186 protein-coding genes and 2 pseudogenes (1 of these 188 running past the window's edge) are annotated in these 189,220 nt (G+C 72.0%); 102 read left to right on the plus strand and 86 right to left on the minus strand.

Annotated features, from left to right (window positions below; all coding sequences use genetic code 11):
- Both IEZ25_RS06185 and deoC read right to left on the minus strand, forming a co-directional pair.
- A protein-coding gene (locus tag IEZ25_RS06185) for an aldehyde dehydrogenase family protein (protein WP_191198518.1) crosses the window boundary here: on the minus strand, positions 1 to 1,251 show its 5' portion. 189 nt of this gene lie to the left of the window's left edge; only the first 1,251 of its 1,440 coding nucleotides appear in the window; the start codon lies at positions 1,249 to 1,251; its stop codon lies off the left edge, out of view.
- A gap of 5 nt (positions 1,252 to 1,256) precedes the next feature.
- Complete coding sequence (gene deoC / locus IEZ25_RS06190; protein WP_397183258.1) at positions 1,257 to 2,222, minus strand: deoxyribose-phosphate aldolase; 966 nt, start codon at positions 2,220 to 2,222, stop codon at positions 1,257 to 1,259.
- A gap of 78 nt (positions 2,223 to 2,300) precedes the next feature.
- On the opposite strand from deoC, the gene IEZ25_RS06195 reads away from it, so the two are divergent.
- Positions 2,301 to 2,909, plus strand: coding sequence for a hypothetical protein (locus tag IEZ25_RS06195; protein ID WP_191198519.1), 609 nt, complete (start codon positions 2,301 to 2,303; stop codon positions 2,907 to 2,909).
- Between the two features lie 2 nt (positions 2,910 to 2,911).
- Here IEZ25_RS06195 and IEZ25_RS22150 read toward each other — a convergent pair whose 3' ends face one another.
- Genes IEZ25_RS22150 through IEZ25_RS06220 form a run of 5 tightly spaced genes read right to left on the minus strand, consistent with a single transcriptional unit; the run spans position 2,912 to position 7,835 of the window.
- On the minus strand, positions 2,912 to 3,808 hold the full coding sequence (locus IEZ25_RS22150; protein ID WP_191198520.1) for a DMT family transporter: 897 nt from the start codon (positions 3,806 to 3,808) through the stop codon (positions 2,912 to 2,914).
- 42 nt (positions 3,809 to 3,850) lie between these two features.
- Positions 3,851 to 4,642: a membrane protein insertase YidC gene (yidC, locus tag IEZ25_RS06205; RefSeq protein ID WP_191198521.1), complete on the minus strand. Its 792-nt coding sequence runs from the start codon at positions 4,640 to 4,642 to the stop codon at positions 3,851 to 3,853.
- Positions 4,643 to 4,700: 58 nt separating this feature from the next.
- The gene (locus tag IEZ25_RS06210; RefSeq protein WP_191198522.1) at positions 4,701 to 5,006 is read right to left on the minus strand and encodes a hypothetical protein; all 306 of its coding nucleotides are present in this window, start codon (positions 5,004 to 5,006) and stop codon (positions 4,701 to 4,703) included.
- Between the two features lie 5 nt (positions 5,007 to 5,011).
- Positions 5,012 to 6,169 (minus strand): right-handed parallel beta-helix repeat-containing protein, encoded by a 1,158-nt coding sequence (locus IEZ25_RS06215; protein WP_191198523.1) that lies wholly within the window; start codon positions 6,167 to 6,169, stop codon positions 5,012 to 5,014.
- A 1-nt stretch (position 6,170) separates the two neighbouring features.
- On the minus strand, positions 6,171 to 7,835 hold the full coding sequence (locus IEZ25_RS06220; RefSeq protein ID WP_224748510.1) for a phospho-sugar mutase: 1,665 nt from the start codon (positions 7,833 to 7,835) through the stop codon (positions 6,171 to 6,173).
- A 48-nt stretch (positions 7,836 to 7,883) separates the two neighbouring features.
- On the opposite strand from IEZ25_RS06220, the gene IEZ25_RS06225 reads away from it, so the two are divergent.
- Positions 7,884 to 8,534 (plus strand): MOSC domain-containing protein, encoded by a 651-nt coding sequence (locus tag IEZ25_RS06225; RefSeq protein WP_191198524.1) that lies wholly within the window; start codon positions 7,884 to 7,886, stop codon positions 8,532 to 8,534.
- Here IEZ25_RS06225 and IEZ25_RS06230 read toward each other — a convergent pair.
- The 8 genes from IEZ25_RS06230 to tpx form a co-directional block, all read right to left on the minus strand.
- Positions 8,522 to 9,196 carry a biliverdin-producing heme oxygenase gene (locus IEZ25_RS06230; RefSeq protein ID WP_191198525.1) on the minus strand — a complete coding sequence of 225 codons (675 nt, stop codon included), beginning with the start codon at positions 9,194 to 9,196 and terminating at the stop codon, positions 8,522 to 8,524. The genes IEZ25_RS06225 and IEZ25_RS06230 overlap by 13 nt on opposite strands.
- Before the next feature lie 91 nt (positions 9,197 to 9,287).
- Complete coding sequence (locus IEZ25_RS06235) at positions 9,288 to 11,063, minus strand: hypothetical protein (RefSeq protein WP_191198526.1); 1,776 nt, start codon at positions 11,061 to 11,063, stop codon at positions 9,288 to 9,290.
- A 116-nt stretch (positions 11,064 to 11,179) separates the two neighbouring features.
- Entirely contained in the window at positions 11,180 to 12,544 is a 1,365-nt protein-coding gene (locus tag IEZ25_RS06240; protein WP_191198527.1) for a hypothetical protein, read from the minus strand.
- A complete protein-coding gene (locus IEZ25_RS06245; protein WP_191198528.1) occupies positions 12,541 to 13,719 on the minus strand; it encodes a hypothetical protein in 1,179 nt (392 codons plus the stop codon). Before IEZ25_RS06245 ends, IEZ25_RS06240 begins: the two co-directional genes overlap by 4 nt.
- Positions 13,713 to 14,531, minus strand: a complete 819-nt coding sequence (locus tag IEZ25_RS06250) for a heme ABC transporter ATP-binding protein (protein WP_191198529.1) — start codon at positions 14,529 to 14,531, stop codon at positions 13,713 to 13,715. Before IEZ25_RS06250 ends, IEZ25_RS06245 begins: the two co-directional genes overlap by 7 nt.
- Positions 14,531 to 15,535 carry a FecCD family ABC transporter permease gene (locus tag IEZ25_RS06255; RefSeq protein WP_191198727.1) on the minus strand — a complete coding sequence of 335 codons (1,005 nt, stop codon included), beginning with the start codon at positions 15,533 to 15,535 and terminating at the stop codon, positions 14,531 to 14,533. Before IEZ25_RS06255 ends, IEZ25_RS06250 begins: the two co-directional genes overlap by 1 nt.
- A gap of 137 nt (positions 15,536 to 15,672) precedes the next feature.
- On the minus strand, positions 15,673 to 16,803 hold the full coding sequence (locus IEZ25_RS06260; RefSeq protein ID WP_191198530.1) for a heme/hemin ABC transporter substrate-binding protein: 1,131 nt from the start codon (positions 16,801 to 16,803) through the stop codon (positions 15,673 to 15,675).
- A gap of 426 nt (positions 16,804 to 17,229) precedes the next feature.
- Positions 17,230 to 17,727: a thiol peroxidase gene (gene tpx / locus IEZ25_RS06265; RefSeq protein ID WP_191198531.1), complete on the minus strand. Its 498-nt coding sequence runs from the start codon at positions 17,725 to 17,727 to the stop codon at positions 17,230 to 17,232.
- Positions 17,728 to 17,782: 55 nt separating this feature from the next.
- Here tpx and IEZ25_RS06270 point away from each other — a divergent pair, with 55 nt between their 5' ends.
- Positions 17,783 to 19,111, plus strand: a complete 1,329-nt coding sequence (locus IEZ25_RS06270) for a DUF2252 domain-containing protein (protein WP_191198532.1) — start codon at positions 17,783 to 17,785, stop codon at positions 19,109 to 19,111.
- A gap of 23 nt (positions 19,112 to 19,134) precedes the next feature.
- Here the strand turns inward: IEZ25_RS06270 and IEZ25_RS06275 are convergent, their stop codons facing one another.
- The 5 genes from IEZ25_RS06275 to IEZ25_RS06295 form a co-directional block, all read right to left on the minus strand.
- Positions 19,135 to 20,133 carry an aldo/keto reductase gene (locus tag IEZ25_RS06275; protein ID WP_191198533.1) on the minus strand — a complete coding sequence of 333 codons (999 nt, stop codon included), beginning with the start codon at positions 20,131 to 20,133 and terminating at the stop codon, positions 19,135 to 19,137.
- 46 nt (positions 20,134 to 20,179) lie between these two features.
- Positions 20,180 to 20,554, minus strand: coding sequence for a MerR family transcriptional regulator (locus IEZ25_RS06280; RefSeq protein WP_318152073.1), 375 nt, complete (start codon positions 20,552 to 20,554; stop codon positions 20,180 to 20,182).
- A 60-nt stretch (positions 20,555 to 20,614) separates the two neighbouring features.
- Positions 20,615 to 21,421 carry an NAD-dependent epimerase/dehydratase family protein gene (locus tag IEZ25_RS06285; protein ID WP_191198535.1) on the minus strand — a complete coding sequence of 269 codons (807 nt, stop codon included), beginning with the start codon at positions 21,419 to 21,421 and terminating at the stop codon, positions 20,615 to 20,617.
- Positions 21,422 to 21,436: 15 nt separating this feature from the next.
- Positions 21,437 to 22,261, minus strand: coding sequence for a purine-nucleoside phosphorylase (locus IEZ25_RS06290; RefSeq protein ID WP_191198536.1), 825 nt, complete (start codon positions 22,259 to 22,261; stop codon positions 21,437 to 21,439).
- 135 nt (positions 22,262 to 22,396) lie between these two features.
- Positions 22,397 to 22,849 (minus strand): gamma-glutamylcyclotransferase, encoded by a 453-nt coding sequence (locus IEZ25_RS06295; protein ID WP_191198537.1) that lies wholly within the window; start codon positions 22,847 to 22,849, stop codon positions 22,397 to 22,399.
- A gap of 105 nt (positions 22,850 to 22,954) precedes the next feature.
- Between IEZ25_RS06295 and lpdA the strand changes: the two genes are divergently transcribed.
- Positions 22,955 to 24,355 carry a dihydrolipoyl dehydrogenase gene (gene lpdA, locus IEZ25_RS06300; RefSeq protein ID WP_191198538.1) on the plus strand — a complete coding sequence of 467 codons (1,401 nt, stop codon included), beginning with the start codon at positions 22,955 to 22,957 and terminating at the stop codon, positions 24,353 to 24,355.
- A gap of 8 nt (positions 24,356 to 24,363) precedes the next feature.
- Positions 24,364 to 25,755, plus strand: coding sequence for an NAD(P)H-quinone dehydrogenase (locus IEZ25_RS06305; protein ID WP_191198539.1), 1,392 nt, complete (start codon positions 24,364 to 24,366; stop codon positions 25,753 to 25,755).
- Here IEZ25_RS06305 and IEZ25_RS06310 read toward each other — a convergent pair.
- The 7 genes from IEZ25_RS06310 to IEZ25_RS06340 all read right to left on the minus strand — a co-directional run bounded on the left by IEZ25_RS06310 (position 25,691) and on the right by IEZ25_RS06340 (position 32,941).
- A complete protein-coding gene (locus tag IEZ25_RS06310) occupies positions 25,691 to 26,581 on the minus strand; it encodes an Fpg/Nei family DNA glycosylase (protein ID WP_191198540.1) in 891 nt (296 codons plus the stop codon). The genes IEZ25_RS06305 and IEZ25_RS06310 overlap by 65 nt on opposite strands.
- A 42-nt stretch (positions 26,582 to 26,623) precedes the next feature.
- On the minus strand, positions 26,624 to 26,836 hold the full coding sequence (locus IEZ25_RS06315; protein ID WP_191198541.1) for a hypothetical protein: 213 nt from the start codon (positions 26,834 to 26,836) through the stop codon (positions 26,624 to 26,626).
- A gap of 85 nt (positions 26,837 to 26,921) precedes the next feature.
- Complete coding sequence (locus IEZ25_RS06320) at positions 26,922 to 27,671, minus strand: alpha/beta fold hydrolase (RefSeq protein WP_191198542.1); 750 nt, start codon at positions 27,669 to 27,671, stop codon at positions 26,922 to 26,924.
- The gene (locus IEZ25_RS06325; RefSeq protein WP_191198543.1) at positions 27,668 to 28,483 is read right to left on the minus strand and encodes an alpha/beta fold hydrolase; all 816 of its coding nucleotides are present in this window, start codon (positions 28,481 to 28,483) and stop codon (positions 27,668 to 27,670) included. The genes IEZ25_RS06320 and IEZ25_RS06325 overlap by 4 nt, the downstream gene beginning before the upstream one ends.
- A 62-nt stretch (positions 28,484 to 28,545) precedes the next feature.
- Entirely contained in the window at positions 28,546 to 30,222 is a 1,677-nt protein-coding gene (locus IEZ25_RS06330) for a helix-turn-helix domain-containing protein (RefSeq protein ID WP_191198544.1), read from the minus strand.
- A gap of 35 nt (positions 30,223 to 30,257) precedes the next feature.
- Entirely contained in the window at positions 30,258 to 31,658 is a 1,401-nt protein-coding gene (locus IEZ25_RS06335; RefSeq protein ID WP_191198545.1) for an FAD-binding oxidoreductase, read from the minus strand.
- Positions 31,655 to 32,941, minus strand: coding sequence for an MFS transporter (locus IEZ25_RS06340; protein WP_191198546.1), 1,287 nt, complete (start codon positions 32,939 to 32,941; stop codon positions 31,655 to 31,657). Before IEZ25_RS06340 ends, IEZ25_RS06335 begins: the two co-directional genes overlap by 4 nt.
- 226 nt (positions 32,942 to 33,167) lie before the next feature.
- On the opposite strand from IEZ25_RS06340, the gene IEZ25_RS06345 reads away from it, so the two are divergent.
- The 3 genes from IEZ25_RS06345 to IEZ25_RS06355 all read left to right on the plus strand — a co-directional run bounded on the left by IEZ25_RS06345 (position 33,168) and on the right by IEZ25_RS06355 (position 35,868).
- Entirely contained in the window at positions 33,168 to 34,403 is a 1,236-nt protein-coding gene (locus IEZ25_RS06345; protein WP_191198547.1) for a SpoIID/LytB domain-containing protein, read from the plus strand.
- Positions 34,403 to 35,344, plus strand: a complete 942-nt coding sequence (locus IEZ25_RS06350; protein ID WP_191198548.1) for an SGNH/GDSL hydrolase family protein — start codon at positions 34,403 to 34,405, stop codon at positions 35,342 to 35,344. Before IEZ25_RS06345 ends, IEZ25_RS06350 begins: the two co-directional genes overlap by 1 nt.
- A gap of 80 nt (positions 35,345 to 35,424) precedes the next feature.
- Positions 35,425 to 35,868 carry a ferritin-like domain-containing protein gene (locus tag IEZ25_RS06355; RefSeq protein ID WP_191198549.1) on the plus strand — a complete coding sequence of 148 codons (444 nt, stop codon included), beginning with the start codon at positions 35,425 to 35,427 and terminating at the stop codon, positions 35,866 to 35,868.
- Here the strand turns inward: IEZ25_RS06355 and IEZ25_RS06360 are convergent.
- Positions 35,865 to 39,251 (minus strand): pyruvate carboxylase, encoded by a 3,387-nt coding sequence (locus IEZ25_RS06360; RefSeq protein ID WP_191198550.1) that lies wholly within the window; start codon positions 39,249 to 39,251, stop codon positions 35,865 to 35,867. The two genes, IEZ25_RS06355 and IEZ25_RS06360, sit on opposite strands and share 4 nt — an antisense overlap.
- A gap of 63 nt (positions 39,252 to 39,314) precedes the next feature.
- Positions 39,315 to 40,253, minus strand: coding sequence for an NAD-dependent epimerase/dehydratase family protein (locus IEZ25_RS06365; protein ID WP_191198551.1), 939 nt, complete (start codon positions 40,251 to 40,253; stop codon positions 39,315 to 39,317).
- A gap of 128 nt (positions 40,254 to 40,381) precedes the next feature.
- Here IEZ25_RS06365 and IEZ25_RS06370 point away from each other — a divergent pair, with 128 nt between their 5' ends.
- A complete protein-coding gene (locus IEZ25_RS06370) occupies positions 40,382 to 41,083 on the plus strand; it encodes a TetR/AcrR family transcriptional regulator (protein ID WP_191198552.1) in 702 nt (233 codons plus the stop codon).
- Positions 41,084 to 41,091: 8 nt separating this feature from the next.
- Here IEZ25_RS06370 and IEZ25_RS06375 read toward each other — a convergent pair whose 3' ends face one another.
- The 4 genes from IEZ25_RS06375 to IEZ25_RS06390 all read right to left on the minus strand — a co-directional run bounded on the left by IEZ25_RS06375 (position 41,092) and on the right by IEZ25_RS06390 (position 46,307).
- Positions 41,092 to 42,024: an NADP-dependent oxidoreductase gene (locus IEZ25_RS06375; protein ID WP_191198553.1), complete on the minus strand. Its 933-nt coding sequence runs from the start codon at positions 42,022 to 42,024 to the stop codon at positions 41,092 to 41,094.
- A 26-nt stretch (positions 42,025 to 42,050) separates the two neighbouring features.
- Complete coding sequence (locus IEZ25_RS06380) at positions 42,051 to 43,742, minus strand: FAD-binding dehydrogenase (RefSeq protein WP_191198554.1); 1,692 nt, start codon at positions 43,740 to 43,742, stop codon at positions 42,051 to 42,053.
- Positions 43,739 to 44,377, minus strand: a complete 639-nt coding sequence (locus IEZ25_RS06385; RefSeq protein ID WP_191198555.1) for a TetR/AcrR family transcriptional regulator — start codon at positions 44,375 to 44,377, stop codon at positions 43,739 to 43,741. Before IEZ25_RS06385 ends, IEZ25_RS06380 begins: the two co-directional genes overlap by 4 nt.
- Before the next feature lie 145 nt (positions 44,378 to 44,522).
- Positions 44,523 to 46,307: an acetyl/propionyl/methylcrotonyl-CoA carboxylase subunit alpha gene (locus tag IEZ25_RS06390; protein WP_318152074.1), complete on the minus strand. Its 1,785-nt coding sequence runs from the start codon at positions 46,305 to 46,307 to the stop codon at positions 44,523 to 44,525.
- Positions 46,308 to 46,454: 147 nt separating this feature from the next.
- Here IEZ25_RS06390 and IEZ25_RS06395 point away from each other — a divergent pair, with 147 nt between their 5' ends.
- Positions 46,455 to 48,503 carry an ElyC/SanA/YdcF family protein gene (locus IEZ25_RS06395; protein ID WP_191198556.1) on the plus strand — a complete coding sequence of 683 codons (2,049 nt, stop codon included), beginning with the start codon at positions 46,455 to 46,457 and terminating at the stop codon, positions 48,501 to 48,503.
- Between the two features lie 53 nt (positions 48,504 to 48,556).
- Positions 48,557 to 49,756 (plus strand): acyl-CoA dehydrogenase family protein, encoded by a 1,200-nt coding sequence (locus tag IEZ25_RS06400; protein WP_191198557.1) that lies wholly within the window; start codon positions 48,557 to 48,559, stop codon positions 49,754 to 49,756.
- Between the two features lie 21 nt (positions 49,757 to 49,777).
- On the opposite strand, the gene IEZ25_RS06405 is transcribed toward IEZ25_RS06400, so the two are convergent.
- Positions 49,778 to 50,113: a YnfA family protein gene (locus tag IEZ25_RS06405; RefSeq protein WP_191198558.1), complete on the minus strand. Its 336-nt coding sequence runs from the start codon at positions 50,111 to 50,113 to the stop codon at positions 49,778 to 49,780.
- Positions 50,114 to 50,191: 78 nt separating this feature from the next.
- Between IEZ25_RS06405 and IEZ25_RS06410 the strand changes: the two genes are divergently transcribed.
- The 4 genes from IEZ25_RS06410 (at position 50,192) to IEZ25_RS06425 (ending at position 54,386) form a co-directional block, all read left to right on the plus strand.
- A complete protein-coding gene (locus IEZ25_RS06410) occupies positions 50,192 to 51,529 on the plus strand; it encodes a sensor histidine kinase (RefSeq protein WP_191198559.1) in 1,338 nt (445 codons plus the stop codon).
- Between the two features lie 8 nt (positions 51,530 to 51,537).
- Positions 51,538 to 52,218: a response regulator gene (locus IEZ25_RS06415; RefSeq protein WP_191198560.1), complete on the plus strand. Its 681-nt coding sequence runs from the start codon at positions 51,538 to 51,540 to the stop codon at positions 52,216 to 52,218.
- Between the two features lie 72 nt (positions 52,219 to 52,290).
- On the plus strand, positions 52,291 to 53,172 hold the full coding sequence (locus tag IEZ25_RS06420) for an ABC transporter ATP-binding protein (protein ID WP_191198561.1): 882 nt from the start codon (positions 52,291 to 52,293) through the stop codon (positions 53,170 to 53,172).
- The gene (locus IEZ25_RS06425) at positions 53,169 to 54,386 is read left to right on the plus strand and encodes an ABC transporter permease (RefSeq protein ID WP_191198562.1); all 1,218 of its coding nucleotides are present in this window, start codon (positions 53,169 to 53,171) and stop codon (positions 54,384 to 54,386) included. Before IEZ25_RS06420 ends, IEZ25_RS06425 begins: the two co-directional genes overlap by 4 nt.
- Before the next feature lie 16 nt (positions 54,387 to 54,402).
- Here IEZ25_RS06425 and IEZ25_RS06430 read toward each other — a convergent pair whose 3' ends face one another.
- The 6 genes from IEZ25_RS06430 to IEZ25_RS06455 are packed head-to-tail and all read right to left on the minus strand — an operon-like array spanning position 54,403 to position 59,663.
- Positions 54,403 to 54,867, minus strand: coding sequence for a YqaA family protein (locus IEZ25_RS06430; protein WP_191198563.1), 465 nt, complete (start codon positions 54,865 to 54,867; stop codon positions 54,403 to 54,405).
- Positions 54,867 to 55,499, minus strand: coding sequence for a CDP-alcohol phosphatidyltransferase family protein (locus IEZ25_RS06435; protein WP_318152075.1), 633 nt, complete (start codon positions 55,497 to 55,499; stop codon positions 54,867 to 54,869). The genes IEZ25_RS06430 and IEZ25_RS06435 overlap by 1 nt, the downstream gene beginning before the upstream one ends.
- 37 nt (positions 55,500 to 55,536) lie before the next feature.
- Complete coding sequence (locus IEZ25_RS06440) at positions 55,537 to 56,136, minus strand: Maf family protein (protein WP_191198565.1); 600 nt, start codon at positions 56,134 to 56,136, stop codon at positions 55,537 to 55,539.
- Positions 56,133 to 57,821: a DUF885 domain-containing protein gene (locus IEZ25_RS06445; RefSeq protein ID WP_191198566.1), complete on the minus strand. Its 1,689-nt coding sequence runs from the start codon at positions 57,819 to 57,821 to the stop codon at positions 56,133 to 56,135. Before IEZ25_RS06445 ends, IEZ25_RS06440 begins: the two co-directional genes overlap by 4 nt.
- Before the next feature lie 43 nt (positions 57,822 to 57,864).
- Positions 57,865 to 58,089 carry an acyl-CoA carboxylase subunit epsilon gene (locus IEZ25_RS06450; protein ID WP_191198567.1) on the minus strand — a complete coding sequence of 75 codons (225 nt, stop codon included), beginning with the start codon at positions 58,087 to 58,089 and terminating at the stop codon, positions 57,865 to 57,867.
- A complete protein-coding gene (locus IEZ25_RS06455) occupies positions 58,086 to 59,663 on the minus strand; it encodes an acyl-CoA carboxylase subunit beta (protein ID WP_191198729.1) in 1,578 nt (525 codons plus the stop codon). The genes IEZ25_RS06450 and IEZ25_RS06455 overlap by 4 nt, the downstream gene beginning before the upstream one ends.
- Positions 59,664 to 59,782: 119 nt before the next feature.
- On the opposite strand from IEZ25_RS06455, the gene IEZ25_RS06460 reads away from it, so the two are divergent.
- The 6 genes from IEZ25_RS06460 to purE all read left to right on the plus strand — a co-directional run bounded on the left by IEZ25_RS06460 (position 59,783) and on the right by purE (position 64,254).
- On the plus strand, positions 59,783 to 60,583 hold the full coding sequence (locus IEZ25_RS06460; protein WP_191198568.1) for a biotin--[acetyl-CoA-carboxylase] ligase: 801 nt from the start codon (positions 59,783 to 59,785) through the stop codon (positions 60,581 to 60,583).
- Positions 60,584 to 60,595: 12 nt separating this feature from the next.
- Positions 60,596 to 61,105 carry a PH domain-containing protein gene (locus IEZ25_RS22155; RefSeq protein WP_191198569.1) on the plus strand — a complete coding sequence of 170 codons (510 nt, stop codon included), beginning with the start codon at positions 60,596 to 60,598 and terminating at the stop codon, positions 61,103 to 61,105.
- Complete coding sequence (locus IEZ25_RS06470) at positions 61,095 to 62,102, plus strand: adenylate/guanylate cyclase domain-containing protein (RefSeq protein WP_191198570.1); 1,008 nt, start codon at positions 61,095 to 61,097, stop codon at positions 62,100 to 62,102. Before IEZ25_RS22155 ends, IEZ25_RS06470 begins: the two co-directional genes overlap by 11 nt.
- Positions 62,103 to 62,184: 82 nt before the next feature.
- Positions 62,185 to 62,502 (plus strand): winged helix-turn-helix domain-containing protein, encoded by a 318-nt coding sequence (locus tag IEZ25_RS06475; protein WP_191198571.1) that lies wholly within the window; start codon positions 62,185 to 62,187, stop codon positions 62,500 to 62,502.
- Between the two features lie 42 nt (positions 62,503 to 62,544).
- Positions 62,545 to 63,714, plus strand: a complete 1,170-nt coding sequence (locus tag IEZ25_RS06480) for a 5-(carboxyamino)imidazole ribonucleotide synthase (RefSeq protein WP_191198572.1) — start codon at positions 62,545 to 62,547, stop codon at positions 63,712 to 63,714.
- A 3-nt stretch (positions 63,715 to 63,717) separates the two neighbouring features.
- On the plus strand, positions 63,718 to 64,254 hold the full coding sequence (gene purE, locus IEZ25_RS06485) for a 5-(carboxyamino)imidazole ribonucleotide mutase (RefSeq protein WP_191198573.1): 537 nt from the start codon (positions 63,718 to 63,720) through the stop codon (positions 64,252 to 64,254).
- Here the strand turns inward: purE and arfB are convergent.
- Positions 64,251 to 64,685 carry an alternative ribosome rescue aminoacyl-tRNA hydrolase ArfB gene (gene arfB, locus IEZ25_RS06490; RefSeq protein WP_191198574.1) on the minus strand — a complete coding sequence of 145 codons (435 nt, stop codon included), beginning with the start codon at positions 64,683 to 64,685 and terminating at the stop codon, positions 64,251 to 64,253. The genes purE and arfB overlap by 4 nt on opposite strands.
- Positions 64,686 to 64,752: 67 nt before the next feature.
- Between arfB and lhgO the strand changes: the two genes are divergently transcribed.
- Positions 64,753 to 65,952, plus strand: a complete 1,200-nt coding sequence (lhgO, locus tag IEZ25_RS06495; RefSeq protein ID WP_191198575.1) for an L-2-hydroxyglutarate oxidase — start codon at positions 64,753 to 64,755, stop codon at positions 65,950 to 65,952.
- Positions 65,953 to 65,977: 25 nt separating this feature from the next.
- Positions 65,978 to 66,973, plus strand: a complete 996-nt coding sequence (locus IEZ25_RS06500) for a Gfo/Idh/MocA family protein (RefSeq protein ID WP_191198576.1) — start codon at positions 65,978 to 65,980, stop codon at positions 66,971 to 66,973.
- Here IEZ25_RS06500 and IEZ25_RS06505 read toward each other — a convergent pair.
- A complete protein-coding gene (locus IEZ25_RS06505) occupies positions 66,970 to 67,383 on the minus strand; it encodes a CoA-binding protein (RefSeq protein ID WP_191198577.1) in 414 nt (137 codons plus the stop codon). The genes IEZ25_RS06500 and IEZ25_RS06505 overlap by 4 nt on opposite strands.
- A 103-nt stretch (positions 67,384 to 67,486) precedes the next feature.
- Between IEZ25_RS06505 and IEZ25_RS06510 the strand changes: the two genes are divergently transcribed.
- Positions 67,487 to 68,407, plus strand: a complete 921-nt coding sequence (locus IEZ25_RS06510; RefSeq protein ID WP_191198578.1) for a DUF6801 domain-containing protein — start codon at positions 67,487 to 67,489, stop codon at positions 68,405 to 68,407.
- 55 nt (positions 68,408 to 68,462) lie between these two features.
- On the opposite strand, the gene IEZ25_RS06515 is transcribed toward IEZ25_RS06510, so the two are convergent.
- Positions 68,463 to 69,131: a TetR family transcriptional regulator gene (locus IEZ25_RS06515; RefSeq protein ID WP_191198579.1), complete on the minus strand. Its 669-nt coding sequence runs from the start codon at positions 69,129 to 69,131 to the stop codon at positions 68,463 to 68,465.
- A gap of 51 nt (positions 69,132 to 69,182) precedes the next feature.
- Between IEZ25_RS06515 and IEZ25_RS06520 the strand changes: the two genes are divergently transcribed.
- From IEZ25_RS06520 to IEZ25_RS06535, 4 genes are all read left to right on the plus strand, one after another.
- Positions 69,183 to 70,037, plus strand: coding sequence for a 3-hydroxybutyryl-CoA dehydrogenase (locus IEZ25_RS06520; protein WP_191198580.1), 855 nt, complete (start codon positions 69,183 to 69,185; stop codon positions 70,035 to 70,037).
- A 16-nt stretch (positions 70,038 to 70,053) separates the two neighbouring features.
- A complete protein-coding gene (locus IEZ25_RS06525; protein ID WP_191198581.1) occupies positions 70,054 to 71,226 on the plus strand; it encodes an acyl-CoA dehydrogenase family protein in 1,173 nt (390 codons plus the stop codon).
- A 94-nt stretch (positions 71,227 to 71,320) separates the two neighbouring features.
- Positions 71,321 to 72,196: an HAD family hydrolase gene (locus tag IEZ25_RS06530; RefSeq protein ID WP_191198582.1), complete on the plus strand. Its 876-nt coding sequence runs from the start codon at positions 71,321 to 71,323 to the stop codon at positions 72,194 to 72,196.
- A gap of 40 nt (positions 72,197 to 72,236) precedes the next feature.
- Positions 72,237 to 72,941 carry an NADPH-dependent F420 reductase gene (locus tag IEZ25_RS06535; protein WP_191198583.1) on the plus strand — a complete coding sequence of 235 codons (705 nt, stop codon included), beginning with the start codon at positions 72,237 to 72,239 and terminating at the stop codon, positions 72,939 to 72,941.
- A gap of 10 nt (positions 72,942 to 72,951) precedes the next feature.
- On the opposite strand, the gene IEZ25_RS06540 is transcribed toward IEZ25_RS06535, so the two are convergent.
- Together IEZ25_RS06540 and IEZ25_RS06545 are read right to left on the minus strand one after the other, a co-directional pair.
- Positions 72,952 to 73,230 (minus strand): hypothetical protein, encoded by a 279-nt coding sequence (locus IEZ25_RS06540; protein ID WP_191198584.1) that lies wholly within the window; start codon positions 73,228 to 73,230, stop codon positions 72,952 to 72,954.
- 41 nt (positions 73,231 to 73,271) lie between these two features.
- On the minus strand, positions 73,272 to 74,300 hold the full coding sequence (locus IEZ25_RS06545) for a YeiH family protein (RefSeq protein WP_191198585.1): 1,029 nt from the start codon (positions 74,298 to 74,300) through the stop codon (positions 73,272 to 73,274).
- A gap of 70 nt (positions 74,301 to 74,370) precedes the next feature.
- Between IEZ25_RS06545 and IEZ25_RS06550 the strand changes: the two genes are divergently transcribed.
- Complete coding sequence (locus IEZ25_RS06550; RefSeq protein WP_191198586.1) at positions 74,371 to 75,270, plus strand: LysR family transcriptional regulator; 900 nt, start codon at positions 74,371 to 74,373, stop codon at positions 75,268 to 75,270.
- Complete coding sequence (locus tag IEZ25_RS06555; RefSeq protein ID WP_191198587.1) at positions 75,267 to 76,130, plus strand: hypothetical protein; 864 nt, start codon at positions 75,267 to 75,269, stop codon at positions 76,128 to 76,130. The genes IEZ25_RS06550 and IEZ25_RS06555 overlap by 4 nt, the downstream gene beginning before the upstream one ends.
- On the opposite strand, the gene IEZ25_RS06560 is transcribed toward IEZ25_RS06555, so the two are convergent.
- The 5 genes from IEZ25_RS06560 to IEZ25_RS06580 form a co-directional block, all read right to left on the minus strand.
- The gene (locus IEZ25_RS06560) at positions 76,122 to 77,753 is read right to left on the minus strand and encodes a copper resistance CopC/CopD family protein (protein ID WP_191198588.1); all 1,632 of its coding nucleotides are present in this window, start codon (positions 77,751 to 77,753) and stop codon (positions 76,122 to 76,124) included. The two genes, IEZ25_RS06555 and IEZ25_RS06560, sit on opposite strands and share 9 nt — an antisense overlap.
- Before the next feature lie 67 nt (positions 77,754 to 77,820).
- Positions 77,821 to 78,540 carry a DUF1775 domain-containing protein gene (locus tag IEZ25_RS06565; RefSeq protein WP_191198589.1) on the minus strand — a complete coding sequence of 240 codons (720 nt, stop codon included), beginning with the start codon at positions 78,538 to 78,540 and terminating at the stop codon, positions 77,821 to 77,823.
- Between the two features lie 63 nt (positions 78,541 to 78,603).
- Positions 78,604 to 79,146, minus strand: coding sequence for a hypothetical protein (locus IEZ25_RS06570; RefSeq protein WP_191198590.1), 543 nt, complete (start codon positions 79,144 to 79,146; stop codon positions 78,604 to 78,606).
- A 58-nt stretch (positions 79,147 to 79,204) separates the two neighbouring features.
- Positions 79,205 to 79,645 carry a DUF1707 SHOCT-like domain-containing protein gene (locus IEZ25_RS06575; protein ID WP_191198591.1) on the minus strand — a complete coding sequence of 147 codons (441 nt, stop codon included), beginning with the start codon at positions 79,643 to 79,645 and terminating at the stop codon, positions 79,205 to 79,207.
- Positions 79,642 to 80,355 (minus strand): PadR family transcriptional regulator, encoded by a 714-nt coding sequence (locus IEZ25_RS06580; RefSeq protein ID WP_224748513.1) that lies wholly within the window; start codon positions 80,353 to 80,355, stop codon positions 79,642 to 79,644. The genes IEZ25_RS06575 and IEZ25_RS06580 overlap by 4 nt, the downstream gene beginning before the upstream one ends.
- A gap of 196 nt (positions 80,356 to 80,551) precedes the next feature.
- Between IEZ25_RS06580 and IEZ25_RS06585 the strand changes: the two genes are divergently transcribed.
- The 4 genes from IEZ25_RS06585 to IEZ25_RS06600 are packed head-to-tail and all read left to right on the plus strand — an operon-like array spanning position 80,552 to position 84,202.
- On the plus strand, positions 80,552 to 81,664 hold the full coding sequence (locus IEZ25_RS06585; protein ID WP_318152076.1) for a FecCD family ABC transporter permease: 1,113 nt from the start codon (positions 80,552 to 80,554) through the stop codon (positions 81,662 to 81,664).
- Positions 81,665 to 81,699: 35 nt separating this feature from the next.
- Positions 81,700 to 82,698, plus strand: coding sequence for an ABC transporter substrate-binding protein (locus IEZ25_RS06590; protein ID WP_318152077.1), 999 nt, complete (start codon positions 81,700 to 81,702; stop codon positions 82,696 to 82,698).
- Entirely contained in the window at positions 82,695 to 83,489 is a 795-nt protein-coding gene (locus IEZ25_RS06595) for an ABC transporter ATP-binding protein (RefSeq protein ID WP_191198593.1), read from the plus strand. The genes IEZ25_RS06590 and IEZ25_RS06595 overlap by 4 nt, the downstream gene beginning before the upstream one ends.
- Positions 83,486 to 84,202, plus strand: a complete 717-nt coding sequence (locus IEZ25_RS06600) for a class I SAM-dependent methyltransferase (protein ID WP_191198594.1) — start codon at positions 83,486 to 83,488, stop codon at positions 84,200 to 84,202. The genes IEZ25_RS06595 and IEZ25_RS06600 overlap by 4 nt, the downstream gene beginning before the upstream one ends.
- On the opposite strand, the gene IEZ25_RS06605 is transcribed toward IEZ25_RS06600, so the two are convergent.
- Positions 84,187 to 85,647, minus strand: a complete 1,461-nt coding sequence (locus IEZ25_RS06605) for a hypothetical protein (RefSeq protein ID WP_191198595.1) — start codon at positions 85,645 to 85,647, stop codon at positions 84,187 to 84,189. The two genes, IEZ25_RS06600 and IEZ25_RS06605, sit on opposite strands and share 16 nt — an antisense overlap.
- Before the next feature lie 261 nt (positions 85,648 to 85,908).
- The gene (locus IEZ25_RS06610; RefSeq protein ID WP_191198596.1) at positions 85,909 to 87,117 is read right to left on the minus strand and encodes an LCP family protein; all 1,209 of its coding nucleotides are present in this window, start codon (positions 87,115 to 87,117) and stop codon (positions 85,909 to 85,911) included.
- A 25-nt stretch (positions 87,118 to 87,142) separates the two neighbouring features.
- On the opposite strand from IEZ25_RS06610, the gene IEZ25_RS06615 reads away from it, so the two are divergent.
- The 9 genes from IEZ25_RS06615 (at position 87,143) to IEZ25_RS06655 (ending at position 99,348) form a co-directional block, all read left to right on the plus strand.
- Positions 87,143 to 87,703, plus strand: coding sequence for a GNAT family N-acetyltransferase (locus IEZ25_RS06615; RefSeq protein ID WP_191198597.1), 561 nt, complete (start codon positions 87,143 to 87,145; stop codon positions 87,701 to 87,703).
- 90 nt (positions 87,704 to 87,793) lie between these two features.
- The gene (locus IEZ25_RS06620; protein ID WP_191198598.1) at positions 87,794 to 89,338 is read left to right on the plus strand and encodes an LCP family protein; all 1,545 of its coding nucleotides are present in this window, start codon (positions 87,794 to 87,796) and stop codon (positions 89,336 to 89,338) included.
- Positions 89,339 to 89,369: 31 nt separating this feature from the next.
- Entirely contained in the window at positions 89,370 to 90,299 is a 930-nt protein-coding gene (locus IEZ25_RS06625) for a glycosyltransferase family 2 protein (protein ID WP_318152078.1), read from the plus strand.
- Positions 90,296 to 91,204, plus strand: coding sequence for a glycosyltransferase family 2 protein (locus tag IEZ25_RS06630; RefSeq protein ID WP_191198599.1), 909 nt, complete (start codon positions 90,296 to 90,298; stop codon positions 91,202 to 91,204). Before IEZ25_RS06625 ends, IEZ25_RS06630 begins: the two co-directional genes overlap by 4 nt.
- 35 nt (positions 91,205 to 91,239) lie before the next feature.
- A complete protein-coding gene (gene glf, locus IEZ25_RS06635; RefSeq protein ID WP_191198600.1) occupies positions 91,240 to 92,448 on the plus strand; it encodes a UDP-galactopyranose mutase in 1,209 nt (402 codons plus the stop codon).
- Complete coding sequence (locus IEZ25_RS06640) at positions 92,445 to 94,466, plus strand: glycosyltransferase (RefSeq protein WP_191198601.1); 2,022 nt, start codon at positions 92,445 to 92,447, stop codon at positions 94,464 to 94,466. Before glf ends, IEZ25_RS06640 begins: the two co-directional genes overlap by 4 nt.
- Positions 94,463 to 95,431 carry an ABC transporter permease gene (locus tag IEZ25_RS06645; protein ID WP_318152079.1) on the plus strand — a complete coding sequence of 323 codons (969 nt, stop codon included), beginning with the start codon at positions 94,463 to 94,465 and terminating at the stop codon, positions 95,429 to 95,431. Before IEZ25_RS06640 ends, IEZ25_RS06645 begins: the two co-directional genes overlap by 4 nt.
- A complete protein-coding gene (locus IEZ25_RS06650) occupies positions 95,431 to 96,237 on the plus strand; it encodes an ABC transporter ATP-binding protein (protein ID WP_191198602.1) in 807 nt (268 codons plus the stop codon). The genes IEZ25_RS06645 and IEZ25_RS06650 overlap by 1 nt, the downstream gene beginning before the upstream one ends.
- Positions 96,238 to 96,582: 345 nt before the next feature.
- Complete coding sequence (locus IEZ25_RS06655; RefSeq protein WP_191198603.1) at positions 96,583 to 99,348, plus strand: FG-GAP-like repeat-containing protein; 2,766 nt, start codon at positions 96,583 to 96,585, stop codon at positions 99,346 to 99,348.
- A 22-nt stretch (positions 99,349 to 99,370) separates the two neighbouring features.
- On the opposite strand, the gene IEZ25_RS06660 is transcribed toward IEZ25_RS06655, so the two are convergent.
- The 4 genes from IEZ25_RS06660 to cofD are packed head-to-tail and all read right to left on the minus strand — an operon-like array spanning position 99,371 to position 102,884.
- Positions 99,371 to 100,096 (minus strand): TIGR03089 family protein, encoded by a 726-nt coding sequence (locus IEZ25_RS06660; RefSeq protein WP_191198604.1) that lies wholly within the window; start codon positions 100,094 to 100,096, stop codon positions 99,371 to 99,373.
- Positions 100,097 to 100,114: 18 nt separating this feature from the next.
- The gene (locus IEZ25_RS06665) at positions 100,115 to 100,852 is read right to left on the minus strand and encodes a DUF3105 domain-containing protein (protein WP_191198605.1); all 738 of its coding nucleotides are present in this window, start codon (positions 100,850 to 100,852) and stop codon (positions 100,115 to 100,117) included.
- Positions 100,853 to 100,911: 59 nt separating this feature from the next.
- Positions 100,912 to 101,859, minus strand: a complete 948-nt coding sequence (gene cofE / locus IEZ25_RS06670; protein ID WP_191198606.1) for a coenzyme F420-0:L-glutamate ligase — start codon at positions 101,857 to 101,859, stop codon at positions 100,912 to 100,914.
- On the minus strand, positions 101,856 to 102,884 hold the full coding sequence (cofD, locus tag IEZ25_RS06675; RefSeq protein ID WP_191198607.1) for a 2-phospho-L-lactate transferase: 1,029 nt from the start codon (positions 102,882 to 102,884) through the stop codon (positions 101,856 to 101,858). The genes cofE and cofD overlap by 4 nt, the downstream gene beginning before the upstream one ends.
- A gap of 146 nt (positions 102,885 to 103,030) precedes the next feature.
- Here cofD and IEZ25_RS06680 point away from each other — a divergent pair, with 146 nt between their 5' ends.
- The 3 genes from IEZ25_RS06680 (at position 103,031) to IEZ25_RS06690 (ending at position 107,686) form a co-directional block, all read left to right on the plus strand.
- Entirely contained in the window at positions 103,031 to 103,288 is a 258-nt protein-coding gene (locus IEZ25_RS06680; protein ID WP_056605988.1) for a WhiB family transcriptional regulator, read from the plus strand.
- Positions 103,289 to 103,350: 62 nt separating this feature from the next.
- Positions 103,351 to 106,302 (plus strand): glycosyltransferase, encoded by a 2,952-nt coding sequence (locus IEZ25_RS06685; RefSeq protein ID WP_191198608.1) that lies wholly within the window; start codon positions 103,351 to 103,353, stop codon positions 106,300 to 106,302.
- Entirely contained in the window at positions 106,295 to 107,686 is a 1,392-nt protein-coding gene (locus IEZ25_RS06690) for a DUF5719 family protein (RefSeq protein ID WP_191198609.1), read from the plus strand. The genes IEZ25_RS06685 and IEZ25_RS06690 overlap by 8 nt, the downstream gene beginning before the upstream one ends.
- A 5-nt stretch (positions 107,687 to 107,691) precedes the next feature.
- Here the strand turns inward: IEZ25_RS06690 and IEZ25_RS06695 are convergent, their stop codons facing one another.
- Positions 107,692 to 108,141 (minus strand): metallopeptidase family protein, encoded by a 450-nt coding sequence (locus IEZ25_RS06695; protein ID WP_318152080.1) that lies wholly within the window; start codon positions 108,139 to 108,141, stop codon positions 107,692 to 107,694.
- A 49-nt stretch (positions 108,142 to 108,190) separates the two neighbouring features.
- Here IEZ25_RS06695 and IEZ25_RS06700 point away from each other — a divergent pair, with 49 nt between their 5' ends.
- The 4 genes from IEZ25_RS06700 (at position 108,191) to IEZ25_RS06715 (ending at position 110,493) form a co-directional block, all read left to right on the plus strand.
- Complete coding sequence (locus tag IEZ25_RS06700; protein WP_191198610.1) at positions 108,191 to 108,553, plus strand: DUF3499 domain-containing protein; 363 nt, start codon at positions 108,191 to 108,193, stop codon at positions 108,551 to 108,553.
- Positions 108,554 to 108,574: 21 nt separating this feature from the next.
- Positions 108,575 to 108,751 (plus strand): Trm112 family protein, encoded by a 177-nt coding sequence (locus IEZ25_RS06705; RefSeq protein ID WP_191198611.1) that lies wholly within the window; start codon positions 108,575 to 108,577, stop codon positions 108,749 to 108,751.
- A 20-nt stretch (positions 108,752 to 108,771) separates the two neighbouring features.
- Entirely contained in the window at positions 108,772 to 109,800 is a 1,029-nt protein-coding gene (locus IEZ25_RS06710) for an SIS domain-containing protein (RefSeq protein WP_191198612.1), read from the plus strand.
- A 93-nt stretch (positions 109,801 to 109,893) separates the two neighbouring features.
- Entirely contained in the window at positions 109,894 to 110,493 is a 600-nt protein-coding gene (locus IEZ25_RS06715) for a hypothetical protein (RefSeq protein ID WP_191198613.1), read from the plus strand.
- A 72-nt stretch (positions 110,494 to 110,565) separates the two neighbouring features.
- Here the strand turns inward: IEZ25_RS06715 and IEZ25_RS06720 are convergent.
- The 6 genes and pseudogenes from IEZ25_RS06720 to IEZ25_RS06735 all read right to left on the minus strand — a co-directional run.
- A pseudogene (locus tag IEZ25_RS06720) lies at positions 110,566 to 110,850 on the minus strand (GNAT family N-acetyltransferase); the annotation flags it as partial.
- 112 nt (positions 110,851 to 110,962) lie between these two features.
- Positions 110,963 to 111,334, minus strand: coding sequence for a nuclear transport factor 2 family protein (locus tag IEZ25_RS21315; protein ID WP_224748646.1), 372 nt, complete (start codon positions 111,332 to 111,334; stop codon positions 110,963 to 110,965).
- Between the two features lie 29 nt (positions 111,335 to 111,363).
- On the minus strand, positions 111,364 to 111,705 hold the full coding sequence (locus IEZ25_RS21320; RefSeq protein ID WP_397183338.1) for an HIT family protein: 342 nt from the start codon (positions 111,703 to 111,705) through the stop codon (positions 111,364 to 111,366).
- 160 nt (positions 111,706 to 111,865) lie between these two features.
- A pseudogene (gene uppS, locus IEZ25_RS22445) lies at positions 111,866 to 112,495 on the minus strand (polyprenyl diphosphate synthase); the annotation flags it as partial.
- Positions 112,492 to 112,638 (minus strand): hypothetical protein, encoded by a 147-nt coding sequence (locus IEZ25_RS06730; protein WP_191198615.1) that lies wholly within the window; start codon positions 112,636 to 112,638, stop codon positions 112,492 to 112,494. The gene IEZ25_RS06730 and the pseudogene uppS, both read right to left, overlap by 4 nt.
- A 187-nt stretch (positions 112,639 to 112,825) precedes the next feature.
- Positions 112,826 to 114,226 (minus strand): HNH endonuclease signature motif containing protein, encoded by a 1,401-nt coding sequence (locus IEZ25_RS06735; protein WP_191198616.1) that lies wholly within the window; start codon positions 114,224 to 114,226, stop codon positions 112,826 to 112,828.
- Between the two features lie 365 nt (positions 114,227 to 114,591).
- Here IEZ25_RS06735 and IEZ25_RS06740 point away from each other — a divergent pair, with 365 nt between their 5' ends.
- From IEZ25_RS06740 to secA, 11 genes are all read left to right on the plus strand, one after another.
- A complete protein-coding gene (locus tag IEZ25_RS06740; protein WP_191198617.1) occupies positions 114,592 to 115,182 on the plus strand; it encodes a GNAT family N-acetyltransferase in 591 nt (196 codons plus the stop codon).
- A 70-nt stretch (positions 115,183 to 115,252) separates the two neighbouring features.
- Positions 115,253 to 116,323 carry a DUF808 domain-containing protein gene (locus tag IEZ25_RS06745; RefSeq protein WP_191198618.1) on the plus strand — a complete coding sequence of 357 codons (1,071 nt, stop codon included), beginning with the start codon at positions 115,253 to 115,255 and terminating at the stop codon, positions 116,321 to 116,323.
- 96 nt (positions 116,324 to 116,419) lie between these two features.
- The gene (ahcY, locus tag IEZ25_RS06750) at positions 116,420 to 117,862 is read left to right on the plus strand and encodes an adenosylhomocysteinase (RefSeq protein WP_191198619.1); all 1,443 of its coding nucleotides are present in this window, start codon (positions 116,420 to 116,422) and stop codon (positions 117,860 to 117,862) included.
- Positions 117,863 to 117,899: 37 nt separating this feature from the next.
- Positions 117,900 to 118,601, plus strand: coding sequence for an MtrAB system response regulator MtrA (mtrA, locus tag IEZ25_RS06755; protein ID WP_191198620.1), 702 nt, complete (start codon positions 117,900 to 117,902; stop codon positions 118,599 to 118,601).
- 35 nt (positions 118,602 to 118,636) lie between these two features.
- Positions 118,637 to 120,301 (plus strand): MtrAB system histidine kinase MtrB, encoded by a 1,665-nt coding sequence (mtrB, locus tag IEZ25_RS06760; RefSeq protein ID WP_191198621.1) that lies wholly within the window; start codon positions 118,637 to 118,639, stop codon positions 120,299 to 120,301.
- Positions 120,298 to 122,055, plus strand: coding sequence for an LpqB family beta-propeller domain-containing protein (locus IEZ25_RS06765; protein ID WP_191198622.1), 1,758 nt, complete (start codon positions 120,298 to 120,300; stop codon positions 122,053 to 122,055). The genes mtrB and IEZ25_RS06765 overlap by 4 nt, the downstream gene beginning before the upstream one ends.
- 58 nt (positions 122,056 to 122,113) lie before the next feature.
- The gene (locus IEZ25_RS06770; protein WP_318152082.1) at positions 122,114 to 122,818 is read left to right on the plus strand and encodes a ComF family protein; all 705 of its coding nucleotides are present in this window, start codon (positions 122,114 to 122,116) and stop codon (positions 122,816 to 122,818) included.
- 414 nt (positions 122,819 to 123,232) lie between these two features.
- Positions 123,233 to 123,847 (plus strand): ribosome hibernation-promoting factor, HPF/YfiA family, encoded by a 615-nt coding sequence (hpf, locus tag IEZ25_RS06775; protein ID WP_191198623.1) that lies wholly within the window; start codon positions 123,233 to 123,235, stop codon positions 123,845 to 123,847.
- A gap of 59 nt (positions 123,848 to 123,906) precedes the next feature.
- Entirely contained in the window at positions 123,907 to 124,581 is a 675-nt protein-coding gene (locus IEZ25_RS06780) for a response regulator transcription factor (protein ID WP_318152083.1), read from the plus strand.
- Positions 124,582 to 124,617: 36 nt separating this feature from the next.
- A complete protein-coding gene (locus tag IEZ25_RS06785; RefSeq protein ID WP_318152084.1) occupies positions 124,618 to 125,859 on the plus strand; it encodes a winged helix-turn-helix domain-containing protein in 1,242 nt (413 codons plus the stop codon).
- A gap of 15 nt (positions 125,860 to 125,874) precedes the next feature.
- On the plus strand, positions 125,875 to 128,724 hold the full coding sequence (gene secA / locus IEZ25_RS06790; protein ID WP_191198626.1) for a preprotein translocase subunit SecA: 2,850 nt from the start codon (positions 125,875 to 125,877) through the stop codon (positions 128,722 to 128,724).
- Between the two features lie 6 nt (positions 128,725 to 128,730).
- On the opposite strand, the gene IEZ25_RS06795 is transcribed toward secA, so the two are convergent.
- Together IEZ25_RS06795 and IEZ25_RS22160 are read right to left on the minus strand one after the other, a co-directional pair.
- Positions 128,731 to 129,246: an Rv3235 family protein gene (locus IEZ25_RS06795; RefSeq protein ID WP_191198627.1), complete on the minus strand. Its 516-nt coding sequence runs from the start codon at positions 129,244 to 129,246 to the stop codon at positions 128,731 to 128,733.
- On the minus strand, positions 129,246 to 129,914 hold the full coding sequence (locus tag IEZ25_RS22160; protein WP_191198628.1) for a LysM peptidoglycan-binding domain-containing protein: 669 nt from the start codon (positions 129,912 to 129,914) through the stop codon (positions 129,246 to 129,248). Before IEZ25_RS22160 ends, IEZ25_RS06795 begins: the two co-directional genes overlap by 1 nt.
- A 117-nt stretch (positions 129,915 to 130,031) precedes the next feature.
- On the opposite strand from IEZ25_RS22160, the gene IEZ25_RS06805 reads away from it, so the two are divergent.
- Entirely contained in the window at positions 130,032 to 130,583 is a 552-nt protein-coding gene (locus IEZ25_RS06805) for a hypothetical protein (protein WP_191198629.1), read from the plus strand.
- Between the two features lie 28 nt (positions 130,584 to 130,611).
- Here the strand turns inward: IEZ25_RS06805 and IEZ25_RS06810 are convergent, their stop codons facing one another.
- Genes IEZ25_RS06810 through IEZ25_RS06825 form a run of 4 tightly spaced genes read right to left on the minus strand, consistent with a single transcriptional unit; the run spans position 130,612 to position 133,983 of the window.
- The gene (locus tag IEZ25_RS06810; RefSeq protein WP_191198630.1) at positions 130,612 to 130,941 is read right to left on the minus strand and encodes a sec-independent translocase; all 330 of its coding nucleotides are present in this window, start codon (positions 130,939 to 130,941) and stop codon (positions 130,612 to 130,614) included.
- Positions 130,942 to 130,959: 18 nt separating this feature from the next.
- Positions 130,960 to 132,120 (minus strand): Mrp/NBP35 family ATP-binding protein, encoded by a 1,161-nt coding sequence (locus IEZ25_RS06815; RefSeq protein WP_191198631.1) that lies wholly within the window; start codon positions 132,118 to 132,120, stop codon positions 130,960 to 130,962.
- Positions 132,121 to 132,151: 31 nt separating this feature from the next.
- Complete coding sequence (locus IEZ25_RS06820) at positions 132,152 to 132,694, minus strand: DUF1003 domain-containing protein (RefSeq protein WP_191198632.1); 543 nt, start codon at positions 132,692 to 132,694, stop codon at positions 132,152 to 132,154.
- A complete protein-coding gene (locus tag IEZ25_RS06825) occupies positions 132,691 to 133,983 on the minus strand; it encodes a magnesium transporter MgtE N-terminal domain-containing protein (protein WP_191198633.1) in 1,293 nt (430 codons plus the stop codon). Before IEZ25_RS06825 ends, IEZ25_RS06820 begins: the two co-directional genes overlap by 4 nt.
- 129 nt (positions 133,984 to 134,112) lie before the next feature.
- On the opposite strand from IEZ25_RS06825, the gene IEZ25_RS06830 reads away from it, so the two are divergent.
- From IEZ25_RS06830 to IEZ25_RS06875, 10 genes are all read left to right on the plus strand, one after another.
- Positions 134,113 to 135,267: an exonuclease/endonuclease/phosphatase family protein gene (locus IEZ25_RS06830; protein WP_191198634.1), complete on the plus strand. Its 1,155-nt coding sequence runs from the start codon at positions 134,113 to 134,115 to the stop codon at positions 135,265 to 135,267.
- Entirely contained in the window at positions 135,264 to 135,719 is a 456-nt protein-coding gene (locus IEZ25_RS06835; RefSeq protein ID WP_191198635.1) for a hypothetical protein, read from the plus strand. The genes IEZ25_RS06830 and IEZ25_RS06835 overlap by 4 nt, the downstream gene beginning before the upstream one ends.
- A gap of 192 nt (positions 135,720 to 135,911) precedes the next feature.
- Positions 135,912 to 137,315: a phospholipase D-like domain-containing protein gene (locus tag IEZ25_RS06840; RefSeq protein ID WP_191198636.1), complete on the plus strand. Its 1,404-nt coding sequence runs from the start codon at positions 135,912 to 135,914 to the stop codon at positions 137,313 to 137,315.
- A 97-nt stretch (positions 137,316 to 137,412) separates the two neighbouring features.
- Complete coding sequence (locus tag IEZ25_RS06845; RefSeq protein WP_191198637.1) at positions 137,413 to 140,397, plus strand: cutinase family protein; 2,985 nt, start codon at positions 137,413 to 137,415, stop codon at positions 140,395 to 140,397.
- A 61-nt stretch (positions 140,398 to 140,458) separates the two neighbouring features.
- A complete protein-coding gene (locus IEZ25_RS06850; protein ID WP_191198638.1) occupies positions 140,459 to 142,057 on the plus strand; it encodes a methyltransferase domain-containing protein in 1,599 nt (532 codons plus the stop codon).
- Complete coding sequence (locus IEZ25_RS06855; protein ID WP_191198639.1) at positions 142,054 to 143,358, plus strand: DUF6752 domain-containing protein; 1,305 nt, start codon at positions 142,054 to 142,056, stop codon at positions 143,356 to 143,358. The genes IEZ25_RS06850 and IEZ25_RS06855 overlap by 4 nt, the downstream gene beginning before the upstream one ends.
- Positions 143,355 to 143,609: a hypothetical protein gene (locus tag IEZ25_RS06860; protein ID WP_191198640.1), complete on the plus strand. Its 255-nt coding sequence runs from the start codon at positions 143,355 to 143,357 to the stop codon at positions 143,607 to 143,609. Before IEZ25_RS06855 ends, IEZ25_RS06860 begins: the two co-directional genes overlap by 4 nt.
- Positions 143,606 to 144,643: a glycosyltransferase family 2 protein gene (locus tag IEZ25_RS06865; RefSeq protein WP_224748515.1), complete on the plus strand. Its 1,038-nt coding sequence runs from the start codon at positions 143,606 to 143,608 to the stop codon at positions 144,641 to 144,643. Before IEZ25_RS06860 ends, IEZ25_RS06865 begins: the two co-directional genes overlap by 4 nt.
- Positions 144,640 to 146,985, plus strand: coding sequence for a YfhO family protein (locus IEZ25_RS06870; protein WP_191198641.1), 2,346 nt, complete (start codon positions 144,640 to 144,642; stop codon positions 146,983 to 146,985). Before IEZ25_RS06865 ends, IEZ25_RS06870 begins: the two co-directional genes overlap by 4 nt.
- A 44-nt stretch (positions 146,986 to 147,029) precedes the next feature.
- Positions 147,030 to 148,241 (plus strand): acyl-CoA dehydrogenase family protein, encoded by a 1,212-nt coding sequence (locus tag IEZ25_RS06875; protein ID WP_191198642.1) that lies wholly within the window; start codon positions 147,030 to 147,032, stop codon positions 148,239 to 148,241.
- A gap of 4 nt (positions 148,242 to 148,245) precedes the next feature.
- Here the strand turns inward: IEZ25_RS06875 and IEZ25_RS06880 are convergent, their stop codons facing one another.
- Positions 148,246 to 149,436: an ROK family transcriptional regulator gene (locus IEZ25_RS06880; protein WP_318152085.1), complete on the minus strand. Its 1,191-nt coding sequence runs from the start codon at positions 149,434 to 149,436 to the stop codon at positions 148,246 to 148,248.
- Between the two features lie 95 nt (positions 149,437 to 149,531).
- On the opposite strand from IEZ25_RS06880, the gene IEZ25_RS06885 reads away from it, so the two are divergent.
- The 9 genes from IEZ25_RS06885 to IEZ25_RS06925 all read left to right on the plus strand — a co-directional run bounded on the left by IEZ25_RS06885 (position 149,532) and on the right by IEZ25_RS06925 (position 159,690).
- The gene (locus IEZ25_RS06885) at positions 149,532 to 151,061 is read left to right on the plus strand and encodes a sugar ABC transporter ATP-binding protein (protein ID WP_318152086.1); all 1,530 of its coding nucleotides are present in this window, start codon (positions 149,532 to 149,534) and stop codon (positions 151,059 to 151,061) included.
- Positions 151,058 to 152,170, plus strand: a complete 1,113-nt coding sequence (locus tag IEZ25_RS06890; protein ID WP_191198644.1) for an ABC transporter permease — start codon at positions 151,058 to 151,060, stop codon at positions 152,168 to 152,170. Before IEZ25_RS06885 ends, IEZ25_RS06890 begins: the two co-directional genes overlap by 4 nt.
- Positions 152,167 to 153,291, plus strand: coding sequence for an ABC transporter permease (locus tag IEZ25_RS06895; RefSeq protein WP_191198645.1), 1,125 nt, complete (start codon positions 152,167 to 152,169; stop codon positions 153,289 to 153,291). Before IEZ25_RS06890 ends, IEZ25_RS06895 begins: the two co-directional genes overlap by 4 nt.
- Complete coding sequence (locus IEZ25_RS06900; RefSeq protein ID WP_191198646.1) at positions 153,291 to 154,538, plus strand: substrate-binding domain-containing protein; 1,248 nt, start codon at positions 153,291 to 153,293, stop codon at positions 154,536 to 154,538. The genes IEZ25_RS06895 and IEZ25_RS06900 overlap by 1 nt, the downstream gene beginning before the upstream one ends.
- A 97-nt stretch (positions 154,539 to 154,635) precedes the next feature.
- The gene (locus tag IEZ25_RS06905) at positions 154,636 to 155,478 is read left to right on the plus strand and encodes a sugar phosphate isomerase/epimerase family protein (protein ID WP_191198647.1); all 843 of its coding nucleotides are present in this window, start codon (positions 154,636 to 154,638) and stop codon (positions 155,476 to 155,478) included.
- A 67-nt stretch (positions 155,479 to 155,545) separates the two neighbouring features.
- Positions 155,546 to 156,721: a Gfo/Idh/MocA family protein gene (locus tag IEZ25_RS06910; protein WP_318152087.1), complete on the plus strand. Its 1,176-nt coding sequence runs from the start codon at positions 155,546 to 155,548 to the stop codon at positions 156,719 to 156,721.
- Complete coding sequence (locus IEZ25_RS06915) at positions 156,721 to 157,731, plus strand: sugar phosphate isomerase/epimerase family protein (protein ID WP_191198648.1); 1,011 nt, start codon at positions 156,721 to 156,723, stop codon at positions 157,729 to 157,731. Before IEZ25_RS06910 ends, IEZ25_RS06915 begins: the two co-directional genes overlap by 1 nt.
- Positions 157,732 to 157,758: 27 nt before the next feature.
- Positions 157,759 to 158,601: a DUF1707 SHOCT-like domain-containing protein gene (locus IEZ25_RS06920; protein ID WP_191198649.1), complete on the plus strand. Its 843-nt coding sequence runs from the start codon at positions 157,759 to 157,761 to the stop codon at positions 158,599 to 158,601.
- 57 nt (positions 158,602 to 158,658) lie between these two features.
- Positions 158,659 to 159,690: a MaoC family dehydratase gene (locus IEZ25_RS06925; RefSeq protein WP_191198650.1), complete on the plus strand. Its 1,032-nt coding sequence runs from the start codon at positions 158,659 to 158,661 to the stop codon at positions 159,688 to 159,690.
- 50 nt (positions 159,691 to 159,740) lie between these two features.
- On the opposite strand, the gene IEZ25_RS06930 is transcribed toward IEZ25_RS06925, so the two are convergent.
- Positions 159,741 to 160,874, minus strand: coding sequence for a hypothetical protein (locus IEZ25_RS06930; protein ID WP_191198651.1), 1,134 nt, complete (start codon positions 160,872 to 160,874; stop codon positions 159,741 to 159,743).
- Complete coding sequence (locus tag IEZ25_RS06935) at positions 160,874 to 161,887, minus strand: Rossmann-fold NAD(P)-binding domain-containing protein (RefSeq protein ID WP_191198652.1); 1,014 nt, start codon at positions 161,885 to 161,887, stop codon at positions 160,874 to 160,876. Before IEZ25_RS06935 ends, IEZ25_RS06930 begins: the two co-directional genes overlap by 1 nt.
- A 33-nt stretch (positions 161,888 to 161,920) precedes the next feature.
- Here IEZ25_RS06935 and IEZ25_RS06940 point away from each other — a divergent pair, with 33 nt between their 5' ends.
- Together IEZ25_RS06940 and IEZ25_RS06945 are read left to right on the plus strand one after the other, a co-directional pair.
- Positions 161,921 to 162,733, plus strand: coding sequence for a class I SAM-dependent methyltransferase (locus IEZ25_RS06940; protein WP_191198653.1), 813 nt, complete (start codon positions 161,921 to 161,923; stop codon positions 162,731 to 162,733).
- Positions 162,734 to 162,812: 79 nt separating this feature from the next.
- Positions 162,813 to 162,998 carry a DUF5302 domain-containing protein gene (locus tag IEZ25_RS06945; protein WP_191198654.1) on the plus strand — a complete coding sequence of 62 codons (186 nt, stop codon included), beginning with the start codon at positions 162,813 to 162,815 and terminating at the stop codon, positions 162,996 to 162,998.
- 33 nt (positions 162,999 to 163,031) lie between these two features.
- Here the strand turns inward: IEZ25_RS06945 and IEZ25_RS06950 are convergent, their stop codons facing one another.
- Positions 163,032 to 164,189 carry an MFS transporter gene (locus IEZ25_RS06950; RefSeq protein WP_344056953.1) on the minus strand — a complete coding sequence of 386 codons (1,158 nt, stop codon included), beginning with the start codon at positions 164,187 to 164,189 and terminating at the stop codon, positions 163,032 to 163,034.
- Between the two features lie 49 nt (positions 164,190 to 164,238).
- Between IEZ25_RS06950 and IEZ25_RS06955 the strand changes: the two genes are divergently transcribed.
- From IEZ25_RS06955 to IEZ25_RS06975, 5 genes are all read left to right on the plus strand, one after another.
- Complete coding sequence (locus tag IEZ25_RS06955; protein ID WP_191198656.1) at positions 164,239 to 164,808, plus strand: histidine phosphatase family protein; 570 nt, start codon at positions 164,239 to 164,241, stop codon at positions 164,806 to 164,808.
- 1 nt (position 164,809) lies between these two features.
- A complete protein-coding gene (locus IEZ25_RS06960) occupies positions 164,810 to 165,640 on the plus strand; it encodes a PHP domain-containing protein (RefSeq protein WP_191198657.1) in 831 nt (276 codons plus the stop codon).
- Positions 165,637 to 166,164 (plus strand): P-loop NTPase family protein, encoded by a 528-nt coding sequence (locus IEZ25_RS06965; protein ID WP_191198658.1) that lies wholly within the window; start codon positions 165,637 to 165,639, stop codon positions 166,162 to 166,164. The genes IEZ25_RS06960 and IEZ25_RS06965 overlap by 4 nt, the downstream gene beginning before the upstream one ends.
- A gap of 224 nt (positions 166,165 to 166,388) precedes the next feature.
- Entirely contained in the window at positions 166,389 to 167,063 is a 675-nt protein-coding gene (locus IEZ25_RS06970) for a hypothetical protein (RefSeq protein WP_191198659.1), read from the plus strand.
- Entirely contained in the window at positions 167,044 to 167,856 is an 813-nt protein-coding gene (locus IEZ25_RS06975; RefSeq protein ID WP_191198660.1) for an HNH endonuclease signature motif containing protein, read from the plus strand. Before IEZ25_RS06970 ends, IEZ25_RS06975 begins: the two co-directional genes overlap by 20 nt.
- A gap of 106 nt (positions 167,857 to 167,962) precedes the next feature.
- Here IEZ25_RS06975 and IEZ25_RS06980 read toward each other — a convergent pair whose 3' ends face one another.
- Genes IEZ25_RS06980 through IEZ25_RS06990 form a run of 3 tightly spaced genes read right to left on the minus strand, consistent with a single transcriptional unit; the run spans position 167,963 to position 169,469 of the window.
- The gene (locus IEZ25_RS06980) at positions 167,963 to 168,151 is read right to left on the minus strand and encodes a hypothetical protein (protein WP_191198661.1); all 189 of its coding nucleotides are present in this window, start codon (positions 168,149 to 168,151) and stop codon (positions 167,963 to 167,965) included.
- A 35-nt stretch (positions 168,152 to 168,186) separates the two neighbouring features.
- Positions 168,187 to 168,717: a GNAT family N-acetyltransferase gene (locus IEZ25_RS06985; RefSeq protein ID WP_191198662.1), complete on the minus strand. Its 531-nt coding sequence runs from the start codon at positions 168,715 to 168,717 to the stop codon at positions 168,187 to 168,189.
- 2 nt (positions 168,718 to 168,719) lie between these two features.
- Entirely contained in the window at positions 168,720 to 169,469 is a 750-nt protein-coding gene (locus tag IEZ25_RS06990) for an SDR family NAD(P)-dependent oxidoreductase (protein WP_191198663.1), read from the minus strand.
- A 60-nt stretch (positions 169,470 to 169,529) separates the two neighbouring features.
- Here IEZ25_RS06990 and IEZ25_RS06995 point away from each other — a divergent pair, with 60 nt between their 5' ends.
- On the plus strand, positions 169,530 to 170,375 hold the full coding sequence (locus IEZ25_RS06995) for a ParA family protein (protein ID WP_191198664.1): 846 nt from the start codon (positions 169,530 to 169,532) through the stop codon (positions 170,373 to 170,375).
- Positions 170,376 to 170,385: 10 nt separating this feature from the next.
- On the opposite strand, the gene IEZ25_RS07000 is transcribed toward IEZ25_RS06995, so the two are convergent.
- Entirely contained in the window at positions 170,386 to 171,795 is a 1,410-nt protein-coding gene (locus tag IEZ25_RS07000; protein ID WP_191198665.1) for a DEAD/DEAH box helicase, read from the minus strand.
- Between the two features lie 170 nt (positions 171,796 to 171,965).
- Here IEZ25_RS07000 and IEZ25_RS07005 point away from each other — a divergent pair, with 170 nt between their 5' ends.
- The gene (locus tag IEZ25_RS07005) at positions 171,966 to 172,655 is read left to right on the plus strand and encodes a ferritin-like fold-containing protein (protein WP_191198666.1); all 690 of its coding nucleotides are present in this window, start codon (positions 171,966 to 171,968) and stop codon (positions 172,653 to 172,655) included.
- On the opposite strand, the gene IEZ25_RS07010 is transcribed toward IEZ25_RS07005, so the two are convergent.
- Genes IEZ25_RS07010 through IEZ25_RS07020 form a run of 3 tightly spaced genes read right to left on the minus strand, consistent with a single transcriptional unit; the run spans position 172,652 to position 173,876 of the window.
- On the minus strand, positions 172,652 to 172,993 hold the full coding sequence (locus IEZ25_RS07010; RefSeq protein WP_191198667.1) for a GlsB/YeaQ/YmgE family stress response membrane protein: 342 nt from the start codon (positions 172,991 to 172,993) through the stop codon (positions 172,652 to 172,654). The two genes, IEZ25_RS07005 and IEZ25_RS07010, sit on opposite strands and share 4 nt — an antisense overlap.
- Before the next feature lie 16 nt (positions 172,994 to 173,009).
- Positions 173,010 to 173,228 (minus strand): DUF3107 domain-containing protein, encoded by a 219-nt coding sequence (locus IEZ25_RS07015; protein WP_191198668.1) that lies wholly within the window; start codon positions 173,226 to 173,228, stop codon positions 173,010 to 173,012.
- Between the two features lie 60 nt (positions 173,229 to 173,288).
- Entirely contained in the window at positions 173,289 to 173,876 is a 588-nt protein-coding gene (locus tag IEZ25_RS07020; protein WP_191198669.1) for a TetR/AcrR family transcriptional regulator, read from the minus strand.
- Between the two features lie 270 nt (positions 173,877 to 174,146).
- On the opposite strand from IEZ25_RS07020, the gene moeZ reads away from it, so the two are divergent.
- Positions 174,147 to 175,346, plus strand: coding sequence for an adenylyltransferase/sulfurtransferase MoeZ (gene moeZ / locus IEZ25_RS07025; protein ID WP_191198670.1), 1,200 nt, complete (start codon positions 174,147 to 174,149; stop codon positions 175,344 to 175,346).
- Positions 175,347 to 175,362: 16 nt separating this feature from the next.
- Here the strand turns inward: moeZ and IEZ25_RS22165 are convergent, their stop codons facing one another.
- Entirely contained in the window at positions 175,363 to 176,010 is a 648-nt protein-coding gene (locus IEZ25_RS22165; protein WP_191198671.1) for a TetR/AcrR family transcriptional regulator, read from the minus strand.
- Positions 176,011 to 176,069: 59 nt separating this feature from the next.
- Here IEZ25_RS22165 and IEZ25_RS07035 point away from each other — a divergent pair, with 59 nt between their 5' ends.
- From IEZ25_RS07035 to IEZ25_RS07075, 9 genes are all read left to right on the plus strand, one after another.
- Positions 176,070 to 176,783 carry a GAP family protein gene (locus IEZ25_RS07035; protein ID WP_191198672.1) on the plus strand — a complete coding sequence of 238 codons (714 nt, stop codon included), beginning with the start codon at positions 176,070 to 176,072 and terminating at the stop codon, positions 176,781 to 176,783.
- A gap of 44 nt (positions 176,784 to 176,827) precedes the next feature.
- Complete coding sequence (locus IEZ25_RS07040; protein WP_191198673.1) at positions 176,828 to 177,700, plus strand: chymotrypsin family serine protease; 873 nt, start codon at positions 176,828 to 176,830, stop codon at positions 177,698 to 177,700.
- Positions 177,701 to 177,762: 62 nt separating this feature from the next.
- Complete coding sequence (locus IEZ25_RS07045) at positions 177,763 to 178,560, plus strand: DUF4129 domain-containing protein (protein WP_191198674.1); 798 nt, start codon at positions 177,763 to 177,765, stop codon at positions 178,558 to 178,560.
- Positions 178,557 to 179,000 (plus strand): hypothetical protein, encoded by a 444-nt coding sequence (locus IEZ25_RS07050; protein ID WP_191198675.1) that lies wholly within the window; start codon positions 178,557 to 178,559, stop codon positions 178,998 to 179,000. The genes IEZ25_RS07045 and IEZ25_RS07050 overlap by 4 nt, the downstream gene beginning before the upstream one ends.
- Entirely contained in the window at positions 178,987 to 179,955 is a 969-nt protein-coding gene (locus IEZ25_RS07055) for an AAA family ATPase (RefSeq protein WP_191198676.1), read from the plus strand. The genes IEZ25_RS07050 and IEZ25_RS07055 overlap by 14 nt, the downstream gene beginning before the upstream one ends.
- Positions 179,952 to 181,223 carry a DUF58 domain-containing protein gene (locus IEZ25_RS22170; protein WP_191198677.1) on the plus strand — a complete coding sequence of 424 codons (1,272 nt, stop codon included), beginning with the start codon at positions 179,952 to 179,954 and terminating at the stop codon, positions 181,221 to 181,223. The genes IEZ25_RS07055 and IEZ25_RS22170 overlap by 4 nt, the downstream gene beginning before the upstream one ends.
- Complete coding sequence (locus tag IEZ25_RS07065) at positions 181,223 to 181,714, plus strand: hypothetical protein (protein WP_191198678.1); 492 nt, start codon at positions 181,223 to 181,225, stop codon at positions 181,712 to 181,714. Before IEZ25_RS22170 ends, IEZ25_RS07065 begins: the two co-directional genes overlap by 1 nt.
- 11 nt (positions 181,715 to 181,725) lie before the next feature.
- Positions 181,726 to 182,058, plus strand: coding sequence for an MGMT family protein (locus IEZ25_RS07070; RefSeq protein WP_191198679.1), 333 nt, complete (start codon positions 181,726 to 181,728; stop codon positions 182,056 to 182,058).
- 5 nt (positions 182,059 to 182,063) lie between these two features.
- Entirely contained in the window at positions 182,064 to 182,732 is a 669-nt protein-coding gene (locus tag IEZ25_RS07075) for a lysophospholipid acyltransferase family protein (RefSeq protein WP_191198680.1), read from the plus strand.
- Between the two features lie 16 nt (positions 182,733 to 182,748).
- Here IEZ25_RS07075 and IEZ25_RS07080 read toward each other — a convergent pair whose 3' ends face one another.
- From IEZ25_RS07080 to IEZ25_RS22175, 3 genes are read right to left on the minus strand one after another with little or no spacing between them, the layout of a single operon-like run.
- A complete protein-coding gene (locus tag IEZ25_RS07080) occupies positions 182,749 to 184,128 on the minus strand; it encodes a YlbE family protein (protein WP_191198681.1) in 1,380 nt (459 codons plus the stop codon).
- Positions 184,125 to 185,609 (minus strand): FdrA family protein, encoded by a 1,485-nt coding sequence (locus IEZ25_RS07085; RefSeq protein WP_191198682.1) that lies wholly within the window; start codon positions 185,607 to 185,609, stop codon positions 184,125 to 184,127. The genes IEZ25_RS07080 and IEZ25_RS07085 overlap by 4 nt, the downstream gene beginning before the upstream one ends.
- Positions 185,606 to 186,337, minus strand: a complete 732-nt coding sequence (locus IEZ25_RS22175) for an oxamate carbamoyltransferase subunit AllH family protein (protein ID WP_191198683.1) — start codon at positions 186,335 to 186,337, stop codon at positions 185,606 to 185,608. The genes IEZ25_RS07085 and IEZ25_RS22175 overlap by 4 nt, the downstream gene beginning before the upstream one ends.
- Positions 186,338 to 186,414: 77 nt before the next feature.
- Between IEZ25_RS22175 and IEZ25_RS07095 the strand changes: the two genes are divergently transcribed.
- Together IEZ25_RS07095 and IEZ25_RS07100 are read left to right on the plus strand one after the other, a co-directional pair.
- Complete coding sequence (locus IEZ25_RS07095; protein ID WP_191198684.1) at positions 186,415 to 187,683, plus strand: PucR family transcriptional regulator; 1,269 nt, start codon at positions 186,415 to 186,417, stop codon at positions 187,681 to 187,683.
- On the plus strand, positions 187,683 to 188,156 hold the full coding sequence (locus IEZ25_RS07100) for a GNAT family N-acetyltransferase (RefSeq protein WP_191198685.1): 474 nt from the start codon (positions 187,683 to 187,685) through the stop codon (positions 188,154 to 188,156). Before IEZ25_RS07095 ends, IEZ25_RS07100 begins: the two co-directional genes overlap by 1 nt.
- A 14-nt stretch (positions 188,157 to 188,170) precedes the next feature.
- Here IEZ25_RS07100 and IEZ25_RS07105 read toward each other — a convergent pair whose 3' ends face one another.
- Together IEZ25_RS07105 and IEZ25_RS07110 are read right to left on the minus strand one after the other, a co-directional pair.
- Complete coding sequence (locus IEZ25_RS07105; protein WP_191198686.1) at positions 188,171 to 188,635, minus strand: acyl-CoA thioesterase; 465 nt, start codon at positions 188,633 to 188,635, stop codon at positions 188,171 to 188,173.
- 88 nt (positions 188,636 to 188,723) lie between these two features.
- The gene (locus IEZ25_RS07110) at positions 188,724 to 188,957 is read right to left on the minus strand and encodes a hypothetical protein (protein ID WP_191198687.1); all 234 of its coding nucleotides are present in this window, start codon (positions 188,955 to 188,957) and stop codon (positions 188,724 to 188,726) included.
- Positions 188,958 to 189,220 lie beyond the last annotated feature (263 nt).

Consider the following 189,220-nt stretch of genomic DNA (forward strand, 5'->3'; position numbering starts at 1 on the left):
GGCGGAGAGGCCGAACGGGGTGTTGTTGGCCTTCTCGACCGCCTCGGACGGGGTGCGGAAGGTCAGCACGGAGAGCACCGGGCCGAAGATCTCCTCGCGGGCGATCCGGTGGGCCTGGGTGACGCCGGTGAAGACGGTGGGGGCGAACCAGTATCCGTTGGCGGGCAGCTCGCACGGGGCCGACCAGCGCTCGGCGCCCTCGGCCTCGCCGATCTCGGAGAGCTCGCGGATCTTGGCGAGCTGCTCGGCGGAGTTGATCGCACCGACGTCGGTGTTCTTGTCGAGCGGGTCGCCCACGCGCAGCGTCGCCATCCGGCGCTTGAGGCGGCTCATGACCTCGTCGGCGACCGACTCCTGCACCAGCAGGCGCGAGCCCGCGCAGCAGACGTGGCCCTGGTTGAAGAAGATGCCGTTGACGATGCCCTCGACGGCCTGGTCGAGCGGGGCGTCGTCGAAGACGATGTTGGCCGCCTTGCCGCCCAGCTCGAGGGTGACCTTCTTCTCGGTGCCCGCCACGGCACGGGCGATCGCCTTGCCGACCTCGGTCGAGCCGGTGAAGGCGACCTTGTCGACGTCGGGGTGCGACACGATCGCGCGACCGGTGTCACCGGCGCCGGTGACGATGTTGACCACGCCCGGCGGCAGGTCGGCCTGCTGGCAGATCTCCGCGAACAGCAGCGCCGTGAGCGGGGTGGTCTCCGCGGGCTTCAGCACGACGGTGTTGCCGCACGCCAGCGCCGGGGCGATCTTCCAGGCCAGCATCAGCAGCGGGAAGTTCCACGGGATGACCTGCCCAGCGACGCCCAGCGGGGTGTCGCCGAAGCCTGCGTACTTCAGCTTGTCGGCCCAGCCGGCGTAGTAGAAGAAGTGCGCGGCCACGATCGGGACGTCGACGTCGCGCGACTCCTTGATCGGCTTGCCGTTGTCGATCGACTCGAGGACGGCGAGCTCGCGTCCGCGCTCCTGGATGATCCGGGCGATCCGGTAGAGGTACTTGGCGCGCTCGGCGCCCGACATCCGCGACCACACGCGGGTGTAGGCGCGGCGGGCGGCCTTCACGGCCTCGTCCACGTCGGCCTCGTTCGCCTCGGCGACCTCGGCGAGGACCTCCTCGGTGGCCGGGTTGACGGTCTTGAACGACGTGCCCCGGCCGTCGACGAACTCGCCGTTGACGAACAGGCCGTAGGACGGCTTGATGTCGACGACGGCGCGCGACTCGGGGGCGGGGGCGTACTCGAAGGGAGAGGTCATCGCAATCAGTCCAGCGTGAAGTAGTCGGGACCGGAGTAGCGGCCGGTGGTCATCTTGGTCCGCTGCATCAGCAGGTCGTTGAGCAACGTGGACGCGCCGAAGCGGAACCAGTCGGGGTCGAGCCAGTCCTCGCCGCAGATCTCGTTGACCATCACGAGGTACTTGATGGCGTCCTTGGTGGTCTTGATGCCGCCGGCGGGCTTCACGCCGACCATCTGCCCGGTCTGCTCGCGGAAGTCGCGGACGGCCTCGAGCATGATCAGCGTGACCGGCAGGGTCGCCGCGGGCTGCACCTTGCCGGTGGAGGTCTTGATGAAGTGACCGCCGGCCATCATCGCGAGCCAGCTCGCACGCCGGACGTTGTCGTAGGTCTGGAGCTCGCCGGTCTCGAAGATGACCTTCAGGTGCGCGTCCCCGCAGGCCTCCTTGACCTGGGCGATCTCCTCGTAGACGTCGAGGTAGCGGCCGGAGAGGAACGCGCCACGGTCGATGACCATGTCGATCTCGTCGGCCCCGGCCTCGACGGCGTCGCGGGTGTCGGCCAGCTTGATGTCCATCGCCGCGCGGCCGCTGGGGAACGCCGTGGCGACGGCGGCGACGTGGACTCCGCTGTCGCCGAGGGTCTGCCTGGCGGTCGCGACCATGTCGGGGTAGACGCACACGGCCGCGGTGGCCGGGCAGGACGGGTCGGCGGGGTCGGGGCGCATCGCCTTCGAGGCGAGCGCGCGGACCTTGCCGTGGGTGTCCTGGCCCTCGAGCGTGGTCAGGTCGACCATCCGGATCGCCAGGTCGATGGCGAAGGCCTTGGCCGTGGTCTTGATGGACCGCGTGGCCAGACCGGCGGCGCGTGCCTCGCACCCGACCTGGTCGACCCCGGGCAGGCCGTGGAGGAATCGGCGCAGCGAGGAGTCCGAACGCACGATGTCGTCGTACATCCCGGTGCTCGCCGTTGAGCTGGGAGTGGGCGTCACCGGCCCAGCATAGAGTTGGCGGGAAGGGCCCGGGCAATCGTCAGAGGGCCAAAGCCTGCCCAAATCGACGAGGACGACATGGCACCCGTGCAGGACGACCGCGACGCCGTGGTGGAGAGGTTCCACCCCACGAGCGGTCGGATCACCGGCTGGCTGACCGTGGCGCTGGCCGCCGTCGTGCTGGTCGCCGGCGTCGCCTACCTCGACGACGGCTTCCCGGCCTGGGTCGCCGGTGCGGCGCTGCTGGTGGGCGTGCTCGCGTGGGCGGCGATGCTGCGTCCGGCGCTGTGGGTCACCCGCGAGCACCTGGTCATGCGCAACCTGGGCGAGACCGTCCACGTCCGGCTGGCCGCGGTCGAGGAGCTCGCCGTCCGGCAGGTGCTGGCCGTGCGGGCCGACGACCGTCGCTGGGTCTCGACCGTGGTGGGCCGCACCTGGCGCAAGGCCGTCACGGCGCGTCGCCGGCCCGACGAGCACGACGCGACGGTCGAGAACATGGCCTACGCCGACTTCGTGGAGAACCGGATCTACGAGCTCGTCGACAGCGCCCGGACGGCGGCCGGCGTGCGACCCGGGTCGAAGGAGCAGCTGGCGCTGCCCGACGCCGTACGCCGTGAGCCGGCCATGCTGCCCGTCACGCTGATCGTGGCCTCGGTGCTCGTGCTGCTGGTGTCGTTCTTCCTCTAGATCTAGACGGCCGGCCGCGGGCGACGCGGGGACCCCAGCCGCAGGATCAGCACCCCGGCCAGGATCAGCGCCATCGCGACCCCGTCGAGCGGGTGCAGCTCCTCGCCGACGAGCAGCCACCCGATCAGCACGGCGACCACGGGCGGGATGTAGGTCGCGCTGGCCGCGGTGACTGCGCCCAGCTGCTCGACGATGAAGTAGTAGAGGACGAAGGCGACCCCGGTGCCGAGGAGGCCCAGCCCCACGACCACGCCGACGGTGGCCCGGACGTCGTGGGAGATCGCGGTGATCCCGTCGAGGTCGGTGACGACCAGCAGGCTGAGCAGCGCGATCCCGATCTGGTACGTCGTGAGCGCGGCTGCGGGGATCTCGAGCGGGCTGAGGAACCGGCGGGCGTAGACGAACGAGAGCCCCACGCTCGCCGAGCCGAGCAGCATGTAGACCACCCCGGTCACCGCGACCTCGCCCGTGGTCGCCCACGGCCGCGCGACCAGCACCACGCCGGCCAGGCCGGTGAGCACGCCCGCCAGCCGCAGTGCCGTGATCCGCTCGCTGCGCAGCAGCACCGCGGCCCCGAGGAAGGAGAAGAGCGGGATCGAGGCGCTGAGGGCACCGGCGATGCCGGTGGGCAGCAGCTGGGTGCCGGCGGCGTACAGGAAGTAGTAGAGGCTCGTCGCGAGGACCGACATCACCGCGAAGTGGTGGAGGTGTCGCACGTGCGAGCGGGCGAACGCGCGGCGGAAGAGGCCGTAGGCCAGCACCGGAACGAAGCCGAACAGCACCCGCAGCAGGGTCACCTGCCCGGCGCTGATCGACTCCAGCGCCCACTTCATGGTGATGAAGTTGGTGCCCCAGATGAGCCCGACCACGACGAAGGCGACGCTCGCGGCTCGGGACACCGGAGGAGTGTGGCACCGGGCGGACCTCCGCCCGACGCGGTCTCACGCGAAGCGGCGTGCGGCCTCCGTCCCGGGGGTGGGGAACCACCGCATGACCACTGCGGCCTGCACCAGGGTCCACGTCGAGCTCAGCACCCAGTAGCCCAGGAGCGCGACCGGCACGACCCCGCCCGCGACCACGAGACCGCCGGCGGAGAGTGTCGGCATCAGCCGGTGCGCCGTCGCCACCGCCTCGGGCATCCCGTCCAGGACGGTGTTGGGTGCGACGAAGAACCTCTGGGTGGCGTACGACAGCGCGGCCGCGGTCAGCGCGAGGCCGAGCACGACGGCGAGGTGGGCGGGACCGCCGCCGAGGTAGCCGCTGCCGGCCAGGGAGACACCGAGGAGCGAGGCCGCGCCGAGCGAGGCGACCAGCGCTGGCCCCATCGCGCCCACGGCCGAGCCGCGGGCGACGTCCGCGATCAGGTGGTAGAGGGTGATCCACACGGGCAGCTGCACCAGCAGGGGCAGGCAGCCGAGGCGGCTGACGCCGTGCTCGGCCGACACCGCGCGACGCTCGTCGATCATCTGCCGGACGCTGTCGGCGTCGGTCCTCCCGCGATAGCGGTCTGCGATCTCCTTCAGGTGCGGCCGGGCGCGAGATGCCGCGTGCGCCTGCCGGACGCCGTGGACGGTGAAGGGCAGCAGTGCGGTGCGGACCAGCACCACGACGGCGCCGATGCACAGCAGCCAGGTGAGGGCGGACTCGGACGGCAGGCCGAGGGTCGAGAGGCCGTCATGGGTGGCCGCGAGGACCGTGGCGAGGGCGTGCGAGAAGGGGTCGAGCACTGACATGGGTGTCTCCTGGACGAGAGGTGGGATGGGTCTGTACGCCGTCGCGCGGGGCGACGGGTCAGACGCGTCCAGGGGCCCGCGGGCGCGCCGGGTGGTGGACCACGTCGGTGGTCCGGCCGGCGAGCACGAGGGGGATGTCGGCCGCACGACGCGGCGGACGCAGGGAGCCGAGACCGGCGTCGGGCACGGTCAGCAGGCAGTGGACACCTGCAAGGGCCGTGGCCGCGGACAGGGCGGCGACCAGCACGACCGACTGGGTCATGGCGGGGGACAGGGCCGCTGCCGAGAGGACCGAGGCGACCCCCACCAGCGTCACGACGAGCGCGAGGCGCCCGCGTGCCACGGTGTCGAGCGTGCGGTCCATGCGGGTCAGGATAGCCGGGCTCGGCGGAGCTCGTGGGCCCCGAGATCCGTGCGACCGAGGGTGGCGCGCCGCACGAGGCCCGCGGGGGCGACGTACTCCCACCGGGCGCGCCAGCGGGTGGGCACCCGAGCACCCCGGTCGACGGCCGGGGAGGAGGGCCTCAGCCGGTAGTCGTCGCGGCCCGGCGCGACGAACCCGCCGAGGCCGACGCGCCGGTTGGCCCGCGCGCTGGCGGTGCCGGCGACGAGGTCGCCGGGGCCGACGAGGAGGTTGTTGCGCAGGTGTGCCCGAGCTCCGTCGGGGAGCGCCACGAGGACACCGGTCGTGCGCTGGTTGACGAAGGTGTTGTTGACGACCCAGAGCGTGCGGCTGGTGTTGGTGAGCCCCTCCGCGCCGTAGGAGACCAGCGTCGGGTTCTGCGATCGCGCACCCTGCACGATGACGTTGCCGGCGACGAGGGAGCGACCGCCGTTGGGCAGGTCGATGGAGTAGCTCGCGGTCGAGTCGCCGTCGCTGATCCGGTTGCCGACGATCGTGGTGCGAGCCGCGCGCGACTTGATCTCGTGCCCGGTGTCGGCGCCCCCGAACCAGCTGCCCCTCACGGTGAGCGAGCGCACGGCGCCGACGTAGAGGTTGTGGGAGTAGCCGTCGCCGAAACCGTTGCGGAAGAAGCGTGACCGCTCGACCAGGATGTCACTGCCGGGGTCGGCGCCGGTGAGGATGCCGTTCTCGTTGTCGTGGAACCAGCTGCGGATGACCGTGAGGCCGGTGCCCTCCTGACGGATGCCGGCGCCGTTGCGGTCGGGCACCTGCGCGCCGCTCAGCTCGATGCGGTCGACGGTGGTGCGGTCACCGGCGATCACCCAGATGGCCTTGCCCTGGGCGTCGTCGCCGTCGGCGCGCAGGTGCGCGCGACCGCCGTGGCCGCGCAGGGTGAGGTCGTCCTGCGTCCAGGTCGCCACGTCGCCGGAGTAGGTGCCGGCATCGATGAGCACGGTGTCGCCGTCGCGCGCGACCGCGGCGGCCGCGCTCGGCACCCTCAGCTCGCGGTCGGGTCCGACGTGCCACGTGCGCGGGGCCTGCGCCCGGGACGGGTCGTCGTACGCCGTCGCTGCTGCAGGGGCGGCGACGAGCACGGCGGTGGCCAGGACGAGCGCCCGCACCTCAACCGCCTGATCCGAACGCGGTGCTCCTCAGGTCGGCCTTGATCGCGTCCAGCCGGCCCGCGGCGGAGATGCGGGCCGCGTCGACGCCACCCTGGTCGGGGTCGGCGTCGACCGGGATGACCACCTCGAGGTAGCACTTGACCTTCGGCTCGGTGCCGCTCGGACGCACGATCACGCGGGCACCCTCGGCGAGGGAGTAGCGCAGACCGTCGGTGGGCGGCAGCGCCGCCGATCCCTCGGAGAGGTCCTCGACCCGCTCCACCGCGAGACCCCCGAGGCTCGTCGGGGGAGTGCCGCGCAGCCGGTCCATCGTGGCCGGGATGTCGGAGAGGTCCTCGAAGCGCACCGAGAGCTGGTCCGTCGCGTGCAGTCCGTGCTGGCGCGCGATGTCGTCGAGGATGTCGGTCAGCCCGCGCCCGGCGGCCTTCGCCTCCGCGGCGAGCTCGCAGACCAGCAGCAGCGCGGAGACGCCGTCCTTGTCCTTGACGTGCTCGGGGTCGCAGCAGTAGCCCAGCGCCTCCTCGTAGCCGAACACCATGCCCTCGACCCGGGCGATCCACTTGAAGCCGGTCAACGTCTCCTCGTGCGGCTGCCCGGCGGCGGCTGCCATCTTGCCGAGCAGGCTCGAGGAGACGATCGAGTTGGCGTAGGTGCCGGTGCGCCCTCGCGCGATCAGGTGGTGGGCGAGCAGCGCGCCGACCTCGTCGCCGCGCAGCATCCGCCAGCCGTGGGCGTCGGGCACGGCGACCGCGCACCGGTCCGCGTCGGGGTCATTCGCCACCACGATGTCGGCCCTCGTGTCCGCGGCGAGGGCCATCGCGAGGTCCATCGCACCCGGCTCCTCGGGGTTGGGGAAGGCGACGGTCGGGAACTCGGGGTCGGGGTGCTCCTGCTGCTCGACGACGTGCGGTGCGTCGAACCCGGCGGTCTCCAGCACCTGGGCGACCGTCGTGCCGCCGACACCGTGCAGGGGCGTGTAGACGATGGTCAGGTCGCGCGGTCCGTCCTCGGCCAGGCCGGCGACGGTGTCGAGGTAGCGGTCGACGATCTCCTCGCTGACCAGCGTGCCGGCGCCGCCGCGCGGCAGGTCGGCCAGCGCGCCGACGGCGGCGATCCGGCTGGCGATCTCGGTGTCGGCCGGCGGCACGATCTGGCTGCCGTCACCGAGGTAGACCTTGTAGCCGTTGTCCTGCGGCGGGTTGTGGCTCGCGGTGACCATCACCCCGGCGGCGCAACCGAGCTCGCGGATCGCGAAGGCGAGCAGCGGCGTGGGGAGCGTCCGTGGCATCACGAGGGCCTTGAAGCCGGCGCCGGTCATGATCTCGGCGGTGTCGCGCGCGAAGACGTCGGAGTTGTGCCGCGCGTCGAAGCCGATCACCACCGACCCGCCCGCGTGCCCGGTGTCCCTGAGGTACGCCGCCAGCCCGGCCGCGGCGCGCGTGACGACGACGCGGTTCATCCGGTTGGGGCCTGCGCCGAGCGCGCCCCGCAGGCCGGCGGTGCCGAACTCCAGCGTGCCGTCGAACCGGTCGGCGAGGTCGGTCTCCTCGCCACGCTCCGCAGCAGCGACGACCGCCTCGAGCTCCCCTCGGGTCTGGTCGTCGGGGTCCTCGGCGGCCCAGGCGCGCGCCCTCGAGATCAGCTGGTCGATCAGTTCGCTCATGGGCGCACGCTATCCCTCCGCGTGGTGTGCGGCCGCTAGCGTGCGGGCATGAGCGCCACCGTCCTCTCCGTCAACGTCGGCACGCTCGCACCGGTCGCCGGCATGAGGCGTCCGAGCGCCATCGTGAAGCAGCCGGTCGACCGGATCGAGGTGCGCGACCCCGGTCCCAAGAAGGGCGGCCTCGGCAGCGGCGTCGTCGGCGACGACATCGGCAGCCGCAAGCACCACGGCGGTGAGCTCCAGGCGGTCTACGCCGTCGCCCGCGAGGAGCTCGACCACTGGGCCCGCGAGCTCGGCCGCGACCTGCCCGACGGGGTGTTCGGGGAGAACCTCACCACGAGCGGCATCGACGTCGACGCCGCCGAGGTGGGGGAGCGGTGGCGGGTCGGACTGACCCTGCTCGAGGCGACGGGCCCCCGGGTGCCGTGCGCGACGTTCGCCCAGCACATGGCCGAGCCGCGCTGGGTGCGGCGGTTCACCGAGCACGGGCGCACGGGCGTCTACCTCGCGGTGCGCGAGGCGGGTCTCGTCGAGCGCGACGACCCGATCGAGGTCGTGCACCGGCCGGGCCACGGGCTGACGATCCCGATGCTCTTCCGGGCCGTGATGGGTGACCGTGAGCTGGCCGCGGCCTTCCTTGAGGCCCGCGTGCTCCCCGAGGCCGAGCACGCGTGGCTCGAGCAGCGTCAGCGGCGGTAGCCGGCCATGTCCTCGCCGAGCTCGGTGAAGATCGCCTGGTTGAGGTTGAACGCCACGCTGACCTCGCCGACGACCGCTGCCCGCTGCTCGGGCGTGAGCCCGAGCGCGTCGAGGCGGGCGCGGTAGCCGTCCTTGTAGGGCTTGGGCTTGGGGATCGCCGGGAACGCGTAGAACGCCGTCCCGCGACCCTCGAGCCCGAGCTCACGGTCGAGCACCCGCCCGATCACCTGGCCACCCGAGAGGTCGCCGAGGTAGCGCGTGTAGTGGTGCGCGACGAACAGGGGCGCCCAGGCGCGGACCTCGAGCAGCCGGGCGACGTAGGCGTCGGTCGCCGGACTGTGGAAGACGGCCGGGGCCGGTGCGCCCGCGACCTCCGCCCAGTAGGCCAGGTCCTGCTCGATCGCGGGGAGACGGTCCAGAGCCGGGTCGACGACCGCGGCGACGGCGGGGTCGGCGGAGAGCTCGGTGCCGAGCAGCTCCATCGTGCGATACACCTCGCGGAAACGCAGGAGGTAGTCGCGCACGCCGAACGCATTGACCCGCGCCGAGGTCAGCTCGGCCATGAACGCGGAGCTCTCGGCCTCGGTGTGGGCCGCCTGCGAGCCCTCGCGCATGGCGAGCGAGAGCGGCGTGATCGGCGGTGCGGGATCGAGGAGTGACATGTGGTGCTCTCTTCTCTCGGGAGGTCTCTCAGGAGCGGGGGGAGGCGGCGCCCGGCCGGCGCAGCGGCCGGCCGGGACGCCGCCGGGGGTGCTACGTGACGCGGAAGGTGCGGGTGACCCGCGTCTTCCTCACCGCGTCGTTGCCGGGGACCTTCACGACCAGCGTGTAGCGGCCCTTCGCGAGCTTCGGCAGCCTGATCCGCACGGTGCCGTTCTTGATGCGGGTGGTGAGGGTGGTGACCTTCTTGCCCTTGCCCTTGCCCTTGCCCTTGCCCTTCACCTGGCGCAGCACGGCCGTCACCTTCCCGGTGGCGAGCTCGCTGACGGCCACCACGGCGGTGCCGCGCCTGCCGGGCTTGGGCCTGGTGCCCCACGTGATCTTGGCGATGCCCGCGACCGGCGCGTCCGCCGTGCCGGGTGCCGGGGCCGGCGTCGGCCCAGGTGTCGGGGCGGGCGTCGGGACGGGCGTCGGGGCGGGGGTCGGGGCGGGGGTCGGGGCGGGCGTCGGGGTGGGCTCGGTGAAGGTGATCGGCGTGAACGTCTCGTACTTCTCCTGCACTGCCCCGCCACCGGCGTAGGTGTAGATGCCGTAGGTCCCGCTCGTCGCCCTGGCGTCCACGACGGACTTGTCGACGGTCAGGGTGGCGGTGAACGACCCGTCGGCGGCCAGCTCGACGGCACCCGCGGCGGAGCCACCGACGGCGGCCATGTCGGCCGCTGAGACGGCCCACTTCACCCCGGCGCCGCCGGCGTTGGCCCGTGCGGTGGACGGGGCGCCGGCCGAGGGACGCCACACGTCGGCGTAGCGGCCGAAGGCGACGTAGACGCCGGCTGGCTTCCCGGCGAGGGGCGGTCGGGTACCGGTGGCGAGCGCCGGGTCGAAGTTCCGGCCGTGGACGGTGACCTGGTGTGCGCCCGTGCTGCTGAGCGAGGTCTCGGAGACCGTCACGGCCGGGCCCCAGCTCACGTTGAGCGGAGTGGTCTGCTTGCGCGCGTCCGCTCCGCCGCCGCTGGAGTACCAGTACGACGCGGTGCCGACGCCACCTTGGAAGTCGATGAACGACTGCGGGAAGGAGCCGGACGTCGCTGCGCCCGTGACCTGCGGCGAGCTGCCCGTGGGGACGGTGACGTCGACGCCGAGGTACGTCGGGGTGGTGGTCAACCCACTGGGGGTGAGGTCGACGCCCGTCACGTCACCGAGCGTCACCGTGGTGGCCGGGAGCGGGACCCACTGGGACTGGTCGTCCATGTCGGAGCCGTAGCCGCTGAGTGTGGCCGTCAGCTTGCCCGTGCCGTTGGTGACGGTGAGCTTCGGGTCGGAGACGTAGAAGAACGACATCCCGGAGTAGTAGACGACCGTGAAGTCGCCGGTCCACTGGATCGTGCCGGTGTCGGCGACGGGGTCGACGGTGCCGGTCCCGTTGCTGAGCGAGAGCAGGTTCTCGGAGGTGACCCCCGCGGTGTTGGAGCTGGCGCCCGCCGAGTTCTGCCGGGCACCGAGCCAGGTGGTGGGGGCGTAGCTGCCGTCCGCCTGCTTGTCGAGGACGGTCACGTTGCCCTCGCTGTTCTTCCAGCCGGCTGTGGCGCCGTTGGACCAGGTCGAGCCCTGGTTGCCGCTGGTGAGCGTCTGGGATCCGGCGCCCGGGTTGCCGAGCTTGCCCGCGGAGAAGAGGTTCCACGTGCCGGGGGCGTAGGCACCGGAGACGGACTCCTGGTTGAGCTCCCACCGCAGCTCGGCGTCGGTGACGGTCGTGGGTGCAGCCTGGGCGGGCGCCGAGGTCGCGAGGACTGCCGTCGCTCCGGCCACGAGGGCCAGTGTGGCGATGCTGCCCACGGAGCGGCGGGGGCCGCTGTGCGCGTACTTCATCTGTTTCCTTCCAAGGAAGTGCCGACCAGGAGCCTGGTCGTGGTGGTCGCGCGCGCTCCGGGGAGCCGCACGCGGTCGCCGGCCGCGGGTGCGGCCGTCGTGGGGGGCAGGTGGGGTCAGGTGGGGTCGGGGCGACGCAGGGTGATGCTCACCAGCGAGGTCGCGAGCGCACCGAGCAGGAGCAGGCAGCCGACGAGCCACAGGGCAGCCGAGCCTGTGTCCGCAGGCGCGGGCTCGGCCGCCGGGGCAGCGGTCGTGGCCGACACGAGCACCGGTTGGACCGCGTACGGGAGTGCCTGCGCACCCCGGCCACCTCCGGTCGAGGACGGGGGCGTGCCGCTTCCTGGATCGCCGGCCGACTCCGTCACGGCCGGTGCCTGCGACGGGCGGCCGGCCGGCGTCGGCGTGGTCGGGCCGGCCGATGCCGTCGGGCTCGGCGTGGACGACGGCGTGGGACGTCCGGTCGGACCCGTGGTCGGGCCCTTCGTCGGCGTGGTCGTCGCCGAGGTCGGCGGCGTCCTCGTCGGTGTCGCGGTCGGCGCCGGTGTCGGCGTCGGTGTCGCGATCGTCGCGCCCGCCCAGCTCACGGTCAGCGGGAGGGCGGGCTTCCAGGCGTCGGTGGCGCCGCCGGTGGAGTACCAGTAGCCGGCGGATCCCGCGGCGGAGAGGAAGTCCAGGAAGCTGCTCGGAAAGGCGCCCTTCCACTGGCCCCCGGCCTGGGCGGACTGTCCGGCCGGAGGCATCCAGCCGACGCCGAGGTAGGCCGGCGTGCTGGCGAACCCGTCCGCGGCACCGAGGTCGACCTCGGTCCGCGGCAGGTCGGCCAGCACGATCGGCGTCGGCGGGAGCGGGCTCCACCGGGTCTGGTCGTCCATGTCGGAGGCGAACCCGCCACCCGTCGCGGTCAGCTGCGCGCGCTCCGGCGTCACGGTCAGGACCGGGTCGGTGACCGTGAAGAAGCTCATCCCGGAGTAGTAGAGGACGGTGAAGGAGCCCTGCCAGGCGATCGTCGCGGAGCCGGTCGCGGGATCCACGGAGCCGGTGCCGCCGCCGATGACGACCTGGTGGTTGCTGAACTGGCCGCTGGTGGGGCTCGAGATGGTGGTGCCGGACGGGGTCGTGCCCAGACCCGCCCAGGTCGCCGTCGCGTAGGTGCCGTCGGCCTGCTGCTTCTCGATGCGGACGTTGCCGTCCTCGGCCTTCCAGCTCGCCTGGGGGAGCGTGGTGCCGCCCCTGCCGGGGTCGGGCACGATGCCGGCGGAGAAGAAGTTGAACGTGCCAGGAGCGAAGGCACGGTTGTTGGACTCGTGGTTGAGGCCCCAGCGCAGCTGGGCGCCGGCCACCTCGAACGGGGCGGTCCGTGCGGCGGTCTCCGCCCCCCGGGCCGGGCCGGCCAGCAACGTGAACGGGGCCACCGCTGCGAGCAGCACGGCCAGGGTCGCGACCACGGCGCCGGCGGCGTACCTGGTCCGCCTGCTCATGCGATCGCCCCGGCCGGAGCACCCGCGACAGGCGTACGACGACCGCGCCGGCGCAGTCGGAGGGCGAGCAGCACGACGGAGGCGAGCAGTGCGAGCGCGGACGCAGCGACGAAGGCGAGCGCGGCGACCGCGGGCTCGTCGGTCGCGACCGGCTCGGGGGCGAGCGCCACCGGGTCCGCGGCGCGCACCGGGAAGCGCTCGCTGGGGCGGGCGTCGGAGGCGGCCCCGACCAGCCGCAGCTGGTGGGTGCCGGACGCGAGGTCCGCGGGCAGCGCCATCACGCCGGCGACCTCGCCGGAGCCGCCGGCCACCAGCGGGCCGAGGGCGACCACTCCGTCGTCGAGGAGCGCGAGCACCTGCTCGCCCGGCGTGAACCCGCTCCCGGTGAAGGCGAGGGCCTGGCCGGCGACCGCGGTCGCGCGCTCGGCGCTCACCTTCGGCCTGCCGCGGCGCACGGGTGCGGTCGTCTCGCCACCGGTGTCACCGGCGCTCGGGCGCCCGGACGACGTGCCGCCCCGGGGCGACTCGCTCGTCCCGCTGCCCTCGTCGGTGCCAGCACTCGGGCCGGGCTCCTCCTCGGTCGGGGCCGCGGCCTCGTCGGCGTACACCTGACCGAACCGGACGGGGGTGAAGGTCTCGTTGCGAGCGTTCTTCACACCGTGCGCGCCGAAGGTGATCACGCCGCAGGTGACCTTGCGGCAGTCGACCTCGACCGGGTCGCCGTTGCGGTCGAGCGCCTGGAAGGTCGGTCCCGGCACGGTGAGGTCGACCGAGAAGGAGCCGTCGGCCGACATCACGGCCTGTGCCTCCCCGGCGGTCGAGCTGCCGGGGAACGCCACGAAGCGGAGGTAGCCGGCGTTGTCCTCGCTCTCGGAGTCGGGCACGTAGCGGTAGTCGCGGCCGGTGACGCCGCCCTCCGAGGGGCGCCACCCGCCGGCCGCGGGGTCACGGACCCAGCCGAACGCGACGTAGACGCCACCGAAGCCGCCCTTGACCGACTGGAAGCCCGAGCCGCGCAGCGTGAACGACGTCGCCCGCCCGTCGTCGGCCATCGCGGTGCCCTGGTCGTTGGTGACACCCACGCGAGCCGCGGCGTGCGCCGGCGCTGCGACGACCACGGTGGCGGTCAGGGTGAGTGCGGCGCTCGCGAGAGCTGCGGCGGTGCGGGTCAGCACGGGTCCTCCTGCGTGAGTACGTCGACGGGGCGGGCGGCGTCGGTGCGGTCCGCCAGCACGATGGGGTCGCCGGTGCGCGGGTGGGCGACCACCTCGACGGGGTGGCGGTAGACGCGGGTGAGCACCGCGGCGTCGAGCACCTCTCGTGGGCTGCCGCTGGCGGCGACCCGGCCCTCCTCGAGCAGCACCATCCGGTCGGCGTGCGCCGCGGCGAGGGTGAGGTCGTGGAGGACGACCAGCACGGCCGCCCCGGCGAGCGCACGCTGGCGCGCGGTCGCCAGCAGCGTCTCCTGGTGGCCGATGTCGAGCGCGGCGGTGGGCTCGTCGAGCATCAGGATCCCGGTCTGCTGGGCCAGGACGCGGGCGAAGGACGCCCGTCCCTTCTCGCCGCCGGAGAGGGAGCCGAAGGCGCGTCCGGCGAGGTGCTCGACCTCGGTGGTCTGCATCGCGGCGGCCACCTCGAGGTCGTCGAGGTCCTCCTCGGGGCGCCCGCGCCATGGAGCGCGTCCCATCTCCACGACGTCGCGCACCGGGAACGGGAAGGAGATCCGCTGCTCCTGGGTCAGCACCGCCCGTTCGCGCGCGAGCGCCTGGAGGCGCCAGTCGCCCAGCGGCCTGCCGTGGACGGTGACGCTGCCCGACTCGGGCGTGAGGTCGCCGGCGACGACGGCGAGCAGGGTCGACTTGCCGGTGCCGTTGGGGCCGACGAGGGCCAGCACCTCGCCGGCGTGGAGGTCGAGGTCGACGCCGTCGAGCACCCGGTGGGTGCCGAACGAGACCGTGACCCCACGCACCTGTGCGACCGCAGCCATCAGGACCAGCCCCCGGACGTACGACGGGTGCGCCAGAGCAGCCAGAAGAAGAACGGCCCGCCGACGAGCGAGGTGAGCATGCCGAGCGGCAGGTCGGAGTAGGCGACGAGGGTGCGCGCGGCGAGGTCGGCGACGACGAGCACCAGGCTGCCGGCGAGCAGGCAGGCCGGCAGGACCAGCCGGTGTCCCGGACCGGTGACCATGCGCACGAGGTGCGGGACGACCAGGCCGACGAAGGCGACGATCCCGCAGAACGACACCGCGGCGGCGGTCAGCAGCGCCACCACGACGATCAGCCCGATCCGCAGCCGCTCGACATGTACGCCGAGGTGGCGGGCGGGGCGCTCGCCGAGGGCCAGCAGGTCGAGGCTGCGGGCGCTGGCGAGCGCGAGGACGATGCCGGCGACGGCGAACGGTGCGACCACCGCGACGTAGGGCCAGCGGCTGCCGTTGAGGCTGCCGAGCTGCCAGAAGACGATCTGCTCCCGGGCCTGGGTGTCGCCGAGGAACATCAGGAGCGCGAGGAGCGCGCCGGCGACCGCGTTGACCGCGATCCCGGTCAGCACGAGCGTGACGACCTCCGTGCGGCCGCCCGAGCGGGCCAGGGCGTAGACGAGCAGTGTCGTGGTCAGGCCCCCGACGAAGGCGGCGACCGCGACGGTCCAGTCGCCGGCGAAGGTGAGGCCGAAGACGATCACGGTCGCCGCGGCCACGGCCGCGCCGGAGGAGACGCCGACGATGCTGGGCTCGGCGAGCGGGTTGCCGAAGACGCCCTGCATGAGCGCGCCTGCGACCGCGAGGGCCGCGCCGACGAGCGCGGCCATCGCGACGCGGGGGAAGCGGACGGTCCAGAGCGTGTCGTCACCGCGTGGGTGGGCGGGCATCGGCAGCCAGTCGAGGCCGAGCCGGTGCAGGACCGAGCCCAAGACCTCGTCGGCCGGGATCGGGAGCTGTCCCGATCCGGCCGACACGAGGAGCGCCACGACCAGGCCGACCGCGAGCATCGTGAAGAAGGCGGTGAGGCCGACCGAGCGCGCACGCCCGCCCCGTGCGACCTGGCGGGGCGCGGCCTCGGACGGTGCCGTCGTACGGGCCGGTCTCGGCGCGTCCGCTGCCGCGGGTCGCGGCACCACCGGGGTCGTCACAGCGCGTCCGGGGCGTAGAGCGCGACGGCCAGCGCGTTGAGGACGTCGGCGGTGCGCGGGCCGTAGCTGAGGATCTGGTCGTCGTTCATCGCCACGATCCGCTCGTGCTCGCCGGCCGGGGTCTGGGCGAGCGCGGGAAAGCGCTCGAGCAGGCCGTCGACGCCGCCGACGGACTCCAGGCCCTTGCTCATCATCAGCACCACGTCGGGCTGGGCGGAGATCAGGCCCTCGTCGGTGAGCGGGCGCATGCCCTTCCAGCCGATCTCCGAGCTCACGTCGTAGCCACCGACGGCCTCGATGAGGGAGTCCGCGCCGGAGTCCTGGCCGAACATGTAGTAGACGCCCGAGGTGCCGCGGACGTAGAGGAAGACCGTGCGCAGGCGCTGGTTGAGGTCCTTCGGCGTGACCCGGGCGATCGACTCCTCCATCGCGTCGGCCTCGTCGGCGATCCGCCGGCCGAGCTGCTTGCCCTCGCCCGGTACGCCGAGCGCGTCGGCGACCTGGCGGGTGAGGGAGGCGAGGTTGTCCAGGCCGCGGTGGGAGTCGGTGACCACGACCGGGATGCCGGCGTCGCGGAGCTGGAGGACGACGTCCCACGGCCCGAGCGAGGTGTCGGTGAGCACGACGGTGGGATCGAGGGCGAGGATCGCCTCGGCGTTGAGCTCGTGACCGTTGCTGGTGACCAGCGGACGGTCGGCGATCGCGCCGAACTGGGAGGAGACGTCGCGGCCGACGACGCTCTCGCCGAGGCCGAGCTCGAAGACGGTCTGCGAGAGCGTGCCGTAGATGTCGAGCGCCAGGATGCGCGAGGTGTCCTCCACCGTGACGTCGGTGCCCTGGGCGTCGGTGACGGTCACCGGCAGCTCCGGGCGCGGGTCCGTGGCGATCGGGTCGATGTCGATGTCCGGCAGCGCGATGTCGACCACGCCGTCCCACGCGCGCGGGTCGCTCAGCGGCGTGACCTCCGAGACGTCGGGCACCTCGGCGGAGCCGGCACTCGCGGACGAGGACTGCGTGGCGAGCGGGGAGCACGCGCCGAGCAGGAGGACCGCTGCGGTGGCAGCGGCGAGCGGGGCGTACGTCGTACGCACACGACGTCGGCCGCGTGGACGGGAGAGGGAGGACATAACGACCTTTGGTGAGGCTAACCTAAGTAAGCCAAGGCTAACCTCAATTCTGACTGGTCGACAATCCGTCCAAAGGCGGAGACGCCGCGTGCCACACGTGTCCGAGACATCGCCTCTCGCTGGGGTCTGCCGGCCGCGCGGACCACACGTGTCCGAGAGGTTGCCCTCGGAACGGGACCTCAGGGGCGACTTCGCGGACACGTGTACGGCGGATGCTGGTGCGGGCGCTGGTGCTCCGACGCTGGGGACACGTGTCCGAGAAGTTGCCCCGGAAAGGGGACGCGCGGGGCGAGAGCTCGGACACGTGTGGGAGCGGAGGCGGGCGCGAGGGCGACACCGCGGACACGTGTCCGAGCTGGCCCCGAGATGCACGCAGGCCGCGACCCCCGGAGGGATCGCGGCCTGCGTGGACGAGCGGGGAGGGCGTCAGCCCAGGGCAGCCACCGCTGCGTCGTAGTCGGGCTCCTGGCCGACGGCGTCGGTCAGCTGGGTGTGGAGCACGGTGCCGTCGGTGTCGAGGACGACGACCGCTCGGGCGAAGAGCTGGTCCCAGCCGCCGCCGTCGATCGCGATGCCGTAGTCCTGGCCGAAGGAGGAGCGGAAGGCCGATCCCACCAGGACGTCCTCGATGCCCTCGGCGCCGCAGAAGCGGGCCTGGGCGAAGGGGAGGTCGCGCGAGACGCAGACCACGGAGGTGTTCTCCAGGCTCGAGGCGAGCTCGTTGAACTTCTTGACGCTCGCCTGGCACACGCCGGTGTCGATGCTCGGGAAGATGTTGAGCACGACGCGCTTGCCGGCCAGGTCGGTGTCGGTGATCGCGCCGAACTTCGCGTCGACCAGGTCGAAGCCCGGTGCCTTGGAGCCGACCGCGGGCAGCTCGCCCACGGTGGAGATGGTGTTGTCGCCCAGTTGAGTGGTAGCCATGCGCCCAACCTAGTGGCAGCGCGCACGCGCCGGACCGCGGCCCTAGGGTGGCGAGATGGCATCCGGCACTGCGTCCACGGACCGTACGACCGTCATCATCGAGGTGCTGCGCGACGCGTTCGCCCCGCTGATGCGCGCCGATCCCGCGGCGTTCCGCGCGAAGTACCGCAAGATGGCGCGTGACCCGCACGCGTTCTACCGCGGTACCGCGTGCCTGTTCTACCGCGACGTCACCGCCGAGCCCGACGTGCACGACTGGGCACGGCACGGCGCCGAGCGGATCTGGATCCACGGCGACCTGCACGTCGAGAACTTCGGCACCTACCTCAACTCCGACGGCCGGCTGATCTTCGACGTCAACGACTTCGACGAGGCGTACGTCGGTCGCTTCACCTGGGACCTCCAGCGGTTCGCCGCCAGTCTCGCCCTGCTCGCGTGGCAGAAGGCGCTGCCCGAGGACGCGATCCGCAAGCTGATCGGCCGCTACGTCCGCTCCTACCTCGCCCAGGTCAGCCACTACGTCGCGTCGGAGGACGACGAGGACTTCGCGATCCGGCTCGACAACGCCGACGGCCCGGTGCTGGGTGCGCTGGTCGTGGCGCGCGCGATGCACCGCTCCGACCTGCTCGACGGCATGACGACGCTGAAGGACGGACGACGGCGGTTCGCCGAGGACGCCACCACGCGCCGCCTCGCCCGTGCCGAGCGGACGCGCGTCGTGGCGGCGTTCCGCGCCTACCTCGACACCATCCCGGAGTCCAAGCGCTTCGACCGCGACCTGTTCTACGAGCTGCGCGACGTCGTGGGGAAGTCCGGCTTCGGGATCGGCAGCGCCGGGCTGCCGGCCTACAACGTGCTGGTGGAGGGCTACAGCCAGGTGCTCGACAACGACGTGGTGCTCAGCATGAAGCAGGCCAACGTCCCGGCCGTGAGCCGGTTCGTCGACACCGCGGAGGTCGACGCCTACTTCGACCACGAGGGGCACCGCACGGTGGTCAGCCAGCGGGCGCTGCAGGTGCACACCGACCCGCTGCTCGGGCACACCGAGATCGACGGTGTCGGCTATGTGGTGTCCGAGGTCTCGCCCTACGAGGTCGACCTCGACTGGTCGGAGATCAACGAGCCCGACGACATGCGCTCGGTGGTCGACCTGCTCGGCCGGGCGACCGCGAAGATCCACTGCGCCTCCGACGAGGACAGCCAGCAGGACCTCGTCGACTTCCAGGTCGAGGAGGCCATCGCGCGCTCGCTCGAGGGGCGCCGCAACGAGCTCGTGACCTGGCTGTGCGACTGGGGCATCGCCTACGCCGAGCAGGTGCGCACCGACCACGCGCTCTTCGTCGACGCCTTCCGCGAGGGCCGGGTGGGCATCGCCGCAACCTGACCCCCGCGAAGGGGAGCAGGGGATCAGTCGTCGATCGAGGCCATGTTGCCGTAGCGGTCGCCCTGGACGGCGTCGCGCGGGACGGCCCGCTCGAGGGCGGCGAGGTCGTCGGCGCTGAGGTCGACGTCGGCGGCGCCAACGTTCTCCTCGAGGTACTTCACGCGCTTGGTGCCGGGGATCGGGGCGACGTCCTCGCCCTGGGCGAGCACCCACGCCAGTGCGAGCTGGCCGGGCGTGCAGCCCTTGGTGGCGGCGAGCTCGCGCACCTGCTCGACGAGGGCCAGGTTGGCGTCGAGCGCCTCGCCCTGGAAGCGGGGGAAGTACTCCGAGCGACGACGGTCGGCCTCGCCGTCGGCGCCACTGCTGGCGCTGATGGCGCCGGTGAGCAGGCCGCGCCCGAGCGGGGAGTACGGCACCAGGCCGATGCCGAGCTCGCGGATCGTGGGCAGGATCTCGTCCTCGAGGTCGCGGGTGAAGAGCGAGTACTCCGTCTGGAGGGCGGTGATCGGGTGCACGGCGTGGGCCTTGCGGATGGTGGCCGCCGAGGCCTCGGACAGCCCGAGGTGGCGGACCTTGCCGGCCTCGACGAGCTCCTTCATCGCGCCGACGGTCTCCTCGATCGGGACGCCCTTGTCGACGCGGTGCTGGTAGTAGAGGTCGATGTGGTCGACGCCGAGGCGCTGGAGCGAGTCGTCGCAGGCCTTGCGGACGTAGTCGGGCGAGCCGTTGATCCCGACCATGGTGCCGTCGGGGAGGCGCTCGTTGCCGAACTTGGTGGCGAGCTGCACCTCGTCGCGGCGCCCGGAGATGGCCTTGCCGACCAGCTGCTCGTTGGTGAACGGGCCGTACATGTCGGCGGTGTCGAGGAACGTGACGCCGAGGTCGAGGGCACGGTGGATGGTGTCGGTGCCGCCCTGCTCGTCGGGCGTGCCGTAGAACTCCGACATCCCCATGCAGCCGAGGCCGAGCGAGCTGACGGTGAGGGACGAGGTGGTGCCGAGGGTGCGCTTCTGGATGGTCATGCCCTCCAGGGAACTCCTTGGAGTGCGCTCGAAGTCAACCCCGGGCTCACGCGCTCTTGTCGAGCGTGTTCTCGTAGAGCGCGATCTTGTAGTCGATCGCGCGCAGGTGCGAGGTGACCTCGGCCAGCTGCCGCTCGACGAGCTCACGGTGGGCCAGCAGGAGCGCGAGGCGGTCCGCCTCGTTGCCGTCGCCGTCGCGGACCAGCGCGGCGTAGCGGCGTACGTCCCGGATGGGCATGCCGGTCGCGCGGAGCCGGGTCACCATCTCGATCCAGCGGAGGTCGGCGTCGGTGTAGCGACGGTGCCCCGACGAGGCGCGGTGGACCTCCCCGAGCAGCAGCCCGTCACGCTCGTAGTAGCGCAGGGTGTGGGCGGTGAGGCCGGTGCGCTCGGCCGCCTCGGCGATGCTCAGGCTGGTCACCCGACCAGTGTGCGACCTGGAGTGCACTCCAAGTCAAGGGTGGCCTCGGCCCCGTGCCGGTCAGCCCAGTGCGGGGCGCTGGAACTGGGCCGTCGCGAACGGGCCACCGACGAACTCCGCCTCGGCCTCGTCGTAGGGGCCCGGCTCGACGCGGTCGGCGTACGCCTCGGCGTCGTCCTGCGGCTCGTAGCCGAGCGCGCGCCCGGGCCCGAGGTCCCACCAGGCGCGGGTGTTGGCGCTGATGCCGTAGAGGACGGCGTAGCCGGGGGCGGGCGTGGTGAGCGCGGCCTCGACCATGCGGAGGCCGTCGCCGTGGGAGAGCCAGGTCGAGAGCCCGCGCACGCTGGTCGGCTCCTCCAGGAAGGAGCCGATCCGGCAGGAGACGACGTCGAGGCCGTGACGGTCCACGAAGAGCTGGAGGAGCGCCTCGGCAGCGACCTTCGCGACGCCGTAGTAGGTGTCGGCGCGGGGGAGCGCGCCCACGGTGAGCTCGCCGTCGGCACGCGGGGTACGGCCGACCGCGTGGTTGGAGGAGGCGTAGACCAGCCGTGGCACGTCGTGGGCCACCATCGCGTCGAGCAGCGCCGCGGTCGTGATCACGTGGGAGGTCAGCTCGTCGGGGAGCGAGACCTCCTCGGGCACGCCGGCCAGGTGCACGACCGCGTCGAGCCTGCCCCCGGTCGACAGGGCGGCGAAGACCGCCGCCACCGCGTCGGCGTCGGCGCAGTCGGCCTCGTGCCAGGCGAACGTCGCCCCCTCGGGTGCGGGGACCAGGTCGAGGCCGACGACCTCGTGGCCGAGCTCGATGAGCCCGACCGTGATCACCCGGCCGAGGCTGCCGGCGGCACCGGAGACGAGGACGCGCACGTCAGGTCCCCCGACTCAGATCTTCGTGACGACCTGGCTGAGCAGGCCGCCCATCCGGCTGGCGGCGGCCTTGCCGGCCTCGAGGACCTCGGCGTGGTCGAGCGGCTCGCCGCTGAGTCCGGCGGCGAGGTTGGTGACCAGGCTGATGCCGAGGATCTCCATGCCGGCCTCGCGGGCCGCGATCGCCTCGAGCGTGGTGCTCATGCCGACGAGGTGACCGCCCATGACACCCGCCATCCGGACCTCGGCGGGGGTCTCGTAGTGGGGGCCGGTGAACTGGACGTAGACGCCCTCGTCGAGGCTCGGGTCGATCTCGCGGCACATCGCGCGCAGGCGCGGGCTGTAGAGGTCGGTGAGGTCGACGAAGTTGGCGCCGACCAGCGGGCTGTGGCCGGTCAGGTTGATGTGGTCGGAGATCAGGACCGGCTGTCCCGGCTGCCAGCCCTCCTTGAGGCCGCCGCACCCGTTGGTCAAGACGATGGCCGAGCAGCCGGCCGCGGCCGCCGTGCGGACCGGGTGGACGACGGCGGCGACGCCCTTGCCCTCGTAGAAGTGCGTGCGCGAGAGGAAGACCAGCAGGTTGCGGTCGGACCCCTCGGAGTCGGTGGTGCGGATCGAGCGGATCTTGCCGCTGTGGCCGGCGACGGCGGCGGCGCTGAAGCCGGGCACGTCGGTGGTGTCGATCTCGGCGGTCGCCTCGCCCAGCGCGTCGACGGCCGGGAGCCAGCCCGAGCCCAGGACGAGGGCGATGTCGTGGCGCTCCACTCCGGTGAGCTCGGCGAGCTTCGCGGCGGCGGCCTGCGCGTTGTCGTACGGAGTCGTGGTGTCGGTGCTGGTCACGCGCGCACTCTAGACCGGACGCACGCGAACCACGACGCCCGCCGCTGCCCCCGACCCGGCGGCGGACGCCGAGGCACACAGGTTCAACGCAGCACCCGCCGGTCGGTCACGCCGATCGGAGAACGACCTGCCGCCTCAGAGGCCGGTCGAGCGGCACGCCCGCCGACGCAGGGCGCCGACGTAGTCCTCCGGGGCGCCCGCGGCGTCAGCCGCGTCGGCGAGGACCCCGAGGTACGACGCCGACGGCAGCCCACCCTCGTAGGCGTCGAGCACGTAGGCCCACACCACCAGCTCGCCGGTCATCGTGGAGACCCGCACCTTGGTCTTGCGGTAGAGGCCGGTGTCGGCGGACTCCCAGCCGTCGAGCGCGCGCTCGTCCTCGGGAGTGACGTCGTAGACCGCGACGAAGACCTGCTCGAACGGGTCCTGGACGATCGTGGACAGCGCGCCGTCCCAGCCGTGCTCCTCGCCACCGAACGTCAGCCGCCATCCCGTCAGCCAGCCGGTGGACTGGAGGATCGAGTGCGGGCAGCGCTCGCTCATCCGGGCGGGATCGAGGTTCGTCCCGTAGGCGGCGTAGAGCGTCACGAGCCACACGATAACCAGCCCCGACCCTTCGAGACACGCGCAGGGCGCGTTCCTCAGGACAAGCCTCGGTGTCGGGCCGGCGAGGGCGACAACTAGGCTGGGGGCGTGACCGACACGCACTTCGACACCCTCGTCCTCGGCGCCGGCCCCGGTGGCTACGTCGCCGCGATCCGCGCAGCCCAGCTCGGCCAGAAGGTGGCCGTGGTGGAGGAGAAGTACTGGGGAGGTGTCTGCCTCAACGTCGGGTGCATCCCGTCCAAGGCGCTGCTGAAGAACGCCGAGCTCGCGCACACGCTCCAGCACGAGAAGGCCAAGTACGGCATCGAGGGCGACGCGACGATGTCGTTCGGCCCGACCCACAAGCGCAGCCGCGACGTCAGCGCCGGCATCGTCAAGGGCGTCCACTTCCTCATGAAGAAGAACAAGATCACCGAGATCGACGGCTGGGGCACCCTCACCAGCGCGACCGGGATCGACGTGGAGAAGGATGGCCAGAAGACCGGCTACACCTTCGACAACCTCATCCTCGCCACCGGCGCGACCGTCCGCCTGGTGCCGGGCGTGGAGCTCAGCGACAACGTCGTCACCTACGAGGAGCAGATCCTCACCGACCACCTCCCCGGCTCGATCGTCATCGGCGGCTCGGGTGCGATCGGCGTCGAGTTCGCCTACATCATGGCCAACTTCGGCGTCGACGTGACGATCGTGGAGTTCCTCGACCGCATGGTGCCCACCGAGGACCCCGACATCTCCAAGGAGCTGGCCAAGCACTACAAGAAGCTCGGCGTGAAGGTGCTGACCTCCACCGCCGTGAAGGGCGTCGAGGACACCGGGTCCGGCGTCAAGGTCACCGTCGCCCCCGCCGACGGAGGCGACGAGCAGGTCATCGAGGCCGACAAGTTCCTCGCCGCCTTCGGGTTCGCGCCGCGCGTCACGGGCTTCGGCATCGAGAACATCGGTGTGAGCGTCTCCGAGCGCGGCGCCATCGAGATCGACGACTACTGCCGCACCAACGTCGACAACGTCTATGCGATTGGCGACTGCACCGGCAAGCTCATGCTCGCCCACGTGGCCGAGGCGATGGGGATCGTGGCGGCGGAGACGATCAACGGCGCCGAGACGATGCCGGTCGACTACGACTTCGTGCCCCGCGCGACCTACTGCATGCCGCAGATCGCCTCGTTCGGCTACAGCGAGCCGCAGGCCAAGGAGCGCGGCTACGACGTGAAGACCGCGACGTTCCCCTTCACCGCCAACGGCAAGGCGATGGGCCTCGGCGAGGCCTTCGGGTTCGTGAAGGTCGTCGCCGACGCCGAGCACAACGAGATCATCGGCGCCCACATGATCGGCCCGGACGTCACCGAGCTGCTGCCCGTGCTGACGCTGGCCCAGAAGTGGGACCTCACCGCCGACGAGGTCGGCCGCAACGTCTTCGCGCACCCGACGCTGGGCGAGGCCGTCAAGGAGGCCATCCACGGCATCGCCGGCCACATGATCAACCTCTGAGGGACTCCATGACCGACCGCATCGTCATCGTCGGCGGCGGACCGGGCGGCTACGAGGCCGCCCACGTCGCCGCCCAGCTGGGCGCCGAGGTGACCGTCGTCGACACCGACGGGGTGGGCGGCTCGGCGGTCCTGACCGACTGCGTGCCGAGCAAGACGCTGATCGCCACCTCGGAGCTGATGACCGACATGGCCACGGCGCAGGAGCTCGGGGTCAACTTCCGCGACCACGTCGGCGACGCCGCCACCTCGATCGTGGTCGACCTGGCCCGGGTCAACGCCCGCGTCAAGCAGCTCGCGGCCGACCAGTCGGCCGACATCGCCTCGGGCCTCGAGCGCGACGACGTACGCGTGGTGACCGGTCGCGGCCGCGTCGGTCCCGGCCTGACCGTCGTCGTCGACACGGGCTCGGGCGAGGAGACCCTGGAGGCCGACGCGATCATGCTCGCCACCGGCGCCGCGCCGCGCACGCTGCCGAGCGCGCAGCCCGACGGCGAGCGGATCCTCACCTGGGAGCAGGTCTACGACCTCACTGAGGTGCCGGAGAAGCTCATCGTGGTCGGCTCGGGTGTCACGGGCGCGGAGTTCGCCAGCGCCTACCTCTCCCTCGGCATCGACGTCACCCTGGTCAGCAGCCGCGACCGGGTGCTGCCCGGCGAGGACGCCGACGCCTCCGCGGTGCTCGAGGAGGTGCTGACCCGCCGCGGCATGAACGTGCTGAGCAAGTCGCGCATGCAGTCGGTGACCCGCGAGGGCGACGAGGTCACGGTGACCCTGACCGACGGCCGCACGGTCACCGGCAGCCACTGCATCCTGGCCCTCGGCTCGGTCCCCAACACCGCCGACCTCGGGCTGGAGGAGGCCGGGGTCTTCACCGACGAGGCCGGCTTCATCAAGGTCGACCGGGTGTCGCGCACCTCCGCGCGGGGCATCTACGCCGCGGGTGACTGCACCGGCGTGCTGATGCTCGCCTCGGTCGCCGCCATGCAGGGCCGGATCGCCATGTGGCACTATCTCGGCGACGCGGTCGCGCCGCTCGACCTCAAGAAGGTCTCGTCCAACGTCTTCACCTCGCCGGAGATCGCCACCGTCGGCTGGTCGCAGAACGCCGTCGACTCCGGCGAGATGGCCGCCGAGGTCGTGATGCTTCCCCTCGCGGGCAACGCGCGCGCCAAGATGCAGGGCGTGCGCGACGGCTTCGTGAAGCTCTTCTGCCGCCCCGGCACCGGGATCGTCGTCGGGGGAGTGGTCGTGGGCCCCCGCGCCTCCGAGCTGATCCACCCCGTCTCCATCGCGGTCGCGGAGTCGTTGACCGCCGACCAGCTGGCCCAGGCGTTCACGGTCTACCCCTCGATGAGCGGCTCGATCGCCGAGGCGGCCCGCCGCCTGCACCGGGTCTGACCCGAGCCTCCGGGCCCGGTCCGGGCTGGCACCGCGGGCACCACCACGTGCGGCGGTTGGCGGTGTCGCCCGGCACCTCGGCCTGCACGCTCACCGGACCGCCGCACCGCCGGCACCCCTGGCGCTGCCGGCCGGTCACCCAGTGGTCGTCGCCCTTCGCCGAGGACCCCGTGGTGACCTGGTAGGCGCCCTCGACGGTGGCTGAGTGCCGCAGCATCGTGGCGGCGCGCGTGACGAGGCGGGCGACGTCGACGTCGCCGATCGGGGTCCACGGGCTCACGCCGCTGAGGAAGGCGAGCTCGTTGGCCCAGAGGTTGCCCAGGCCGGCCATCGAGCGCTGCTCGAGGAGCGCGCTGACCAGCGGCACCTGCGGGTCGGCCGAGAGACGACGCACGGCCTCGTCGAGGTCCCAGTCGTCGCGCAGCGGGTCGGGGCCGAGGTGGCCGACGAGGTCGGTCTCGCGGTCGGTGGGCACCAGCTCGAGGTCGTGGAGCCGGATGCCGTGGACGGTCCGCCCGTCGTCGAGGGCCAGGACCAGGCGCACGTGGGGCTGGAGCTTGCCGGGCAGCCGCTTGCCGGGCGCGAGGGTGGACCACGAACCGTCCATCCGCAGGTGGCTGTGCAGCGTGGCCGGGGGCGAGCTGCCCGCGGCGGAGAGCCGGGTCAGGAGGTGCTTGCCGTGGGTGTCGTGGCCGAGGACGGTGCGGCCCGCGACGTCACGGGTCGCGAGGCGCGGGGTGCGGAAGTCGGAGCGCGCGATCGCGTGTCCGCTCAGCTGGCGATCCAGCCGGCGGGCGAGCTTCCAGACGCTGTCTCCCTCGGGCACCCGCCCAGTGTCACAGGCGGGTGCGACAGAGGCCGGCCGCCCTCAGATGCCGAAGCCGCCCTGCCCGGCGTTGCGGTCGCTGATCTGCACGGCTGCCGGGACGCCGCCGGCCTCGTGGCACGGCATCCACCGGTCTCCCACCCGGACCATCCTGACCTCAGGCTCCTCGCCGGCCAGGAGCCGACGGCCGTCAGCAGCGCACACGCCGATCGTGCGCGGCGTACCTCCCGGAGGCGTCCACTCGACGTCCTGCATCGAGGGGCCGTGCTGGGGGTTGGAGAAGCAGGGCTCGCGCCGCTCGGGCAGCGGCTCGCCGTCACGCAGGGTAGCGGGCTCCCGATCAGTCCCGGCTGGGCACTCCCAGCAGGAGGTCGTGCACGCACGACCACGTCGCGTCGGCGTCCTGGAGCCAGAAGTCGTGACCGATTCCCGGGAGGCGCCGAAGCTCCCACCCGAGCTCCGCGAGACGGAGGGCGGTCGCGTCGGGCAGGACGGCGGCTGAGTCGTCGGAGAGCACGATCGTCGACGGCACGCCGGGCGCTGCGACCGGCGCCGGGTGGTGGGCGACGTCGCGGAACACCCCGACCGCCATGGCCTTGTCGAAGCTCGCGGTCGCTGCCTGCCGGAGCTCGGCGTCCGCGGGCGACGGCGAGGGCCGGCCCCGGCTGCGCAGCCTCTGGAGGAGCGCTGCGCCGACGACGCTCACCGGGGACGCGGCCCAGAAGACGCGTCCTGCGAGGCCCGAGGTCGGCAGGCCGAGCCGGAAGCCCGGGTCCAGGTAGACCGCGTGGGTGGGGGCCAGCCGGGCGACGGCGCGCTCGAGGACGGTGCCGCCGAGGGAGTGGCCGACCACGACGTCGAGCCCCGTCGGCAGGCTCTCGACGAGGTCGTCGGCGAACGCCTGGACGGAGTAGTCGTCGGCACGCTCGCTCGCGCCGTGCCCCCGCAGGTCGACGGTGGTGACGGCGATGCCGCCGGCGGCGACCAGGCGCTCGGTCATCGTGTGCCAGAGCGCACCGTCAGCACCGAGGCCGTGGACGAGCGCGACCCGCCTCGGACCGGTGCCGTGCTGCTGCGTCGCGAGCCTCACCGGGTCGCGACCTCGCCGAGGAAGTCGAGCAGCACCTCGTTGAAGCGGTCGGGCTGGTCGATGCTGATCGCGTGCCCGGCGTCCTCGATCACGAGTGCGCGGCCGAGGGCCGTGCCCGCCACGGCGGCCTCCGCGTGCTCGCACGACCAGACCTGGCTCTCGCGACCGGCGAGCATGAGGAGCGGCAGCGGGAAGCGTCGTACGACGTCGCGCCAGTCCTGGAGCGCGTGGTCACGCAGCAACGGCAGCGTCTCGGGCGCGGTGCTGTCGCGGAAGGCGGGGAACCCTCCGAGGCGCTCGGCCAGCCGCGCGACTGCCGGACCCGACCTGTCCACGGTGCGGCCACCGTCGAGCTGGGGGACGCCGTGGTCGAAGTGGGTGGCGGCGTTGCTCGCGTCGTAGCCGTAGAAGCCGTGCGGCCAGGAGTCGTCGTTGAGCATCTTCGGCGTCTGGTCGACGACCACCACGCCGGCGAGCCGACCGGGGCCGAACTGGTCGACGTAGGCCCAGACGGTGTTGCCGCCCATCGACGCCCCCACGAGCGTCACGTCGGTCAGGTCGAGGTGGTCGAGCAGCTCGCCCAGGTCGCGCCCGTGGCGCGCCATCCGCTGGCCGTGCGCCGGCGTCTCGGACTCGCCGTGCGCGCGCCGGTCGAAGGTCACGACGCGGTGGCCGGCGGCGAGGAGGGCGTCGACGGTGAGGACCCACGCGGTCGCGGGAGCGGTGAACCCGTGGACGAGCACGACGGTGGCCCCCCGGCCCTCGTCGGTGAAGGCCAGCGTCACGTCGTCGGTCGTGCGGAAGGTCGGCATCGTCCGACCGTAGCCGCGCGGCGGCACCGACGACATGGAGACCTCACCCGTCGCGCCCAGGATCAGGTGGAGGGGGTGTCCATGAGCCGGTGCAGGCGGAGCGCGACCTGCAGCTCGAGCGCCCGGCCGGGCTCCTTCCAGGTCGGGCCGAGGAGCGCGGTGATCCGGTCGAGCCGCTGGTAGAGCGTGTTGGCGTGGATGTGCAGGACCTCGCACGTCCGCGCGTGGTGGCGGGCGTGCTCGAGGTAGGTCTCGAGGGTCACCGTGAGGTCGCGCTGGCGCTCGCGGTCGTGGTCGAGCAGCGGGCCGACGGTCGTCCTGACGAAGGACGCGATCTCGCCGCGACCGGAGCGGCTGAACAGCGAGCGGTAGAGCCCGAGGTCGTCGCCGGCCGCGCAGGAGCCGGCACGGTCGAGGGCCAGGAGCAGCGCGGCCGTCTGCCGCGCCTCCTCGTGCGCCGTGCGGATGCCGCTCGGCCCACCGGTACCCGCGGCCAGGCCGGTGGTCGGCGTCGTGCCGTCGGCCCCGGACAGGCGCGCGACCACGTCGCGCACGTCGTCGACGCCTGCCGGGAGGAGCACGACGACCTGGCCGGCGTGGGCGGCCGACCAGCCGCGCACCTCGGCCGCCAGCCGGGCAGCGAACGCGGTCGCCGCGGTCGCGCCCACCGGCTCGGGGTCGACGACCGCCACGGTCGCGACCGAGCCGAGCTCGATGCCGATCGCCCGGGCGCGCCGTCGCAGGCTGGCCTCGTCGGCCTCGGAGGAGAGCAGTGCGTGCACGAACTCGCCGCGCGTGCGGAGCTCGGCCTCGGTGACGGAGCGCTCCGAGGCCAGCAGCACGGCGACCGTCGTGGCGCCGATGCGCAGCAAGCGGTCGGTCTCCTCGCCCGGGGTGGTCGTCGGGGAGGCGACCAGGTCGCCGGCGTGGCCGCTCGGCAGGTTGACCGGCACGACCGGGCCTCCCTCGGGCGAGCGCTCGCCGGCGAGGGTCCGACCCTCGTGGTCGCGGACCTCGACGACGATGCCCGCGGATCGTCCGAGCGCGGCGACCACCGCAGGCAGGCCGCCTCCCCGGATCACCACGTCGTCGAGCACGTCGCGCAGGTCACTGGCCCGCTGGCGGCTCTCGCTGACCTCGCGCAGGGTGGCGTTGGCCGTCCGCAGCTCGGCCGCGGCGGTCCGCTCGCGGTCGAACAGGTCGGCCGTGCGCAGGGCCAGGGCGGCGTGCGCGGCCAGCCCGGCGAGCAGCTCGACGTCGTGGTCGACGAACGCGCGAGGTCGCCGGTCCGCCGCCAGGAGCACGCCGAGGATCTCCTCGCCCACGACCAGCGGGACGCCGAGGATGCCGCCGAGCTGCTCGCTCTGCGCCGCGGACTCGGTCCCGGGGGTGCGGGGGAAGCGGTCGTCGACGAGGTAGGCCTCGCTCCACAGGGGGCGACCCGTGGAGAGGACCTGGCCGCCGAGTCCCTGCCCCGACCTCAGCTCGATGCCGCGCATGGCCGAGCCCATGGCGCCGTCGACGACCTCGATCCGCAGGACGTCGGTGCGCAGCAGCATGATGTAGGCGACGTCGACGACGAGCAGCCTCCGGGCCTGGCGAGCCACCTCGTCGAGCACGTCACGGGTGTCGTGCAGGGCCGCGAGCCGCCGGGCGAGGTCGTTCAGGACGGCGAGCTCGTCGGCGCGGCGACGCAGGTCGGCGACGTCGTACGCCGTCTCCTCACCCGTCGTGCCCATCGCCCCATCCTCGCGCATGGGGCCGGACCCACGGGTCAGGTGACGACCTTGCCGGGGTTGAGCACCCCCCGGGGGTCGAGTGCCCGCCGGATCGCGCGATGCATCTCGACGACGGCCGGGGGCAGCTCGGCGGCCAGCCCGGCACGCTTCAGCAGGCCGACCCCGTGCTCGCCGGTGACGGTCCCGCCGCAGGCGAGTGCCTCGACGATGATGTCGTCGAAGGCGTGCTGGGCGCGCACGCGCGCCGCGTCGTCGCCGGCGGGGGTGATGATCAGCGGGTGCAGGTTGCCGTCGCCCGCGTGGGCGATGTTGGCGATCAGCACGTCGTGCCGCTCCGCGATCGCCTGCACGGCGGCGAGCATCTCGGGCACCCGTCCGACCGGCACGCAGACGTCCTCGGTGAGCACCGGTCCGAGCCGCTCGAGGGCGGGGTAGGCCAGGCGGCGGGCAGCGAACATCGCGTCGGCCTCCGCCTCGTCCTCCGAGCGCGCCGCGAACGTCGCGCCGGCGCCCTCGAAGGCGCCCAGGACGGCCTCGGCCTCGGCGATCCCGGCGGCGCCCGGGCCGTCGACGCGGGCGAGGAGGATCGCCTCGCAGTCGGCCTCGATGCCGAGGTTCTTCCAGTCGTTGACGGCCGTGAGGCAGTGCCGGTCGAGCAGCTCGAGCGCCGAGGGGATGGCGCCGGCGCGCGCCACCGCGGCCACGGCCTCGCCGGCCGCGACGAGCGAGTCGAAGAAGCCGACGACCGTCTGCTCGGCCGGCCGCGCCGGGCGCAGCCGCACGGTGATCTCGGTGACCAGCCCGAGGGTGCCCTCGGAGCCGACCAGCAGGGAGACCAGGTCGTAGCCGGCGACGCCCTTGGCGGTCTCGCGGCCCACGCGCACGAGCTCGCCGGTGCCGGTGACGACCTCGAGGGCGAGGACGTAGTCGCCGGTGACGCCGTACTTCACGCAGCACAGGCCGCCGGCGTTGGTCGCGACGTTGCCGCCGATGGTCGACCAGGGAGAGCTGGCCGGGTCCGGCGGGTACCACAGGCCGTGCTCGGCGACCGCCGCGCGCAGGTCGTCGTTCACGACCCCTGGCTGGACGACGGCCAGGCGCTCGACCGGGTCGATGCGGGTCACGGCGGCCATCTGCTCGAAGCTGACGACGATGCCCCCGGACACCGCGTTCGCCCCGCCGGACAGGCCGGTGCCCGCGCCGCGCGGCACGACGGGCACGTCGTGCTCGACGCACCAGCGCACGAGGGTGCGCACCTGCTCGGCGGAGGTCGGCCGGGCCACGGCGAGCGGGACGGCGTACGGCGCCCACTCGGCCTCGTCGTGGCTGTAGCGGGCCGTCGAGGCCGGGTCGGTGAGCAGCGTGCCGGGCGGCAGCAGCCCGGCCAGGTCCTCGAGATCGACCAGCACGGCGTCGCGAGCGGTCGTGAGGGTCATCGCACGGCCTTGATCGGGCGGACCAGCACGGCGCCGAGCATCACGAAGACGATCCCGGAGACGAACACCGCGGGGTAGCCACCGGTGATCGTGACGAGCGCCGCGGCGATCGACGGGCTCATCGCCTGCGGCAGCGTCGTCGCCAGCCCGAGGATGGCCAGGTCGCGACCGGCGCTGCTCCCACCCTGCAGGCGGGCCGGGAGCACCTCGGTCATCAGCGCCAGGTCGATGGAGATGTAGACGCCGAAGCCCAGGCCGAGCAGGAAGGCGTACGCCAGCACCCCGGTCGTGGTGGGCACGACGAGCGGGATGGCCAGGGCGAGCGACATCACGACCGACGACCACACGATGAACGGCTTGCGGCGCCCGACCCTGTCCGAGAGCCAGCCGCTGCCCAGTGCGGAGAGCAGCACGCCGACCAGCAGCACGACGCCCATCGTGGCGGCGAAGGAGTTGGACTCGGCGTCGCTGAGCCCGATGTAGTCGCGCAGGATGTAGAGGCCGTAGGTCTGCGAGCCGTAGAAGCCGATCACCATGAGGAAGCGCGAGGCGAAGGCCCACGCGAAGTCGGGGTGCCGGCGCGGGCTGATCCAGAAGCCGCGCAGGAAGTCCTTCGCCGACGTGCGCTCGCGGGCGAGGCCGGCGCTCGAGGGATCGCGGTTGAGCACCACGAAGAGACCGACGACGGCGAGCACCAGGAGTGCGAGGACGACGTAGGGCAGGAGGCCGCGGCTCGCAGCTCCGCCGGCGACGATCACCCCGACGGCGTTGCCGATGGTGATGCCGACCCCGATCATCGCCGAGACCCCTCCGCGCCGGGCCGGGGGATAGCGGTCGGGCACGATCGCGGTCGCAGCGGCCTGGAGGGTGTTCACGCCGACCTGGACGACGAGCCACACGAGCGCCACGGCGAGCACCGAGCCCGCGAGCGGCAGGCCGAGGAGGAAGCCGCTGGTCAGCAGGGCGCCGCCGACCATCCACGGCGTGCGCCGGCCGAAGCGGGAGCGCGTGGCGTCGGACAGCGCGCCGGCCACCGGCTGGGCGAAGATGTTGGCGACGAAGGCCACGGTGGTGACGAAGGCGAGGTTGCCGACCTTGGCGGCCTCGTCGATCCCGGCCACGATGTTGGGCAGCAGGATGCCGTTGCCCCCCGAGTTCACCGCGAGGATCGCGACGTAGACCATCAGCAGGCCGAACGACATCCGCCGCAGCGGGGGCCTCTCGACGCTCGGGCCGTCCGTGGCGGGCGGCAGTGCGGGGGAGGGGATCTCGGTCAGTGCCATCGGGTGCTCCTGGCTCGGGAGCGGCCCGGTCGCCGCCCGGTCCGGACGCTACGGACCACGGCCCGCCGCGACGATGGAGGTGACCTCCGTCACTGTGCGTGGACGGTGGAGAGGTCCTCCACCCACTGCCCGGAGCACCGTGTGGTCGTCCGGGACGGCAGCCGGCGTTCGCGGGCCGGAGGTAGTCTCGGTCGTTCGGTCCGTCGTCACTCCCGGGGGAGATCACATGTCCCGCCTGCGTCCTGCCCGCGTGCTGCTCGCCGCCCTCGCGAGCCTGCTGGTGCTGCCCGTCCTGCCCGCCTCCTCCGCCGACGCCGCACCGCGCAAGAAGGTCGAGACGTGGTCGACGCCGGGCAGCACGGCCATCACGCTGACCGGGCACGGCTACGGCCACGGCCGCGGTCTCTCGCAGTACGGCGCGCAGGGCGCGGCCCTGCAGGGACTGACCTGGCAGCAGATCAACGAGTTCTACTACCCCGGGACGACCTGGGGCGAGATCAAGGGCAAGATCCGGGTGCTGATCACCGCCGACACCGGACGCGACGTGCAGGTCGTGGCCCGGTCCGGCACCAAGGTGCGCAGCCTCGAGCGCTCCCGCACGTGGCGGCTCCCCGCCAACGGCGCGAAGAAGTGGCGTCTCATCGCCAAGGGGCAGGACACCCAGGTCCAGTACACCAAGCGCGGTCCGTGGCGGACCTGGAAGAAGCTGCCGGGCCAGGCCGAGTTCTCCTCGACCGCGGGCACGCTCACCCTGGTGCTGCCCGGCGGTGCCCGCCGCGACTACCGCGGCACCCTCCAGTCGGTCGCCCCGCGCCAGAGCACCAAGCGCCAGACGGTCAACAGGCTGCCCATGGAGGCCTACCTCCGCGGCGTGGTGCCCGACGAGGTCCCGGCCCTGTGGGAGCCGGCAGCCGTCAGCGCCCAGTCGGTGGCGGCGCGCACCTACGCCGCGTTCGAGCGTGCCCACCCATCGGCGTCCCACTACGACCTCTGCGACACCAGCCAGTGCCAGGTCTACGGCGGCGTGGCGACCGAGCACCCGGCCGCCACCGCAGCGATCAAGGCCACCGCGAGGAAGGGCCTGTTCCACGACGGTCGGCCCGCCTTCACCCAGTTCTCCGCGAGCAACGGAGGATTCTCCGCAGCCGGGTCGATGCCCTACCTGGTGGCGCAGGCCGATCCCTACGACGGTGTCGCCAACCCGACGTACTCCGCCTGGACGACGACGATCGACGACACCCAGGTCGAGAAGCACTGGCCCCAGATCGGTGACCTCACCTCCATCGAGGTGACCGCTCGCGACGGCAACGGCGACCTCGGCGGCCGGGTCACCGACATGGCCTTCATCGGGACGACCGGGACGGTCCGCGTCGACGGTGACACCGTGCGGTCCTCCTTCGGCCTCTACTCCGACTGGTTCACCTTCGGCGTCACGCCGCGACAGAAGGGCCCGGCACGCTAGTGGGCCGCTCGCGCCTGTCGGCGCTGCTCGCGGGCCTCGTGCTCCTGACCGCCTGCTCGTCCGGGGGGACCTCACCCGGCGAGGGAGGCAGCCCCGCGCCCGACCCGGTCACCGACACCGAGGTCACCTCCGACGTCGACTACGTGGCGCTGGGGGACTCCTTCTCCGCGGGGCCTTTCATCGGCACCATGCGCACCGACCCCAACGGGTGCGCCCGCTCGCGGGACAACTACCCGGCGTTCCTCGCCGACTGGCTCGACGTCAAGAGCTACACCGACGTGACGTGCTCGGCCGCGACGACCGCGGACCTCACCGCCCCGATGAGGCTCTTCGACGGCACGACGGCACCGCCCCAGCTCGACGCGCTCTCGGAGGACACCGACCTGGTGACCCTCGGCATGGGCGGCAACGACTTCGGCATCTACACCTCGCTGATCCAGTGCCAGGACGGTGCGGCCTGCCCGCTCGACCGGCTGCGAGCCGATGCCGGCAAGGTCGCGGGCAACATCCGCAAGGCCGTGCGCGGGATCCGCTCGCGTGCGCCGGAGGCGACCGTCTACGTCGTCGGCTACCCCGACATCCTGCCGACCGAGGGCACGTGCGCCGCGGTCGGCGTGCCGGCCGACGTGCTCGGCCCCGTCGCCGACATCGCCGGGATCCTCAACGCGTCGCTGCGCGCAGGCGCGAAGGCCGGCGGGGCGTCGTACGTCGACATGGCGAAGCCCTCGCAGGGCCACGACGTGTGCGCGCAGCGTGGGGCGTGGATCAACGGCCCGCGGTTCCGCGCGGGTGTCGCCGCGCCGTTCCACCCCAAGCTCAACGGCATGCGTGCCATGGCCGCGGTGATCTATGAGCAGATCACCGGTGAGGAGCCGGAGAGGACCGAGTACGCCGAGCCGGACCCCGACGTCGTCGTGCTCAACGAGCCAGCCGAGGGGTAGCGGCCGTCATCCCCTCGGGTGGTTCGGCGGGCCAGCGCGTGGGCGAGCATGGCAGGACATCCACCGACGAAGGAGCATGCATGTCCGACGATGCCAAGGCGGCCAAGGAACTGGTCGAGACGCTGAAGGACGGCGAGCGCGGCTTCGCCGACGCCGCGGAGAAGGTGCGCGACGGCGAGCACGCCGAGTGGGGCGGGACGCTGGAGCGACTCTCGGCGCAGCGGGCCGGCTTCCACCGGGAGATCGTCGACCTGGGCCACGACTACGGCGACGACGTCGACGAGAGCGGGTCGGTCGCGGCGGCCGTGCACCGCGGCTGGATCTCGCTGAAGGACGCCCTGACGGGCGACGACGCGAGTGCGGTCCTCAAGGCTGCCGTCACCGGCGAGGACCACACCGTCTCGGAGTACGACAAGGCCCTGGAGATGAACCTGAGCGACGGCTTCCGCCAGGTCGTCAGCCGTCAGCGCGGAGAGGTCGTCGCTGCCCGCGACGAGGTCAAGGCGCTCCAGGCGGCGAGCTAGCCGATCACCAGCACCAGGTCGCCGCCCTCGGCGGCCTGGGTGGACGGGATCGCCAGCCGCTGGACCGTGCCCGCGATCGGGGCGGTGATCGAGGCCTCCATCTTCATGGCCTCGACCGTCGCCACCGTCTGGCCGACCTCGACGGAGTCACCCTCCGCGACGGACACGGTGACCGCGCCGTCGTAGGGCGCTGCCACGTGGCCGCTGTGGGACGGGTCGGCCTTCTCCGCGGAGGCGACGTCGGCGGCGATGCTGCGATCACGCACCTGCACCGGTCGCATCTGGCCGTCGACGGTCGCCATCACGTTGCGGAAACCGCGCTCGTCGGGCTCGCTGATCGCCTCGAGGCCGAAGATCATCTCCCGGCCCTCGCGGACCCGCACCTGGTGCTCCTCACCCCGGCGCAGGCCGTAGAGGTAGTCGATCGTCGAGACGCCCGCCAGGTCGCCGTACTTCTCCCGCGACTCGTGGAAGGCGGCCGTCGGGCCGGGGAAGAGGAGCTCGTTGAGCGTCTCGCGGCGGTCGGTCTCCAGGCTCGCCTGCTGCTCGTCGGTGAGCGTCTCGACCGGCTGCTTCCAGGTCCGGCCCGCCAGCGCCTTGCTGCGGAAGGGCTCGGGCCAGCCACCGGGCGGGTCGCCCAGCTCGCCGTTGAGGAAGCCGATCACGGAGTCCGGGACGTCGTACGACGCCGGGTCGGCCTCGAACTCGGCCGGGTCGGCCGACGCTGCGACGAGGGCCAGCGCGAGGTCGCCGACGACCTTCGACGACGGGGTCACCTTCACGACGTTGCCGAGGATGTCGTTGGCCGCGGCGTACATGTCCTCGACCTGCTCGAACTTCTCGCCGAGACCGAGTGCGATCGCCTGCTGGCGCAGGTTGGAGAGCTGCCCGCCCGGGATCTCGTGGCGGTAGACCCGACCGGTCGGGGCCGGCAGTCCGGACTCGAAGGGCGCGTAGACGCGACGCACCGCCTCCCAGTAGGGCTCCATCGCGTTGACCGCGGCGAGCGAGAGGCCGGTCTCGCGCGCGGAGTGGTCGGTCGCCGAGACGAGGGCTGACAGCGCGGGCTGCGAGGTGCCGCCGGCCATCGAGGCGGAGGCGGCGTCGACGGCGTCGACCCCGGCGTCGATCGCCGCGAGCAGCGTGGCGAGCTGGCCGCCGGGGGTGTCGTGCGTGTGCAGGTGGACCGGGAGGTCGAACCGCTCGCGCAGCGCCGTGACCAGGGTGCGGGCGGCGGGGGCGCGGAGCAGCCCGGCCATGTCCTTGATGGCCAGGACGTGGGCGCCGGCCTCGACGATCTGGTCGGCGAGGCGGAGGTAGTAGTCGAGGGTGTAGAGCCTCTCGCCGGGCGACGACAGGTCGCCGGTGTAGCAGAGGGCGACCTCGGCCACGGACGTCCCCGTCGCGCGCACGGCGTCGATGGCCGGTCGCATCTGGGAGACGTCGTTGAGGGCGTCGAAGACGCGGAACACGTCGATGCCGGTCTCGGCGGCCTCCTGGACGAAGGCCTCGGTGACCTCGGTCGGGTAGGGCGTGTAGCCGACGGTGTTGCGACCGCGCAGCAGCATCTGCAGGCCGATGTTGGGGATGGCCTCGCGCAGGGCGGCGAGCCGCTCCCACGGGTCCTCGTTGAGGAATCGGAGTGCCACGTCGTACGTCGCCCCGCCCCAGCACTCGACCGACCACAGCTGCGGCGTGGTGCGGGCGACGTGGTCGGCGACCGCGAGCAGGTCGCGGGTGCGCACCCGGGTGGCGAGCAGCGACTGGTGGGCGTCGCGGAACGTGGTGTCGGTGACGGCCACGGTGTCCTGGGCGCGCAGCCGGCGCGCGAACTCCTCGGGGCCGATGTCGCGCAGCAGCTGGCGCGTGCCGTCGGGCACCGGTTGCGAGCGGTCGAGCTGCGGCAGCTTGCTGACCGGGGTCACGGTGACGGGCGCGGCGCCGTGCGGCTGGTTGACGGTGACGTCGGCGAGGAAGTCGAGCAACCGGGTGGCGCGGTCGCCGCCGAACTGCGCCTTGAGCAGCTGCGGGTGGTCCTCGATGAAGGAGGTGGTGACACCGCCGGAGGCGAAGTCCGGGTCGGCCAGCACGGCCTGCAGGAAGCCGACGTTGGTGGAGACGCCGCGGATGCGGAACTCCAGGAGGGCGCGACGAGCCTTCTCGACGGCGGCCTCGAACGTGCGACCGCGACAGGTCAGCTTGGCCAGCATCGAGTCGAAGTGGGGGCTGATCTCGGCGCCGGTGTAGGTGGTGCCGCCGTCGAGGCGCACGCCGGGACCGCCGGGGGAGCGGTACATCGTGATCTTGCCGGTGTCGGGCCGGAAGCCGTTGGCCGGGTCCTCGGTGGTGATGCGGCACTGGAGCGCGAACCCGCGCGGCTGCACCGACTCCTGGGTGAGCTCCAGGTCGGCCAGGGTGGCGCCGGCGGCGATGCGCATCTGGGACTGCACGAGGTCGACCCCGGTGACCTCCTCGGTCACGGTGTGCTCGACCTGGATGCGCGGGTTCATCTCGATGAAGACGTACTTGCCCGACGGGTCGAGCAGGAACTCGACGGTGCCGGCGTTCTTGTAGTCGATCTCGCGGGCGAAGCGGACCGCGTCGGCGCAGATGCGGTCGCGCAGCTCGGGGTCGAGGTTGGGCGCGGGCGCGATCTCCACGACCTTCTGGTGGCGGCGCTGGACCGAGCAGTCGCGCTCGTAGAGGTGGATGACCCCGTCGTCCGACCCGGTGCCGTCGGACAGGATCTGCACCTCGATGTGGCGCGGGTCGACGACGGCCTGCTCGATGAAGACGGTCGGGTCGCCGAAGGCGCCCTCGGCCTCGCGCATGCAGGTCTCGATGGCCTCGCGCAGGTCGGCGCGGTCGTCGACGCGACGCATGCCGCGACCACCGCCGCCGGCGACGGCCTTGACGAAGAGAGGTGCCTCGATCGCCTCAGCGGCCTTCAGCAGCTCCTCGACGTCGGTGGACGGCGGCACGGACTCGAGCACCGGTACGCCGGCGGCCTTGGCCGCGGCGATCGCGCGCGCCTTGTTGCCGGTCAGGGTGAGGACGTCGGCGCTGGGGCCGATGAACGTGATGCCGTTGGCGGCGCACGCCTCGGCGAGGGCGGGGTTCTCGGAGAGGAAGCCGTAGCCGGGGTAGATCGCGTCGGCGCCGCACTGGACCGCGACCGCGACGATCGCCTCGGGATCGAGGTAGGCGCGGACCGGGTGGCCCACCTCCCCGATCTGGTAGGCCTCCTCGGCCTTCATCCGGTGCTCGGACCCGCGGTCCTCGTGGGGGAACACGGCCACCGTGCGCACGCCGATCTCACGTGCTGCGCGGAAGGCCCGGACTGCGATCTCGCCACGGTTGGCGACGAGCACCTTGGAGAACATGGGGCGAACGCTATCCAGTGGGAGTGTGACCCGCGACTCATGTCCGGCACCCGGGCACCTGCGTCAGGCCGCCTGCTGCTCCTGCGCGCGCCACCATGCGACCGTCGTCGCGAGCCCCTCGCTCATCGGGGTCGGCGCGAGCCCGAGACGCTGCTCGCTCGCGGTCGAGTCCATGACGAACGGATCGGTGAACATGTAGCCGGTCTCCGCCATCTCCCGCATCGTGCGGGAGACGACACCCATCGCGCTCATCACGCCGACCGGGATCGCGGACATCTTCGGGGTGGGCACGCCGCCGGCCCGCGCCACCATCTCGACGAGCTGCCGCTGGGTGACCGGCTCCGCGGTCGGCGCGTGCAGGAAGGAGTTCCACAGCTCGGGGGTCGCTGCGGCGGCGATCATCGCGGCGGCGAGGTCGGGGACGTAGGTGAAGGAGTGCGGCTGGTCGAGGCTGCCGAGGACGCGCATGGTCCTCCCGGCCAGGACCGTCGGGATCATCCGGTCGCCGGCGTGGGCCGTACGCACGGCGGGGCCGTAGAAGTCCGATGCGGCGACGCTGACCGTGGGTGTGCTCGACGCGTCGCGCTGGGCGAGGAGCTCGGTGCGGACACCGAGCTTGCCCGTCGTCGCGGCTCGCGGCGACGACTCGGTCATCACGCCGTCGACCCGGCCGTAGGCGTAGAGGCTCTCGGGGAACACCACGACCGCACCGGCGCGGCCGGCCGCCTCGAGGACCGCGAGCTCGGCCTGCGGCAGCTCGGCGCGCCACACCTTGGCGTCGTACGCCGATCCGTGGATGCAGTGGTGGATCGCGACCGCGCCGTCGAAGGCGCTGCCGAGGGCGGCCGGCTGCGAGACGTCGACCTCCAGACGCTCGATCAGCGGGTGGACCGGGCCGCTCCCGGAGCGTGTCAGCAGCCGGACCTGGTGGCCGGCCTCGGCGAGCTGCGTGGCGACGGTCGAACCGACGGGTCCGGCTCCGGTGACGACGTGGATGTCCATGGGTCTCTCCTGCGATCGATTGAGAGAGCACTGCTCTCGTTTTGATCAGCATGGCTCGTCGCGGCCTCAAATGCAAGAGCACCGCTCTCTTCAGTCACCGGTGCTCACGTTCGTGGCACGATGGTCACATGCCGAACGACTCCTCGCCCCGCGCCCGGGCGCGCGAGCAGACGATGCGCGACATCGTCCGCATCGGGCGCGCGCACCTCGCCACCGACGGCGCGGCCGCGCTCTCGCTCCGAGCGGTCGCCCGCGACCTGGGCCTCGTCTCGTCGGCGGTCTACCGCTACGTCGCCAGCCGCGACGAGCTGCTCACCCTGCTGGTGGTCGACGGCTACGACGAGCTGGGTGACGCCGTCGACACGGCCCTCGCCTCCGTGGACCCGACTGACTTCGCCGGCCGGATGACGGCCATCGGCCGTGCCGTCCGGGGGTGGGGGCTCGCCGAGCCGGCGACGTACGCCTTGCTCTTCGGCAGCCCCGTACCGGGTTACGAGGCGCCCGCCGAGCAGACGACCGGCTCCGGTGTCCGTGTCGTCGGCCGCCTCGTCGAGGTCTGGGAGGACGCCTGGCGAGCAGGCGCGATCGCGGTCGACGACGAGCCGCTGAAGCCTCGCCGGCTCTCCCGCGACCTCGCCCGGATCCGCCGCGAGATGGGGCTGAGCGTGCCCGAGGCACTGATCGCGCGGGGCCTCTTCGCGTGGGCGGCGCTGTTCGGCTGCGTGACCTGGGAGGTGTTCGGGCAGTACGGCACGGCGACCTTCGCCGAGCCCGCCGACCTCTTCGAGCAGCACCTCGCGGCGCTGGTGGAGTCGGTCGGCCTGGCCTAGCCCGGCCCTCAGGGCTCCAGCGCGAGCTTCCCGCCGGGGTGAGCGCCCATCAGCAGCTCGGTCGCCTCGACGGCATCGGCGAGCGCGAAGGTGCGGGCGACCGGCACGACGAGCCGACCCTCGCCGGCGAGCCGCACCAGGTCGGCGCGCACGGAGTCGCGGTAGGCCTGGCTCTCGGGGAGCGCACCGGCGATCGCGATGAAGCCCTCGTCCTTCGCGCGGTCCGGGGCGGCGATGGTGACGATCCGACTCCTGTCGGCGACGGTCGCGAGCGACACGTCGACGGCCTCGTCGGTCCCCACGCAGTCGAGGGCGGCGACCACGCCGTCGGGGGCCGCGTCACGCACGCGCTGCTCGAGCCCGTCGCCGTACGCGACCGGCGTCCCGCCGAACCGCTCGACGACGCCGAAGGACGACCCGCTCGCGGTCCCGATCGCCCTGGCGCCGAGCATCGCGGCCTGCTGCAGCACGCTCACGCCGACGGCACCCGAGGCGCCGTGGACCAGGATCGTGTCACCCTCGCCGACGCCGGTGACGTGGAGCATCTCCGCGGCCGTCGTCGCGGCGAGCAGGAGGTTCGCGGCCTCGGCGAAGGACAGTGACGCAGGCTTCGCGAACACGGCGCTGGCCGCCACCGTCACCTCGCTCGCCCACCCGCCGCTGATCCGGAACGCGAGGACCTCGTCGCCGACGGTGACGGTCCCCGAGCCGATCTCGGTGTCGGGCCCGACGGCCGTGACGACGCCCGCGACCTCGTAGCCGATGGGGCGTGGGAAGTCCTCGTCCCTGCCTCGGGCGACGTGCTTGGCGTCGGCCGGGTTCATCCCGGCGGCGCGCACCTCGATCGTGACCTCGCCGCTGCGTGGCGCGGGCGCGTCGTAGGGCTCGAAGGAGAACACCTCGAGGTCGCCGGGGCGCGTCGCGATCCAGTGCTGTGCCATGGCTCGAACGTAGCGCGAGCCTCGCGCTACGAGCGGGCGAGCGCCCGTCCCACGGCCCTCCCGGAGAAGATGCAGCCGCCGAGGAAGGTCCCCTCGAGGGCGTTGTAGCCGTGCACGCCGCCGCCACCGAAGCCGGCGACCTCGCCGGCGGCGTAGAGGCCGGGCACCCGGGAGCCGTCGGCGGCCACGCACCGGCCGTCGAGGTCGGTCTCGAGCCCGCCGAGGGTCTTGCGGGACAGGATGTTGAGGCGTACGGCGATGAGCGGGCCGTGCGAGGGGTCGAGGACCTTGTGCGGCTTCGCGACGCGGATCAGCTTGTCCGTGCGGCTGCGGCGCGCGTTGTGGATCGCCATCACCTGGACGTCCTTGGAGAAGGCGTTGTCCATCTCCCGGTCCCGCGCGACGATCTGCCGCTCGAGGTCGTCGACGTCGAGCTTCGGGCCGCGGGCGAGCTCGTTCATCCCGGTGACCAGCTCGGCGAGGGTGTCGGCCACCACGAAGTCGACGCCGTGCTCCTTGAACGCCTCGACCGGGCCGGGCGCGCCCTTGGCGAGGCGGCTCTGCGCCAGGAACTTCAGGTCCTTGCCGGTGATGTCGGGGTTCTGCTCGGATCCGGAGAGGGCGAACTCCTTCTCGATCACCGACTGGGTGAGGACGAACCACGAGTAGTCGTGTCCGGCGGCGAGGATCTGCTTCATCGCCCCGATCGAGTCGGCGCCGGGGACGCCGGACATGCCCTCGAGCCGCTTGCCGGTGGCGTCGAACCACATCGACGACGGGCCGGGCAGGATCCGGATCGCGTGGTCGGGCCAGACCGGGTCCCAGTTGTGGATGCCCTCGACGTAGGCCCACATCCGGTCCTTGTTGACCATGGTCGCGCCGGCCGTCTCGGAGATGGCCTGCATCCGACCGTCGACGTGCGCGGGCACGCCGGAGATCATGTGCTCGGGAGCCGCGCCCACGCGCGCGGTCGGCCAGCTGCGGCGCATGAGCTCGTGGTTGTGACCGATGCCGCCGCTCGTCACGGCGACAGCCGGGGCGCGCAGCTCGAAGTCGCCGGCCTGGTCGCGGCTGGACCTCACCCCCCGGGCACTGTCGTCATCGGCCAGGATCGTGCCGCGCACGCCGACGACGGCGCCGTCCTCGACGACCAGCTCGTCCACCTGGTGGCGGAAGGCGAAGCGTACGAGCCCGGCCGCCTCGGCCCGCTCGACCGGCTCGGCGAAGATCCGGACGACCTCGGGGCCGGTGCCCCAGGTGAGGTGGAAGCGGGGGACCGAGTTGCCGTGGCCGGTCGCGCGGCCGTCGCCGCGCTCGGCCCAGCCGACGAACGGCAGCGACTTGAGACCGAGCTCGTGGAGGTAGCCGCGCTTCTCGCGGTGCGCGAAGTCGACGTAGGCCTTTGCCCACTGCTGCGGCCAGAAGTCCTCGCCGCGGCCCGGGCCGTCGGTGCCGTCACCGAGCCGGTCGAACTGGGCGGAGCCCTGCCAGTCCTGCCATGCGAGCTCGGGGGAGTCGGTGATGCCCATCCGGCGCTGCTCCGGGCTGTCGACGAAGAGGAGCCCGCCGAGCGACCACCACGCCTGGCCGCCGAGGTTGGCGCGGTTCTCCTGGTCGAGGACGAGCACCTTCTTGCCGGCCAGGGCGAGCTCGTGGGTGGTGACGAGGCCGGCGAGACCGGCGCCGACGACGATGACGTCGGGGTGGAAGGTGCTCATGCGTGCTGCTCCATCGGCGAGGGGTAGTGGCGCACGATCATCTCGGCGAGCAGGCGCAGCGCCCGCTCGACGGTGCGGCCCGGTGGCGCGGTCGGGTCGGGGTCGAGGGCGGAGAACGCCAGCCCGTCGAGCATGTTGACCACGATGCTGAGGACGGCGGCGAGGTCGTCGGCGCCGAGGTGCTCGCCCCACAGGTCGGCCGCCGCAGCGAGCATCTGCGCGTGGAGCGACTCCCGGGCGGGGTGGAGCGCCACCCGGAGGTCGGCGTCGGCGCGGGCCGCGACGAGCAGCTCGCGCCAGGTCTGGTTGGTGGGGGAGAGGACCGCGCGGCGGAGGTGGCCGAGGACGGCGGCGACGTCGTCGGCGGTCGCGACGGACGCTCCTGCGACCGTCGTGCGGAAGGCCTCGACGTTGCGGGTCGCGACGTGCTCGGCGGTCGCCACGAGCAGCGCCTGTCGCGTCGGGAAGTACCGGAACAGCGCTCCCTGGCTCACGCCCGCCTCCGCGCAGACCGCGGCGGTCGAGGTGGCGGCGTACCCCCGCTCGGTCAGGCACGCCACGGTCGCGTCGAGGAGCGCGGCGATGGTGCCTTCGCGGCGCTCGGCCTGCGTACGCCGTTCGCGAGTAGTGGTCACTACGCCAGTGTCACATAGAAAGTGAGCACTTGCTATCTATGTCTCTCTGGAGTTACCGGATATCCGGGGACCGCCCCGCTTGTCACACCAGATCTCGGCCGACAAGCGGGAGACTCGGGTGCAAAAGTCGGCCTCGACCGCTCGATCAGTCCTTGATCTCGCAGATCACGGCGCCGTTGGTGACGGTGGCGCCGACCTCGGCGGAGAGGCCGGTGACGGTCCCGGCCTTGTGGGCCTTGAGCGGCTGCTCCATCTTCATCGCCTCCATCACGACGACGACGTCGCCCTCGGCGACGCTCTGGCCGTCCTCGACGGAGATCTTGACGATGGTGCCCTGCATGGGCGAGGTGACCGCGTCGCCGGACGCTGCGGCGCCGGACTTCTTCGCGGTGCGCTTGCCGGCCTTCTTCGCGCCGCCGCCGGCAGCGCCGCCGCCGCCGGAGAGCCCACCGAGCCCGGCGGGCAGGACGACCTCGAGGCGCTTGCCGCCGACCTCGACGGTGACCTTCTGCCGCTCGCCGTGCTCCTCGGCCTCGGCGGAGTCGCCGGAGTAGGGCTCGAGCTGGTTGTCGAACTCGGTCTCGATCCACTGCGTGTAGACGGTGAACTCGCCCTCGCCCGACGGGGTGGACGGCCCGACGTAGGCCGGGTCGGAGACGACGGCGCGGTGGAAGGGGATGACGGTGGGCATGCCGTCGACGACGAACTCGTCGAGGGCGCGGCGCGAGCGCTCGAGGGCCTGGGTGCGGGTGGTGCCGGTGACGATGAGCTTGGCGATGAGGGAGTCGAACGAACCCGGGATGGTCTCGCCGTTCTCGTAGCCGCCGTCGAGGCGTACGCCGGGACCGGATGGCGGTGCCCATGCGGAGAGGGTGCCGGGCGCGGGCATGAAGTTGCGCCCGCCGTCCTCGGCGTTGATGCGGAACTCGATGGAGTGGCCGCGGATCTCGGGGTCGCCGTAGCCGAGCTCCTCGCCGGCGGCGATGCGGAACATCTCGCGCACGAGGTCGATGCCGGTGACCTCCTCGGAGACGCAGTGCTCGACCTGGAGGCGGGTGTTGACCTCGAGGAAGGAGATCGTGCCGTCCTGGGCGACGAGGAACTCGCAGGTGCCGGCGCCGTAGTAGCCGGCCTCCTTGAGGATGCGCTTGGACGACTCGTACAGCTCGGTGAGCTGCGCGTCGGTGAGGAACGGCGCGGGGGCCTCCTCGACGAGCTTCTGGTTGCGGCGCTGCAGCGAGCAGTCGCGGGTGCTCACGACGACGACGTTGCCGTGCTGGTCGGCCAGGCACTGGGTCTCGACGTGGCGGGGCTTGTCCAGGAACTTCTCGACCAGGCACTCGCCGCGCCCGAAGGCGGTGACGGCCTCGCGCACGGCGGACTCGTAGGCGTCGGGGATCTCCTCGAGGGTGCGGGCGACCTTGAGGCCGCGACCGCCGCCACCGAAGACGGCCTTGATCGCGACCGGGAGCCCGTTGGCCTTCGCGAACTCGACGACCTCGTCGGCGTCGGCGACCGGGTCCTTGGTGCCCGGCGCGAGCGGGGCGTCGGCGCGGTCGGCGATGTGCTTGGCCTTCGCCTTGTCGCCGAGGGCCTCGATCGCCGCGGGCGGGGGGCCGATCCAGACCAGCCCGGCGTCGATGACGGCCTGGGCGAAGTCGGCGTTCTCGGCGAGGAAGCCGTAGCCCGGGTGCACGGAGTCGGCGCCGGTGTCGTGGGCGACCTTGATGATCTTGGCGATGTCGAGGTAGGACTCGGCCGGCGTCGCACCGCCGAGGGAGTGGGCCTCGTCGGCGAGCCGGACGAAGAGGGCGTCGCGGTCGGGGTCGGCGTAGACCGCGACGGAGCCGATGCCGGCGTCCTTGCAGGCGCGGATCACGCGGACGGCGATCTCGCCACGGTTGGCGATGAGGACCTTCTTCAAGCTCACGCGAGGACTCCTGGGGGGTGACTCGAGGCTGGGCTGTGGGCGGCCGTGATGCGTACCGCTGGGCAGGCTACCGCGACCGGACGGCGTCGGGACTCCTGCCCGATGTGATGGAGGCCACGTCGACGCCACGTGTTCTAGCCTTCCCCCGTGACCGGCTTCAGCACGTCTGCTGTCCTGGCCATCCTGCTCGGCGCGCTGCTCGTGCCGGTGGCGTTCGTGCCCTACGTGGCCTGGACCTACCGACGCCGCGGCACGCTCGGGTTCGGCCACGCGCTCATCGCGGTGGCAGCCATCGTGTCGGCGTTGGCGCTGTGGACCTTCACCATCCTCCCGCTTCCCGACCCGAGCACGATCTCCTGCTCGCCGGGCGTCCGCCCGCAGCTGGTTCCCCTCGCCTCCCTGCGGGACCTCGAGCTCGGGCGCAACGGCGTCCGGGACCCGGCGCTGCTGCAGCTCGTGCTCAACGTGGCGCTCTTCGTGCCGTTCGGGATGCTCGTACGCCACCTCGCCCCGGGGGTGCGTGCTCGCACGGTGGTCGCGCTCGGCTTCGCCACCTCCCTGCTCATCGAGCTGACCCAGCTGACGGGGGTGTGGGGCGTCTACCCGTGCGCCTACCGCCTGTTCGACGTGGACGACCTCCTCACCAACACCGTGGGCGCGGTGGTCGGGGTCGCACTGGCGCCGTTGCTCGCCAAGGTCCCGGGCCAGGAGGTCGTGCCGACCGACCAGCCACGCCGGGTCACCCGGGCGCGGCGCCTGCTCGGCATGGCGGTCGACGTGGTGTCGGTCTACCTGGTGACGCTCCTCGTGCTGCTGCCGGTGACGATCGCCGCCCGCCGGGCCGACTGGACCTCGGACCGGGCCACGTTCGACCGCGTGGACGGAGCCACGACCCTCGCGGTGTCCGTCCTCCTGCTGCTGGTCGTCCCGCTGGCGGCGCGGGGCGTCACGCTCGGCCAGCTCAGCACCTTCGTCCGGCCGATCGGGCCCGACGGTGCGCCGCCACCGGTGATCTCACGACTGGCGCGGTGGGCCACGGGTTCGGGGGCCTACTTCGTCCTCGCCGCGCTCGGTGACCTGACCGGCACCGAGCTCTTCTCGCGGCTGGGCACCCTGCTCCTCGCCGTGTCCGCCGCCTACGTCGTGCTGCGTCACCCGCGCGGGCTGTCCGGGGTCGCGTCGCGCACGACCCTCGTCGACTCCCGGGACCGCGGGACGAGCACGCGTGCCCTCGGTGTCGATCCCCGCAGCCTGGGCCTGGCCGTCGTCGCCACCGTCCTGACCGCCAACGTGCTCGTGGCCGGCCTCGCGGCGGTGGGCGCGGTCGCCCCCCGCGTGAGCGCCGTGGTCTACGTCGTGGCCGGCGCGCTGCTGATGGCGGCCGCCGTCGCGGTCGTGCCCTACCTGCTGGTCAACGGCGTGGTCGTGATCCGCAAGGAGGGGCTGAGCGTGACCACCCTCCTGCCGCTCGCGACCGGGGCGGCGCCCGTCGTCGTCGCCGGCGTCCTGGTGCTGGCCCTCGCGCTCGATCTTCCCTGGGTGGCTGCGGCAGCGCTGGGTGCGCTCGTGGTGCTCGGTTACCTCGGGTTCCTGGTGGTCGCCTTCCTGGGCTACGGACGCTGGTACGCCCGCCGTCCTCCTCGCGGTCGAGTGGACGCCGTGGTGGTGCTCGGGTCGCGGATCTTCGGGGACCGGGTGCCGCCGCTGCTCGCCGCCCGGGTCGACCGGGGCGTCGAGGTGCTGCTGGACCAGCTCGTCGACGAGGTGGAGTCGGCGGCCGTGCTGGTGTGCTCCGGCGGCCAGGGGCCCGACGAGACCATGGCCGAGGGCACCGCGATGGCAGCCCACGCCGTGGACCAGGGTGCGCCGGCCGACCGCGTGCTGGCCGAGACCGGGTCCCGCACCACGCAGCAGAACATCGTGCTCTCGCGCGACCTCCTCCGAGCGCGGGGGATCGACGGTCCGATGGTCGTCACCACCAACGACTTCCACGCTTTCCGCGCCGCGCTGGTCACGCGGGACGCCGGTGTGGTGGCCCAGGTGGTCGGCGCGCCGACCGCGCACTACTACTTCCCCGCGGCGGCACTGCGGGAGTTCGTGGCCCTGCTGGCGCGCAATCCCGTGGCGCACCTCTCGGTGTCGCTCGGGCTCTTCCTCGTGTCCGGCGCGACCGCGCTCCTCGTGCTGATGAGGTGATCGCGCGACCGGCGAGGTTAGCGATCGTTAACCATTCGGGCTAAGGTGCGGTCATGACCTTCGAGCTGTCACCCGAGCACGAGCAGTTCCGCCACAGCGTCCGCGACTTCGCAGAGGCCGAGATCGCCCCGCACGCGGCGCAGTGGGACCGCGACCACCACTTCCCGACCGATGTGGTGGCGAAGATGGGCGCGCTGGGGTTGATGGGCCTCACGGCACCGGAGGAGTTCGGCGGTGCGGGGATGGCGGGCGAGGACGGCGGCTTCACCTCGTTGTGCCTGGCGATCGAGGAGATCGGTCGGGTCGACCAGTCGATGGGCATCACGCTCGAGGCCGCCGTCGGTCTGGGCATCAACCCGATCCTGACCTACGGCACCGACGCGCAGAAGAAGGACTGGCTCCCGGCGCTGGTGGCGGGTGAGCGGCTCGCGGGGTTCGGGCTGACCGAGCCCGGCGCCGGTTCGGACGCCGGCGCGACGAAGACCAAGGCCGTGCTCGCGGACGGTGAGTGGGTGGTCAACGGCGCCAAGCAGTTCATCACCAACTCGGGATCGTCGATCACCTCGCTGGTCACGGTCACCGCCCGGACCGGCGAGCGCTCCGACGGGCGCGCGGAGATCTCGACGATCATCGTCCCGTCCGACACGCCGGGCTTCACCGCGGAGAAGGCCTACGACAAGCTCGGCTGGCACGCCTCCGACACACACCCGCTGTCGTTCACCGACGCCCGGGTGCCCGAGGCGAACCTCCTGGGCGAGCGGGGGCGCGGATACGCCCAGTTCCTCGCGACCCTCGACGACGGCCGGGTCGCCATCGCCGCGCTCGCGGTCGGGTGCATCCAGGCGTGCCTGGACATGTCGCTGCAGTACGCCGGTGAGCGGCAGACCTTCGGCGGGCCGATCGGGCGCAAGCAGGGTGTGGCCTTCCAGGTCTCGGACCTGCAGGTGATGCTGGACGCGTCGCGGCTGCTGACCTACAAGGCGGCAGCCATGAAGGACGCGATGGACGCCGGCTCCTCGTCGGTCAGCATGGCCGCCTTCAAGCAGGCCGCTGCGGTGGCGAAGCTCTACGCGACGGAGTCGGCGGTCACGGCGACGCGGATCGCGACCCAGGTCTTCGGTGGCTACGGCTTCATGGAGGAGTACCCGGTCGTGCGGTTCTACCGCGACGCGAAGGTCCTCGAGATCGGCGAGGGCACCTCGGAGGTCCAGCGGATGCTCATCGCGCGCGGCCTCGGCCTGCCGGTCGAGTAGGCCCCACGGCCCGCGCGTGGCTCAGGCCGGACGCGGGGCGTACATGATCACCGCGACCCCGACCAGGCAGATGCACGCGCCGGCCACGTCGTAGCGGTCCGGGCGGAAGCCGTCGACCACCATCCCCCACGCCAACGACCCTGCGACGAACACACCGCCGTAGGCCGCCAGGATGCGGCCGAAGTCGGCGTCGGGCTGCAGGGTCGCGACCAGGCCGTAGAGGCCGAGCGCGATGAAGCCGGCCCCGATCCAGAGCCAGCCGCGGTGCTCGCGCACGCCCTGCCACACCAGCCACGCACCCCCGATCTCCGCGACGGCGGCGAGCGCGAAGAGCACGAGCGACTTGGCGACGGTCATGGCGCAGAGTCTGGCAGTCGTGCGGATCTCCGCCTCCCGGCGGATCCCGGGCGAGGCGGCGGGACCTACGCTCGCCCCATGCCCCGCCTGACGTCCCGCGCCCTCGAGTGGTTCGGTGTGGACGACACGTGGGAGCGCCCGCGCCCGGCCGTGGGGCGGCAGGACGTCGTGCTGGCTGTGAGCGTCGAGGCGGTGAGCCTGCTGGCCCTCGAGCTGGTGCGCAGCGCGGGTGGGCTCACCCACACCGACATCCCCTGGTGGGGGCAGTGGCTGGCGGTGTCGTCGGGCGCCGTGCTGCTGCTCGGGCGACGGCGGTGGCCGCTCACGGTCGCCCTGCTGGCCGCGGCGCACATGTTCGTCGCCGGGGTGACGATGCCGGAGGTGATGGGGCAGCTGTCGCTGCAGATCATCTACTTCGTCGCGCTGCTCTCCGGTGTCGCGTGGGCACGCGACCGGCGGGCCACGGTGGTCGTGGTGGGCACCATCGTCCTGTTCATGTTCGCCTGGCTCGGCTGGCAGTTCGCCGTCGGGTCGGCCGTGCAGGGCTGGATGGACGACGAGGACCTGAGCGAGACCACCGGCTTCTTCCCGGCGATCCCCGCGGCGGTGCTGATCACCCTCCTCGTCAACGCCCTCTACTTCGGCGGCGCGATCGTGGGTGGGGGCGTGTCGTGGCGCGCTGCCCGCCAGCGCGCCCGGTTGGAGTCCCAGGCCACCACCATCGCTGCCCAGGCCGGCCGTCTGCGCGACCAGGCCGTCGTCGACGAGAGGCTCCGCATCGCCCGCGACCTCCATGACGTGGTCGCCCACGGCGTGTCCGCGATGGGCATCCAGGCGGGTGCCGCGCGGCGGGTCCTCGACCGCGACCCGGACGCCGCACGCAGGGCGCTCTCCCACGTCGAGGAGGCCTCTCGCGACGCGGTCACCCAGATGCGCCACCTGCTGGGGACGTTGCGCGAGAGCACGGGCGACCGCACGAGCCCCACCGACGAGGGACGCACGACCGACGCGGGCGTCTGCGACCTCGCCGACCTGGTCGCCGAGGTCGGCGGCCAGGGACTGGCCGTGACCCTCGACGTGGTCGAGACCCAGCCCGGTGCGTCGGGACGGCTCCCGCGAGGGATCGGGCTCGCGGTCTACCGCACGGTCCAGGAGGCGCTCACCAACGTCCGCCGCCACTCGACCGCCGACACCGTCTCGGTCGTCGTACGCATCGACGAGGCCCAGCCGCGGCCCTACGCCGAGGCGGAGGTCGTCGACAACGGCCGACCGCGGCACGGCACCTCGGGCAGCGGGCTGGGCCAGCTCGGCATCCGCGAGCGCGCGGCGACCCACGACGGACAGGTCGACATCGGGCCCCGGATGACCGGCGGCTACCGGGTCCGGGTGCGCTACCCGCTGAAGGGCTCGGCATGATCGGGGCCATGACGAACGGGCTGGTCGAGCCGTTGCGGGTGCTGCTGGTCGACGACCACGCGATGGTCCGCTCGGGCTTCGCGATGGTGCTGTCGGTCGAGGACGACATCGAGGTCGTGGGCGAGGCCGCCGACGGCCTGCAGGCCATCGAGATGGCGCGCGTGACGAGGCCCGACGTCGTGCTGATGGACGTGCAGATGCCTCGGATGGACGGCATCGAGGCGACGCGGCACCTCGTCGCCGACGACCTCGGTCACGTGGTCATCGTGACGACCTTCGACCGCGACGACTACCTCTTCGACGCGCTCCAGGCAGGGGCGAGCGGCTTCCTGCTGAAGAACGCCGGTCCCGAGCAGCTCCTCGACGCCGTGCGCGCTGCCGGCCGCGGCCACGCGCTGCTCGCCCCCGAGGTGACCCGGCGCGTGATCGGCCGGATGGCGGGGGAGGACGCGCCGACCGACCGGCCTGAGCCTGCGGAGCTCGCGCACCTCACCGCACGCGAGCGCGAGGTGCTCGTGATGCTCGGGCGCGGCCTGTCCAACGCCGAGATCGCCGCCGACCTCGTCCTCGGCGAGGCGACGGTCAAGACCCACGTCTCCAACGTGCTGGCCAAGCTGCACCTGCGCGATCGGGTGCAGGCGGTGATCTTCGCCTACGAGGCCGGACTCATCCTCCCGACGGAGGAGTGACCCGACGCGCGTGGGCGGGGTTCCGACGCACGGGGGATCCCTCGCGGCGCCCGCGGCCCTAGCGTCGTGGCCATGTTGGAGATCCGAGAGCTGACCAGGCGGTTCGGCGACAAGACAGCCGTCGACCGCGTGTCCTTCGAGGTGCCCGCGGGCTTGATGACGGGGTTCGTCGGCGGCAACGGCGCGGGCAAGACCACGACCATGCGGATGGTCATGGGCGTGCTCGGCATCGACGACGGAGAGGTGCTGTGGGGGGATCGCCCGATCACCCGGCTGGACCGTCGCTCGTTCGGCTACATGCCCGAGGAGCGCGGCCTCTACCCGAAGCAGCCGATCCTCGACCAGCTGGTGTACGTCGCCCAGCTCAAGGGCATGGCCCGCACCGAGGCGCGCAGCGAGGTGCAGGAGCTCCTCGAGCGCTTCGGGCTCGGGGAGCGCGCCAAGGACCACCTCGAGAAGCTCTCGCTGGGCAACCAGCAGCGGGTGCAGATCATCGCCTCGGTGCTGCCGAAGCCGGCCGCGCTGATCCTGGACGAGCCGTTCTCCGGGCTCGACCCGGTCGCGGTCGACTCGATGGTCGACCTGCTGCGCGAGTACACCCGTGACGACGTGCCGGTCCTCTTCTCCAGCCACCAGCTCGACCTCGTCGAGCGTCTGTGCGACCGACTGGTCGTGCTGTCCCATGGCCGCCGGGTCGCCGCCGGGACCGTGTCGGAGCTGCGCGACGCGGGGGTGCCGCGCTTCCGACTGGTCCTCGGCGGCGACGCCGGCTGGGTCCGCGACCTCCGTGGGCTCGAGGTCCTCGACCTGGACGGCACCACCGCCCTGGTCGAGGTCCAGCAGGAGGGTGCCGAGCAGCACCTGGTCGCCGAGGCCACGAGCCGCGGCGACGTCCACGAGTTCGTCCGGGTGCGCCCGGCTCTGAGCGAGATCTACCGGGAGGCCACCGCATGAGCACCCAGCACACCCCGAGCGACGACCGACGCACCCGGACCGAGAGCGGCAACGAGCCGGCGTGGCTGCTGGTCACCCGGCGTGAGGTCGTCTCGCGCATCACCGACAAGTCCTTCCTCATCGGCACCGTGCTGATGGTGGCGATGCTGGCAGGCTTCATCGGCTTCACCGCCTGGCAGGACGGCAAGACCGACAGCGTCACCCTCGGTGCCACGCCCGATGCGGTCGCGATGGCGACCGCGGTCAAGGACGCTGCGCCGGAGGTCGACGACAGCGTCAAGATCACGCTCGTCGACCTCGACGACGAGGACGCGGCCAAGGCTGCGCTGCGTGAGGACGACATCGATGCCTGGCTCCACCCCGCCGACGACGGCTGGCAGCTCACCTCGGAGTCCAGCGAGCAGGACTCGCTGACCACCGTGGTGCAGACCGTCGTGCGCCAGACGGTTCTGGCCGACAACGCCGCGAAGGTCGGCACGTCGGTCGCCGACCTCGAGGCCGGGACGACCGTGTCCACCGACTTCCTGCGCGGTGACGCCGAGAAGGCCTCCGTGGCGCAGGCCGTCGGCTTCGTGTTCGTCTTCCTGTTCTACCTGTCCGCGCTGATCTTCGGCATGCAGCTCGCGTCGTCGGTGATCGAGGAGAAGCAGAGCCGGATCGTGGAGATCATCGCCGCGGCGATCCCGCTGCGCCAGCTGCTCGCCGGGAAGGTGCTCGGCAACACCGCGCTGGCGATGATCCAGCTCCTGATCTACCTCGCGGTGGGGCTCGTGGGGCTGTCGTTCACGTCGTACTCCTCCTACGTCCCGGCACTCTCCGGGCCGGCCGCGTGGTTCATCGGCTTCTTCCTGGCCGGCTTCGTCGCGCTGGCCTGCCTGTGGGCGGTCGCGGGGTCGCTGGCCTCACGTGCCGAGGACCTGCAGACGACCTCCACGCCGCTCACCATGCTGATGCTGGTGATGTTCTTCGGCGGCATCTCCCTCGACGGCCGCGGCCAGGTGATCGCGTCGTTCATCCCGCCGGTCTCGGCGGTCGTGATGCCGAAGCGGATCCTCGCCGGTGGCGTCGAGTGGTGGGAGCCGCTCCTCGCGCTGGGCCTGCTGGCCGCGTTCGCGGCGGTCACGGTCATGGTCGGTGAGCGTCTCTACCGCAGGGCGCTGCTCCAGACCGGGGGTCGGGTCAGCCTGCGCCAGGCGTGGTCCACGGCCGAGTAGGCCGGGGCCGGGAGGCTCAGGAGAAGAGGCCGAGGATCGACGAGGCGCCGTAGACGACGACCCAGAACCGCAGGCCCCGGCCCAGCGTCCCGGTGATCAGGAAGATCCACATCGGCACCCGCAGCATGCCGGCCAGCACCGCGGTGACGGCGTACGGCGGGAAGCCGGTGAAGGCGGACACGAACAGAAGGCCGGCCGTGAACCACGGCCGGCCTTCTGCCCGTTGGTGCCACTTGTCGAGGGCCGCCTTGGCCCTCGGCTTCTGCAGCTGTCGGTTGACCCAGGGGGCACGCTCGATGTGCATGCCACCCCAGTACCAGAGGATCTTGCCGAGCATCTGGCCGATCGTGGCGGCGACGACCAGGCCCCACGCGTGGCTCGGGGCCTGGCTGACAGCGACGGCCAGGATCGCCTCGATGTTGATGAGGGGCAGGAGGGCGGAGCCGATCGACGCGCCCAGCACGCTCCAGAAGAGCACCATCAGGCGCGCGCTCCGGGCACCGGGAGTCCGATCCGCACCAGACGGTGCAGCGAGACGCACTTGAGGACCAGCAGGGCGGTGGCGATGGCCAGGCCGACCCACATCCACCCGGTGACCAGGAGCAGCACGGCGAAGAGCGCGCTGTTGACGGCCTTGGCGGGCTTGGACCAGTTCCACAGCCAGATCGGCCGGTCGATGACGAAGAAGTAGTTGGGGCTGCGCACCGGCCAGGCCAGGAAGGCGATCGACAGGAAGCAGTCGACCACCATGAACTCGGCGAGGTAGACGAAGATCGCCGGTGACAGGTCGGGCTGGAGCCATGCCAGCCCGATGTAGAACGCCGCGGCGTTGAGCCGGTCGCAGAGGATGTCGAGGACCGCGCCGATGCGGGTCTCGCAGTCCCGGACGCGGGCGTAGAACCCGTCAAGCATGTCGCCCAGCCAGTAGACGCCGAGCGCGACGACGAGCAGGGTCAGGCTCTCCTGGTGCGCCGCGAGCGCGGCGAGCACGACCGAGGCGATGGTGCGGACCGCGGTGATCACGGTGGCGCCGGTGAGCAGCCGTTCCTCGCGCACGCCGTAGAGGTTGTCGGGATCGGGAACGGGCTGTGCCCGGACACGCTCGGACGTCACGCTCTCCCCGCCTCCCACGTCGGAGAATGCTAGCCGGTCAGGACCACAGGTCCGGCCACGCATGGCCGAGCTCGAGGACGAGATCGCGCAGCAGGGGCAGGCTCACCCCGATCACGTTGTGGTGGTCGCCCTCGATGCGGGTCACGAACGCGCCACCGATCCCGTCGATGGTGAAGGCTCCGGCGACCTCGAGCGGCTCGCCGGTGGCGACGTAGGCGTCGATCTCGGCGTCGCTGACATCGGCGAAGTGGACCACGGTCGAGCCCGTGGCAGCAGCCGTCCGGCCCGTGGCGACGTCGCGCAGGCAGTGGCCGCTGTGCAGCACCCCGGACCGGCCGCGCATCGCCTGCCAGCGCCGCCTCGCCTCCGCCGGGTCGTGCGGCTTGCCGAGCGCCTCGCCGTCGATCTCGAGCACCGAGTCGCAGCCGAGCACGAGGGCGTCGGGAGGCAGGTCCGCGCGCTCCGCGACTGCCGCGCACTTGAGCCCGGCGAGCTGCAGGGCCAGCTCCGCCGGGGGCAGGTCGGTCAGCTGGGACTCGTCCACCCCGCTGACGATGACGATCGGGTCGAGCCCCGCCGCGCGCAGCGTCGTACGACGTGCGGGGGAGGCGGAGGCCAGGACCAGCCGTGCCGTCACAGGCGATCCAGCGCCGCGCGCAACGGGTCGAGCCCGAGCGAGCCCAGGTCGAGCGCCGCGCGGTGGAAGGTCCTGAGGTCGAAGTCGTCGCCCTGCCGCTCCTGCACGCCGGCGCGCGCCTCGAGCCAGATCCGCTCGCCGACCTTGTAGGACGGCGCCTGGCCGGGGAGCCCCAGGTAGCGCTTGACCTCGAACTGGATGACCTCGTCGTCCATCCGGCAGTGCAGCCGCATGAACTCCAGCCCCAGCTCGGGCGTCCAGGTCTCGCCGGGGTGGAACGCGGTGCCGCCGGCTCCGAGCCGGTTGTCATCCGGGATCGTGAGCTCGAGGTGCATCCCGATGTCGACGATCACCCGGGCCGCACGCATCGACTGCCCGTCGAGCATGCCGAGCAGGTCGGCCGGGTCGTCGAGGAAGCCGAGCTCCTCCATCAGCCGCTCCGCGTAGAGCGCCCAGCCCTCGCCGTGGCCGCTGCACCAGCACATCAGTCGCTGCCACCGGTTGAGGGTGTCACTGCGGTAGGCGGTCTGCGCCACCTGGAGGTGATGTCCCGGCACACCCTCGTGGAAGACGGTCGTGACCTCGCGCCACGGGTGGAAGTCGTCGATCCCGTCGGGCACCGACCACCACATGCGGCCCGGACGCTCGAAGTCCTCGGACGGGCCGGTGTAGTAGATGCCGCCGTCGTTGGTGGGTGCGAGCATGCACTCGATCCGGCGGATCGGCTCCGGGATGTCGAAGTGCACGTCAGCCATCGCCGCGATGGTGCGGTCTGCCAGCTCCTGCATCCAGCCGCGGAACTCCTCGCGACCGTGGACCACGCGGGCCGGGTCGGCGTCGAGATGCGCGACCGCGGCGTCGACGTCGGCGCCCGGCACGATCCGCTCGGCGGTGGTGTGCATCAGGTCGGAGAGCCGCTGGAGCTCGTCCCAGCCCCATGCGTAGGTCTCGTCGAGGTCGACCGCAGCGCCGAGGAAGTAGCGGCTGGCCAGCGCGTAGACCTCGCGCCCGACACCCTCCTTGTCGAGGCCCTGCGGCTCCATCTCGTCGCTGAGGAACAGGCCGAACGCCGCCGTGGCGGCGCTGGCGGCACTCGCGAGCGCACGGAGCTCGTCCTTGTCGTCGGCGACCAGCCGCTCGACCAGGCCCAGGTAGAAGTCGCCCGCCTCGCCCACCTGGCCGGTCCAGCGACGCACCTGCTCGGCCACCTCGGCGTACTGGCGTGCCGCGACGACGTGGCCCTTGCGCGCCTCGTCGGACAGCGTGACGCGCAGGCCCTCCAGCGCCGCCGGTACGCCGGCGAGCCGGGCCGCGATCGCGGCGACGGCCGCCTCGCCCTCGGTCGGCATCAGGTCGAAGACGCCGCGGATCTCGTGCAGCGGGCTCCACAGCACCGACATCCGCGAGCGGTTGACGCCGGCGTCCTCGAGCTCGATCTCGAGGCGGGTGCGCTCGAGGAACGCATCCTTCGCCGCAGCCTCTCGGTCGTCGGCCGGTGTCGCGGCCTCCACCGCCGCGACGACCTGCCGGGCGAGCGCCTCGCGGGCGTCGAAGCCGGCGGGGGAGTAGTCGGTCATCTCGTGCTCGTGGCCGGCCACCCCGATCGAGGTGGCGGTCAGCGGGTCGAGCGCGCAGTAGTCGTCGACGTAGGCGTCACAGAGAGCATCGATGGTGCGGGTGGTCACGGCACCGACCCTAGCCTTGCGTCAGGACCGTAGGGGGTTTCGTTCAGCGGGGCAGGCCGCTGGCGCGCCAGCCCCCGAGTCCGTGGCGGTGCGTACGACGTACGCCGCGGGCGGGGTTGCTCCACGCGGGCCGTGGCCGCTTCGGTGCGTCGACGCCCGCCGAGCCGAGCGCGGAGAAGACCGCCACGAGCGCGGCGACCTCCTCCGGCGTGGCATCGGGGTTGACGACCCGCAGCAGCGGCTGCTCGACGTTGTCCTCAGAGGTCACAGCGGGATGTTCCCGTGCTTCTTGGCCGGGAGGGTCTCGCGCTTGGAGCGGAGCAGGCGCAGCGAGCGGATGATCTCGACGCGGGTCTCGTGGGGCGCGATGACGGCGTCGACGTAGCCGCGCTCGGCCGCGATGTAGGGGTTGGCGAGCGTGGTCTCGTACTCGTCGATGAGCTCGGCGCGTCGGGCCTCGACGTCGCCCCCCTCGGTCTCGACGGCCTTGAGGGTGCGGCGGTGGACGATGTTGGCCGCGCCCTGGGCGCCCATGACGGCGATCTGGGCGGTGGGCCAGGCGACGTTGATGTCGGCGCCGAGGTGCTTGGAGCCCATCACGTCGTAGGCACCGCCGTAGGCCTTGCGGGTGATGATCGTGATCAGCGGGACGGTGGCCTCGGCGTAGGCGTAGATGAGCTTCGCGCCGCGGCGGATGATGCCGTCCCACTCCTGGTCGGTGCCGGGCAGGAAGCCGGGCACGTCGACGAAGGTCAGGACGGGGATGTTGAAGGCGTCGCAGAACCGGACGAACCGGGCGGCCTTCTCGGAGGCGTCGATGTCGAGGCAGCCGGCGAACTGCATCGGCTGGTTGGCCACGATGCCGACCGACTGGCCCTCGACGCGGCCGAAGCCGATGAGGATGTTGGGCGCGAAGAGCTCCTGGACCTCGAGGAAGTCCTCGTCGTCCAGGACCGCGGTGATGACGTCGTGCATGTCGTAGGGCTGGTTCGCGCCGTCGGGGATGATCGTGTCGAGCGCGCGGTCGAGGTCGGTGACCTCCATCTCGGGGGACTCGTCGAACGACGGCGACTCGTCGAGGTTGTTCTGGGGGAGGAACGACAGCATCGACTTGACGTACTCGATGGCGTCCTCCTCATCAGTGGCCATGTAGTGGGCGTTGCCGGACTTGGTGTTGTGGGTCCGGGCGCCGCCGAGGTCCTCCATCGTGACGTCCTCGCCGGTGACGGTCTTGATGACGTCGGGTCCGGTGATGAACATCGCTGAGGTCTGGTCGACCATGATCGTGAAGTCGGTGACGGCGGGGGAGTAGACGTGCCCGCCGGCGCAGTTGCCCATGATCAGGCTGATCTGCGGGATCACGCCGGAGGCGTGGACGTTGCGGCGGAAGATCTCGCCGTAGAGGCCCAGGGAGACCACGCCCTCCTGGATGCGCGCCCCGGCGCCCTCGTTGATGCCGATGATCGGGCAGCCGGTCTTGATCGCGAGGTCCATCACCTTGGTGATCTTCTCGCCGTAGACCTCGCCCAGCGAGCCGCCGAAGACGGTGAAGTCCTGGCTGAACACGCACACCATGCGGCCGTTGACCTCGCCGTAGCCGGTCACGACGCCGTCGCCGTAGGGGCGCGTCTTCTCCAGCCCGAACGCGGTCGAGCGGTGCCGGGCGAGCTCGTCGAGCTCGACGAAGGTGCCCTCGTCGAAGAGCATCTCGATGCGCTCGCGGGCGGTCTTGCGTCCCTTGGCGTGCTGCTTCTCGATCGCCTGCGCGGACCCTGCGTGCACCGCCTCGTCGAGCCGCCGCTCGAGGTCGGCGAGCTTGCCCGCCGTCGTGTGGATGTCGATGCCCGACTCCTGCGACGGGACGTCCGTACCAACACCTGGCTGTGCGGTCACGCGATGGCCTCCTGTTTGCTGACTGGTCAGTGCCCGGGGATGACTACCTCTCGGGCAATCTAGTGCCTATGACGCTCGACCCGGACTCGCGCCCACCCCTCGACCTCGACCGGCTGGCGACACCCCTCGGCTGGCGGGTGGAGGTCGAGGAGGCGACTGCGTCGACCAACGCCGTCCTCGCCGAGCGGGCCCGCGCGGGCGAGGAGCCCGGCCTCGTGCTGGTCACCGAGCACCAGACCGCCGGGCGCGGGCGCCTCGACCGCGTGTGGGAGACGCCTCCCCGCTCCTCGCTGACCTTCTCGGTCCTGCTGCGCCCCGACCTGCCCCCGACCTCGTGGTCGTGGCTGCCGCTCCTGACGGGGTACGCCGTCCAGGCCGCGCTGGCCGACCGGCTGCCAGACATCGCGTTGAAGTGGCCCAACGACGTGCTCGTCGACGCCGAGCTCGGGGTGGGCCGCAAGGTGTGCGGGATCCTGGTCGAGCGGGTCGAGACCACGGGCGGTCCGATGGCCGTCGTCGGGGTCGGCATCAACGTCGACCAGACGCTCGACGAGCTGCCGATCGCGCTCGCCACGTCGGTCGCGCTGGAGACCGGCGAACCCGTCGAGCGCACCGGCCTGCTGGGACAGGTGCTCGGGTCGCTGCACGGGCTCCAGGGTCTGCTGGACGACACCGAGTCGCTGCGCGCGGCCTACGCCGACGTGTGCGTCACGCTCGGCAAGACCGTCGACGTGCACCTGCCCGCCGGCGACGTACGCCGCGGCGAGGCCCTCGACATCGACGCGACCGGTGCGCTCGTGGTCGGCACCGACGACGGCGCCTTCACCGTCGCCGCGGGCGATGTGGTGCACGTGCGGCCCGCCAGGTGACATGATCGAGGCGTGGCATATCCGAGCAAGCTCCTCAACGCCGGTGAGCACGTCGTCGTCTCCACCCGCACGCACGTCAAGGCCCTGATCGTGCCGGGGCTCGGGGTGCTCGTCGCGCTGGCCCTGGCGCTGTTCGTCAACGGCCTGGTCGACAACTCGATCGCGCGTCTGGTGATCTGGGTGCTGTTCCTGGCGGTGGTGCTGTGGTTCCTCGTCGGGCCGTTCCTGACGTGGCTCACCACGACCTACACCTTCACCAACCGCCGTTTCATCAAGCGTTCCGGCTTCATCTCCAAGGAGGGCCGCACGATCCCGCTCAACCGGATCAGCGGCGTGGACTTCGAGATCGGCGTGATCGACCGGATCTTCGGCTGCGGCACGCTGGTCGTCTCCGACGCCAGCACCGACGGCAGCGTGGAGCTCTACGACATCCCGAACGTCGAGAAGGTCCAGCTGCAGGTCTCCGACGAGCTGCACCGCCTCTCGGGCGGCGACTCGCACCGTCGCGACGATGGCACCTGATCGCCAGCAGCGCGGCGAGACGCCCGACCGGCCCGCGGGCGAGGCCCTCGACGAGGCGATCCTGCGCAGCAAGCCCCGCTTCAACGCGCTCGAGGTGGCCACCGAGACCGGCGTGACGGTCGAGGAGACCCGCCGGTTGTGGCGTGCCCTGGGGTTCCCCGAGTTCAGTGGCGAGAAGGCCTACACCGCGGCCGACGTCGAGGCCGTCTCGACCCTGATGAGCTTCGTGGAGGCCGGCGCCGTCGACTTCGACACGGCCGTCAACCTCACCCGCGGCGTCGGCCAGACCATGGCGCGGCTCGCCGACTGGGAGGTCTCCACCCTGGTCAGCCGGGTGGAGGAGATGGAGGCGGGTGAGGAGGCCACGGGCTCGCGGATCGGCTCCGCGCTGCGCCTGATCGACGAGGTCAACCCGCCGTTCGAGCGGCTGCTCGTCTACGCCTGGCGTCGCCACCTCGCCGCCGCCGTCGGCCGCATCGAGGCGATGGGCGCGAAAGACGAGGACCTCCACACCATCGACGTGACCGTCGGCTTCGCCGACCTGGTCTCCTTCACCGCCCTGTCCAACACCCTGGACCGCACCGAGATCGGCGACCTGGTGGAGGTCTTCGAGAGCCGCTGCCAGGACGTGGTGGCGCGCTATGCCGGCCGGATCATCAAGAGCCTGGGCGACTCCGTCCTCTTCGTCACCAACACCGCCGAGGAGTCGGTCGGGGTCGCCGAGGGCATCATCAACGTCATCGGCCGTGACGCCAAGATGCCCGACGTACGCCTGGGGCTGGCCAGCGGGCCCGTCATCCAGCGTCTCGGCGACATCTTCGGCCCCCCGGTCAACATGGCCGCCCGGCTCACCCAGGTGGCGCGTCGCAACCGGCTCATCGTCGACCAGAACACCGCCGACCTCCTGCCGCCCGACGAGTGGGAGAACCGTCGCCTGCCGGCCCGCCCGGTGCGCGGGTTCGGACTCGTCGAGCCGGTCGCCGTGCGTCGCCGCTGAGTCTGCGAGGTGGACTGGACCACTCGTCCATTTCTCGCCCAAAAGCTGCACCATCCGCGCCCGCGCTGCCTACGTTCGGCCCGTGCTGGCTGTGCAAGACGTTCGACTGGACCCCTCCACCCGACAGGTGTGGCGGGGCGATCGCGAGATCCGCCTCTCGCGCAAGGAGTTCCAGCTCCTGCACGCGCTGATGGAGCGCCCCGGCGACATCGTCACGCGGAGCGAGCTGATGGCCGACGTGTGGCAGACGTCCTTCTACACCAACTCCAAGACCATCGACGTTCACCTGGGCTGGCTGCGCCGCAAGCTCGACGACGACCCGCGCAGGCCCACCCTCATCACCACCCATCGCGGTCGCGGCCTGCGCTTCGAGACCTCCGCGGACGCGGTCGCGCGCTGAGCCGGCCGGTCCTGCGTCGCGAGCCTTCTATAGGCTCGCGCCGTGTCCTCGACCGGTTCCCACCGTGCTCCCACGCTCGCCGTCATCGGGGGCGGTCAGCTGGCCCGGATGATGGCGCAGCCCGCCATCGCGCTCGGCCTCCCGCTGCGCCTGCTCGCCGAGGCCGAGGGCGTCTCCGCCGCCCAGGTCATCCCCGACCAGCTCGTCGGTGACTACACCGACCTCGACACGCTCAAGCGGGTCACCGGGGGCGCCACCGTCGTCACCTTCGACCACGAGCACGTGCCGACCGCGCACCTGCACGCCCTCGCCGCGGACGGGATCGCGGTGCGCCCGGGCCCCGACGCCCTCGTGCACGCCCAGGACAAGGCCGTGATGCGACGCCGCCTCGCCGAGCTCGACGTGCCGTGCCCACGCAACGCGGTCGTCACCTCGACCGACGACGTCGAGGCGTTCGGCCTGCCCTGCGTCCTCAAGACCACCCGCGGCGGCTACGACGGCAAGGGCGTCTGGGTGGTCCGCGCGGTCGGAGAGGCGCAGGCCGCGTTCGACGCGGCCGCGGCTGCCGGCGTGGAGGTGCTGGCCGAAGAGCTCGTCGACTTCCGCCGCGAGCTGTCGGCGCTGGTCGCCCGGTCGCCCAGCGGCCAGGCGGCGTCGTACCCGGTCGTGGCGTCCACCCAGCTCGACGGGATCTGCCACGAGGTGGTCGCCCCCGCGCCGGACCTCTCGCCCGCCCTCGCCGGTCAGGCGCAGGAGATCGCCCTGCGGATCGCCGGTGCGCTCGACGTCACGGGCATCCTCGCCGTCGAGCTCTTCGAGACGACCGACGGCCGGATCCTGGTCAACGAGCTGGCCATGCGCCCCCACAACACCGGCCACTGGTCCCAGGACGGCGCCGTGACGTCCCAGTTCGAGAACCACCTCCGCGCCGTCATGGACCTCCCGCTGGGCTCACCGGCCCCCCGCGCGCGCTGGACCGTGATGGTCAACATCCTCGGTGGACCCACCGACACCGGCCGGCTCTACGACGGTCTCCCGCACGCGATGGCCCGCGACCCGCAGCTGCGGGTGCACTTCTACGGCAAGGACCTGCGGCCCGGTCGCAAGGTCGGACACGTCAACGCCTACGGCGACGACCTCGAGGACTGCCTCGAGCGCGCCCGGCACGCCGCCGCGTGGTTCCGCGGCGACCTCGGCAACGAGAGCGAGTGAGTGATGAGTGAGACGCAGCAGCAGGCCGTGAAGGTCGGCATCGTGATGGGGTCCGACTCCGACTGGCCGGTCATGCAGGCCGCGGGCGAGGTCCTCACCGAGCTCGGCGTGGCGTGGGAGGCCGGCGTGGTCTCGGCGCACCGGATGCCGACCGAGATGATCGCGTGGGGCCAGGAGGCGCACACCCGTGGTCTGTCGGTGGTCATCGCCGGCGCCGGTGGCGCGGCCCACCTGCCCGGGATGCTCGCCAGTGTCACGCCGCTGCCCGTCATCGGCGTTCCCGTCCCGCTGAAGTACCTCGACGGCATGGACTCGCTGCTCTCGATCGTGCAGATGCCCGGCGGCATCCCGGTCGCCACGGTCGCCATCGGCAACGCCAAGAACGCCGGCATCCTCGCCGCGCGGATCCTCGGCACCAGCGACGCCGGGCTCCAGCAGCGCCTCGTCGACTACCAGGCCTCGCTCGCCGAGACCGCCCACGCCAAGGGCGACGTCGTACGTCAGGCCGCGGCCGGCACCGGCCGCAAGGTCGGCTTCTAGTCCCGGTCCCGCACCCGTCCGCGCAGGGACTTCGTCGAGGCCCGCTCCTTCTTCGCCTTCAGCCGTCGCTCCTTGGCGCCACGCGACGGCTTCGTCGCTCGACGTGGCGGTGGCGGGGGCGCGAGGGCCGAGCGGAGCAGGTCGGCCAGTCGCTCGCGTGCGGCCACCCGGTTGCGGTGCTGCGAGCGGTGCTCGGACGCCGCGATGCTCACCGTGCCCGACGGCCAGCGACGCAGGGCTCGGGCCCGCTGGGTGTCGGTGAGCGCCGAGGAGGACGCGACGTCGTAGTCCAGCTCCACCCGCGAGTCGGTGGTGTTGACGGACTGACCACCGGGCCCCGGCGACTTCGTGAAGCGCTCCACGAGCTCGGCGGCAGGCACGACCAGGCCCTCGGGCAGGCCCGGGCCGGCGGGGACGTGAAGCTCGCGCATACCTCCATTGTGGGAGGTCCGGCGGTCCGGCTTGACGACGAGGTCGTCACGCACCACCGTCGTCCCTGTGGGGGAGCAGAGGGTCGGCGTGGTCGGTGGGGGCATCCTCGGCGTCGCGATCGCGCGTGAGGTCGTCCGTCGCCGACCCGGCACGCAGGTCGTCGTGCTCGAGAAGGAGGACCACCTCGCCGCGCACCAGACCGGGCACAACTCCGGCGTCGTGCACGCCGGCATCTACTACAAGCCCGGCAGCCTGAAGGCCGAGCTCTGCACCCGCGGTCGTGGACTGCTGCGGGACTTCTGCGCCGAGCACGCGATCGCCTACGACGCCTGCGGCAAGCTCGTCGTCGCCGTCGACCGTGACGAGATGGGACGCTTCGACGCCCTCGAGCGGACCGCCACGGACAACAAGGTCCCCGGGCTGCGCCGCCTGTCGCCGTCCGAGATCCGCGAGGTCGAGCCGCACGCCGTCGGCCTGGCCGCGCTCCACTCGCCGGAGACCGCGATCACCGACTACCCGGCGATCACCCGGGCGCTGGCCGGGGAGGTCGTCGCAGCGGGGGGTGAGGTGCGGCTGGGCGTGAGGGTCGTCGACATCCAGCGGCACGCGGGAGGGGTGACGGTGCGTCTCGAGGGCGATCCGGCGCCGCTGCGCTTCGACCACGTCGTGGTCGCCGCCGGCCTCTACGCCGACCGGGTCTCCGCGCTCGTCGACGGCGAGCGGGCACCGGCGATCCTGCCGTTCCGCGGGGAGTACCTCGGTGTCAGCACGGCCAAGCAGGACATGGTGCGAGGCATGGTCTACCCCGTGCCCGACCCGCAGTACCCGTTCCTCGGCGTGCACTTCACCCGCCGTGTCGACGGCACCCTCGAGGTCGGACCGAACGCGGTGCTCGCCACCAAGCGCGAGGGCTACCGGCTCCGCGACGTCTCCGCCGGCGACCTCCGTGACGTGCTCGCGTGGCCCGGCTTCTGGCACCTCGCCCGCGCCCACTGGCGCACCGGCATCGACGAGGTGATCGGCTCGGCGTCCCAGCGCGCCTTCATGCGGCGGGCCTCGGCCTACGTCCCGGACATCGGCGTCGCCGACGTGCGACGGGCGGGCAGCGGCGTACGTGCCCAGGCGGTCGATCGCGACGGCAGCCTGGTCGACGACTTCCGGATCACCAGCGCCGACGGCGTCACGTGCGTGCGCAACGCACCCTCGCCGGGCGCCACGTCGAGCCTGGCGATCGCGGCTCACGTGCTCGACCAGGCCTGGGGCTGAGCCGGCGAGCCCGTAGGTTGGCGCCATGACGACGCGCTGGGGAATCGCCGCCACGGGCCAGATGGCCGAGGTCTTCGCCACCGACCTGGCCCTCGTGCCGGACGCCGAGCTCGCCTTCGTCGGCAGCCGTTCCGTCGAGTCGGCCTCCGACTTCGCCGACCGCTTCGGCGCGCCGGGGGCGGGGACCTATCGCGAGCTCGTCGAGGCCGGACGGGCGGGCGACCTCGACGTCCTCTACGTCGCGACGCCTCACCCGCACCACCGCGACCTCGCGCTGGCCGCCATCGAGGCAGGCATCCCGCTGCTCGTCGAGAAGGCCTTCACCGCCACGCTCGGGGGCGCGCAGGAGATCGTCGATGCCGCGCGCGCGGCGGGGGTCTTCTGCATGGAGGCCATGTGGACGCGGTTCCAGCCCGCGATCGTCCAGGCCCGGGAGCTCGTCGCCGCCGGCGAGATCGGCGAGCTGCTGCTGGTGCAGGCCGACTTCGGCGCGTGGCGGGCCTACGACCCCGACAGCCGGCTCTTCGACCTCGCCCTCGGTGGCGGGTCGGTCCTGGACCTCGGCGTCTACCCGATCTCCCTCGCGCAGCACCTGCTCGGGCGCCCCGACCGGGTGACCGTCACCGGCACCACCTATCCCAACGGCGCCGACGCCTCGGCGGCCATCCAGCTGTCCTACGCCGACGGTCGCGCGGCGGCGCTCACGTGCTCGCTCGCGAACGCGACGCCGGTCCGGGCGATCATCTCGGGCACGGGCGGCTCGATCGAGCTCGAGCCACCGTTCCACCACCCCAGCCGCATCGTCGTACGCCGCAACGGCCACGAGCCGCAGGCCGTCGAGCGCCCACCCACCGGACGCGGCTACGTCCACCAGGTCGAGGAGGTGCACGCGTGCCTCGCGGCCGGGCTGACGGAGAGCCCGGTGATGCCGCTGGACGACACGCTCGACGTGCAGTGGGTGCTGGGGGAGTGTCTCGACCAGCTCGGGGTGTCGGTCTCGGAAGGCTCCGTGGAGCTCTAGCGACCCCGCTTGCGCCACTCGATGGCGGGGCAGGTGTCCATCACCATCGGCACGCCGGCCGCGACGGTGCGCTCGAAGGCGTCGGCGTCGATGACGCCGAGCTGGAACCAGACGCCCTTCGCGCCGACGGCCACGGCCTGGTCGGCGAACTCGCCCGCCGCCTCGGACCGGCGGAACACGTCGACGACGTCGATCGGGAACGGCACGTCGGCGAGGCTGGCGTAGCCCTGCTCCCCGAGCACCTCGGTGGCGTCGGGGTGGATGGGCACGATCCGCTTCCCACGCTGCTGGAGCAGGGAGGCGATGGAGTACGCCGTGCGCCCCGGATTGCCGGACAGGCCCACCACGGCCCAGGTCTCGAGGTCGTCGAGCATCAGGTCGACGGCGTCGGGGTCCTGCCAGTTCGTCATGCCGCCACGGTAGTCCGCCCGCTCGCCTACGCGGGTGCTGTTCGGGGAGGGACGCGTGTGGTGGGATGACGCCCGTCACAACCCATCACTGAGGGGAACTCCCATGTCTCACACTGCAGTCCGGCGCCTAGGCGCCCTCGCCGCCACCGGTGCCCTCGGCGTCGCCGCCCTCGTCGGCCTCGCGACCCCCGCCCAGGCAGCGACCGCGGCGGCGACCTACACCTGCACCTTCCCGTCCCTCGGCGCGAAGGACATCCCGGTGAACATCACCGCCACGCTTCCCCCCACGGCTGCTGCCGGTCTGGACGCCCCTGCCATCCCGGTCCTGCTCAGCGTGACGCTGCCCGGAGACGTGGTCGACGCCGCCAAGGGCCTCTTCGGCGCCACGACCATCGGCGGCTTCTCCAACGACATGGTCGCCTCGCTGAACGACACGGCCTCGACCGACGCCTCGGACCTCGCGCTGCAGAACGCGAAGTTCCCGCAGACGGCCGTCCCGGCCACGCCCAGCACCGCGCTGACGCTGAACACGCCGAACCCGCTCGCCGACCCCGCCGCGGTCCCGGCCTCGACCGTCCCGGTGAGCCTGCCGGGTGCGGGCACCTACGACATCGCGGTGCCCTCGGCATTCACGTTCACCGCGACCAAGCAGGGTGAGGCAGTCATGCTCGCCGACGTGCCGTGCGCCCTCAAGGCCGGATCGCCGTCGAGCCTCGGCCAGGTCACCCTGACGACCAACACGTCGAAGACCACCGCCAAGGCGGCCAAGAAGGTCACCAAGCTCGGCAAGAAGACCGTCCTCAAGGTCGTCGTCGCGGCGGACAACGAGGTGCCGAGCGGCAAGGTCACGGTCATGAAGGGCAAGAAGGTGCTCGGCAAGGGCACCCTCAACTCCAAGGGCAAGGCCAAGATCACGCTGAAGAAGGCCCTCCCGGCCGGCAAGACCGCGGTCAAGATCTCCTACGCCGGAGACGACTTCACCAAGGCTTCGAAGTCCAAGAAGGTCGTGATCCGGGTCCGCTGACCTCGCGCGTCCGACGACCGCACGCCCGGTCGGTGCCTGGCACCGACCGGGCGTGTCACGTCTCAGGACGTGCGACGACCTCGCGCAGAGCGGGCAACAGGCTCTCGACGGGCTGGTCGCTGCGCAGGACGACGACGGCGGTCCCGCCGACGCTCGGTGCGGGGTCGGCGAAGATCCGCAGCACCTCGTCCATCGACGTGGCGAACTCCGCCTCCGCCTCGCCCGCCGTGATGGTCTCGCGCAGCCAGCGACGCAGGACGTGGTTGTGTGCGGTCACCACCGCGTTGGCGAGGAGCTCGGCGCGCAGGTCGGCGCGGGCGGTGCCGCCCGTCCAGCCGTGGAGGAACGTCCGGAACACCTGCTGGTACTGCAGGAGGCTGGCCACCTCGCGGCTGCGCAGGGCGGGCACGCTGCGCGTCAGCCGGTACCGCTGCTGCGCCCGGGTGCCCTCGGCGAGGTAGTGCGCCAGGACCACGTGCGCAGCCTCGGTCACCGCGACCTCGACCGTCGCCGCCGTCGCGGTGGCCAGCCTCGCGGAGACCGCGCCGAGCATGGCGTCGTGGTCGGGGAAGATCACGTCCTCCTTGGACCGGAACGCCCGGAAGAACGTCGTACGGCCCACCTCGGCGCGGGCGGCGACGTCGTCGACGGTCGTCTCGTCGAAGCCACGCTCCTCGAAGAGCGCGAAGGCGGCGTCGATGAGGCGGTCGCGGGTGCTGGGCATGGCTGCATCCTGTCGGTGGGACTGAGTACCGTGTCAAGTACACTCAGTCTCATGAGTGCAGAGATCCAGCTGGTGGGCGTCGTCGGGTGCGGGCTGATGGGGGCCGGGATCGCCGAGGTGTCGGCCCGCGCCGGGCACGACGTGGTGGTGGTCGAGTCCTCCGACGCCGCCGCTGCTGCGGGCCGGTCGAGGCTGGAGCAGTCCCTCGCCCGGGCCGAGGCCAAGGGCAAGATCGACTCGGCAGCCACCGTGCTGGAGCGGATCCGGGTGGTCACCGACCTCGAGGGCCTCGCCGAGCGCGACCTCGTCATCGAGGCCATCGTCGAGGACGAGTCCGCCAAGACCGAGCTGTTCGCCCGCCTGGACGCGATCGTGACCTCGCCCGAGGCGATCTTGGCGTCCAACACCTCGTCGATCCCGATCATGAAGCTCGGCGTGGTCACCGCGCGTCCGACCCAGGTCATCGGTGTCCACTTCTTCAACCCCGTGCCGGTGCTGCCGCTGGTGGAGCTCGTGCCCAGCCTGCTGACCTCGTCGGAGACCACGGCGCGAGCCCGCGCCTTCGTCGAGACCTCGCTCGGCAAGCAGGCGATCGACAGCCAGGACCGGGCGGGGTTCGTGGTCAACGCGCTCCTCGTCCCGTTCGTGCTCTCGGCGATCCGGATGCTCGAGTCGGGCTTCGCGACGGCCGAGGACATCGACCGTGGCCTGGTGCTCGGGGCGGCGCACCCGCAGGGCCCGCTCGCGCTCGCCGACCTCATCGGCCTCGACACGACGAAGGCGGTCGCGGAGTCCCTCTACGAGGAGTTCAAGGAGCCGCTGTACGCCGCCCCGCCCCTGCTCAACCGGATGGTCGACGCGGGCCTGCTCGGCCGCAAGACCGGTCGCGGCTTCTACACCTACTGATCACAGGACACGTGCCATGAACGACTTCCCGATGTACGCCCTCTCCGAGGAGCACCAGGCGATCCGCGAGGCGGTGCGCGCGCTCGCCGACGCCAAGATCGCGCCGTACGCCGCCGCCGTGGACGAGGAGGCGCGCTACCCGCACGAGGCGGCCGAGGCGCTGCTGGCCTCCGACTTCCACGCGCCGCACGTGCCCGAGGCCTACGGCGGCGCCGGTGCCGACGCGCTCGCGACCGTGCTGGTGATCGAGGAGGTCGCCCGCGCCTGCGTGTCGTCGTCCCTCATCCCCGCGGTCAACAAGCTCGGCTCGCTCCCGGTGCAGATCGCCGGCTCGGAGGAGCTCAAGCAGACGTACCTCGGAGCCCTCGCCCGTGGGGAGGGCGGCTTCTCCTACTGCCTCTCCGAGCCCGACGCCGGGTCGGACGCCGGCGGCATGAAGACCCGCGCCGTCCGCGACGGCGACCACTGGGTGCTCGACGGCGTGAAGCGCTGGATCACCAATGCCGGCGAGTCGGAGTTCTACACCGTCATGGCCGTCACGGACACCGAGAAGAAGACCAAGGGCGGCGTCTCCGCCTTCGTCGTCGAGAAGTCCGACGAGGGCGTGTCCTTCGGTGCGCCGGAGAAGAAGCTCGGCATCAAGGGGAGCCCGACCCGCGAGGTCTACCTGGACCAGGTGCGCATCCCGGCGGACCGGATGATCGGGGAGGAGGGCACCGGCTTCACCACGGCCATGAAGACCCTCGACCACACCCGCGTCACGATCGCCGCCCAGGCCGTCGGCGTCGCCCAGGGCGCCCTCGACTACGCGCTGGACTACGCGAAGGAGCGCCAGCAGTTCGGCCGGTCGATCGCCGACTTCCAGGGCCTGCAGTTCCTCCTCGCCGACATGGGCATGAAGGTCGAGGCCGCACGCCAGATGACGTACGCCGCCGCCGGCCGCTCCGAGCGCGGCGACGACGACCTCACCTTCTTCGGTGCGGCTGCGAAGTGCTTCGCCTCCGACGTCGCGATGGAGGTCACCGTCAACGCCGTGCAGGTGCTCGGCGGCTACGGCTACACCCGCGACTACCCGGTCGAGCGGATGATGCGCGACGCGAAGATCACGCAGATCTACGAGGGCACCAACCAGGTCCAGCGGATCGTGATGGCACGGCAGCTGCTCGCCGGGGTGCAGTCCGAGCTCTGAGCACGAGGCGCGCACGTGAGACCTGCGCCTCATGCCTGCGGGGTCGCACGCGCCCGGTGGTCGCGCGCGGACCTGCGCTGTCTACGGTCGTGTCGTGCCTCGACCCTCGACCTCTCCCGCGTCCGTGCTCGACGACCTCGCGCCCGGCGCGCTCGCCGGGGTGCGGCTCGTGGTCTCCGACCTCGACGGCACGCTGCTCTCGCCCGACCGCACGCTCCCGGCCGGCACCGGCGAGCTCGTGGGGGAGCTGCGTGCGGCGGGCCTCACGTTCGTCCCGGCCAGCGGGCGTGCGTACGCCTCGCAGGCCGAGCTCTTCTCCGGCGTCCCGCTCATCGAGACCTTCATCGCCGACAACGGCGCGGTCCTGGTCGAGAACGGTGACGCCCGTGCGACCGGGACCCTGGACTCCACGCTCGTGCGCGAGCTGGTCGGCGCGGTCCGGGACTACGCACGGACCCACGACCGCCGGTCGACGGCCGTCGTCTGCGGGGTCGAGCACGCGTGGGTGGAGATCGACGGCGACCTGTGGGACGAGGCCCTGAACTACCACCCGACCCTGACCCGGGTCGATCGGCTGGAGGACGTCACCGAGCCCGTCATCAAGGTGGCCATCGTCGACCTCGAGTCGACCGAGGCTGTGGACCGGGACGTGCTCCGACCGCTGGCCGAGCGAGCCCAGGTGACCCGCTCGGGGACGCACTGGGCGGACGTCACGGCACTCGGGGTCACCAAGGGCCAGGCCCTCCGCCACGTGCAGGCCCGCCTCGGCGTCGGGCCCGACGAGACAGCGGTCTTCGGCGACCACCTCAACGACATCGAGATGTTCGGCGAGGCCACCCACTCGTTCGCGGTCGCGCACGCGCAGCCCGAGATCGCCGAGGTGGCCCGGCACCACCTGCCGGACGTTGCCGAGCCCGTCCAGGCCGTGATGCGCCGGATCCTGGACGACGTGGCGGGGGCCGCTCAGTAGCGGTGGGGAATGACGGTGACCGTCGCCCGGTTCCACCTGCATGACGACCATCGGACTCATCGGCAGCGGAAACATCGGCAGCACCGTCGCGCGGCTCGCCCTCGCGGGAGGACACGACGTCGTGCTCTCCAACAGCCGCGGGCCCGAGACGCTCGTCGACCTCGTGTCCGAGCTGTCGGCCGACTTCGGTGACCGCGTGCGGGCCGCGACTGCCACTGAGGCCGCGGAGGCGGGCGACCTGGTCGTCGTCACGATCCCGCTCAAGTCCTACCGCGACGTGCCCGTGGAGCCGTTGCGCGGCAAGACGGTCATCGACACCAACAACTACTACCCCGACCGCGACGGCCGGATCGCCGAGCTCGACGACGAGTCGACGACGACCTCCGAGCTCCTCCAGGCACACCTGCCGGAGTCGCACGTGGTGAAGACCTTCAACAACATCTTCTTCCCCCACCTGGCCTCCCTCGCGCGGCCCCAGGGTGACGCCGAGCGCTCGGCACTCGCCATCGCCGGCGACGACGCCGGGGCGAAGGCGACGGTGACCGAGCTCCTCGACTCGATCGGCTACGACGCCTACGACGTCGGCCCGCTCGCCGAGGGCTGGCGCTACCAGCGCGACACCGCCGCCTACGTCACCCCGTACGCCGAGCCCGGCGCCGCCGACTTCGCGACCGGGACCCGGCGAGCCACGGCCGACGACCTCGAGAAAGCCACCAGCGCCGCGGTCCGCTACCGCGACATGTGATTCCGGCAGGTCAGTCGAGCGCGGGGAGGTTCGCCCGGCCCTTGTCGAGGACGAGGAAGGGCGTGTCGATGTCGGGTGTGCCCTCGCCGATCGCCGCGGCCTCGAACCCGCCGAGGTCGTTCTGCACGAGGTAGCGGTTCCTGGTCGTCCGGAACGAGAACTGCTGGTGGCGCTTGTCGGCGTCGCACGCCGCGACGCTGACCCGGCGCTTGCCGAGCTGCAGGCACAGCGGCTCGCCGCCGCGCCGGATCTTGGCGGTCTTGACCAGGAAGCGGTCGCCGGACGGCACCAGGACGAACTGGTGGCGCTCGCAGGTGGGAAAGTCCGCGGTCAGACGAGCAGGGTCACCAGCGCGAGGGCGACCGAGGCGGCGACGAGCGTGGAGATCGTCGCGAGGAGCAGTGCACGGGCCGGCACCGGCCAGAGGTGCCGGGCCACGATGCCGGTGCCGAGGCCGAACATCGCCGCGCTGAGCAGGACCGTCGTGAGGGTGCCCGCGACGTCGAGCACGGACGGGGGGAGGACCCCGGTGCTGCGGACGACGACGGCGGCCAGGAAGCCGAGGAGGAAGAGCGGGACGAGAGGACCACGTCGCGTCGCGTCCGCCGACCGGCACATCCGCGCCGAGACGACCTGGACGGGTGCCAGGAGCGCGACGCGAGCGAGCTTCACGGTCGTCGCCGCTGCCAGCACGGTCGCACCACCGGCACCGATGAGGGAGGCCGCGGCGATCACCTGGGCCACCTCGTGGATGCTGGCGCCGGCCCAGATCGCCGTCTGCTCGTCGGTCAGACCCAGGACGTGCCCGAGCGCGGGGACCGCGCCGATCATCACCGTGCCGAAGACGGTGACCAGGGCGACCGCGAGCGCGACGTCCTTCGGCCGCGCCCGGATGGAGGACTCGACGGCCGCTATCGCGGCCGCGCCGCAGATCGAGAACCCGGCGGCGACCAGGGTGACCAGGCTTCGCTCGAGACCGAGAGCCCGGCCGACGACCTGCGTCACGGCGTACGTCGTCACCACGGTCGCGAGCACGACCACGATGCCGGACACGCCCAGTGCCAGCACGTCGCCGACGGCGATCTTGAGCCCCAGCAGCACGATGCCCCCGCGCAGCAGGAGCTTGTCGAGGCGAGGAGCGGTGCCCACCACGTGGCGGCTCACCCCGGGGGTGTTGGCGACGGCGACGCCGATGACGAGCGCCACGAGGAGGGGACCGAGCAGCGGGACGGCGGTGCTCACCGCCAGCGCGACTCCCGCCACGGCGACGGAGAGGAGCATCCGCGCCGGGGTGGTCCACGTCGCGGTCGATGACGGGTCGCTCCTCGGTGGGAGCGACAGGGGAGTGGCGGCGACCATTCCTCGAGCGTGCGGCCATGCGCTCGTCAGGAGTAGCCGTCGATCGGGGGTCAGGTCATAATCGATCCTTATGAGCAGGGAGCTGGATCTCCAGGCGCTGCGCCTGCTGGCGCTCATCGAGGACGAGGGCAGCCTCGGGGCGGCCGGGCGACGACTCGGGATCACCCAGCCGGCGGCCAGCACCAGCCTGCGCGCGTTCGAGACCCGCTGGCAGCTGCGGGTGGCGGAGCGAACCCCGCGGGGCACCCGGCTCACCGCGGACGGCGAGACGGTCGCCGCCTGGGCCCGCGACCTGCTCCACCAGGTGGACACCGTCCGTGGCGGGTTGCAGGCGCTGAGCGCGCGCCGGTCGCAGGGCGGGTCCGACCTCGGTGTCGCGGCCAGCCTGACGGTCGCCGAGTTCGTGCTGCCGCGGTGGATCGGGGAGCTCCGCGCCTCGATGCCCGAGGTGCACCTGCGCCTGCAGGTGCAGAACTCCGACCGCGTCGACGACCTGGTGCGCTCGGGCGAGTGCGCGATCGGCTTCGTCGAGTCGACGCGCGTCTCGGAGGACCTGGCCCGTCGGGTCGTCGGCGCAGACCGGCTCGTCATCGTCGTGCCCGCGTCGCACCCGTGGGCGCGCCGCAGCACCCCGCTCTCGCGCGAGCAGCTGCTCGCCGCCGAGTTCGTCGTGCGCGAGGAGGGCAGCGGCACCCGCAGCACCTTCGAGCGGGCCCTGGCCGCGCAGCCGCGGATCGCGATGGTCGCCGCCTCGACGACGGCGATGGTCGGAGCCGCCCTCGCGGGCGTCGGGCCGGCCGTCGTGACGCCGTACGCCGTTCGCGCGGGGCTCGACACCGGCGAGCTCGTCGAGGTGCGGCACGACCTCGACCTCGAGCGGCCGCTCACCGCGATCTGGCGGCGCGACCGTCCGCTCGACGACCCCGCGGCCGCCCTGCTGCGGATCGCGTGCCGCATACTGGCCGCGTGACCCGACCTGCTGCCGGCCTCGCCACGGCGCTCGTCCTCGGGTCCCTCCTCGCCGGCTGCAGCTCCGGCGCGCGCGGCGGGGACGGCCAGGCCGGTGCCGGGCACACCCACGCGCCGGGCCAGGAGCACAGCCACACCTCGCTCGCGGTCGGTGACGGGACCCGGGCGAGCGAGGTCGGCTACACCTTGGACGACGTCGAGGTGAGCACGGACGGCGACGGGATCGGCGAGCTGAGCTTCCGGATCGACGACTACGACGGCAACGCGGTCATTGACTACGTCGAGGAGCTGACCAAGGAGCTGCACCTCTACGTCGTCAACGACGACCTCACCGTCTTCCGCCACCTCCACCCGGTCCGCGACGACGACGGCACGTGGTCGGCCCCCTTCGACGTCCCCGACGCGGGGACCTATCGCGTCGTCACCGAGTTCATCGCGGTCGACGAGGGCGGCAACGGCGACCACGTCGTCCTCGGCAGCCCGCTCGAGCTGCCCCCGGGCGACCCCGGCGACACGGTCTCCGAGGACGAGGTCGTCACGGTCACCGTCTCCGAGGCACCCACGACCGGTCGCAACGGCGAGCTGCGGCTCGTCGTCCGCGATGCGAACAGGCAGCCGGTCAACCTCGGCACCTACCTCGGCGCCTACGGCCACGTCACCGGCTTCGACACCGAGACCGGGGCGATGGTGCACCTGCACCCGATCGACGCCCCCGACATCACCGAGGACGGCTCGGAGCTCACCTTCCACGCCGAGATCGCGGAGCCGGGCGACTACCGCCTCTTCGTGCAGGTCCGCGTCGACGGCTTCCTGCACACCGTGCCGGTCGAGGTCACGGTGGCACCCGCCGACTCAGTCTGAGACGGTCAGCCTGACCGTCGTCACCGGGTTCTCGAACCGGCTGAGCGGGATGCTCACCTGGACCTCCCACTCACCCGCGCGCGGCACGACCACCGTGCCGCGCCACGTCCCGGCGGCGATCGGCGACACCGCGACGGTGCCGATGTCGAGGCCGGCGGTGCGCATCTCCACGACCGGGGTGGCGGGCGGGTCGAAGGGCTCGCCCGACGCGTCCTGGACCTGCACCAGGAGCGAGTTGGGGCCCGTGCGCCGCGGGTCGAGGACGGCGAGCACGCGCAGGTCCCCAGCGGTGGCGGCGCCGACCCCCGTGGTGCCGGAGGCGACGGTGACCGGTGCCGGGCGCGGCGACTGGTTGACCAGGAAGCCGGTGACGCCGAGCAGCGCCACGAGCACGACGGCCTCCACCCGGACCGTGCGGGTCACGGCCGCGGCCGCGCGCTCCCGGTCGCCGAACCCGGCGGCCGCCCGCACGGCGGGCAGCGTGCGCCACCGGTTCCAGCCGCCGATGCCGGCGACGACCAGCACGAGGCCGACCTTGGTGAGCAGCAGCCAGCCGTAGCGGGTCTCGACCAGCGGCGCCCACGCCCCGACGATGCGCCAGGCGAGGAAGGTGCCCGTGGCGGCGACCGCGAGCAGGACGCCACCGGCGAGGGTCGAGAAGCGCGCGAGCGTCTGCGCGGCCAGCAGCTCACGACCGGCGAGCGCCCGCAGCGACAGCACCAGCCCGACGAGGCCGCCGAGCCAGATGGCACCGGCGACGAGGTGCAGCACGTCGGCGGCGACCAGGAGGGAGGACGGGGCGAAGGCGCGGGTGTGCCCGACCAGCGACGGTCCGGCGAGCGCCAGCACCGCGCCACCGCCGAGCACCCAGGCCCTCGTCCGGTCCGGCGGGACGTCCGCGACGGCCCACACGACCAGTCCGAGGCCGACCAGCACGAGCGCGGCGCTCAGCAGCTCGTGGGACACCAGCCCCGCGTCGAACGCGGTGACCCCGTCGGTCAGCTCCAGCCCCTGGCCGTAGACGGCCGCGACCGGGACCTGGAGGATCGCGCCGACCACCGCGACGCCGGCGGCGTACGTCATCAGCCGGCGCAGCCGGGCCCGGACCTCGGCGCCGGCCCACGAGCGCGGGAGCACGAGCACCAGGAAGAGCGCCAGGCCGGCGGCCAGCAGCAGGCCGACGACCGCCAGCACGGTGACCACGTCGCGCACGACGGCGACCGCGGCCGACGACGTCTGCGGCTCCGGAGGCGCCGCGACCGAGGCGCTGGGGGCGCCGACCGAGAAGGTCAGCGCGCCCGAGATCGGGTGGCCGTCCCCGGACAGGACGTTCCACGACACGACGTAGGTGCCGTCGGTCATCGCTGCGGCGTCGGTGAGCTCGACGCGCACGTCGGTGCCACCGGCGCTCGCCGTGGAGGGCACGGCACCGCCAGCGGCGTCGTAGACGGCGATCTCCTGCGCGGTCAGCCGGACCGCCTCGTTGAAGGTCAGCGTGACCGTCCCCGGCGCCGCGTCGACGACCGCGCCCTCGGCGGGGTCGGTCCCGATCAGCTCCGCGTGGGCCGACGCGGGTGCGCTGAGCCCGAGGACGAGCGCGAGCGCGACCAGCGCGGTGGCCACCAGGGCGGCCCCCGCACGGAGGGTCCGGTGCCACCGCGCTGGTCGCGCGTACGACGTCACGGGCAGGTCACGCGCCCGTGCGCGAGCGTGCCAGGGCGAGACCGCCGAGGACCGCCCCGACCAGGCCGAGCCCGACGCCGACCCAGCCGACGGCCGAGGAGCCACCCTCGGCAGCGGCGGCGGGCTGGCTGTCGCCGCTGCCCTCCGCGGTGGCGCTGGCCTGCTCGGCCGAGTCCTCGATGTCGCCGGAGGCAGCCACGATCTCGAACGACGGTGCGGGGCTCTCGAGCTCGTCGGCGTCCTGGCCCTCGGCCGGCACCTCGACCCACCCGGTCTCGCCCTGCTCGCAGGTCTGGATGGTGGGGAACGAGAGCGTCTCGCCCTCGGCGTCGGGCACCTGGAAGGACAGCTCGAAGGTGTCGCGCTGACCCTCCGGGAGCGGGGTCCTCGCGGTGTAGACGATCGAGGCGGTGCGCTCGGTGACCTCGTTGCCGTGGCTGTCGGCGAGCGGCTCGTCGAGCTCCTCGGTCCTCACCTCGAGGTCGTAGAGCGGGTTGCGGGTCGGCGTCACCGAGAGCACGGACTCGGGGACCTGGATCTCGACCTCGGTGGTGGGCGAGCCGTCGCAGCCGTGCGGGACGCTGAAGGTCGCGACGGTGTAGGCGCCGGCCGCGGCGGTGCTGACGGAGGCGCTCACGTGCGCACTGGCGGGCGCGACGAGGGACAGGGCGATCGCCGACGAGGCGGCGGTGAGCACGCCGAAGCGCGCGAGATGACGGGTGTTCAAGGGATTCTCCTGGACGGATCGATCGGACGAGGGCGCGCGCGTCCCACCCGAACGACGCACGGCTCAGGCGGGACAGGATCCTGGTGGTGGGCCTCGTCTCGGCGCGGCCAGGAGGTGCGCGAGCAGGGGACCGACGGGCACCTCGACGACGGGCCACGTCGGACCGGACACGACGGGCAGGGCGGGGTGCTCGCGCCACGACACGGCGTACGACGCGGCGCGCCGGCCGATCCACCAGATGAGTGCGGTGGCCAGGGTGACCGAGCCGTGCGCGAGCACCATCTGCCAGGTCCAACCAGGAGCGGCGGCGGCCAGGGTCGCGGTGTGCTCGTGCCCGGCCACGAGACCGAACGTCTCGTGCAGGCCGAGCTGGGCGAGCGCGACGGCCGGCAGCACCGCCCACATCGGCACGTCGCGGGTGAAGAGCAGCAGGCCGCCGACCAGCACGACGAGCGCGACCAGCAGGAGTCCGGGTCCGGTCGGGACGGCGCCGCCGGCCCAGGTGTGGGCGGACGCGGCGCCGGTGACGATCACGGACGTCGCGGCGAGGGCTCGGCCCAGGGCGTGCGGCGCGCGCGCCTGCACCACCCTCGACTCGATGCTCACGCGCCCATGCTCCCAGACGGGGAGCATGGGCGCGGTGCGGCCTCCGGGTCCGGTCGACCTACCAGCCGTGCGAGCGGGCGGGCCGGCGGTAGTCGGTGCCGCCCGGGCCCCGGCCCTGGTGCGGCGGACCGCAGGTCCGCCGGCGCCGGCCACCCATGAAGAACATCAGGGGGAAGACCAGCAGCCAGAACGGGGCGTGGGTGAGGATGCTGAGCGCGATCAGCAGCATCAGCACCGGCATGAGCGGCAGCCGGAAGCCGCGCCCACGCGACCGCGTCTCGCGGCCGTGCTGCGCGGGCGGTGGCGCGGGCTGGAGGCGGGGCAGGTCGCTGAACAGGACGGCCAGGTCGGCGCGGGTGCGCGCGGTCCAGATCGCGTCCAGCCGCTCGTCGTACTCCTCGTGGTCGAGGCGCCCGTCGGCGTAGTGCCCGGACAGGTCGGCCATGGCCCGCTCACGGTCCGCGTCGGAGACCCGCAGGCGCGGGTCCGCCGGGCTCATCGCTCGCCGTCCCGTCCGTCCGCGAGGATGCCGTAGAGCCGGCGGCGGGTGTCGACCAGCGCGTCGAGCGCTGCGCGGCGCTGCTGGTCCGAGCCCTGGGTGCCGAGCTGCCACACGGCGCTGACGACCTGCGCGATCTCGCTCTTGATGTCGGCCTGCCCCGACGGCTCGTCGCCGGCCGGCTGCTCGGTGCGGGCGAAGGGCGCCCACACCGCCGCCAGGTCCGCGGCGTTGTCCTCGGCCCACGTGACACCTGAGTCGGTGAGCCGGATCGTGCGGCGGCCGCGCTCGTCGTCGGACTCGACCAGGCCCTCGTCCTGGAGCTGCTGGATCGTCGGGTAGACCGACCCGGGGGAGGGTCGCCACTCTCCGTTGCTCAGCTCGGAGATCTCCTGGATCACCTGGTAGCCGTTGATCGGCTCCTCCGCGCGGCGCGCGCGGTGCAGCACGTCGATGATCGCGGTGCGCACGTCGCCGCGGCGCACGCGCGGGCTGCGCTGCTTCGGGCGCTCCGGGGCGGTGGCGAAGCCGAAGATCTCGCCCAGCCACGGCGGCGGGCCGCTCTGCCGGCCGCGGTGGCCGGCGGCACGGCTGATCGGACCGCCCCAGCCGTGGCTCCACGAGCCTCCCCAGCTGCCGGACCGGTCGCTGCCCCGGTCGTCGTTGTCGCTGCTCTCGGGCCAGTCGGACCCGGGCCACTGATGTCCCATGTCGTGCTCCTCGGTGACGGTGCGGATGAATGAGGGATGAAGAAGCTCGTGATGTATCGCAGATCTATCGGTGACCTATCGCGATATATCGTGAGCGTACGTCGAGGTCCGGCGTCGGACAAGGGCCCGGTGGAGCCCGGCGGCGTCGCATGTGGCACCCTCCTTCTTGCAATCGACTTGCAACAAGGAGCGGAGGGTGCACGTGGTCGACACCCGGGCGGTGCCGTCTCGCGCTCGCGACGCTGCTCCGGAGGACGTCCTAGGCCTGGCGGCCACGAGGCGGCGTACGACGGCGTGGGTCGTCGGTCTCGCCCTCGGCCTGCTGGCCACGATGGTCGCCGGCATCGGCATCGGAGCCTTCTCGGTGCCTGCGGGGACGGTCGCGCAGGTCGTGACGCACCACCTGCTCGGCTGGCCGGGTGAGCGCACCTGGAGTGCACCGATGGACGCCATCGTCTGGCAGGTGCGCCTGCCGCGGGTGCTGCTGGGTGTGCTGGTCGGTGCGGGCCTGGCGATCTGCGGGGTCGCGCTCCAGGCCATGGTGCGCAACGTGCTCGCCGATCCCTACCTGCTCGGCGTGAACTCCGGCGCGTCGAGCGGTGCGGCCGCCGCGATCCTGTTCGGCGTCGGTGCCGGCTTCGCCGAGCACGCGCTGCAGGTCACCGCCTTCCTCGGCGCACTCGCCGCCTCCCTGCTGGTCTTCCTGGTCGCCCGGAGCGCCGGCCGGGTCACCTCGGTGCGGCTGCTGCTGGCAGGTGTCGCGGTCGGCTACGCCCTCTACGCGCTCACCAGCTTCTTGATCTTCGCGTCCGGCTCGGCCGAGGGCGCCCGCTCGGTGATGTTCTGGCTCCTCGGGTCGCTGGGCCTCGCGAAGTGGGACCTGCCCCTCGCCGTCGTGGCGGTGGTCGTGCTCGGCGCGACCGCGCTCCTCACGCTGTGGGGCCGACGGCTCGACGCGCTCGCGGTCGGCGACGAGACAGCCCACACCCTCGGCGTACGCCCCGAGCGGTTCCGCCTGCGGCTGCTCGTCGTGGTCGCGCTCTGCGTCGGCGTGGTCGTCTCGGCCGCCGGCAGCATCGGCTTCGTCGGCCTGGTCGTGCCGCACCTGGCCCGCCGTGTCGTGGGCGGCGCCCACGTGCGCGTGGTGGTCGTCGCGGCGCTCATGGGCGCGATCCTGCTCGTCTGGGCCGACGTCCTGGCCCGCACGCTCTTCGCGCCCCAGGAGATCCCGATCGGGATCATCACCTCGCTCGTCGGCGCCCCGTTCCTGCTCGTGCTCATCCGTCGCCTCCACGCGACCACCGCCTGACCTGCCGCCCGATGCTCCCTGGAGGAGAGATGCCCGTGTCCGTCCCTGCCAGCACCCCCGTCCGCCTGGCCGTCGCCCTGCTGGCGGCGGGAGTCCTGGCCGCGTGCGGGGGCGACGCCGACGACGCCGCGCCCACCTCGACCAGCACGGGGTCCTACCCCCTCACGGTCGAGAACTGCGGTGCGGACGTCACGTTCGAGCAGGCCCCCGAGCGGCTGGTGCTGCTCAAGAGCTCGGCCGTGCCGTTCCTGCACGACCTCGGCGTCCTGGACCGGGTCGAGGCCCGCGCCGGCGCCTATCCCACGGACTACTACGACGAGGAGACGCAGGCCGAGCTCGACCGGATCCCGCTGCTGACCGACGAGATGGACAGTAGCGGGCACCTCCAGATCTCCAAGGAGGTGGTCATCGGACAGGAGCCCGACCTGGTGCTCGGGCAGGTCGACAACCTGTCCCGCGAGACCCTCGCCGCCGTGGACATCCCGCTGCTCGAGGAGCCGGCGCTGTGCGGCGCCGGGGGTGAGCCGTCGTTCGACGACGTCTACGACCAGCTCGAGCTCTACGGGTCGGTCTTCGGGCGAGAGGAGCAGGCGCAGCAGGCGATCTCGGACGTGAAGGACGACCTGGCCGACATCGAGGCCGAGGTGGGGGAGGGAAGCGGTCGCACGGCCGCCGTGCTCTACCCGACGGTCGGGGGCGGCACCACCTACGCCTACGGCACCCAGAGCATGGCCCAGCCCCAGCTGGAGGCCGCCGGGTTCGAGAACGTCTTCGACGACGTCGACGAGCGGGTCTTCGAGGTCACCCTGGAGGAGCTGCTCGGTCGCGACCCGGACGTCCTGGTCCTGCTCCACAGCGAGGGCGAGCCCGGTCCGGTCGAGGACGCGATCACGAGGCTGCCGGGCGCGGACGACCTGACCGCCGTCCGCAACGGCGACGTGATGACCCAGCTCTTCAACTTCACCGAGCCGCCCAGTCCCCTCGCCGTCGTGGGCCTCCAGCGGATCGTCGAGAGGTTCGGGCGAGGCTCGTGATCGAGGCGGACGACCTCTCCTGGTCCTACGGCCCCGCGCAGGTGTTGCAGGCCGTCTCGCTCGCCGCCCCGCACGGACGGGTGCTCGGCCTGATCGGCCCCAACGGCAGCGGCAAGACGACGCTGCTCCGGCTTCTCCACGGCGCGCTCGACAGTTCCACCGGGTCGGTCCGGGTCGACGGTGACCGGCTGGCTGCGCTCGCGCCCCGCGACGCCGCCCGCCGCGTGGCCGTCGTCGTGCAGGAGAGCGGCGGCGAGAGCACGCTGAGCGTCGCCGAGATGGTGCTCCTCGGTCGCGGGCCGCACCTGTCGACGTTCCAGCGTGCGGGTGCAGGCGACCATGCGGTGGCAGCCGAGGCACTGGCGCGGGTGGGGATGTCGCACCTCGCGTCCCGCGCCTTCGCCGGGCTCTCGGGAGGTGAGCGCCAGCGCGTCCTCATCGCCCGTGCCCTCACGCAGCAGGCGACCCACCTGCTCCTCGACGAGCCGACCAACCACCTCGACATCCGCTACCAGCACGAGGTGCTCGGCCTGGTCGCCGACCTCGCCCACGACCTGCACCGCACCGTCGTGGTGGTGCTGCACGACCTCAACCTCGCGGCCCGCTACTGCGACGACCTGGTCCTGCTCGGCGACGGAGGCGTCGTCGCGGCCGGCCCGGTCGACGACGTGCTGGTGCCCGACCTGCTGGAGCCGGTCTACGGCATCGGCATCGAGCGCGTCCGCACAGACGACCAGCTCCACCTGCTCTTTCACCCAAGGACCCCTACCCAGGAGGACGTCTCGGCATGAGTGACCACCAGCTCGACCTGCAGGACTCGATCAACACCTACTGGACCGAGCGCGCACCGTCGTACGACGCCTACCAGCAGCGTCCCGAGCGCCGCGACCTCGACGTCGAGGTGTGGGGCCGCGCTTGGTCGGCCGCACTGCCCGCGGCTCCGGCCGAGGTGCTCGACGTCGGCACCGGCAGCGGGCACGTCGCGCGGCTGCTGGCCGGGCTCGGGCACCGGGTCACCGGCATCGACCTGTCGCCCGGGATGCTCGAGATCGCCACGCACCACGCCGAGGCCGACGCCGGCCCCGGACGTACGCCGCCCCGCTTCCTGGCCGGTGACGCGGTCGACCCCGACTTCCCAGCCGGCTCGTTCGACGCGGTCGTCGGGCGCTACCTGATGTGGACCCTGCGCGACCCGGACGCGGCGGTCAAGCGGTGGGTGCGACTGCTGCGGCCCGGGGGAGTGGTGGCCATGGCCGACAGCCTGTGGTTCACCGACGGGCTCGGCGAGCTCTACGGCGAGCGACCCGAGGGACACCTGCCGCTGGCCGACGCCCGCAGCATCGACGAGGTCGCCGCGGCGCTGACCCGCGGCGGACTGGTCGACGTCGTCGTCACCCCGCTCGAGGAGGTCCTCGAGCTGGACCGCATCCATGGCGTCGCGCCCGGTCACGACGTCCAGCTGCAGTGGATGTTGAGCGGGCGCCGCCCTCAGGCGGCCTCGTAGGTCAGCGGACCGGTGAAGTAGAGCTCGACGCCGTCGTCGATCGCAGCGTCCATGGCTGCTGCCTGTGCCGCGCTCACGCGGGTGGTGCCCGTGTGGTCGACGAGGAAGGCTCGGCCGTGGGGTGTGCGCCAGAGGTGCCTCCCGGGACCGACGACGCGGGTGGCGTATCCGCCGTGGGTCTTCGCGCGGTGGTGGCGCCGGCGCAGCGGGCCGGAGTTGTGAGTGCCGGTCTGTCCCGGCGGGCCGGTGTCGTCGTAGGGGACTGCGTGGTCGTAGTCCACGCCGTCGCGGGTGGCCGAGCGAGGTGACCAGGGGAAGCAGTCGCCACCGGTCTGCGCCCACACGTGGTCCTTGACGTCCTCGGGGTGCTCGTAGGCGTCCACCCGACGGCGCATCCGGAGGTCGAGGACGGGGGTGACGGTGACGTCGGCGTGCCCGAGGAGCTCGCGGAGCTGGCGTACGTCGACGGGGCCGACGCCCTCGACCCGTGCGACGCCGCTGCCGGTGCGCAGCGCGTCGTCGGTGAGGTGGACGAAGAGCCGGCCTCGGCCGCGGAGCGACGCGAGCCGGCGAGCCGACATGGAGGCGAGCCGGTCGACGGTGTCGGCGAGGTGGTCGGGGGCCCAGGGTGCGCGATCGCTCGCGGAGTTGCTCTCGGGGTCGCTCTCGATGTCGCTCTCGGTGTGGTCGAGCAGGAGCTTGAGCACGTCGGCGGGGCGTGCCAGCCAACCCATCGCGACGGATCGGAGCTCATCGCGGTTGTGGTCGTGACCCATGGTGGTGGCGAGGATGTCGGCGACCCGGTCGACCATGGCGTCGATCCAGGCGGCGTCGCCGGCCGTGACCCGGGAGATGACGTGGCGATAGCCGTACTCGTCGCACCGGGACAGCGACACGTAGCGCTGGTGGCGGCTGCGCTCCTGCTCGGCGCGGTGGGTCTGGGGGTCGGCCTCGATGACCTTCGCGCGTGCGATCTCGAGGACGGTCGAGGGCGCATGCCCGCGGATGGCCTTCGCGACCGCGCGGTCGACGCGTCCGACCTGCTCGGTCAGCAGGGCGCGGGTCAGCACGGTGACCTTGCGCGCGACCCACGGCTCGCAGTCGCCGGCCTCGACGACAGCCCAGGTCAGGGGCAGCCGGTGGACCAGGTCGAGCCCGTCGGCCACGAGCGCCCGCGTCGTCGCCGGGTGGGTCTCTCGCGCCATCGCGAGCTCGGGGATCGCGTGCTCGCGCATCGCGGGCGTGCCGTCACCACCTGGCGTCACCATCGGGTCCCGGTCGTCGCGCGGATGACCAGCGATCACTGCCCACTCGATCGCGATCCGGATCTCCGCCACCTCCGCCAGGCGCCGCGCCCGCAGCGCCTGGGACGCCGAGTCGAGCACCTGCTCCGCACTCAGCCCCGCGGCGCCGGAGGCCGGCTGGGGGGCGGCGGTAAGGGTCATATGGATACTCTATCGAACAGGTGTTCGAATCACAAGACGCTTGGTCTGGTTGTTGCGCGAGCATTCGCGGCGGTTCGCAGCGGGTTGATGGCGCTGCACCGGAAACGTTTCGCAGCGCGACCCTCAGGCAGTCACCCTCCGGAACTGCGCGCTGCCAACGAGCGCAGCACCTCGCAAGAGCAGCACGCTGCCAGCGATCCCAGCACCCACCGCATGGGAGCCACAGCCACGGCTCACCAGGCGCGCAAGCCGTGACTCGCGCTAGTTCATCACGCGCCCCGTCGGCGTGCAGGCCGCGTCAGGCACCTTGCTGTCGTTGATGATCGCGTTGAACAGCTTCGGCGCCCGGTCAGGGTCGGCGATGATGCGGTTCGGGTCGCTGGGGGCGTTGAGGTTCGGCATGGTGCAGGTCTGGCTCTTGCTGGTCATCGCGAGCGCGAAGCGGCCGAGGTCGATCGGGTTCATGTCCTCGTCGATGACGATCGCCCCGGTGGCGGCGTCGTTGATCCGCCAGTAGCGCAGCGGGTTGACGAAGGTCCAGGGCGTCAGCGCCTTGTCGCCGATCGCGCTGATCACCTCGCGCTGGCGGGCCACGCGGTCGAGGTCGCTGAGCGCGGTGACATGCCGGGAGCGGGAGTAGGCCAGCGCGGTGATGCCGTCGACCTCCTGGCAGCCCTTCTTGATGTCGAGGCGCGCCATCGGGTCCTTCATGTCCTGCGTGGGGCAGATCTCCACGCCGCCAAAGGCGTCGACGGTGTTGATCACGCTGCCGAAGCCGAGCTCGACGTAGTGGTCGATGTGGATGCCCGTCAGCGCCTCCACGCGCTGCACCAGCAGGGGGGCGCCGCCGCTGGCGAAGGCCGCGTTGATCATCTGGGTGCCGCCGCCCGGCACGTCGACGAGGGTGTCGCGGGGGATCGACATCATCGTGCGGCCCCCGGAGCCGGTGTGCAGGACGATGATGGTGTCGGTGTTGGTGCCGCCGCGCTCCGGGGTGTCGAGGTCCTGGCGCTGCGCGTCGGTGAGGTCGTCGGCCTTGTCGGACCCGACGATCAGGTAGTTCGTGCCGGGCTGGTCGGCGGGCCGGTCCCCGGAGGGCGCCGCGTCGATCCGGTCGATCTTCGTCCAGTGGTAGAGCGGGACGCCGACGAGGTAGACGAGGAGCAGCAGCAGGACCAGGGGGATCAGGCCCAGCCGGAAGCGGCGGCGCTTCTTCGGCCGCGGGGGCGGTGCCACCGGCGTCGGCGTACGTCGTCCGTCGTTCGGCGGCCGGCCGCCGGAGGCGCGCTCCTCGCGCCGGGCCACCGGCATCACGCGGGTCTCGTCGGGTCGCGAGGCACGGGGGCCGCCCTGGGCGGGCATCCGTTGCGTGGCGTCGCCCGAGGGTCCCTGCGACTGGCTCCCGTAGAGCCAGTCGTACTCCGGTGTCCCCTTCTCGGGCATGCCGGAGCCCTGTGGTCGATCAGCCATGAGCAAGGACGCTACCGTGCGAGTCATGAGCGACTGGGCGCACACGCGCACCGACCGGCTCTGGCTCGACCGCCCCGAGGCGGCGGACGTGGGCGCTCTCCACGCCATCTACTCCGACCCCGCGAGCTGGACCCACTTCCCCCAGGGCCGCCACGACCGCCGCGACGAGACGGCTGCGCTGGTCGTGCACCACGAGCGCCTGTGGGACGCCCACGGCTTGAGCGGGTGGGTGGTCCGCGAGCAGCCGTCAGGTCCGGTCGTGGGATGGACGGGCGTGAGCGTGCCGGACGGTCGACCGTGGTGGAACCTGGCCTATCGCTTCGAGACCTCCGTCCAGGGCAGGGGGTACGCCGTCGAGGCTGCGCGTACGGCGATCGCGGCCGCGCACGACGTGGAGCCCGAGCGGCCGGTGCTCGCCTACCTGCTCGAGCACAACGTCGGCTCGCGACGCACCGCGGAGAAGCTCGGCCTCCGGCTGGTGTGGCGCGGCCCCGACGCGGGCAACGACGACCCCGCCGCGGTGCGGCTGGTCTACCTCGACCGCGAGCCTGACGAGGTGCTCCTGGCGGCCCTGGTAGAAGGCTGACCCGGCGTCCCCGGCGCGTCGCGACGGCCTGGGACGCGTGTGACTGGTGATACTGGGCGGGCTGACTTCCCCCAGCTGAAAGGCCCTTCGATGCCGTCCGCCCCGCACCCCGGGTCGCACCAGTCGAGGTTCACCACCCTCGACCGCGCGCAGCGCGTCCGCTTCCGCCGCGCGGTGACGCTGATGCTCATGACCCTCGTCGTCCCCGGATCGGCCCAGCTCGTGGCGGGCCGTCGGCGCGTCGGCCTGATCGCCCTGCGCACCTGGATCGCCCTGGTCGGACTGGGGCTCGGGATGCTGGTCGTGTCCTACCTCTGGCACGGGGTGGCCTTCTGGGCCGGCACCAACACGATGTTCCTCGAGGTCGTCCGCATCGGCCTGATCGCCCTCGCGGTCGGTTGGGCGTACCTCTTCGTCGACGCCTGGCGGCTCGGCCAGCCACTGACCCTGCAGCGCCAGCACCGGCTCGCGATCGTCGGGGTGAACGGCCTCCTGTGCTTCAGCGTCGCCGGCACGCTGCTCTTCGGCGCCTACATGGTCAACGTGCAGCGCCAGTTCATGATGACGATGTTCGGCGACGGGGACGCCGTGGGTGCCGCCCACGGGCGCTACAACGTGCTCCTGATGGGCGGCGACTCCGGCGCCGGCCGCTGGGGTCAGCGCCCCGACTCGATGACCGTGGCAAGCATCGACGCCGAGACCGGCAAGACCGTGCTGATCTCGCTGCCGCGCAACATGCAGAACTTCCCCTTCCCGGCGGGGTCGGAGATGGCCGAGCAGTTCCCGAACGGCTTCGACGAGGAGGGGCTGTACCTCAACAGCCTCTCGACGTGGGCCCAGGACCACCCCGACGTCCTCAAGGGCTCCGACGAGCCGGGCATCGAGGCGACCATCCAGGGAGTCGAGGGCATCACCGGCCTCGACGTGAACTACTGGGCGATGGTCAACCTCGAGGGGTTCAAGGACCTCGTCGACGCCGTCGGCGGCGTGGAGCTCAACGTGCGCCAGCCGATCCCGGTGGGCCTGCCCTACGAGGACACCTTCCACTACATCGATCCCGGCAAGCGCACCCTCAACGGGCACGACACGCTCTGGTTCGCCCGGGCGCGCGAGGGGTCCGACGACTACTCCCGCATGGCGCGCCAGAAGTGCGTCATGAGCGCGATGCTCACCCAGATCAGCCCCCAGACGGCCCTGACCAACTTCCAGAAGATCGCCCAGGCCAGCTCGACGATGGTCTCCACCGACATCCCGCGCGGCGAGGTCGACCGCTTCGTCGACCTCGCGCTCAAGGCCAAGAGCCAGAAGATCGCGACGCTGTCGCTGGTGCCGCCGATGATCAACACCGCGAGCCCCGACATCGCCCTGGTCCAGCAGAAGGTCCAGGAGGCCATCGCGCGCGCCGAGGGACAGAAGCCCCCGGCGACCGAGACCGCGGAGGCCGCACCGGAGACCGCGACCGGTGCGCCGGCTGCGGACACCGCAGACGCGGGCACCGGTGAGACGGACGACGCCGCGCCGCCGGCCGCTCCGCCGACACCCGCGAACCCGCCGTCGGTCACGGGCGGGTCGCTCGGCTCGATGAAGGACGGCTACGCCGCCAACCAGTCGGAGGACCTCGGCGCGGTTTGTTGAGGCCACCCGGCTCGCCCCTAGGGTGTGTGCCGTGACCATCGGACCGCTGCCTCGCATCGTCGCGGTCGTGGTCACCTACAACCGGCTCGGGCTCCTCGAGAAGCTGGTCGACCGGCTCGGGGAGATCGAGGGACTGGCCGAGGTGCTGGTCATCGACAACGCGTCGAGCGACGGCACGGGGGAGTGGCTGGCCGCGCGCCAGCACACCGGGGAGGTGCCGCTCCTCTCGCGCACCCTGACCACCAACCGCGGCGGAGCCGGCGGCTTCCACGACGGGCTCGCCTGGGCCATCGACCAGGAGGCCGACCTCGTCTGGCTCATGGACGACGACGGCCTGCCGGACCCCGACTGCCTCGACGCGCTCCTGCTCGAGACCGACCACCTCGATTTCTGGGGCCCGCTCGTGGTCGACGAGGCCGACCCGGGACGGCTGGTGTTCCCGATCAGGCTCCCCGGCGGCACGCGCGTCGTGCACGCCGTCGACGACGTACGCCGGGCCGCGCGGCGCGGTCGCATCGACGGGATCGTCATCCCCTTCAACGGGGTGCTGGTCACCAAGGAGCTCGTCGACCGCATCGGGCTGCCCCGCGAGGAGTTCTTCATCTGGGGCGACGACCACGAGTACCGGCTGCGCGCCGAGGAGGCCGGCGCCCGCGTCGCCACCGTCGTCACCGCCACCGTGCGGCACCCCAGCGTGGGCAACCTCGGCACCCCCATGATGTTCGGGCGCACGACCTACAACGACTCCCCGAGCGACCTCAAGCACTACTGCATGGCCCGCAACAACCTGGTGAACCTCCGCGACTACCGCGGCCCGCTCCACGCGATCGCCTTCGTGGTGAAGACCGCGTGGTTCTACACGTTCACCCGCCCCAGCCTGTCGCGCCTGCGGCTCTCGGTCGGTGCGATGCGCGCCGGGCTCGCCGGTGACTTCGAGGGCCACCGGAGGTTCCTGTCGTGAGTCCCGAGACGGTCGCGGTCGTCGTGGTGACCTTCAACCGCGCCGACCTGCTCGTCGGCATGCTCGACGGGCTGGCGACGCAGACGCACGCCCCCGACGCGGTGATCGTGATCGACAACGCCAGCACCGACCACACCCGCGAGGTGCTCGACGCACGCACCGACCTGCCGCTCCACGTGACCACCACCCAGAGCAACCTCGGCGGCGCCGGCGGCTTCCACCTCGGGGTGCGAGCGGCGTACGACGGCGGCTACGACCGCGTCTGGCTGATGGACGACGACGTGGTGCCCGCCCCCGAGTGCCTCGAGCGCCTGATGGCGGTCGACGAGGACTGCCTCATCGCGGTCCGCGAGGACCTCGCCGGCCTGCTCGTCGAGAAGGCCGCGGTCGACTTCGACCTGCGCAACGCGCTCGCGATCAAGCCCAAGCGCGCCAGCGTCGACAGCACGTACGCCGACCGCGCGTCGATGCCCGCGCTGGTCGAGGTGCACAACGTCGCCTTCGAGGGCTTCATGGCGCGCCGCCGGGTGGTCGAGGAGATCGGCTTCCCCGACCCGTCCTTCTTCATCTTCTACGACGACGTCGACTACGCCATCCGCGCCCGCGAGGCCGGCCACCACATCTGGGCGGTGCGCGACGCGGTGCTGGTGCGCCAGCTCGACTTCAACCAGCAGCACGACCTGGCCGGCTGGAAGGGCTACTACATGTATCGCAACCTCTTCGTGGTGCACCTGCGCCACGGGGAGAACGCGCTGGTCAGGATCAAGCCCTGGCTGATCACCCTCGTCGTGGTGCTGCTCAGCCCGCTCCGCGGCGGCCGGGCCGAGGCGCGCAACGTGATCCGCGCCATGGCCGCGGCGCGGGGCATGCGCCGCCTGACCGATCCGGCACTGCCCCCTCGCTAGACTCGAGCAGCCTCTCAACCTCAGGAGTTCTTCCCTTGTCCCAGGGCTCATCACACGACGCCGTCCAGCTGCCCGACCTCGTCATCGTCGGCGCCGGACTCTTCGGGCTCACCGTCGCCGAGCGCTGCGCCGAGGAGCTCGGCCTGCGCGTGCTCATCCTCGAGCGCCGCCACCACCTCGGCGGCAACGCGTACTCCGAGAAGAACCCCGAGACCGGGGTCGAGGTGCACAAGTACGGCGCCCACCTCTTCCACACCAGCAACGAGCGGGTCTGGGAGTACGCCAACCGGTTCACCTCGTTCACCGACTACCGGCACAAGGTGTTCGGCAAGTACCAGGGACAGGTCTACTCCCTGCCGCTCAACCTCGCGCTGATCAACCAGTTCTTCGGTCGTAGCCACACGCCCGACGAGGCCCGTGAGCTGATCTCCGAGCAGTCCAGCGAGTTCGACACCGCCTCGGCGACGAACCTGGAGGAGAAGGCGATCAGCCTGATCGGCCGCCCGCTCTACGAGGCGTTCATCAAGGGCTACACCGCCAAGCAGTGGCAGACCGACCCCACCGAGCTGAGCGCGGACATCATCACCCGCCTTCCGGTGCGCTACACGTTCCAGAACGGCTGGTTCAGCGACACCTACGAGGGGCTGCCGACCGACGGCTACACCGCGTGGCTGAGCAGGATGGCCGACCACCCCAACATCGAGGTCCGCCTCGAGACCGACTTCTTCGCGGTCGCCGACGAGTTCAAGGGCAAGGTCCCGATCGTCTACACCGGCCCCGTCGACGAGTACTTCGGCAACTCCGAGGGCCGCCTCTCGTGGCGCACCGTCGACCTCGAGGAGAGCGTCGTCGACACAGGCGACTTCCAGGGCACCGGCGTGGTCAACTACAACGACCAGGACGTCCCGTTCACCCGGATCATCGAGTTCAAGCACTTCCACCCCGAGCGCGAGAAGACCCACCTGCCCGGCAAGAGCGTGATCGTGCACGAGTACAGCCGGTTCGCCGAGGAGGGCGACGAGCCCTACTACCCGGTGAACACCGCTGACGACCGCGCCAAGCTGCTCAAGTACCGCGACCTCGCCAAGGCCGAGCCGATGGTCCTCTTCGGTGGCCGCCTGGGCACCTACAAGTACCTCGACATGCACATGGCGATCGGGTCGGCACTGTCCATGTACGACAACACGCTCAAGCCCCACTTCGCCGAGGGTGCCGAGCTCAAGTCCGGAGGCATCGACGCATGAGCGCGACCACCACCACGACCGGCACCGTCACCCGGCTGCTCCAGCGGCAGATCATGCCGATCGACCGCGACACCGACGTGTTCCCGCTCTACGTCGACCTCGAGGAGGCCAAGCTCGACACCGACCGGCACTCGATCGGTGGCGACAAGGCGGCCAAGGACCTCAACAACGCCGCGATCCGCCAGTCCACCTCGACCGGTCGCAAGCTGCACCCCGACCAGATCCGCTCGCGCACCGCGCTGCAGCTCCGGCCCTCGCAGCTGCTGTCGTTCGGCACCTACTTCAACGCGTTCCCCGCGTCCTACTGGCGCCGCCACACCATCGTGGACACGGTCGAGCTGACGGTCGCGGTGAGCGGCGCCGGCTCGGTCGTCACCGTCTACAAGTCGATGGCGCGCGGTCACTCCCAACGCGTCGAGTCGGCTGTGGTGGACGGGGAGAGCGGCACCTTCAGCTTCACGCTGTCGCTCAAGCCCTTCGTCGACGGCGGCTGGTACTGGTACGACGTCGTCGCGGGTGACGACGGGGCGACGGTCGAGGGCGCCGAGTGGACCGCCCAGGTCCCGGCCGACCGGGCCGAGCACGGCACGGTCGACGTGTGCATCACCACGATGCTGCCCGACATGAGCGCCCAGCTGCTGGGTCAGCTCGGCGACGCCGAGGAGCTCGCGCCCTACCTCGACACCGTGATGGTGATGGACCAGGGCAAGGAGAAGGTCACCGACAGCGAGTACTTCCCCGCGGCCCGGGCCGGGCTGGGCGACAAGCTGCGCGTGATCTCGCAGGGCAACCTCGGGGGCTCCGGCGGCTACGCCCGCGGGCAGCTCGAGAGCGTGCGCAAGGGCACCGCGACGTACGCCATGATGATGGACGACGACGTCGTCTGCGAGCCCGAGGGCATCATCCGGGCGGTCACCTTCGGCGACCTGGCCAAGCGCCCGACCATCGTCGGCGGCCACATGTTCAACCTCTACAGCCGCGCCGAGCTGCACTCCTTCGGCGAGATCGTCCAGCCGTGGCGCTTCTGGTGGCAGACGCGCCTCGACGGCTACTCCCAGTGGGACTTCGGCGCGCGCAACCTGCGCTCCTCGCGCTGGCTGCACAAGCGCGCGGACGTCGACTTCAACGGCTGGTTCATGTGCGTCATCCCGCGGGTCGTGCTCGAGGAGGTCGGGCTCTCGCTGCCCCTCTTCATCAAGTGGGACGACTCCGAGTTCGGGCTGCGCGCCAAGGAGGCCGGCTACCCGACGGTGTCGTTCCCGGGCGCCGCGGTGTGGCACGTGCCGTGGACCGACAAGAACGACGGCCTCGACTGGCAGTCGTACTTCCACCACCGCAACCGCATCATCGCGGCCCTGCTGCACTCGCCCTACGAGCGTGGCGGCCGGATGGTGCGCGAGAGCCTCAACCACCAGGTCAAGCACCTCGCGTCGCTGCAGTACTCCACCGCCGAGCTGCGCCACCTCGCGATGGAGGACGTGCTGCGCGGCCCGCACGCACTACACGGCGAGCTGGGCACGAAGCTGGCCGACATCAACACGTTCCGCAAGCAGTGGTCCGACGCCCAGCTGCACACCGACCGCGACGAGCTGCCCCCGGTGCGGCGCAAGAAGCCGCCCAAGAAGGGCAAGTCCGACATCGAGATCCCCGGTCGCAAGGCGACGCTCGTCGCCGCGGCCCTGGCGCCGCTGCGTCAGCTGCGCCCGACGCGCGAGATGGCCCAGGACTTCCCCGAGACCGAGCTCACCGCGATGGACGCGGCCTGGTTCAACCTCGTGAAGTACGACTCGGCGGTCGTCTCGATGAACGACGGCACCTCGGTCGCCCTCTACAAGCGCGACCCGGCCCACTACCGCGACCTGCTCAAGCGCACGATCGACATCCACCGGCGCTTCCACCGCGAGTGGCCGCAGCTGGCGCAGCAGTACCGCGACGCCCTGGGCGAGATCACCTCGCCGGAGGCGTGGGAGAAGACGTTCGCCCCCTACCGGGACGGTGATGAAGGTGAGGGTGCGTGAGCCAGACCGGCGCTGAGGCGCCGTCGGTCGAGGTGCGCCACGACCTGGCGCACGTCCCGCTCTCCCCGCCCTCGCGCACCTCCGGCGTGCTCGAGGTGTTCCGCCGTCGCTACCTGCTGCGTCTCCTGGTGCGTCGCGAGATCCAGGCCCGCTACGCCGGCACGGCCTTCGGGCTGCTGTGGTCCTACATCAACCCGTTCACCCGGTTCCTCACGTTCTATGTCGTCTTCGGCCTGCTGCTCGGGCGCGGCATGGGGATCCAGAACTTCGCGATCCACCTCTTCGCGGGCATGGTGCTGGTCAACTACTTCACCGAGTCGGTCACCTCCGGCACCCGGTCGCTGCTCTCCAACAAGGGCGTCATCACCAAGATGGCACTGCCACGGGAGATGTTCCCCGTGGCCTCGATGCTGGTCTCGCTGTGGCACGCGATCCCACAGCTGATCATCCTCGTCGCGGCGTGCCTCGCCGTCGGGTTCTTCGGTGACGGTCCGCTGTGGGTCCCCGATGCGGTCGGCATGGGCGCCGCGCTGCTCGGGTTCGTCCTGATGATGGTCTACGGCACCGCGTTCGGGCTGATGTTCTCGTGCATCAACGTGCTGTTCCGCGACTTCCAGCGGATCGTGCAGACCTTCATCAACATGGTCCCGTTCACTGCCCCGATGATGTACCCCTACTGGATCAGCTACGACCGCTTCGGCGGTGGGATCTGGCACGAGCTCTACGTCTCCAACCCGGTCGCGGAGGCCGTGCAGCTCATCCAACGCGGCTTCTGGTATCCCACGTGCGATGGTCCCTGCGCCATGATGCCGAACCCCGACGGGGGCGGCACGATCCCCGCGCCGGAGTTCGCCGACCACCTCTACACGCGTGGCTTCATCATGCTCGCCGTCGGTCTGGTCCTGCTCGTCGTCGGACAGTGGGTCTTCGCCCGGCTCGAGAAGTCGATCACGGAGCGCCTCTGATGACGACCTCGATCGTGGTGGACAACGTCTCCAAGACCTTCCGCTACCAGTACAACCGCACCCTCAAGCAGGTGCTGCGCCCCGACCGTCGCAAGCGGGACGCGGCCGATGACCGCCCCGCCCCGGACGCGACCTTCAAGGCCCTCGACGGCGTCTCGTTCGAGGTGAAGCAGGGCGAGTCCATCGGCCTGATGGGCCTCAACGGCTCCGGCAAGTCGACCCTGCTCAAGCTGGTCAGCGGCGTGATGCTGCCCGACGAGGGGAAGGTGCTCACCCGGGGTCGGATCTCCGGCCTGATCGCCACCGGCGCCGGCTTCCACAACGAGCTCACCGGCCGCGACAACATCTACATGAACGCCGCCATGCTCGGCATGACCAAGGACGAGATCGACTCCAAGTTCGACGACATCGCCGGCTTCGCCGACGTCGGTCGCCAGCTCGACATGCCGGTCGGCAACTACTCCTCGGGCCAGTTCGCCCGCCTCGGCTTCGCCGTGGCCGTGCACGTCGACTGCGACATCTTCATCGCCGACGAAGTCCTGGCCGTGGGGGACCGGCCCTTCAAGCGCAAGTGCCTCAAGCGCATGAAGCAGATCCGCGAGTCCGGCATCACGATGTTCTACGTCAGCCACTCCGCCGGCTCGGTGAAGAAGATGTGCGACCGCGCGATCGTGCTGGACAAGGGCCGCGTCGGCTTCGACGGCGACGTCGACGAGGCCATCAGGTTCCTCCACTACGACGGTGACGAGGAAGGCGACGACGACGACGTCGACGCGCGCGACGAGGCCCTCGCCTCAGACATCTGAGACGAGCAGCGGCCCCTCGTGGGAGGCGACGTCGTCAGACGTATGTCGATCCGAGAGTGGCGGCGTACGACATCGGATCGGGCGCCGCGGGTGTCGTGTGCCGCCAGGGTGGCGGCAGACCACGGGGGAGCGGTGCGTGAGGCACGTTCTCGCGCCCGCAAACCTGCCTCACTCACCGCCCGGCAGCCCGATTCGTGCCATGATCGAGAAGAATGACACCGGTGTAACGGCGTGTCGGCTGGAAATTACAGCGTTGTAGTTACTCAGAAACTCTTCCGTGACTGGTGTGACTGGTGTGAACTTCTGCCTTGTGTGACCTTCCCCCACACAGGAGTAGAGATCTTCATGCGCCCTCTTCAGGTCCGTCTCGTCACCCTCTGCCAGCAGGTGCTGGCCCTGGGTGTCGTCCTCGTCGTGCTCACCCCCGCCTCGGGAGTGGTCTCGCTCGACATCGTCGGCGACCACACCGGCCGCCAGCCCTCGACCAGCGGCCAGGCCGCGCCCGCGGAGCTGATGTCGGCCACCGTGCCCACCTCGTCGGTGGAGCCGACCGTCACCGAGGTGCCGCTGACCGGCGCCTCCGGCGGCACGGCCGGCCTCCTGGGCCGTACGGTCGCCGGCCGCGCCAGCGCCGCCCGGGTGGTGAGCACCCCGCAGGCCGTCAGCGGCTACTCCGCCATCGGCGTGACGTGGCAGCACGGTGAGGACCTCGAGGAGGACCAGATCAGCCTCCGCGTCCGCACGCGCACCGGCGACGAGTGGAGCGACTGGGAGGACCTGGAGTACCACGACGAGCACGGGCCGGACCCGGGCAGCGCCGAGGACGAGGCCTCGCGCCCCGGCACCGAGCCGACCTTCGTCGGCGAGGTCGACGACGTGCAGGTCGAGGCCAGGACGTCCGGCGGCGCCACGCTCCCCGACGACCTGTCCCTCGCCCTCGTCGACCCGGGCTCGGCGACGTCCAGCGAGACCGAGGCGCCGGCCGACCAGGCCGGGACGAACGACCCCATGAGTGCGGCGTACGGCCAGGACGACGCCGAGCAGGGCGACGGCATCAGCCTGCGGTCGGCCACCACCCACGCGGTCCCCAGCGCCCTTCCCAACGCGAGGGCGGCCAGGAAGACCGTCGCCCAGCCCACGATCTTCTCCCGCGCCCAGTGGGGCGCCGACGAGAGCATCCGCAACAAGAGCGCGCTCAGCTACGGCACGATCAACGGCGGCTTCGTCCACCACACGGTCAACGCCAACGACTACACCGAGGCGCAGGTGCCGGCGATCATCCGCAGCATCTACGCCTACCACGTGAAGTCCCGCGGTTGGAGCGACATCGGCTACAACTTCCTCGTCGACCGGTTCGGCCGGATCTGGGAGGGCCGCTACGGCGGCATCGACAAGCCCGTCGTCGGCGCCCACACGCTCAACTACAACCAGTACTCCTTCGCGATGTCTGCGATCGGCAACTTCGACGTCGTGCAGCCGCCGGACGTGATGCTGCGGGCCTACGGCCAGCTGTTCGCCTGGAAGCTGTCGCTGTCCGGGGTGAACCCGGCGTCCACCTCGCAGAAGATCGGCCGGGGGACCTTCCAGGCCATCAACGGTCACCGCGACGCCGGCTCGACCGCGTGCCCGGGCAGGTACCTCTACGCCCAGCTGCCGCTGATCCGCCAGTACGCCGTCGAGGCGACCGGATCCGCGCCCGTGGTCACCGCGCCGACGCCGGTGACGATCACCGCACCGAACCCGCAGAACAACCTCGACGCCTCTCCTTACCCCGACCTCGTGGTGCGGCGCGCGTCCGACGGCCGCGGCCTGGTCATCCCGACCGGTGGCCTGACGTCGTTCCAGAAGCGCACGGTCATCGGCAAGAAGGGCTGGGACAAGGTCCGCGAGGTGCTGGTCTCGCCCGACCTGACCGGGGACGGCAGGCCCGACCTGGTGACGGTCGACGCGTCCGGCACGGTGCGGATCCGCGAGGGGAGGGCCAACGGCAAGTTCGGCAAGACCGTCCGCAAGATGAAGCTGCGCGGCTACTCGCGCTTCGCCGCCGTCGGTGACGTCAACGGCGACGGCCGCAACGACCTGGTCGCCGTCTACAAGGGACGTCTCGTCGTCCTCACCGCGACCGCCAAGGGCGGTTTCTCCCGCAAGGTCACGCGCAAGGGCTACGGCACCTACAAGCAGGTCATCGGCGCCGGTGACGTCAACGGGGACGGTCGCGTCGACCTGCTCCTCCGCTCCAAGCACCGGCTCTACCTCCAGACCGGCTACGGCACCGGGCGCTTCGCGCCGCCGCAGCGGGTGGCGGGCAAGTGGAGCAACATCAACCGCGTCGTCGCCGGTGACTTCAACGGCGACGGGCACCCCGACCTCGTCGCGCGCAACAGCAAGGGCAAGCTGGTGATGCTGCCCGGTCGCGGCGACGGCACCTGGGGTGCGGCGCTCGGCCCGGTCGCGAACCTCAAGACGATGGGCTGGCTGACCGGCGGCGTGAACCTCGCCGGTGGCCCGGGTGCCGACCTGATCGGCGTGTCGGGCAAGCAGCTCGTGGTCGTGGCCAACCGCGACACGTTCGAGCTCGGCGCGCCCATCGACACCGGCGTCTCCTTCGCCGGCATGGACCTCCTGCTCAACGCGGGTGACGTCAACCGGGACGGCTTCGGCGACGTGCTCGCCCGCAACCCCGCCGGCGAGCTCTACCTCTACGCCGGCAACGGCACGGGCACGTTCGCCGCCCCGACGCTCATCGGCACCGGGTGGGCCTCGATCACCGGTCTCGCGGCGGTGGGGGACGTCACCGGCGACGGTCTCCCCGATCTCGTCGGCACCCCCGTGGGCGGCGCCCTCATGGTGTGGCCCGGCAACGGCTCCGGCTTCGCGGCGGCCACGCCCGTCAAGGGCGGTGTCGTCCCGGCCCGGGCCGGCCTGCCGTCCGACACGTCCGGCTTCGACTGGGTGCTGGAGGTCCAGCCGGTGACGCTCAAGGGCCAGGCGGACTACATCGTGCGTGACCGCGCCAGCGGAGCGGCGTACGTCTACTCCGGGCGCAAGTCCGGTGTGTCGAGCCCGCGCCTGCTGGGTGAGGGACTGGGGGCCTACGACCTCGCCGGGTAGGCGCGGGTCGAGAGGACCGCGATCAGGCCCGGGCCGTCGCCCGTTCGGCGTCGAAGACGCCGTCGAGGCGAGCCGGGTCGGGATTGCGGACAAGGACCATCGAGCCGCCTCGTCCGAGGGGCTCGGTGAAGGTGGCCATTCCTGGTGGGGAAGCCGGGTCGGCCACCGACAGGAGACGGTCGCCGTCGGTGAGAGAGCTCCCGGCGGCGGCCGTCCGCTCGTCGTGCACCCGCAGGTTCCAGAGATCCGACTGGGCCAGGTCGTCGGTCGCGGGATCGCTCGCGCTCGGCGGGTCCCATGCGGCGAATCCGTCGGGCTGCGACCAGATCTCGACGCCCACGTCCAGCACGCCGGTGGGCAGCGGATCGGCGAACCGTACGCCGAGCGGGCGCAGGCTGCACGCCAGGACCGGCAGGCGCCCCGCCCGGGGCGCCCACGTCGCGAGCCCGTCGGGACCGCACACGACGGCGTCGGGCTCGTCGGAGGTCGTGACCCGCAGGCCGACCGTCCAGGCGGCGCCGAGGAAGACCGGTGAGAGCCAGTGCGGCGGCAGGTCGAGGCGCAGCGACATGCCGCGCTCGAGGTCGGCCACGTCGGTGAGCAGCCCGGACGCCTTGGCCACCCAGTTGGCGTACGTCGTCACCGACAGCTCGACGCGCTCGTCCGTGGCGTGGTCGTAGAAGGTGATCAGCGGTCGCCCGGGGTCCCGCCGCAGCTGCGCGGCGAGGACCTCCGCGAAGGTGCTCACTCGGAGCCGGTCATCAGGTCAGACGACGGTGGGCTCGGGGGAGTCCATGTAGGGGTAGTCGATCATGAAGGTGTCCAGGGCGGCACCGCTCAGGTCGGAGCAGTACTGCCAGACGCCGACCTGCTTGGAGGAGTCGGTCTCGCCGACACCGCCGACCGACCAGTGCGTGAAGGCGACGTGCTGGCCGTCGGGGAACGGCTCGCCGTCCTCGGAGGTCCACGGCACGGCCTTGAACTTGTCGCGCAGGTCGGTGGTGCCCTGGAGCTTCGAGGCGATGCCGCGCAGGGTGTCCATCTTGCTCGAGCTGTCCTGGATCGTCTTGTCGTACCAGAGGATCGTGTAACCGTGCTCGAGGTTGTGGACGAGCTCGCCGAGCTCGGGACGGTCCGAGGTCGTGTAGAGCTTGCGGTCCATCGTGTCCCACATGTTCCAGTGCTGGCCGAAGGCCGGCGGGGAGTCCGGGTAGGTCATCGGGGTGCCGACCTCGACGTGGTCCTGGTTGCCCTCCGCGGGCTTGGTCTCGACCTTCTGGCAGACCGAGGCCTTCGCGCCGATCTCGCTCAGCGACTGCGAGGCGTAGGAGCGCAGGGCCAGCCGGTCCTTGACCGGCTTGAACGCCGCGGCGCCGATGATCAGGACGGCGATGGCGACGCACACGCCCACGATCGCCAGACCACGGCGGCTCTCGCGCTTGGACTGCTGGGAGCGGATGGAGTCGATGACCGCCTGGCGGTCGCTCTTCGGCTTCTTGGCCACGGTGCTCGGTGTCTCTCGGTCGGTCGATGGTGCCTGGTCGGGGACTGCGCGGGCAGAGTCTACGTAGTCCGCGGTGATCCGTCGCACTCGCTGCCCGCGAGAGCGTGCGCGAGCCAGTCCTCCACGTGCCACCCGTGGGCGAAGCAGACGGCGGCGACGGCGGTGCGGTCGGCGCCGTCTGGCAGCCGGCCGACGGCGTCGCGGAGGTCGTCGAGCGCGACGGGCGAGCCGAACGGGAGCTGGTCCGCCGCGGCGCCGACCAGGGCGCGTACGACGGCCTCGCGGGCGCCCCAGCCGAACAGGTCGCCGCCCTCGGGCCGCACCAGCGACACCGCGCCCGGCCCGTCGTCACCCGGCGTCAGCACGAGGTCGCCCCGCCCGCGGACGACGGCGACGGGGCGGCCGGCGAGCTTGCCCTGCGCCAGCTCGGCCGCGCCGGCGAGCTCGTCGGCGACGGCCGGGAGCGTCACGGCGAGGGGGTTGCCGTAGGGGTCGGTCCGCCCGGCGAAGTCCTCGGCCACGAGCAGACCGGCCGCGCCGATGGCGATGTCGGTCTGGCCCTCGCGCCAGGCGCGGCCCGCGGTGTCGGTGACGATGACACCGACGTTGACACCGACGCGCTGGTGGACCTCCTGGCGCAGGAGTCGCGCCGACGCGTCGGGGTCGAGGGGGAGCAGCACGATGGAGCCGGCCTCGACGTTGGACGCGTCGACACCGGCGGCGGCCATGGTGAGGCCGAGCCGGTGGCGCACGATCCGCGTCGGGCCGCGGCGGGCCACGACGCGCACGGACTCCTCGTCGACGGCCGCGTCGCGGTCTCCGACCCGGGTGCGGCCCTCGGCCTTGCTGACCACCTTGCTGGTCACGCACACGACGTCGCCGTCGACCAGCCCGCCGTCGGAGTCGCACGCGGCGAGCACGAGAGCCGCGAGGTCGTCGCCCGCGCGCACCTCGGGAACCCCGTCGGGCGCCCAGACCTCGAGGCGGCCCGTCGTCGGACGGCTCACGCGGTGGCTCCCGAGACGAGCTCCACCGCGGCGGCGGCCATCGCCGCGGTCGCGTCGTGGTCGGTCATCATCAGCGGCACCGCCCTCGCTCGCAGCCCGGTCTCCTCGAGCCGGGAGACCTGGTCGGCGTCACCCTCGTCGACCAGCCAGGCGTCGAGGACCCCGCCGCCCGAGCGCGCGCCGTAGTGCGCGCCGACGCCGGCAGCGCTGACCTCGACGCCGATGCTCGTGAGCAGCTGCCGCGCCATGCCGTGCACGTGGGAGCCGCCGACGATGGGCGAGACCCCCACGACCGGGGCCGGGGTGGCGTGGAGCGCGTCACGGACGCCCGGCACGCCGAGGATGGTCCCGACCGAGACGACCGGGTTCGACGGCGGCAGCACCACGAGGTCGGTCTCGCCGAGCGCCTCCAGCACGCCCGGGGCCGGCGTCGCGGCGTCCTGGCCGACGACGAGGACCGTCTCGGCCGGCACCTCCGCGCGCAGCCGTACCCAGTACTCCTGGAAGTGCACGACCCGGCGCCCGCTGGGGGCCTCGGGATCGGCGATCGCGATGTGGGTCTCGACGCGGTCGTCGGTCATCGGCAGCAGCCGCACGCCGGGCTGCCAGCGACGGCACAGCGCCTCGGTCACCTGCGAGAGGGAGAAGCCGGCCTCCAGCATCTGCGTGCGCACGAGGTGGGTGGCGATGTCACGGTCACCGAGGCCGAACCACGTCGGCTCCACGCCGTAGGCCTCGAGCTCGGTCTTCGCGCTCCAGGTCTCCTCGCGACGCCCCCACCCGCGCTCGACGTCGATGCCGTCGCCGAGGGTGTACATCACGGTGTCGAGGTCGGGACACACCTTGAGGCCGTGGATCCACCAGTCGTCGGCGGTGTTGGCGATCACGGTGACCTCGGTCGCGGCGGACCCGCCCGGCACCACCCCCGTGCGGAGGCCGTGGAGGAGTCCCTGGACGAATCGCGCCCCGCCGACACCGCCGGACAGGACGGTGATACGGCGGAGCGTGGGTGCAGATGATGGCATGGGAACAGCCTGCCCGAAGGGGAATGGCCATATCAGATCCGGGCTTGACTTCACGCGTACGACAGGCATGTAATTCCCACAGTGTCGTTAAGTTCTGGAGCAAGGGTCGCAGCATCACGACCAGGGTCGATGAAGGGGCGTCAGCCATGAGAGCAGAACTGTTTCTCCTCGAACCTGAAGGCGAGGAGTTCGGGTGGCAGGACCGCGCGCTGTGCGCGCAGACCGACCCGGAGGCGTTCTTCCCCGAGAAGGGCGGCTCCACCCGGGAGGCCAAGAAGGTCTGCCTGACGTGCGAGGTGCGCGACGACTGCCTCGAGTACGCGTTGATGAACGACGAGCGCTTCGGCATCTGGGGAGGCCTCTCCGAGCGTGAGCGCCGCAAGCTGAAGAAGCGGGCCGTCTAGCCCCTCCGAGCTCGTCTCCTGCCGCTTCGTGACGGCGTGGGGCGCCTCGCTAAGGTGCTCCGGTGACCGTCACAGCGCTTCTCGTCAGTCATGACGGGGCGCGGTGGCTGCCAGCAGTTCTCGCAGGCCTGACCGGGCAGACCCTCCCGGTCGATCGCGTCGTGGCGGTCGACACCACCAGCCGCGACGACAGCGTCGAGCTGGTCCGCGCGGCCCTCGCGGGCGCGGGGTTCGGCGACTCGCGCCTCGTGGTCGACGTCGTGCCCGGATCCACCAGCTATCCCGCCGCCGTGCGCCACGGCCTCGGCCTCGCCCCGGTCGTCGAGCCGGGCGCGGGACCGGGGGAGGACCCCGAGTGGATCTGGCTGCTGCACGACGACAGCAACCCGGATCCCGACGCGCTGCTCGAGCTCCTGGCCGCCGCGGAGGGTGACCCCGACGCCGCGATCCTCGGACCCAAGCTGCGCGAGTGGCCCTCGCTGCGCCGGCTCCTCGAGGTCGGGCTCACCATCTCCGGCACCGGGCGTCGCGAGACCGGCCTGGAGCGGGGCGAGTACGACCAGGGCCAGCACGACGCCGTACGCGAGGTGCTGGCGGTCAACACCGCGGGCATGCTCGTCAAGCGCGAGGTGCTGGAGTCGCTCGGCGGCCTCGACGACGAGCTGCCGATCTTCGGCAACGACATCGACTTCGGCTGGCGCGCCGCGCTGGCCGGGCACCGCACCATGGTCGTGCCGAAGTCGGTCGTCTTCCACGCGGAGGCCGCGCACCGCGGCATCCGACGCACGCCGCTGACCGGGCGCCACACGCACTACCAGGAGCGTCGGGCCGCGCTGTTCACCTCGCTCGCCAACGTGTCCTCGCGCGGCTTCGCCTGGCAGTACGTCCGGCTGTTCCTCGGCTCCCTGCTGCGGGTGCTCGGCTTCCTCGCCGTGCGGTCGGTGGGCGAGGCGCTCGACGAGCTCGCCGCGGTGCTGTCGGTGCACGGGCGACCCGGTCAGGTGCTCGCCGCGCGCCGCGAGCGCGCGCGACGCCGGGAGGGGGAGCCCAGCGACGTACGCCGCCTGCTGGCGCCGCGGTGGCTGCCCTACCGCCACGGCCTCGACTTCGTCACCGACCTCGCCTCCGCCGCGACCAGCCAGGCCGCCGACGTCGCCGAACGGCGCCGGATCGCCAAGGTCGCCGAGGGCGGACCGGCCGTGCGCGAGCAGCGCCGGGCCACCGCGTCGTCGTCCTCCGGCTCGTCGGGGGAGGACGACGAGGACGCCTACCTCACCGACACCGGCCTCGTCGCGCGCTTCTTCACCAACCCGGTCGCCGTGGCCCTGGTGCTCTTCGGCGTGCTCGCCCTGGTCGCGGGCCGCGAGGCAGTCGGCTCGATCACCGGTGGAGCGCTCTCCCCCGTCCCGTCCGCGGCGGGGGACTGGTGGCGGCTGCACACCTCGACGTGGCACCCGCTCGGCACCGGCACCGACGTGCCCGCCCCGGCCTACGTGCTGCCGTTCGCGATCGCTGCGACGGTGCTGCTCGGACACACCGGGGCGGTCGTCTCCGGCCTGATGCTGCTCGCGGTGCCGGTCGCGGCCTGGGGTGCGTGGCGGCTGCTGAAGGTCGTCGGGCACCTCGTCGACCCGCTCGGCCTGCCGCGCTGGCTGGTCGTGTGGGGCGCGCTGACGTACGCCCTCGTGCCGGTCACCTCCGGGGCCTGGGCGGAAGGACGCTTCGGCACCGTCGCCGTCGCGAGCCTGCTCCCGTGGGCCGCCCACGCGGCACTCGGCTTCGTCGACCCCGACCGCGACCGCCGCTGGCGCGCCGCCTGGCGCACCGCGCTGCTGGTCGCGCTGGGAGCGGCGTTCGTGCCGGGGTTCTGGCTGTTCGCGCTCCTGGCCACCGCCGTGGTGCTGGGCGGAGCGGCCGTCATCGCCCCCCGGCTGCTCCGCGAGCGCGACAGCTGGGGACCTCCGGTGGTCGCGGTCGCTGCCACCCCCGTCCTGCTGGCTCCCTGGCTGCTCCCGCTGATCACCACCGGCTCGGCGTCGGGGCTGCTGCTCGAGGCCGGGCGGCTCACCGTCGACCGGGTCACCTTCGACGGCCTGGTCACCGGCCGCCTCAACGACCTCGGTGCCCCGTGGTGGCTCGGGGTGGTCCTCGGGCTGCTGGCCGTCGCCGCCCTCGTCCCGCGCCGCACCCGCATCCCGGTCGTCATCTGCTGGCTCGTCGCGCTCGCTGCCGCGGTGGTCTCCGGGGTGCTCTCGCAGGTGACCCTCGACCTGCCGGCCGTCGCCACCCGCCCCAGCCTCGGCCTCTTCGTGGTGATCCTCCAGGGCACCGCCGTCGTCGCGGTCGTGCTCGGTGCCGACGCCTACCTGCGCCGCCTCGACGAGCACCACCCGGCCTGGCAGCGCGGGCTCGCGGCCACCCTCGCCGTCGTCGCGGCGGTGGTGCCGCTGGGCGGGCTGGGCTGGTGGCTCACCACGCCCGACAACGCGCTGGCCCGCGACGCCGAGCAGACGGTGCCGGTCTACATGCAGCAGAGCTCGCTGCTCGGTCCGGAGCACGGCGTCCTCGTGCTCGACGGGTCGGTCGACGACGGCATCACCTACCGCATCCGGCGCGACGACGGCACCACCGTCGGCGAGGACGAGATCCTCACGCTGGCCGACGAGGATCCGCAGCTCGAGGCCGAGGTGCGCACGCTGGTGTCCGCCCCCACCCCGGGAGTCGTCGCGGCGCTCGGCTCGCGCGGCATCGAGTACGTCGTGCTCAGCTCGCCCGCCGACGGCAGGATCTCCTCGCTCCTCGACGCGACCGCGGGCCTGGAGCAGGCCAGCGCCGAGGATCGGAGCACCCGCGCCTGGCACGTGGACCGGCCACTGGACGCCTCGGCGCTCGACGGGCCCACCTCGTGGTGGCGCTCGGCGCTGCTGGTGGTCCAGGGACTGGCGATCCTGCTCGCGCTCGTCCTGGCCGCTCCGACCGTGCGGGCCCGCAGGGAGGACCGTGTCGATGACTGAGCCCACGCCTCCGACCGGCGGCCGCCGCCGCGTCGCGCAGGCCGCCGGCCGCCGCCCGTCCGCGGTGACGGTGCTGGCGGTGGTGATCCCGCTGCTGACCGTGGCCGCGCTGGCCCTCGTCCGGCCGGCCGCCACGCCCCCGACGTCGTTCGCCGCCTCGGACGCTGCCCTCGACCGGGTCACCGCGGTGTGCCCGCCCCGCCTCCCCGGAGCCGAGGCGCTGCGCATCGGCAACACCGGCCTCGGGTCCGGCGAGCTCGCGCTCCGGGTCGGGCGGGACGAGGAGACCGAGACGCTGACCGGCGGCGTCGCGGCCCGCACCGAGCGCGCCCCGGTCGTGGTCAACGGCACCGGTGAGCTCGCGCCGGGGCTGGTCGCCATCCGGTCCGGCGCCGGATCGGCCATCGGCTGTGCCGAACCCGCTCCCGAGCGCTGGTTCACCGGGCTCGGCGCCTCGGCCGAGCACGCCTCGACCCTGACGCTCGTCAACCCCGACCGCGGGCCGGCCGTCGCCGACGTGACGGTGTGGGACGGCAGCGGGCTGGTCGACGTGCCGGCGCTCCGCGGCGTCCGCGTGCCCGGTGGCGGCTCGACGTCCTTCGACCTGTCCGCGGTCGCGCCCAACCGTGACGCGCTCGCGGTCCGCGTCGCGGTCTCGCGCGGCCGCCTCGCCTCCAGCGTGGTCGACGTGGTCGATCCGGTCGGCCGGGCCCGGCCGGTGCGCGAGTGGCTGCCGGGGCAGGCCGCGCCCGCGACGACGTCGTACGTCGTCGGCGTCGGCAGTGCCCCCGCCCAGCGCACCCTGACGCTCGCCAACCCCGGCGACAGCGAGGAGCGGGTCGAGATCAAGCTGGTGAGCGGCGACAGCGAGTTCGCGCCGTCCGGGCTCGAGGAGGTCACCCTCCCCCCGGCCTCGGTCAGCGAGGTGGACCTCGGTGGCGTGCTGCGCGGCCGCACCGCACGGGGCGTGCAGGCACTGCGGCTCGAGGCCACGGGGCCGGTGACCGCGAGCCTGCGGATCCGCACCCCCGCCGACCTGGCGCTCGCGGCCGCGGGATCCACGGTGGAGTCGCAGACAGGCACGGCGCTCCCCGGTGGGCCGAAGCGCCTGGTCGTCACGGGGATGAGTGCGCCCGGCGTGCTCGTGCTCCAGGCCTGGGACGCCGAGGGCGAGGAGGTGGTGCGCGAGCGGCGCGTGGAGATCGACCCCGGAACCGCGCGACCGGTGAACCTGCCCGACGCTGCGGTCCTGGCGCTGGTGCGACTGGAGCGCTCGACCGCGGTGGTCTCGGTCGAGGCGAGCGGCGGTGGGCTGTCGACGCTCCCGCTCGAGCAGCTGGAGACCACCAGCCAGGTGCCCGACGTGCGCCCGGCCCAGCGGTAGGTCGCTCAGTCCAGGTAGCGCTCGTCGACCTGGCCGGGAGTGAGGTTGAGCAGCTCGGCGATCTGCTCGACGACGACCGTGTGGACCATCGCCTCGAGCTCGTCGCGCCCGGTCGCGCGGTGCTCGATCGGGCGCCGGAAGAGCACCAGGCGCGTCGGCTCCTGGCCCTTGCCGCGCACCAGCGAGGAGAGGGGGACGGTCTCGTCGCCCCAGTCGTCGGGCAGCATCGGCGCGTCCTCGACGGCGTACTCGACGAGCCCGAGGTGGCGCTGCCAGCGCTCGTCGAGCGGGGTGACCACGTCCAGCACGAGCTGGTCGAACCGCTGCCGCGCCGTGCGCAGCGCCGGCGTGCCGGGCCGGGCGGGGACGACCCCCGGGCCGCGCATGCCACGACCTCGCCGGTCGCGGGTCCTGCGCCTCGTGCGCTCCGGCCCGTCGTCCACGCCTTCTTCCACGCCGCGAGCCTAAGCGTCGCGCGTGCATCTGCCCGGTAGCGTCGGCGTCGTGAGTCTTGCCCGTCGGTGTTCGCGAACGGCGTGTGGCCGTGGCGCGGTCAACACGCTGACCTATGTCTATGCCGACCAGACCGCTGTCCTGGGCCCGCTGGCGACCTACGCCGAGCCGCACGCCTACGACCTCTGCGACGTGCACAGCGAGCGGTTGTCGGCTCCGCGTGGCTGGGAGGTGCTCCGGCTCGCGCCGGACCCCCACGCCCAGGGGCCCAGCAGCGACGACCTGCTCGCCCTGGCCGACGCCGTCCGCGAGGCGGGCCGCCCGGCTCCCACGGCCGCGCCGCTGCACTCCACGGACGACCCCACCCGGGGCGCCAAGCGGGGGCACCTGCGGGTGCTCACGCCCACCGACTGACGTCCCCCTAGGATCATCGGCGTGAACATCGATCCGCAGCTGCTGAGCATCATCGTCTGCCCGGCCTGCCACGGCGAGCTCGTCGCGTCGGTCGACAGTGGGGTCGACGAGCTGGTCTGCCAGGGGTGCGGCAACGCCTACCCGGTCCGCGACGACATCCCGGTGCTGCTGGTCGACGAGGCCCGCAAGCCCGACTGAGCCCGGGAGGGGACGGCACCGTGACCTGGTTCGACGAGGCCCGGCTCGACGACGCCGCCGTGCTCAGCACGGTGGACCTGCGCCTGCGCACGCTCGCCGAGAGCGGTGCGCGCGTACGCCGGGAGGCGCACGAGGCCGCCACCGCGACCGCACAGCTGATCGCCGCCGGCCGCGACGGTGAGCGACCCCGCGCCGTCATCGCCGCGGGTCCCGACTCCCGGCTGCTGCGTGCCGTGCTCGAGCCGTGGTGCCCGGTGCCGTTCGTGGCCTGGCCCAACCCGGGCCTGCCCGGCTGGGCCGGCTCGCTCGACCTCGTCGTGATGCTCGCGCCCGAGGGCAACGACCATGGATCGGCCTCCGCCGTCGCCGAGGCCGTACGCCGCGGGGCGCAGGTGGTGGTCGCGTGCCCCGAGCGCTCGCTCGTCGCCGAGCACGCCGCCGGCCGCTACGTGACCGTGCTGCCGACGGTGACCGGCGACCAGCTGGCCACGGCGGTCGTGATGCTCGACTACCTCGCGCACGTCCACCTCGGTCCGCGCGGGGACGCCGACTCGGTGGCGGAGTCGCTCGACGCGGTGGCCACCGACTGCTCGCCGCACCGCGACCTGGCGGTCAACCCGGCCAAGATGCTCGCGATCGCGATGGCCGACACCAACCCGCTCGTGTGGGGCGGGTCCGTGCTCGCCGCCCGCGCGGCACGTCGGCTGGCCGAGCTGCTGCGGCGCACGAGCGGCCGCTCGGCGATCGCCGGCGACGCGGAGCACCTGCTGCCGGTCATCGAGGCCACCAAGCCCCACGACGTCTTCGCCGACCCGTTCGCCGAGGAGCCCGCCGACCTCCGCCCGCTGCTCCTGGTGCTCGACGACCGTGCCGACGACCCCGTCGTGCGTGAGCAGACCGGCATGCTGCAGGCCGCCGCCGCGCGCCACGGCGTACGTGTCGAGACGGTGACCACCGACGCCGACGCCGAGGTGGCGCGCTACGCCTCGCTGCTCCTGACCGGGACCTACGCCGCGGAGTACCTCCGCGTGGGGCTCGTCGAGGAGTAGTCGCGGCCCTCCCCGTTTCCGGTGAGGGTGGGATCCGCCGTGTCGGGGTAGAACCTCATCAGGTTGTTCACCCCCCATGTCCCAGGAGGACCCATGACTCGCACGTCCCTGCCCCTCGCCGGCGCCCTCGCCACTGCTCTGCTGCTCGTGTCCGCCCCCGGTGCGCAGGCCGCCGTGACCGCGAAGGACGCCCCGAGCCAGGCCGACATCGTGAAGTCGTTCCCCGAGCTCGCCGACGGCCAGTTCAGCACCGACAAGGCCAAGCAGATCGCGGTGCCGGGCAAGACGTGCGGCGCCCCCACGACGAAGAAGGCCAAGTCCGGGGTGACCACCACCGGCGTCTCGTCCACCGGCACGTCGATCGTCGTGGCCGGCGTCGCCGAGGTGAAGTCCGCCAAGCAGGCCAAGACCTACTTCGCGAGCTACAAGAAGTACGTCAAGAAGTGCGGGTCGTTCACCGAGCCCACCACGGGCGCCACGGTCACCGCGACCCTGACGAAGGCGCCCAAGCTCGGCCAGGCGTCCCTGGCGATCACGCAGGAGACGGCCATCGCGGGCGTCACCAGCTACTCCACGAGCATCCTGATCCTCAACGGCAAGCGCGTCGGCACCGTGGCTGCCGTCGCCGACGCGCCGGTGGCGATGTCCAGCGTCAAGAAGCTCGCGAAGGTGGCGGCCAAGAAGATGAGGTGACCACCACCTCGACGCTCTTGTGAGGAGCCCCGGGCTGTCTGCACCTGCAGGCAGGTCGGGGCTTCCTCGCGTTCAGGGCAGCCGCGTGCCGAACACCAGGGCGTCGGCACCGTGGACGTACGCCGTGCGCTCGAGGGTCATCCCGAGGTTGCGCGCGACGCCCTGCGACGGCGTGTTCTCGAGACGGATCAGCGCGACCAGGTGCTCGACGCCGTGGTCGGCAGCACAGTCGCGTACGGCACGGGCTGCTTCGGTGGCGTAGCCGTGGCGGCGCAGCTCCGGCATGACGTGATAGCCGACCTCGACGTGCGGCGTGTCCTCGTCGTCCAGCGGACCGCGTCGTCCCGCGTACGCGCCGGCCGGTCCACCCGGACGGGGTCGGGTGCTGACAGCACCGCCGTGACATCGAGGTCGGACGTCGTCATCGCACGGAAGCGCAGGCGCTCGGTCGGGTCGGGGAGCACCCGAGTCAGGCCGGTCGCGTGCCCTCCGGGGCCTCCTGGCCGATGTCGGCCCAGACCTCGGTCAGGTCGAGGATCGATCCGTCCTGCGCGGTGGCGAAGCTGGCGACCGCGAAGTGCAGCTCCTGACCGTCGGCTCCCCGGCCGACCACCCGGGCGCGGAGCACCGCCCGATCGCCGTCCGCGACGAGGTCCTCGACCAGCATGCGCTCGAAACCCGGGTAGTCGGCGTTGAACCGGACCCATTGCTCGCGGTCGAGCTCCTCGCCGGTGTGCACGAGCCGGCAGGTGAAGTCGTCGTGCAGCAGCGCGGGCAGGCCGTCCCAGTCGTGGGCGTCGATGGTCTCGGCGAGGCGGGTGAGCAGGGTGGCGGTGTCCATGAGGGCCAGTGTGGCGCGACGCGCCGACATCAGGCGCGCGGTTCTTCGACGGTCCGACGGGTGTCGACCGACGCCTGGAGAGTGGGGCCCGAGTGCACGTGGACGTGGAGGTGCTTGGAGTCCTGGTAGCGGCCGAGGTTGGTGAGCACGGCTGCCGCGCCGTGCTGTTCCTCGACCTCCCGCGCGATGCGTTGGACGACGGCTAGCAGGGCGCGTACGTCGGCCTCGTCCGCCTGGGTCACGGTGGTGAACGAGGCGAGGTGACGCTTCGGCACCACGACGACGTGCGTCTGCCAGAACGGTCGCGTGTGGTGGTGGGCCAGCACTCGCTCGTCCTCGTGGACGACGTCGATCTCGACCTTTCGGGGAATGGCTAGGTCGCAGGTCGCAGTAGAAGTCGTTGCCGGAGTAGCCGGTCGTCACGCCATGGCCCGTTCGCGAGCCTCGGCGTAGTGCTCCAGTGCGAGGTCGAGGTCGTTCTCGGAGAAGTCGGGCCAGAGTCGAGGGCTGACGTACACCTCGGGCGTGCGCGGTCTGCCACGGGAAGAAGCCCGAGAGCCGTTGCTCGCCGCTCGTCCGGACGACGAGGTCGATGTCCTTCGACGGACCGCCCGGGAGGTGCGCGGTGATCGCATTCGGGTCGAGCCCGTCGCCCGCGTCGAGTGCGCCAGCGAGGATCGCCCCGCGGATGCCGGACACGATGTCCTCCCGGCCGTCGTAGCCGATCGCGAGCGTGACGTGTGCAGGTCGACCGGCCGTCACCCGCTCCGCTGTCGCCAGCGCGGCGGCTGCGGTCGGGCTGAGCAGCTCGGTGTCACCGCTGACGTGCAGCGCCCAGTGTCCGGAGCCGTCCACGATCCGCGGAAGCACTTCGGCGACGAGCTCGAACAGGAAGCCGACCTCCGCCTCCGAGCGCTTGCGGATGTTGGCCGCCGACAGCACGTACGCCGTCAGATGCTGGATGCCTCGCGCCTCGCACCAGCCGAGGAGCTCCTCCAGGTGGTCGGCCCCGCGCCGGTGGCCCTCGCTTGCGCTCGCCAGGCCAGCCTTCCGTGCCCAGCGCCTGTTGCCATCCATGACGACGCCGAGGTGCTGGGGGACAGTCGATCGGCGTGTGTGGGTCGCGGTCACGTGGTCATCCTCTCCGAGCTGGCAACTCACAGGTCACCGCTGGACTCTGCGTCCAGCACGCGCTGGATGATCTCGGTGATGGAGATGCTCGTGACTCTAGGCACGGAGACGTAGTCGCCCTCGACCCACGCGGCTCTGTGGAGGGACCGCGCACCTTCGGGTGTTCCGGTCATCGCCGTGCGCGACGGTCGTGGTGGCGTGCTCGTCGAGGAGCTCGCGGGTCACGGCGAACGGAGCATCCGGAATCACCTGGTCGACTACGTGCATGGATGCCCGGTCCGATAGACACGGCACGACCATCCGCTCGTGAACATGCCTGGATCCCCACCCTCGTGGTGACGGGTGGGGTGTGGGGCGGGGTCATGGTCGGACGGGTGGGTCGAGCGCAGTGGTCCCTGTGTGGTCGCGTCGGTAGCGATGCTCGTGGGGGCTGGTCCACTCGAAGACACCGGGGTCGAGCATGCGGTAGCGCCAACCGGTGTGTGTCTTGAGTCGGTGGTGGGTCCGGCAGAGGGCGGCGAGGTTGCCGGTCTCGGTGGGTCCGGTCTGGGGTCTGGCGTCGGTGTCTGCGTCGTGGTCGAAGGGGATGATGTGGTCGACGTCGCAGGCTCGGGCTGGTCTGCTGCACCAGGGGAACACGCACGTGCGGTCGCGCAGGGTGACGTGTTCGCGGATCCGGTCCGGGACCTCGTACGCCGGGGTGGCGAGCTGCTGGTGGAGGTCGATGACGGGCGTGACGGTCACCTCGGTGCGGGAGTCGGCGCACCAGGCCTGAATCTGGTCGAGGAGGGCGAGGCAGCGGGCGTGTTCCATGCGGCCGGTCGGACCGAACACGGTGGTGTCGCCGGACACGGCAGCGTCGAAGTGGGCGTACAGGATGACCTGCCGCGCGGAGGGAAGTCCGTCGTGGTCGTCGGCGTCGCGGGTCTCGCCTGGTCCGGTGCCGTGGTGGAAGAGGTCGAGGGCGGTCTGGATGCGGGCGAGGTCGCCGAGTGCTTTCGCGCGTCGGACGTCGAGCGACTCCGTCGATCCCATCGCCTTGCGCGCCTTCGCACCATGCGCGAGGGCGTTGTCGATGTCGATGCTGTCGGCGAGGTCGACCTCGGCCTCGATGCGGACGGTGCCAGCGAAATGGACGTCCTGGCCGTGCACGCTCACATGGCGCGGGTCGACATGCAGGTAGCCGTCCTCGGGATCAGCAGCGGGATCAGGTGCCCCCAGATCGAAGCGGGTGATGGCCTCGGCGACAAGCCGATCGAGCTGCGCGGGACCGACACGTGCAGCAACAGCGGCGACCTGGACGTCGACCCACCCGGCTGCCTCGACAGTCAGGGCAGGGCTGGTGTGGATGGTGGCTTCGGCGACCGACCGTGCCCGCCAGGCAGGCACTGCGCCGGCGCGGACTTGTGCCCAGAGGCGGGGGAGACGGTGGCGGAGCTCGAGGGCGTGTCCGATGAGGTTCTTCGCCGCCGTCGTGGAGATGCCGAGGACGGTGCCGAGCTCCGCGATACAGAACTCCGCCACGAGCGGGCAGCCGGGACCGGCGATGGGTTCCTCGTGCTCACACCCCGGCACCGTGAACGCGGCGGCGGAGTGGATGGACTCGGGTGGGTGGAGGTCGGCCCACCGGGCGGCGAGGTCGAGCTGCTCTGCTGCGGCGGCGTTCTCAGCCTCGCGGGCCGCGCGGATCGAGGCGAGCAGCGCGGAGGCGGAGAGGTCGTCTGCCTCTGCCTCGGGTGCGCCTGCCGGTGGGTCGATCATTTGTTCGATTGTACCGGCGACCACCGACAACGGCCATCGCGGAATCGGATCTGTGGGGACTGATGTCGACGGCGGTGCCTTTGGTTTCGACACGGTCGCTGCGCGACCTGCTCAACCGGCGGGCGGGGGTGTGCGACCTGCTCAACCGGCGGGAGGGGGTCTGCGACCTGCTCGACCGGCGGGGCATAGCGGTTGCCCGACGCCGAGCTCCTGACCTACGAGCGCCCCGTCGAGACCAGCTGCGGCGCATCGACGCTCGGGCGTGCGTCGCCGCAGGAGCGGTGGACGGTGGACGGTGGACGGTGGGGAGCGTCGCGGTCGCGGTCGCGGCGGCCGATGTCATCGCCCGAGGCTACTGTCGGCCCATGGCCGCACCGCCCGCCGCGCCGGCGTACACCACCCGGCTGCTGAGCCCGGAGACGTGGGACGACTTCGCCGCGCTGGTGGAGGCCAACAACGGGGTGTGGGGCGGGTGCTGGTGCATCGGCTTCCACCCCGAGGGGCTCGGCGGCACGGCGGAGGACCACCGCACGGCCAAGCGGGCCCACGCCGACCGCGGCACGGTCCACCAGGTGCTGGTCTACGACGGCGACACGTGCGTGGGGTGGTGCCAGTTCGGCACGCCCGACGAGCTGCCCCACATCAAGAACCTGAAGGCCTACGAGAAGGAGCTCGACGAGCTGCCGCAGTGGCGGATCGGGTGCATCTTCACCGGGAGCCGGCACCGGGAGAAGGGGGTCGCGCGCGCCGCGGTGACAGCCGCCCTCCACCAGATCGCCCGCCACGGAGGGGGAGTGGTCGAGGCCTACCCCGAGCAGGTGGTCGACCGGAAGCCGCAGCGCGGGGCCTACCTCCACACCGGTCCCGAGACCCTCTACGAGGACCTCGGCTTCGTGCGTGACCGACAGATCGCCACGTGGCGGTGGGTGATGCGACTCGAGGTCGGGAGCGACTGAACCGGCCCGGCGCCGATAGGCTGCGAGGCGACGCGGGCGCGACCCGTGCCCCACGACCCGAAGGACGACCATGGCCGGCGGACTCTTCGCCCTCCTCGACGACGTCGCCGCCCTCGCGCGCATCGCCGCCGCCAGCGTCGACGACGTGGGTGCGGCCGCGGGCCGCGCGAGCGTCAAGGCCGCAGGCGTGGTCGTCGACGACACCGCGGTGACCCCGCAGTACCTCCACGGCTCGGCCGCGGAGCGCGAGCTGCCGATCATCCGCAAGATCGCCACCGGATCGCTGCGCAACAAGCTCGTGTTCATCCTGCCCGCGGCGGTGCTGCTCGGGCAGTTCCTCCCGGGCCTGCTCCCGGTCATCCTCATCTTCGGCGGCGGGTTCTTGGCCTACGAGGGCGCGCACAAGGTGCACGAGAAGTACGCCGGGCACGCGACCGAGGCCGACCAGCAGGTCGCCACGCAGGGCGAGTTCACCCCCGAGCACGAGGAGCGGACCATCGCGCAGGCGGTGCGCACCGACTTCATCCTCAGTGCCGAGATCATGGTGATCGCGCTGAAGGAGGTCGTCAGCTCCGACGCCGACGCCAGCATCTGGATGCGGGCGATCGTGCTCGCCGTGGTGGCGATCGTCATCACCGTGCTCGTCTACGGGGTCGTCGCGCTCATCGTGAAGATGGACGACGTCGGCCTCCACCTCGCGGGCAAGTCGTCGAAGGCCTCGCAGCGAGTCGGCCTCGCGCTGGTCGCCGGCATGCCGAAGCTCCTGGCCGCGATCGCCGCGATCGGCACGCTCGCCATGCTGTGGGTCGGCGGCCACATCTTCCTGGTCAGCCTCTACGAGATCGGCGGTCATGACGGACTGCTCGAGGGCACCGGCATCGGCGACGTCCTCCACGCTCCCTACGACCTCGTGCACCACTGGGAGGTGGCGGTCCACGACGCCGTCGGCGGAGCGATCGGCGGCCTGGCCGGATGGCTGCTCAACACCGTGGTCTCGGCGATCGTCGGGCTCGTGGTCGGCGCGCTCGTGCTGGTCGTCCTGCGGGCCGTCGGCATCGGCGGCCACGGTGGTGACGAGCACGCCGGCGAGCACGTGACGGAGCCCGGTGTGGGCGCCGCCGACGATTCCCCGAATCGCTGAGCGCAGTCCTACTCTCTATCTCGTCCGCGCGGGAGATCCCGACGATGCACAGATGTGCGGCGCAGACGCACCTCCTCGACTTCCAGGAGACAACAGATGGACTTCAAGGTCGCTGACCTCAGCCTCGCGGCGTACGGCCGCAAGGAGATCGAGCTCGCCGAGCACGAGATGCCGGGCCTGATGGCCATGCGCGAGCGCTACGGCAAGGAGCAGCCCCTCGCGGGCGCCCGCATCGCCGGCTCGCTGCACATGACGATCCAGACCGCCGTGCTGATCGAGACCCTCGCGGCTCTCGGCGCGGACATCCGCTGGGCCACCTGCAACATCTTCTCGACCCAGGACCACGCAGCCGCCGCGGTCGTCGTCGGTCCCGAGGGCACCGCCGAGGACCCGCAGGGCGTGCCGGTCTTCGCCTGGAAGGGCGAGAGCCTCGCCGAGTACTGGGACGAGGCCGAGAAGGTCTTCGACTTCGCCGACGGCGGGCCCAACATGCTGCTCGACGACGGCGGCGACATCACCATGCTGCTGCACCTCGGCGTCGAGTTCGAGAAGGCGGGCGCGGTCCCGTCGCAGGACTCCACCGACAACGAGGAGTTCAAGGAGGTGCTGCGCGTCCTGGCCCGCTCGCTCGAGTCCGACCCGCAGCGCTGGACCAAGCGCGCTCCGCTCGTCAAGGGCGTCTCGGAGGAGACCACCACCGGTGTGCTCCGCCTCTACGAGCGCTTCAAGGAGGGCACGCTCCTCTTCCCGGCGATCAACGTCAACGACTCGGTCACCAAGTCGAAGTTCGACAACAAGTACGGCTGCCGGCACTCGCTGGTCGACGGCATCAACCGCGCCACCGACGTGATGATCGGTGGCAAGGTCGCGGTCGTGTGCGGCTACGGCGACGTCGGCAAGGGCTCCGCCGAGTCCCTGCGCGGCCAGGGTGCCCGCGTCATCGTCACCGAGATCGACCCGATCTGCGCGCTGCAGGCCGCCATGGACGGCTACGAGGTCAAGCGCCTCGAGTCCGTCGTCGAGACCGCCGACATCTTCATCACCACGACCGGCAACTTCGACATCATCACGGTCGAGCACTTCCACAAGATGAAGCACCAGGCGATCGTCGGCAACATCGGTCACTTCGACAACGAGATCAACATGGCCGGTCTCGCGAAGATCCCGGGCATCGTCAAGGACGAGATCAAGCCGCAGGTCCACCAGTGGATCTTCCCGGCCGAGGACGACAAGCCGGCCAAGAAGGTCATCGTGCTGTCCGAGGGCCGCCTGCTCAACCTGGGCAACGCCACCGGCCACCCGTCGTTCGTGATGTCGAACTCCTTCACCAACCAGGTGCTGGCCCAGATCGAGCTGTTCGCCAAGGCCGACGACTACGAGCTGGGCGTGCACGTGCTGCCCAAGCACCTCGACGAGGAGGTCGCCCGCCTGCACCTCGACGCCCTGGGCGTGGAGCTCACCGAGCTCACCAAGGAGCAGGCCGGCTACCTCGGTGTCCCGGTCGAGGGCCCGTACAAGTCCGACCACTACCGCTACTGAGCAGTACCCGGCGTGGGGCCAGCCATAGACTGGTCTCATGACTGACCTGCCCGAACCGGCACGTGGCAGCGTGCTCGTCGTCGACGACGACGCCTCCCTGGCGGAGATGCTCTCCATCGTCCTCCGCCAGGAGGGGTTCGACAGCCGCATCGTCGGCCGCGGCGACGTGGCCCTCGACGCGTTCCGCGACTACAAGCCCGACCTGGTCCTCCTCGACCTGATGCTGCCCGGCAAGGACGGCATCGACGTCTGCAAGGAGATCCGCGCCGAGTCCGGCGTGCCCATCGTGATGCTCACCGCGAAGGGCGACACCGTCGACGTCGTCGTCGGCCTGGAGTCGGGGGCCGACGACTACATCGTCAAGCCCTTCAAGCCCAAGGAGCTCGTCGCGCGGGTCCGGGCGCGCGTGCGCCGCAACGACGTCGCGCCCGACGAGGGCCTCACCATCGGTGACGTCACCATCGACGTCGCTGGCCACTCCGTCACGCGCGAGGGCACGCCGATCAACCTCACGCCGCTCGAGTTCGACCTGCTGGTGTGCCTGGCCCGCAAGCCGTGGCAGGTCTTCACCCGCGAGGTGCTGCTGGAGCAGGTGTGGGGCTACCGGCACAGCGCCGACACCCGCCTCGTCAACGTGCACGTCCAGAGGCTGCGCTCCAAGGTCGAGCACGACCCGGAGAACCCCGAGGTCGTCGTGACGGTGCGCGGAGTGGGCTACAAGGCCGGCAAGTCCGCGTGACGCAGGCCCGACCGTGACCTCGCCATGACGCCGCCATGACCCCGCCTCCGGGCGCGACCACCCCGGCACCGGTTCCCACCGGCGGTCCCGGACGCGTACGTCGCCAGCTGGAGCGGCTGCCCGCCGTGCTGCGTCACGGCCCGGCCTTCTGGCGCCGCTCGCTCCAGGTGCGAGTCGTGCTGAGCACGCTGGTCCTCTCCGCGCTCGTCGTCGGCGTGGTGGGCTGGTTCCTCATCCAGCAGACGCGCGACGGCCTGCTCGAGCACCGGGTCGAGGCGGTCGTGCAGGAGGCCGAGGCCGAGACCGAGTCGGCCCGCGCGGCGCTCGCGTCCACCTCGGGCCTCGACATGGACGAGTCGGGCCAGCAGGAGGCGCTGGTGCAGCCGATCCAGGCGCGTGGCGCCACCCGGGGCTTCGCCGTCGTGCTCTCCCCGCCGATCGACGAGGGCGCGCGACTCGCCGACGGTGGTGCCAAGTTCACCGAGGGGCTCGACCTCTCCAGCGTCCCGGAGTCCCTCGAGGCGCGCTTCGACTCGGTGTCGCCCACGGCCTGGACCTACACCGACATCCGCACCACGCGACCGATCGCCGGCCTGCCCGAGGGCCCCGGCATCGTGGTCGGCAGCCAGGTGCGACTGCCGGCCGACGACAACACCTACACCCTCTACTACCTCTATCCCCTCGCCGAGCAGCAGGAGACCCTCGCCCTGGTCTCCCGGGCGATGCTGATCGCCGGTGTGCCCCTGCTCGTGCTGGTCGCGCTGCTCACCTGGCTGGTCACGCGGCAGGTCGTGACCCCGATCCGGATGGCCCGCCGGGTCGCCGAGCGGCTCGCGGCCGGTCACCTGCAGGAGCGGCTGCGCGTCCGCGGCGAGGACGACCTCGCCCGCCTGGCGATGTCGTTCAACCAGATGGCGTCCAACCTCCAGAAGCAGATCCGCCAGCTCGAGGAGCTCAGCCGGCTCCAGCGCCGGTTCGTCTCCGACGTCTCCCACGAGCTGCGTACGCCGATCACGACCGTGCGGATGGCCAGCGACGTGATCCACGACGCCAGGCCCTTCCTCGACCCGGTCACCGGTCGGGCCGCCGAGCTGCTCCAGAAGGAGCTCGACCGCTTCGAGACGCTGCTCGCGGACCTGCTCGAGATCAGCCGGTTCGACGCCGGCGCCGCCGTCCTCGAGGCCGAGGACGTCGACCTGGTCGACGTCGCCCGCCGCGTCGTCGACATGACCTCGGTGCTCGCCGAGCAGCGCGGCACCCGCGTCGTCCTGCACGAGCCGGGCACGCGGTGCGTGGCCGAGGCGGACGTGCGCCGGGTCGAGCGGATCGTGCGCAACCTGGTCACCAACGCCATCGACCACGCCGAGAGCCACGACGTGGAGATCTACCTCGGCACCGACCTCCAGTCGTCGGCCATCGCGGTGCGCGACCACGGAGTGGGGCTCGAGCCGGGGGAGTCGGCGATGGTGTTCAACAGGTTCTGGCGAGCCGATCCCGCCCGGGCCCGCACCAGCGGCGGCACCGGCCTGGGCCTGTCGATCTCGCTGGAGGACACCCACCTCCACGGCGGCTGGCTCCAGGCCTGGGGTCACCCCGGGCAGGGCGCCCAGTTCCGGCTCACCCTGCCGCGCCACCTCGGCGTTCAGCTGCGACACTCGCCGCTCCCGCTCGTGCCGACCGACGCGAGGGAGTCCGCATGAACCACCCGACCACCTTCTTCGGCTCCGTCCTGCGCGTCGCCGTGGGCGTGCTGGCGTGCGCACTGCTCGCCGGCTGCGTGCAGATGCCGACGTCCGGTCCGGTGGTCGAGCCCCCGGTCAGCTCCGGCGCCGGCACTCCGGCGCCGGGCATCTTCTTCAACCCGCGGCCGCCGCAGGTGGGCGAGACCCCCGACGAGATCGTCACCGGATTCCTCGAGGCGATGAAGGCCACGCCGATCCGCACCACGGTCGCGCGCCAGTTCCTCACCCGCGAGGCGGCCGACGGCTGGGCGCCGGAGCAGCAGATCCTCACCTACGCCGAGCTCGGCAGCGCGGTGGGGCAGATGTCGGTGCAGGTCCCGCTGAACGACGTGAACCGCTACGACTCCCGCGGCGCCTGGGAGGGCACCGAGGGCCGCGTCGAGCTCGACCTCGGCCTCGTCCAGCAGGACGGCGAGTGGCGCATCGACGAGGTGCCGGACGCGCTGATCGTCCCTGCCTCGTGGTTCGACGACTGGTACCAACGCGTCTCGCTCTACTACTTCGACCCGACCTCCGAGGTGCTCGTGCCGGAGCCGGTCCACGTGCCGCGGGGCGACCAGTTCGCCTCCTCGCTGGTGCGTGGCCTGCTGGCCCCGGTCCCGACCGACGACCAGGACGTGGTCCGCACCTTCTTCCCACCCGGCACCACGCAGGGGCTGATGCCGGTGCAGTCGGGCATCGCGCAGGTGTCGCTGTCCGGAGACCCGGACGCGATCGACACCGAGATCGGCAACCGGATGCTCGTCCAGCTGGCGTGGACGCTGCGGCAGGACCCGGACGTCAAGGCCGTCGAGCTCACGATCGGCGACCGGCTGATCAGCTACCAGGGTGGCTCGACGCAGGTCAACCTCGGCGTCGGAGCCGACTACGACCCCAACGGCGTGCGGTCCGACACCGACCTCTTCGCCCTCGACGACGGGCGCGTGGTCACCGGGACGCTCGGCGCGCTCGGGCCCACCGTGGGTCCGCTGGGCGAGGACGGCTACGACGTGCGCTCGATCGGGGTGAGCATCGACGGGTCCCGGGTCGCCGCGGTCACCGGCGACGGCACGGGGGCGTACGTCGCGTCGACGGAGGCGCCGGACGGCGAGGTCCTCCAGCCCGTCGTCGGTGCGGTCGACCTGGCTCCGCCGCGGTGGGACTACCGCGGCCGGGTGTGGCTGCTCGACCGGGGTGCCGGCTCGGCGCGCGTCATCCTCGTCGAGGACGACACCGCGCGCGTGGTGGAGGTCCCGGGTCTGAGCGGACGCAGGGTCAGCCGCCTCCTCGTCTCGCGCGACGGCACGCGGATGGTCGCGGTCGTGCGGGGGCCGCGGGCCGACCGCGTGGTCGCCGGACGGATCCGGCACGCCGTCGACGGGCAGGTCATCGGCTTCACCTCCTTCCGGAGACTGCCGCTGGCCATCGAGGGCACCGGTCGGATCCGTGACATCGGCTGGCGCTCGCCGACGGCGGTCTCGGTGCTCCGGGACATCTCGGACGGCTCGTCGGAGGTGCGCACGACGTCGGTCGACGGTGCGCCGGGTGAGATCGCCACCGCCGGCGCCACCCGCATCCGTGGCACGAGCAGGGCGCTGGTCGCGAGCCCGGTGGACAGCCGCGTCTCCGACACCTACGCCCTCACCGGACGTGAGGTGACGAACCTGACCCGTCCCGAGCGGGTGGTGCCCGACCTGCCCGAGGGGCTCACCTCGCTCACCTACGTGGGGTGATCCACAGGCGGCGGCGCCGGGCTTGTCGGCGTACGCCGCGTGCTGCTGGCATGGACGGGTGCTCGACGAGGCCCTCGACCTGTTCCTCGGCAGCCGCTGCGTCGGGTGCGGGCACCCGGGCCGGATGCTGTGCGTCGCCTGCCGGACCTCGCTCGCCCGGACCGCCGTGCAGGCGTGGCCCACCCCGGTCCCGCACGGGCTGGTGACACCGTGGGCCACCGAGTCCTACGACGGGGTCGTCAAGGAGCTCGTCGTGGGCCACAAGGATCGCGGCCAGTGGGGTCATCGTCGCGTGCTGGGTGGGCTCCTCGCCGAGGCGGTGCGTGCCGCGACGGAGTACGCCGACCCGGTGACGCCGCTGCTCCTCGTGCCCGTGCCGTCGCGTCCGGGAGCGGGCCGACAGCGCGGCTACGAGGCCACCGCGGCGATCGTCCGGACCGCCGCCGGGCTGCTCCGCGACCGCGCGGGTGGGAGCTGCGCGATCGCGGTGGCGCCTCTCCTGGTCTCGCGGGGGGCCGCCGACCAGGCCGGCCTGGACGCCCGCGGCCGGGCCGCCAACGTCGACCACTCGATGCGGTGCCCGACGTCCGCGCTGACCCGGGTCGCCCGCCGGTGGCCGCGGGCCCACGTCGTCGTCTGCGACGACGTGATGACGACCGGGGCGACGGCGCGCGAGGCCCAGAGGGCGCTCGAGTCGGTCGGTCTCCGGCCGGTGGCGATCGCCGCGGTGGCCGCCACGCGGCGGCGCGCGCCCGAGGGATGACCCTGCGGTTGGCCCGCGGCTCCCGAGGGGCTAGCGTCTCTTCATGGAGTCCGCCCGGGTCCGTGGTTGCGTCACGGAGAGGGCTGCGCGCGAGCGCAGGTCCCGCCCGAGGCAAGCCGATGCCAGTCGCAGGCGAAACGGTCCACGTAAGTCCACGAGCACCGCGTCCCCGGACGAGGGGCCCGTCGGACGATCACGGTGCGGCTTAGAAGTAAGTCCTGCCTCGGCCCCGACGTCAGATGCGTCGGACGCCGGGAGAAGGCCAGTAGTGACGGAGAAGTTGCGAACGCTTCAGCAGGCGATTGTGGGGTCGAAGACCAGGTCGGCCGGGCGGACTCCATCCCACCCTGCCCCGGCGCACGGTGCCGCGGCCCATGGAAGGGTGCGGTCCGCTCGCTAGTTGAGGAGGTTCACATGGAGGTTGTGGTCACGGGACGGCACTGCGAGGTGTCCGATCGATTCCGCGAACATGTCTCGGAGAAGCTCACCCGTCTGGAGAAGCACGACCACCGCATCATGCGGGTCCAGGTGGAGGTGGAGCTCGAGAAGAACCCTCGCCAGCACGACCGTGCGACCAAGGTCGAGCTCACGGCGTTCTCCAAGGGCCCGGTGATCCGCGCGGAGGCGGCCGCCGAGGACAAGATGGGTGCGCTCGACCTGGCGCTCGACAAGATGCAGTCGCAGATGCGCCGCGCGGCCGACCGTCGTCGCGTCCACAAGGGACGCAACGAGCGCGTGTCGGTGGGGGAGGCCCTCGCCGGGATGCCCACGGTGGACGACGCGGCCGCGGACGAGGACGGTGTGGTCGAGCGCAAGGTCGGGCCCATCACGGTGACCGGTGACGGTCCGCTCGTGGTGCGCGAGAAGTCGCACAAGGCCGCCCCGATGACCCTCGACCAGGCGCTCTACGAGATGGAGCTGGTCGGCCACGACTTCTACCTCTTCGTCGACAAGGAGGTCGACCGCCCGGCCGTGGTCTACCGCCGTCGGGGCTACGACTACGGCGTGATCTCGCTCGACGTCGACTGAGACGTCGCCGCCGGATGCTTCCTGACGACTCGGTCCCGCGCGCGTGCAATGATGCGCGCGTGACCGAGTCAACAGGCAGCGAACCCGTCCGCGTGCTGGTGGTCGACGACCAGGAGCTCTTCCGGCGAGGGCTGATCATGCTGCTCGGCGGGGACTCCGACATCGAGGTCGTCGGCGAGGCCGCCGACGGCGTCACCGCGACCGACCTCGCCGTGAAGACCGCCCCGGACGTGATCCTGCTCGACGTCCGCATGCCGCGGCGCACCGGCGTGGAGGCCTGCCGCGCGATCAAGGAGGCCGTGCCGTCGGCCAAGATCATCATGCTGACGGTCTCCGACGAGGAGGCCGACCTCTACGAGTCGGTCAAGAACGGCGCCGCGGGCTACCTCCTCAAGGACTCCTCGATCGAGGAGGTCGCGCAGGCGGTCCGCGTGGTCAACGAGGGACAGTCGCTGATCAGCCCGTCGATGGCGGTCAAGCTCATCGACGAGTTCAAGCAGATGTCGAAGCCCGAGCGCGAGCAGGGCCCGGCGCTGCGGCTGACCGACCGCGAGCTCGAGGTGCTGCGCCTGGTCGCCAAGGGCCTCAACAACCGTGAGGTGGCCAAGGAGCTCTTCATCTCCGAGAACACGGTGAAGAACCACGTGCGCAACATCTTGGAGAAGCTCCAGCTCCACTCCCGCATGGAGGCCGTCATGTACGCCATGCGCGAGAAGCTGCTGGACCTGCCCTGACGGGCGATGTCGGTCCGTTCCGGTTGGCTTCCCCACGTGGACCAGCTGACCAAGCTCCAGGCCCGTCGCATCGCGCTGGGCGCCCAGGGCTTCACTGATCGCGCCCACTCCGCGCCGTCGATGCGGACGCTCGAGCGCACGGTGCAGCGCACCGGCGTGCTCCAGGTCGACTCGGTCAACGTCCTCCAGCGCGCCCACTACATGCCGCTCTACTCGCGGATGGGCCCCTACGACGTCGACCTGCTGCGTCGGGCGCAGAGCGGGACGGCGCGACGGCCCCGCCGGCTCGTGGAGTACTGGGCACACGTCCAGGCCCTGATGCCGGTCGAGCTGTGGCCGCTCATGCGGCACCGGATGGAGAAGTACCGCGCCGAGCGTGGCAAGTGGGGCTTCGCGGCCACCGATCCCGGCCTCGAGCCCCGGGTGCTGGCCGCCGTCCGCGACCGCGGCCCGGTCACCGCGCGTGACCTGGAGGAGGAGTTCAGCACCGGGCCGCGCAGCAGGGAGCACTGGGGCTGGAACTGGTCGGAGGCCCGCAAGGTCCTCGACTACCTCTTCCTCGTCGGCGACGTGGCCGTCGCCGGCCGCACCAGCCAGTTCGAGGTGGTCTACGACCTGACCGAGCGGGTCCTGCCGGCCGCGGTGCTCGACGCGCCGACGCCCACGCCCCAGGAGGCGGTGACCGAGCTCGTACGTCGAGCCGCCCGCTCGCACGGGGTCGCGTCCGGTGCCTGCCTGGCCGACTACTACCGGCTGCGGCTCCAGCCGGCCCCGGGCAAGGCGAGCACGAAGGTGGCGATCGACCAGCTCGTCGAGGACGGTGAGCTGGTCCCCGTGCGGGTCCAGGGGTGGAAGCCGCAGGCCTACCTCCACCGCGACGCCCGGCTGCCGAGACGGGTGGGGGCCCGGGCACTCCTGAGCCCGTTCGACCCGGTGGTGTGGCAGCGCGCCCGCGCCGAGGCCCTCTTCGACTTCTTCTACCGCATCGAGATCTACGTGCCGAGGGAGCAGCGGCTCCACGGCTACTACGTGCTGCCGTTCCTGCTCGGCGACCGGCTCGTGGGCCGCGTCGACCTCAAGGCCGACCGGGCCGCCCGCGCCCTGCTCGTGCCGGGTGCCTTCGTGGAGCCGGGCGCCCCGCCGGAGACCGTCGAGGAGCTCGCCGCCGAGCTCCGCCGGCTCGCCGGCTGGCTGGGCCTCGACGACGTCGTCGTCGGCCGCGGGTCGGGCGCGTCGGGCGACCTGTTGCAGGCATTGGGTGAGGCGTTGGAGCGGTAGGTAGAGTTACCACTCGTGCCTGCCATCATCGACAAGCTGCTCCGCATCGGCGAGGGCAAGATCCTCCGCGAGCTCGTAGCCATCTCCAAGGCCGTCAATGCCATCGAGGACGACTTCGTCAAGATGAGCGACGACGAGCTCCGCGCGATGACCGACGAGTTCCGCGAGCGACTCCAGGCCGGTGAGACGCTCGACGACATTATGCCCGAGGCGTTCGCGACGGTGCGTGAGGCGAGCAACCGCATCCTCGGCATGCGTCCCTTCGACGTGCAGATCATGGGTGCCGCCGCGCTCCACCTCGGCAACATCGCCGAGATGAAGACCGGTGAGGGCAAGACCCTGGTCGCGGTGCTGCCCGCCTACCTCAACGCGCTCGAGGGCAAGGGCGTCCACGTGGTCACGGTCAACGACTACCTGGCCAAGTTCCAGTCCGAGCAGATGGGCCGCGTGCACCACTTCCTCGGCCTGACCACCGGCGTGATCCTGCCGTCGATGCGTCCCGCCGAGCGCCGCGAGGCCTACGCCTGCGACATCACCTACGGCACCAACAACGAGCTCGGCTTCGACTACCTGCGCGACAACATGGCCGACTCGGTCGAGGAGTGCGTGCAGCGCGGTCACAACTTCGCCGTCGTCGACGAGGTCGACTCGATCCTCATCGACGAGGCCCGGACCCCCCTGATCATCAGCGGTCCGACCCAGGACGAGGTCAAGTGGTACGCCGAGTTCGCCAAGCTGACCAAGACGCTCGTCAAGGACTCCGACTACGAGGTCGACGAGAAGAAGCGCACGATCTCGGTGCTCGAGCCCGGCATCACCAAGGTCGAGGACCACCTCGGCATCGACAACCTCTACGACTCGGTCAACACCCCGCTCATCTCGTTCCTGAACAACTCCATCAAGGCCAAGGAGCTGTTCCGCAACGACAAGGAGTACGTCGTCATGGACGGCGAGGTGCTCATCGTCGACGAGCACACCGGCCGCATCCTGGCCGGCCGTCGCTACAACGACGGCCTGCACCAGGCCATCGAGGCCAAGGAGAACGTGACCGTCCGCGAGGAGTACCAGACCCTCGCCACGATCACGCTCCAGAACTACTTCCGTCTCTACGACAAGCTCTCCGGCATGACCGGTACGGCCATGACCGAGGCCTCGGAGTTCGACAAGACCTACCAGCTCGGCGTGGTCCCGATCCCGACCAACCGTCCGATGCTGCGCGAGGACAACGTCGACCTCGTCTACCGCACCGAGGAGGCCAAGTACGACGCCGTCGCCGACGACATCGCCGAGCGCCACGCCAAGGGCCAGCCGATCCTCATCGGCACCGTCTCGGTCGAGAAGTCGGAGTACCTCTCGAACCTGCTGAAGAAGCGCGGGATCCCGCACACCGTCCTCAACGCCAAGCAGCACGCCGACGAGGCCAAGGTCGTGGCCCTCGCCGGCCACAAGGGCGCGGTCACGGTCGCGACCAACATGGCCGGACGCGGCACCGACATCATGCTCGGTGGCTCGGTGGACTTCCTCGCCGACCAGGAGCTGCGCAAGGAGGGCCTCGACCCCGTCGAGGCGCCGGAGGACTACCAGGCGGCCTGGCCCGCCATGGTCGAGCGGATCAAGGCGCAGGTCGCGGCCGAGCACGACGAGGTCCGCGAGCTCGGCGGCCTCTACGTCGTCGGCACCGAGCGTCACGAGTCGCGTCGCATCGACAACCAGCTGCGCGGTCGCTCCGGCCGTCAGGGTGACCCGGGCGAGTCCCGGTTCTACCTGTCCCTGCAGGACGAGATGATGCGGCTGTTCAAGTCGGAGTGGGTCGACCGGATCCTCACCGTGCTCAAGGTCCCCGACGACGTGCCGATCGACGCCAAGCGGGTGAGCAACGCCATCGCCGGCGCGCAGGCCAACATCGAGTCGCAGAACTTCGAGTCGCGCAAGAACGTCCTCAAGTACGACGACGTGATGAGCCGCCAGCGCGAGGTCATCTACGCCGAGCGCCGTCGCGTCCTCGAGGGCGCCGACCTGGGCGAGCAGATCCGGGGCTTCATCGACGACGTGATCACCGGCTACGTCCGCGGCGCCACCGAGGGCTACGCCGACGACTGGGACCTCGACGCCCTGTTCACCGGTCTCGGCCAGCTCTACCCCATCGGTCTCACCAAGGACGGCGTCATCAAGGCCGCCGGCGGTGTGGAGGGGCTCGCCCGCGAGACCCTCATCGAGGACCTCCAGAAGGACATCCAGGAGGCCTACGACCGCCGCGAGGACGAGATGGGCGAGGAGGTGCAGCGCGAGCTCGAGCGTCGTGTCGTCCTGTCGGTCCTCGACCGCAAGTGGCGCGAGCACCTCTACGAGATGGACTACCTCCGCGAGGGCATCTACCTCCGCGCCTACTCCCAGCGTGACCCGCTGGTGGAGTACCAGCGCGAGGGCTTCGACATGTTCGCCGCGATGATGGACGGCATCAAGGAGGAGTCGGTCGGCTTCCTGTTCAACCTCCAGGTGGAGGTGGAGGACGAGGACGACGAGCCGGCAGCCCCCGCCCCGCAGATCTCGGTGGCGACCCCGCAGATCGACTTCGCGAAGGCAGCGGCCCACGCACCCGGTGCGCAGGGCGAGCAGCAGCCAGAGCACCAGGGTCCGACGATCCGTGCCAAGGGCCTCGACAAGCCCAACCGCCCGCGCAACCTGTCCTACAGCGCTCCGTCCGAGGACGGCGACGCCGAGGTCGTGGCCGGCCCGACGGGCGATGACGACCCGTTCGCCGGCGTCGGCCGCAACTCGCTGTGCCCCTGCGGCTCCGGTCAGAAGTTCAAGCGCTGCCACGGTGCCCCCGGTGGGGCCACCGGGCGCGCCACCATGGGGGGCTGACGCCGCTCAGCCGAACGACAGGGCGACGCACTGCCAGCGGTCCCGCACGACCTCGAACCGTGCGGCGACCGCGCGTGAGCGCCGCCCGTAGCGCACGTGCGCGCTCGCCTCGGCGGCGTCGTCGCGGATCAGGGCGGTGCGGACGCTCATGATCACGGGTCGGGTCGGGTTGGGCCCGCGCGAGCGACCGGGCGCCCCGGCCGCCTCGCTGATCGCGCGGGATCGCCGCACGAGGTCGTCGTAGACCTCCGGCACCGAGTGGCGCAGCACCTGGCTCACCGGACGGTCGCCCGACGCGATCTCGACGACCGCGGCGAGGTAGCGGGCGATGATGGCGTCCACCTGCTGTCGGTCGGCGGTGCCACCCACGACGAGGTCGTTGGTGCGGGCGAGCCGTGGCCGCGGGCGCGGGGGAGCCGTGCGCGGAGTCAGGTCGAGCGCCAGCGAGCCCTGGACGCTCGCCATCGGCGAGCCGGGTCGCAGGAGGATGACCTCGGCCGTGGAGGTGTCCGGTGTGGGCATCATCGTGCTCCGTCCGTGTCGTGGTGGTCGTTGCTGTCGTGGGTGTCGCCGGGCAGGTGCAGCGCCTGGCCGGGAAGGATCAGGTCGGGGTCGTCGCCCACGACGTCTCGGTTGGCCTGCCAGATGGTCCGCCAGCGCTGGTCGATGGACGTCTCGCCGACCGGATGTGCGGCGGCGATCGCCCAGAGGGATTCACCGGGCCGCACGACGTGGGCGTCCACCCGGACGCTCGCCGGGCGGATCGTCGCATGCGCGGGGCGCGGTCCGTGCCGCTCGGGGGCGACGGCCCGCTCGGGCAGGCTCAGCCCGACCAGGCCTTCACGACCGTCGCTACCGGCCCGGTCCCCAGCGGCCAGCGCGGGTGTGCTGGTGCCGGCGACCACGGCCGCGCCGCACGCGACCAGGACCCACCGGCGGACGGTGCCGCCGGCCACGCTCGTCACGCCGGGGCGGCGACGATCCAGGAGCAGCGCAGCGACCGTCGCGGTCGTGATGACCCAGAGCCAGGCGGCGGCCAGCGCCAGCCCCGTGGCGCACACCGCGACGACCAGGTCGATGACGTCGTCACCGGCTCCGGTGCGGGTGGCGTGCCAGGCGCCCGGGGCGAGGGCCGCCGCACCGAGGGCGGCGCTCGTCGCCCCCAGCCAGACCACCACGGGGCGCACCACCCTGACAGCTCTCCGAGACACCCCTGAACCTTTCGTTTGCGTCTGTTTGCATCATTCAACGAACGTTCACGAGTGTTGTCAAAGGTTTCTCCACAGCCGGGTGCTTAGAGTGGTGCGATGTCCTGGGAGCACGAGCTGTTCGCGCTGTTCGACGATCTCGAGGGTCAGGCAGCGGCGGCGTGGGAGGCCGACCGTGAGGCGGAGATCGCCGATCGCGCCCGCGCCGAGTACGCCGCGGTGACCCTGGCCAGCCGCCTGATGGCCACGCGTGGACGTGACGTGGCGCTGGACCTGCCGCACGTCGGTCGGATCGAGGGGCGCCTGGCGCGAGTCGGTGAGGGATGGTGCCTGCTCAGCGGGTCCGGGCAGGACTGGATCGTCTCGGTGCGTGCCGTCGCCGGGGTGCGCGGAGCGACCGAGCGCTCGGTGCCGGAGGTGGCCTGGTCACCGGTCGACCGGCTGGGGCTGCGAGCGGCGCTGCGCCGGCTCGCCGACGCCGAGGCGCGTTGCCTGGTGCACCTCGCCGACGGTCGCCGTCACGAGGCCTACGTCGAGCGCGTCGGTGCCGACTTCCTCGAGTGCCGGACGGTCGCGGACGCGGGCGACCCGCGCGAGGTGGTGCTGGTGCCCTACGACGGGTTGGTGGCCGTCCAGAGCAGGGACGACTGACCGGGCGTCGTCAGGCGATCGGAAGCGATCAGGTCGCGTCGACGTCGTACGGCGGGACCTGGCCCTCGGGCAGCCGATCCCTCTCGGCCTGCTCGGCCTGCTCGCGGTCGACCTCGGCCATCGCCTCGGTGATGTGCTTGCGCACGATCGCGCGGGGGTCGAGGTCGCGGAGCTGGAGGTCGGCGTAGTCCGGGCCGAGCTCGTTGCGGAGCTCGTCGCGGGCGTTGTTGGCCAGCCCCCGCGCGCGGTGGAGCAGCTGCGCCGCCTGGCGGGCCAGGTCCGGGAGCTTGTCCGGCCCGAGCACGAGCACGGCCACCAGCGCGATCACAGCCAGCTCCATGAGCCCGACGTCGAACATGGTTGTAGAACCTACTGGCTAGAACGTGCTCGAGGGGACAAGACCCAGCTGCATGCCGGCGAGCCCGCGACCGCGGCCCGCGAGCGCGGTGGCGATCCCGGTCAGCTCCCGGGCGGCCGGAGCGGACGGGTCGGCCTCCACGATGGGCTTGCCCACGTCGCCGCCCTCGCGCAGCGAGACGTCGAGCGGGATCTGCGCCAGCACCGGCACGTCGTAGCCGAAGCGCTCGGACAGCGTCCTGGCCACCCGGGCACCGCCGCCGCTGCCGAACACCTCGAGCCGGTGGTCGTCCTCGGCGGGGCAGTGCGGGCACGGCAGGTAGCTCATGTTCTCCACGACGCCGACCACGCGCTGGTGCATCATCGAGGCCATCGTGCCGGCGCGCTCGGCGACCTCGGCGGCGGCCTCCTGCGGCGTGGTCACGACGATCACCTCGGCGCTCGGCAGGTGCTGGCCCAGCGAGATCGCCACGTCGCCGGTGCCCGGGGGCAGGTCGAGCAGGAGCGCGTCCAGGTCGCCCCAGTAGACGTCGGCGAGCATCTGGACCAGGGCCCGGTCGAGCATCGGACCGCGCCACGCGACGACCTGGTCGCGTCGGGGCTTGAGCATGCCGATCGAGATCACCGAGACGCCGCTGGGGGTCGGCACCGGCATGATGAGGTCGTCGACCTGGGTGGGCCGGGTGTCGGCGACGCCGAGCATCGCGGGGACGGAGTGGCCGTAGATGTCGGCGTCGACGACGCCCACCTTCAGGCCCTGCGCGGCGAGCGCGAGGGCGAGGTTGACGGTGACCGACGACTTGCCGACGCCGCCCTTGCCGCTCGCGATCGCGTAGACCTTGGTCAGCGAGCCGGGCTGGGCGAAGGGGATCTCGCGCTGGGCGCGGCCGTCGCTGAGGATCTCCTTGAGGCCTGCACGCTGCTCGGCGCTCATCACGCCGAGGCTCAGGTCGACGGAGCTCACGCCGGGCACCTTCGAGACGGCGGCGGTGACGTCGCGGTTGATGGTGTCCTTGAGCGGGCAGCCGGCCACGGTGAGGAGCACGTGGACCGCGACCGATCCGTCGTCGGCGACCTCGACCGAGTCGACCATCCCCAGCTCCGTGATCGGGCGCTTGATCTCCGGGTCGTCGACGGTCGCCAGGGCGTCCATCACCTGCTGCTGCGTGGGGGTGCTCATGATGCCCGAGTCTACGAGCCGGGTCCCGACGTCACGGGCCCGGTCGGGAAACCTGGTCGGGCGGTGGCTGGGAGTCGTCCGGGGCGGCGGGCCGCTGCAGGTCCTCGATGTCGCCGAGCAGGCCGCGCAGCTCGGAGCGGAGGAAGTCGCGGGTGGCCACCTCGCCGACCGCCATCCGCAGCGACGCCACCTCGCGGGCGAGGAACTCCATGTCGGCGTGGGCACGGGCGTTGGCCTGGCGGTCCTGCTCCGCGACGACCTTGTCGCGCTGCTCCTGACGGTTCTGCGCGAGCAGGATGAGCGGAGCGGCGTACGACGCCTGGAGGCTCAGCATCAGGGTCAGGAAGATGAAGGGGAACTCGTCGAAGCGCAGGCTCTCCGGGGCCAGGACGTTCCACAGGATCCACACCGCCACGAACGCGGTCATCCAGAGCAGGAACTTGGCCGTGCCCATGTAGCGGGCGAACGACTCGGCGAAGACGCCGAACGCGTCGGCGTCGACGTTGGGGCGCGGGACGAGCTGGCGGCGGGTCTCGCGCGGGGTGTCGAGGCGTGGGCGTCGGTTGTCGCTCATCCGGCACCCCCGGCGACCCTGCCGGTGATGGGTCCGGGCCGCGGAGCGCGGTCACGCCAGCCCTCGGGGAGCATGTGGTCGAGCAGGTCGTCGACGGTGACGGCCCCGATGAGGCGACCCTCCTCGTCGACGACCGGTGCGGCGACCAGGTTGTAGGTCGCCAGGTGGGCGGCCACCTCGTCCATCGAGGCGTCCGCGCGCAGCGGGTCCATCGAGTCGTCGAGGGCCGCGGCGACCAGCGTCGAGGGCGGCTCCCGGAGCAGTCGCTGGATGTGCGCGGCGCCGAGCAGTCGGCCGGTCGGCGTCTCCAGCGGCTGGCGGCACACGTAGACCAGTGCCGCGAGCGAGGGCGTCAGCTCGGGGTTGCGCACGTGGGCGAGCGCGTCGGCGATCGTGGCGTCGGGGGAGAGGATCACCGGCTCCGGGGTCATCATCGCGCCGGCCGTGTTGTCGTCGTACGACATCAGACGGCGCACGTCCTCGGCCTCGTCGGGCTCCATCAGCCCCAGCAGCGTCGCGGCCGTCTCCGGGTTGAGGTCGGCGATCAGGTCGGCGGCGTCGTCGGCCGACATCTCCTCCAGCACGTCGGCGGCGCGCTCGGAGTCGAGGTGCTCGAGGATCTCGACCTGGTCCTCCTCCGGCAGCTCCTCCAACACGTCCGCGAGCCGCTCGTCGTCCAGCGCGGCCACGACCGCCGTGCGCCGCTCGGGGGGCAGGTCGTGGATCATGTTGGCCGCGTCGGCCGGGCGCATGTCGTTGAGGGCGGCGATCAGGTGGGTGGCGCCCTGTGCCGCGTCGGGCGTGATGAACCCGGTGACGTCGCGCCACTCGGCGACGTGGGTCTGCCCACGGCGGCGGAAGCCCTTGCTCGGCTCCTGCACGGCGACGCGCGAGATGACCCAATCGCGGTTGCGCGCCTGCTCCATCGCGACGTCGAAGACGACCCCCGTCACGCCCGCGTCCTTCGCGGAGTCCTGGATGGTCACCGTGCGGTCGAGCATCTGACCCATCACCAGGGTCTCGGTGCCGCGCTGCTCGAAGCGACGCATGTTGAGCAGCCCGGTGGTGTGCACCTGGCCGCTGTCGATCGCGGTGATGCGGGTCATCGGCACGAAGATCCTCCGGCGGCCGAAGATCTCGGCGACCATGCCCAGGACCCGTGGCTGGCTCGCCTCGGTGCGGATCGCGACGACGAGGTCGCGCACCTTGGCCACCTGGTCGCCCTGCGGGTCGAAGATCGGCAGTCCGACCAGCTTGGCGACGAAGACGCGGGTCGGGGCGGTGCTCACCGGCGTAACGGTAGCGGTCCGCCGATGACGTGGGTGCGAGCGTGAAGATGGGTTACCCTCGATCGGCCCCCACGTCGCCCCTGGGGAGCCGTGCCCGAGCTCGTGTCGACGCCGAAGGATTCTTCCCCCGTGCCCTCCCACCGCGCTGCCAGCCGCCGGGCGGCGAAGCCTGCGCGACCGAGCTGGCGCCTGCTCGTGCCCGCGTGTGCTGTCACCGGAGTGATGGTGGTGTCGCTGCTGCTCCTTCCCGGGTCGGAGGACCAGCCGACGATCGGCGCGGCGTCGTCGAGCATCTCCGCGGCAGAGGTCGCGGCGACGCACACGCCAGGGGCGTCGCGCAGCGCACGACGTGAGGCCGGTCCGGTGATCCTCAAGGCGCGTCGCGCCGTGCCGCTCGACAACGCGGCGGCCCGCCAGGGCGTGAGCGTGATCAAGGAGCGCAAGCGGCAGGCGCGGATCAAGGTGCGCAAGGCGAGGCAGAAGGCCAAGCGCGAGCGCCGAGCAGCTCGTCGTGCGGCTCGGCTGGCGGCGATGGCGAAGACCTCGACGTTCCGCGTCGGCTCGCTCAACGTGCTCGGCAGCCAGCACACCCGCGGTGGCGCGCGCGGCTACGGTCCCGGCACCACGCGGGCGGCGATGGCGGCGGACCTGGTGATGAACCGGGGCATCGACGTGCTCACGATGTCCGAGGTGCAGGACGACCAGCTCGGCGTGCTCACCAACCAGCTCGGCGGCTACTCGATCTGGCCCCAGCAGACGCTCGGCAACAACACCCAGCGGCTCCAGATCGCGTGGCGCTCGGACAAGTTCGAGATGCTCGACAGCGGCTCGGTGAGCTTCACCTTCACCAGCCAGGTCATCCCGATGCCCTACGTCCTGCTGAAGGACCGCAGCACGGGGGCGCAGTTCTGGGTCATCTCGATCCACCAGTCGGCCGGTGGTCTCCAGGCCCAGCGCGACGCCTCGACCGTCGTCGCGATCAACCTGATGAAGCAGCTGATGGCCGAGAGCGGCAAGCCGGTCATCATCGGCGGCGACATGAACGAGCACACCAAGTTCTTCTACAGCGTCTGCAACGCGACCGGGTTCCTCGCGGCCAACGGCGGCGGTGCCGGCTGCACGCTGCCGCCCCCGCCCCTGCGGGTGGACTGGATCATGGGCGGCGGCGGCGACGGCGTGAGCTTCTCGGGCTACGTCCAGGACGGGGCTACGCTGGGCCGGATCAGTGACCACTACATGATCCACGCACAAGTCAGCGTCACGGACCCGGGGGACAAGCCATGAGCCACACATCTGTCAGGAGCTCCAGGACACCGCGCGGGGCAGCACTGGCCCTCGTGCTCGTCGCGGGCCTCGGCCTCACCGCGTGCGGCGAGGACGACGGCGGCACCGCCGAGGATCCCTCGGCGGGGGAGACCACCAGTCCCTCCGACACGGCGTCGCCGACCGAGTCGCCCACCGACGAGCCGAGCGAGACGCCGTCCGAGCCGGCCGGGCCCGCCTGCGCCGACGTGTGGGTGGCCGGGGCGACGCTGCCGGAGAAGTACGACGGCTGCCAGGACGCCGAGAAGGACACGTGGGTCCAGGCCATGGTCTACCAGTGCTCCTCGGGGCAGCGGCTGGTCACCTACCAGCGCAACTTCTACGCCGCGAAGGGCGAGGTCATCACCGAGTCGGAGGTCCCGCTCGCACGTGACGAGAAGTTCCAGAAGATCCTGACAACCTGCGGGGCCTGATCGGGGTCACACCCCCGGAGCCGCACGTCGTCACCTGCCAGACCGCAGACACACGCGCACCGACGTACCAGTGGTGCTGGTGTGACTGATGTGAAAATTGAGATACAGTCAGCCATCGTTCGTCACGGGGATCGTTGTTGCGTGCGCGCAACCACCTCTCCGCGACTCACACGAATCAGTGGGGAACCAGTCGTGCGCAAGATCAGCATCCTCGTCGTGACCGCCTTGGTCGCGGTGACCCTCGCCGCAGCGCCTGCCTCGGCCAAGCCCGGCAAGGGCACGCCGGACAAGTACGTCCCGAAGGCGGGCCCGGCGTTCAACAACCCGTACGGCAGTCGTGACGCGATCCGACGCCTGATCATCCAGGTCAACCGCACCGTCGACTCCGTGCCCAAGGGCGGCAAGATCCGGATCTCGGCGTGGAACGTGCGCAGTGCCTCCATCACGAACTCCCTCATCCGTGCGCACAACCGCAAGGTGAGCGTGCAGGTCGTCATGGACCGCGCGAACTGGAACCCCAACAACCCCAACGTGGACGCGGCCCGCCTGTCCGCTGCCCTGAAGAAGGGCAACAAGAACCGCTCGAAGACCCAGAAGAGCTTCCTGCGTCGCTGCATCGGCTCCTGCCGCGGCAAGCACGGCATCCCGCACTCGAAGTACTTCCTCTTCAACAAGGTCAAGACGAAGAAGAACGGCAAGGTCAAGATCGTCCCGTTCGTGACGATGTACGGCTCCTACAACGCCACCGAGCTCGGCGCCACCATCCAGTGGAACGACCTGTTCACCATCAAGAACGACGAGGCTCGCTACAAGAGCTTCCTCACCAACTTCAACGAGATGGTCCTGGACAAGCCGGTCAAGAACGCCTACACCGGCTACGACGACGGTGTCATCGGCACGGGCTTCTACCCCTACGTCGGGGCCGAGGCCGTGGCCAAGGACCCGGTCATGGCGATGCTCAACCAGATCTCGTGCAAGGGCGCGACGACCAACAAGAACGGTACGACGCGCATCCGGATCGCCCAGACCTCGATGTACGGCGACCGCGGGCTCAAGCTCGCCCGCAAGCTGGCCCGGCTGCAGAAGCAGGGGTGCAACATCCGCATCGTCTACGCCATGTTCGGCAACGAGGTGCTGCGCATCCTGCGCTCCGCGAGGGTCCCGCTGACGCACCTGGCCTACGACAGCGACAACGACGGGCTCTACGACCGCTACGTCCACATGAAGACGATGGCGATCAGCGGCAACTACGCCGGTGACCCGGGCGCGAAGGTGACCTTCAACGGCTCGGCCAACTGGACGTCGGTCGCGCTGGCCAGTGACGAGGTCGTCGGCTTCGTCCGCCAGAAGTGGGTCACCAACCGCTACATGCAGTGGATCGACTACATGTTCACCCACCGCCCGAAGGTCTGGGGCCCCGAGCACCCGGGCAACAACGGCAACGCGCCGGTCGGTCGGGTCAAGGCGGGCTCGCTCGACCCGTTCCCGAGCTACGAGGCCCGTGTCGCAGCCACGGACCAGTACGACGCGATCGTCAAGGCCCGCGCCAAGAAGCGCGGCGTCGACCCCTACGCCCTCATCAAGGAGGAGAACTGAGATGACACCCGTGCGCGCCCGGTCCCGAAGGTTCCGCAAGGAAACCCCCGTCACCGGGTTCGCACCCGCTGTCGCTCAGCTCGCCACGCTCGGACTGGTGGCCGGGCTCCTCCTGGCCGGCCAGTCGGCCGCCCAGGCGGAGCCGTCCGGCTCGGACGGGTCCTCGGTGACCTCGCAGTCCGAGCGGTCCGTCGCGACGACGGAGAAGCGCGCCACCGGCTGTGCCCAGCTCCTCGTGGTGGCCGTCGACGGCAACGGTCAGGGCAAGAAGGACGCGCCCGGACCGGCGGTCTCGGCGGTCACGAGCAAGATCCAGGCCAAGGCCCAGAAGCAGGGTCGCACCGTCACGGTCAAGCGGATCAAGCTCGCCACGCCCAAGGCTGCGACCATCCTGCGCAAGAAGTCCGGTCCCGGCGCGGCGGCGGTCTCCAAGGCCGGCCTCAAGCGGTGGAAGAAGCCGATCCGCTCCGGCGTCAAGGCCGCCCGCAAGCTCGTCAACCGCCAGCTCGAGGCGTGCCCCGACCAGCAGGTGATGCTGGTCGGATACGCCCAGGGAGCAGGCGTCGTGCACAAGGTCCTGCAGGACCTGGGCAAGAAGGACGCCCTCACGAAGGTGGTCGGTGCGGTCACCGTCTCCGACCCCTCCCGCGTGCGGAAGTCGTCGGCCGGACGCCCGCTGGGCAAGCCGGCCGCGGCGAAGAACTCCGAGGGCGTGCTCGCCCGGTTCACCACGTCGATCGGTGACGTGCCGAAGCCCACCGCCACCTTCAAGGTCGTCTCGGTGTGCCACAAGGGCGACCTCGTCTGCAACCCCAGCAAGGTCTCCGCCGGCAAGGCGCTCAAGCTCGCGATGTCCTACGGGTCCAAGCAGTCGCGCGCCGCCGTGCGCGAGGCGGCCAACCGCGCGTGGGCCCAGGCCTCGCTGTGGCCGGTCCCGGCGATCCAGCAGGTCGTGGTCGGCGTGAAGGAGCCGATCTCGGCGCAGATCACCGTCACCGGAGGCTCGACCACGCCGCCCGCCGCCCAGTTCACGCCCGTGAGCGTCCCGGCCGGCCTGAGCCTCGACGCCAACGGGGTCATCTCCGGCCAAGTCGACGCCCCGGGCAGCTACCCGATCACCTACACGCTCAGCGGCACCTCGCCCGCGACGACGCCCACCACCCACACCCTCACGGTGCTGGTCCGCGAGCCCTCCAGCGGCGCCGCTGCGGGCGGCCAGTCCTCGTGCGCCGTCCGCGCGGACGGCACCGCCTGGTGCCAGGGCCGCAACGACTTCGGCCAGCTCGGCGACGGCACCACCACGCTGCAGGTCAGCCCGGTGCAGGTCTCCGGCACCGGGTGGTCGCGAATCGCGACCGGCGGCAGCTTCACGTGCGGCGTCAAGCTGGACGGCACGCTGTGGTGCTGGGGCCTCAACAACCTCGGCCAGCTCGGCGGCGCCGACAAGGCCACCTCGGTGCTTCCGCGTCAGGTCGGCACCGCGAACACGTGGCGCGACGTCTCCGCGTCGTGGCAGCACGGCTGCGCCACCCAGGCGGACGGCTCGGCGTGGTGCTGGGGCCAGAACGACCGCGGCCAGCTCGGCGCAGGCAACGCCAACGCGCGCAGCACGGGTCCGGTCCGCGTCGTGGGCGACCAGCAGTGGACCTCGGTGGTCGCAGGTGGCCAGACCACGTGTGGCACGACCGTCAGCGGTACGGCGTACTGCTGGGGCGAGAACTCGATGGGGAACGTCGGTGACGGCACCATCACCAACCGCAACCAGCCGACCGTGGTCACCGGCGGGCTCCAGTTCTCCCAGATCTCCACGACCTGGGGCCGCACCTGCGGGGTCACCACGAATGGCCAGGTCTGGTGCTGGGGCGAGAACTCCAACGGCGAGCTCGGTGACGGCACCCGCACGAACGTCGCCAAGCCGGTGCAGGTGAGCACCAGCGGCACCTTCACCTCCGTCGGCACCGCCCTCACCGCGTCCTGCGCGGTCCGCAGCGACGGCCAGGTCCTGTGCTGGGGCGACAACCGCTACGGCCAGCTCGGCCCCGCCGCCAGCGGCAGCGGATCGAGCACTCCGGTCGCGGCCGGTGTGGTCGCCTCCGGCAAGATCACCGGCGGCTGGCTGCACCTGTGCGCCGAGGGCGCCGGGTGCTGGGGCGCCAACGAGGTCGGCCAGCTCGGCAACGGCACCATCACCCAGGCCACCATGCCGACCGAGGCCGCCCCGCCGTGGGGACCGGCCCCTGCGGTGAGCACCCAGCAGATGAGGAAGTGGGGGCCGGCCAAGGTCGTGAAGAAGGCGATCTCCACCCGACCGGGTGTCAGCGCGAAGGCCAGGGGCTCCAAGCGCGCCGGCTCGGACATCGAGATCATGACCTTCAACCTGCTCGGCAGCCAGCACACCGCCCCTGGTGGCACGCGTCCGAACTTCGCCGCGCCGGGACGGGTCCGCACCGAGTGGGCCAAGAACCTCATCAACCAGCGCGGCTCCACCCTCATCGGTCTCTCCGAGCCCCAGCCCGACCAGATCACCGCGCTCGACGTGGCGACCAACGGCGGCTTCTCGTTCTACCCCGGCAACACCATGGGCTACAGCGCTGCCCCGCAGTCGGTGATGTGGAAGGACTCGGAGTGGTCCTTCGTGTGGGGCACGACCGTCCAGCTGCCGTTCATGAAGTCCTCGCGACCGCAGCCCCTGGTCCGTCTCCGCAACACCTCGACCGGGCGTGAGATCTACTGGGTCAACGCTCACCTGTCGCCGGGCAAGATGCAGGACGACCGCGACAAGGGCATGGAGAGCCTCAAGCAGGTCGTCAAGCAGCTGAGCGGCGACGGCCTGCCCGTCTTCGTGACCGGTGACCTCAACGAGCACGCCAAGGCGTTCCGACGGATCGCCTGCCCGACGCAGATGGAGGCAGCGGTGGGCGGCAACACCCGCGGCAACAGCTGCCAGCTGCCGAAGGCGATGCGGGTCGACTGGATCTTCGGCAAGGGCGGAACGTTCTCCAACACCGAGGTCAACCAGGGCGCCCAGGTGCGGCGTACGACCGACCACGCCGTCGTCTCCTCGCGGTTCACCGTGCAGTAATGTCCCGGCTGCCCGCACAGCAGCACCAGGAGCCGGGCAGCTGGGGAGGGGAGGAGTCGCGATGAGGGCGAACGTGCAGCGCGTCGACGACGACGGGCTCCACCTCGAGCGCGGCTTCGACGGCGCCCTCGACGTGCACTTCGACGGCTGGCGCGGCTGGTCCGTCGCGGTGGAGGACGGTCCCGAGCCGGTGACGGTGGCCTGGCCCAAGCGGCTCCGGTCACGCCTGGACGGCACCTCGCTCGTCACGATCACCGTCGACGAGGTGGAGGTCTTCCGCGAGGAGGTCACCTTCGGCGCCGGCGAGGGCCGCGTGGAGCTGGTCGACCGGTTCGGCAACCCCGTCATCATCGACAAGTGGGGCCTGACCCAGCGGATCTTCGAGACCCGTCGCGAGGGCGGTGCAGTCGAGGCGATGACGGCGATGGCCGAACGGGTCCTGGGCGTGATGCGTGACGCGTGCGGCATCGAGGGGTGGATCGGCTTCGGCACGCTGCTCGGTGCGGCCCGCTCGGGCAAGGTCATCGGCCACGACAGCGACATCGACCTCTGCTTCCTCTCCGAGAAGCAGACCCCGGCCGAGATGGCGGTGGAGATGTGGGGCATCGCCCGCGCACTCGTCGATGCGGGGATCACCGTCAAGCACAAGACCGCGAGCTTCATCACGGTCGTCTACGACGCCCCCGACGGCGGCGAGGACGGCATCGACATCTACACCTGCTTCTACGTCGGCGACCTGCTCCACGAGACCGCGACCGTGCGGGAACGGGTGCCGCGCTCGGCGATCCTGCCCCTGCGCGCGCTGGAGTTCGAAGGTCGAGACATGCCCGCGCCCGCCGACCCGGACCGCATGCTCGCGGTCTCCTACGGCCCGGGCTGGCAGGTCCCCGACCCGTCCTTCCGCCACCTGCCCTCGCGCGAGGTGCTGGACCGCTTCGACGGCTGGTTCAGCTCGGTGATGACCCATCGGCGCGACTGGACCGCCTACAACGGCGAGGTCGGCGCCGCCGGGATGCGGCCGAGCCCGTTCGCGCAGTGGGTCGTGGAGCAGCTCGAGCTCCGCGGCGACGAGCCCGACGGGCTGCGGGTGCTCGACGTCGGCTCGGGATCCTCGGCAGACCTCCGGGCCTACCACCGGGCCGGCTGCAAGGCGATCGGCTACGACTACGCCCACCCGGGCAAGCATGCGCTCGGCGGCAAGGAGATCGACCTGCCCGAGAGCGTGGGGCGCCGGGTGCTCAACCTGCTCAACGAGCGCGACGTCCTCGCGGTCGGCGCGCTGGCGGCGCGGCAGAAGGGACCGAAGGTCGTCACCGCGCGTCGCGTCCTCGAGGCGGTCCCGCCGCGATCGCGCGACCAGCTGTGGCGCTTCGCGTCGATGACCCTGTCGGAGGGCGGACGGGCCTTCGTCGAGGGCGTGAGCCGCTCGCCCGCGCAGTGCCGGGCCGCGCAGGAGCGCACGGGCACGCCGCGCCTGTGGCCGGTCGACCCCCACGACGTCGCCGCCGACGTCCGCGCGAGCGGTGGCCGCGTGGTGCTCCGGGAGGGCTTCGCCGCCGCCGCCCGGGCCAGTCGCACGGGCAGCCCGGCACGCTGGCGGATGATGGTCGAGTACCCCGCTCGAGACGTTGCAGCGCAGGAGGATCAGACACAGCGATGACGCAGGTCGTGTATCTCCACGTGGGTGGCCCCAAGTCGGGCACCACCTTCATCCAGCAGGTGCTGGACCACAACGAGGAGGCCCTGGCGCGCGCCGGGGTCCTGGTCGTCGGGCCCAGGATCGAGCTGATCCACGCCGCCATGGCGGTCCGGGGAGACCGACGCCTCGCCGACCTGCCGGCCGCCTCGGCCGATGCCTGGGACCGGGTCACCGAGCAGGTGCGGGAGTGGCAGGGGCACTCGGCGATCCTGAGCTACGAGCTCTTCGCGAACGCCTCCGCCGAGCACGTGCGCACCGCGCTGGCGCGGCTCGACGGCATCGAGGTCCACGTCGTGGTGTCCGCGCGCGACCTGGGCAAGGCCATCGCCTCGTCGTGGCAGGAGCAGCTGAAGTTCGGCCTCACGAAGCCTCTGGAGGCCTGGTCACCCCCGCAGGAGTCGGCCGAGGACAGCGAGTGGGGCTGGCGCACCATGCAGCCGGCCAACGTCGCGGCCCGGTGGGGCGCCGACCTCCCCGCCAAGCGCGTCCACGTCGTCACCGTGCCCACCCAGGGCGCGGGAGCCGACGAGCTGTGGCACCGCTTCGCCAGCGCCACGGGCCTCGCGGCGGTCGCGGACCTCGACCTCGCGGTCGACCGGGCCAACGAGTCGCTCGGTGTGGTCGAGGCCGAGCTGCTGCGCCGGGTCAACGGCGCGCTCGACGGCCGGGTGAAGGGCGGTCGGCAGAAGTCGCTGTGGATGCGCGACCTGCTCGCCCACACGATCCTGGCGCCCATCGGGCGCGAGCCGATCGGCCTCACGCCGGCGCACGCCGCGGAGGCCGCCACCGAGGCCGAGGCCGCGGTCCGCGCGATCATCGCGGCCGGCTACACCGTCCACGGCGATCTCGACGACCTGCGCCCCGTCCCGGTCGAGGGGCGCCTGCCCAGCGAGGTCGCCGACTCCGAGATCGCCGGGTCGGCCGCCCTCGCCCTCGCCGACCTGCTCGTGTGGGCACGCGAGGCAGGGGCCGACGTACGCACGCCGGCACCGACCAGCGCGACCCATGAGCCCCCCGGCCGGTTCCGGGTCGCGGTGCGCGGCTCGCTCACCCGCCTGGCCGCACCGGTGCGCGACCGCAGGGTGGCGCGACTGGAGAAGCGCATCGCCGAGCTCGAGGCCCAGGTCGCGGCGTCTCGAGCGCTCCACCTGCGCGTGGCCACCCTGTCCGACGTGGTCACCCAGCTGCTCCTGCCGGCCGCCCAGCAGGACGAGGAGATCACCATGTCGGCCCTCCGCTCCTACCGGGACCGGTCCCTGTGAGCGGACCCGGCCGCGTCGGGCGGCTGCGTGCCGACGTACGCCGCCGCGTGGGGGGCAGGGTCGCCGGCGCCGTCGGCATGGACGAGCTCGCCCACCTCGACGCGACGGTCGACTCCCTCGCGGTCGCGGTGCGCGAGAACCGCGAGCTCGAGGCGCCGCTGGAAGGCCTCGTCGACGCCCTCGAGCGCGACGTGGCCGAGGTGCTCGCCTGGCGCAGCCGCACGGGTGACGACGGCGAGGTGGGAGCATGACCGGCATGCCGATCGAGCTGTCCGTGGTCGTCCCCTGCTACAACGAGGAGGAGTCGCTGCCTCGCCTGGTGGAGGTGCTCGCCGAGGAGCTCTCCGCGCTGACGCCCCACTTCGAGGTCATCCTCGTCGACGACGGCAGTCGCGACCGCACCCTGCCGATGCTCCGCTCGGTGCACCAGGAGCACCCGCGCTTCCGCTACCTCTCGCTGAGCCGCAACTTCGGCAAGGAGTCGGCGATGCTCGCCGGGCTGAGCCACGCCCGCGGCGACCGGGTGGCGATCATGGACGCAGACCTCCAGCACCCGCCGACGCTGCTGGCGCAGATGCTGCCGCTGCTCGACTCCGGCGACTACTCCCAGGTGGTGGCCCGGCGCACCCGCACCGACGACCCCGTGGTCCGCACCGCGCTGTCGCGGCTCTACTACAAGATGATGAACCGCCTCGTCGACATCGAGCTGCAGGACGGCGTCGGCGACTTCCGGGTGCTCGACCGCCGCGCGGTCCAGGCGCTGCTGACGCTGGGGGAGAGCAACCGCTTCTCCAAAGGCCTGTTCGCCTGGATCGGCTTCCCGACCGCCGTCGTCGACTATGAGAACGTCTCCCGGGAGACCGGCGCCACCAAGTGGAGCATGCGCAGCCTGTTCAACTACGGCATCGACGGCGTGGTGTCGTTCAACTACCGGCCCCTGCGGATGTCGATCTGGCTCGGCATCTTCGTCACGGTCCTGGCGGTGGCCTACGCGGCGTGGGTGCTCGTCGACGCGATCTGGCACGGCAACAGCGTCGCCGGCTACGTCACCACGATCTGCGCCGTCACGCTGCTGGGCGGCGTGCAGCTCATCGTGCTCGGCGTGATCGGGGAGTACCTCGGGCGCATCTACGCCGAGACCAAGCAACGACCGCTCTTCCTGCTGAAGGAGAGCAGCGACCGGGACGCGCCGGTGACCAGCGCGCTGGGCCGGGAGCACGAGGCGCTCCAGGAGCTGGAGCACACCCGCGACGACCAGGCCATCGAACGGAGCGATCAGGCGTGAGCGAGACGACCACGGCCCCCGACCCGAGCACCGGCGGGGCGCGCGGAAGCCGCCGGCAGGACACCGGACGCCGGAGCAGGAGCGGCCCGCCCGCGGCGTGGGTCTGGCCCGTCCTCGTGGTCGTCGTGACCGCTGCCTACACCGCGATCCCCTACGTGATCACCGGGTGGTTCTACCAGCGTGGTGACACCGCCGCGCAGTTCGCGCCGACGTGGTGGCACCTCGGCGAGCTCGTCCGGGGCGGCCAGTGGCCAGTGTGGCTCGACCCGCAGTCGTGGGCCGGCGGCAACTACGTCGCCGAGGCCCTGTTCGGCACCTACAACCCCCTCAACGTGCTGGTGTGGGTCGGGGTCTCCCTGGGGCCCGACCTGGCCCTGTCGACGTACCTCGTCAAGGCGACGGTCATGGTGCTGCTCGCCCTCGGCACCTATCTTCTCGCGCGCGACTACGACGGTGCTCCCGCACCGTCCGCCGCAGTGGCGATCGCCCTGCCGTTCTCCGGCTTCACGCTCTTCTGGGACGCCGGCTCCTGGCCCTCGGGCCTGATGGCGTTCGCCTACGCGCCGTGGGTGTGGCTCACGTTCCGGCGGGCCCTGCGTGGCGTCGGCAGCCCGTTCTGGGCGTTCCTCGCCGGCCTGCTCGCGGTGCTCAACGGCAATCCCTACGGCACCCTCGCGGTCATCATCGTGGGAGCCGCGCTCATCATCGAGGGCGTCGTCATGCGGGCGTGGGGCGGCGTCGCGCGGCTCGTGCTCGTCGGCATCGCCGTCGCGGCGTTCCTGCCGCTGGTCTACCTGCCGCTGCTGGAGTCGTCCGACCTCGCGGTCCGCTCGACCGGTGCGCTCTTCGAGAACAGCGGCAAGCTGCGCCCGACGGCGGGCGACCTGCTCGCAGCGAGCTCGCCGCTGCACGTCCCGCCCATCCGGGCGATCACCGGCCCGATGATGGTGCCGGCCACCTTCCTCGCCTGGTTCGTGCTGCCGCTGCTGCCCTGGTTGCGCTTCGACGTGGTCCGGCGGCGGGCGAAGGAGTTCGTCGGGCTCGGCCTGATCACCCTCGCCTACCTCGCGATGACCCTCGGGCCGAGCAAGCTCTGGCTCTTCCGCTGGCCGCTGCGCGTCATCGAGTACTTCTACCTCGGCGTGCTGGTGGTGTTCGCCGTCCTGCTGAGCCAGGGCCTGGCCCGCTCCACGATGCGACCGCGGCTGGTCGGCACCGGGCTGATCGTGGTCGCCCTGGGCTGGCTCACCTGGTCGCAGGACCCCGAGGCGCTGCGTCGCGCGGCCGTCGGCACCGCCGCCGTCGGCGCTCTCACCGTCGTGGCGCTGGTCGCCCACCTGGTGGTGCGGCGCACCGCGCTCGTCTCGCTGGTCGCCATCGGCGGTGTCGGCGCCGTCCTGGCGATGCAGGTCGCGGTCTTCGGCGAGAACGCGAGCTCGCGCGTGTGGCACGTCCCCGGCGACGTGTCCGCGCTCCAGCAGGACTTCGCCGGCTACGACGGGCGGGTGATGCAGTTCGCCGACCTGAAGCCGTTGCAGAACAAGGGTCAGATCGCCAAGCTCGAGCGGCAGTGGGACACCTACCTCCCCGGCTCCATGTACCACCCGGCCGGCGTCCAGGCGGTCAACAACTACACCGGCATGGGGTTCCTGCCCTTCACCCGCGCCTTCTGCATGGAGTACGACGGCCTCACCCAGGCGTGCGGCTACCGCAACCTGTGGAAGGTCGGTGGCTCCGGCCAGCCCCCGCTCGCGGACCTGATGAAGCTCGACACGATCGTCGTGCAGCCCAAGCTCGCCGACGGTGTCGCCCCGGGGGAGGACTGGACCCAGGAGTCGGCCGACGACAAGGTCGTCGTGCTCCGCCACGACGGTGAGCAGCCGTGGCCCGGCAGCGAGCTCTCCTGGACCTCCGACGGCATCGAGGTGGCCGCCGCCGCGACTCGCGGGGCCCTGCACCAGAGCGTCGACGTCGCCTCCGCCGAGGACGGCGGCGAGCTGATCTTCTCGATGCTCGCCTGGCCCGGCTGGTCGGCCGAGCTCGACGGCCAGCCCCTCAGCGTCACCCGCACCGACGTCGGGCTGCTCACCGTCACCCTGCCCGCCGGCGCGAGCGGCACCGTCGACCTCACCTACCGTCCACCCGGCTTCACGGTCGGACTGCTCGGTGCGGCGGTCGGTCTCCTCCTCGGGCTCGGCCTCGCAGCGGCCGGGCTGCTGTCCCGCCGGCGACGCCGCCAGCGCGAGCGGCCGTGGACGACGCCCGCGGACAAGCCGCTGGAGCCGCGCGACGATGTGACATCCGTCTCGAGTGAGGGCCCTGCCCAGGTGAACGACCGCTAACTAGACTCCGAGCGTTCCACTGAGCGACCGCCTAGGAGCCCCGCATGCCCCGTCTCTGCCAGACCGAAGGCCTCACCGAGGACCAGTCCGAGATCCTCAAGGCCGTGCGCCAGTTCGTGGACGAGCAGATCATCCCGGTGGCGCAGGAGCTCGAGCACGCCGACGAGTACCCCCAGGAGATCATCGACGGGCTCAAGGAGCTCGGTGTCTTCGGGCTGACGATCCCCGAGGAGTTCGGCGGGCTCGGTGAGTCGCTGCTGACCTACGCGCTGGTGGTCGAGGAGATCGCCCGTGGCTGGATGAGCGTGTCGGGAGTGATCAACACCCACTTCATCGTGGCCTACATGCTGATCCAGCACGGGACGGACGAGCAGAAGCAGAAGTACCTCCCTCGGATGGCGACCGGTGAGGTGCGCGGCGCGTTCTCGATGTCGGAGCCCGGCCTCGGGTCCGACGTCTCGGCGGTCTCGACCAAGGCGACCCGCGCGGACGACGGGTCGTACTCCATCACCGGCCAGAAGATGTGGCTGACCAACGGCGCCACCTCCACGCTCGTGGCGGTGCTGACGAAGACCGGCCAAGGAAATGAGCGCAGTGGTGCGGAGTCGGTCTACAAGTCGATGACGACCTTCCTGGTGGAGAAGGAGGCCGGCTTCGGGGAGACCGCTCAGGGCGTCACCGTGCCGGGCAAGATCGACAAGATGGGCTACAAGGGCGTCGAGACGACCGAGCTCATCCTCGAGGGCCACCGGATCGCCGCGGACCAGGTGCTCGGCGGCGAGCCGGGCAAGGGCTTCTTCCAGATGATGGACGGCGTCGAGGTCGGTCGCGTCAACGTCGCCGCCCGGGCGTGCGGCCTCGCCTGGCGCGGCTTCGAGCTCGGCATCGCCTACGCCCAGCAGCGCAAGACCTTCGGCAAGGCCATCGCCGAGCACCAGGCGGTGCTGTTCCGGCTCGCGGAGATGGCGACCAAGGTCGAGGTCGCGCACACCATGATGGTCAAGGCCGCCCGCCTCAAGGACACCGGCAAGCGGATGGACGTCGAGGCCGGGATGGCGAAGATGGTGGCGAGCGAGTACGCCAACGAGGTCGTGGAGGACTCCTTCCGCATCCACGGCGGCTACGGCTACTCCAAGGAGTACGAGATCGAGCGGCTGATGCGCGAGGTCAAGTTCATGCTGATCGGCGAGGGCACCTCCGACATCCAGAAGATGATCATCGGCCGGAGCCTCCTGAAGGACTACCAGCTGCGCTGAGCCGCTACGCGCCCGCGGCCTCCGCCTCCGCGTCGGCCGCGGCCAGAGCCTCGCTGGCGGCCTCGACCACCTCGGGGGAGAGGACGTGCTCGATCGCGAGGGCCGAGGCGCCCAGGACGGCCGCCTTGCCGCTGGCGCGCGAGGTGACGATGCGGAGGTGCTCGGTCGCGAGCGGCAGGGAGCGCTGGTAGACCGACTCGCGGATCCCGGCGAGCAGGTGCTCACCGGCCCCGGCGACCTGACCGCCGATCACCACGACCGACGGGTTGATGAGGTTGACCATCGTGGCGACGATCTCGCCGATGTCGCGACCGGCCTGGCGGACCACCGCCATCGCGGGTTGGCTGCCGGCGCGGACCAGCTCGACCACGTCGCCGCCGGTCTCGGCCTGCTCGCCCTGGGCACGCACGGCCGCGGCGAGGGCAGGCCCCGCGGCGACGGCCTCGAGGCAGCCCGAGTTGCCGCAGCGGCACGGCACGTCGTCGGCGCCGGGGACCCGGACGTGGCCCAGGTCGCCCGCGGTGCCCTGCGCGCCGCGCTGGAGGATCCCGCCGGACACGATCCCGGCGCCGATGCCCGTGGCGACCTTGATCAGCACCAGGTCGTCCACGTCGCGCAGGTGCTGGCGTCGTTCGCCGAGGGCCATGATGTTGACGTCGTTGTCGACCAGCACCGGCACGGGGTACTTCTCCTGCAGGTAGCCCGGCACGTCGAAGCGGTCCCAGCCGGGCATGATCGGCGGGTTGATCGGTCGCCCTGAGGAGTGCTCGACGGGGCCGGGCAGACCGATGCCGATGGCGGCGAGGTCGGTGATCGGTCGGTCGGTGCTCGCCACGAGGTCCGCGACCGACTCCACGACCCAGGCCAGCACGACCTCCGGGCCGTCGGCGACCGCGATGCGCGCGTCGACCTCCCCGAGGATCTGACCGTTGAGGTCGGTGAGCGCGGCGCTGGCGTGGGTCGCACCGATGTCGACGCCGACGACGAGCCTGGCGGTCGGGTTCAGCGCGAAGAGCGCCGGGGGACGCCCGCCGGTGGAGCGTGCACCGCCGAACGGCGCGACCAGTCCGAGCCGCATCAGGGTGTCGATGCGCGCCGTGATCGTGGAGCGTGCCAGGCCGGTCGCCTCGGCCAGCTGGGCACGAGTCCAGGGCCTTCCGTCACGGAGGAGATCGAAGAGCTCACCGGTGCGCACGGTCGGAGTCAAGCACATGCACGACTTTGCACGCTAGACCTGACACTTTTGATAGGTGCTCGACAAAAGCCGGTGACGCATGCCACAGTGGCTCCGTGCCTCCCGTGTCCCCTGCGTCCACCGACGGCGACCCCGTGCTCGTCGCCACCGGAATGACCAAGAGCTTCTTCGGCAACACCGTCCTGGCCGACCTCGACCTCAGCCTGCGCGCCGGCGAGGTCCACGGACTCGTGGGTGAGAACGGCGCCGGCAAGTCGACGCTGATGAAGATGCTCGCCGGGGTCCACGCGCCCGACAGCGGCACCGTCACCGTCGCCGGCGAGCAGGTCTCCTTCAGCCACCCCGTGCAGGCGCAGAGCGCCGGCGTCTCGACGGTCTTCCAGGAGTTCAACCTCCTGCTCGAGCGGACCATCGCCGAGAACATCTGGCTGGGGCGCGAGCCTCGGCGCTTCGGCCGCGTCGGGCCGGTGGACACTGCCCGCATGCGTCGCGACACCGACGAGCTGCTCGCCGGGCTCGGCGTCGCCGGTCTCAGGGCGGGCACGCTGGTGCGCCACCTCTCGGTCGCCGAGCAGCAGATCGTCGAGATCGCCAAGGCGGTCAGCTTCGACGCCAAGGTGATCCAGATGGACGAGCCGACCGCGGCGCTCGCCGACCACGAGGTCGAGCTGCTCTACTCGATCATCGAGCGGCTGACCGACCGCGGCGTCGCGATCCTCTACGTCTCGCACCGCCTCAAGGAGATCTTCCACCTCTGCCGGACCATCACGATCCTGAAGGACGGCCGGCACGTCGCGACCAGGCCGGCCGAGGAGCTCACCGAGGCCGAGCTGGTCCGGCTGATGGTCGGTCGCTCGCTCACGACCTACTTCCCGGACAAGCCCGTCGACGTGGAGGTGGGTGAGGTGCGCCTGGCCCTCTCCGGCGTCGGCAACGGCTACGTCGACGACATCACGCTGGAGGTGCGCGCCGGCGAGATCGTCGGGCTGGCCGGCCTCCAGGGCTCGGGTCGCACCGAGCTGCTCGAGACGGTCTTCGGGGTCCACCCGGTCGCTCGCGGATCGGTCAGCCTCGACGGCTCCCCGCTCAAGGTCACCAGCCCGCGCCAGGGCGTACGCGCTCGTCTCGCCTTCATCACCGAGGACCGCAAGGCCAAGGGCCTCGCCCTCAACCAGTCGATCCTCGACAACGCGCTCGGCGTGGTCCGCTCGGTCTTCCCGCGCCGCAGTGCGCAGGCGCGCCGCGACATGCCCGGGGTGCTCTCCAACCTGGACGTGGCCGCCGCCAGCCTGGGCCAGGAGGTCCAGTTCCTCTCCGGTGGCAACCAGCAGAAGGTCGTGCTCGCCCGCTGGCTGAGCATCGACCCGCTCGTGGTGCTGATGGACGAGCCCACCCGCGGCATCGACGTCGGCGCCAAGCACCGCGTCTACGAGCTGATGCGCGAGCTGACCCGCCAGGGTGTCGCCGTCTTGATGGTCTCCAGCGAGCTCCCCGAGGTGATCGGCATGTCCGACCGGATCCTGGTCATGCGCGACGGCACGCTCGCCGGCGAGCTGCCGTCCGGTGCGAGCGAGGAGGCCGTGCTGGCCATGGCCACCGGAGCAGCGAGCGAGGACGCAGCATGAGCGCCACCACCGACCACACGTCCCCGTCCGCCGCGGAGCCCCGCGAGCCGAGGGATTCCGTACGCCGTCGCCGCGCGGCGCGGCCCGCGGGTGCCGCCCGGCGACTCGACTCGACCGGCCTCATCTACCTCGTGCTCGTCGGCGTCATCGCGATCTCCGTGGTGCTGACCGGGATGGAGGGGCGCAACTTCTTCAGCCAGGGCAACATCTGGGCCGTCCTGACCGCGATGAGCGTGCTCGGGCTGATCGCGATCGGCCAGACCCTGGTCATCCTCGTCGGCAGCCTCGACCTGTCGGTGCCCTACGTCGTCAGCCTCGCGACGGTGATCGCGGCCGGTGGCATGAAGGGGCTCGACGCCAACATCGCCGCGGCGACGTTCAACGCCCTCGCGCTGTGCGCCCTGGTGGGACTGGTGATGGGGCTGCTGGTCAGCCTCCTCCACGTGCACGGCTTCATCGCCAGCCTCGGCATCGGCCTGGTCGTGAGCGGCTACCTCGGCACCAACTACCAGGGCAGCCACGGATCGGCCGCCCCCGGCCTGAGGCTGCTCGGTCGCAGCGGCATCGCGGGCGTGATCCCCACGGCGTTCGTCATCCTGCTGGTCAGCGCGCTCCTGGTCACGCTCCTGCTGCGCTACACGCGGCTCGGCCACCACCTCTACGCCATCGGCGGCAACCAGTCCGTCGCGCGCATGTCCGGCGTGCGCACCGCGCTGCCGGTCATCACCGCCCACGTGCTCTGCTCGGTCTTCGCCGGGATCGCCGCGCTGCTGCTGCTCTCCCGCACCGGCGTGGGCTCGCCCACCATCGGCTCGCAGGGCCGCTACGACCTGCTCTCCATCGCGGCCGTCGTCCTCGGCGGCACGCTGCTCGCCGGTGGCAAGGGCAGCGTCATCGGCACCATCGGCGGCGTCGCGATCTTCGCGGTCCTCGACAACGTCATGGGCGTGATGCAGGTCAACCCGTTCCTCAAGGACTTCGTCCGCGGCTTCGTCATCGTCCTGGCCGTGGCGGTCTACGCCCGCCGCAGCGTCGTACGCCGTCCGCCACGGTTCGGTGCCTCCAGACCCGTCCTGCCCGTCCCGTCATCGAAGGGGGACCCGGCATGAGCGCCGCCACCTCCACCCCGTCCGGCAGCGCCACCGCGGGGCGCACGCTCCCGCTCAGCGAGGGCTCGCTGCTCCAGCGGCTGCTCCGTGGCGCGATCACCCCGGGCGGCGCGGTGTTCATCCTGCTCGCCGTGCTGTTCGTCGCCGTCGTGTGGGTCAACCCCAGCTTCGGCGAGCCGCCGCAGCTGATCCGCTTCATCGGCCGCACCGCGCCGATCGCGATCGCCGCCATGGGCCAGTACTACGTGATCGTCTCCGGCGAGTTCGACCTCTCGATGGGCGCGGTCATCGCCACGCAGGTGGTCATCGCCGGCAACTACATCGGCCAGGACGAGAGCCGGGTGCTCCCCGCGCTGGCGCTGATGCTGCTCATCGGGGCCGCCGTCGGAGTGGTCAACGGCCTGGCGACCACGCTGCTGAGGGTTCCGAGCTTCATCGTCACGCTGGGCACGATGCTCGCCCTCGGCGGGCTGGTGCGCTACCTCACCGGTGGCGCCGCCACCGGCAACCCGGTCGACAGCTTCCGCCAGATCGGCCGTGGCGGCATCGAGGACGTGCCGGTGCTCGACGTGCTGCCCTACCCGGTGATCATCCTCGCGGTCGTCGCCGTGGCGTCGGTCCTGCTGATGCGCTCGCCCTTCGGCCGCACGCTCATCGCCGCCGGGGACAACCCCGACGCGGCCGGGCTCGCCGGCGCCCACGTGTGGTGGGTCAAGACGCGGGCCTTCATGCTCTCGTCGCTGTCCGCGACGGTCGCCGGGATCCTGCTCGTCGGCTACGCCGGCGTCCACCCGTCGGTCGGGTCGGGCTACGAGTTCCAGGCGATCACCGCCGTCGTGCTCGGCGGCGTGGTGCTGGGCGGAGGCCGCGGGTGGGTCCTCTCCGCGGCGGCCGGCGCCTTCGCCCTCGAGCTGCTCTTCTCGTTCCTCAACTTCCAGGAGGTGGAGTCCACCTGGCGACCCACCGTCCAGGGCCTGATCATCATCCTCGCCGTCGCGGCCGGCGCTCGCGCCTGGTCCTACGGCCGTCGACCTTCTCGGACTGCTGAATCCGCACCACCAGCAGCACCCGCTGCATCACCCACCCCTGCCCGCCCGGGCACTGAAACAGGAGAAAATTGATGCGCCGACAGATCCACCGCGCGCCGATCGCTGTGGCCACGGCCCTGCTGCTCGGGGTGTTCGCCACCGCGTGCAGCACCGAGGACCCGACGGACGGGGGCACCGGCTCGGACGAGACGACGGAGAGCTCGGAGTCGCCGGACGCCTCCGAGAGCCCCACCGAGGAGGTGGAGTGGTTCGACCAGGCGGTCTACGACGAGCAGTTCGACCAGCGCTCGGCCACCTTCGAGGGTGACTCCGAGACCCCGTACCTGCAGTACATCGACGGGGAGATGACCGACACCTCGGAGTTCAAGTCCGACGGCGCCAAGAAGGCCTGCTTCGCCAACGCCTCGATCTCCAACCCGTGGCGCCAGACCGGCTGGATCACCATGAACCAGCAGCTCAAGGCCCTCCAGGACGACGGCGTCATCTCCGAGATGGAGACCCGCGACGCCGGTGACGACGACAACACCCAGATCGCCGACATCGACTACTTCATCTCCGAGGGCAACTGCGACGCCTTCATCATCTCGCCGAACTCGACCGCCGCGATGACCGACGCGGTCGAGCGCGCCTGCGAGACCGGCAAGCCCGTCGTGGTCTTCGACCGCGGCGTGCAGACCGACTGCGCCACCTCGTTCATCCACCCGATCGGTGGCTTCGCGTGGGGTATCGACACCGCCGAGTTCCTCATCGACAACCTCGAGGAGGGTGACAAGGTCGTCGCGCTGCGCATCCTGCCCGGCGTCGACGTGCTCGAGCAGCGCTGGGCCGGTGCCGAGAAGCTCTTCGAGGAGAACGGCATCGAGGCGGTCGACTACTTCACCGGCGCCGACCCGACCGAGATCAAGAAGATCGTCACCGACGAGCTCGCCAAGGGCGACGTGCAGGGCATCTGGATGGACGCCGGTGACGGCGCCGTCGCCGCCATCGAGGCCTTCGAGGACGCCGGCGCGGACTACCCGGTCATGACCGGTGAGGACGAGATGACCTTCCTGCGCAAGTGGGAGGAGACCGGGCTGACCGGCCTGGCTCCGGTCTACTCGAACTTCCAGTGGCGCACCCCGCTCCTCGCGCTCGAGAAGATCTTCGCCGGCGAGGAGGTCCCGAAGGAGTGGGTCCTGCCGCAGACGCCGATCACCGAGGACGAGCGTGCCGACTTCCTCGAGGCCAACGACGGCATGCCCGACGGCCACTACGCCAAGTTCGGCGGCGAGGACCTGCCGGGCTACCCCGAGGTGTGGCAGGAGCGTCAGATCCCCTGATCGCTGATCTGAGCTGACGATGCATCCGTCGGTGGGCCGGGTCTGGGACCCGGCCCACCGACGACACTCACCTGTCGAGGAAGAAGGAACCACCTGCATGCGCGAGATCGGCGTCAACACCTGGGTCTGGACGTCCCCGCTCACCGACAGCGGCGTCGCCGACCTGCTACGCCGGATCGCGGGCATGGGGTTCGACGCCGTCGAGCTCCCGCTGGAGAAGGTCGGCGACCTCACCGTCGCGGTCGTCTCCGAGGCGCTGGCCGAGACCGGCCTGACGCCCTACGTCGTCGGGGCGATGGCGCCGGGCCGCGACCTGGTGGACGCTGACTGTGTGACCGACACCCAGGACTACCTCCGGGCCTGCATCGACCTCGCCGCCGGCATCGGCGCGCGCTCGGTGTGCGGCCCGTTCTACGCGTCCACCGGCCGCGTGTGGCGGATGGACGCAGCCCAACGTGAGGACGCCTACGCCGCGGTCCGCGACGGGCTCGCACCGGTCGTCGACCACGCGCTCGAGCACGGCGTGCAGTTGGGCATCGAGCCGCTGAACCGCTACGAGACGTCGTTGGTCAACACCGTCGACCAGGCGCTGACCGCCTTCGAGCCGCTGCTCGGCGACGGCCTCGGGCTCGCGCTGGACAGCTACCACCTCAACATCGAGGAGCGCTCGAGCGCCGAGGCGATCCGCACGGCGGGGAAGCACCTCGCGCACGTCCAGGTCTGCGGCAACGACCGCGGCGCTCCCGGCGGTGACCAGACCGACTGGCCGGCGCTCGTGGAGGCGCTCGACGACGTGGGCTACGACGGCCCCCTCAACATCGAGAGCTTCACCGCCGACAACGACACCATCGCCACCGCTGCCTCCATCTGGCGGCCGCTGGCACCCACGCAGGACGACCTGGCCCGCGACGGCCTGGCCTTCCTCCGCACGCTCGCGTGACCCGCGTGACCACCTCCCAGATCCGACGCACCACCCCACCGAGAAACCGCCAGTCAGGAGACACGACGTGAGCACCTCACCCAGCGCATCGGGCGCACCGGGCTCGTCAGGGGCACCGGGGGTCGCCGTCATCGGCTACGCCTTCATGGGCAAGGCCCACTCCCACGCGTGGCGCAACGTCGCTGCGCTGCGGCCCGGCGCACCCGGCGTACGCCAGCAGGTGCTGGTCGGGCGCGACACCGACGCGGTCGCCGCAGCCGCCGCCCAGTACGGCTGGGCCGAGTCGGCCAGCGACTGGCACGCCGTCCTGGAGCGCGACGACATCGACATCGTCGACGTCTGCGTCCCCGGCCACCTGCACGCCGAGGTGGCCATCGCCGCGCTCGAGGCGGGCAAGCACGTCATCGCGGAGAAGCCGCTGGCCAACTCGATGCCCGAGGCCGAGAAGATGGTCGCCACCGCCAAGGCCGCCCGCGAGCGAGGTGTGCACTCGATGGTCGGCTTCAACTACCGCCGGGTGCCCGCCCTGGCCCGGGCCCGTCAGCACATCGCGGACGGCCGCATCGGCGACGTGCGCCAGGTGCGGATCGCCTACCTCCAGGACTGGCTGGCCGACGAGGGCGCCCCGATGACGTGGCGGCTGCGACGCGAGCTCGCGGGCTCCGGCGCCCTCGGCGACCTGGCGTCCCACGCGGTCGACCAGGTCCGCTTCCTGCTCGGCCAGGAGGTCACCGGGGTGAACGCCCTCACCCAGACGTTCGTCCCGCAGCGCACCGGAGCCGACGGCGTCGAGGACGTGACGGTCGACGACGCCGCCTGGAGCACGATGCGCACGTCCGGTGGCGCGATGGTGAGCCTCGAGGTGTCCCGGATGGCGACCGCCCGGAAGAACGCGCTCGGCATCGAGGTCTACGGCAGCACCGGCGCGGTGCGCTTCGACCTCGAGACCCTCAACCACCTCGACGTCTGCCTCGACGGCGCCGACGGCTTCTCCCGCGTCATGGTCACCGAGCCGCAGGACCCCTATCTCGACGGCTGGTGGCCGCCGGGCCACGGGCTCGGCTGGGACGCGACGTTCGTCAACCAGGCCTCCGACTTCCTCACCGCGCTGGCCGCGGGGCAGGAGCCGACGCCGTCGTTCGAGGACGGTCTCGCCGTGCAGCGGGTGCTCGCCGCGATCGAGGCGAGCGCGGCCGAGGGCGGCTGTCACGTGACGGTGGAGTCCGTGGGGGAGGACGTCTGATGGCGCGACCGTTCACCCTGTTCACCGGCCAGTGGATCGACCTGACGCTCGACGAGGTCGCCGGCCTGGCTGCCGGCTGGGGCTACGACGGCCTGGAGGTCGCCGTGTCCGGGGAGCACCTCGACGCCGCGCGCTGGGACGACGCCGACTACGTCGCCGAGCGGCTCGGCATCCTGGAGAAGCACGGCCTCCAGCTGCACGCGATCTCCAACCACCTCACCGGCCAGGCGATCTGCGACGACCCGATCGACTTCCGCCACCAGGCGATCGTGCGCGAGAGCGTGTGGGGCGACGGCGACCCCGAGGGCGTGCGCCAGCGCGCGGCCGAGGAGATGAAGGACACCGCGCGCCTCGCCCAGAAACTGGGCGTGAAGACCGTGGTCGGCTTCACCGGCTCCTCGATCTGGCAGTACGTCGCGATGTTCCCGCCGGTCCCGGCCGAGCGGATCGAGGCCGGCTACCAGGACTTCGCCGACCGCTGGAACCCGATCCTCGACGTCTTCGACGAGTGCGGCGTGCGGTTCGCGCACGAGGTGCACCCCTCCGAGATCGCCTACGACTACTGGACCACCCGGCGCGCGCTCGACGCTGTCGACAACCGGCCCGCGTTCGGCATCAACTGGGACCCCAGCCACATGCTCTGGCAGGGCATCGACCCGGTCGCGTTCATCAGCGACTTCGCCGACCGGATCTACCACGTCGACTGCAAGGACACTCGCATGCGGATGGGCGGCGGCCGCAACGGCATCCTCTCCTCGCACCTGCCGTGGGACGACCCGCGTCGCGGGTGGACCTTCGTCTCGACCGGTCACGGCGACATCAACTGGGAGGACTGCTTCCGCACGCTCACCGCGATCGGCTACGACGGCCCGATCTCGGTCGAGTGGGAGGACGCCGGGATGGACCGGCTGCGCGGTGCGCCCGAGGCGCTCGCCCACCTGCGCGGGCTCGACTTCGACCCTCCCGCGCAGTCCTTCGACGCGGCGTTCAGCAAGCAGTCGGAGGGCTGAGGCGGCAGGCGCCCTAGACTCCGCGCCATGGAGGGTTTCCGGGCCAGGGACGCCGACCGCGAGCGACACGTGGGGCTGATCGAGGCGGCGTACGTCGACGGGCAGCTCGGCGACGCTGACCGCGAGCTGCGGGTGGGGCGAGCGCTGTCGGCCGAGACCCTCGACGAGCTCCAGACCCTGACGCGCGACCTGCAGCTCCCCGCCGGCTACGTCGCGCCGGTCGACCACCGGCCGGCATCGCGCTCGAGCCGCCGCACCTCCGTGCTGGTCGCGCTGGGAGTGGTGGTGGCGCTGATCGGACTCGTGGTCGCCGCGATGGTGGTGTCCCTGGCTCCGTCGGGTCCGGACGCGGACTCGTCGGGAGGCGTGGTCGACGTGGCCGAGGCCCCCTCGGCACCGCCTCCGTCTGCCGCGCCCGAGGTGCGGCCGTTCGAGATGACGGCGGCGGAGATCCGCCGGTTCGTGGATCAGTACGAGGCGAAGTTCGGCACGACGGACGCCTACGTCGCCTCGTTCTTCCCCGACCGGGTCAGCGTGGAGGTCCCGGTGCGCGGGTCGCGTCCGCGCTTCGAGCGCTGGACCTGGGACGGGGAGTGGCAGCGCACGTCCGGGCCCCAGGCGGTGGCGTCGTTCAACGCGATCTTCGACCTGGGACGGCTCGGCGCGAAGCGGCTCGTCGCCAACGTCGCGGTCGCGGAGAGGACACTCGGGGTCCAGCGGGGTGCCTTCGCCCACGCGACGGCGCGGGTGTGGGCCAGCGACGGGCCGACCGTCTTCATCCACGTCGGCAACGACTTCAAGGAGACCGGCTTCCTCGCCACCAACCTGTCCGGAAGCACGATCCGGAGCCGCTACCCCTACGGCTCGTGACACATCCCACGTGACCACGGACCCCTCGGTGGTCCCGGCTGCGGCACCATGTCGGGCATGAAGACCAACGCCGGCAACTTCTTCGAGGACTTCGCCGTCGGGCAGGTGATCGAGCACGCCACGCCGCGCACGGTCACCGAGGGCGACCGCGCGCTCTACGGCGCGATCTACCCGACGCGCTTCGCGGTGCCGTCCTCGGCCGAGTTCGCCGCCTCGGTCGGGCTCGACCCCCATCCGGTCGAGGAGCTCATCGGCTTCCACGTCGCCTTCGGCAAGACCGTTCCGGACGTGTCGCTCAACGCCGTCGCCAACCTCGGCTACGCCGAGTGCCGCTTCCACGTCCCCGTCGTGCCCGGCGACACCCTGCGCACGCGCTCGGAGGTCATCGGCCTCAAGCAGAACTCCCACGGCCGGACCGGCGTGGTCTGGGTGCGCTCGACGGCGACGAACCAGCGCGGCGAGGTCGCGATCGACTGGGCGCGCTGGGTGATGGTGCACAAGCGCGACGCCTCCGCGCCCGCGCCCGAGACGGTCGTGCCGGACCTGGCGGACGCGGTCGACGCGGCCGACCTCGTGGTGCCCGCCGGCCTCGACCTCTCGGCGTACGACGCCGCTGCCGCCGGGGAGCCGCACCGGTTCGACGACTACGAGGTGGGGGAGCGGATCGACCACGTCGACGGCGTGACCCTCACCGACGCCGAGCACATGATGGCGACCCGGCTGTGGCAGAACACGGCGAAGGTGCACTTCAACACCGAGGCCCGCCCCGACGGTCGCCGGCTCGTCTATGGCGGTCACGTCATCTCCCTGGCCCGCGCACTGTCCTTCAACGGCCTGGCGAACGCGCAGCTCGTCGCGGCCATCAACGCCGGCGCGCACGTGGCCCCGGCCTTCGCCGGCGACACGGTGCATGCCTGGTCAGAGGTGCTCGACCGCGCGGAGGTCGACGCGCCCGGCGTCGGCGCGCTCCGGCTGCGGCTGGTCGCGACCAGGGGCCGCGACGAGTCGATGACGCTGCGCGACGCCGAGGGCAGGTACGCCGACGGCGTGCTCCTCGACCTCGACCTCTGGGCGTTCGTGCCCCGCTGAGTCGTCGTCGAGCGGTGAGTGACGCAGGTTTTGCGCTCTCGGAAGGTGTCTCACTCACCGCGCCGCGTGAGACGGCGCAGGGCCTTGCCCAGAGCGGTGCGTGACGCAGGTTTTGCGTCCTCGGAAGATGTCTCACTCACCGCTCCGCCGCCCGCTCCAGCGTCATCCGGCTCGGCCACCCGCGCCAGCAGCTCGGCGGCGATGAAGTCCTGGGCGACCGCGAGCACCTCGGAGTCGGGTACGGCGTCGGGATCCACGCCGTCGGCCGGTGCGGGGTCCGGCCGGAGGTCGTCGAGGTCGCCGACGACGTGCCAGGGCGCGGCCGCGAGCTCGTCGACCATCCGCCGGCCGCGCTCGACCAGCCACGCGTGCATGTCGGGGGCCAGCGCGATGCGCTGAGGGGCGGCGCCCCCGAGCCGCGGCTCCATGAAGGCCTTGACCCGCCGCGAGAGCGAGACGTCGAGGTGGGCGTTGCGGAAGTGCGCGTTGATCGCGCGGTGGAAGACGATCTCGGCAGGAGCGAGGGTCTCGTTGGCGACGGGTGCGTCGAGGGACAGACCGGTGTCGTCGATGCCGAGCAGCTCGCACGTGCGCCGCCACAGCAGGTCGCGGTCGGCGCCCGGCGGCGGGAGCACCACGACGTGCACGTGCTCGGCACGCAGGCCCGACGTCCAGCGCTCGAGGATCCGCGGCACGTCCTGGTGGTGCCAGAAGTTGAAGTCGGGGTCGTCCTTCGCGACGCGGGTGAAGAACGTGCGCAGCGTGGTCGGCGACCCGTGCTTGACCCGCTGCTGCCACGCGCTCGGGACCTGGCGCACGAGGTCGCGCGCGGTCACCACGACATGGACCTCGTCGGCGACCGCGCGCAGCCGGTCGAGCGCAGCTGTCGCGGAATCGCGGGACGTCTCGACGAGCTGCTCCTGGCTGATGAGCGCATCGCCGTCGAAGGACGCGATCTCGTCGACGAGGTGGTCCCACGCGCCGAGCTGGCGCTCGGTCATCGTCTCCAGCACGGCCGCGTTGTCACGCACGACGGCGGAGGCCTGGAACTGCACGTGCGCCGAGCCGCCCGGCAGCAGCAGCCCCTGCTCGGCCAGGGCCCCGCGGTTGTGCCACCACAGGCTCTGGAGGTAGGTCGTGCCGGACTTCGGCGTGCCGATGTGCACGAAGACGCGCCGGGCCATCAGCGCGCCTGCTCGATCATCCGCGCGACCACGGTGCTCGCGACGGCGAGCAGCTCGCCGTCGTCGGCCTGGTCGGGGGTGCGCCCCGAGCGCGCGCCGGCGGGCAGCAGGTCGGCGAGGTCGCCCACGACGTCGTACGACCCGGCGCGCAGCGTGGCGACCATCTGCTCGGACCGCTCGCGCACCCAGTCGGCGTGCCGGGCGGGCAGCACGAACGGTTCCTTGGGCGCGCTTCCCGCGAGCAGGTCACGGGCGAAGGCGCCCTTGGTGAGCCGGGTGAGCGCCACCGAGCGGCGCTCGCGCGGGATCACCGTGTTGATGCGACGCAGGAGCTCGGCCTCGACGATCGAGAGCGAGTCGTTGGGCAGGCGGGGCTCGGTGTCGAGACCGGTCACGTCGACCCCGAGCACGGCTGCCGTGCGCAGCCAGAGCTCGTCGCGCGGCGCGCCGGAGGGAGGTACGACGACGAGGTGCACGCGGTCGGCCGGGAGCCCGGCGGCCCAGCGCTCGAGGATGCCGGGCACGTCCTGGTAGCGCCAGAACTTCTGCTCGTCGTCACCGCGGCGCACGGTCGCGAGGAACCTGCGGTAGGGCTGGCGGGCCCCCTGCTTGACCCGTTGCTGCCACGCCGAGGGCAGGACCCGGCCGAGGTCGCGCACGGTCACGACCAGGTGCACCTCGTCGGCCGCGGAGGCGAGGTCGGCCAGCGCCGCTGCGGCCGCCTCGGCCGAGGAGTCCGAGAAGTGCTCGTGGCTGATCAGCACGTCGTCGGACCACTCGCGGGTCTCGGCGACGAGCCGGTGCCACACGTCGCGGTCGCTCTCGTCGAGGTCGTCGACGATGACGTCCATGCCCTTGACGAGGGCAGCGGCGTGGAAGTGGTCTCGCAGGGCGTCACCGGGCAGCAGCAGGCCGCGCTCGCGCAGCGCGCCTCGGTGTCGCCACCACAGGTCCTGGAGGTAGGTGGTGCCCGACTTGGCGGTTCCGCAGTGGAGGAACACGCGTCGGGCCATGGATCGATCCTATTGAACCGGCAGACTGCGCCCATGGCCTGGGACCGCGAGTTCTTCTACGACAGCTACCCGCGCGTGGAGGAGGCGTTCGCCGCGCGCCTGGACGAGAGCCTGGCACCGCGCGACCCCTCCGTCCTGCTGCAGGTGGTGCGCGAGCTCGACCTGCGTCCGGACAGCCGCGTCGTCGACGTCGGCTGCGGCGAGGGCGCGCACGCGTTCCGGCTCGCCACGCACTTCGGTTTCCGGGTGCTCGGCATCGACCCGGTGCAGCGCCACCTCGACCTGGCACGGGAGGCCCGGCGCGAGCTCACGACCGAGATCGCCTCGCGCGTCTCCTTCGAGCGTGGCTCCGCGACGCAGGTCCCGGCTCACGACGCGACCCTCGACCTGGTCTGGTGCCGCGACGTGATGAGCCACGTCGAGCAGCCGGGTGACGCCTACGACGAGTTCGCCCGGGTGCTGCGCCCGGGCGGCTACGTCGCGGCCTACCAGATGGTCGCCACCGACCTCATCGAGACCGACGAGGCGCGCTGGCTCTTCGACGTGATGGGCGTCGTCTCGACGTCCGCCGACCCGGCCGTGCTCGATGACGGGATCGCACGGTCCGGGCTGCGCGTCGTCGACACCATCGACCTGTCCAGCGAGTGGGGTGAGTGGTCGCAGGAGCAGGACGGGCGCGCGGCCCGCGCCCTGCTCCACCTGGCCCGGCTGCTGCGCGAGCCCGAGCGCTACCGCGCCGAGTTCGGCGACGCGGCGTACGACGTGATGCTCGGCGACTGCCGCTGGCACGTCTACCGGATGATGGGCAAGCTCGCCGGGCGCATCGACGTGCTGCAGAAGCCGTAACCCACTGGCCGTCGTTGGTCGGCTTTGGCAGGGTGGTGAGTGGCGCCAAGCACGTCTCACGCGAGCACAGGAGGACCCCATGGCTGACCAGGACCCCAACGCAGACCTCAAGGCGAAGATGCGGGAGGCCCTCGATCGCAAGAAGGGCCATCACCACCCCGACGACAGCGCCGACTCCCGGGAGAAGGCGCACGGCTCGGAGATCAACGACAAGAACGTCGCCAAGCCGATGCACCGCCGCAAGGCCGGTGGCGGCGGCACCTGAGTCGCACCCTCGCCCGGTGCCGGCGGACGATCCTCACGCAGCCGGGTCGTCCGCCGGTGCGAAGGCCCTCGCCAGCCAGAACAGGGCCACCACGAGCACCAGCGGCACGGCGAACCCGACCCGCAGCGAGCCGGCGCCGACGGCGCCGGTCATCACCGCCCCGAGCAGCGCACCGGCGTAGTTGAACTGGTTGAAGCGTGCCACCACCGCGTCGACCCGGGCCTGCCGGGTCGCGGGGTCGGCGTCGCGGCCGGCGAGCGCCGCCGCGGCCGAGAAGCTCAGCGGTGCGACCACTGCGACGCCGCAGCCGAGCAGGGTGAAGCCGAGCACCGCGACCGGCCAGCCCGGCGCAGCCACGATGACCGCCAGCGCCACGAGCGCGATGCCGGCGCCGACGCGCACGAGCCGCACCGCACCGACCTGCTCGGCGAGCCGGTCGCCTGCGAGCCGTACCAGTCCGGTCGCGACGAGGTAGGGGAGCGTGGCCAGCGCGACCAGCTCCTCGGGGGCGGCGAACACGCGGTCGAGGTAGACCGGTCCCCACGTCGCCGCCGCGGTGTCGACGGTGTAGAAGACGACGAGGGCCAGGCCGACCATCACGATGGCTCGCCACGGCACGTCCGTCTCGGTCGACGTCGCCGCCTCGCCGTGGTCGCGCGCCAGGAACGGCGCCGTCGTCGCCAGCAGCGGGACCACCGCGACGAGCGCGACGGCCGACCACGGCACGCCGCTCGTGGCCAGGGTGAGCACCGCGCCGAGGATGCCGCCGAGCGTCCACGCGCCGTGGCACGACGGCAGGACGACCCGGCCCATCCGGTGCTCGAGCGCGACCGCCTGCATGTTGCCGGTCGCATCGACCAGCCCCAGCCCGACGCCGTACGCCGCCAGGGCGAGCACGAAGACCGCCGTCACCGGCGCCAGGACCACCGCGGCGACCGACGCCGCGATGACCAGCAGCCCCGCCCGCAGGACCACTGCGCTGTCCAGGCGCGGGGCGAGCCGCTCGGCGACGAGGGAGCCGACGCCCGCGAGCAGGACCATCATCAGCAGCACGCCGGACAGGGCGAGCTCGTCGAGGTCCCAGCGCTCCTGGAGGCGCGGCAGCCGGGTGGTCAGGCTGATGAAGACCAAGCCCTGCGTGAAGAACGCCGCAGCGATCGCCAGCCGCGCGCGACGGAGGTCTGCACCCATGCTGAGCATCGTGGCAGGGTGCCCGCCCGCGCGTGGGAGACTCGCTGACATGTCGTCTGTCGCGGGTGCCGAGCTCTGGATCGTCCGCCACGGGGAGACCGAGTGGAGCCGCGACGGCCGCCACACCTCGACGACCGACCTGCCGCTCACCGCCGACGGCGAGGAGGCGGCGATCCTGCTCGGCCCGCGGCTCTACGACACCGACTTCGACCTCGTGCTCACCAGCCCGCGCCAGCGCGCCCGGCGCACGGCCGAGCTGGCGGGGTTCCCCCACGCGGAGGTCGACGACGACCTCGCGGAGTGGGCCTACGGCGACTACGAGGGCATCACCACCGACGAGATCCGCAGGAGCGTGCCGGGCTGGTCGGTCTGGACCCACCCGTCACCGGGGGGCGAGTCCGCCGACGATGTCTCGGCCCGACTGGACCGCGTCGTCGAAAGGGCTCGCGAGCACGACCGCACCCTCGTCTTCGCGCACGGCCACTCGCTGCGCGTGCTCACCGCGCGCTGGCTCGAGCAGCCGGCCGACGAGGGCCGCTTCTTCCGTCTCGACACCTCGACCGTCTCCGTGCTCGGGTTCGAGCGGGAGACCCCCGTGCTGCTGAAGTGGAACAGCTGACGTGCGGATCGACCTCCACACGCACTCCTCGGCCAGCGACGGCACCGACACCCCCGGTGACCTCGTGCGCGCGGCCGCGAGTGCCGGCCTCGACGTCGTCGGCCTGACCGACCACGACGCGACCTCCGGCTGGGACGAGGCGCAGCGCGCCGCTGACGAGGTCGGCATCACGCTGGTGCCCGGGCTGGAGATCAGCACGGCCTACCACCACCGCGGCGTGCACCTGCTCGGCTACCTGCCCGACCCGGCGTACCCGCCCCTCGCCGCCGCGCTCGACCGCATCCTCGCCGGTCGCACCGAGCGGACGCCCGCCATCGTCGCGGCGCTGCGCGGGCACGGCATCGACATCACCGAGGACGACGTACGCCGTGAGGCCGACGGGTCGGTCGCCGCGGGCCGTCCTCACGTCGCGGACGCGCTCGTGCGCCTCGGCGTGGTGGGGGACCGCACCGAGGCCTTCCAGGAGCTGCTCAACCCCGGGAAGCCGGGCTACCGCAACCGCTACGCCGCCGGGCTCGAGGACATGATCCAGCTCCTCGTCGCGGCCGGCGGCGTGCCGGTGATCGCGCACCCCTGGGGCCGCAGCGGCCGCTCCGTGATCGACGAGGCCACCCTCGCCGCCTTGCGCGACCTCGGCCTCGCCGGGATCGAGGTCGACCACCAGGACCACTCGCCCGCGGAGCGCGCCGAGCTGCGCGCCATCGCCGCCGACCTCGACCTCGTCGTCACCGGCAGCAGCGACCACCACGGCCTCGGGAAGGTCGACCACGACCTCGGGGTGAACACCACCCACCCCGAGCAGTACGAGCGGCTGGTCTCGCTGGCGCGATGACCCAGCCCCCGGACCGCGTGCTCCTCTACGGCGTCACCGGCAGCGGCAAGAGCACCGCTGCGCTCGCGATCGGCGCCCGCACCGGCCACCCCGTGACCCTCGTGGACGAGCTCACCTGGCTGCCCGGCTGGCACCCCGTCGACGAGGACCGGCAGCGCGAGCTCATCGGCGAGATCGTCGCCGGCGAGCGGTGGCTGCTGGACTCGGCGTACGGCGTCTGGCTCGACGTGGTGCTGCCGCACGTCGACCTCGTGGTCGGGCTCGACTACCCGCGCCGGCTCTCGCTCGCGCGGCTGGTGCGTCGCACCGTCCGCGGCGCGATCACCCAGGAACCGCGCTGCAACGGCAACGTCGAGACCTGGCGCAACATGGTCAGCCGCAGGTCGATCATCCGCTGGCACTTCCAGTCCTTCGCCCGCAAGCGCAGCCGCATGCGCGCCTGGGCCTCGGACCCTGCAGGTCCTCCCGTGCTGCTCTTCAGCCACCCACGCGAGCTGCAGGCGTGGATCGACACCTTGGGCTAGCTCGATGAGGTCCGCTGGTTGAGCAGCGAGCGCCAGCGAGCGTGCCGAAACCAAGGCTCCGCCGTCCGCGCTCCGGGGCCGCCGGTTGAGCAGCGAGCGCCAGCGAGCGTGTCGAAACCAAGACGACAAGCATCGCGCGTGCCGTGTTCATCTGTTCGAAAATACTTCTCCACACATCCATTCGCGCAGGTCACAGTGTCGGTGGTCATTGGGATCATGGACCCATGTCCACCACCGCCCCGGCACCGTCGCACACGGTCTCCCGTGTGGTGCTCGAGCGAGCTGTGCTGGACCGTGCTGTGCTGGACCGGGCGGCTGCGGCGATCACCGCCCGCCGGCAGGCTGAGGTCGAGGTGCTCGATGCTGCGCTCGAGTGGGCTCACGCGCACGTGGTCACCTCGGACGCCGACGCAGCCGGGTGGCTGCCCGAGACCATCCACTCCTTGTTCGGGGAGCAGGCGATCCCGATCGCCGGGCCCGGCACCCCACTGGTCGCGGAGTTCGCGGTCCACGAGCTCGCCGCGACCCTCGAGGTCTCCCACGAAGCCACCCTCGCGCTGCTCGGTGACGTCCTCGACCTCGCCCACCGCCTCCCACGCCTGTGGACCCTCGTCAAGACACTGCGGGTCCCCGCCAGGCTCGCCCGCGAAGCCGCCCGCGAGTCCCGCGACCTCGACGTCGCAGCGGCCGGACACGCCGACCGGCTCCTGACCTGGCAGCCCCACCGGTTGAACCCCCACCGGGTCGGGGTCCTGGTCCACGAAGCCCGCCTCTACGCCGACCCCCGACCGCGCGATCGCCGACCACGACGCAGCCCTCGCCACCCGCAGGGTCGACGTGGACCACGACCGCGGCGCCCCCGGCGTCAGCGAGGTGTACATGAGCCTCGACACCGCTGATGCCCTCGCGTTCGACCACACCGTGTCCACGATGGCCACCACCATGCGGGTCCTCGGCCACCCCGGCGACCTCGACGTACGCCGCGCCCACGCCGTCGGAGTCCTCGCCGACCCCCAAGCCACGCTCGACCTCCTCACCGCGGCCGACCTCGCCGACCCCGACCGGGCGGTCGACCCCGACATGGATCCGGCCATCTGTGTGGCCGAGGACGTCGCCCACGCGACCGCGAACCCGTTCCGCCACCCAGGCAGAGCGGGTGGGGTGGTCCGCGAGCTCCGCATCACCGACCGTGACCTGCTCGACGACAGGCACGGTGTCGCTGTCTCACCGAAGCTCGGGCCGATCCTCCTCGGCCGCCTGCGCACCTGGCTGCTGAACGCGGGCACGATCACGATCAACCCCGTCGTGGACCTCGACCCACGAGCCCACCCGCCCGTCGATGAGCACGACCCACCCGCCCGGATGGCCGCCATGGTCCGCCACCGCGACCCCACCTGCGTCTACCCCGCCTGCACCAGACCATCCGTCCACGCCGACCTCGACCACATCGACGCATACGTCCCCCTCGACCAGGGCGGACCACCCGGCCAGACCAGACCCGCGAACCTCGCACCCCTGTGCCGCCGCCACCACCGCGCCAAGACCTTCGGACACTTCACCTACCGACGCCTGCCCGACAGCACCTACGAGTGGACCCTCCCCACCGGACGGACCATCACCACACACCCACCCACCCCCAGACCCGAACCACCTTCACCGCCGGCACCGCGCGGCCACCACCGACGAACCTGACCGCCCCACAGCCCGACACCACCCCGGTGCTCGGGCCGCAGGCATGTCTTGGTCCGGCTCCAGCCCGCCGTGGAGCTGCCGGGGTGCGAGTCGAGGGCCGCCGCGTTCAGACGAGCCAGGTGGCGAGGATGCCGACCAGGGCCAGGAGCGCCAGGCCCATCAGCGCGCGCGAGGCAGGGGTGTGACGCGAGGCTTGCGACGCGGTCTCCCGGTGTCGCCGAGCGACGAAGAAGGCGGCCATCAGCAGCGCGACGGCCACCAGGACCAGGACGGAACGCAGAGTCTCGGCAGACATGGGCCGAACCGTAGCGTGATGGTCGACCAGGCCCGTCAGCAACCTCGCGGCTCGGTGCTGCGCCGCACCATCCGCCGCTCGAGCCCGACGTCGTCGGGCTTGGCCGCACCGTTGAAGCGGAACCCCTGCCGCTCGTAGAACCGGATGGCGCGCTCGTTGCCGTCGAGGACCCAGAGGTACGCCTCGGCCGCGCCGATCGCCGCCTGCAGCAGCGCGAAGCCGACGCCGGAGCCGTACGCCGTCGCGCGCACGTAGAGCGCCATCAGCTCGAGCGCCGGCAGCTCGAGCGGCGGCCGCCCGTCCCGTTGCGTGTCGTCGGGGGAGTCGCGACCGGGTCCGGTGCTGGAGAACCCGACCAGCCGGCCGTCGGGCGACCACGCCAGCAGGTTGGCGCTGGACCCGGCCGAGATGATGTCGTGCCAGCGCTCGACCCGGGCCGCGCGGGCGGCTCGCCGCGCGGCGAACACGGACGCGGGCAGGAGGTCTGCGTAGGCCTCCTCCCACGCGTCGAGCTGCAGGTCGGAGAGCGCCTCGGCGTCCTCGACCGTTGCGGGCAGGATGCGCACGGTCAGCGTCCGAGGTTCTGGGTCAGCCGGAGCACCCGGTTCGGGATGGCCCGGGTGAGCGTGACGATCGTCTTGTACTGCGCACCGGGGATCGAGTAGGCGCGGCCCTTGTCGAAGTCCTCGAGCGACGTGCGGACGAGGAAGTCGGCGTCGAGCCACAAGAAGCCGTCGCCGCGGGTGACCTGCATCCGCTCGTGGAACTCGGTCTTGGTGAACCCCGGGCACAGCGCCATCACGGTCACGCCGCGCGACTTGTACTCCAGGTGCGCCCACTCGCTGAAGCTGTTGACCCAGGCCTTGGCCGCGGAGTAGGTGCCTCGGGGCAGGAAAGCGGCCACGCTGGAGACGTCGATGATGCCGCCGTGGCCGCGCTCGGCCATCGCGCCGAGGGCGGCATGGCTGAGCCGCAGCACCGCGGTGACCAGCACCTCCAGCATCGCGGTCTCGTCGTCGGCGGTGTTGTCGAGGAAGCGCTTCTTCAGCCCGAAGCCGGCGTTGTTCACGAGCAGGTCGACGGGCCGGTCGCGGTCGGCGAGGCGTGCCTCGACCCGGGCCAGGTCGTCTCGGTCGGTCAGGTCGGCGACGAGCACCTCCACCTCGACCTGGTGGGCGCGCCGGAGTGCCGTGGCCACCTCCTCGAGGCGTGCGGCGTCGCGGGCGACCAGGACGAGGTCGTCGCCGCGGGCGGCGAGCTGGACGGCGTACTCGTGGCCGATGCCGGCGGTCGCGCCGGTGATCAGGGAGGTGCTCATGCCTGCAGCGTTCCAGCACGACCCACGCCCGCGCGACCCCGTCCGGCACAATGGCGGGCAATGAGCACCAAGAGCCGGGGCGCGTCCCCCGTCACGCTGGCCGTGGCCAACCAGAAGGGCGGGGTCGCCAAGACCACGTCCGTCGCCTCGATCGGTGCGGCGCTGGCCGAGCTGGGCCATCGCGTGCTGCTGGTCGACCTCGACCCGCAGGCGTGCCTGACCTTCTCCCTGGGCATCGACCCCGAGGACCTCGAGACCTCGGTCCACCACGTCCTCACCCAGGGCGTGGACCCGGCCGAGATCATCATCGAGACCGAGGACGGCGTCGACGTCCTGCCCGCCACGATCGAGCTGGCCCGCGCCGAGGCCGACCTGCTCACCCGCACCGGCCGCGAGCACGTCATCAAGGGCGCGCTCGAGCAGCTCGCCGAGGACCTCGTCGACACCGAGGAGGGGCCCTACGGCTGGGTGCTGCTCGACTGCCCGCCCTCGCTCGGCGTGCTGACGGTCGCCGCGCTGACCGCGGCCGACGGCGTGCTCATCCCGCTGCAGTGCGAGACGCTCTCGCACCGCGGGGTCGGTCAGCTCCTCGACACCGTCCACGACGTGCGACGCTTCACCAACCGTGGCCTGGAGGTGTGGGGCGTGCTGCCGACGCTCTACGACGGTCGCACCAACCACGCGCGCACGGTGCTGGAGACGATCAGCGAGACCTACGACCTCGAGGTCGTCGAGCCGCCGATCCCCAAGACGATCAAGTTCGCCGAGGCCCCCGCCGCCGGCCGGTCGATCCTCTCGACGAGCCGCAGCAGCAAGGGCGCCCAGGCCTATCGCGAGGTCGCCGAGAACCTCGTGGCCCGGGCCTCCCGCCCGCAGGCGAAGAAGCCCGCGCGCCGGAGGAAGTAGCCCGGGGAGGTCAGGACTTCGGGGTCTCGACCGCGGAGCCGCCACGCGTACGACGACGGCTGCGGTTGCGGCGACGCGGGGCGTCGGCGGACTTCTCCGAGGAGCCCGCGGTCGAGCCGGAGTCGGCGTTCGAGCCGCCGCGCTGACCGCCGGAGCGGCGCTCGCGCGAGCCGTCGCGCGGAGCACGCTCCTTCTTCTCCACCGGCGCCGGGTCGACGACGCGGCCCTTGGTGCCGGCCGGGATGCCCTGGTCGTGGAAGAGGTGCTCGGAGGTGGAGTACGTCTCCGGCGGGGCGTCGAACGGCAGGTCGAGGGCCTTGTTGATCATCTTCCAGCGGTGCAGGTCGGCCCAGTCGACGAAGGTGATCGCGGTGCCGGTGGCACCGGCGCGACCGGTGCGGCCGATGCGGTGGACGTAGGTCTTGTCGTCCTCGGGGCAGGTGTAGTTGATGACGTGGGAGACGCCGCGCACGTCGATGCCGCGGGCCGCGACGTCGGTGCACACCAGGACCTGGATCTTGTCCTCGCGGAAGCGGGCCAGCGCCTTCTCACGGGCGACCTGCGCCATGTCACCGTGCAGGGGGGAGGACTTGAAGCCGCGCTCCTGGAGGTCCTCGGCGATGCGCTGCGCCTGTCGCTTGGTGCGGGTGAAGACGATCATCTTGTCGGCGTCGTCGGCCTGCAGCACGCGGCCGATGATCTCGGGCTTGTCGAGGTCGTGGGCCTGGTAGATGAACTGCGCGGTCGCCGGGACGGTGGCGTTCTCGTAGGAGGACTCGGCGCGGATGTTCATCGGGTGGCGCATGTGGGTGCGGGCGAGCGCGACGATCGCGGACGGCATCGTGGCCGAGAACAGCATCGTCTGGCGGGTCTCCGGCGTCTTGGAGATCAGCGTGATGACGTCGGGCAGGAAGCCGAGGTCGAGCATCTCGTCGGCCTCGTCGAGGACGAGCGCGTGGACGTGGGAGAGGTCCAGTGCGCGACGGTTGGCCAGGTCGATGAGGCGACCCGGCGTGCCGACGACGATGTCGACACCGGCGTCGAGCGCCTCGAGCTGCGGCTCGTAGCCGACGCCGCCGTAGACGGTGAGGACGCGGAGGCCCTGGTCCTTGCTGGCGAGGGCGAGGTCGCCGGAGACCTGGAGCGCGAGCTCGCGGGTCGGGGCGACGATGAGCGCCTGCGGCTTGCCCTGCGGCATGTCGGCGTAGGCCGGGTCGGTCGGGGCCACCGAGCGCTGGAGGACCGGGATGCCGAAGGCCAGCGTCTTGCCGGTGCCGGTGCGCGCCTGGCCGATCAGGTCGGTGCCCATCAGGGCGACCGACAGGGTCATCTCCTGGATGGCGAAGGGGGTGGTGATGCCGGCGCGCTCGAGCGCGTCGCAGATGGCGGGCTGGACGCCCAGGTCACGGAAGGTGGTCACGAGGTGTGTCGCTTTCGAGGAGAGTCGGGAGGTCCCACGCGTATGCGGTCAGCCCATTCGAAAGCCCCTTCCATCGAGGTGGAAGGGCATGCCGACCGCGCACATACAGGCGGCCACCGGACACGTCGTCGGCGGCTCGGTCACCATCATGGTATCGCTAGGCTGCGCGCATGAGCGCATCGGCCGAAGACGCCTCGCCGGACGAGGACTACCGCCTGGCCGCGATCGACCTCCTCGGCGCGATCGCCTACGGCGAGCTGTCGGCCTTCGAGCGACTGGTCGAGGACGCCAAGATGGCGCCGGGCATCGGCGACAAGATCGCGATCGGCGCCATGGCCACCGCGGAGTTCGCCCACCTCCAGAAGCTGGTCGGCCGGCTCGAGCAGCTCGGCGCCGACCCGACCGAGGCGATGCAGGCGTTCCGCGCCAGCTTCGACGCCTTCCACGCCCACACCGCGCCCGCGGACTACTACGAGGGCCTCATCAAGGCGTACGTCGGCGACGGGCTCGCCGCGGACTTCTACCGCGAGATCGCGGCCTACCTCGACCCCGAGACCCGCGAGGTCATCATCGCCTCGCTCGAGGACACGGGCCAGACCGCCTTCATCGTGGAGCGGGTGCGCGCCGGGATCGCCGAGGACCATCGACTCGGCGGTCGTCTCGCGCTCTGGGGGAGGCGGCTGATGGGCGAGGCGCTCACCCAGGCCCAGCGGGTCGCGGGCGACCGTGACGCGCTCACCGCGCTGCTGGCCGGGGGAGTGGACCGCCCCGGGCTCGACCTGGCCGCGCTGGGCCGGATGTTCACCCGGCTCACCGAGCTGCACGCGGCGCGGATGGCCGAGCTCGGCCTGGACTCCTAGCCCGTCCGGTCTCGCCGCTCGCGTTGGTCCTGGCGGTCGTGGCGCCCGGTGACGGTCGCGGCGATCACGACTAGCACGGCCGCCGAGCCCACCTGCCAGGCGTGGCGCCACCAGTCCATCCCGCGGCTGGTGTCGTACATGTCGCCGTCGGGGTTGTTGTCGGCCACCCCGAAGACGGCGAAGTAGAGGTAGTTGCCCACCGCCGCGCCCACGATGCCGCACACGACGGTGAGCCACAGCGGGATGTTGTCGCGCGACCCGGGGGCCACGGCCTTGCCGAGGAAGCCGATGACGAGGCCGAGGACGACCGTCACGACGACGGTCCAGATCAGACCCATGGCGGCGGGGTGGGGCTCAGCGGAAGCCGACGGTGCTCGAGGTCGGTGAGCCGAGCTCGAGGTAGGCGATCTTGTCGGCCGGCACGACGACGGCGCGGCCCTTGGTGTCCGTCAGGTGGAGGACGCCGTTGCTGGCGAGCGCCTCGCCGAGACGTGCCTCGATGTCCTCGGGCGTGCTGTCGGTGTCGAGCACCAGCTCGCGCTGGGCGTGCTGCACGCCGATCTTGACCTCCACGGGAATGCTCCTCAGCTCAGGGGTGGGTGGTGCGGGGTGTCACTCAAGCATGGTGCCCGGTCAGTGGTCGTCGGTCATCGGGTAGCCCCGGATGCCGCGCCATGCCAGGTCCGCGATCAGGGCGGCTGCGTCGTCCTGGGAGATTCCACCGCCGCCCGCCAGCCAGAACCGTGCGGACACCTGTGCCATTCCCACCAGGGAGACCGCCAGGAGCTGCGAGGCCTCGTCGGGCAGGCCGGTGTCGCTGCGGATCACGTCGGCGATGAGGAAGGCGCACTCGGTGGTCACCCGGTCCACCCGCGCGCGGACGTCGGGCTCGCTGGTCAGGTCGGACTCGAAGACCAGCCGGAACGCACCCTCCTTCGACGCGACGTAGCTGTAGAAGACCTTCATCGTCGCCGCGACCCGGTCCTTGTTGTCCGTGGTGGAGGCGAGGGCTTCGCGACAGTTCTCGATGACGGTGTCGCAGGAGGCGTCGAGCAGCGCGAGGTAGAGGTCGAGCTTGCCGGGGAAGTGCTGATAGAGCACCGGCTTGGAGACGCCGGCGCGCTCGGCGATGTCGTCCATCGCAGCGGCGTGGTAGCCCTGGGCGACGAAGACCTCCAGGGCCGACTCGAGCAGCTGCACGCGACGCTCGCGTCTCGGCATCCGTCCACCGCGGGGTCGCGGTGACAGACCCTCGGACGTCGGATCGGTGCTGCCTGCGGTCACGTCGTGCTCCTGGTGCTGCGGGGGGCACGACGGGCGTACCCCTGGGTAGTGAGACTCGAGCCTATCCGCCCCGGAGCCGGTCCGGATGCCGGGACTCGTCGGGTGGCCCTTGGGTGCGGCGCGACCATGGAGGGGAACAAGAGCGGGTGCCCGGCGAGTTGTGCCGGACGTCCGCCACCAGCTGGGCCGTGATCCGAAGGAGTCCCTGTGTCGTTCCCTGCTCTCGTCGAGCCGGCAGCCGAGCTCACCATCGATGAGGTGCGCCGCTACAGCCGGCACCTGATCATCCCCGACGTCGGCATGACCGGTCAGAAGCGACTGAAGAATGCCAAGGTGCTCGTGATCGGCGCCGGCGGCCTCGGCTCGCCCGCTCTGCTCTACCTCGCCGCGGCCGGCGTCGGCACGCTGGGCATCGCCGAGTTCGACTCCGTCGACGAGTCCAACCTGCAACGCCAGGTCATCCACGGCGTGAGCGACATCGACAAGCCCAAGGGCCAGTCCGCGAAGGAGTCGATCGCCGAGATCAACCCGTACGTCGAGGTCGTGCTCCATCCCGAGCGCCTCGACAACGACAACGTCCTCGACGTCTTCAAGGGCTACGACCTGATCGTCGACGGCACCGACAACTTCGCGACCCGCTACATGGTCAACGACGCCGCCTACTTCCTCGGCATCCCCTACGTGTGGGGCTCGATCTACCGCTTCGACGGCCAGGCCTCGGTGTTCGCGCCGATGCTCGGCGACGACCTCCCGTGCTATCGCTGCCTCTACCCCGAGCCGCCGCCGCCGGGCATGGTCCCGAGCTGCGCCGAGGGTGGCGTGCTGGGCGTGCTCTGCGCGTCGATCGGCTCGATCCAGGTCAACGAGGCGATCAAGCTGCTGACCGGCATCGGCGACCCGATCGCGGGCAAGCTGATGATCTACGACGCCCTCGAGATGGAGTACCGCAAGCTCAAGGTCCGCAAGGACCCGAACTGCGCGCTGTGCGGCGAGAACGCCACCGTCACCGAGCTCATCGACTACGACGCCTTCTGCGGCGCGGTCTCCGACGAGGCCGCCGAGGCCGCCGCCGGCTCCACGATCTCGGTGGTCCAGCTCGAGCACATGCTCAAGGAGCGCGAGAACGGTGAGCGCGACTTCGTCCTCGTCGACGTGCGCGAGCCCAACGAGGCCGAGATCAACCACATCCCGGGCGCGATCTTGATCCCCAAGGGCGAGTTCCTCAACGGCAACGCGCTGTCGCAGCTGCCGAGCGACAAGCAGATCGTCATGCACTGCAAGTCCGGCGTGCGGTCCGCCGAGACGCTGGCGATCGTCAAGGGCGCCGGCTACTCCGACGCGGTGCACGTCGGTGGCGGCGTGGTCGCCTGGGTCAGCCAGATCGACCCCAGCCAGCCGACGTACTGACCCCTCGCCACTCGCGTCACGCTCCGCGCGCCACCTCGTCGAGGTGTGATCGGAGCGTGACGCGGAGGTCGTCGAGCTCGACCTGCTCCGCGTAGGCGTAGCACTGCATCGCGAGCCCGTCGAGCAGCGCGTGCACCGTGGCGGCAGCACGCTCGTCGACGGGCTCCGCCAGCGGCTCCTCGAGCAGCCGGCCCAGGTGGGGGTCGAGCTCGCGCCCCCGCACCCACGCCACGGCGATGCGACTCATCTGCCGGATCCCCGCCCAGGCCATCGCGCGGGCCTCGGCGAGTGCCGGGTCGTGCCTCGCCGCGTCCATCGTCGCCAGCCAGACCTCCGCCTCGACGCGCCGTTCATCGTCGAGCGGCAGCAGCTCCTCGAGCATCCGCTGGGCGTGGCCCAGCGGATCGCGTCCCGACGGATCGTCGTACCACGAGCGCAGGTGGGACTCGAGCCGCTGCGGCACGTCGGCGTAGGCCTGCGCGATGACCAGCCGCAGCAGCGCTGCCTGGTCGGGGAAGTAGTGACGCACCGCGCCGGGTGACCAGCCGGCCTCGTCTGCGACCTTCCGCACGGTCGCCGACGCGACCCCTTCGCGCAGGACGAGGCGGCGCACGGCAGCGGCGATCTCCGCGCGACGGCTCTCGTGGTCGACGATCTTCGGCACGTCGCCTTTCTAGCACAACTGTGTTTTCATGTTCCGACACAGTTGTGTTGGAAAGGGGGATGAGCATGTCAGCGATCGCGCTGCTGGGCCTGGCCGGCCTGGCGCTCGTCGACAGCACGAGCATCGGGACGCTCGTGCTGCCGATCGTCCTGCTGCTGGCTCCGCGGGTCCACGTCGGGCGGTTCCTGGTCTACCTGGCGACCGTGGCCGGCTTCTACGCGCTGGTCGGGCTCGGGCTGGTCACCGGCGCCGGGTGGCTGCTCGACTCCGGCGCCGGGCTGGGGGAGGTGCGCGCGCTCCGGTGGGCCGAGCTGGTGATCGGGGGCACGCTGCTGGTCCTCGGGATCTTCGGCGATCCCCGAGGCTGGTTCGGTCGTGCGCGCGCGGCCGCTCCCTCGCGCGCAGGTCGCTGGCATGAGCGGCTGGTCGGACCGCACGCGTCCTACCGGGTCGTCGTGGGGGTGGGGCTGCTGGCCGCGCTGGTGGAGGTGGGGTCGATGCTCCCCTTCCTGGCCGGGGTCGGGATCATCTCGAGCGCCGACCTCCCGTTCGCGGGCGAGGTCGTCGTCGTGGCCGCCTACGTCGTGGTCATGGTGCTGCCGGCCCTGGTGCTCCTGGGGGCCAGACTGCTCGCAGGTCGTCGGCTCGACACGCCCTTGGCGAGGCTGTCCGGGTGGATCGACCGTCACCTGGGCAACGCGGGCTACTGGGCGGCGGCGATCGTCGGTCTGCTCCTGCTGCAGGACGCCCGGGTGGCGCTCGGACTGGGATGACTACCCGCGCGTAACCCGTGTGGGCCATGTCTCGTTGGGGCTGCATGCGAACCCCTACGAAGCTCCTCGCCTCCGCTGCGGGCCTCGCCCTCACCGGGGCCCTCGCCACGACCGCCGGCACCGCCGCCGCGGCCCCCACGGTCGCCTGGGCGCCCGCGGGCTCCGCGGCGATCACGCCCGGCGTGCAGACCAACACCGCCGGATCCGGCCAGTGCACGGCCAACTTCGTGCTCACCGACGCCGCCGGCTCGGTGTACGTCGGACAGGCCGCCCACTGCTCCGGGCTCGGTGAGGCGACCGACACCGACGGCTGCACCGCCGGCGCGCTGCCGCTCGGCACCCGGGTGACGTTCAACCGCAACGGGAGCATCGTCTCGCCCGGCACCCAGGTCGGCGCCGGCACCCTCGCGTACAGCTCGTGGAACACGATGCAGGCGCGCGGGGAGAGCGACGCCAGCACGTGCGCCTACAACGACTTCGCGCTCGTGAAGGTCGACGCGGCCGATGTCGACAAGGTCAACCCGACGATCCCGTTCTGGGGTGGCCCGGTGGGCATCAACACCGCAGGCACCGCCACCGGCGACCGGGTCTTCAGCTTCGGCAACTCCGGCCTGCGCGGCGGGATCGAGCAGCTCTCGCCCAAGACCGGCGTCAGCCTGGGCCAGGACGCGGCCGACCACGGCTGGACGCACCCGCTCTACACGATCACGCCGGGCATCCCCGGCGACTCCGGCAGCGCGTTCCTCGACGCCGGCGGCAACGCCGTCGGCACGCTGTCCACGCTCGGTCTCGCCCCGCTGCCGGCGTCGAACAACATCGGCGACTTCTCGCGCGAGCTCGCCTACGCCCAGCAGCACTCGGGCATCGCCGGTCTCCAGCTGGCCCTGGGCACGGAGCCGTTCAGGCCCGTCCTCTAACGATCCTGCACCATTGCCGCGCCCCTCTCGCATGGCGCGACCCACTCACCTAGGGTCGCGCCATGCGTGCGCCCACGGCTCTCCCGCCCGGCGTGCGCACGGTGGCGGCGGTCGCGGCCACCAGCCTGCTGGTGGTGCTGGTCGCCTGGGCGACGCTGATCGGGCCGGACGAGGTCTTCACCGGTCCCGGCCCCAGCCCGGCCTCCGGGACGACTCCGAACCGGTCCTGCATCCCGCTGCCGGAGGTCACGAACCCCGACGGCACGACAACCGTCCAGATCCCCGACGACGTCTCCGAGCGCAACTACTGCGACCCGCCCGCGGCGGGCATCGGCGACTACCGCGACCTGGTCGAGCAGAACCCGGCGCCCCTGTGGGTCAAGGTGCTCATCTGGCTCTTCCTCGGCACGCTGCTGGTCGTCGTGCTCGGCGGGGTGGTCTGGCTGGTCACCGCCGCTGCGCGCGAGCTGCTGACCCGTCGCGACCGCGCGGAGCGCGCCGTGACCGACTTCGCGGTGCTCGACGAGCCGCGCTTGGTCGCCGAGCAGATCGCGGGCGACGCCGCCGAGCAGGACGCCCTGCTGCGTGACGGCGACGCCCGCAACGCGATCGTCGCCGCGTGGCACCGGTTCGAGGTGCAGGGCGAGCGTGCCGGGGTGAGCCGGAGCCCGTCGGAGACCTCCTCGGAGTACGCCATCCGCATCCTCGACCTCGTCGCGGCCGACTCCGGGTCGGTCCACCGGCTGGCCGAGCTCTACCGCGAGGCCCGCTTCTCCGAGCACCCCATCACCGAGGACCACCGCGCGGCCGCGCTCGCGGCGCTGGCCGGGATCCGGCAGGGGCTGGGGGTGCGCACGTGAGGCGGCCGGCGATCGCCCGGCACTGGCGCACCCGGCTGGCCGGTGGCGTGGTGCTCGGCGCGATCGCCTACGCAGCCACCGTGTGGCTCGACTTCGAGCCTCGTCCGCTGCCCTTCGCCGTCATGGTCGTCATCGTGTGCACGCTCGGCTTCCTCGTGGTCGACACGGCCGACGCGCCGTCCGCCCACTGGCAGCACGACCTGCCGCGTCGTGAGGACCGGACCGACGAGGCCACCTCCGACCTCCGCGTCCTGACCAGCCACCAGCAGGCCGACCACCCCTCCGACGCGTTGCACCGGCGCCTGGTCGAGGTGGCCCGCGCCCGCGACCCGGTCCTGGCCGACGAGCTCGACCGCGAGCTGGCCGACGTACGCCGACTCGCGCCCGCCGACATCGACCGCATCCTGACCCGAATCGAGGCCGTCCGTGCCCCACGATGACCACACCCCCTCCGCGTTCGCCGAGCGCGTCCTCGACGAGGTCGGCCGCGCCGTCGTCGGCAAGCGCGAGGTGCTCGCGCTCGTGCTGGCCGGCATCCTGGCCAAGGGGCACGTCCTCCTCGAGGACTTCCCGGGGCTCGGCAAGACCTTGGCCGCGCGCTCCTTCGCCGGTGCGCTCGGGCTGGACTTCGCCCGCGCCCAGTTCACCCCCGACCTCCTGCCCGCCGACCTGACCGGGTCCTACGTCTACGACCAGCGGCGCGCCGAGTTCGACTTCCGGCCCGGTCCGATCTTCACCGGCCTGCTGCTCGCCGACGAGATCAACCGGACGCCGCCGAAGACCCAGGCGGCCCTGCTCGAGGCGATGCAGGAGGGGCAGGTCACCGTCGAGGGCCAGACCCACCGCCTCGCCAGCCCCTTCCACGTGCTCGCGACCGCCAACCCGGTCGAGTACGAGGGCACCTACCCGTTGCCGGAGGCCCAGCTCGACCGGTTCCTGCTGCGGGTCGGCTTCGGCTACCCGTCGGCGGCGGAGGAGCACGACGTGCTCCGCCGGCGGCTCGATCGGCAGCGTGAGGAGGTCGACATCGTCCAGGTCACTGACGCCGCGGGGCTGCTGGCGGTGCAGGCGGCCGTCGAGCGGGTGGGCGTGGACGACTCGGTGGCCCGCTACTGCGTCGACCTGGTCGCGGCGACCCGGAGCCATCCCGACGTGCTGACCGGTGCCTCGCCGCGAGGGAGCCTCGGGCTGGTGCTGACCGCGCGGGCGTGGGCGGCGATCCGCGGCCGAGACTTCGTCGTGCCCGAGGACGTCAAGGTCGTCTCGCGCGCCGTGCTCGCCCACCGGATCACGGTCAAGCCCGAGCTCTGGATGACCCAGGCCTCGGGGGCCCGGGTGGTCGACTCGGTGCTCGGCTCGGTCCCGACGCCGCGCACGCTGGAGTCGCCACGGTGAGCCGCTGGCGGCCGACCACCTCGCTGGTCCGGGCCTGCCTGCTCGCCCTCGGCGGACTCGCCGGCGGAGTGGTGCTGGGCCAGGAGGTGCTCGTGGTCCTGGCCGCACCGTTCGTGCTGCTCGCCGCCATGGGACTCGTCGCACGCCCCGGACAGGTGCCCCGCGTCGAGGCACGGATCGACCACCACCGTCTCCACGAGGGACAGGGAACGACGTCGCGGCTGGTGGCCGACGACCTCACCGGCGTCGAGCACGTCACCCGGGTCGCGTCGGGGACGGCCCACGTCGTCACCTCACCGGCGTACGGCGCCGCGGGGATGCTGGTCGCCGACGGCCTGCCGACCATCGACTTCGGCCCGCGCCGGTGGGGACGGCGCGCGATCGGCGCCGAACGGCTGGCCCTCACCAGTGGGTGGGCCGGCTGGCGCTGGGGACCGGTCGACATGCCCGAGCACGGGTTGACGGTGCTGCCGCAGACGGCGCCGTACGACAGCCGCGCCGAGGTCCCGCAGCCCGACGGCCTGGTCGGCCGGCACCGGTCGCGGCGGATCGGCAGCGGCACGGAGTTCGAGGGCATCCGGCACTTCACGACGGGTGACCGGCTCAAGCGGATCACCTGGCCGGTCTCGCTGCGCACCGGCGAGCTGCACGTCATCACCACCCGCGCCGAGCAGGACGCCGGGGTCTGGCTCGTCGTCGACGGCCTGCGCGACATCGGCGTCTCGGGCGGCATCGACGGTGCGGCCAGCACCCTGGACCTCACGGTGCGTGCGGCCGCGGCGCTGGCCGAGCACCACATCCGCACCGGCGACCGCGTCGGCCTGCTCGTCGTCGCGGGGGACGGCGCCCGCGTCGCGCGCGGCTCCGGCCCGCGGCACCACCACCGGCTCCAGGGCACGCTGGCACGGGTGCGCACCGACGCCCGCAGCATCGCCCCCGAGCGGCTCGACCTCGGTGGTGGCACCGGCAGCGTGGTCTACGTCCTCTCGCCGATGCTCTTCACGCCGCTCGTCGCCGCGACGGCCGGCCTGCAGCGCAGCGGCGCCACGGTCGTCGTCATCGACACGCTCGGTGAGCGTGACGAGGCCGCCGACCGGCTCGCCCTGCGAAGCCTCGCGGACCGCATCCAGAAGATCGAGCGCGACGACCGGCTCCGGCGCCTGGCCGAGCTCGGGACGCCGGTCGTCCCCTGGCGCGGGCCGGGCACCCTCGACACGGTCCTGAGCCAGCTCGCCCGCCGGGCGCGGGTCCCGAAGGTGCGCGCGTGATGGGGGTGCCGCTCCACGTCCAGGTGCTCCGGGCCCTGCTGTTCGTGCTTCCCGTCGGCGCACTGGCGCTGGCCCTGCCCGAGGTGCCCCACTGGTTCGTGGTCGGCGCGGTGGTGGTGACCTCGGCGCTGTGGGCGCGTTCGCCCGACACCGTGGCCGGGGCGGTCTCGCTCGTCCTGGTCGCCTGCTGGTGGGCCGCGCACGGCGTCGTCGACTGGCGGGTCCTCGTGGTCGCCGTGCTGCTGCTCGCCGCCCACGTGGTCGCGACCGTGCTGTCCTACGGCCCGCCGACGCTGGCGCTCGACCCACGTCTCGCCCGGCTGTGGTCGAGGCGGGCGTTGCTCGCGCTGGTGCCGGCGCCGATCGCCTGGTTCGCGGTGCGCGGTCTCGACCCGACCCTCGCGCCGTCGTGGGTGTGGCTCGCGGCGGGCGTCCTCGTGGTCGCGATGCTGGCGACCACCTCGCTGCTGACGCAGCGCGCCCCCGAGTGAAGGATGGTCTCGTGACGACCGAGGAGGAGCGCGAGCTCTACGTCGAGCTGGTCCTGCAGTGCGCGGAGTCCGTGCCGCGCGGGCGGGCGACGACGTACGGCGCGATCGCGGACGTCGTCGGCGAGCGACTGGGTCGCGGTGGTCCGCGCCTGGTCGGCAACGTGTTGGCCCAGCACGGCGCAGCCGTGTCCTGGTGGCGGGTGGTGCGCGCCGACGGGTCGCTGCCGCCGTCGCACGACGAGGAGGCGCGGCAGGCCTACCTCGAGGAGGGCACGCCCCTGCGCCCGTCGGGGTCCGTGGATCTGAGGCAGGCGTTCCACCAGCCGGTCCTCAGGGCAGAATGACGCCCATGCTCTACACGGTGCTGCACAGCGTCGTGCCCCCACTGGCGCGAGCCGTGTGGCGGCCGACGGTCGAGGGTCTGCACCACGTGCCCGCCACCGGGCCGGTGATCGTGGCGAGCAACCACCTGTCGTTCGTCGACAGCGTCGTCATCCCGTGCATCGTGCCGCGCAAGGTCGTCTTCCTCGCCAAGTCCGACTACTTCACCGGCACCGGCGCGAAGGGTGCGCTCTCGCGGGCGTGGTTCGAGGGGCTCGGCATGCTGCCCGTCGACCGCGACGACACGAGGGCCGCGCTGGCCAGTCTCGACACCGCGCTGCAGGTGCTCGGGCGCGGCGAGGCCTTCGGCATCTACCCCGAGGGCACCCGCTCGCGCGACGGCCGGCTCTATCGCGGGCGCACCGGCGTCGCGCACCTCGCCCTGACCGCCGGCTGCCCCGTCGTCCCGGTCGGGCTGCAGGGCACTCCCGAGATCCAGCCGATCGGGTCCAACGTGCCGCGGCTGGCCGAGGTGACCGTGAGGTTCGGCGAGCCCATCACGGTCACGGGGGAGTACGACGGCGTCCCCACCGGCCGCGCGCGCCGCGACCTCACCGACCGCATCATGAGGGCGATCGGTGAGCTGTCGGGCCAGGAGCCGGCGGGCGTCTACAACGAGCGCCCGGTCGACGCCTGAACCTCTGTGGGCGGCGCTACACGCGTGACGCGAGCGCGGCGAGGGCCTTCGGGAAGATCTCCGCGGGCGGGGTCACGAGCCCGGCGCCGACCTGACCGACGCCGGCGACGGCACCGGCCATGCCGGTGTTGATCTGCGGCAGGATGCCGGTGCGGCAGACCTTCGTGACGTCGATCCCGGTCGGAGTGCCCTGGAACTCGAGCACGGGCACCGACCAGCGCGGGTTCTCCGCGAGCGTGATCTCGTGCATCCGGCGGGTGGTGGCCAGCGCGTCGGGCACCGAGCCGCCGACGAGTCGGACGATGGCCGGCGCGGTCGCCATCGCGAAGCCGCCGATGCCCGCGGTCTCGGTGATCGCCGAGTCGCCGATGTCGGGGTTGGCGTCGTCGGGGCCGTAGTCGCCGAGGAAGAGGCCCTCGGCCACCTGGGCCGGACCGGTGAACCACTGGTCGCCGGTGCCGGAGACCTGGATGCCGAAGTCGGTGCCGTTGCGGGCCATGGCGACGACCATCGTCGAGCCCGGGACGTCGCGGCCGGCGTCGAGCGCCAGCTTGCACGCGGGCATCGCGAGGTTGAGGAAGAAGTGGTCGTTGCCGCCGACGAAGCGCAGCACGTCGGCGACGTCCTTGGTGTCGAAGCCGGCGTCCACCATCGCGGGGGAGAGGTCGCGCAGCAGCATCAGGGTGCCGGCGCGGTTGCGGTTGTGGGCCTCGTCGCCCATCTGCAGCATCTGGGTGAGGATGCCGGTGACGTCGGTGGCCTCCTCCGTCCCGCGCACCGCGGCCTGGAGCAGCGGGCCGAGCACGTCGCCCATCCAGCGCAGCCGGGTGAGCACGTCGGGGCCGTAGGCTCCGTAGCGCAGCACCTTGCCGAGTCCCTCGTTGAGCGAGCAGTACGTCCGCTTGCCGGTGGCGCGGTCCTCGAGGACCCACATCCACATGGAGGGCGTGACGACGCCGGCCATCGGGCCGACGGCGCTGCGGTGGTGGCACGGCTCGAGGCTGACGCTGCTGCCGGACTCGAAGAGCGCGACCGCGTCCTCGGGGTCGTCGACCAGGCCCTCGAGGGCGGCGCCACCCATCAACGCGCCCCGCATCGGGCCGGAGGCACGAGCCCACTCCAGCGGCGGTCCGGCGTGCAGGAACTGGCCCTTCTCGAGGCCGAGCACCTCGCTCGCCGGCGCGACGTCGACGAGGTGGGCGGTGACCCCGAGCATCGCCTGGACGGCCTTCTGGTTGGCCTCGACGCGACGCGGGTCCGTCGCAACGGCGGCGAGGTCGGCCTCGGTGCCGGGCATCGGCGGGCGCCAGTCGACGCGCTCGACGGTGACGGCCTGGCCTTCCACGGACTCGGCGAACATGTCGGCGCCGACGGTCACGACGGTGGGCTCGCTCATGCTCGTGCTCCTTCGATCAGCTGGATGGCGCGGCGGGTGGCCGCGGCGTTGGACAGGTGCACCTCGGCGCCGGCCGCGACCAGGGTGTCGCGCTGCGCGTCGAGGCCCTGCGGGTCGAGGTCGGTGCCGACGAGGCTGACGATCACCGGGATCGACCGGTCCTGCCGGGCCGCGGCGATCGCGGGGGCCAGGAGGGTGGCCGGGTCGGGCTCGGCGCCGTGGCCGAGCACCAGGTCGAGCAGGATCACACCGGTGGCGGGGTCGGCCGCGGCCCGGGCCAGCTGCTCGTTGCGCAGCGTGGGGTCGATCATCGGGTGCGCGCGGCCCTGGGTGAGGGCGTCGTCACCGAAGTCGACGAACGTGTGGTCGTCGACCAGCAGGTCGTCGCCCAGCGCGAGCTCGTCGGAGAGCGGGATGTTGCTGCGGACCGGGCCGAACGCCTCGGTGGCCATCAGCATCGACTCGTCGCACAGCGTGCCGCCGACGAAGAGACCGCGCAGCAGCGGACCGGTCGCCTCGCGGGTGTTGTCGGCACCGTGCACCGGCCATTCCGGCGCCTCGTGCCCGAGCCGGGCGAGCACCGCCTCGGCGACCGCGGTGAGGTCGCGCTGCCCGCGGCCGAGGAGGCCGAGCTCGACGGGGGTGGCGAGCCCGTCGGCGTAGGTCGACAGGGCCTCGGCGACCTCGGGAGCCGGCGGCTTCGAGACCACCACGACGAGGTCGACGTCAGCGTCGGCGTCGAGCCGGCGCAGCGCCTCGCGGGTCGCGAGCCCGCCCACCGAGGAGGACAGGTCGCGCCCGCCCACGCCGAGCGCGTGGCGCACGCCGACGCCCTCCTGCGTGGCTCCCGCGTGGTGGAGCAGGGCGAGCAGCTGTTGGCAACCGGTGCCGGACGCGGCGACGAGGCCGATGCGGCCGGGGCGGACGGTGTTGGCGAAGCCGAGCCCGACACCGTCGATGACGGCCGTGCCGCAGTCGGGGCCCATCACGAGCGCGCCGCGGGAGGCGGCGTACGTCTTGAGGGCGACCTCCTCGGCGACCGGGACGTTGTCGCTGAAGATCATCACGTCGTGGCCGGCCTCGACGGCGTCCATCGCCTCGACCGTGGCGCTGGCGCCGGGCACGGAGACCAGGGCGATCGCGCCGGCACCGCTGCGCTCGAGCGCGGACGCCGTGGTGCGCGGCGGGGCGAGGGTGGTGTCGCCCGACGACGGCCGGGTCGGCACGAGGGCGGCGTCGACGGCGGCCAGCGCGGTGGCGACGTCGGCGTCGTCGTCGAGGCGCAGCGCGACGACCATGTCGTTGGGGGAGGAGTCGGGCACGTCGAAGCCCATCCCGGTGAGCACCTCGAGGTTGAGGCCGGTGGCCATCGCCACCTGGGCGGCGACCACGCCCGGCGCGGCCTGCACCGCCCGACTCACCTGCAGCAGGGTGACGGAGTCGGCGTAGGCACCGCTCCTCAGCTCGACGTGGTCCTTCATGCAGCAGCCCTCCGGGACTTCTCTTCGGTTGAGGTGAGTGCGAGTGCGGCGCCGGTCATCAGACCCGCGCCCGAGGTGGCACCGACGGCGAGCAGGGCCCGCGCGGTCGTCTCGGTCGGGTCGGCGAGCCAGGCCGACAGCTGGGGCAGCGCCTCGCCGCGGATCGCGCAGTCGAGCAGCGTGGCGGACAGGAGCGTGGTGGCGCCGAGCCGGCGGCGTACGTCGCTGGCGAGCTGCTCGTCGGGCTCGCCGAGCGCGGCGCGGGTGACCAGCCAGCCGGCCAGCACGTCGTCGCCGAGCGGGGTGAGGCCGGGGCCGCGGCCGATCAGCCGGTCGAGGTGGGCCGGCGTCAGATGACCGTCGGCGGGGAGGTCGAGGTCGTCGAGCCGGGACGTCATGGCCCCCGGCCGCGCGGGCGACCACCCGTCATGACGTCCGACCCGGGTGACACGGGGGTCGGTGAGGCGCGTGATCCGGAGGGCCTCGTCGCCGATGACGAGCGCGCCGTCGCGGACCACTGCGGAGCGCCCGGCCATCGGTGCGAGGTCGTCGAGCGTCGACCACAGCGCACAGGGCACCCGGGTCGCCGCGGCGGACACCAGGCCGAGGCACCAGCCGTCGAGGTCGACGTACACCGCGGTCGCGCTGGCGTGCAGCACGTGGCGGGGTCCCGGGGCGGCCGACGCCAGCCGCGAGGCCACTCGCGTCGGGGCAGCCACGGGGATCACGTCACCGACGCTAGCGGTCCATGACACACTCGCCGATGTGAGTTCCTGACAAGCAAGGGGCAGAAGTGGGCCAAGACTTGATAAGTGATCCGGATGCCATCGCCGCGCTCGAGCGCGCCGACGCGCTCCACACGGCGCTCTCGCACATCGTCCTCGAAGGTGGTGACCTGTCCGCGATCGCCGAGGCGGTGGGCGACGCCCTGGGGTGCGGGGTGGTCTTCACCTCGACCGACGGACGCGAGCGCGCGGCCCATCTCGACGAGGTGCACCGCGAGTCCCTGACCGGGGCGGAGCTGGTCGATCCGACCGGCCGCGTGCGCGTCGAGCGGATCGACCCGGACGGGACCGCCGCCGGTGACGGCGAGGCGCTCGTACGCCGGGTGGTGGCCGCCGGCGTCGACCTCGCGCGGCTGGTGGCGGTGCGCCCGGACGGCAGGATCCATGCCTCCGACGTGCACGCCCTCGAGCGCGCGGCGATCGTGGCGGCGCTGCTGATCACGCGCGTCGAGGCGATCACGGCGGTGGAGAACAAGTACCGCGGCGACTTCCTCCGCGACGTGTTCCTCGGTCGTGCGGGGGAGGCGGACGACGTCGCCGAGCACGCCCAGGCCTTCGGGTGGCAGCTCGGGCGACCGGTCCTGGTCGTGGTGGCGGTGCTCGACCCCGACGCCATCGCCGCGCTCGGTCCCGGCGCCGAGGAGCGACGGACCTGGCAGGACCGCTTCGCGAACGCGTGGCGGCAGGTCTCCTCAGGCGTGGACGGCAGCATCGCCTCGGTCGCCTTCAGCCGCGAGGTCGTCACGCTCGTGCCGGTCGCCGGCACCGACGTCCCGGCCGACGTCCTGGCCGGCCACGCCGTGGTCGACCGGATCATCGAAGGGGTCCGCGGCGACCGCGGCGGCGGCCGGATCGCGTTCTCCGCCGGCGTCAGCCGGGTGGCACCCTCGCTCGCCGACCTGCCGGAGGCGTTCCGCCAGGCCCAGCGCGCCGTCGAGATCGGACGTCGTGTCCACGGCGGGGGATCGGTGACCCGCTTCGACCAGCTCGGCCTGCACCGCCTGCTCGCGCTGGTGCCCGACGGCACCGAGCTGACGGCGTTCGCCGCGGACGTGCTCGGGCCGCTCGCCGAGCGCACCGCCGAGGCGGCCGACCTGCGCGAGACGCTGCAGGTGCTGCTCGACACCAACTTCAACGTCGCCGAGGCCGCCCGCGCGCAGTTCTTCCACTACAACACGATGCGCTACCGCGTCGGGAAGCTGCAGCGGATCCTCGGCCCGGTCGCCACCGACCCCCACCTGCGCCTCGACGTCGCCGTGGCGCTGCGAGCGCTCGAGATCGTGGGCTAGTGGCGGGCTCCCTGCGGATCGCGCCGCTGACCCGCGCGCACGCGCTCGACATCTGCACGTGGCGCTACGAGCCGCCGTACTCCTCCTACGACATGACCGGTGCCGATCCCGACTGGCTGCTCCAGCCGGTGTCGGGGTTCCACGCCGTGCTCGCTTGCGACGACCTGGTCGGCTTCCGCTCCTACGGCGAGGACGGCCGCGTCCCCGGCTGGGCGTACGACGACCAGGCTCTCGACACCGGCGGCGGACTGCGACCCTCGCTGACCGGAAGTGGCCTGGGTCCCTCCGCGATCGCCGCCGGGTTGGCACACGGGCGGGTGCTCCACGACCCGCCGGCCTTCAGGGTGACGGTGGCGTCGTCCAACGCGCGGGCGCTCCACGTGGTCGAGGGGCTCGGCTTCGAGAGGGTCGCGAGCTTCGTCTCCACCCACGACGGGCAGGACTTCGAGGTGCTGGTGCGCTCCGAGCGCTGAGGGGTCGGCGCTCGTCAGCGACGCATCGCCACCGGATCACCCAGGTAGCGCTCGAGGTCGGACCGCACCCGCTCGGAGATCGGCCACGGCGCCTGCGCGCCGCGGTCCCAGAGGACGGTGGCGCACTCCCACGCGACTGCGGGCGCACCGCCCTCCTCGACCCGTATCTCAGCGCCGACGGTGAACGACGAGCCGCCGATGCGGCTGACCCACAACGTCGCGAGGAACGGCTGGTAGGGCACGAACCGCATCTCCGCGTGGTACTCGACGGCCTGGGAGGCGACCAGCTCGGAGACGCCGTCGTCGAGGGCGTGCAGGAGACCGGTCCGACCGGCAGGCAGGTCGGGCAGCGGCGCGAACCGGAAGAACTCCAGTCTGGCCTCGTCCAGGATCCGCACGGCCTCGACGTTGTCCACGTGTCCGGCGAGGTTGATGTCGCGATAGCGCGCCTGGATCCGCGTCGTGTAGGTGTCGCCCATGCCCGGTCAGTCTTCCGGCGGCGGTCGCCTCGCGCGGTCACGGGGTGTCTTCAGCGGCGGGCGAGGTCCTGGGGCAGGGACGAGGACCTCAGTCGGAGGGCACCAGGACGGTGAGTCCGAACAGGTAGAACAGGACCAACGCCGCGACGAAGAGGACCAGCAAGATCAGCGGCTTCCACGTCGGCCTCTTGCGGGGGGCGTTCAGTGGCTGGTTGGTGGTGGGGTGCTCGCGGGTCTCGTCGCCGTGGCGGATGTCGTCGCCGAGCTCGTCGTCGGCACTGGATCCTCCTCTGTCCAGCCGCGCCGGGTGTCGCGACCGCATCCCTGCGTACCCGGCTCCGACGCTTCCATGCGACGGGTGGCCGCGACTCAACCGGCTGGACGCTTCTCCGGACGAAGGTCACCGCGTGCCTGTGGCCCGAGCACCGGGGTGGTGTCGGGCTGTGGGGCGGTCAGGTTGAACCGCCCCGGAATTTCCGGAGGCTGTGTTTGGTGGCTCAGCCGGTCGGCGTGAGCTGGTTTCTTGCAGCGTAGTGAAGTTCTTCGGCCTCGACTGGGGTCAGGTCGTCGATGGCCTCGTGGGGG

Origin of the sequence: Nocardioides hwasunensis, assembly GCF_014779665.1 — a bacterium.
Classification (GTDB): Bacteria; Actinomycetota; Actinomycetes; order Propionibacteriales; family Nocardioidaceae; genus Nocardioides; species Nocardioides hwasunensis.

Excerpts from the sequence above, each read along its gene's own strand:
- IEZ25_RS06195 (WP_191198519.1), top strand. The coding sequence starts at position 2,301 with ATGGCACCCGTGCAGGACGACCGCGACGCCGTGGTGGAGAGGTTCCAC.
- yidC (WP_191198521.1), bottom strand. The coding sequence starts at position 4,642 with ATGTCAGTGCTCGACCCCTTCTCGCACGCCCTCGCCACGGTCCTCGCG.
- IEZ25_RS06210 (WP_191198522.1), bottom strand. The coding sequence starts at position 5,006 with ATGGACCGCACGCTCGACACCGTGGCACGCGGGCGCCTCGCGCTCGTC.
- IEZ25_RS06220 (WP_224748510.1), bottom strand. The coding sequence starts at position 7,835 with ATGAGCGAACTGATCGACCAGCTGATCTCGAGGGCGCGCGCCTGGGCC.
- IEZ25_RS06225 (WP_191198524.1), top strand. The coding sequence starts at position 7,884 with ATGAGCGCCACCGTCCTCTCCGTCAACGTCGGCACGCTCGCACCGGTC.
- IEZ25_RS06230 (WP_191198525.1), bottom strand. The coding sequence starts at position 9,196 with ATGTCACTCCTCGATCCCGCACCGCCGATCACGCCGCTCTCGCTCGCC.
- IEZ25_RS06235 (WP_191198526.1), bottom strand. The coding sequence starts at position 11,063 with ATGAAGTACGCGCACAGCGGCCCCCGCCGCTCCGTGGGCAGCATCGCC.
- IEZ25_RS06240 (WP_191198527.1), bottom strand. The coding sequence starts at position 12,544 with ATGAGCAGGCGGACCAGGTACGCCGCCGGCGCCGTGGTCGCGACCCTG.
- IEZ25_RS06250 (WP_191198529.1), bottom strand. The coding sequence starts at position 14,531 with ATGGCTGCGGTCGCACAGGTGCGTGGGGTCACGGTCTCGTTCGGCACC.
- IEZ25_RS06255 (WP_191198727.1), bottom strand. The coding sequence starts at position 15,535 with ATGCTCGCGGTCGGCCTGGTCGTGGCGCTCCTCGTGTCGGCCGGATCG.
- IEZ25_RS06260 (WP_191198530.1), bottom strand. The coding sequence starts at position 16,803 with ATGTCCTCCCTCTCCCGTCCACGCGGCCGACGTCGTGTGCGTACGACG.
- tpx (WP_191198531.1), bottom strand. The coding sequence starts at position 17,727 with ATGGCTACCACTCAACTGGGCGACAACACCATCTCCACCGTGGGCGAG.
- IEZ25_RS06270 (WP_191198532.1), top strand. The coding sequence starts at position 17,783 with ATGGCATCCGGCACTGCGTCCACGGACCGTACGACCGTCATCATCGAG.
- IEZ25_RS06275 (WP_191198533.1), bottom strand. The coding sequence starts at position 20,133 with ATGACCATCCAGAAGCGCACCCTCGGCACCACCTCGTCCCTCACCGTC.
- IEZ25_RS06305 (WP_191198539.1), top strand. The coding sequence starts at position 24,364 with ATGACCGACCGCATCGTCATCGTCGGCGGCGGACCGGGCGGCTACGAG.
- IEZ25_RS06315 (WP_191198541.1), bottom strand. The coding sequence starts at position 26,836 with ATGCAGGACGTCGAGTGGACGCCTCCGGGAGGTACGCCGCGCACGATC.
- IEZ25_RS06325 (WP_191198543.1), bottom strand. The coding sequence starts at position 28,483 with ATGCCGACCTTCCGCACGACCGACGACGTGACGCTGGCCTTCACCGAC.
- IEZ25_RS06330 (WP_191198544.1), bottom strand. The coding sequence starts at position 30,222 with ATGGGCACGACGGGTGAGGAGACGGCGTACGACGTCGCCGACCTGCGT.
- IEZ25_RS06335 (WP_191198545.1), bottom strand. The coding sequence starts at position 31,658 with ATGACCCTCACGACCGCTCGCGACGCCGTGCTGGTCGATCTCGAGGAC.
- IEZ25_RS06340 (WP_191198546.1), bottom strand. The coding sequence starts at position 32,941 with ATGGCACTGACCGAGATCCCCTCCCCCGCACTGCCGCCCGCCACGGAC.
- IEZ25_RS06345 (WP_191198547.1), top strand. The coding sequence starts at position 33,168 with ATGTCCCGCCTGCGTCCTGCCCGCGTGCTGCTCGCCGCCCTCGCGAGC.
- IEZ25_RS06355 (WP_191198549.1), top strand. The coding sequence starts at position 35,425 with ATGTCCGACGATGCCAAGGCGGCCAAGGAACTGGTCGAGACGCTGAAG.
- IEZ25_RS06360 (WP_191198550.1), bottom strand. The coding sequence starts at position 39,251 with ATGTTCTCCAAGGTGCTCGTCGCCAACCGTGGCGAGATCGCAGTCCGG.
- IEZ25_RS06365 (WP_191198551.1), bottom strand. The coding sequence starts at position 40,253 with ATGGACATCCACGTCGTCACCGGAGCCGGACCCGTCGGTTCGACCGTC.
- IEZ25_RS06370 (WP_191198552.1), top strand. The coding sequence starts at position 40,382 with ATGCCGAACGACTCCTCGCCCCGCGCCCGGGCGCGCGAGCAGACGATG.
- IEZ25_RS06375 (WP_191198553.1), bottom strand. The coding sequence starts at position 42,024 with ATGGCACAGCACTGGATCGCGACGCGCCCCGGCGACCTCGAGGTGTTC.
- IEZ25_RS06380 (WP_191198554.1), bottom strand. The coding sequence starts at position 43,742 with ATGAGCACCTTCCACCCCGACGTCATCGTCGTCGGCGCCGGTCTCGCC.
- IEZ25_RS06400 (WP_191198557.1), top strand. The coding sequence starts at position 48,557 with ATGACCTTCGAGCTGTCACCCGAGCACGAGCAGTTCCGCCACAGCGTC.
- IEZ25_RS06405 (WP_191198558.1), bottom strand. The coding sequence starts at position 50,113 with ATGACCGTCGCCAAGTCGCTCGTGCTCTTCGCGCTCGCCGCCGTCGCG.
- IEZ25_RS06410 (WP_191198559.1), top strand. The coding sequence starts at position 50,192 with ATGCCCCGCCTGACGTCCCGCGCCCTCGAGTGGTTCGGTGTGGACGAC.
- IEZ25_RS06415 (WP_191198560.1), top strand. The coding sequence starts at position 51,538 with ATGACGAACGGGCTGGTCGAGCCGTTGCGGGTGCTGCTGGTCGACGAC.
- IEZ25_RS06420 (WP_191198561.1), top strand. The coding sequence starts at position 52,291 with ATGTTGGAGATCCGAGAGCTGACCAGGCGGTTCGGCGACAAGACAGCC.
- IEZ25_RS06425 (WP_191198562.1), top strand. The coding sequence starts at position 53,169 with ATGAGCACCCAGCACACCCCGAGCGACGACCGACGCACCCGGACCGAG.
- IEZ25_RS06430 (WP_191198563.1), bottom strand. The coding sequence starts at position 54,867 with ATGGTGCTCTTCTGGAGCGTGCTGGGCGCGTCGATCGGCTCCGCCCTC.
- IEZ25_RS06460 (WP_191198568.1), top strand. The coding sequence starts at position 59,783 with ATGACGCTCGACCCGGACTCGCGCCCACCCCTCGACCTCGACCGGCTG.
- IEZ25_RS06470 (WP_191198570.1), top strand. The coding sequence starts at position 61,095 with ATGGCACCTGATCGCCAGCAGCGCGGCGAGACGCCCGACCGGCCCGCG.
- purE (WP_191198573.1), top strand. The coding sequence starts at position 63,718 with ATGAGTGAGACGCAGCAGCAGGCCGTGAAGGTCGGCATCGTGATGGGG.
- arfB (WP_191198574.1), bottom strand. The coding sequence starts at position 64,685 with ATGCGCGAGCTTCACGTCCCCGCCGGCCCGGGCCTGCCCGAGGGCCTG.
- IEZ25_RS06500 (WP_191198576.1), top strand. The coding sequence starts at position 65,978 with ATGACGACGCGCTGGGGAATCGCCGCCACGGGCCAGATGGCCGAGGTC.
- IEZ25_RS06505 (WP_191198577.1), bottom strand. The coding sequence starts at position 67,383 with ATGACGAACTGGCAGGACCCCGACGCCGTCGACCTGATGCTCGACGAC.
- IEZ25_RS06510 (WP_191198578.1), top strand. The coding sequence starts at position 67,487 with ATGTCTCACACTGCAGTCCGGCGCCTAGGCGCCCTCGCCGCCACCGGT.
- IEZ25_RS06515 (WP_191198579.1), bottom strand. The coding sequence starts at position 69,131 with ATGCCCAGCACCCGCGACCGCCTCATCGACGCCGCCTTCGCGCTCTTC.
- IEZ25_RS06520 (WP_191198580.1), top strand. The coding sequence starts at position 69,183 with ATGAGTGCAGAGATCCAGCTGGTGGGCGTCGTCGGGTGCGGGCTGATG.
- IEZ25_RS06525 (WP_191198581.1), top strand. The coding sequence starts at position 70,054 with ATGAACGACTTCCCGATGTACGCCCTCTCCGAGGAGCACCAGGCGATC.
- IEZ25_RS06535 (WP_191198583.1), top strand. The coding sequence starts at position 72,237 with ATGACGACCATCGGACTCATCGGCAGCGGAAACATCGGCAGCACCGTC.
- IEZ25_RS06545 (WP_191198585.1), bottom strand. The coding sequence starts at position 74,300 with ATGGTCGCCGCCACTCCCCTGTCGCTCCCACCGAGGAGCGACCCGTCA.
- IEZ25_RS06550 (WP_191198586.1), top strand. The coding sequence starts at position 74,371 with ATGAGCAGGGAGCTGGATCTCCAGGCGCTGCGCCTGCTGGCGCTCATC.
- IEZ25_RS06575 (WP_191198591.1), bottom strand. The coding sequence starts at position 79,645 with ATGAGCCCGGCGGACCCGCGCCTGCGGGTCTCCGACGCGGACCGTGAG.
- IEZ25_RS06580 (WP_224748513.1), bottom strand. The coding sequence starts at position 80,355 with ATGGGACATCAGTGGCCCGGGTCCGACTGGCCCGAGAGCAGCGACAAC.
- IEZ25_RS06600 (WP_191198594.1), top strand. The coding sequence starts at position 83,486 with ATGAGTGACCACCAGCTCGACCTGCAGGACTCGATCAACACCTACTGG.
- IEZ25_RS06605 (WP_191198595.1), bottom strand. The coding sequence starts at position 85,647 with ATGACCCTTACCGCCGCCCCCCAGCCGGCCTCCGGCGCCGCGGGGCTG.
- IEZ25_RS06610 (WP_191198596.1), bottom strand. The coding sequence starts at position 87,117 with ATGGCTGATCGACCACAGGGCTCCGGCATGCCCGAGAAGGGGACACCG.
- IEZ25_RS06615 (WP_191198597.1), top strand. The coding sequence starts at position 87,143 with ATGAGCGACTGGGCGCACACGCGCACCGACCGGCTCTGGCTCGACCGC.
- IEZ25_RS06620 (WP_191198598.1), top strand. The coding sequence starts at position 87,794 with ATGCCGTCCGCCCCGCACCCCGGGTCGCACCAGTCGAGGTTCACCACC.
- IEZ25_RS06640 (WP_191198601.1), top strand. The coding sequence starts at position 92,445 with ATGAGCGCGACCACCACCACGACCGGCACCGTCACCCGGCTGCTCCAG.
- IEZ25_RS06650 (WP_191198602.1), top strand. The coding sequence starts at position 95,431 with ATGACGACCTCGATCGTGGTGGACAACGTCTCCAAGACCTTCCGCTAC.
- IEZ25_RS06655 (WP_191198603.1), top strand. The coding sequence starts at position 96,583 with ATGCGCCCTCTTCAGGTCCGTCTCGTCACCCTCTGCCAGCAGGTGCTG.
- cofD (WP_191198607.1), bottom strand. The coding sequence starts at position 102,884 with ATGCCATCATCTGCACCCACGCTCCGCCGTATCACCGTCCTGTCCGGC.
- IEZ25_RS06680 (WP_056605988.1), top strand. The coding sequence starts at position 103,031 with ATGAGAGCAGAACTGTTTCTCCTCGAACCTGAAGGCGAGGAGTTCGGG.
- IEZ25_RS06690 (WP_191198609.1), top strand. The coding sequence starts at position 106,295 with ATGACTGAGCCCACGCCTCCGACCGGCGGCCGCCGCCGCGTCGCGCAG.
- IEZ25_RS06715 (WP_191198613.1), top strand. The coding sequence starts at position 109,894 with ATGACTCGCACGTCCCTGCCCCTCGCCGGCGCCCTCGCCACTGCTCTG.
- IEZ25_RS21315 (WP_224748646.1), bottom strand. The coding sequence starts at position 111,334 with ATGGACACCGCCACCCTGCTCACCCGCCTCGCCGAGACCATCGACGCC.
- IEZ25_RS06730 (WP_191198615.1), bottom strand. The coding sequence starts at position 112,638 with ATGACCGGAACACCCGAAGGTGCGCGGTCCCTCCACAGAGCCGCGTGG.
- IEZ25_RS06735 (WP_191198616.1), bottom strand. The coding sequence starts at position 114,226 with ATGATCGACCCACCGGCAGGCGCACCCGAGGCAGAGGCAGACGACCTC.
- IEZ25_RS06740 (WP_191198617.1), top strand. The coding sequence starts at position 114,592 with ATGGCCGCACCGCCCGCCGCGCCGGCGTACACCACCCGGCTGCTGAGC.
- IEZ25_RS06745 (WP_191198618.1), top strand. The coding sequence starts at position 115,253 with ATGGCCGGCGGACTCTTCGCCCTCCTCGACGACGTCGCCGCCCTCGCG.
- ahcY (WP_191198619.1), top strand. The coding sequence starts at position 116,420 with ATGGACTTCAAGGTCGCTGACCTCAGCCTCGCGGCGTACGGCCGCAAG.
- mtrA (WP_191198620.1), top strand. The coding sequence starts at position 117,900 with ATGACTGACCTGCCCGAACCGGCACGTGGCAGCGTGCTCGTCGTCGAC.
- mtrB (WP_191198621.1), top strand. The coding sequence starts at position 118,637 with ATGACCCCGCCTCCGGGCGCGACCACCCCGGCACCGGTTCCCACCGGC.
- IEZ25_RS06765 (WP_191198622.1), top strand. The coding sequence starts at position 120,298 with ATGAACCACCCGACCACCTTCTTCGGCTCCGTCCTGCGCGTCGCCGTG.
- hpf (WP_191198623.1), top strand. The coding sequence starts at position 123,233 with ATGGAGGTTGTGGTCACGGGACGGCACTGCGAGGTGTCCGATCGATTC.
- IEZ25_RS06795 (WP_191198627.1), bottom strand. The coding sequence starts at position 129,246 with ATGCCCACACCGGACACCTCCACGGCCGAGGTCATCCTCCTGCGACCC.
- IEZ25_RS06805 (WP_191198629.1), top strand. The coding sequence starts at position 130,032 with ATGTCCTGGGAGCACGAGCTGTTCGCGCTGTTCGACGATCTCGAGGGT.
- IEZ25_RS06810 (WP_191198630.1), bottom strand. The coding sequence starts at position 130,941 with ATGTTCGACGTCGGGCTCATGGAGCTGGCTGTGATCGCGCTGGTGGCC.
- IEZ25_RS06815 (WP_191198631.1), bottom strand. The coding sequence starts at position 132,120 with ATGAGCACCCCCACGCAGCAGCAGGTGATGGACGCCCTGGCGACCGTC.
- IEZ25_RS06820 (WP_191198632.1), bottom strand. The coding sequence starts at position 132,694 with ATGAGCGACAACCGACGCCCACGCCTCGACACCCCGCGCGAGACCCGC.
- IEZ25_RS06835 (WP_191198635.1), top strand. The coding sequence starts at position 135,264 with ATGAGCCACACATCTGTCAGGAGCTCCAGGACACCGCGCGGGGCAGCA.
- IEZ25_RS06850 (WP_191198638.1), top strand. The coding sequence starts at position 140,459 with ATGAGGGCGAACGTGCAGCGCGTCGACGACGACGGGCTCCACCTCGAG.
- IEZ25_RS06855 (WP_191198639.1), top strand. The coding sequence starts at position 142,054 with ATGACGCAGGTCGTGTATCTCCACGTGGGTGGCCCCAAGTCGGGCACC.
- IEZ25_RS06865 (WP_224748515.1), top strand. The coding sequence starts at position 143,606 with ATGACCGGCATGCCGATCGAGCTGTCCGTGGTCGTCCCCTGCTACAAC.
- IEZ25_RS06875 (WP_191198642.1), top strand. The coding sequence starts at position 147,030 with ATGCCCCGTCTCTGCCAGACCGAAGGCCTCACCGAGGACCAGTCCGAG.
- IEZ25_RS06890 (WP_191198644.1), top strand. The coding sequence starts at position 151,058 with ATGAGCGCCACCACCGACCACACGTCCCCGTCCGCCGCGGAGCCCCGC.
- IEZ25_RS06895 (WP_191198645.1), top strand. The coding sequence starts at position 152,167 with ATGAGCGCCGCCACCTCCACCCCGTCCGGCAGCGCCACCGCGGGGCGC.
- IEZ25_RS06900 (WP_191198646.1), top strand. The coding sequence starts at position 153,291 with ATGCGCCGACAGATCCACCGCGCGCCGATCGCTGTGGCCACGGCCCTG.
- IEZ25_RS06905 (WP_191198647.1), top strand. The coding sequence starts at position 154,636 with ATGCGCGAGATCGGCGTCAACACCTGGGTCTGGACGTCCCCGCTCACC.
- IEZ25_RS06915 (WP_191198648.1), top strand. The coding sequence starts at position 156,721 with ATGGCGCGACCGTTCACCCTGTTCACCGGCCAGTGGATCGACCTGACG.
- IEZ25_RS06920 (WP_191198649.1), top strand. The coding sequence starts at position 157,759 with ATGGAGGGTTTCCGGGCCAGGGACGCCGACCGCGAGCGACACGTGGGG.
- IEZ25_RS06925 (WP_191198650.1), top strand. The coding sequence starts at position 158,659 with ATGAAGACCAACGCCGGCAACTTCTTCGAGGACTTCGCCGTCGGGCAG.
- IEZ25_RS06930 (WP_191198651.1), bottom strand. The coding sequence starts at position 160,874 with ATGGCCCGGCGCGTCTTCGTGCACATCGGCACGCCGAAGTCCGGCACG.
- IEZ25_RS06935 (WP_191198652.1), bottom strand. The coding sequence starts at position 161,887 with ATGGCCCGACGCGTGTTCCTCCACTGCGGAACCGCCAAGTCGGGCACC.
- IEZ25_RS06940 (WP_191198653.1), top strand. The coding sequence starts at position 161,921 with ATGGCCTGGGACCGCGAGTTCTTCTACGACAGCTACCCGCGCGTGGAG.
- IEZ25_RS06945 (WP_191198654.1), top strand. The coding sequence starts at position 162,813 with ATGGCTGACCAGGACCCCAACGCAGACCTCAAGGCGAAGATGCGGGAG.
- IEZ25_RS06950 (WP_344056953.1), bottom strand. The coding sequence starts at position 164,189 with ATGGGTGCAGACCTCCGTCGCGCGCGGCTGGCGATCGCTGCGGCGTTC.
- IEZ25_RS06955 (WP_191198656.1), top strand. The coding sequence starts at position 164,239 with ATGTCGTCTGTCGCGGGTGCCGAGCTCTGGATCGTCCGCCACGGGGAG.
- IEZ25_RS06965 (WP_191198658.1), top strand. The coding sequence starts at position 165,637 with ATGACCCAGCCCCCGGACCGCGTGCTCCTCTACGGCGTCACCGGCAGC.
- IEZ25_RS06970 (WP_191198659.1), top strand. The coding sequence starts at position 166,389 with ATGTCCACCACCGCCCCGGCACCGTCGCACACGGTCTCCCGTGTGGTG.
- IEZ25_RS06975 (WP_191198660.1), top strand. The coding sequence starts at position 167,044 with ATGAGCCTCGACACCGCTGATGCCCTCGCGTTCGACCACACCGTGTCC.
- IEZ25_RS06980 (WP_191198661.1), bottom strand. The coding sequence starts at position 168,151 with ATGTCTGCCGAGACTCTGCGTTCCGTCCTGGTCCTGGTGGCCGTCGCG.
- IEZ25_RS06990 (WP_191198663.1), bottom strand. The coding sequence starts at position 169,469 with ATGAGCACCTCCCTGATCACCGGCGCGACCGCCGGCATCGGCCACGAG.
- IEZ25_RS06995 (WP_191198664.1), top strand. The coding sequence starts at position 169,530 with ATGAGCACCAAGAGCCGGGGCGCGTCCCCCGTCACGCTGGCCGTGGCC.
- IEZ25_RS07005 (WP_191198666.1), top strand. The coding sequence starts at position 171,966 with ATGAGCGCATCGGCCGAAGACGCCTCGCCGGACGAGGACTACCGCCTG.
- IEZ25_RS07010 (WP_191198667.1), bottom strand. The coding sequence starts at position 172,993 with ATGGGTCTGATCTGGACCGTCGTCGTGACGGTCGTCCTCGGCCTCGTC.
- IEZ25_RS07020 (WP_191198669.1), bottom strand. The coding sequence starts at position 173,876 with ATGCCGAGACGCGAGCGTCGCGTGCAGCTGCTCGAGTCGGCCCTGGAG.
- IEZ25_RS07035 (WP_191198672.1), top strand. The coding sequence starts at position 176,070 with ATGAGCATGTCAGCGATCGCGCTGCTGGGCCTGGCCGGCCTGGCGCTC.
- IEZ25_RS07040 (WP_191198673.1), top strand. The coding sequence starts at position 176,828 with ATGCGAACCCCTACGAAGCTCCTCGCCTCCGCTGCGGGCCTCGCCCTC.
- IEZ25_RS07045 (WP_191198674.1), top strand. The coding sequence starts at position 177,763 with ATGCGTGCGCCCACGGCTCTCCCGCCCGGCGTGCGCACGGTGGCGGCG.
- IEZ25_RS07065 (WP_191198678.1), top strand. The coding sequence starts at position 181,223 with ATGGGGGTGCCGCTCCACGTCCAGGTGCTCCGGGCCCTGCTGTTCGTG.
- IEZ25_RS07075 (WP_191198680.1), top strand. The coding sequence starts at position 182,064 with ATGCTCTACACGGTGCTGCACAGCGTCGTGCCCCCACTGGCGCGAGCC.
- IEZ25_RS07080 (WP_191198681.1), bottom strand. The coding sequence starts at position 184,128 with ATGAGCGAGCCCACCGTCGTGACCGTCGGCGCCGACATGTTCGCCGAG.
- IEZ25_RS07085 (WP_191198682.1), bottom strand. The coding sequence starts at position 185,609 with ATGAAGGACCACGTCGAGCTGAGGAGCGGTGCCTACGCCGACTCCGTC.
- IEZ25_RS07105 (WP_191198686.1), bottom strand. The coding sequence starts at position 188,635 with ATGGGCGACACCTACACGACGCGGATCCAGGCGCGCTATCGCGACATC.
- IEZ25_RS07110 (WP_191198687.1), bottom strand. The coding sequence starts at position 188,957 with ATGCGGTCGCGACACCCGGCGCGGCTGGACAGAGGAGGATCCAGTGCC.